Origin of the sequence: Stenotrophomonas indicatrix, from assembly GCA_041545745.1 — a bacterium.
Taxonomy (GTDB): Bacteria; Pseudomonadota; Gammaproteobacteria; order Xanthomonadales; family Xanthomonadaceae; genus Stenotrophomonas; species Stenotrophomonas indicatrix_A.
Genome location: CP168152.1, coordinates 3,440,042 through 3,670,727, shown reverse-complemented (window position 1 = coordinate 3,670,727; position 230,686 = coordinate 3,440,042). Strand labels below are relative to the sequence as shown.

Sequence of the window (230,686 nt, the reverse complement as noted above, 5' to 3'; positions counted from 1 at the left end):
GTTTGCAGGCTACGGCGCATTGGCGTGGGCAGTGTTCGCCGTACTCGGCGTGCGCAGCCTGCTGTGCCTGCGTCAGGGCAGTGGCGGCGTGGCCCGTATCGCGCAGTTCCTGTGGTGGCTGTTGTGGCCGTCACTGCTTTCGTTGCTGGCCTTGTGGGGCGGCGGCGACGCGCGCCTGGCGCAGGGCTGGACCGCGCTGCTGGTGACCCTGCCGTGGTTGCTGCTGGCGGCACTGTCGCTGTGGCGCTGGAACGTGCTGCGCTGGCCGCTGGGTGCTGCGTTTGATCCGGTGCGCCTGCCGCTGCAGAGCGTGATTTTCGCGGTGCTGGCGTTGGCCTGGTTGTTCGGCCTGACCCTGGCAGGTGACGCCACGCCGTTGCCGTGGCTGCCGCTGCTCAATCCTGCCGAACTGGCGCAGTGGGTCAGCCTGTTGCTGATCGCGCGCTGGCTGTATGACGCGCAGGGCCCGGCGCCGCTGCAGCGGTTGCGTGTGCCGGTGCTGGCCGTGGCCGGTTTCATCGCGTTGACCAGCACGGTGCTGCATGGCGTGCATCACTGGGGCGGGGTTGCCTGGGATCCGACGATGGCCCGCTTCAGCCTGGCCCAGACCAGCCTGACCGTGTTGTGGAGCGTACTGGGCGTGATCGCCTGGGTGTGGGGCTCACGTCGCGGCCAGCGTGTGCTGTGGATGGTCGGTGCCGTGTTGATGGCCGTGGTGCTGGCCAAGCTGGTGCTGATTGATCGGCAGCACCTGGGTAACCTGCTGGGAATCGCATCGTTCATTGCCTACGGCCTGCTGTGCACCGTGGTGGGCTACCTGGCGCCCGCGCCGCCGAGCGCGCCGCCAACCGTGGAGGAAAACCAATGAGGAAGTGGAGCCGAGCGTTGCTGCCGGTCCTGTTCGGCGTGGCCGGTGCGGTTGCCGCGCAGGCCACGGACTACCGCGCGCAGTACGCCGAACAATGGCCGCTGAGCCTGTCCAGCGCGCAGTCCGGTGCCTACCGGGTGGTGCTGGAGCCGGCGATCTATCGCCGTGCAGGCACAGCCGACCTGGGCGACCTGCAGGTGTTCAACGCCGCCGGCCAGGCATTGCCGTCGGCGCTGCTGGCGCCCGACCAGCCGTTGGCGCAGCCGCCGGTGCAGCGCGAGCTGCCGTGGTTCTCGCTGCCGCCGCTGGCCGAGGCCCAGCGCAACGACCTGCAACTGCTGACCGAGCGCGATACCGACGGCCGTGTGCGCCGGGTCGAAGCTCGCCTCGGTGGTGGTGCGGTAGCGAACGGGCAGGGTGGTTGGTTGATCGATGCCGGCGTGCTCGGCCAGCAACCGTTGGCAGCGCTGGTGCTGGACTGGGCCGAAAGCAGCCAGCCGCTGCAGGCGCAGGTGCAGCTTGATGCCAGCGATGATCTGCAGCGCTGGCAGTCGATCGCCCGCGATTTACCCCTGGTGGACCTGCAGCGCGCGGGCAAGCGCCTGCTGCAGCGCCGCCTGCAGGTCGACAGCAACGTGCGCTACCTGCGGATCCTGCCGCAGGGCGAGGCGCGCCTGCCGGAGCTGCGCAGCGTCCTGGCGGAACTGCCACCGGCGCCGGCAACGGTGCCGTGGGAGTGGCTGTCGCTGACACCGACCGCGCAGGGCAAGGGCGAGTTCACCTTTGAACTGGATGGCCGATTCCCGGTGACCCGCGCCGACGTGGCCAGCACCGACAACAGCCTGGTGCAGTGGACCTTGTTCAGTCGCGATGACGCTGCCGCCGAATGGCAGCGCCGCAGCGCGCCCTGGATTGCCTATCAGCTGCAGCAGGGGGCCCCGGGCCAGCGCCAGCAATCGGCGGCACAGCCGTTGGGCGGCATGTACCGCGACCGCTACTGGAAGCTGGTAGCGAGCCCGGTGGAGACCGCCAGCGCCCCGACCCTGCGCCTGGGCTATCAACCGGAAGTGATGGTGTTCCTCAGCCAGGGCGCGGCGCCCTACGCGTTGGCCGTGGGCAGTACGACCGCGCGCCGCGCAGAGGCACCGATCACGGTGCTGATCGAGGAACTGCGCCAGCGCAATGATCCGTCGTGGCAGCCGACGCTGGCACGCTTGGAGGGCAGTCCGGAGACGCTGGCCGGTGATGCGGCGCTGAAGCCGCAGCACGACTGGAAGGCGTGGCTGCTGTGGGCGTTGCTCGGGCTGGGCGTGCTGGTTGTCGGTGGGCTGGCGTTGAGCCTGCTGAAGCAGAAGCCGTCGCCTTCGGCGTAGTTTGCGGCGAACGGCGCAGCCCCTCGTGGGTGGTCGGTTGGTTGCGTAGAGCAAAAGCAGCGCTTGGCCGGGCGGGTGGGCTGGGCAGGGGACGCCGTGAATCCGTCCCTGGAGGCTTGGCAGCCGCATCCATGCGGCTGACACCCCTGCCCAGCCCACCCGCCCGGCCCCTGACAGTTTCCGTGTGCGTCCACCCACGGAAGAGAAAAAAGAAGAGCAAGAGCAGAAGCGCTCGCTTCGCTCGACGGCCGTCGGGGTCGGATCCGTTTTCCGCAGGAAAACGGATCCGACCCCTTCTTCCTTCATCCGACACCAGAAAACGCTCTTGCTTCCGCCTTTGCCATCCGCTCCGCCTCATGAACCTGTCGAGGCCGGGGTGGTGTGGGCTCGCGGGGGCGTAAGCGCCATGGATGGCGCGCCCGAGCCTCCAGGGATGGATTCACGGCGTCCCCCGCGGGCCCACACCGCCCCGGCCCACCCACAGCACCACGAAGCGCCAGCGCTTCGGCCGTTGCTGTTGCTGTTGCCGTTGCCGTTGCTTCGAAGCCTGCCGCAGGCAGCGGCGCGGCCGCCAGCCGCACCCGATACAATGACCGTCTGCCGCAATCCGGCATCCCATCTCCAGAGCCAAAGAGTTGCCCATGTCCATCGTCCGCATGACCGACCTCGACCTCTCCGGCAAGCGCGTGCTGATCCGCCAGGATCTGAACGTGCCGATCGAGAATGGCCGCATCACCTCCGAACAGCGCATCACCGCTTCCCTGCCGACGCTCAAGCGCGCGCTGGAGCAGGGCGCTGCGGTGATGGTCACCTCGCACCTGGGCCGCCCCAAGGAAGGCGTGTGGAGCGAAGCCGATTCGCTGGCGCCGGTTGCACAGCGCCTGTCGGTGCTGCTGGGCCGCGAAGTGCCGCTGGTGCGTGACTGGGTCGACGGCGTCGACGTGCAGCCGGGCCAGCTGGTGCTGCTGGAAAACTGCCGCATGAACGTCGGCGAGGGCAAGGACGATGAAACCCTGTCGAAGAAGTACGCCGCCCTCTGCGATGTGTTCGTGATGGATGCGTTCGGTACCGCGCACCGTGCACAGGCGTCCACCCATGGCGTGATCCGTTTCGCCCCGGTCGCGGCAGGTGGCCCGCTGCTGATGGCCGAGCTGGATGCGCTGGCACTGGCACTGGATGCACCGGCCAAGCCGCTGCTGGCCATCGTCGCCGGCAGCAAGGTCAGCACCAAGCTGGAACTGCTGGCCAACCTGGTCGGCAAGGTCGACCAGCTGATCGTCGGTGGCGGCATCGCCAATACCTTCATCGCTGCCGCCGGATACAAGGTCGGCAAGTCGCTGTACGAGCCGGACCTGCTGGATACCGCCAGGAAGATCGTGGCCGACGCCAAGGCGCGCGGTGCGGACATCCCGCTGCCGGTGGACGTGGTCACCGCCAAGCAGTTCCTGCCCGACGCGGTTGCCGAAGTGAAGGCCGTCGATGCGGTGGCCGAGGATGATCTGATCCTGGACATCGGCCCGCAGACCGCCGCGCAGTACGCGCAGCTGATCCAGAAGGCCGGCACCGTGGTCTGGAACGGTCCGGTGGGCGTGTTCGAGTTCGAAGCCTTCAGCAAGGGCACCGAAGCGCTGGCCCGTGCCATCGCCAGCTCGCCGGCGTTCTCCATCGCCGGTGGTGGCGATACCCTGGCCGCGGTCGACAAGTTCGATATCGCCCAGCAGGTCAGCTACATCTCCACCGGTGGCGGCGCGTTCCTGGAATTCCTGGAAGGCAAGACCCTGCCGGCGGTAGCCGCCCTGGCCGCGCGCGGCGCATGAGCGTCGATCCGCGGATGGATGGAGAAGAGCGTGCAACGCTCTTCTTCGACATGGACGGCACGCTGATCGATTCGGAAGTGGGCATCACCACCTGCATCGCCTATGCGCTGCAGAAGATGGATCACCCGGTGCCTTCGCAGGAAACGCTGCTGGGCTGGATCGGTCCGTCGCTGCGCACCACGTTCGCGCCGCTGTTCGGCGATGCCGAACGAGTGGAGCAGGCCGTGGCCTTCTATCGCGAGCGCTTCGACGTGGAAGGCTGGCGCGAGCACACGATCTATCCGGACATCGAAGCGGTGGTGCGCGCGCTGCACGAACGGGGTCACCGTTTGGCCGTGGTCACCGCCAAGAACGAGCCGCATGCCTGCCGCATCGTCGAGCATCTGCCGTTCGGTGACCTGTTCGAGGACGTGATCGGTTCAACGCCCGATGGCTCGCGCAGCAGCAAGCCGCAACTGGTGGGCGAGGCGCTGCATCGCCTGCAGTTGGCGCCGGAACGCTGCTGGATGATCGGCGACCGCCGCATGGACATCGAAGGCGCCCGTCACCACGGCCTGCGCAGCGTGGGCGTGCTGTGGGGCTTTGGCGGCGAACAGGAGCTGACCGAGGCCGGTGCAGGGCAGTTGGCCCGTGACCCTGCGCAGCTGCTGGCATTGCTGGCCTGAGGTAGACGGCGCCGCGCGCCGGGCCTTGCCCGGCGGCGTTTCCGCTGCCATCGACCGGCGTATGTCCGGAACATGTCCGTGCGATGTCCCGCAGAGTCAGGCAGCACAAGGCTGTAACCGTATACATGGGACGTGAAGGATGTGCTAATTTCCGTCCTTTAACGGGAGAGGCCCATCCATCATGTTCGAGCGTCAGCGTCGCACCAAGATCCTTGCCACCCTCGGTCCGGCTACCGATCCGCCGGGCGTGCTGGAGGATCTGTTCCGCGCCGGCGTCAACGTGGTGCGCCTCAACTTCAGCCACGGTGACCCGTCCGGCCAGGCCAAGCGTGCCGCCGATGTGCGCGCAGCCGCGCAGCGTGTGGGCGTGGAAGTGGGCATCCTGGCCGACCTGCCGGGCCCGAAGATCCGCATCGAGCGCTTCGCCGAAGGCAAGGTGCATCTCAAGGCAGGCGACCGTTTCGACCTGATCGCCAGCACCAATGCCGGCCCCGGCGATGCTACCCAGGTGGGCGTGAGCTACCTCGGCCTGCCGCAGGACGTGACCGCCGGTGACGTGCTGCTGCTTGACGACGGCCTGATGCAGCTGCAGGTGGTGGAAGTGCAGGGCGAGCGCATCATCAACACCGTGCTCAATGATGGTCCGTTGTCCGATCGCAAGGGCCTGAACAAGCAGGGCGGTGGCCTGTCGCTGGGCGCGCTGACCGAGCGCGACAAGGAACTGATCGGCATCGTCGCCAAGATCGGCGTGGACTTCATCGCCGTGTCGTTCTGCCGCAATGCGCAGGATATGAACGATGCGCGCGAGATCGCCGAATCGCATGGCTGCTACGCCGCACTGGTGTCCAAGATCGAGCGCACCGAAGCCATCGAGAACCTGGAAGAGATCGTCGATGCCAGTGACGTGGTGATGGTGGCGCGTGGCGACCTGGGCGTGGAAATCGGCGATGCCGAGCTGCCGGGCCTGCAGAAGAAGATCATCAAGGCCTCGCTGGCGCAGAACAAGGTGGTGATCACCGCCACGCAGATGCTGCAGTCGATGGTCGAAAGCCCGATCCCGACCCGCGCCGAAGTGCTGGACGTGGCCAACTCGGTCATCGACGGTACCGATGCGGTGATGCTGTCGGCCGAAACCGCCGCCGGTGCGTATCCGGTCAAGGCGGTCGAAGCGATGGCACGCATCTGCCTGGGCGCCGAGCGCCAGTTCCAGACCGAGACCGACTTCGGCGCCTCGCCGCGCAACCTGGAACGTGCCGACCAGGCCATTGCCATGGCCACCATGTTCCTGTCCCAGCACGTGGGCGTGCGCGCGATCGTGGCGATGACCGAATCCGGTGGCACCGCGCGCTACCTGTCGCGTTTCCGCGCCTCGGCACCGGTGTTCGCGGTTACCCGCCACGACGGCGCCCGCCGGCAGATGGCGCTGATGCGCGATGTGTTCCCGATCAACTTCGACAGCCGTGGCTTCACCCCGCGCGAAGCCGCACGCGGCAGCATCCGCCTGCTGGTGGAAGGCGGCATGCTGCAGGCCGGCGACCGTGTGGTGTTCACCAGCGGTGAGCACATGGAAACCCACGGCGCGACCAATACCCTGCGCCTGCTGGAAGTGGGCGATGACGGCCGCGCCAGCGGCCTCGGCGACCTGTAAGAGCTGACCACACCGGGTCGGAGCCGCTGCGCGGATCCGACCCCGGGGGCAGATCCCCGAAGGGGCTCTGACCCCATGCCGTGCAGGACATTTCCTGTCCCGTGCGGACGTGGAATCGTTTCCACCCTGGCCTCCACGTCGAGGTAACGGGGCGTCGGGGCTATACTTACGTTTTTCCCGCACCCGCCACAGGAAGTACATGAGCATCGAACAGCTGGCTGAAACCGCCCAGGCCATGGTTGCCCCGGGCAAGGGCATCATCGCGATCGACGAATCCACCGGTACCATCGCCAAGCGCTTTGCCAGCGTCGGCATCGAGAACACCGAAGAGAACCGTCGCGCCTACCGCGAACTGCTGCTGACCACGCCGAAGCTCAACGAGCACATTTCCGGCGCCATCCTGTACGACGAGACCATCCGCCAGTCGACCAAGGACGGCGTGCCGTTCGCCAAGTACATGTCCGACCACGGCATGATTCCGGGCATCAAGGTGGACAAGGGTGCGCACCCGCTGGCCGGCTGCCCGGGCGAGCTGGTCACCGAAGGCCTGGACGGCCTGCGCGAGCGCCTGCAGGAGTACTACAAGCTGGGCGCGCGTTTCGCCAAGTGGCGTGCGGTCATCAACATCGGCGAGAGCATTCCGTCGGGCACCTGCATCGAGTCCAACGCGCATGCGCTGGCCCGCTATGCCGCGCTGTGCCAGGAATGCGGCCTGGTGCCGATGGTCGAGCCGGAAGTGATCATGGACGGCGAGCACGACATCGAGACCTGCTACGAAGTCACCGAAGCCACCCTGCGCTCGCTGTTCGACGCGCTGTACCAGCAGAACGTGCTGCTGGAAGGCACCATCCTGAAGGCCTCGATGGTCATCTCCGGCAAGGGCTGCGACGAGCAGGCCGACGTCGAGGAAGTGGCCGAGTCCACCGTGATGTGCCTGAAGAGCACCGTGCCGGCGATCCTGCCGGGCGTGGTGTTCCTGTCCGGCGGCCAGGGCGATGAGCAGTCCACCGCCCACCTCAATGCCATGAACCAGATGGGCCACCTGCCGTGGCCGCTGAGCTTCTCCTATGGCCGTGCCATGCAGCAGGCGGCACTGAAGCTGTGGGCCAAGGACATGAAGGGAAACTACGCCGCCGCGCAGAAGACCGTCTACGAGCGCGCCAAGGAAAACGGCCAGGCCGCCCTGGGCAAGTGGAACGGCTGATCCGCCGTTTCGCAGCATGAAGTGAACAAGGCAGCGCCGGCATCACGCCGGCGTTTGCTTTTGCCGGTATCGTTGCCGCCTCCCGCACGCCAGGCCAGTGCGTGGGGCATACATGGAAGGCCAAGGAGAAAAACATGCGTATTACCGCAATCACGCTGGCCGTTGCCACGGTGCTGGCTGTCGGCGGCTGCAACCGGATGGGCGGCAGCACGGACGTGGGCAAGGCCCCCTCGCTGGAGTTGGACAAGCCGGTATCGGGCGAAATCACCTCGCGCAGCGGCGTCAATTTCAACGATGGCAGCCACCATCAGCTGTACCAGTTGAAGCTGGACGACAAGCAACTGGTCGGCATCAAGTTGACCGGTGCGCTGCGCGGCTCGATTGCCGTGTTCAACAATGGCGTGCTGGTGGCCAGCAGCAGCTCGGGCTATGAGCGCGGCGACGACGTCTCGCTGGCATTCCGCGCCAACGGCACCGGCAGCTACCAGGTGGCCATCAATGCCGACGGCCCCTCCGCCTTCGGCCCGTACCGCCTGCGCGCCGAGAAGCTGGTGCCGTATGACGGCAAGCCGATGGTGGCTGAAGGCGAGATCGTCGACCTGCTGGTCTCCAAGTCGCAGGATTACACCCTGCAGGTGGACAAGGCCGGCATGTACGAGATCCGCCTGGAGTCGGATGCGTTCGATACCGTGCTGAAGCTGGACGGCAACGGCGCACAGTCGGAAAACGACGACGGCGCCGACGGCACCAATTCGCGCATCGGCATGCCGCTGGAACCGGGCAAGTACACCCTGCGCGTGCGCAGCCTGGGCGAAGACGGTACCGGCGCCTTCAAGCTGACTGCCAAGCGCACCGAGCTGCCGACCAACATGGTCATGCGTGATGGCACCACCCTGCCGAATGCCGGCAGTGTGTTCGCCATGCTCGATGGCGAAGGGCGTCGCCGCTTCCTGCTGAGCCTGCCGCGTCCGGCCGATGTGCGCCTGGATGCGATTTCCAGCCAGGTGGATACGGTGCTGCGCGTGGTCGGCGGCGACGTGGAACTGGTCGATGACGATGGTGGCAATGGCACCAACGCACGCCTGGAAGAATCGCTGCCGGCCGGCCACTACACCGTGGACGTGTCCAGCCTGAGCGATGAAGCGGGCATGGTGGAAGTACGCGTGCAGATTGACGGCGCTGCTTCCGCTGCGGCATCGGCTGCTGCTACGGCGGCGGCCGACGCTGCCGCCGAAGTGACGAACTGACGCTTGTCGCGACGGATGTAAACGAAAAGGCCGGGCAATGCCCGGCCTTCTTTTCTTCCACGTCCCGCATTGTTTCAATGCGCCGGCACGAATCCGGTATCGCCCAGTGGTGACAGCAGCGACCCGCGTCCGCTGTCGGCGACCTGGCCTGCGGCCGACAGCGCCTGCTGGTAGGCCTTGGCGGTCGCCGTGTTGAACGCCACCAGCACGATCCGCATCGGCTGGGCGTGGCTGCGTTGCCAGGCCAGTGTTTCGGTGACAGCGATCTGCGCCGCCTGGTACAGCGGATAGCCATACACGCCACAGCTGATGGCCGGAAACGCGATCGACTGCAGGTTCAGCGATTCGGCCAGCTGCAGCGACTTCCAGTAGCAGTTCGCCAGCAGCGCCGGTTCGTCGCGCTGGCCGTCGTGCCAGACCGGGCCGGCGGTGTGCAGTACATACCGTGCCGGAAGCGCATACGCAGCGGTAGCCCGCACCTCACCGGTCGAGCAGCGCACGCCGGGGCGCAGCTCCGGCAGACGCTCGCACTCGGCCAGCAGGCCGGGGCCGGCTGCACGATGGATCGCGCCGTCGACACCGCCGCCACCGAGCAGTGATTCATTGGCCGCGTTGACGATCGCATCCACCGCCAGGGCCGTGATGTCGCCCTGCCACACTTCGATCTTCATGCGTCCGTCTCCTGCCTGTAGTTGTTGCGCGCCGTGCCCACGCTGGCTGCACCCGCATCTTGCGGGACAGGGCATCGATGCTGCGTCATGACCGTCTCACGCACTGCGATCCGCGCTGTTCATGCACGATGGCCGGCAGCGCCTTCACGCAGGCTGAAGCGAGCGCCGCACGGGGGCGAAACGAAAGTTCCTGAAGTGGATTGCTTTTGATTTCTTGGGAGAAAACGGTCCGCTTGCAACGGCAATGCCCAGTCAGGATCACCCAAATGGAAACGCCCACCGCGAGGGTGGGCGTCATCCTGCTGTCATCGACAACGCGGCGATCAGGGCAGACCGGCCAGCCAGTCGTCGTCGGAACCTTCATTGACGTCGGCAAACAGTGGCGTGGAGAAGTAGCGTTCACCGGTGTCCGGCAGCATTGCCAGGATCACCGCGCCCGGTTCAGCGCGATCTGCCACGTCCAGCGCGCTGGCCACGGTGGCACCGGCCGAGATGCCGACGAAGATGCCTTCCTCCGCGGCCAGCCGGCGGGCGGTGGCGATCGCGCGGTCATCTTCCACCGTCACCAGCTCGTCCACCACATTGCGGTTGAGCACATCGGGCACGAAGTCCGGGGTCCAGCCCTGGATCTTGTGCGGCTTCCAGTCATCGCCCTTCAGCAGCGCCGCACCCGCCGGTTCGGTGGCGATGATGCGGGTGTCGGGGCGTGCGACCTTCAGCACCTCGCCGACGCCGGTCAGCGTGCCGCCGGTGCCCCAGCCGCTGACGAAGTAGTCCAGGCGCTTGCCGGCGAAATCACGCAGGATCTCTGCGGCGGTGGTGTTGCGGTGGTAGGCCGGGTTGGCCGGGTTGGCGAACTGGCTGGCCAGGAACCAGCCGTGCTCCTCGGCCAGTTCGCGCGCCCTGCGCACCATGCCGCTGCCGCGCTCGGCGGCCGGGGTCAGGATGACCTTCGCGCCATAGGAGCGCATCAGCTTGCGGCGTTCCACCGAGAAGGTCTCGACCATCGTCGCCACGAACTTGTAGCCGCGTGCGGCGGCCACCATGGCCAGGGCGACGCCGGTGTTGCCCGAGGTGGCTTCGACGATGGTGTCGCCCGGCTTGAGCAGGCCACGCTGTTCTGCATCGAGGATGATCGCCAGCGCCAGGCGATCCTTCACCGAGCCCCCCGGATTGAAGGATTCAACCTTGGCGTACACGGTCACGTCCTGCGGCGCCAGGCGCTGCAGCTTGACGATGGGGGTGTTGCCGATGGTGTCGAGGATGGAGTCGTACAGGGCCATGGGAGCGCTCCAGGAACAGGCCGCGCCGGGCTCGGCGGGCATAAGGGAAGAAGGCTGGCTGTTCAGGCCAGCGGCTGCCGGCTGACCGTAGCGCCGGCATATGACGCCCGGAAATGACCAGATACCTTTCTTAAACAACCTTTGGTTATAAGCTGGTGACGGCAATTGACCCTAGAGTGGACCTCCGCCCCCACATCGCCCGCCTGCCATGACGCTGACCCAGCTGCGCTACCTGGTTGCCATCGCCGACGCCGAGCTGAACATCACGCTCGCCGCCTCGCGGGTGCATGCCACCCAGCCCGGCCTGTCCAAGCAGCTCAAGCAGCTGGAGGACGAACTGGGCTTCCTGCTGTTCGTACGCAAGGGACGCAGCCTGGAGTCGGTCACGCCGGCCGGCACCGAAGTGATCAGCCGCGCCCGCGCAGTACTGTCCGAAGCCAACAACATCCGCACCTACGCGGCCAACCAGCGTCGCGAGAGCCAGGGCCAGCTGATCCTGACCACCACCCACACCCAGGCGCGCTTTGTACTGCCGCCGGCCGTGGCGCGCATCAAGCAGGCCTATCCGCAGGTCAGCGTGCACCTGCAGCAGGCCGGTGAGGCCGATGCGCTGGACCGGCTGAACCAGGGCGATGCCGACATCGCGATCATCAGTACCGCTGGCAGCGAACCCAGCGACGGCATTGCCGTGCCGCTGTTCCGCTGGCGGCGGCTGGTGGTGGTACCCAAGGGCCATCCGCTGGACCGCGCCGGGCGCGCACCGGACCTGGCGGCATTGTCACGCCAGCCGCTGATCAGTTACGAATCCTCGACCCGGCCCAACTCCTCCCTGCAGCGCGCCTTTGCCGCGCAGAGCCTCGTGCCCGATCTGGCGCTGACGGCGCTGGATGCGGACCTGATCAAGACCTATGTGCGCACGGGCCTGGGTGTGGGACTGCTGGCCGAGATGGCGATCAGCGCCAACGATGAAGACCTGCGGGTCTGGCCGGCACCGGAACCGATCACCGAGTGCATCGCCTGGGCGGTACTGCCGCGCGATCGTGTACTGCGTGACTATGCGTTGGAGCTGGTGCATGTGTTGGCCCCGCAGATCGATCCGCGCGATCTGCGGCGGGTGCTGGACGGCAACCAGGCCGCGTCCTGGCCGGTGCCGCCGACCTGGGAATCGCTGACGCAGACGATCACGGTGTGAGGGGTGGTCGAGCAGGGCTTGCAGCCCTGCACCTGCTACGGGCCGGAGCAACGGCAACAGCAGCAGCGGGTATTCCGTGGGGTGGCGGGGCGGTGTCGGAGCGCGGGGACGCCGCAAGTACGTCCCTGTAGGCTTGGCCGCGGCATCCATGCCGCGGACACCCCGCACTCCGACACCGCCCCGCCTCTGACAGATTCCGATGGCTGTTGGTAGGTGTCGACCTTGGTCGACACGGTAGATCCACGCCATGCGTGGATGAATCTCTTTCAGATATCGAAATCAATCTGGGTCAGATCCGTTTTCCGTAGGAAAACGGATCTGACCCCAAGAGCCATTCCAACAGATCGCGGAAATCTGTCGAAGGCGGGGTGGGTCCGGTTGCGGGGGTGTCCGCGGCATGGATGCCGCGGCCAAGCCTACAGGGACGTATTTACGGCGTCCCCCGCAACCGGACCCACCCCGCCATCCCACAGGAAGCCAGCTTCTGTTGTTGCTTCGGCCGTTGCCGTTGCTGTTGCCTCTGCGGGTGCAGGGCGCAGCCCTGCCGATAACCCCCTCCTGCGACGGTTCGTCGCACGGCGCTCCCGGGGGGCACCTCTACACTAGCGCGGTGATCCGTGCCTTCCGCCTGCATCGAACCCTGCTCCAGCTTGCCTTCATGGCGACGCTGCTGATGGTGCTCGCGCCGCTGGTCAGCCGCGCGCTGCAGGCGCCTCAGGGTCAGATCCCTTCACCACAGGGAAGGGCTCTGACCCCATCCACAATGCATGGCGGCATGGACCATGCTCATATGCATCACGGCGATATGGCTGAGGGTCAGAGCTCTTTGCCGGGGCAAAGGGATCCGACCCCGCCCGCTGATCCGCACGCCATGCATGGCGAGGCCTGCGAGTACTGCGTGCTGGCCATGCGCCTGCTGCCGTGGCTGGCAGTGCTGGTGCTGCTGCTGCCCCTGCTGTGGCGGCCGAAGCTGGTGTTCCCATGGTCACAGCTGCGCCTGCCGCTGCTGCACTGGCCGGCACACGCCGCGCGTGGCCCGCCGTTGATCTCCACCGTCCGCTGATTTCCCTATCGAATCCGTCGCACGATGCCTGCAAGGGTGTCGTGCGCGCGTGCGTACCTTGGAGCTGTTTCCATGAAGATGACTTTCCCCGGTGCGGGCGCCCGTGCGCGCCTGCCGTTTGCCCTTGGCGTTGCCTTGACCGCGCCCTTCGCCCATGCCGCGCCCGCTGAAGAAGCGCGGACGCTGGATACGCTGGTGGTCACCGCCGCCGCACCGTCCTCACCCTTGCTCTGGGTGACCGATCCACGCCTGCCGCGGCAGCCGGTGCCGGCCAGCGATGGCGCCGATTACCTGAAGACCGTTCCCGGCTTTTCCGCCATCCGCAACGGCGGCACCAACGGCGACCCGGTGCTGCGTGGCATGTTCGGTTCGCGGCTGAACATCCTCAGCAACGATGGCAATCTGATGGGTGCGTGTCCCTCGCGCATGGACAACCCGTTGTCCTACATCTCGCCGGAGAGCTTTGACCGGCTGACCATCATCAAGGGCCCGCAGAGCGTGCGCTGGGGCGCGGGTGCGTCTGCGGGCACCGTGCGTTTTGAGCGTGATACCCCGCGTTTCGACGAGCCGGGGCTGCGTGCCGATGCCAGCACGCTGGTTGGTTCGCGCAACCGCAACGACCAGGTGTTGGACCTCACTCTGGGCAATCCGACGGGCTATGTGCGTGCCAGCGGCAATCGCTCCGAAGCCGATGACTACAAGGACGGCAATGGTGATGTGGTTCCGTCGAAATGGCGCAAGTGGAATGGCGACGTAGCCGTTGGCTGGACGCCAGATGCCGATACCCTGCTTGAAGTGTCCGCCGGTGCCGGCGATGCGATCGCACGCTACGCCGGGCGCGGCATGGACGGTGCCGCGTTCGAGCGCACCAGCTACGCCGCACGCTTCGAGAAGCGCAACCTGCCCGGGGCGTGGCACACGCTGCAGGCCAACGTGTACTACAACGAAGCCGACCACGTGATGGACAACTACACGCTGCGCGAACCGAACCCGCACAGCATGATGCCGATGCCGATGGCGTCGAACGTGGATCGCCGCACGCAGGGTGGCCGCATCAGCGCCGAATGGCGCTGGCAGGACGTGCAGCTGGTGGCCGGCGTCGACGGCGAGGACAGCCGACATCGCGGCCGCATGGGCATGGGCCGCGACACCTACAGACAGGCGGACTGGAACACCGACGCCAACTTCCGCCGCTACGGTGCGTTCACTGAACTGACCCTCGGCGCAGACACCGACCAGCGCTGGATCGGCGGCCTGCGTGTCGATCGCGCCAGCGTGCGCGATGAGCGCGCCGACATCGGCGGCATGATGATGGCCATGCCCAATCCCACCGCCGGCCAGCGCCGCAGGGAATGGCTGGGCAGTGGGTTCCTGCGCTACGAACAGGATCTCGCCGACGGCCTGACCTGGTATGCCGGCCTTGGCCACAGCCAGCGCATGCCCGACTACTGGGAACTGTTCTCTCCCGATCAGGGGCCGGCAGGTGCGGTGAACGCGTTCGCTGGCATCCAGCCCGAACGCACCACCCAACTCGACGTCGGCCTGCAATACAAAGGCCCGCGCGTGCAGGCCTGGATCTCCGCCTATGCGGGGCAGATCCAGGACTACATCCTGTTCACCTATCGCGGCAGCGGCATGATGGGCATGAGCCAGGCCGACAACGTGCAGGCACGCATCGCCGGTGCCGAGGCCGGTGTGCAGCTGCAGTTGGACGAGCAGTGGAAGCTGGGTGGCACCCTGGCCTATGCCTGGGGCGAGAACCGCGACCAGCATCGCCCGTTGCCGCAGATGCCGCCGCTGGAAGCGCGCCTGAGCGCTGACTGGGAAGGCCAGCGCTGGAGTGCCGGCGGGTTGGTGCGCGCGGCCACCCATCAGCATCGGGTCGCGGACGGGCAGGGCAACGTGGTGGCGCAGGACCTCGGGCCGAGCAGTGGCTTTGCCACGCTGGCGCTCAATGCGGCCTATCGTTTCAGTTCGCAGCTGCAGCTCAGCGCCGGTGTCGACAACCTGTTCGACCGTGCCTACAGCGAGCACCTGAATCTGGCCGGCAGCGCCGATTTCGGCTTCCCGGCCGATCCGGTGCGCATCAACGAGCCCGGCCGCAGCCTGTGGATGAAGGTGAACTACCGGTATTGATCCGCCCGGCATGGCCCGGCGCTACCCATGCGCCGGGCAAAAGAAGACCTGTGTCCAAAGAAAACGGGGTCGGATCCCCGCCAGGTTCCGACCCCGCCCGGCGCCCTCGGCCGGGCCTCCCGACTCTACGACGGCGTCGCCGCTCATGGCGTGCCGGGATACATCCCGACATACACCGACACCGTGCTGCGGACCCTTGCATGGAATGGGCACACGGCGCTATCGCAGCACCCGTTCCACGCCGGTAAACGCTTGGCACATACCGCTTTTGCGGGGTCTTGCCTACACTCGGCGGCCGTGCACCACTCAGGACGCTTCATGTTGGCTCGTATCGCTTCGACCCTGGCCCTTGGCCTCAGCCTGGCCGTGCTGGCCGGGTGCGCAGGCAAACAGGAGGCCGCCGCGCGTCGGCAGGGCGAAGCCGTGCCGGTCACCGCGCAGGTCGTGCAGGCGATGCAGTGGAGCGACACGCTGCAGGCGCTGGGTACGGCCAAGGCGCGCGAGTCGATCAGCGTGACCGCCAAGGTGAGCGAGATCGTTGAGCGCGTGCATTTCGAAAGTGGCCAACAGGTCGCCGCCGGCGCGCCGCTGGTGACCCTGCGCGGTCAGGCCCAGGAAGCCGCATTGGTGCAGGCGCAGGCGACCTTCCGCGAAGCCGACCAGTTGTACAAGCGCCAGCGCGAACTGGCGGCACAGCGGTTGGTGTCCAGTGCGACCCTGGACACGCAGAAGTCGATCCGCGACGCCGCCGAAGCACGCGTCGCGCAGATGCAGTCGGACATCGGTGATCGTCGTGTGCGCGCGCCTTTCGCCGGCGTCCTCGGCATCCGCCAGATCAGCCCGGGCACGCTGCTTACGCCGACCACGGTGATCGCCACCCTCGACGACGTCGAGCGCATGCACGTCGATTTCCAGGTGCCGGAAGTGGAACTGGCGTCGCTGACCACCGGCGACAAGGTGCAGGCCACCAGTGTGGCCTGGCCGGGCCGCACCTTCGAGGGCGAGGTCAGCACCATTGATGCACGCATTGATCCGGCCACCCGTGCGGTGACCGTGCGTGCCGACTTTGCCAACGGCGACCACGCGCTGCGTCCGGGCATGCTGCTCGACGTGCGCCTGTTCCATCCCGATCGACCCGCACTGGTGGTGCCGGAAATCGCCGTGGTACAGGTCGGTCGCGATAGTTTCATGTACCGCATCAAGGCCGATGACACCGTCGAACGCGTGGACGTGGTCACCGGCGCACGCCGCGCTGGCGTGGTCGAGATCAAGCAGGGCCTGCAGGCAGGCCAGCGCATCGTGGTGGACGGCACCGGCAAGCTGCGTGCAGGCCTGAAGGTGGCGGCCACCGACGCCGCGCCCGCCAGTGGCGCGCAGCCGCCGACGGTTGAAGCACCGGCCGCTGCCGGGGGTCACGGCGGATGAAGCTGTCTGACATCTCCATCCAGCGGCCGGTGTTCGCCGTGGTGATGAGCCTGCTGTTGCTGGTGCTGGGTGTGATGTCCTTCACCCGCTTGACCCTGCGCGAACTGCCGGCCATCGACCCGCCGATCGTCTCGGTGTCGGTGGACTACACCGGTGCTTCCGCAGCGGTGATCGAGAGCCGGATCACCCAGGTGCTGGAAGACGCACTGGCCGGTATCGAAGGTATCGATACGATCAACGCGCGCAGCACCAACGGCCGCTCGCAGGTCAGCATCGAATTCACGTCCAACCGCGATATTGAAGCGGCGGCCAACGACGTGCGCGACGCGGTCAGCCGCGTGGCCGACCGCATGCCCGAAGAGGCGCGGCCACCGGAGATCGCCAAGGTCGAGAGCGATGCCGATCCGATCATCTGGTTCAACATGGTCTCCTCGACCATGGACACGCTGGAACTGAGCGACTACGCCGACCGCTACGTGGTCGACCGCTTTTCCAGCCTCGATGGCGTGGCCCAGGTCCGCATCGGTGGCCGCCAGCGCTATGCGATGCGCATCTGGCTGGACCGTGACCAGCTGGCCGCACGTGGCCTGACCACCGGCGATATAGAGACCGCGCTGCGCAACGAGAACGTGGAACTGCCGGCCGGCCGCATCGAGTCCACCGACCGCGATTTCACCCTGCGCGTGGAGCGCAACTACATCAAGCCCGAAGACTTCGCGACCATCCCGCTGGGCAAGGGCAGTGATGGCTACGTGGTGCGCATGGGCGATGTGGCGAAGATCGAGCTGGCCTCGGCCGAGCGTCGCGCGTACTACCGCAGCAACGGCGAGCCCGGCATCGGCCTGGGCATCGTCAAGACCTCCACCGCAAACTCGCTGGACGTAGCGCGCACCGCGCGCGCCGAGGCCGAGCGTGTGGCACTGACCCTGCCCAAGGGCACGCAGATCTTCGTTGCCTTCGACAACACCACCTTCATCGAGGCCGCCGTCGACCGTGTGTACGCCACACTGGTGGAGGCGATGATCCTGGTGCTGGCGGTGATCTGGCTGTTCCTCGGCAGCTTCCGCGCGGCGTTGATTCCGGCGGTGACGGTGCCGGTGTGCCTGGTGGCAGCGTTCATCGCACTGTACGCGTTCGACTTCTCCATCAACCTGCTGACCCTGCTCGCGCTGGTTCTGTGCATCGGCCTGGTGGTGGATGACGCGATCGTGGTGGTGGAAAACGTGCAGCGCCGCATCGACCTGGGCGAGCCGCCGCTGGTGGCGTCCAAGCGCGGTACCGCACAGGTGGCGTTCGCGGTGATCGCCACCACCGCCGTGCTGGTGGCGGTGTTCCTGCCTGTGGGCTTCCTGGAAGGCAATACCGGGCGCCTGTTCCGTGAACTGGCGGTGGCCCTGGCCGCAGCGGTCGCGCTGTCAGCGTTCGTCGCCCTGACGCTGACCCCGATGATGGCCTCCAAGCTGCTCAAGCCGCATACCGGGCAGGCACCGCGCGGGCTGCACGGTTTCATCAACCGCAATCTGGAACGCCTGGCCGGCGCTTACGGTCGTGTGCTCGATCATCATGTCGATCGCACGTGGATCTATCTGCTGGTGATGGTCGCTGCATTGGCGGCCAGCTGGCTGCTGATCAAGGTGCTGCCTTCGGAACTGGCCCCGGCCGAAGACCGCGGTTCGTTCCAGATCATGATCGACGGCCCGGAGGGTGCCGGCTACGACTACACCGTGCAGCAGGTGCAGCAGGTCGAAGCGCTGCTGGCACCGCATGTGGGTGCGGACAAACCGATCGTGCGCGCCAACCCGCGCGTGCCCGGCGGCTTCGGCGCCAGCGAGGAAATGCACACTGGCCGCGTCAGCGTGTTCCTGCAGCCGTGGCGCCAGCGCAGCGAAGGCACGCCGGAAGTGGCCAACGAACTGCAGAAGGAACTGGACACCATCCGTGGCGTGCGCGTGCGTACCCAGGTCGGTGGTGGCCTGGTGCGCAGTGGCGGGCAGCCATTCCAGATCGTGCTGGGTGGTCCGGAATACGCCGAGATCGCACAGTGGCGCGACCGCATCCTGCTGCGCATGGCCGACAACCCCGGCCTGGTCGGTCCGGACTCGGACTACAAGGAAACCCGTCCGCAGATGCGGGTGAACATCGACCGCCAGCGTGCGGCCGACCTCGGCGTGCCGGTCACCGCAATCGGTTCGGCGCTGGAAACGATGATGGGCTCGCGCCGCGTCACCACCTTCGTCGACAACGGCGAGGAGTACGACGTGCTGGTCCAGGCCGGCCGTGATGGCCGCGCCAGCCCGGCCGACCTCGCCGCGATCCGAGTGCGTGCGACCTCCGGCGAGCTGGTGCCGTTGTCCAACCTGGTCACGCTGAGCGAAGTGGCCGAAGCGGGCACCTTGAACCGCTTCAACCGCCTGCGCTCGATCACCATCAGCGCCGGCCTCGCACCCGGCTACCCGCTGGGCGAGGCCATCGCCTGGGCGCAACAGGTAACCCGCGAAGAGCTGCCGCAGTACGCGCAGGTGAACTGGAAGGGCGAATCGCGCGAGTACCAGAGTGCAGGCGGCGCGGTGCTGCTGACCTTCGCCATGGCCCTGCTGGTGGTGTATCTGGTGCTGGCCGCACAGTTCGAGAGCTTCATCCATCCGCTGACGATCATGCTGACCGTGCCGCTGGGCGTGCTCGGTGCGCTGGTTGGCCTGTGGCTGAGTGGCGGCACGGTGAACCTGTTCAGCCAGATCGGCATCGTCATGCTGGTAGGCTTGGCGGCCAAGAACGGCATCCTGATCGTCGAGTTCGCCAACCAGTTGCGTGACGATGGCCGCAGCGTGCGCGAAGCGATCATCGAATCGGCGATGGTGCGTCTGCGTCCGATCCTGATGACCTCGATCGCCACCGTGGTCGGCGCCATCCCGCTGGTGGTGGCCGGTGGCCCGGGTTCGGCCAGCCGTGGCACCATCGGCATCGTGATCATCTTCGGCGTGACCCTCTCGACGTTCCTGTCGCTGTTCGTGGTGCCGGCGTTCTACGCACGGCTGGCCCCATATACCCGCTCGCCAGAGGCAGTGAAGCGCGAGCTGGAGAAGCAGGAGGCCGACTCGCCGTCGGTGGGTGGTCATGCCTGAGCCGGCGCGCATTCTGCACGGCGAAGGCTTCCTGCTACGCCCCTGGCGCAGCGATGACCTGGAGTCGTTGCTGCATCACGCCAACGACGCGGACGTCTCGCGTGGGCTGCGCGACCGCTTTCCGTATCCGTACACCCGCGAGGATGGCGAAGCCTTCCTGGGCGGGCGCGTACTGGCCCCCGGCACGCTGAACCTGGCCATCGAGATAGACGGCCAGGCCTGTGGCAGCGTGGGCGCCCAGCAGGGCGTGGCCGAGCGCGGGCATACCGCTGAACTGGGCTACTGGCTCGGCCAGGCCCATTGGGGGCGGGGCCTGATGACCGGTGTGGTCGGTCTGTTCGCGCCCTGGGTGATGGACGAGCTTGGCCTGTTCAGGCTGCAGGCCACGGTGGTCGACTTCAACCTGGGCTCGGCCCGGGTGCTGGAAAAGAACGGTTTCCAGGAAGAGGGCGTGGAGCGCTGCGCCGTCTACAAGCGCGGTGTCCTGCATGACCTGCGCCGCTTCGCCCGGGTACGGACCGCGCTGCCCTGAATGCGAGCGGGGTCAGAGCCCTTTTCAAAGAAAAGGGCTCTGACCCCTATCCCATGAACCGGGGGGCAGAGCCCCTGCGCATTGCGCAAGGGATCCGACCCCATCCTTCCGGCGCTATCGCAGCGACCTTCGATCAGGGAGAATCGACCGGTCCCTTCCAGCCGACGGGACGTCCTCACAACCCGCCGACTGGAGAGAGCGCGCGTGGAAGCTACCGTACATTTCATCAACAGCATCATCTGGAGCAAGGCGCTGATCTTCATGTGCCTGGCCGCCGGCCTGTTCTTCAGCCTGCGCACCCGCTTCATGCAGATCCGTGGTTTCGTCGAGATGTGCCGCCTTACCGTGTCCGGTGAGAAGTCCGACGCCGGCGTGTCCTCGTTCCAGGCCCTGGCCATGTCGATGGCCGGCCGCATGGGCATCGGCAACATCGCCGGCGTGGCCACCGCCATCGCCTTCGGCGGCCCCGGCGCGATCTTCTGGATGTGGGTCATGGGCTTCGTTGGTGCCTCCACCTCTTACGTGGAATGCACCCTGGCGCAGATCTACAAGACCAAGGATGCCGAAGGCCGCTACCGCGGTGGCCCGGCCTACTACATCGAAAAGGCGATGGGCCTGAAGTGGTATGCCATGGCCTTCGCCATCGCCACCATCATCGCCGCCGGCTTCCTGATGCCCGGCGTGCAGGCCAACGCGATCGCCGACAGCATCATCAATGCCTGCCGTGGCACCGCGCTGTGCGGTCCGCTCGATGGCCAGTCCTTCGGCATGGAATCGGTGCAGGCGCTGAAGCTCGGCATCGGCATCGTCGTCGCCCTGTTGCTGGGCGTGGTGATCTTCGGTGGCGTCAAGCGCATCGCCAACTTCGCCGAAGTGGTAGTGCCGTTCATGGCCGCCGGCTTCATCCTGACGGCCGTCGTCATCATGATCATCAACTACGACCGCGTGCCGGAAATGTTCGGCATCATCTTCAAGAGCGCCTTCGGTACCCACGCCGCGTTCGGCGCGATGATGGGCCTGGCGGTGGAGTGGGGCATCAAGCGTGGCATCTACGCCAACGAGGCCGGGCAGGGCTCGGGCCCGCACGCTGCTGCCGCGTCGGAGGTCTCGCACCCGGCCAAGCAGGGTTACGTGCAGGCCTTCGCCATCTACTTCGACACCATGATGGTGTGCACCGCCACCGCGTTCCTGATCCTGGCCAGCGGCACCTACAACGTGTATTCGCCGGTCGCCGGAGCTGAGCCGATCTTCCAGGGCCTGGCAGGCATTCCCGAAGGTGCGGGCTATGCGCAGGCGGGTGTGGAAGCCGTGCTGCCGGGCTGGGGTTCGGCCTTCGTATCGGTGGCGATCTTCTTCTTCGCCTTCACCACGATCATGGCTTATTACTACATGGCCGAAACCAACCTGACCTACGTCAACCACAACAGGAAGCGCCCGTTCACCGTGCTGCTGCTGCGCCTGGGCATCATCGGCATGGTGGTGTTCGGCGCCTTCCACAACGCCACCCTGGCCTGGGCGTTGGGTGATATCGGCGTGGGCCTGATGGCCTGGCTGAACATCATCGCCATCCTCATCGTGCAGAAGCCGGCCATGCTGGCCCTGCGCGATTACGAACGACAGAAGAAGCTCGGCCTGGATCCGATCTTCGACCCCGATGCCCTGGGCATCAAGAACGCCGATTTCTGGCGTCAACGCAAGCTGGAGTTGTCCCGTAGTGAATGATCCCTGGAAGAATGCCCGTCGCCCGTCGTCGCGACCGCCGCGGGCCACCCCGCTGCCACCGCGTGAGGGCGGCACCCCGCCACCGCCGGGGCGTGGCAACGACGAACTTCGCCTGTATGGCTGGAACGCGGTGCAGGCCCTGTTCGCCAAGCGACCGCAGGCACTGCGCAAGCTGTATCTGGTGGAGTCGCTGATTCCGCGCATGCAGCCGCTGCTGAAGTGGTGCGTGGCCAACCGCGTGGGCTATCGCGTGGTGGAAGAGGGCGACCTCAACAAGCTGGCCGCCACCACCCACCACGAAGGCCTGGTGGCCGACGTGCTGCGCGCGCCGGTGTTGCCGCTGGCGCAGTGGCTGGCCGAACTGGGCGAAGGCCCGGCGCTGGCACTATGGCTGGATGGCGTCGGCAATCCGCACAACTTCGGTGCGATCCTGCGCTCTGCCGCGCACTTCGGTGCCAAGGCACTGTTGCTGCCGGCCAGCAGCACGCTGGCACTGTCCGGCGCGGCCGCACGCGTGGCCGAGGGCGGTGCAGAGTCGGTGCCGCTGGTGCAGCTGCCTGAAGACGCAGAAGCGATGGCGCAGCTGCGCGCGGCTGGTTTCGGCCTTGCCGCGACGCTGGTCGAGGGTGGCGATGACGTGTTCCGCGCGTCGTTGCCCGCCCGCCTGGTCTACGTGATGGGCGCGGAAAGTGAAGGCATGGATCGCGGCCTGGCCAGCCAGTGTGACCAGCAGCTGTCGATTCCCGGCAGTGGCGCGGTTGAAAGCCTGAATGTCGCTTCTGCCACGGCCGTGCTGCTGGCGCAGTGGGCCAGCCAGCGCGGCTGAGCCCCTGACCGGGGTCAGCTCCCTCGCCAACGGCGAGGGCTCTGACCCCACTGTGTCACCGCATCACTCGTTCGGCGGCGTGGTCGCCTTGGCCTCGCTGCCGAAGTTGCCATCGGCTTCGGCGGCCAGATAGGCAAACACGGTGTAGGCGGCCACGTTCTGCGCCAGCGCCTTCGGGTCGATCTTGTCCAGCGTGTCGTCGGCGGTGTGGTGCAGGTGGAAGTAGTCCGAGCCGTCCTGTGCCAGCCATGCCCATGCACCGCCCTTGGCGGCCAGCGGACCGACATCCGGCCCCGGGCCACCCTTGTCGGCGGCGTACTCGATGCCCAGCGGCTTCATCACTTCCGCAATCTGCCGGGTTGCCTCGCGCGAGCCTTCCGGGTTCGGCGAACCGGTGTTGAAGGCGTAGATGCGGCCAGCACCGAAATCGCTCTCGGCGGCCAGCTGGTGCAGCGCCACGTCCTTGGCATGCGCCTCGGCGTAGGCCTTGCCGCCATACAGGCCCTGCTCTTCATTGGCGAAGGCGACCACGCGGATGGTGCGCTTCGGTGCCTGCTTCAGCTGGCCGATCAGATGGCCGGCGGCCATGGTGATGCCCACGCCGGCGCCGTCATCGACCGCGCCGGTGCCCAGGTCCCACGAATCCAGGTGGCCGCCGATCACCACCACTTCCTTCGGCAGCGTGCGGCCGGTGATTTCACCGATCACGTTGTACGAGGTCGCGGTGCCGTCCCAACCGCAGTCCAGCGCCACCTTCACCGTGGTTGCGCCACGGGCAAGCAGGCGCGCCAGCTGGTCGGCGTCGGGCACCGACAGCGCCGCCGACGGCACCGCCGTCAGACCGTCATCGAAGCGGGTGATGCCGGTGTGCGGCACGCGGTGCGAATCGGTACCGGCCGAGCGCATCAGGAAGCCGACCGCGCCCTTGCGGATGGCCTCGGACGGACCCTTGCTGCGGATCGCGCCGCCGCGGCCATAGTCGCGGCCATCGCGGAACGGCAGCATCTGGTAATCGACGAAGGCGATCTTGCCCTTCAGTGAACCGGCCGGCGCGGCCTGCAGCGCGGCCAGATCGGCGAAGCGCACCACCTCGGCTTCCACGGTGCCGCCCGGGCTGCCACCCAGCGCAGTGATCTGCAACGGTTGCGGATTGCTGCCGGTCACGGCGGCGTGTTCACTGCGGCGCTCCCACTTCGGGAAGGTCACCGGTTCCTTCCACACCTTGTCAAAACCCAGTGCCTTGAACTTGGCTTCGGCCCAGGCCACGGCACGGGCGTCGGCCTCGCTGCCGGCGATGCGAGGGCCGATCTCGGTGGTCAACGATTCGACCACCTTCCAGCCGGTGTCATCGGCCAGCGCCTGGTCGCGCAGCTGTGCGGCGGTGGCCAGCGAGGCCGGCGGCAAGGTGGTGGCATGCGGCGCCGCGAAGGCCGGCGCGGCCAGCAGGGCGAGGGAGGATGCGATGGCAAGGACGCGGCGACGCATGGACAGCTCCGGGAAGGGTGTAAGCCTTGGAGCTTAACAGTCGTTCAGCGCCGCGCATGGGCGGGAGGTCATGGCCGGCGCGGATGCTGTTTTCCGCCAGATGCAGCAAAGCGAAAGCCCTATCGGAGCGGGGCTTTCGCACGCTCCCATGGCGCCCGAGGGCGCCGCTGGCAATTACTTGGCTGCGGTATCCAGCTTCATGATGTAGCTGGCCACGCCGTTGCCGGCGTTGTTGATGTAGTCGTTCAGAAACTGCTTGTCGAGCGACAGCAGAGGCGAACCCTTCAGCGAATCGTAGGTGGCATCGACCGTCAGTAGCCCGAAGCGCTTGGCCAGCGCAGTCACCGCTTCATGGCGTGCCTTTGGCGAATCGCCGGCCTTCTGCAGATCGGTGGCGATCTGGTACTCGGCACTCTTGGCTTCCAGCGCCTCGTTCAGCACGCCGGCCATCGCGAACAGTGACTCGCGCGTCAGCGTCGGATCGAGGCCGCGCGCTTTCATCTGCGCTTCGATCGGCTGCGCGGCCGCCAGCAGCAGGTCGGCGTGGCTGTAGCCGTCCAGCGGTGCGGCTACGCCATTGGGCAGTGCCATCCCGGGCTTGTAGGGCAGGTAATGGCCCTTGCCATCGGTGACAGAGACATCACGCGCCTGCGCGGTGCCGGCCACGCACATGCAGGCAGACAGCAGCAGGGGGATGGCGAGTGCGCGCATGCGCGGGGTGGGGGTGTTCAAGCGGTGCCTCCTGGCATCCACCGCAAAGGGCGGTGGTTTCGCGCTTTCCGCGCGGTGCGAGGGCACTGCGCGGGCGCAGGAGGATAACAGCAACACCGCATGGGCTGCGTCGCAGACACGCAGATGGAAAGGGCGCCCGCAGGCGCCCGTTCCGTTACTTCTTCAGGCTGTCGCGGATCTCGCGCAGCAGCACCACTTCTTCGGCCGGCGCTGCCGGTGCCGCTTCCTGCTTGCGCGACAGGCGGTTGATCACCTTGATCACCAGGAAGATGGCGAAGGCCACGATCACGAACTGGATCAGCGTGTTGATGAAATCACCGTAGCCGATCACCACTGCCGGGATCTCCTTGCCATCGGCGCCGATGCTGGCCGGCGACAGCGTCCACGCAAGCTGCGAGAAATCGACCTTGCCGATCAGCATGCCCAGCGGCGGCATGATGATCTTCTCCACCAGCGCGGTGACGATCTTGCCGAAGGCCGCGCCGATCACCACGCCGACGGCGAGATCGATGACGTTGCCGCGCATCGCGAATTCCTTGAACTCGGTGAGCATTCCCATTGTTGTTTTTCTCCTGAGGGCGAGGGGGGACAGCGCGCAGGGTAGCGCAGGTGATGTCAGCCGGCGATCACACCGTGGCGTTCGGCCACGTTCTCAAGGCGTGCACTGAAACGGTCGCCGGGCTTCAGTGCGGCCACGCCGGACGGCGTACCCATGAACACCAGGTCGCCGGCACGCAGCTGCCACAGCTTGGACAGTTCGTGCAGGATCTCCGGCACGTTCCAGATCATCTGGTCGAGCAGGGACTGCTGGCGGACTTCGCCATTGATCTCCAGCGACAGATTGAGCGCGGCCAGATCGCCGACTTCACCGGCATGCACGATCTCACTGATCGGCGCGGAGGCATCGAAGCCCTTGGCCGAATCCCACGGGTGGCCCTTCTCCTTGGCGGCGGCCTGCAGGTCGCGGCGGGTCAGGTCCAGGCCCACGGCATAGCCATAGACCAGTGCTTCGGCATCGCCCACGGCCAATTCGCCGGCGGGCGCGTCACGGCCGATCGCCACCACCAGTTCCACCTCGTGATGCAGGTTGCTGGTGGCAGGCGGGTAGGGGATCACATCGTCGTGGCCGACCACGATGGCGTCGGCTGGCTTGGTGAAGAACATCGGGCGGCCGCGATCGTCTGCTGCAGGCACGGCAGCACCCATCTCGCGCGCATGGTCGGCGAAGTTGCGGCCGACGCAGTAGATGCGGTGCACGGGAAAACTGCCGCCGCCAACGACCGGTACACGCGGCGTGGCTGCAGCAGGGATCACATCGAAGACATCGGACATGCGGGCATCCAGGAAGGGAGTGCCCGCAGTCTAGAACGCAGCAAGGCCCGCCGTCAGCGGGCAGCGTCGATCAGCGCGAGGCTGGCAGCGCCGATTTGCGCACCACGTGGTACTCGCCCTCGACCACGTTCGGGTCCGCAGCGCGGCTCGGGCCAGGCTTGCGCGAAGCCAGCAGCTTCCACGCCAAGCCCACGAGGATCATGGCCGCACCGACGAATACGCCGATGAACACCATCGCGGCCAGGATCGCCAGGCCGAGCAGACCGACGGCAACGCGCACCAGCGGATGGCGTGGCTTGCGCGGGGCAAACAGGGTGCGGAACTGGTTGAAGGCGAAAGCGCGATTGAACATGATGGCTCGATAGGCTGGAAATCAGCGAGCCATGAGTATCGGCAGCTGTCACTGTCATTGAGTGAAAAACTCGTTAAATATAGCCTTGGCTTATTACGGATCAATGACTTGTGTTCATGTCGCAGCTAGTCACATGACCAGGCATGCGACAATGCGCGATTCCGTCCGAGCCTTCGCCATGACTGCCGCTGTCGCCCTGATCACCCTTGATGCCATTGCCGATGGCGCGTTTGCCGAGGTTGAAGCGGTAGTCGATGGCGATGCCGAGTCGCTGCTGCTGTACCGCGACGGTGAACAGGTGCGCGCGTTCCTGAACATCTGCCCGCACGCGGGCCGCCGCCTGGACTGGGCACCGGGCCAGTTCCTGAAAAGCCGCGAAGGCCACCTGGTCTGCGCCGCCCACGGCGCCTCGTTCGCGCTGGACAGTGGCGACTGCATCGCCGGCCCCTGCAAAGGCGACCGCCTGCGCGCAGTGCCGGTGGATGTGCGGGATGGGCAGGTCTACCTGGCCTGATGCCAGGCTCGGGGTCGGATCCGTTTTCCGCAGGAAAACGGCTCTGACCCCATCAGGAAAAACGATTCAACACCGGGGTCAGAGCCCGTTGCGCAGCAACGGGATCCGACCCCGTGCCGTTCAGGCAGATTGCAGAAATCTGTCGAAGGCGGGGTGGGTCCGGTTGCGGGGGTGTCCGCGGCATGGATGCCGCGGCCAAGCCTACAGGGACGTACTTGCAGCGTCCCCCGCAACCGGATCCACCCTGCCATCCCACGGATAGCCAGCTTTTGCTGTTGCTCCGGCTGTTGCCGTTGCCTCGGCGGGTGCAGGGCGCAGCCCTGCCAACAAACCCCAACCCTCAGAACATCAGGTTGATCATCACCACCACCACGCAGGTATAGATCAGCGACAGCGGGCCGCCGACCCGCCACATCTCGCGCGGTGTGTAATTGGCCGGGCCGGTGATCATCGAAATCACCGGGTTCGACGCCGTCATCAGGTTGTTGGACGCCGACAGCGCCACGATCAGCGCGAATGCTGTGGGATTACCGCCTGCCGCCAGCGCAAGGTTCACCGCGATCGGCACCATCACGATGGTCGCACCCACATGGCTGATCACCAGCGAGAACACCGTGGTCAGCAGCGCCAGCGCCAGCTCCAGCACCCAGATCGGAATACCGGTGGGCAGCTTGTCGATCGTATGGCCGGCCACCCACGCCGCAGCGCCGCTGGAATCCATCGCCCAGCCGAGCGGAATCAGCCCGGCCATCATGAACACCGTCTTCCAGTTGATCGAGGCATAGGCCTCGTCCATGCGCAGCACACCGGTCAACAGCATGCCGGCCACGCCGGTCATCAGGGTCAGCGCCACCGGCAGCTTGCTGGTCAGCGCGATCAGGATGGTCAGGGCGAAGATCGCCATGGCGATCTTGAACTTGTGCGGGCGCTGTTCGCCGGTGGGGTAGTCGGTCACCACCACGAAGTCGCGGCTCTTGGCAGCCTGCGCCAGGTCGGTCCAGATGCTGTGGAAGACCAGCATGTCGCCGGCGCGCAGCTGCACATCGCGCACGTCCTCGCGGATCACCTGCTTGTCGCGGTTGATCGCCAGCAGGCTGATGCCGCGTTCCTTGCGCAGGCGCAGGTCGGCCGCGCTCTTGCCGATCACGTTCGAGGTCGGCGGCACCACCGCTTCGGAAATACCGGCGCGGCTGGGATTGAACAGGTCACCCAGGTGTTTCAGGCGCGAGGACATGCGCAGGAACTGGTTCTGCGCGAAGTCGTGGATCTGTTCGCGCGGGCCCATTGCCCCCAGCACGCTGCCCACCCAGATGCGCATTTCCGCTGGCGGTGCCAGGCGGGTGTCATTGCCGGTCTTCAGTGCCAGCAGCAGCGGCACGTCATGCAGGTTCTCTGCTTCGCCCAGGGTCATGCCGACCAGCGGGCTCTCGGCGGTGACCACCAGCTCGAACACATCGCCTTCGATGCCGTAGGTCTTGGCGAAGTAGCTTTCGGTGCGGGCCGGCGTAGTGCCGTCGTTGACCAGGCTTTCCTCTTCCACCAGCTTGCGGTCGCCGTAGTAGCGGAAATACAGCAGCGAGGCGATCAGCAGGGCGATGCCGATCGGCAGCGGCGCGAACATGCGCAGCGGCTCGATGGTGGCCAGGCCAGAGGGCAGGTTGTTGTTGGCCGACGCCAGCAGATCGTTCAGCAGGATCAGCGGCGAGTTGCCGACCATGGTCAGCGCGCCACCCATCACGATCGCCGCCGAGATCGGCAGCAGCAGGCGCTGCATGGTCAGCCCGGTGCGCGCAGCCAGGCGCGAGGCGACCGGCAGGTACAGCGCCATCACCGATGGGTTCTGCATGAAGGACGAGTTCAGGCCGGCGATGGCCGTGGTCATCATCAGCAGCCGCTGCTCCACACCGTGGCCTCGCCGAAGCAGCCAGGCTGCGAGGCGGTTCAACGCGCCGGTGCGGTCCAGGCCGGCGCCGAGGATGGTGGTGGCGATGATGCTCATCACCGCGTTGCCGGAGAAACCGCCGAAGATCTCCTCCGGCGCGATCAGGCCGGTCACGCCCAGCACCACCAGCACCACCAACGCGACCACGTCGGCGCGGATGCGCTCGAACAGGAACATCGCCATTGTGAAGCCGACCAGCCCGAGCACGAGCTTCATGTCAGTGGTCAGCGTCAGCGCGGTATCCATGTGGGGCGCGGCGTCCTCAGGCGTTCATCAGGTGCGGTCGTACAACAGGTCCCAGACGCCATGGCCGAGCTTTTGGCCGCGGGTCTCGAAGTGGGTCTGCGGGCGCCAGTCCGGGCGCGGCACGCTGCCACGCGGGCCGGCGCGGTTGACCAGGCCGGGGGTGGCATCGAGCACGTCCCACATCTGCTCGGCGTAATCCTCCCAGTCGGTGGCACAGTGCAGGCGGCCACCGGGGTGCAGCTTGCGCACCACCAGCTCGGCAAAACCCGGCTGGATCAGGCGACGCTTGTTGTGGCGCTTCTTGTGCCACGGGTCGGGGAAGTAGATGCGCACCTCGTCCAGCGCGCCATCGGCGATTTCCTTTTCCAGCACTTCCACTGCGTCGTGGTGGTACAAACGCACGTGGTCGGCGTTGTCGTCGGCCAGCGCGTTCAGCAGGCGGCCCACGCCGGGCGCGTGCACTTCCAGGCCGATGTAGTCGCGGCTGGGGTCCTGCTGTGCGGCGAAGCGCAGCGCGGCGCCGTTGCCGAAGCCGATTTCCAGCACCTTGTGCGCATCGCGGCCGAAGGTGGCATCCAGATCACGCGGTTCACCGCTGAAATCCAGGCCGAAACGCGGCCAGCGCTCGTCGAACGCGCGCTGCTGGGCTGGGGTGAAACGGCCCTGGCGCAGCACGAAGCTGCGCACTTCACGGCGGCCTTCGTTGACCGTGAACGGCTTGGGCGGCGCCTTCGAACCGGCGCTGTCGAATGGATTGGTCATCAGCCGATCAACCCATCGATCGGCGAGGACGCACTGGCGTAGCGCTTGCGCGGAATGCGGCCGGCCAGGAACGCCTCGCGGCCGGCTTCCACGGCCTTGCGCATCGCGCTGGCCATCAGCACCGGGTGGCGCGCACCGGCGATGGCGGTGTTCATCAGCACGCCGTCGCAGCCCAGCTCCATCGCGATCGCCGCGTCCGACGCGGTGCCCACGCCGGCGTCGACGATGATCGGCACCTTGGCGTCTTCGATGATCTGCAGCAGGTTGTACTTGTTCTGGATGCCCAGGCCCGAGCCGATCGGCGCGGCCAGCGGCATCACCGCAGCGCAGCCGATCTCTTCCAGGCGCTTGGCCAGGATCGGGTCGTCGGAGGTATAGACCATCACCTCGAAACCGTCCTTGACCAGCTGTTCGGCGGCCTTGAGGGTCTGCACCACGTCCGGGTACAGCGACTTCTGGTCGCCCAGTACCTCCAGCTTGGTCAGGTTGTGGCCGTCCAGCAGTTCGCGGGCCAGGCGGCAGGTGCGCACGGCATCTTCGGCGGTGTAGCAGCCGGCGGTGTTGGGCAGGATGGTGTAGCGGTCCGGCGGCAGCACGTCGAGCAGGTTCGGTTCGCCCGGGTTCTGCCCGATGTTGGTACGGCGGATGGCCACGGTGACGATCCGGGCGCCTGCGGCCTCGGTGGCCAGGCGGGTTTCTTCCAGATCCTTGAACTTGCCGGTGCCGGTGAGCAGCCGCGAGCTGTAGGTCTTGCCGGCGATCACCAGCGAATCGGGGGAGACATGAGCGTTCATGGCGCGATTATCGCTTATCCGTCTGAAGATGGGGTCGTCGCAGAAGGTGGGGTCAGATCCCTTTGCCACAGGCAACGGGCTCTGCCCCCGCTGTCTCAACCACCGCCCAGCGCATGCACGATCTCCACCACATCGCCCTCGGCCAGTACATGCTCGGCATGACGGCTGCGGCTGACGATCTCGCCGTTGACCTCCACCGCCACCCGGCGTTGCAGCAGCTGCTCGGCCGCAAGCAGGTCCAGGAGGGTCGCCGAAGCGGGCAGGGTACGGGGTTCGCCATTGAGCTGGATGTTCATGCGGCCATTGTCGCTGATCGCCGGTTCGCATCGGAACCGTTGCAAGTTGTGCGCTACGCCCGCACCGGCAAAGCCCATCAAACCTGGCTCGGGCGACAATCCATGCGGCGGCGCAGCGTGAGCAATTGGCGGCGCAGTGAAACCATTCACCGTGCGCCGGCGTACGTGCGCCGGATTTTCAACGATATCCCCACAGGAGTTTTTACATGCTGCTCAGCAAACGCCCGATCCGCTCCCTCATGGCGGCCGCGATCGCGCTGGCCGCGCTGCCGGCCATGGCAGGCGAATCCCCCTACAGCCACGCGGTCTTCTTCGGTGACAGCCTGACCGACGCCGGCTACTTCCGTCCGCTGCTGCCGGCCGACGTGCGCCCGGTCACTGGCCAGTTCACCACCAACCCGGGCTGGGTGTGGTCGCAGCAGGTGGCCAACTACTACGGCCTCAATGGCGCTGCCAACGGCAATGGCCAGAACGGCGACAACTACGCCGTCGGCGGTGCCCGTGTCGGCGTCGACGTGGCCAGTGCCCTGGGCACGATCCCATCGTTGAAGAGCCAGGCGGCCCGCTACCTGGCTGCCAACGGCGGCAAGGCTGACGCCAATGCCCTGTACACGGTCTGGGGCGGTGCCAACGACCTGTTCGCCGCAGCGCGTGCGCCGGCCCAGGCGCAGGCCATCATCGGCGCGGCCGTCACCGACCAGGTGGCCCTGGTGGGCGCCCTCAAGCAGGCCGGTGCCGAGTACGTGCTCGTCCCCAACCTGCCCGACGTCGGCATTGCTCCGCAGTTCCGCTCGCTGGGTCCGGCCGGTGCCGCGCAGGCCACCGCGTTGGCGGCCGGTTACAACAAGGCCCTGTATGGCGGCCTGAAGCAGGCCGGCATCGAGTTCATTCCGCTCGATACCTTCACCGTGCTGCGTGAAGTGGCGGCCAACCCGGCCATGTACGGTTTCCGCAACGTCACCGACACCGGTTGCAGGATCAACCCCGCTGACACCACCACCAGCATCCTGACCTGCAACCCGACCAGCTACGTCAGCCCGGATGCGGCCACCGCCTACCTGTTCGCCGACGGCGTACACCCGACCACCGCCGGCCATGCGCTGCTGGGCCAGTACGCGGTGTCGATCCTCGAAGGTCCGCGCCTGCAGCAGGTGCTGAGCCATTCGGCACAGACCATCGGCCGCTCGCGCGCCGACCAGGTCAGCCTGCACCAGGCCGGTCGCCCGGCTGACGGCTTGTCGTGGTGGGGCGGCGTGCGCGGCGACATGCAGCGCTACGACCACGCCGATCTGTACGACGGCCTGGCCCCGGCCGGCCTGTTCGGCATCGACTGGGCGCGTGACGGCATGGTCTTCGGCGGTTTCGCCGGCTTTGGCCGTCTGAACGCCGATTTCGGCAACAGCCGTGGCGACTTCACCCAGAAGGACACCACCGCAGGTCTGTTCGCCGGCTGGTACGGCGACCGCATCTGGGTCAATGGCCAGGTCAGCTACACCTGGCTGTCCTATGACGTGAACCGCAAGGTCCAGCTCGGCCCGGCCACCCGCGAACACGGTGGCTCGCCGGACGGCAGCAACCTGACCGCCGCCCTGAACGCCGGTTACGAGTTCGGCACCGAAGGTGGCTTCCGCCACGGCCCGATCGCCTCGGTGATCTGGCAGCAGGTCAAGATCGACGGCTACACCGAAAGCGCTGATGCCGGCACCCTCGCTACCGCGCTGGGTTACGGCAAGCAGGATGTCGATTCCACCGTGGGCCGTATCGGTTGGCAGGCCCGCTTCGACGGCGGCACGGTCAAGCCGTATGTGCAGGTGACCTACGACCACGAGTTCGAAGACACCAAGCAGGCCAGCGCCTGGGTGCAGAGCCTGCCGGACGTGGGCATGTACCGCGTGCCGGGCATGGACTTCGACAAGAACTATGCAACCGCCATCCTGGGCGCGCGCATGGAACTGTTCGGCCTGCAGAGCAACATCGGCCTGAGCGCCACCACCCTGCAGAAGCGTGCGCAGGACGCGACGCTGTTTGCCAGCTTCAGCGGCAGCTTCTGATGCACACGACGGCAGGCCTGCGGGCTTGCCGTCTACTCGACGGGCAGGCTGCAAGGGCCTGCCCGTTGCGTTTGAACACGTGCCCCGCATAGACTTGTCGGGCAACGCGGGCGTAGCTCAATGGTAGAGCTGTAGCTTCCCAAGCTACTGACGAGGGTTCGATTCCCTTCGCCCGCTCCATGTCTCCGGCCCCGGTTCTTCGGCGGTTGATTCCTCTTCAGCGCATCAGATTGCGTGCATCAGCGCCGCGCGTAGTCGACCAGATCGGCTGGATAGTGCGGGCAGGTGCGCAGCACGGCATCGTCGCCACCGTAGACGACCACCATCGCAGCCACCTCCAATGCCCAGTAGCCCCAGGCGTTTGGACCGATGAGTCGCCGGCTCCGCTTTTGTGCCTTCGGAGCAAGCTGGAAAAAGTCGCGGTACTGCGTCTGCAGATAGCCGGTCAGCAGGGAAGGATCGAATGCTTCGCCCTCGCGCAAGGGGGCGAACAGGCTCGCGAATGGCCGAGGGTGGAAGATCTCGTCGCTGGCCTCGACCAAGCCCAGAGCGGGGGCGCTGACGTAGTCGAGTACGCGGTCGGTATCGAAGCAGAGCACTTTTTCCACCAGCGCGGGCAGCAGGTCCTGTGCGCCCAACAACGGGCCCAGGGCAAGCAACTGCAGCGCGTACTCGTAGTGCTGTGCCGTACGCGGCTGTAGCGAGGCGCCCACGGCAACGGCGGATCCTTGTTGCTGCAATGTGTGCTGGGCTGCGGCCAGCAAGTGCGCATGGTCCAGCCACAGCGCCGCCACTTCGATGTAAATCTGGCGCAGCACCGCCCCGTCAAACCCGCGATCGATGCCCTTCAGCAGCAGATTGCTGCTGGCCTGTGCGGCCGCTTCCCACGCGAATGCGTGCTCCAGTGCCAGATGCCCGTCTGCCTGCAGTACGTCGAGCCGATCATCGCGACGCACGTGGCGAGACAGCTGCGCGAGGTTCCCCTCCCAGTCCGCCTGCCAATCGCTCAACCGCAGCGGGCGCCGGGGCGTGGCATTGGTTTTGGGCAGGGCCTTCCACTGGGGCAGGCAATCGATCAGCTGGTTTTTAGAAGACATGATGCGCCGCAGGGAGAGAGCTGGGCGCGATTCTAGCGGCAGGGCTCTTATCCATCATTCGTCACGGTGGAAAAACACTCAGAAGAGATTCAAACAATCCGCATTCGCCTCTGTCGAGGTCTTCGCTAGTGTGGTGCTCTTCTCAACGGAGCACACAGGCATGGATTGCAGGGATGACGTCGTTACCACACTGCATCAGATATTCCTTTCCGCCGGCACCGGTTCGGCCAAGCAGATCGAAGCAGTTCGCGCGCTGGGGCGTGCGGGGGGTCCGAAAGCCGGAGCGCTGCTCAGCCTGATCTACCGTGACGCCTTCAGCGGCTCGACCCTGCAGATGGCCTGCATCGGCGCGTTGGGCGAAGCCGCGCGCGGCTATCGGCAGTCGCTGTCCGCCACGGAATGAGGCGCGCGCGGGGCACGCAACCGGGCCGTTGCGCAGCATCATCCAGACGCAACGCCGCCACGCTATGCTGCGCGCCTGCCGACCGATCCCACTGCGATGAAGCTCGCCATCCTGTCCCGCAACACCCGGCTGTACTCCACCCGTCGGCTGGTCGAGGCCGCGCGCGCGCGCGGCCACACCGTGCGCATCCTCGACCCACTGCGCTGCTACATGCGCATCGCCGCGGACGGCTTTTCCATGCACTACAAGGGCCGGCCGATGACCGGCGTGGACGCGGTCATCCCGCGCATCGGCGCCTCGGTCACCCGCTATGGCACCGCCGTGCTGCGCCAGTTCGAACTGATGGGCGCGCGCACGCCCAATCCCTCCGACGCGATCCTGCGCTCGCGCGACAAGCTGCGGGCGCACCAGTTGCTGGCGGCCAAGGGCATTGATATGCCGGTCACCGTCTTTGGTGACAACCCGGATGACACCGTCGACCTGTTGTCCATGCTCGGCCCGCCGCCGCATGTGGTGAAGCTCAATGAAGGCACCCAGGGCCGTGGCGTGATCCTCACCGAGAAGGCCAGCGCCTCGCGCGGCATCGTCGAAGCGCTGCGGGGGCTGTATGCCAACTTCCTGATGCAGGAGTTCATCGGCGAGGCCAAGGGCGCCGACCTGCGTTGCTTCGTGGTCGGCGACCAGGTGGTGGCGTCGATGCAGCGCCAGGCCCCGGAAGGGGATTTCCGCTCCAACCTGCACGCTGGCGGCACCGCCGTGGCATCCAAGGCCAGCCGGGCCGAGCAGCAGGTGGCGGTGCGTTCGGCCAAGGCACTGGGGCTGGGCGTCTGCGGGGTGGACCTGATCCGCTCCGAGCGCGGCCCGTTGGTGCTGGAAGTGAACTCCACCCCGGGCCTGGAAGGGATCGAGGCCGCCTGCGGAGTGGATGTGGCCGCACGCATCATCGAGCACGTCGAGAAGATCAAAAAATCCTGATATTTCAGTAGCTTGAGATTTAATTCAGGCAAGGTTGGCGGGTTTAACACTGCTTTAATCGCCCCGGGCGTAGCCTTCAACGAACCGCAGCTCTGCCTCTCAGCAGGATCGGTATCGGGATACAACTTCAGGCTCAGGCGGGTGCACCGCCTGGGTCTTTTTTATGCCCAGTGTCCCCCTGCCAAGGGGCCCTTGTGGGCACGTGGGGACACTCGTAGAGTTGGCCTTCGTTCCGAAGGATCGGGAGGTTGGCGATGTACCGCACCACGATGATCGTGCTGTTGCTGTGCCTGCCTGGCGTTGCACTGGCCAAGCCGGAAAAGGCGGCTGTGCAGATGGACCGCCAGACCCCGGTGGCCGAGCAGGTCCGCCAGGTCGAAAAAGCCCTGCAGCAGGGCGACTACAACGAAATCTCCGCCGAAGACCGCAGTCAGGTCCAGCAGGCACTGGTGCGGATCACCCAGCGGATGGGCGGCCGCCAGACCGTCCAGGAGCTGCCGCCGCAGGTGCAGAACGACGTCTTCAACGATCAGGAGCGGGTCAACAGCATCCTGACTCGCGCCCACGACGACAGCCGCCAGATCTGCTCGTACCAGCGCACCACGGGCAGCAACATGCCCAAGAGCCGTTGCCTGACCGTGGCCGAACGGCGCCGCATCGAAGAGAAGGGCAAGGCCCTGCTCAACGACCAGCGCACCTACAGCAACTTGAACCCGGATTCCAAGCTTTAAAGCCGCCTGCACCCTGCCGGCCAGCACTTGCTGGCAGAGCGCGCATCCGCATACAGTCGGCGTTCACCTCAGACAGGGATTCGTTTGTCATGAAGCATCCAGTTATATCGGCGGTTCTGGTTTCGGCGTTGGCCCTGGTCGCTGCCTCGGCAGGGGCCAAGAGTGCCGAAGAGGTATTCCTGCCGGGCAAGCCGCTGCTGCAGCAGGTTGAGCGCATCGAGATCGAGCTCAATGACGGCGAGACCTATTCCGAACTGCGCCAGGAAGAGCGCGGCAAGGTCCGCGAGACCCTGGTTCGTATCCGCGCCGCCGCCGAGCAGTACCCGACCAAGGACGCGATGCCTGAATCGGTACGAACTGAGGTCTTCAACGATCAGCAGGTCGTGAACACCGTTTTGACACAGGCGCGTGAAGATAGTCGTCTAATATGCCGACGTGAGAAGACCATTGGTTCCAACATGTCGTCCACGCAATGCATGACCGTCGCCGAGCGTGCTCGGCAGAAGGACAAGGCACAGCGCGATATGGGCCAGGCCCAGCGCGTCGGTAAATTCGTCAATTAGAGGTGACAGTGAGAATCCTGGTAATCGAAGACAACAGCGACATTGCGGCCAATCTGGGCGACTACCTCGAGGACCGGGGCCACACCGTGGACTTCGCTGCCGACGGAGTGACTGGGTTGCATCTGGCTGTCGTGCACGAGTTCGACGCGATTGTCCTGGATCTCAACCTGCCCGGCATGGACGGTATCGAGGTCTGCCGCAAGCTTCGCAATGAAGCGCGCAAGCAGACCCCGGTGCTGATGCTGACCGCGCGCGATTCGCTGGACAACAAGCTGGCCGGCTTCGATTCCGGTGCTGACGACTACCTGATCAAGCCGTTCGCGCTGCAGGAAGTGGAAGTGCGTCTGAACGCCCTGTCGCGTCGCGGCAAGGGCGTGCAGACCCGCGTGCTGGAAACCGGTGACCTGGAATACAACCTGGACACGCTGGAAGTGCGCCGCCAGGGCAAGCTGCTGCAGCTCAACCCGACCGCACTGAAGATCCTGCAGGCGTTGATGGAAGCGGCCCCGGCCGTGGTCACCCGGCAGGAACTGGAAACCCGTGTCTGGGGCGAAGAGCTGCCGGACTCCGATTCGCTGCGCGTGCACATCCATGGCCTGCGCGCCGTGGTGGACAAGCCCTTTGAAGTGCCGATGATCCAGACCCGCCATGGCATCGGATACCGCATCGCCACGCCGGAAGCCTGATTCGGTGGCAAGCAAGGGGGAGCGCCGGCGCACGCCTTATCGGCGGCGCCTGCGCAGCCGCATCATCGTCTCGTTCGTGTTGTTGGGCTTCTGCCTGACGACACTGTTCGCGTTCGCCACCAACTGGGCCCGCATGCGGGTGGAAAACCAGCTGGTGGAAGACGTGATGAACCGCAACATCAGCGAGTACGTGCGGCGTTATTACGAAAGCCCGGACCGCAACCCCGACCTGCCGGTGCAGCAGATGCGCGCGCGCCTGATCAAGCCGGACAAGTTCGAGGCCCTGCGCGAGGAAGAGCCGGACTGGTACGAGTTCAAGGACGGCCTGTACAACATGGGCGGTGTGGACGAGCGCGGTGAGCGCTATTCCTACAAGCTGGCCGTGCGCAAGACCCCCGATGCCTGGGCGTTCCTGGCCTACGACATGACCGACAGCGTTCGCGGTGGGCAGCAGCTCAACCGCGCGCTGTTCCTGTCGGTGCTGGTGTTCAGCCTGCTGTCGCTGGTGCTGGGCTGGTGGTCGGCGTCCAAGGTGATGAAGCCGGTGTCGGATCTGGCCGCACGCCTGCGTGCGTACCGTGGCGGCACCAGCGACCCCGAACCCTTGGCGCCGCGCTTCCCCGATGACGAAGTGGGGCAGCTGGCGCAGGCGCTGGATGACTATTCATCGCGGCTGACCGAAGTGGTGCAGCGCGACCGTGAGTTCAACGCGGACGTCAGCCATGAGCTGCGTACGCCGCTGGCGGTGATCCGTGGCGCCACCGAACTGCTGCTGACCCGCCCGGGCCTGGATGAGAAGGTGCTGCAGCGCCTGCAGCGCATCCAACGTGCCGAGCAACAGTGCAGCGATCTGATCGGCGCGTTGTTGCTGCTGTCGCGCAACGAACGCGGGCAGGGCAGCAGCAATGTGGCCCGTGTGGCCGAACAACTGCTGGACGCGCATCGCGCGCAGTTGGGTGGCAAGCCGCTGGAACTGCATCTGGATGGCGAACGCGATCTGGTCATCGATGCCCCCGAAGCGGCGTTGTCGGTGGCGCTGGGCAACCTGATCGGCAATGCGGTGAAGTATTCGCAGGATGGCGAGGTGCGCGTGCATGTGGGTGCCAACGCCGTGTCGGTGACCGACAGCGGGCCGGGCCTGAGCGAGGAAGATGCCGCCAAGCTGTTCCAGCGCGGCTATCGTGGCACCCATGCTGGCCACTCGCAGGGCGGCGGCATCGGCCTGTCGATCGTCAGCCGCCTGTGCGATCTGTACGGCTGGCAGGTAAGCGTGCGCCCGGGCGGCGCCCGCGGCGTGATCGCCACACTGACGTTCTCGCCGAAGCCGCTGTAATCCCTTCTGGCTGCTGCTTCGGTGGGTGCCGACCTTGGTCGGCACGAATCCTCCCGTCGCCGAAATCTCCCACTCGGCGCGAAATGTCGCATGCAACGCCAATGCAGCTTTTGCGAAGGCGCGGCGTTTCTGGTCCAGCACGACACCTGCGTGATGCATTCCGCGCCCTGCGCGTGTCACACCGCACGGTTCCGCAGACGGTTGGCCCACATGGCGTTTTCGCCTCATGACCGCATCACATGCAACTGGCGAGATGGCATGGCTGGGGTCATCGCCCTGGCCGGGATTGGCGTCCTGAATAAACCTGACAATTCAACAGCTCCTGATGCGCCCAGGCCATCATGGAAAATGCACCGCATGCTCTTGCTTCGGCGGGCGGTGCGTGGGGACTCGCAAGAGTCCGCTGGAGTCTTTTTCCTTGCTGTTGAGTTGTTGGGTCTCCGGTACGCCAACCCGCACCGTCCGCCACCTCGCATCCGCGGGTGGCCTTGCCGTCTGCGAGGAGCACTGCCATGTCTACACGCACCACCTATCCGAACCTGCGCCGCCTGGTCGGCGAATCCGCCGACCAGTTGCCGGCCGACATCGCCGAACGCATCGAAGACGTGCTGGCCGAACCCAGCGACCTGCTGCCGGCACTGATGGCGCGCATGGATGGCCGCGACAACGCCGATGGCCAGACCCGGCAGGGCGCCGGTCTCACCCCGACGCAGGCGGTAACCCTGGCCAGCCTCAGCCGCACCCTGGCTGGTCTCAATGCGCTGATCCAGATGCTGCACGCCGCCGAAGCGGCACGCGTGCAGGGCAGCGCAGGCCAGCAGCTGCCGCCGGACGTAGTGGAGGGCCTGTTGCTGGCCGCCCGCGAACTGGCCCGCTACGCCCGCCAGCAGCTGGAGTAGATCCACGCCATGCGTGGATGTGCGTTCGCGCGGTGCTGGTGAAGTAGATCCACGCCATGCGTGGATGCCATTCGCGTGGTGCCGATAGACCTGCCGGCTATCCGGCCGCCAACGCCAGATACCGCGCGTGCAACCGCTCGACCTGCGCCTGCAGGTCATCCGGATGACCATCATTGACGACCACGTCGTCGGCCAGCGCCAGGCGCTGCGCGCGGCTGGCCTGGGCGGCGATCATCTGGTCGGCCAGCGCGGCGTCGATGCCGTCGCGCTGCATCAGCCGGGCGTGCTGTACCGCCTCGGGCGCATCCACCAGCAGCACCCGGTCCAGCCACGGGTAGGCCATTCGTCCGCCCACTTCGGTCAACAGCGGGATCGCCGCCAGCGCATAGGGGCTGGCGGCCTGCTCGCACTGCTGCTGCATCAGCCGGCGGATGGCCGGGTGGGTGATCGCTTCCAGCGCCGTCCGCTCGGCCGGGTCTGCAAAGATGTGGGCACGCAGACGCGCCCGGTCCAGGCTGCCGTCGGCCAGCAGCATGTCTGCACCGAAGCGCTCTGCAATCAAGGCGAGGGCAGGGTTGCCCACCGCCACCACTGCGCGCGCGGCCAGGTCGGCGTCGGCCACGACAATCCCCAGCGCCTCGAAGCGCCGGGTCACCTCACTCTTGCCCGAGGCGATGCCGCCGGTCAGGCCAACCACATACTGGCTCATGGGGACTCCCCTCAGCGCAGCCCGCTCATCACCAGATACTGGTTCAACAGCGGCTCGCCCCACATGAAGAACAGCCAGCCGGCCAGGGCCAGATAAGGGCCGAACGGGATCGGCGTCGCCCGGTCACGGCCACGGCTGTACAGCCAGATCGAGCCGATGATGGCGCCCAGTACGGACGACATCAGGATGATCGGCAGGATGCCCTTCATCCCGCACCAGGCGCCCAGCGCGGCCAGCAGCTTGAAATCGCCGTGGCCCATGCCTTCCTTGCCGGTCAGCTGCTTGAACAGCCACCACACCGACCACAGCGACAGATAGCCCAGCAGGGCGCCGAGCAGGGCCGGCTTGGCAGGCATGTACAGGTTGTCGATGCTGCCTATCAACCCCAGCCACATCAGGGGCAGGGTCAATTGGTCCGGTAGCAGCTGGGTGCGCAGGTCGATGCCGGACAAGGCGATCAGGAAGCAGGTCAGCACGATGGCACCGAAGCCCTGCCAGCCGAAGCCGAACTGCCACACACAGGCCAGCACCATCACCGCGGTCAGCGCTTCCACCAGCGGGTACTGGATGGAGATGGGCGCCTTGCAGTGGCGGCACTTGCCGCCCTGGATGATCCAGCTGAACAGCGGGATGTTCTCGTACCAGGCCAGCTTGTGCTTGCAGTGCGGGCAGTGCGACGGCTCCACCACGATGCCCGGCGGGGGCGGCTCGTAGAAGTCCGGCTCCTCCAGCACTTCGCGCGCATCGCGCTTCCACTGCCACTCCAGCCGCTTGGGCAGCCGCAGGATGACAACGTTCAGGAAGCTGCCCAGAAGCAGTCCCAGGCCGGCCGCAGCGGGATAGCCGAGGCCGGGATGCTGGTCGAGAAATGCCATGTATGTGTTAGACCACCGAGGCCAATTTGAAGATGGGTAGGTACATGCCGATGACCAGTCCGCCGACGATGATACCAATGAACACCATGATCATTGGCTCGAGCAGGCTGCTCAGTGCGTCCACGGCATTGTTAACTTCCTGCTCATAGTACTCAGCCACCTTGAACAGCATGGCATCCAGGGCACCGGCTTCTTCGCCGATGCCGGTCATCTGGATGACCATGTGCGGGAACAGAGCGGTCTGCTTCATGGCCATGTTAACCGGGTAGCCGACCGAAACGTCGTCGCGCATGCGCAATACGGCCTGCTCGTAAACCGAATTTCCGGTAGCGCCCGCCACAATGCCTAATGCCTCCACCAGTGGTACACCGGCCTTGAAAGTCACTGCGGTGGTGCGGGCAAAGCGGGCGATCGAGCTGTTATGCATGATCTGGCCTATCACGGGCACCTTCAGGATCAAACGATCCATGCCGTGCTGCATCTTTGGTGAGCGTTTATATGCCATGGTGAAGCCGACGATGCTGCCGACGACGACGATCGCGATCAGCCACCACCAAGAGACCATGAATCGGGACGCGGCGACGATCATCTGGGTAAACGCAGGAAGATCGGCGCCAAATCCCCTGAAAACGTCTTCGAACTGAGGGACAACCCAGATCAGCAGGATCGAGCTGACCAGAAGTGCCACCGCAATGACCATCGCAGGATAGAACAGGGCCTTCTTGATCTTGCCCTTCAGGGCCTCGATGTTCTCTTTGTAATTGGCTACGGTATCAAGCACCGTCTCCAATACACCAGCGCCTTCACCGGCCCGCACGAGGTTGCGATACAGCTCGTCGAACTGCACCGGGTGCTTGCTGATCGCTTCATGAAGAGATGAGCCGCCCTCGATATCCGTGCGGATGCCATCCACCATCTTCTTCATGCGTGGGTTCTTGTGCCCGCTGGCGATGATATCCAAGGCACCGACAATAGGGACGCCCGATTTCATCATGGTGGCCATCTGCCGACTGAAGAAGGCAATATCCTTCGACGAAATCTTGCTACCGGCAGTACCGAACAGCGGTTTGGGCTTGAGCTTCACCGTGCCGGGATTGATGCCCTGGCGTCGCAGCTCTGCCCGAAGCAGATTAGCGTTCTTCGCGGCCTGCTCCCCCTTCATCTTCACGCCCCGCTTGTCGGTCCCCTCCCAGACAAACGGCTGCAGCTCCGTGGTGCTACGCGCCACGGGTTCCTTCTTGATCGCACTGCGACTGACAGACATGTTGGCTCCCCAAGACCCGCCATCCCCAGGCGGGCATCTAGCGGCTGATGGTAGCGGGTTCACGCCCGTCTGGGCAGTTGGAGAGTGGGCCGGAATGCAATTTCGTGCCGGCCGCCGACCAAAGGTGACGCACTGCGTCACATTGCCGCGTTCATCGCAGTTTCGAACAGGGGGGGTTCCCATCGGCAAAATTACTGCCATCATGGGCACGGGGAAATCTAGGGGGAGGCGTGCCGGGGTTGGCACGCTACCTGCGTTGATTCACCCGCAGGGCACAGGATCCGCTCAACCGGCCCAATGGTCGGCTAGGTTCTGCGCGCTGATCAAACCACCACTATCTTGGGGATGTACCAAATGAAGAACCAGAAGGGCTTCACCCTTATCGAACTGATGATCGTCGTTGCGATCATCGCCATCCTGGCGGCCATTGCGCTGCCGGCGTATCAGGACTACGTCGCACGCTCACAGGTCTCCGAAGCGATGACCTTGAGCTCGGGCGCGAAGACCGCTGTGACCGAGTACTACGCCGACAAGGGTGCTTTCCCGACCTCCAACGCCATGGCTGGCCTCGCTGGTGCGTCGTCGATCAGCGGCAAGTACGTCGCCAGCGTGACCGTGGGCGCAAGCGGTGTTATCACCGCCAAGATGAAGGGTGCGGGCTCGGTGAGCTCCAAGGTTGCCGGTGGCGACTTCGCGCTCGTCCCGGCGGACGCTGGTGGCTCGATCACCTGGGACTGCAAGAGCGCCTCCACGACCATCGACGCCAAGTACCGTCCGTCGTCCTGCCGTTAATCACGCAGTCGGCATAGCGGTAATGGGAAAGGGCCGCTCTGCGGCCCTTTCTTTTTTTGGGGCACGGGGAGTTTTATTCGATGCGAAGTATGCCTGCTCAGCGACTGCTGTATTCGGCAGGTCTCGTCCTTTTGACGCTCGTGGGGGGGATCGTCTATTGGAACGGATTGAATGGGGGATTCATCTTTGATGACTTTCCAAATCTGGTGGACGATCCGGATTGGCGCCTGACATCGCTGGACGCAACATCCGTCGTGCAGGTAATGGGTAATGGGGTCACCGGTGATGTGGGGCGGCCGTTGGCGCTGCTCAGCTTCGGCCTCAACTATTACTTCACCGGTTTGGCGCCTTGGCCGATGAAGGCAACAGGTTTGGCCCTGCACCTCCTGAACTCGGGATTGGTTTTCGCGTTGGCGTCTGCGCTGTTTGGGCGCGTACTTCGCGTTTCGGCGGTACAGGTGCGCCTGATGGCTTTTGCGGTCGCCACTGTATGGATGGTTCATCCATTGCAGGTGTCGACTGTTCTTTACATTGTGCAGCGTATGGAGATTGGAGGGGCGACAGGTGTTCTGATCGCACTTCTTTGCTATCTGAAAGCGCGCAGCAGTATTCCTTGGTCCCGAGCGGCGTTTTTCTGGTGGTGCAGCACCGCGCTTGGGGCAGTCATTGGAGTGGCCTTCAAAGAGACCGCAATACTCATCCCGGCTTATACATTGCTGCTTGAGGTGTTCGTGCTCAAGTTCCGGAATTCGGATGGAGCACGTGCTCGTGCATTGTTCCTCATGTATGCCTTGGGGGGGCTGGGCGCTGCAGTACTGTACTTTACGGTAATCCTGCCTGGCGCCTTGGTGCCAGAACGCTATTCCGCACGTGATTTTAGTTTGGCAGGGAGGTTGTATTCGCAGCCGGGAATTCTGTTGAACTACATTCAGCAGATCGTGCTTCCCTGGCCGGAGTCACTGAAATTCTATTATGACAATGCGGAAGTCCCGCCTTCTTGGCGGTCGTCTGCTTTCATTGTACCGATGCTGGCGCTGGTCACGCTGTCGAGTGTGGTCTGGGTGCTGCGCAAGCATTGGCCACTGACGGCGCTTGGCATCGGATGGTTTTTTGTCAGTCACTTGCTGACTAGCAATGTCGTGCCACTGGAGCTGGCTTTCGAGCATCGCAACTACCTGGCAATCGCGGGTATTGCTCTTGCTCTGGCGCAGCCGCTGGCGGCGCTCATGGGGAGGTGGACCATTGAAGCACGCCGTACAGTCGTGGTGGTCCTGCTTTTGTTCGTTGCCACGATGGGGTGGGTCCAAGTGCAGACGTGGGCAGATCCGATGCGGCTAGCCCTCACTCTGTCCAACCGTAACCCTGATTCGTCGCGAGCCGGTTATGAGCTTGGGCGAGCGCTGCTGGCATCCTCACCTGCCGACCCGGCCTCCCCAGCCTGGGCTCTGGCTGAGAAGGAGTTCGCGCATGCGGCCTCCTTACCCGGCAGCTCGCCGCTTCCGGAGCAGGCGCTAATCATTCTCAGCTCGCATCAGGGGCGTGCGCAGTTGCCGGAGATATGGGCCTCGCTTGAACGAAAAATATCAAAGCGAGCATTGGGGCCGCAGGAAGTCGGGGCGCTGGAGGCGATCGTCGCGTGCCGGGTTGAGGGGGGATGCAGGCCAGCGAAGGAGCAGGCGTTGGTTACCCTGTTGTCGAGCGCAACTGCGGAGAATCCTCGTTCATCCAAGGTCCGGGTGATCTTTTCCAATTATGCCTTCAACGTAATGAAGGACCCGCCACTGGCGATGAAGCTCATTCGTGAGGCAGTTCAGATTTCTCCCCGGGACCTCGGGTGCCGGCTATGGCTGCTCAGGATGGGGTTGGCATCGAACTTGCTTGAAACCGATGAGGCCAGACAAGGATTGGGGATCTTGCGGGCTGCCAATCATCGCAAAATATACGACCGGGATATCGCGAGCCTGGAACACTGGCTGGCGGCGAGCCAGCAAAAAACGGGGGAGTAATAGATGCAGCAGCGTGGTTTTTCCTTGATCGAACTCATGATCGTGGTTGCGATCATTGCAATCCTGGCGGCTGTCGCACTGCCTGCGTACCAGGACTATGTCGCGCGAGGTCAGGTGGCTGAAGGGCTTTCACTATCAACCGGGGCAAAGGAGGCAATCGCTACCTATTATTCCGACCATGGGCAGTTTCCTGCTGATAACCACGTCGCGGGAATGGCGCCGCCGGCGTCGGTCTCTGGAAAATTCGTCCGATCGGTGACGGTCGACAACACTGGTTCGATTTCGGTGGCCTTCGCATCTTCAGCCAGCGCCAAGATCGCCGGGCAAACACTGATTCTGACGGCGACCGACACGAATGGTTCGGTGAACTGGTCCTGTGGCGGCCTGGACGCCAGGTATGTCCCTACATCCTGCCGCTAGACAGTAGCTCGCGCTGATCCAACTCCGGGTCCGGATCCGGAGTTCAACGCCCAATTGAACGACTTGCTTCTGCCAGAAGAGCTTCCATCTGAATGGCTCGTTCTTTCCAGTCGAACGCGCTCAGACCATCACTCGAAAGCGGCGTTCGAAGCTGAAGCTCGATCGCCTCAACGAGGTCATTGACGTTGCCGGGAGCATATGTGTGGAGTGCATCTCTGCCGATCAAACTCGTATCGCCTACGTCCGCGGCTACGATTGGCACACCACAAGCAATCGATTCCGCCAGTTTAAGTGGATAGCAAAAGCGCCCAAACGCGGATTCACGATTGCAGACGATCGACACATCGAGTGAATTGATCAGCAAGGGGACCCGCTCCCAGTCGATGACACCAAGGTCGATGATCCTCGGATGTGGGTAGCGTTGAACGGTGGCATCCCTGGGACCGGCAATGACGAGCTGGATATCTGAGTGGCGCTCTGCAAGTGCGTGGAATGCCCGGAAAAGGTCCTCAATGCCCCGGCTTTGATCGAGGGCACCGGCGCAGCCAACCAGGCGAGCTTCCGCAGGCAAGCCAAGCATCTCCCTGCAGGTGCGGCTGTTGATCGGATGAAACAGATCCCGACGCACCCCGTTCCCGATGACATGAACCGGCGCATGCGTTGAAAGAGTGGTTCTCATCTCGTCAGCCAAAGCATGTGTTACTGCGCTGATTGCCGTTGAGCCAGCACATGCGCGACGGAACGCGGCACGCAGGCCGGGGATCCGGGTGAGTCCGAATGATTCGTAGTTGTCGTAGAGATCCACAACATGGGGGGTCTGGATATGCTTCGCCAATCCCCCGCCGAGCACTGTGCATGGAGCATCAGAGCTTGTCAGTAGTACATCGACGCGGTGTTGCTGGTGAAGTCGCCTGATGGCACGCTTCAGCTGCATGGCCTTGAGCGAAAGAGCATTGATGGAGCTCCATCGAACCCCCGCCGGAGATAGGAAATTTCCGGCAATTCGATGCCGGTAGCTCAGCGCAATTCCACTGACGGTATGCCCGCGACGTGCAAGTGCTTCCGGGATCTCCCAGAGTCGCCCATAACGGTCGTCGATGAGATCACGTCCGGTGTACTGCCGCTTGCAGAGCATAAGAACGTGCATGGACGGACCTGTATGGAAAATCAAACGGGTAGTGCATCATCATGGGCCAGTTGAAGGTGAGAAGTCACCTACGAGGTGGGTTATGGGATTTGCAACAGCGCTGAGACGGATGGGTAATCAGCTCCGCCTTGGGGAGCGGCCGGGTTGGGTGCAGAGCACCCTGCGTCGCCTGTTCCGTCACGCCCAAGGGCGGCAGACCATACGCGACTTCGATGGCCGGTTCATGATGACCCTGGATCTGGCCGAACATATGCAGCGTCGTATGTTCTGGATGGATTACTACAACCTTCGCCTGGTCTCCCTCCTCGACCGCCTCCTTGAGCCGGGCATGATCGTGGTCGATGTGGGGGCAAACATTGGGGAGATCAGCCTGGTCTGTGCGAATCGTGTGGGCAGCACGGGCCGGGTCGTCGCATTGGAGCCAATTGCCGGAATTGCTGACGAATTGCGGTTGAACGTAAGCCGTAATGGGCTGCAGGGCGTAGTGCAGATCCATCAGCAAGGTCTGGCGGGACAGGCTGGCCGGCAGGCGATCTATGCATCCTGCGGGCAGCACGATTTGAATGAAGTCAATCAGGGACTTGGGAGCCTGCATGGAACCGACGGCGTCGACCAATGCATTGAAATGGTCGACATCACCACACTGGACGAACTTGCTCAGCGTGTCGGTCTGTCACGGTTGGACCTATTGAAGGTCGACATCGAAGGCGGTGAGCTGCCCTGCCTGCAAGGTGGGATTGAAACCCTACGGCGCTTTCTGCCGGTGATTGCGGTAGAAGTGCAGGAGCATTCCAGCCTGGCGGCGGGATACCAAAGTCGAGAGATCCTGGAGCTGTTGTCGCCATTGGGCTATCGATTCCATCGCCTGGAGTCGATGGGACGCTTGGTTCGGATCGACGTCGAGGATCTGCGTGATTATCAGGATGTGATTTGCATCGCAGGATCGGTTCGAGCCTGGGAGGTTGCATGATCTGGCTGCTGACCAGTCGCTGGGAAGCGGGTGGCCTGGAGCGCGTGCAACTGAATCTGTCGCGCCGCTTCATCGAGCTGGGGCATGCGGTCCGTATCGTTGCAGGTCGTGACCTCGGTGGGCCCGGAGGCAGTCGCGAGGTTGAATTCATTGCTCGCCGTGGCGCCTGGCAGCTACTTCTGAGACTCCCGTGGCGCATTCGACGCGAGCGGCCGCAGGTTGTGGTCACGACCTCCAATGACATTGCGGTATGGGTCACATTGTGGCGTCGTCTCCTCTATCCTTCCACGGCAATCGTTGTGGCCCAGCATCTTTCCCTGTCAGGACCAAGACGGCGGGCGCGCGGATTCACCAGGTTCAAGCTGGAGTTGATTCGTGGGGCGATGCGCGCGATGGTGGCGCGGTCCCAAGGACTGGTTGCTGTTTCTGGGGCCTTGGCGGCTGATATGGCGGATGAGCTCGGGCTCCCTCTTGCCGGAATACGGGTGATCCACAATCCGTTGATCCATACGGACAAGGTGTCGGCAAATCTCGCATCGCAGGCGTGGCCGTTCCCGGACGACGGTGTCCCGGTTTTTGTCTACGCGGGGCGCCTTTCAGCGGAGAAGCGCTTGGATCTTCTTTGGGAGGCATTTCAGCAGGTGCGAGTCACCCATCGGGCTCGTTTGCTCGTACTGGGGCAGGGGCAGGAAGGCGTGCGTGTGGCACGATGGATTGAGGGGAGCAGTTTTCAGAGCGACTGTGCGCTGCCAGGGCGAGTGGAGGATGTGCTGCCCTGGATGGTTCGAAGCACAGCGCTGGTGTTGCCGTCAGACTACGAGGGGTTTGGCAACGTGCTGGTCGAGGCCATGAGTTGCGGAGTGCAGGTGATTGCTACCGATTGTCCGCACGGCCCTTCGGAAGTTCTGGGGGGAGGTCAGTTCGGTCAACTGGTGCCTGTGGGAGATGCCTCTGCATTGGCCGCGGCCATGCGGAATGTACTGGATGGAAGGCTGCGGGTGGAGGTTGAAACTCTCCGCGAACGCAGCAGGGCATTTTCCGTCGACGTAGCGTGCGAGGCGTATCTCGAGGTTTTCAGCTCGGCAAGTGCGCGACTTCACGACCAGGACTGAAAATCACCGTCAGCCACGCGGCCGCTGCCATCAGTGTTTCGGCGATGATGATCATCCAAACCGCTCCCAACAGGCCGTGCGTAGGAACCCGCGCGGCGGCGATCATCGCCATGATCACCAGCCCGAGAGCCTCGATGACGAATCGGTGAATTTTCATGCCGCGTCCAATCAGGACATTGCAGGCGATCTGTCGCAGGCTGTAACCGATAACGAACAGGCCCATCCATTGCAGGCCCGCGATGGCAGCGGAAAATTCCATGCCGAGTAGAGAGGGCAGGGTGCTGGCGGCACACCACAGCACGACGCCTCCCAGCGTGCCATACCCTGTCGCGGCCAGAATCATTGAAATGATCAAGCGGCGATACTGGGGGGTCATTCGTTGCGCCCGGAACAAGTGTGGCATTGCCGACATGACCATTGCATCGAGTGGCATCGCAATCACTGCCGCGATGCGATAACACGCGGCGTACAAGCCGGCAATCTCGCTTCCGCCTGCATGCAGGACGAAGGACTTGTCCAGCGTGGTTACCGCAACAGCAGAGCTCCATGCGGCGGCGTGTCCCGTGCCATGCAGCAAGTCGCTGCTTTCGATGTGCATGCTCGCTGGGTCGGGATGCAATATGCCCCGTACCAGTATCAAGGCTAGCACCGCGCTGCATGCCGAAGAGACCAGATGCAACGTCAGATAGACCGTCAGATCGTGGTCGACCGGCAAAAGGCCGAAGATGCATATCGCAGCAAGCCTCGAGGCTGCGTTCAATGCGGGAAGGGCAGCTGCCCAACCCATGCGATCATGGGCCGAGAAGGCAAATGCCGCATTGGTAATGATCGGGAATGAGATGATTTCCGAAAGCGCGATCAGGCAGAGTGCGGGCCATGACAGCAGGCCTGCGGTCAAAAGCAGAAAGGACAAGGAAAGCGGTACTGCACTCAGCACGCAGAGCAATAGACTTTGCTTCCAATAGCGGGGGAACTGCGTGTGGTCTGCAGTGCTGTATTGATACATCAGCATGCCGCCACCGAGCCCAACCAGACCGGCAAGCGCTGACGCGGTGCCAATCGTGCCGGAGAACAGGCCGTAGTTGTTTGCTCCCAATACGCGGGCGCCGAGGATGATCCACGCGGCCAGACATGACATCCGCACGCCCTGCCAGAACATCACCAAAATTGAGGTTCTGGCCAGGTTGCCAAGGCGCGGCAGCCTAGCGGACACCGGGCGTCTCCATGATGGCTCTCAGTTGCTTCGCATAGTCTGCAGCGACCCGTGCATGGTCGAAGCGGGCTACCAGCGCGGGCCGTTGCGTTTGCGCCCACGCTTGCGCCTGCTCTGGCGCGTCGAGCAACTCGATCAGAACTTTCGCCAGCGCATCCGCGGATCGCTGCGTGGCCAGGTAGCGGGGTGGACCACCTGGGAATGCGTCACGCACCGCAGGCACGTCTGTGGTGACGACGGGGCATCCGCAACCCAGCGCTTCCACGGTAACCAATCCGAGCCCTTCCTGATCTCCGTCTCGGGCTTCGATGAAAGGAGCCACTAGCGTTGTTGCGCGTTGGTAGTAGGCCGGCAGCGCGCTCTGTGACACAGGGCCCATGAAGCGGACGTGCTGTTGCAGGCCCAGTGCTGCCACTTGAGATTCCCGTGCAGGGAGTTCTGGCCCATGCCCGATGACGGTGAGCGTGACCCGGGAATGGCGAGCCAGGACCGTTGGCAGGGCATCAATCAGGTACGCCAAGCCCTTCTTCTCGACCAGCCTCCCGACGAAAAGCAGTTCGTCACGCGCGCGTTCCAGTGGGGAGGGGACGAAGCGGTGCTGAAGATCCACGCCCATGGGTGAAACTGACAAGGGCAGGTCCGCCGCAAGGGCGCGCAAGGGCGCCACCATCGCTTGACTGACGACACTGGCCGCTTGGGCCCGAGCGAGGGCAAAGCGCTTCATGGCCTGGAACAATGGCGCGCGCAGTGAAAAGAGATCGCCCCCGTGGGAGGTCATCAACATCGGAGGGCGGAGCCGTTTCGGCAACAGAGCACTGGCAAGACCCTGAGGAATGATCCAATGGACATGCAGGACCCGATGGCGATGACGCTGCAATTCGCGCCGCATGGCCCACCATTGGGCCAGAAGAAAGGTGGGTACCAGCGCCAACGTCCATGGGCGGCGGCGGAGGTTGGAAGTGATGCCTCCACCATTAACCAGCTGTTCCATTGCCTCGGGCGCGTATCGATAGCGAATGACCTGGACTCCATCCAGTCGCTCGCGGGTGACCGCGCCCGGGGCATGGGGGCATAGCACCGTGACTTCGAAGTCACTGGTCAGGCGTTGGCTCAAAGCGTGTACGAACCCAGGTTCGGGATCGCCAGCCCAGCGCGGATAGGTGGACGCAACAACCAGCAATCCCGGAAGGGCTGCAGCCTGTACGTCAGCCTCTGTCACGGCTGTGAGTCCTTCCGCGATGCCAAGTAGGTAAGACCCGTGATCTGTTCCGACACCAATCCGATCAGGAAGATGATCACCGATGCGCTGAACAGCAACGTGCTCATGTTGGTGAAGCGGTGCATGGTCGCGAACGTGTATCCATAGTAGCCCAGGCCCAGCATGAAGAACGCCAGTGCTACCGGGGCGAACAGCTTCAATGGGGAATACAGGGTGGCGATCTTGAAGATGATCAGCAGGAAGCGGATGCCGTCCTTGATCGGTCGGATATGGCTGCCGTTGCCCACACGTTTCGCGACGGGTATCGGCACATAGGCAACAGGATAGGCGCTTCGGAAGAAGGCCATGGTGCTGGTTGTCGGGTAGCTGAACCCATTGGGCAGCAGATGCAGGAACTCACGGAACCGTCCTGCGCGTACCGCACGGAAGCCTGAGGTGAGGTCCATTACCTTGAAGCCAGTCATGTGGCTGGCCAGCCAGTTGTAGAAGCGATTGGCCAATCCGCGATGAACGTTGGCTTGGCCGCTGCTGTCGCGCGCACCAACGACCATGTCGTAGCCCTCAGCCAGCTTGTCCAGCAAGGCACGGATGTGGGCCGGATCATGTTGACCATCGGCGTCCATGAACACCAGGATGTCTCCGCTGGCGGCGCGTGCGCCACGCTTGATCGATGCGCCATTGCCCATTGAGTAAGGGCTGGAAAGGACCTGGGCGCCCTGTTCGCGGGCAATGATTGCCGTGGCATCGGTTGAACCGTCATCGACGACGATGATCTCCGCATGCGGGTAGTGCTGACGAAGCGTCGGCAGCGTGCGAAGAAGGCCTTCGGCTTCATTCTTGGCCGGCAGGATGATGCTGAGCTGATTCAAGGTGTGTCCCCATTTTCCCCAGCGCAATGTTACTCCGCTACGATGTATGAATGGGGCAGGAAGTGCACGGACGCGTAGGGGGAGAGGATTCGCAGGACTGACTGGGGGGTATGAGCGCGACGGGTTCCAAACATGTGGTCCGATGGGATGTTGAACGGCCCTTGACGGCGCTATCATCTCCTGGGGAGTCAGGATCGTGCCTGCCGGGCTGGGAGTGCCGGGCAAGGCTGTGTTGCTCATGGATTGGCGATGCCGTCGGCCGTTGGGTCGCGACAGGTTCTGCTGCCCCGCGCTGTGCCCTTGGAGGGCACACCGCACCGCCAGACCCATGAGCCAAGGATTTCTATGAACGCCGTTACCACTGCCAACCTCGTCGGCATCACCGGACTGGCCCGCCGCCTGGTCCAGGACGGCGCGCTGGATGAGGTCGCCGCCCGCGATGCCATGGCCAAGGCCACCGCCGCGCGCCAGCCGCTGCCGACCTGGTTTGCCCAGAACAAGGTGGTCGGTGCTGCGCAGCTGGCGGCCGCCAATTCGCTGGAATTCGGCATGCCGCTGTTCGACGTGTCCACGTTCGACAGCAGCCAGAACGCGATGAGCCTGGTCAGCGAAGAGCTGCTGCGCAAGCACAACGTGCTGCCGCTGTTCAAACGCGGCGGCAAGCTGTTCGTCGGCACCAGCAACCCCACCCACTCGCTGGACGAGATCAAGTTCCACACCAATCTGGTGGTTGAACCCATCCTGGTGGACGAGGACCAGATCCGTCGCACGCTGGAGCAGTGGCATGCCAGCCACGACACCATGGGCGATGCGCTAAGTGGCGACGATGACGGCATGGCCAACCTCGATGTTGGCGGTGGCGACGACGACATGGCCAGCACCGACAGTGGCATCGACGCCAAGGGCGACGATACCCCGGTGGTCAAGTTCATCAACAAGGTGCTGATCGATGCCATCCGCAAGGGGGCGTCGGATATTCACTTCGAGCCCTACGAAGACGACTACCGCGTGCGCCTGCGCATCGACGGCCTGCTGAAGATGGTCGCGCGCGCACCGAACAAGCTCAACCAGCGCATCGCTGCGCGCCTGAAGGTGATGGCGCAGCTGGATATCGCGGAAAAGCGCGTGCCGCAGGATGGGCGCATCAAGCTCAACCTGTCCAAGACCCGTCAGATCGACTTCCGCGTCAGTACGCTGCCCACCCTGTTCGGCGAGAAGGTGGTGCTGCGTATCCTCGATGGCAGCGCGGCCAAGCTGGGCATCGACAAGCTGGGTTACGAGCCGGACCAGCAGAAGCTGTTCCTGGACGCCATCCACAAGCCGTACGGCATGGTGCTGGTAACCGGCCCGACCGGTTCGGGCAAGACGGTGTCGCTGTATACCGCGCTGGGCATCCTCAACGACGAGACCCGCAACATTTCCACCGCGGAAGATCCGGTGGAAATCCGCCTGCCGGGCGTCAACCAGGTGCAGCAGAACAACAAGCGCGGCATGACCTTTGCCGCGGCGCTGCGCTCGTTCCTGCGACAGGATCCGGACATCATCATGGTCGGCGAAATCCGCGACCTGGAAACTGCCGAGATCGCGATCAAGGCTGCGCAGACCGGCCACATGGTGCTGTCCACGCTGCATACCAACGATGCGCCGCAGACCATCGCGCGCCTGATGAACATGGGCATTGCGCCGTACAACATCACCAGTTCGGTGACGTTGGTGATCGCCCAGCGCCTGGCGCGCCGCCTGTGTTCGAACTGCAAGCGCCCGGCCAATCTGCCGGAGCATGCGTTGCTGGCCGAGGGCTTCACCCAGGCGCAGCTGGACGCGGGCATCGAGCTGTATGAGGCGGTGGGTTGCGATGAATGCACCGAGGGCTACAAGGGCCGTACCGGTCTCTACCAGGTGATGCCGATGACCGACGAGATCGCGAGTATCGTGCTGGCGGGCGGCAACGCGCTGCAGATTGCCGAGGCCGCGCAGGCGATCGGTGTGAATGACCTGCGGCAGTCGGCGTTGAAGAAGGCGGCTGCGGGTGTGACCAGCCTGGCCGAGATCAATCGCGTCACCAAGGATTGATGCAGTAGATCCACGCCATGCGTGGATGGCGGTCAGCTCCCAGCAGATCCACGCCATGCGTGGATGGCGGTCAGCGTCCAGTAGATCCACGCCATGCGTGGATGCGCGGCCAGCGACCAGTAGATCCACGCCATGCGTGGATGCACGGTGCATGAGGTTGCCGGCCAGCGGCCGGCACTACCACTTCGACGCAGAGCGTCCAGTAGATCCACGCCGTGCGTGGATGTGCGGTCAGCGTCCAGTAGATCCACGCCATGCGTGGATGCGCGGTTCAGGAGGTTGCCGGCCAGCGGCCGGCACTACCTATTCCATCCCCAGCTTCTTCAGCTTGTAACGCAGCGCGCGGAAGGTGATGCCCAGCTGCGCCGCGGTACGGGTCTTGTTCCAGCGGTTTTCTTCCAGCGCGCGCTGGATGGCACTGCGCTCGAGCTGCTCGATGTACGAGGGCAGGGCGGCGCTGCCAGGGTGCAGGTCGACCACGGCTTCGGCATGGGCGGCGCTGCCCGGTGAGCGCGGTGCATGCTGCGGCAAGCGCAGGTCGTCAGCACCGATGCAGTCTTCCTCGGCCAGCGCCAGCGCGCGTTCCAGGATGTTCTCCAACTCGCGCACATTGCCGGGGAAGCCGTACTGCGCCAGTGCGTCCAGCGCCGAGGGCGCCAGCAGCGGGGTGGCGCGGCCATGGCTGCGGGCCAGTCGCGCCAGGATCGAGGCGGCCAGCGCCGGCAGGTCCTGGCGGCGCTCGCGCAGTGGCGGTACGCGCAGTTCGATCACATTGATGCGGTAGTAGAGGTCGTGGCGGAAACGCCCGTCTTCGACCAGCTCGGACAGATCCTTGTGGGTGGCCGAGAGAATGCGCACGTCCACCGGTTCTTCGCTGGGAGCGCCAACCGCGCGCACCGATTTCTCCTGGATCGCACGCAGCAGCTTCACCTGCATCTGCAGCGGCAACTCGGCCACTTCATCCAGGAACAGGGTGCCACCGTGCGCGGCCTGGAACAGTCCCGGCTTGTCGGCATGGGCGCCGGTGAAGCTGCCTTTGCGGTGGCCGAAGAACTCGCTCTCCATCAATTCGGTGGGGATGGCGCCGCAGTTGACCGGCACGAACGGCCCGGCCGCGCGTGCACCCTGTGCGTGGATGGTGCGTGCGACCAGTTCCTTGCCCACCCCGGATTCGCCGAGGATGTAGACCGGTGCCTGGCTGCGCGCGACCTTGCCGATGGTGGCGCGCAGCACGTCCATGGCCGGTGATTCGCCGAGCAGGCGCGCGGCCTGTTCTACGGCGGGGCCGGTAGCGGGGCGTTCGCTGTTGTTGAGTTCCAGCGCATGCTTGACCAGGCCGCGCAGCACGGTGATGTCCACCGGCTTGCTGACGAAATCGAACGCGCCCGCCTTCAGTGCTTCCACTGCCAGGTCCATGCTGCCGAAGGCGGTGATCATCGCCACCGGCGTGCGCGGATAATGCTGGGCGATCTCGCTGACCAGTTCGATGCCGTTGCCATCGGGCAGGCGCATGTCGGTGATGCACAGGTCATAGGGATTGCTGGCCAGCAGTTCGCGGGCTTCGGCGAGGTTGGCGGCGGTGCTGATGCGCAGACCCATGCGGCCGAGGGTCAACACCAGCAGTTCGCGGATATCGCGTTCATCGTCGACGACGAGGGCGCTGCGGGTTTCGTTCATGGGTGGGAAAGATAGCCGAGGGGGTGGAATGCGACAAATGCTTGACGCACGAAATCAGTCCGGAAACAGGGTGTGCGGGCCGGGCAGTACCAGGCGGAAGCAGGAGCCGCCGGCGGGCACGGGGATGTAATCCAGCCGCGCCTGGTTGGCCCTGCACAGCTCGCGGGCGATATAAAGGCCCAGGCCGGTGCCGTGCTCGGAGGTGGTGAAGAAGGGGCGGAACAGCTGCGCGGCGACGGTTTCGGGAATGCCGGGGCCACGGTCCATCACGTCGATCACCGCACTGCGTTCGTGCTGGGCCACGCGCAGCCGTACGCGCGCGGGTTGCTCGCCGATGCGGCCGTACTTCAGGGCGTTGTGCACCAGCACGGTCAGCACCTGGTACAGGTGGCGCGGGTCGACCTGGGCCGGCACCGAGGTGTCGTTGATGATCGGCTCGATGCTGTCGGTTTCCAGCGTCTGCCCCTGCTTGTACTCCAGCACGAAGCGGCGTACGAAGGCGGCCAGGTCCACGTTTTCCGGATTGGCGCGTTCGCGCCGGGCCAGGCCCAGCACGCTCTCAACGATGCCGTTGGTGCGTTGGCACTGTTGGTGGATGATCTGCAGCAGGCGACGGTCGCTGTCGTTGAAGCCGGTGCCTTCTTCCAGCAGCTGCACGGCGTAGTTGATGGCTGCCAGCGGGTTGCGGATCTCGTGCGCGAGGCTGGCCGAGAAGCGTCCCATCGCCGACAGGGTGAGCGATTCGGCGCGGCGCGAAACCACGCTGGAGTCATCCAGGAACACCAGCACCAGGTCGCTGCCGGCCAGCAGGCGGGCGAAGCGCGGTTGCACTTCCGGCTGGTCGGGGTTGAGCTGCAGTGGCATTTCGTCCTGCGCCCAGCCGTTGCGCCAGCGTTGCAGGCGGCGGGCAAGTTCGGGGGCGACGCTGGCCAGGTCGAGGCGGCCGGACTCGCCGTTGCCATCACTGTCGCCCAGCAGGATCGAGGCGGCTTCGTTGGCCAGGGTGATGCGGTTGTTGGCGTCGACCACGACCACGCCGGTACGCATGCGGCGGATGATCAGTTCGTTGATCTGGAACAGGTTGGCCACTTCGTCGCCACGCTGGTTGGCCAGCTGCTGGTTGCGGCGCGCGCGGTTGCCGACCTGGTAGCTGATGAAGGCCAGCGCCAAGTAGCTGGTGGTGAACATTGCCAGTTCGGCCAGGGTGCGGGTGGGGTCGCCGCCTTCCAGTACCTTCCACAGGTATTCGGCGGCGGTGGCGACGCTGGCGGCCAGCGCCAGCACCAGTCCCCAGCTGAGCGGCAGCAGGGTGGCAGCGGCGGCGATGTTGAACAGCAGCGACATCGAGATGCCGGCGCTGGCGCCGGGCAGGGCGTGCGCCAGCAGGCTGGCGGCAATGATGTCCAGCAGCACGCCGCCGACGACGATGGGCCGAAGCCAGCGTTCGTTGCGGCCGATCACCAGCAGCAATAGCGACAGCAGCAGGTAGGCGGCGCCCACGCCGTTGGCCAGGCGCGGGTGGTGGGCTTCGCCGACCATGGCCGACAGCGGGCTGTAGAGCAGGGCAGCGATGACCGAGGCGATCAGCACCCGGTACAGGGCGAAGAAATACAGCTCGCGCCGCGGTATCGATTCGATGCGGTCGATCAATGAAGCACTGGGTGACACGCCGGAACTCCCCTTCTGGCTGCCTGGAACTGGATCATGCCGGCGGTGGGCCGAACCTTCCCGACGTCCCCCGATCGTCGGATCTGCTCGCTGCCCGGTTGCCGGCACCGTGGGCTCGAATTTACGGGGCCAGTATAGGGCGCCTGTACCGGGCTGGGCTGCGCAATCGACCCGGGCCCGCCTTTGGGCGGCGAGCCGGGCCGTGCCGCAACTACCTGAATGACCGTGGAAATCTGGCCGGTTCCGGCCTTTTGTCCATACTTCTTTGCGCCCCGGCGCTGGCTCGGCCACAATAGTGGGCCCGCCGCGGTCCATGCCGGCGCCCCGCCGGGGCCCTGAGGAATTGCGTGCGGTCGTTCCTATTCCCACGGTGACGCATGAATTTCCACGAATACCAGTCAAAACAACTGCTTGCCGAGTACGGCATCCCGGTCCCGGCCGGCAAGGTCGCTGCGACCCCGGACGAAGCTGTTGCCGCTGCCAACTCCCTGGGCCAGGGCCCCTGGATGGTCAAGGCGCAGATCCACGCTGGCGGCCGCGGCAAGGCTGGCGGCGTCAAGTTCTGCAAGACCACCGACGACGTGAAGGCCGCTGCGGCCAAGATGCTCGGCACCAAGATGGCCACCTACCAGACCGCGGGCGTTGAACTGCCGGTCAATCTGGTGCTGGTGACCACCGCTGGCGAGATCGTCAAGGAACTGTACCTGTCGGTGCTGGTTGACCGTGGCACCAAGACCATCACCTACATCGCTTCTTCGGAAGGCGGCGTGGAGATCGAGCAGGTTGCCGCTGAAACCCCGGAGCTGATCCACTCGCTGAACGTCGACTTCGTCGAAGGCGTGCAGGGTTACCACGGTCGCGATTTTGGCTTCAAGCTGGGCCTGACCGCCAAGCAGGCCGGCCAGTTCGCCAGCATCATGGTGAACCTGTACCGCCTGTTCAACGAAAAGGACCTGGCGCTGGTTGAAATCAACCCGCTGGCCATCCTGGACGACGGCAACCTGTACGCGCTGGACGGCAAGTTCGACAGCGACGACAACGCCGCGTTCCGCCAGAAGGCCCTGGTCGCGATGCGCGACAAGACCCAGGAAGATCCGACCGAAGTGATCGCTTCGGAGCTGGACATCAACTACGTCACCATGGACGGCAACATCGGCTGCATGGTCAACGGCGCAGGCCTGGCCATGGCCACCATGGACGTCATCAAGCTCAACGGCGGCGAGCCGGCGAACTTCCTGGACGTGGGCGGCGGTGCCAACAAGCAGCGCGTCATCGAAGCGTTCAAGCTGATCCTGTCCTCGGACAAGGTCGAAGGCATCTTCGTCAACATCTTCGGCGGCATCGTCCGCTGCGACATGATTGCCGAAGGCATCATCGCCGCCGTGAAGGAAGTGGGCGTCAAGGTTCCGGTCGTGGTGCGTCTGGAAGGCACCAACGTGGAAGAAGGCAAGCAGCTGCTGCGTGACAGCGGCATGGCCATCATCCCGGCCGACAACATCAACGACGGTGCCAAGAAGGTCGTCGAAGCTGTCAAGAACGCCGCCTGATCCGACACCGAAGGAAATCCAATGTCAGTTTTGATCAATAAGAACACCAAGGTGATCGTGCAGGGCTTCACCGGCCAGCAGGGCACCTTCCACGCCACTCAGATGATCGAGTACGGCACCCAGGTTGTTGGCGGCGTGACCCCGGGCAAGGGTGGCACCACCCATATCGACCTGCCGGTCTTCAATACCGTTGCCGACGCCGTGCAGAGCACCGGCGCCAACGCTTCGGTCATCTACGTGCCGCCGCCGTACGCGGCTGACGCGATCCTGGAAGCCGCTGCTGCCGGCATCAAGGTCATCGTCTGCATCACCGAAGGCATCCCGGTGCTGGATATGCTGCGCGTCAAGAACGTGCTGACCCGTTCGCATCCGGACACCGTGCTGATCGGGCCGAACTGCCCGGGCGTCATCACCCCGGGTGAGTGCAAGATCGGCATCATGCCGGGCCACATCCACAAGCCGGGCAAGATCGGCATCGTGTCGCGTTCGGGCACCTTGACCTATGAAGCCGTCAAGCAGACCACCGAAGTCGGCCTGGGCCAGTCCACCTGCATCGGCATCGGTGGTGACCCGATCAACGGCCTGAACTTCGTCGACTGCCTGAAGCTGTTCAACGAAGACCCGCAGACCGAAGGCATCATCATGGTCGGCGAAATCGGCGGCGACGCTGAAGAAGCCGGTGCCGAGTACATCAAGAACCACGTGAAGAAGCCGGTCGTCGGTTTCATCGCGGGTGCTTCGGCTCCGGCCGGCAAGCGCATGGGCCACGCCGGTGCGATCGCATCGGGCGGCAAGGGCACTGCCGAAGGCAAGTTTGCTGCCATGGAAGCTGCTGGCGTCGTCACCGTGCGTTCGCCGGGCGACCTGGGCGCTGCCATCGCCAAGCTGGTGAAATAAGACCGCAGCCGCGCAGCGGCTACGTGTTTGTAGAGCCGGCCGCTGGCCGGCTGTCTGAAACAGAAAGGCCGCCTCCGGGCGGCCTTTCTGCGTCTGCAATGGGGTCAGATCTCTTTTGCCATGCAAAAGGGATCTGACCCCAGCGTTACAATGGCGGCATTGCAACCACAGGCTGGATTCCAATGGCTTCGATCCGCATCGCGATGGCGCAGTTCGACTTCCCGGTCGGCGATGTCGCCGGCAACACAGAGCGCATCATCGAGATGATCGGTCAGGCGCGCGACGAGTACGGCGCCGGGCTGGTGATGTTCCCCGAGCTGGCAGTCAGCGGCTATCCGCCGGAGGACCTGCTGCTGCGGCCGGGTTTCCTGTACGAGTGCGAGCAGGCGATGACCCGCATTGCGGCGGCGTGCCGTGGCATCACCGCCGTGGTCGGTTGGCCGCAGGCCGCCGGTGCGGTGGTCTACAACGCGGCCAGCGTGCTGCGCGATGGCCTGGTGGAGCAGACCTACCGCAAGCGCGAACTGCCCAATTACGCGGTGTTCGACGAGCGCCGCTACTTCGATGTCGACCCGGACGGTGGCAGCTGCGTGTTCGAGGTTGATGGCATTCCGGTTGGTTTGCTGGTCTGCGAAGACCTGTGGTTCGCCGAGCCGCTGGCCGATACGGTGCGTGCCGGTGCGCAGCTGGTGGTAGTACCCAACGCTTCGCCGTACGAGCGCGGCAAGCATGCCCAGCGTGACGCTGTGCTGGCTGCACGTACCCGCGAAAGCGGCGCGGCCATCGCCTACCTCAACGTTGTGGGCGGCCAGGATGCGCTGGTGTTCGATGGTGCATCGGTGGTGGCCGATGGCGATGGCACGGTGCACCCGGCCGCGGCGGCCTTCGTCGACCAGTGGCTGGTGGTGGACTACGACGGCGCTACCCGCCGCTTCCTGCCGCAGGTATGGATGGACGACGGCGACGAGAGCATGGATGCGCTGGCCTGGCGCGCGGTGACCCGCGGCATCCAGGACTACTGCAGCAAGAACGGCTTCAAGAAGGTGTGGCTGGGTCTGTCCGGTGGCATCGACTCGGCGATCGTGCTGGCCATGGCGGTCGATGCGCTGGGCGCGGAGAACGTGACGGCGGTGCGCCTGCCGTCGCGCTATACCGCCGGCATGTCCAACGACCTGGCCGCCGAGCAGTGCGAGGCGCTGGGCGTGAAGCTGGAAGCCGTTTCCATCGAGCCGGCGTTCCAGGGCCTGATGCAGGCGCTGGCGCCGATGTTCGAGGGCACCACGCCGGATGTGACCGAGGAGAACCTGCAGTCGCGCAGCCGTGGCGTGATCCTGATGGCACTGGCCAACAAATTCGGTGGCCTGCTGCTGACCACCGGCAACAAGAGCGAGTACGCGGTCGGCTACGCCACCATCTATGGCGATATGTGCGGCGGCTACGCGCCGCTGAAGGACCTGTACAAGACCGAGGTGTTCGGCCTGTCCAAGTGGCGCAACACCGTTGGCGGTGCGCCGGTGATCCCGCCGGCGGTGATCAGCCGCCCGCCCTCGGCCGAACTGCGCGAAAACCAGACCGACCAGGATTCGCTGCCGGCCTACGACGTGCTGGATGGCATCCTGTACCGCTACATCGACCAGGAGCAGTCGCGCACGGAGATCGTCGCTGCAGGCTATGACGCGGCGGTGGTGGATCGTGTGCTGCGGCTGGTGCGCATCAGCGAGTGGAAGCGCCACCAGGCCGCGCCAGGCCCGAAGGTCTCGCGCCGCGCGTTCGGGCGTGAGCGCCGCTACCCGATCAGCAACGGTTACAAGCGCTGAGGGCCGGTCGCCGGGCATGGCCCGGCGCTACCAAACGATAGGTAGTGCCGGCCGCTGGCCGGCAACCGGGTGTACCGCCCATCCACGCATGGCGTGGATCTACTGGGCTTCGTTGAGCAGCTGCTCTAGGCCGGCGGTTTCGATGGCTTCGTCGAAATGGCTATTCCCCAGCCGCGCACGAACGAATGCCAGACCATCGGCCGCCGCTGCGTCGAGCGTGCCGCGATGGTCGACCGGGTATCGGCGGAATGCCACCGGTTCACCGCGCAGGGCCAGGCCGACGGCATACAGCAGGGTGGTGAGATAGGGCACGTCGCGATCCTGGCTGCCGTGGCCCAGCATCAACGGTTGGCTGAAGCCCCGCCGTGGCACACCCAGATAGTCATGCAGCAGTGCCCAGACGCCCGGTACCGAGGTCAACGGCGCGCTGAACATTTCTCCCGTGTTCGCACCTTCCAGGCTGGCCGCCAGCGGGCCCAGGCACTGCTGGCGCGCCAGCGCAACCCGTGCATGGCCTTCATCGCTGAGCACCTGCGCGATGCGCGGCTCCACCTGCAGCAGGCCATCGAGCAGGTAGGCGTGATAGGCGTTGACCGCCCCGGGATTCGGTGCGCGGTTGTCGGGCTTCATCACCAGCGCGGTCAGTTCGACGGCCGTGGGCGTGCCGGTGGTGAAACTGCCGCGGTATTGCAGCGAGGGCCCATACGACGGTGCCAGATGGCCGGCAGTGAGTGCGGCGGCGCCGCCCTGCGAGTGGCCCACAGAGACCCATCGCGGCGACAGCGTGGCAGTGCCGAGGAAATGGCGGCCGGCCTTGATGAGATCGATGGCGTTGCGCGCGGAGGTACGCACGTGCAGGTAGGCATGGTCACCCGGGCTGCCCAGGCCTTGGTAATCGGCGGCAACGACGGCATAGCCCTGTGCCAGGAACTGGTCGAGGAAGCGGCCATCGCGCTCGGGCTGATAGGGGCCCGATACCGATGGCGCGCAGTGGTCGGCGATGCCCTGGGTGCCATGTGCCCAGGACACCACCGGCCAGCCGCCTGCCGGCGCAGGCCCGGCGGGCAGGTAGACCAGCCCGGTGGCCTGGGCCAGGCGACCGTGATGATCGGGGGTGCGGTAGGCCAGCTTGTAGGCCTGGGCAGCCTTGGAGGGCACCCAGCTGGCACGGTAGGGCGAGGCTGAGAGCAGGTCACCCGGCTCCGCTGCGAGGGCAGCAAGTGGGCTGGCGGCCAGCGCGAGCAGGGCCGTGACCAGCAGGGTCGGGCGGGGTCGGAACCGCTGGGGCAATGAGGACATGTGGCGCTCCATGCAGGCCGGGATGGCCTTTGCGCCGCAGTCTGAAAGCTGTCCTTCGCGCTGACTGGGACGGACGTCGCAGCGATCGCGGATTCGAAGAATTCCTAGCGATGGCGCCAGGCAAAAAAAGGCCCCTTGCGGGGCCTCTTTTCTTACTTCTTTTCCAGTCGCGCGTTGCGCTGGCCGGTGGCGGCGGACTTCTCGCCGGCAAACGGGTTGAGCTTGCGGATCATCCACGGGTACTTCGGCCACTTGCCTTCCAGCCACGGGTGGTCCGGCTGGTTCAGCTGCAGGACGCGGCGGGCGTCATCGGCCAGGGTCTTGTTACCCAGGTGGGTGTAGGAGTCTGCCAGCACCGCCACGGCATCGTTCTGGAACGCGCTCTGCGGGTAGGTTTCCAGCAGGTAGTTGGCGCGGCCGGCGGCCGAGACCCAGGCGCCGCGGCGCATGTAGTACAGGGCGTTGTCGAGCTCGTGCTGGGCGAATACGTCACGCAGCACCAGCATGCGCTGGCGCGCGTCGGCGGCATAGCGGCTGTTGGGGTAGCGGTCGACCACGATGTTGAAGTCTGAATACGCCTGGTGGGGCGTGGACAGATCGCGGCGGCTTGCGTCCAGCGACCATACGCGACGCAGGAAAACCGTATTGCGGTTGGAGTTGGCCAGGCCGCGCAGGTAGTACAGGTACGCGATGTTGCGGTGGGTCGGGTAGGTGCGGATGAAGCGGTCGATGCTGGACACCGCGTCATCGTGCTTGCCGGCCTTGTACTGGGCGTAGGCCGATTCGATCATCGCCTGCTCGGTGTACGGGCCGTAGGGATACTGTGCCACCAGACGGCGGAAGCTGGCTTCAGCGCCGCTCCAGTTGCCGCCTTGCATCAGCTTGTGGCTCTTTTCGTAGAGCTGTTCGACCGGGGTGCCTTCATCAGGGCGATCGCCCTTGGTGCCGCGGTTGCAGCCGGTGGCGACGATGACCAGCACCAGCAGAAGGGCGGTGAGGCGGACGGGCGCGGAGAGCAGGACGGAGCGTCGGATCATGGGGTCAATGCGGGACGCGGCTGGAATACGAAGGGTCGATGATAGCCTAGTGTCCTGTCCAGCGACTGAAACCGGCTCGCCGGGACCCCAAAATTTCAAAGATGCCCCCTGCCATGTCTGAACAACCCTCCGAATCGGCCCGCCAGGCCATTGTCCCCGACACCTCCGCCGGCCGTCGTTTCGACGCGGTCGTGGCCGAGCTGTTCCCCGAATACTCCCGCTCCCGCCTGACCGAGTGGATCAAGGCCGGCGACGTCCTGCTGGACGGCGCACAGGCGCGCCCGCGCGATGCACTGCGCGGCGGCGAGGTGGTCACCCTGCAGGTGGTGCTGGAAGCCCAGACCACTGCCGAGCCGGAAGACATCCCGCTGGACGTGCTGTTCGAGGACGAGCACCTGCTGGTGATCAACAAGCCGGTTGGCCTGGTCGTGCACCCCGGCGCCGGCAACCACAGCGGCACCTTGGTCAATGCGCTGCTGTACCGCGACCCGTCGGTGGCGGTGCTGCCGCGCGCGGGCATCGTGCATCGCCTGGACAAGGACACCAGCGGCGTGATGGTCGTGGCCCGCACGCTGGAAGCGCAGACCGCGCTGGTCGAGCAGCTGGCCGCCCGTGACGTGCACCGCCAGTATCTGGCCGTGGTGATGGGTGCGCTGGTGGCCGGTGGTACGGCCGATGCGCCGATCGACCGTCACCCGCGCGACCGCCTGAAGATGGGCGTGCGCGAGGATGGCAAGGAAGCGGTGACCCATTACCGCCTGCGCGAGCGCTTCCGTGCGCATACCGCGCTGGAATGCCGCCTGGAAACCGGGCGTACCCACCAGATCCGCGTGCACATGGCGCACCTGCGCCATCCGATCGTGGGCGATCAGCTGTACGGCGGTGCGCTGAAGCTGCCCAAGGGTGCCAGCGATGAGCTGGTGGCCGCGCTGCGCGGCTTCAAGCGCCAGGCCCTGCATGCAGAGACCCTGGAGTTCGTGCATCCGATCAGTGGTGAGCCGGTGCGCAACACGGCACCGGCGCCGGCCGACATGCTGCACCTGATGAAGGTGCTGCGCGAAGACAGCGCTGCCTTCGCCGAGCGCGAGCGGAACCGCTGGTAATGACGACCGCGCTGCCACTGCTGCAGGCCGATTGGCCGACGCCCCCGGGCGTGCATGCACTGACTACGCGCCGGCACGGCGCGGGCGTCTCGCCGGAGCCGTTCGCCCAGTTCAACCTGGGCAACCGGCACGCCGCCGACGGTGACACGCCGGCCAACGTCGAGCACAACCGGCAGTTGCTGCAGCAGGGGCTGGCGTTGCCGTCTGCGCCACATTGGCTGCGCCAGGTGCACAGCAGCACCGTACTGCGTTTCGCTGCGCCGCCGGTGGAGGGGGCCAGCGAACCGGTAGCCGATGCCGCGGTGACGTCGGTATCCGGCGTGGTGCTGGCGATCCTCACCGCGGACTGCCTGCCGGTGGTGTTCGCCGCTGTCGATGGCAGCGAGGTGGGCGCTGCCCATGCCGGTTGGCGTGGCCTGGCCGACGGCATGCTGGAGGCCACCGTGGCCGCCATGCAGACGCCGCCGGCACAGCTGCGGGCGTGGCTGGGCCCGGCAGCGGGACCGGCCGATTACGAGATCGGCGAAGAGGTGTACCACGCCTTCGTCGGCCACGCTGCGGCCGCTGCGGCGGCCTTCGTGGCAACCCGGCCCGGTCACTGGAAAGTGGACCTGTTCGCGCTGGCGCGACAGCGCCTGCAGGCGGCGGGCATGGACCTGGGCAACATCCACGGCGGCACGGTCTCGACCATGGCCGATGCGGATCTGTACTCGCATCGCCGCGACCGTCGTACCGGCCGGATGGCGACGCTGGTGTGGATGGACTGATGCGGGGTTATCACGCTGCGGGGGCAGAACCTGGCGGCGTGATTGTCTTCGACGGCGTCTGCGCGTTGTGCAGCCGCTGGGTGCGTTTCCTGCTGCGGTTCGACCGCCAGGAGCGCTTTCGCTTCGCGGCGATGCAGGGCGCGCAGGGCAGCGCGTTGTTGCGGGCGCACGGCCTGGACGCGCACGACCCGACCTCGTTCCTGCTGTTGGACGGGCAGGGCGGCGCGTGGACCGATACCGATGCGATCCTGCGCGTTCTACGGGCACTGGGCGGTGCTTGGCGCCTGGCGGCCGTGCTGCGCGTGCTGCCACGGCGCTGGCGCGATGGTGCGTACCGTGTGCTGGCACGCAACCGCTATCGCTGGTTCGGGCGGCATGACGCCTGCTTCCTGCCGACGCCGTCACAGGCCGCGCGCTTCCTGGATTGAAGAGGGGACGGAGGGGATTAAGTCGTTTGTGGCAGAAACGACTTAATCCCCTCCGTCCCCTTTTCAGTCAGCCTTCCAGCGCCTCGAGGTAGCTGCGGCGCCAGTGGTTGATGTCGTACGTGCGCAGGTGCTCCATCATCGCCTGCCAGCGCTCCTTGCGCCTGTGCAGCGACATCGTCGCGGCGGTGGCGATGGCATCGGCCACACCATCCAGATCGTGCGGGTTGACCAGCAGCGCCTGCTTCAGTTCATCGGCCGCGCCGGCCAGCAGGGACAGCACCAGTACACCGGGGTCTTCCGGGTCCTGCGAGGCCACGTATTCCTTGGCCACCAGGTTCATGCCATCGCGCAGCGGGGTGACCAGGCCGACAGCGGCGGCACGGTAGAAGCCGGTCAACGTGGCGTGGGTGAAGTTCTGGTTGACGTAGCGCAGCGGTGTCCAATCCGGCTCGGCATGGCCACCATTGATGTGGCCGGCGATCTGCTCCAACTGGCTGCGCAGTTGCCGGTACTCGGTGACATCGCCGCGTGAGACGGGAGCGATCTGCAGGTAGGTGAGCGAGCCGCGCTGGTCGGGATGACGCTGCAGGTAGCGTTCGAAGCCGAGGAAACGCTCGGGCAGGCCCTTGGAGTAGTCCAGGCGATCCACGCCGATGGCGAGCTGGCGGTCGCGCAGGCTGCTGCGCAGGTTCTTCACTGCCGCCTTGCTGGCTGCGGTGCTGGCCTGGCGGGCGATCAGCGCGGTGTCGATGCCGATCGGGAACGCCGCGGCACGGAAGTGGCGTCCACCGGGCGCTTCGAGGTTGCCGTTGTCGAGTACGCGGCCGCCGCCGAACAGCCGCAGGTAGGTCTGGAAGCGATCGGCATCGCGCTGGGTCTGGAAGCCGACCAGGTCGTAGGCATACAGCGCCGAGAACAGCCGCAGATGGTCGGGCATGGCCTGCAGCAGGTCGGCCGAGGGCATCGGGATGTGCAGGAAGAAGCCGATGCGGCAGCCGATACCGCGCTCACGCAGCATCGCACCGAGCGGAATCAGGTGGTAGTCATGGATCCAGACGATGTCGTCCTCGCGAAGCAGCGGCGCGAGCTTGTCGGCGAAAAGCGCGTTGACCCTGTGGTAGGTCTCGCGGGTGCCGCGGTCGTAGTCGACCAGGTCCAGGCGGAAGTGCAGCAGTGGCCACAGTGTGCGGTTGGCGAAGCCGTTGTAGTAGCCGTCCACATCGCGCTTGGCCAGATCCATGGTGACGTACTGGATGTCACCGTCGCGCTGTTCGTGCAGCGTGCCACTGGCCTCGCGCACGCTCTTTCCACTCCAGCCGAACCACAGCCCGCCGCGTTCCTTCAGTGCCGCCAGCAGGCCCACGGCGAGGCCGCCGGCACGGTTCTCGCCAGGGACGGCAACACGGTTTGAAACAATGACCAGGCGGCTCATGAAGCCTCCTGCCAGGACCGCGACAGGCGCATGGCCGCGGTGATCAGGCCGACATGCGAGTAGGTCTGCGGGAAGTTGCCCCAGGCTTCACCACCGTCGAACGCAAGGTCCTCCGACAGCAGGCCAAGATGGTTGCGTTGCTGCAGCAGCGCTTCAAACATGTCGCGCGCTTCATCCATGCGGCCGATCGCAGCGAGCGCATCGATGTACCAGAACGTGCAGATGGTGAAGCTGGTTTCCGGTTCGCCGAAATCATCCGGCGCGATATACCGGTACAACGCATTGCCGTGCTTGAGGTCGCGGCCGATGGCATCAACGGTGGCGACGAAGCGTGCGTCGTTGGCGTCGATGAAGCCGATGTCGGCCAGCAGCAGCAACGATGCATCCAGGCGATGGCCATCGAAGGTATCGGTGAAGTGGCCGAGCTCCTCGCTCCAGGATTTTTCCATGATGCGTGCGTGGATGGTGTCGGCACGCTCGCGCCAGTACTGCGCGCGGTCATCACGCTTCAGGCGCACGGCGATCTTGCACAACCGATCGCACGCCGCCCAGCACATCGCGCTGGTGTAGGTGTGTACTTCGGTGCGGCCGCGGAATTCCCACAGGCCCGCATCGGGCACGTCGTGCAGGGCGTAGGCCTGTTCGCCCAGCGGTTCCAGCCGGGCAAAGGTGTGGCTGTCACCGGGGTCCTGCAGGCGGCGGTCGAAGAACAGCTGGGTGGAGGCCAGCACCACGCTGCCGTACACATCGTGCTGGCGCTGTACCCAGGCCAGGTTGCCGCGCCGCACCGGGCCCATGCCGCGGTAGCCGGACAGACTGGGTACTTCGTCCTCGTCCAGCTTGGCCTCGAAACCGATGCCGTACAGCGGCTGCAGCGTGCCGTCAGTGGTGGCCAGGTTGAAGATGTAGCCGAGGAACTGCTCCATCGTGCGGGTGGCGCCCAGACGGTTCAGCGCGCGCACCACGAAGGCGGCATCGCGCAGCCAGCAGTAGCGGTAATCCCAGTTGCGCACGCTGCCGGGCGCTTCCGGAATCGAGGTGGTCATTGCCGCGATGATCGCGCCGCTGTCCTCGTACTGGCAGAGTTTGAGGGTGATCGCACTGCGGATCACCGCGTCCTGCCATTCCAGCGGAATGGACAGGTAGCGCACCCATTCGCGCCAATAGTCGCGGGTGCGCTGGAAGGCTTCCTGCACGTAGCCGCTGATGGAGCGGTTGAGCGATTCATCCACGCCCAGGATCAGGTGGATGGGATGGTTGAGCACGAACGGCAAGCCATCACGCACGAAGCGCACCGGGACGTCGGTGGTCAGGCGCAGCACATGCTCGGGCAGGATCCAGCGCACGTGATTGCTGCCCCAGGTGGACTCGGGCACGCGCGCGCCCCAGTCGGCCAGTGGGCGGGCACGGATCACGATGCGCGGGCTGCCGGACAACGGGCGCACCTGGCGGATCAGGCTGACCGGCCGGTAGAAACGATCGTTCTGGCGCCAGCGCGGGGCGAAATCGAGGATTTCCAGTGCGCCGCCATGTGCATCGCGCAGCACGGTGCGCAGGATCGCGGTGTTGGTCAGGTACTCCTGTTCGCTGTCGGCGAAGTCCTCCAGCTCGATGGCGAAGTCGCCGCCGGTCTGCTGGTTGGGGCTGAGCAGGGCACAGAAGGTCGGGTCGCCGTCGAAGGTCGGCAGGCAACTCCAGACAACACGGGCGTGTTTGTCGACCAGGGCGCCGAAGCTGCCGTTGCCGACCACGCCCAGATCAAGATCAGGTTGGGTCATCACGCGGTACATCTCGGTTGCGGCCGTGGGGGCCGGGGTCAATACGCATTCTCACGCAGCCAGGCGTGCACGCTGCGTATGTCGGGCAGCGCGAACACCGCTGCACTGGGTTCACGTTCGCCGATCAGCACGCTCCAGCCATGCAGGCCATTGGCCGCATCGAAGCCGAATTCATCGGTCAGGTCATCGCCGAGGAACACCGGCAGACGCCCACGGAACGGCAGATACTGCATCAGCCGGCGTACGGCGCGGCCCTTGTTGGTACCGACGGGGACGAATTCGACGACATGGTCGCCCGGCTGCAGGCGATAGCTGGCACGGCCGCGCAGGTGGCGGTCGGCGAAGGCGCGCACGTCGTTGGCTGCATGCGGCGCACCCCGCCAGTGCAGGGCCAGGCCTACCCCCTTGTCTTCCACCAGAACGCCGGGATGGCCATGGGCGAAACGCATGGCTTGTTGATGAAGGGCATGCAGCCAGTCGGCGGTGTCATCGCCATGCTCATCGCGTATCACGCGCCCATCCTGTGCGCGCAGCTCGTGGCCATGCAAGCCCGCGGCGGGAAGCTTGAGCGGTGCGAACAGCAGGTCCAGCTGTTCAAGCGGGCGACCACTGACCAGTGCCACGGCACCTTCCAGTCGATCGCTGATGCGGCCGATGGCTTCACGCACATCGGGGAGAAGCTGCACGGCGTCGGGGCGTGCAGCGAATTCGATCAGAGTGCCATCCACATCGAGAAACAACGCGCAGGCGTCGTCCAGCAATGGAGGTGGCGGACGCAGGGGGAGCGGTTCAGCCATGGCGAACATGATGCCACCGATGGCGTGTATGCGGGGTCGAGGGCAGGCTACGGCGGGTGCGGACCAACGGTCCGCACCCACCCGCAGCGATCAATGGCGTCCCGGTGGGTGCCGACCGTTGGTCGGCATGCTGTGCGGACCAACGGTCCGCACCCACCCAAGGCAATCACACCCAGAGCAATCAGAACGTGTAACGCACGCGACCGTAGTAATACGCACCGTTGCTGCCAATCGGCGACAGCACGTCGTAGGGCAGGTTGCCGAAGTAGTGGATGTCCTCGTTGGAGCGATCCGGGTAGTTGTCGGTCAGGTTCTGCCCACCGATGGCCACGCTCCACTGCGGGGTGATGCGGTATTCCACTTCCGCATCCAGCTGCCACTCGGCCTGGTAGGTCTGGCGCGGAATGTAGCCATCACCGAAGTTGAATACGCGGGTGGCGCTGCCGTAGCGGTTCACCCGGCTGCTCAGCGACCAGCGGTCGTTGCTCCAAGCGGCTGAGAAACTGCTGCGGGTACGCGGGGTGGCATCGGTCAGCGTATTGGTCTCTTCGATGCCGAACAGCACGTAGTCCGGGTCCAGTGCCTGCAGCTGCGCGGGCGTGGCCAGTACGTTCTTCAGCGTGGTCTTGGTGTAGGCGTAGGTGCCGGTGAGCAGCAGCTGGCCATCGCCCAGCGACTGCCGCCAGTTGCTCACCAGCTCGGCGCCGCGGGTACGCGTGTCGGCGGCGTTGACGAAGAAGCTTGCACTCTGCAGGCCGGCAACACCGTAGTTGGTGGCCACATAATCGGTCAGCGCATCGCCGGTGATGCTCTCGGACAAGGCGATGCGGTCGTCGATGTCGATCTGGAAGAAGTCCAGCGACAGGTCGAAGTGCTCGCCGATGCGGCTGGTGAAGCCGAGCGAGGTGTTCAGCGACTTCTCCGGCTTCAGGTCCTGCGCACCCAGGCCACGGGCGATGGGGTTGTTGACCGAGAGCAGGCGGCCCTGCACCAGCTGGCCGCCGGCGTTGTAGCCGGTGGAGGTGGACTCGTAGCCGATCTGCGCCAGCGACGGTGCGCGGAAATTGTTGGAGATCGCGCCGCGCAGGGCGAACGCCGGGGTGAACTCGTAGCGCAGGCCGAGCTTGCCGGTCAGTTCGCCGCCGAAGTCATCGCTGTGCTCGTAGCGCGCGGCCAGGTCGGTGGAGAATTTTTCGCCGAACTGGCTGGACAGGCTTGCGTAGGCGCTGGCCACATCGCGTGACAAGGTCGCCGCGTCCTGCGGAGTCAGGCCACCGCCTGCCTGCGAGCCGGTGGGACGATCGGTGTACGGGCCGGCGGCGTAGCTGGCCGGGTCGCCTGGACGGGTCTGGTAGCGTTCGTGGCGGGCTTCGGCGCCCAGGCCCAGGGTGTGGCTGATGCTGTCGCTCTGCGAGAACACGCGGCTCAGGTCGAAGTTGCCCACGGTCTGCGCGTACTCGTAGTCCGCGGTCTTGAAGCGGGTCGGGCTGGTCGGGCCCAGCGAGGCATTCAGCGAGTCGCGCAGGCGGTAGGTGAAGTCATTCTGGCCGTAATCCAGGCTGCCGTCATAACTCCATTCACCCCACTGCCCACGGATACCGGCCACCGCCTGCACGTCGCGGTTCTCGCCTTCGGAGATCGGCCGGTAGCCGTTCGGATAGATATCCTTCCAGTTGGCATCGCCATCGGGGTAGCGGAAGTAGTTCGCGCCTTCGGTGTCACGCTGGTTGAAGGTACCGAACGCATAGAACGTCGCGGTCTTGCCGACCGGGATCTCGGTGTTCAGCCACAGATTGATGTCCTTGCTGGCGCCATCACCGAGCACGTAGTTGCGCTTGCCCTGCAGGGCAAGATTGGCCTCGGTCTGGTCCCACGGCGGAATCTGGTCGAAGCCAGCGCGGTTGGTGCCGTTGCGCTTCTTGTATTCCAGGCCGACGCGCAGGAAGCCGCCGTCTTCGCCCAGCGAGGTGCCGACCTTGGCACTGAGGTTGCCGGTCTGGCCATCGGTGAGGGTGCGGCCGATCGGCTTGAGGTCGGTGTGGTTGGCGCCGTAGCTGGCTTCGATCTCGCCGCCGTCGCCGCCGTTGTCGAGGATCACGTTGATCACGCCGGCCACGGCGTCAGAGCCGTACAGCGCACCGGCGCCATCGCGCAGTACTTCAATGCGCTTGATGGCGCTGACCGGGATTGCGTTGAAGTCGACCGGGGTGGTGCCCTTGCCGATCTTGCTGTCGGTGTTGACCAGCGCGGTGTGGTGGCGGCGCTTGCCGTTGATCAGCACCAGCACCTGGTCCGGCGACAGCCCTCGCAACTGCGCGGCGCGCACGTGGTCGGCGCCGCCGGAGTTGGACTGGCGGGGGAAGTTGAACGAGGGCAGCAGGGCCTGCAGCGCGCTGCCCAGCTCGCCGTTGACCACGCCGGCCTTGCGGATGTCCTCGGCGGTCAGCACGTCCACCGGCGACGTGGATTCGAGCACGGTGCGGTCGGCGGCGCGGGTACCGGTGACGATCACCGTGTCCAGGTTGGTGGCGGCGTCCTGGGCCGAAGCCAGGGCGGGGGACAGGGCGAGCGCGATGGCGAGGCCGAGCGGCGACGCGGACAGGCGGGGGGACATGCGGACTCCAGCAGCAACGACGTGGGGAAGGGGGAGGCAAATAGTTTAACTTACATCCATCCGGATGAAGCGATATATTATCTTGGCGTGAGGAGGTGGTGCGATGCAAGCCCCGGCTCCCATCGCATCACTTCATGCCCTGCCGGCATGAGGCCATTGGTTGCAGCCGCAACCGAGGCGCAGGTGTACCCTCCGTGCCCCTTCGTCGTGCTTTTTCCCCTTCCCGGAGTGCTGTTCCCGATGAAACACCTTGGCCTTGTCTTCGCCGTGCTGCTGGCCACCAGTGGCTGCGCCAGCCTGTCCTCCAAGGCGCCCAGCGCCTATGCCACCACCGCCGACCTGCAGGGCGACGCCGCGCGTCCGTCCAGCGGCCACGGCTGGGTGCGCAGCGAGCTGTACTTCGGCGTGGGCGAGGAGCAGGGCGCCGGTGACCGCCCGCAGGCCGACACCATCAGCGATGCGCAGTGGCGCGCGTTCCTCGACAAGGAAGTGACGCCGCGCTTCCCGGATGGGTTGACCGTGTTCGATGCCTACGGCCAGTGGCTGTTCCGTGGCGATGCGGCACCCAACCGCCTGCGCACCAAGGTGCTGGTGGTGCTGCACGAGGACAGCCCGCAGCGCCGCGCGGACATCGAAGCGATCCGTCTGGCGTGGAAGCAGCAGACCAAACACCAGTCGGTGCTGTGGTCGCGGCAGGCGGTTGACGTATCGTTCTGACCCAGAGGCGCCATAGTGGCGCAGCAGGGAATGACGATGAGACCCAGGGATGTGTTGTTGGGCGCGATGCTTGCCGGCGTGTTGGCGCCCGTGGCGCAGGCCGAGGATGAGGACCAGGGCCCGCTGCGGTTCTCGCCGGCAGCGGGCGTGCAGGTGACGGCCGAGGTGCAGGAGGACGGCATGCTTGCCGTGCTGCTGCAGCCGGCAGGGAAGCGCCAGCGCCTGCCTGGCGCGCCGGACGCCGATGGCAATTCGCGCCTGAGCGCGGAGGACCTCGATTTCGATGGACACCCTGAACTGGTCGCGCGCGCGGCGGTGGGCATGGTCAATGAGGCCGTTGTGGTCTATCGCTTCGACGTGGGCAGTGGTGAATTCCGCGCGCTGAAGGCGGTGACCCATGGACAAGACCAGTGTGGCGAACTGATGGGCCTCACCGCCGATGCCGCCACGCGCACGCTGACTGCCAGCTGCCGCAGCGGGCCGATGTGGTACACCGACGTGTATCGCTTCAACGGACCGCAGCTCTATCTGTATCGCGGTGAAAATGTGCTGATGCTGGGCGATACGCTCAACCAGGCGCTGCACTGGAAAGAGACCGAAAGCCAAGGCCCGTTGGCGGTGTGGCGCACCTATGACCCTGTCGGCAAGGTGCTTGAAAGCGCCATTGGTGACGGATTGGGCGCACCACCCAGCGGCGCACCGTTGCGGGGCCAGGAAGCCACCGTGGTGCCAGCGCGCCTGTTCCTGTTCGACCGGCCCGGCGCATCAAGCACCAAGCGCTACCTGGTACAGGGCGATCAGGTGGAGATGCTTGATGAGCAGGATGGCTGGGTGAAGGTGCGTTACCGCACTCCGAAACAGGGCGCGATCGAGGGCTGGATCAACGTCAACGATTGACGGCAGCGCTGCCCGGAGTTTGCACGACAAGGCGATCGGCCTCTTGCCCACGGGAGCATCACTTCACCGGGTCTAGCCTCGGGTTTCCCCCTTGCAAGGTTGTAGTCCCAATGAGCAAGCGCGTTGCCGAGATCGTCGTCGATACCCTGCAGCAGGCGGGCGTCCGCCGTTGTTATGGCATCGTCGGCGACACCCTGAACCATGTCACCGACGCACTGCATCGCAGTGAAATCGCGTGGGTGCATGTGCGCCACGAAGAGGTCGCGGCGTTCGCGGCCGGTGCCGATTCATTGATCAGCGGCCAGCTGACCGCCTGCGCGGGCTCGTGCGGGCCTGGTGGCCTGCACTTCATCAACGGCATCTTCGAGAGCAACCGCAACCGTGCACCGATGGTGTTGATCGCCAGCCAGGTGGTCACCAGCGAACTCGGCATGGAGTTCCCGCAGGAAGTGGATTTCAAGGCGGTGTACGGCAGCTGCACCGTGTTCTGCGAGCAGGTGCACAGCCCGGCCCAGGCACGGCGCGTGGTGGCGCTGGCCTGCCAGGCGGCCATCAGCCGTCGCGGCGTGGCGGTGGTGATCCTGCCGGCCGACATCAGCGAAGCGGAAGTGAAGCACGATGTGCCGTTCTCGGTGCATTACACCCAGCCGGTGCTGCGCCCCTCCGAGGCCGAGCTGCAGCACATCGCCGAACTGCTAGGGCAGGGCAAGCGCATCGGCATCTATGCCGGCGCCGGCTGCCAGGGTGCACATGCGCAGCTGCTGGAACTGGCACGGCGCCTGCAGGCCCCGGTGGCGCACACATCGCGTGCGAAGGACTTCGTCGAACCGGACAACCCGTACAACATGGGCATGACCGGAGTCTTCGGCGTCGAATCCGGGTTCCACACGTTGATGGAGTGCGACACGCTGTTGCTGCTCGGCGCGGATTTCGCCTGGGGCCAGTTCTATCCGGACAAGGCCACGATCATCCAGGTCGACTGCGACGGCAGCCACCTCGGTCGACGCCATCCGGTGAACCTGGGCGTGGTCGGCGATATCGCACCGACGCTGGATGCCCTGCTGCCGATGCTGCCCCCGCGCGAAGACAGCAGTTTCCTGGACGAATGCATCGAGCACCGCGACAAGGCGCTGAAGAAGCGCGAGCAGGAGGAGCAGCCGGGTGAAGGCGAGCTGATCCATCCGCAGCACCTGACCGCGCTGCTGTCGAAGTACGCGACCGACGATGCGCTGTTCACCGCTGACGGTGGCTCGCCGATGGTGTGGGTGCTGCGGCACATCCGGGTGAACGGCAGGCGCCGCACGCTGACCAGCCTGCTGCATGGCACGATGGCGAATGCGATGCCGCAGGCGCTGGGGCTGCAGAAGGCATTTCCGGGAAGGCAGGTGATTTCGTTGTCCGGCGATGGTGGGTTGGCGATGTTGCTGGGCGACCTGCTGACCGCGGTGCAGGAGAATCTTCCGATCAAGGTGGTGGTGTTCAACAACGGCTCGCTGAATTTCGTCGAGCTGGAGCAGAAGGTGGAAGGCCTGCTGGACAACTACACCGACCTGAAGAATCCGGACTTCGGGCGATTGGCCGAGGTGATCGGCTTCCATGGCCGCACGGTGACCCGCAGCGAGGACCTGGAAGAAGCGGTGCAGGATTTCCTGGCCCAGCGTGGGCCGGCGCTGCTGGATGTACACACCAGTCGCGCGGAGCTGGTGATGCCGCCGCAGATCGAGGCCAAGCAGGTGGCGGGCACGGCGCTGTACGCGGCGAAGGCGGTGCTGAGCGGTCGCATCGATGACGTGAAGCATCTGCTGGTGGACAACCTCCTGAAGAAGTAGAAGGTTGGGTGTGATGCAGGGCTGCGCCCTGCACCCGCAGAGGCAACGTCAACGTCAACGTCAAAAGCGGGGTATCGGTGGGATGGCGGGGTGGGTCCGGTTGCGGGGGACGCCGTAAACCCGTCCATGGGGGCTTGGCCGCGGCATCCATGCCGCGGACACCCCCGCAACCGGACCCACCCCGCCTTCGACAGATTTCCGCGATCTGTCGGAATGGCATGGCCTGCTCTTGGTGGGTGTCGACCTTGGTCGCCACGTCCATCCACGCGATGCGTGGATGGATTTCTGGGCATATCGACGGATGTGATCTCTGTAGAGCCGGGCCATGCCCGGCTCGCGAGCGAAGCGTCCGGCTTCTGCTTTTGATCTTCTGATTCTCTTCCGTGGCTGGCACGCGCAGGAAACTGTCATGGGCCGGGCGGGGTGGGTTGCGCAGGACCGTTGGCGCCATGGATGGCGCCATCGAGCCCCCATGGACGGGTTTACGGCGTGTCCTGCGCAACCCACCCCGCACGGGCCACTCGATAGGCTGCTTTCGGCGACCCACCACGAGGGGCTCCGCCGTTGGCTGGAACCCATCATTCCACGCGGGAATTGGCGCGCCGGCCCCGCTGGGCCTACCATCGGCGGTCCCCACCCCCCACCGCCCCTTCCATGTCCGCTCCCGCTTCCACCGCGCCGCGCCGCTGGTTCGTCGCTGGCGACTTCAATGGCTTCTTCGGCCTGGTCGTCGACAATCTCTCCATCCTCGGCTTCATCGCCATGGCCCTGGTCGGGATGTTCCAGTTCCCCGCCGACGTGGTCTTCGGCCGCATGTTCCCCGGCACCGCCCTGGGCGTGCTGGTCGGCAACCTGCTGTACACCCTGATGGCACGGCGCCTGGCCGCGCGTACCGGGCGGGACGACGTCACCGCCATGCCGCTGGGCTTGGATGCGCCGACCAGCATCGGCATGGCACTGCTGGTGCTGGGCCCGGCCTTCCTGGCCTTCAAGCAGCAGGGTCTGGACCCGCATGCCGCCGCCATCGCCACCTGGCAGCTGGGCATGGCCTCGCTGGTCATCATGGGCGTGCTCAAGCTGATCCTGTCCTTCTTCGGTGAAGCGGTGACCCGCGCGCTGCCGCGTGCCGCGCTGCTGGGCTCCATCGCTGGCATCGCACTGGTGCTGATGGGCCTGCTGCCGCTGCTGGAAACCCTGCGCTCGCCGCTGGTCGGCTTCACCACGCTCGGCCTGCTGCTGTACGTGCTGATCGCCAAGGGCAAGCTGCCGGTGCGCGGTCCGGGTGTGCTGCTGGCGTTCGTGTTCGGCACCGTCCTGTACTACGGCCTTGGTCTGGCCGGGCTGGGTGTGCCCGGCTTCCAGATTCCGGCCTGGGTGCCGCCGCAGGTGGTACTGCCGCTGCCGACGCTGGGCTTCATCGAGGGCCTGCCGACCGCGATGACCTACCTGCCGCTGCTGCTGCCGTTCGGCCTGCTGATGGTGGTCGGTGGCATCAACGTATCCGAGAGCGCGCGCGCGGCCGGCGATGACTACCGCACCCGCGACATCCTGCTGGTGGAAGCGGTGGCCACGCTGGTGGCTGGCGTCTGCGGCGGCGTTGCGCAGACCACCCCGTACATCGGCCAGCCGGCCTACAAGCACATGGGCGCGCGCAGCGGCTACACGCTGCTGACCGGCCTGTTCGTCGGCATCGGCGGCATGCTCGGCATCATTTCCGGGCTGGTGCAGTGGCTGCCGCTGGCGGTGCTGGCGCCGATCATCGTGTACGTGTCGATCGACATCACCACCCAGGCGTTCCAGGCGACGCCGCGCCAGCATGCCGGCGCGATGGTGCTGGGCTTCCTGCCGTCGGCAGCCTACCTGCTGGCGATCAAGGCACCGGGCTGGATTCCGGCCGAGCAGATGGGCGCGCTGCTGACCCACGTCGATGGCCATGGCCTGCCGGAGCTGGCGGTGATCTTCGCGTTGGGCAACGGCTTCATCATCACCTCGATGCTGTGGATCGCCACCGTCGCGGCGATGGTCGATGGACGCCTGCGTCGCGCCTGCGGCTTCCTGCTGGTGGCGGCGGTGCTCACCCTGTTCGGCCTGATCCATTCGGTGGATCCGCGCGGCGGTATCTACCTGCCGTGGGATCTGCAGGGCCTGGCCCGCGTCATCAGCTGGCAGTTCGCCGGCGCCTATGTGGCGCTGGCCATCCTGCTGGGGCTGCTGTCGCTGCAGAAGCAGGCGGTGAAGCCGCTGGCTGAAAACGCCCATTGACCGGTAGCGCCGGGCCATGCCCGGCGTTGGGTTGCGTCGCCGCCGGGCATGGCCCGGCGCTACCGATCTGAATCCAGTTCCGGGTAATGCCGGAAGATGCCGTTGGTGTTGAAGGCAAGCCGCCGCTCCGAAGCGAGATAGGCGGCGATGCCGGGCCGTTGTTGCACCCGATCCTTCAACGCGTGCAGCAATGGCAACGTGGGCCACAACGCCTGCATGCGGCGCGGAAACATGTAGTCCAGCCCGCTCAGCAGCTGGAACAGTGACAGATCGACGTAGGAATGCTCGCGCAGCGGGTGGCGACCGCCATTGGCCTTCAGCACCTGCTCGAAGTAGCCGAGGAACTTCGGCAGGCGCTCATCGCGCATCGCTGCTGCGCGCGCCTTGGCTTCGGTCTTCTGGTCTTCGTAGTATTTCGACGCGGCAATGGGGTGGTGGGTGTCGTGCACCTCGGCCACCAGATCGGCGATGGTCAGCTGCCACTGCAGCGCCTGCATGCGCCGCGAGGCGGCCTGTGGGACCAGATCCAGCGTCGGGCCGAGGAAATCGAGAATGGCTGCAACCTGTGCGATGACCTGTCGCCCTGCCTTCAGGAACGGTGGCGCGAAAGGTTGCGCACCTTCGCCTTGGCCGTCGAGGAACGGTTGCATCACAGCGTCGCCATGCACCCGCGCCATGTCGATGTAATCCGCGCCGGCGTCTTCCAAAGCCAGGCGCACGAATTCGCCACGGCCCTGGATGCCGGTCCAGTAGTACAGCGCGTACTGCATGGCAGCGTCTCCACACGGCAGGACCGATAGCCTCGCGCAGTGCGCGCAAAGCACGTGTGAGCACTCCTGCGCGCTGGCCCCAACCCAAACGCCAGCGGAACAGATGGGGAACCCGCTGGAATCGGCGGGGTCACACCCTGTCCATGCGGGTGAAAAAACGAGGGACTGCGTCATGCAGAGCGGAAAGGCGGTATGGCCCTGGGTGCTGGGCGTGGTGGTGATCGGCGGCGCAGGCGGATGGTTGTTCCGCGATCAGCTGAAGAGCCTGACAGACGGCGTTTCAGTGCCGGTGCAATCGACTCCTGCCAGTACCGGCGCACCGCTACAACCGAAGGCGGCCGCAGAACCCGCACCAGCACCGCCCGCGATCAGGCATCCTCTGGATTCCGAGGCCGCCGCCGACCCGGCGCTACCGAAGCTGGCTGACAGCGATGCCGCTGCCTGGAGCACATTGAGCGAACTGTTCAAGGGAGAGGGTGCGTTGACTGCGCTGCTGCGTGATCACCTGATCCAGCGGCTGGTTACCCAGGTCGACAATCTGGACAAGGCCAGTGTGCCGCCTACCGCACTGGCCGCTCGGCCGCTGCCGGGCAGCCTGCAGGTGGAGCCGGGCGAGGGCGGCGAACGCATCGCTGCGGCCAATGCAGCGCGCTATGCGCCCTATGTGAAGGCTTTCACTGCGCTGGACCCGGCGGCGGCGGCCTTGGCGTACAAGCGCTTCTATCCGTTGATCCAGCAGGCCTACGTGGAACTTGGCAGGCCCGACGGCTACTTCAATGATCGTCTGGTGACGGTGATCGATCACCTGTTGGATACCCCTGAGCTGGCTCAAGCGCCACTGGTGGAGCGCAATGAGCGCGGCCGCTACCGCTTCGTCGACTCCACCCTGCAGTCACGCTCGATCGGCCAGAAGGCCTTGCTGCGCATGGACGCGGCGCAGACACGGGCGGTCAAGCAGCAACTGCGGGCGATCCGGGCCGCGATCACGCGTTGAAGCCTCCCATCGTGCGGATCTGATCCGGATCAACGCGCCGGCAACACCCCGTCCGGCATGCTGGGCACAGGCTGACTGGCCTTCGAATGCAGTCGCAGCCACCCTTGAAACCGGGTGGGGCAACCGCATCTTTCCAGCATCGCCGGCGCGGCCGGCCAAGATGACCGATGAGGTTTCACAATGCGCATGGACAAGCTCACCTCGCGTTTCCAGCAGGCGCTGGCAGACGCGCAGTCGCTGGCGGTAGGCCGCGACAACAGCATCATTGAACCGGTACACGTGTTCAGTGCCCTGCTGGACCAGCAGGGCGGCAGCACCCGTCCGTTGCTGGCCCAGGCCGGCGTCAACGTACCGGTGCTGCGCGAGCGCCTGGACGAGGCGCTTGAAGCGCTGCCGAAGGTGTCCGGCCAAGCCGGCAACCTGTCGATCGGCAACGATCTCAACCGCCTGCTCAACCACACCGACAAGCTGGCACAGCAGCAGGGCGATGCCTTCATTGCCAGCGAGTGGTTCGTGCTGGCCGCGCTGGAAGACGGCGGCACGCTGGGCATGGCGCTGCGCGCTGCCGGCGCCGACAAGGCGCGCCTGCAGACCGCCATCGACAAGCTGCGTGGCGGCGAGAACGTGCAGTCGGAGAACGCCGAGGAACAGCGGCAGGCGCTGGAAAAGTACACCATCGACCTGACCGCGCGTGCCGAGAGCGGCAAGCTCGACCCGGTGATCGGCCGTGACGAGGAGATCCGCCGCACCATCCAGGTGCTGCAGCGTCGTACCAAGAACAACCCTGTGCTGATCGGCGAGCCGGGCGTGGGCAAGACCGCGATCGTCGAAGGCCTGGCCCAACGCATCATCAACGACGAAGTGCCAGAGGGCCTGCGTGGAAAGCGCGTGCTGTCGCTGGACATGGGCGCGCTGATCGCCGGTGCGAAGTTCCGCGGCGAATTCGAGGAGCGCCTGAAGGGTGTGCTCAACGACCTGGCCAAGAGCGAAGGGCAGATCATCCTGTTCATCGACGAACTGCACACCATGGTCGGCGCGGGCAAGGCCGACGGCGCGATGGATGCCGGCAACATGCTCAAGCCGGCACTCGCGCGCGGTGAACTGCACTGCGTCGGTGCGACCACGCTGGACGAGTACCGCAAGTACATCGAAAAGGATGCCGCGCTGGAGCGCCGCTTCCAGAAGGTTTTCGTGGGTGAGCCGACGGTGGAGGACACCATCGCGATCCTGCGCGGCCTGAAGGAAAAGTACGCGGTGCATCACGGGGTGGAGATTACCGACCCGGCCATCGTCGCTGCGGCCACCCTGTCCAACCGCTACATCACCGACCGCCAGCTGCCGGACAAGGCCATCGACCTGATGGACGAAGCCGCTTCGCGCCTGCGCATGGAGATCGACTCCAAACCGGAGGAACTGGATCGGCTGGAGCGTCGCCTGATCCAGTTGAAGATCCAGCGCGAGATGCTGAAGAAGGAAAAGGACGATGCCTCGCGGCAGCGCCTGGCCGACCTGGAAAACGATATCGATGCACTGGAGCGCGAGTTCTCCGATCTCAACGAGGTCTGGAAGTCGGAGAAGGCCGCGCTGCAGGGCACGACCAAGCTCAAGGAACAGGTCGAGCAGGCCAAGGTTGAACTGGAGTCTGCGCAGCGCCGGCAGGATTTCGCGCGCATGAGCGAGATCCAGTATGGCGTGCTGCCGCAGCTGGAAAAGCAGCTGGCGGCCGCCCAGGAAGTGGAGAACCACGACTTCAAGCTGGTGCAGGACCGTGTCACCGATGAGGAGATCGCCGAGGTCGTCTCGCGTTGGACCGGCATCCCGGTCAACAAGATGCTCGAAGGCGAGCGCGACAAGCTGCTGCGCATGGAAGAGGTGCTGCACAACCGCGTGGTCGGCCAGGAAGAGGCGATCAAGGTGGTGTCCGACGCGGTGCGTCGTTCGCGCGCCGGCTTGTCCGATCCGAATCGACCGGGTGGCTCGTTCCTGTTCCTGGGCCCGACCGGCGTGGGCAAGACCGAACTGTGCAAGTCGCTCGCCGAGTTCCTGTTCGACAGCGCCGACGCGATGATCCGCATCGACATGAGCGAGTTCATGGAGAAGCACAGCGTTGCACGCCTGATCGGTGCGCCCCCGGGCTACGTGGGCTACGAGGAGGGTGGTTACCTCACCGAGGCCGTGCGCCGTCGCCCGTATTCGCTGATCCTGCTGGATGAGGTGGAAAAGGCGCATCCGGATGTGTTCAACATCCTGCTGCAGGTGTTGGACGATGGTCGCCTGACCGACGGCCAGGGCCGCACGGTGGACTTCCGCAATACCGTCATCGTGATGACCTCGAACCTGGGCTCGCACCAGATCCAGGACATGAGTGGCGATGACACGCCGGAGGCCTACACGCAGATGAAGGCGGCGGTGATGGGCGTGGTGCAAGCGCACTTCCGTCCGGAGTTCATCAACCGCCTGGACGACATCGTGGTGTTCCATCCACTGGACAAGCAGCAGATCAAGCAGATCGCGCGCATCCAGATGCGTGGCCTGGAAAAGCGTTTGGCCGAGCGTGGCCTGAAGCTGGTGGTATCCGATGCGGCGTTCGATCTGCTCGGCAATGTCGGCTTCGATCCGGTGTATGGTGCGCGTCCGCTGAAGCGTGCGATCCAGGCACAGCTGGAGAACCCGCTGGCGCAGCAGATCCTGTCCGGTGCATTCACCAACGGCGATACCATCGAAGTGGGCAACGACGGCGGCCGTCTGGTGTTCGCCAAGGCCTGAGCCGAACGGGGCGCTGCATGATTGCAGCGTCCCGTTTCCGTTGTAGCGTTCGGCCGCATCCGGCGCATGCCGGCAATGCTCAGAACCGGTGCGTATACCCGGTCATTACCCCGAACTGATTGGCCTTCTGCACGATCGGGCTGTCTGCCGCATCGCCGAGCAGGCGGGTGCCTTCCACGGCGATGTACCAGTTGCCGTTGCGACCGGCGCGATGGCTCCATTTCATGCCCAGGCCGGCGCTGACCAGACCGGCCTTGGGCTTGTGCTGGGCGAAACCGGTGCGAGCGGCCTGGTCGGGGCTGACCCCGTACCAGGTCTGCAGGTAGCCGCGGTTGCCGTAGTCGGTGGAGACGCTGCCGCTGACCACGCCACCGGCCAGATCGAACAGCGGCATCTCCAGGTTCAGGTGGATCTGCTGGGTGGCAAGGCCGTTGTCGCCCTTGTCATCGTCTTTCATCGTGTATTGCCAGGAACCACTCAACACCGCCTCACCAAGCGTATAGCCAGCCGCCAGGCCGACCAGGGGCCGGGTATCGATATCGCCCATGCCACGCAGGAAGTCCGAGCCGCCGAGGATCGAGTTCTTCTCGCGTCGACTGCCGCTGCCGCCGACGTAGGCGCGCACGCGGGTGTGTTCGCCGATCGCCGTGCCCCAGCCCGCACCGCTGGTACCCAGAAACCAGCCGCCCGGCGAGGTCACGTCGAAGGACAGTGTGGGTGCGGCCTGGAATTCCTCGCTGCCGCTGTAGCGCGGGGCAACGCCGCCACCGGCGGCAAGCTCGAAGGTCCACTGGTCATCCTTGGCATGCGCTGCGGACGTTGCGAACAAGGGCAGCAGGGCCAGGCCGAGCAGGGTGGGGAAACGGCGAAGGTGGGACATGGCAACTCTCTACATAGGGAGGAAGTGCAGCGCGCGTATCCGGCGCGTGCTGCAGGGTCGCCAGCGTGGCGGGACGCCAGCGGCCAATCCGTCCGCAGTTGTGCGGGAGTTGTAAGCAACTGTAAGCGCGGCCTGCGCCGTTCAGCTGGCAGCCAGTGGCCAGTGCATTTCCAGGCGCGCGCCACCGAGGGTCGCGCGTCCCACGCGGAGCTCTCCGTGGTGACGAACCGCGATGCGCCCGGCGATGGCCAGGCCCAGGCCGAAGCCACCCGTGTCGCGGCTGCGGCTGTCATCCAGACGGGTGAACGGGCGCAGCACCTTCTCGCGATCGCCCTCGGCGATACCGGGGCCATCGTCGTCCACGCGCAGGCAGGCGTTGCCGGCAACGCTGACCAGTGACACCTCCACACGGGTGCGTGCATAACGCATCGCGTTGCCGACCAGATTGCTCAGGGCCAACTGCAGCAGCCGTGGCTCGGCGTCCACGCGCGGCAGCGCGCTGGGCCATACCTGCAGCACCAGGCCCGCGCGCTCGGCATCGCGCCGGGCGTCCTCCAGGCAGGCCTGCAGCCAGTCGTTCGCTTCGATCCGCTGCATGGGCTCGGCATCGTTGGGATGCTCCAGGCGCTCGTAGGCCAGCAATTCGCTGACCAGCCGGTTGAGCTCGGCCAGATCGCCATGCATGCCGGCGGCGAGGTGTGCCCGCCGCGCCGGGTCGTTGCTGTCCTGCATCAGGTCCAGGCCGAAGGCCAGGCGGGCGATCGGCGTGCGCAGTTCATGGGAAATGGCATGGGTAAGATCGCGCTGCCGCTGCACCAGTTCGGCCACGCGTGCGGCCATGCGGTTGGAATGTTCGAGGATGACCCGGATCTGCGAGCGCGGCGAGACCTGCGCGCGGGCCTGCAGGTCACCGGCGCCGATCTGGTCGGCATGCTGGCGCAACGCCTCCAGATCGCGCCAGAGCAGGTTCACCCAGAGGTACACGCATACCCCCAGCACGGCCAGCATGATGATGTAGGCCACGGTGACCAGATAGCCGATCATCGGTGTGTCGGCAGGCATGCGCAGGTGCAGCCACGCGCCCTCGCGATGGGCCGGGTCCAGCGGCGCCAGCAGCAGGGTGGATTTTCCGCGGGTGACCATGCCCAACCGCTGCAGCTGCTCGCGCTCCTGGGCATCCAGCGGCGGCGGCGCATCCAGGCGGCGCAGTTCGATACCGTAGTGGGGCTGCCAGTGCGCCAGCTGCTGCCGCTGCTGCGCGGCATCCAAACCGGCAAGGCCCTGCCGCAGCGCATACAGCTGGCCGCGCACCTGGTCGGCGAACACGCGCTGCGAGGTCGGGCGATAGACACGTTCAAGCGTGAAATCGAGCACGGTCACCGAGCCCAGGAAGCCGAGGCTGACCAATAGCCACAACCACAGGAACAGGCGCTTCACGTGGCCCAGGCCGACGGATTGAACTGGTAACCACGGCCCCAGACAGTCTTGATGCGGCGCGGTTCGCGCGCGTCGTCGCCCAGCTTGCGGCGCAGCTTGCCGATGCAGACATCCACGCTGCGGTCCAGGCCATCGAAACCGATGCCGCGCGCCGCCTGCAGGATCTGGTCGCGTGAGAGGATCTGCCCGGGCTGGCTGGCCAGCAGCCAGAGGATCTCGAATTCGGTGGTACCCAGTTCCACCGGCTGCCCATGCAGATGGACCTCACGCTGCACGCGGTCGATCAGCAGCCCACCATGCATCAGCCGGCACGGCACGCCGGCAGGGCCGCTGCCATGGCGACGGCGCAGCAGCGCGCGCAGGCGCGCCAGCAGCAGGCGTGGCTCGATCGGCTTGTGCACGTAGTCATCGGCGCCGGACTCCAGGCCCAGTACCTGTTCGATATCGTCCTCGCACGCCGTCAGCATCAGGATCGGCACGTCGGAAAAACTGCGGATCTGCCGGCACACATCGATGCCACCGAGGCCAGGCAGCATCAGGTCCAGTACCACCAGTTCCGGCGCGTGCTGGCGACAGGCCGCGCTGGCCAGGTCGCCACGCGGCACGTGCTGCACGGCAAATCCATGTTCGCGCAGATAGTCGCTGACCAGCTCGGCCAGGCGGCGGTCGTCCTCGACCAGCAGCACCTGGGTCGGGGTGCCGGCGGCGGGAGTCCACGGGGAGGGCTGCATCGGTGGGGCGTCCTTGTCCGGGGCGAAGGCCCGGCGGCGAAGCCTAGCAACGGCCCATGACGTCTGCCTGAATCGCGGGCAACCTGATAACCGCCGGTATTGGCGTCATCGCCAGGGGCTCTCAGTGGCGGTCGAAGGCTGGCCTATGGTGGGCGTTTCCCCGGATGGAGCCTGGCGCAATGAGTGATCCGCAGTGGCAACTGGAAACGCTGGCCGTGCACGGCGGCTACCGTCCCGACCCGACCACCCGCGCGGTGGCGGTGCCGATCTACCAGACCGTGGCCTACGCATTCGATGACACCCAGCACGGGGCGGACCTGTTCGACCTGAAGGTGCCGGGCAACATCTATACGCGCATCATGAATCCCACCACCGACGTGCTGGAGCAGCGTGTGGCGGCGCTGGAAGGGGGCATCGGCGCGTTGGCGCTGGCCTCCGGGCAGGCGGCGATCACCTATGCAATCCAGACCATTGCCGAGGCCGGCGACAACATCGTCGCCGCCAGCGCGCTGTATGGCGGCAGCCTCAATCTGCTGGCGCACACGCTGCCGCAGTACGGCATCCAGACGCGTTTTGCCGATCCGGCCGACCCGTCTGCGTTCGCAGCCCTGATCGATGAGCGCACCAAGGCCGTGTTCGTCGAGTCGATCGGCAACCCGCGCGGCAACGTCACCGACATCGCCGCCATCGCCGAGGTCGCGCATGCGGCGGGCGTGCCGCTGATCGTCGACAACACCGTGGCCACGCCGTTCCTGCTGCGCCCGTTCGAACATGGTGCCGACATCGTGGTGCACTCGCTGACCAAGTACCTCGGCGGCCACGGCACCAGTCTGGGCGGGGCGATCGTCGATTCGGGCCGTTTCGACTGGACGGCACAGCCGCAACGCTTCGCCCGCTTGAGCCAGCCCGATCCGAGCTATCACGGCGTGGTCTACACCGAAGCACTCGGTGCGGCGGCCTACATCGGCCGTGCGCGGGTGGTGCCGCTGCGCAATACCGGCGCAGCGTTGTCACCGTTCAATGCCTTTCTCATCCTGCAGGGCATCGAGACCCTGGCCCTGCGCATGGAGCGGATCAACGCCAATGCGCTGGCCGTGGCGCAGTACCTGCGCGCGCATCCGAAGGTGGCGTGGGTGCGTTATGCCGGGTTGCCCGACGACCCCGAACACGCGGCGGCGCAGCGCTATCTGGGCGGCCACGGCTCCGGCGTGCTGACCTTCGGCCTGCCCGGCGGGCGTGTTGCCGGCGCGCGTTTCCTTGATGCACTGAAGCTGTTCACCCGGCTGGTGAACCTGGGGGATGCGAAGTCGCTGGCCACCCATCCAGCGTCCACCACCCATCGCCAGCTGGATGCGGCCGAGCTCGCCAGGGCCGGGGTCAGCGAGGACACCGTACGGCTGTCGATCGGCATCGAGCACATCGGCGACCTGCGCGCTGACCTGGAGCAGGCGTTGGCTGACACCTGATAGCTGGCGGCTTGGTCGTCATCGCCATAGGCGATCACCACCGCTGCAGGAACGCGCTACGGTAGAGACGCTCTCCAAGGGCGTGGCGATATCATCCCCGGCCGATGCGGGTCGGCCGGGGATTTTTTTGGGCGCAACCAACCCCGGTAGATCCACGCCATGCGTGGATGAATTTCGATGCACTGTCGGAATATTCGATTCCGATGGAGATCCATCCACTCATGGCGTGGATCTACTGTGTCGACCAAGGTCGACACCTACCAACAGCAGCACCGAACGCCGTACCGACAGCTCGCTGAAATCCGTCGAAGGCGGGGTGGGTCCGGTTGCGGGGGCGTGAGCCGCATGGATGCGGCGACCGAGCTTACAGGGACGTACTTGCAGCGTCCCCTGCAACCGGACCCACCCCGCCAACCCACAGGAAGCCAGCTTTTGCTGTTGCTGTTGCCATTGAAGTTGCCGGCCAGCGGCCGGCACCACCGCGGGTGCAGGGCGCAGCCCTGCCGCACAACCCTCACACCACCGGAATGCTGTGCTGCCCAAGGCTGCGATACGGCGGGGTCGCCATCACCATTTCCGCCAGCGAGTAAGCCAGCTCGCGCTCGGCCATCACCGTCCCGTCGGCACCGTGTTCAAGCAGATGCTTCACTTCGGCATCGCTGTGCGCGCGCGCCAGCAGGGTCAGGTTGGGGTTGATCGCACGCAGCTTGGCCAGTGTCTCACCGGCTTCCAGCGGCTGCGGGATCGCCAGCACCGCGATCTTGGCGCGCTCGGGATGGGCTTCGGCCAGCACCTTGTCCGAAGCGGCGCTGCCGCGGATGCCGGGCAGGCCGGCCGCATGCGCCTCGGCCACGTGTTCCTTGTTGTCGTCGATGATCATCACCGGTACACCACGGTCGCGCAGCACCTGTGCCAGCGCACTGCCGACGCGGCCGTAGCCGATGACGATGGCATGGTCATGCAGGTCCAGCGACGGCCCGGGTGGCAGCTCGGTCTCCACCGCCGTGGGCGTGGTTTCCTGGTGCTTCAGCAGCCAGCGGTCGAGCAGGCCGAACACCAGCGGATTGAGCATGATCGAGATCAGCGCACCGGCCAGCACCAGCGCCTGGCCGGTGGGCGGCAGGATCTTCAGGGTCACGCCGAGGCCGGCGATGATGAAGGCGAACTCGCCGATCTGCGCCAGGCTGGCCGAGATCGTCAACGCGGTGCCTGTGGGATGGCCGAATGCGCGCACGATGAAGAACGCCGCCGCCGATTTGCCGAACATGATGATGCCGGCGGTGGCCAGCACCTGCCACGGGTGTTCGATCAGGATGCTGGGGTTGAACAGCATGCCCACCGAGACAAAGAACAGCACCGCGAATGCATCGCGCAGCGGCAGTGAATCGCTGGCCGCCTTGTGGCTGAGTTCGGATTCATTGAGCAGCATGCCGGCGAAGAACGCGCCCAGCGCGAACGACACGCCGAACAGCATCGCTGAGCCGAATGCCACGCCGAGTGCGATCGCCAGCACCGACAGGGTGAACAGTTCGCGCGAGCCGGTACCGGCGATGCGCTCCAGGATCCACGGAATGACCCGGCGGCCGACCACCAGCATCACCGCCACGAACAGGCCCAGCTGCACGAACGTCCAGCCGATGCTGGCCAGTACGCTGCCGAGGGTGTGATGTTCATTGGCCGCGTCGGGCCCGAACACACCGGCCATCACCGGCATCATCACCAGTGCCAGCACGCAGGCCAGGTCTTCGACGATCAGCCAGCCCACTGCGATCTTGCCGCGCTGCGTTTCCAGCAGGCGGCGCTCTTCCATCGCGCGCAGCAGCACCACGGTACTGGCCGTGGCCAGCGCGAAACCGAACACCACGCCGTGGATGACCGGCCAGCCCATCAATGCCGCCAAGCCCCAGCCGAGCAGGGTGGCGACCAGGATCTGGCCGATGGCACCGGGAATGGCGATGGCCTTGACCGCCATCAGGTCCTTCAGCGAGAAGTGCAGACCGACGCCGAACATCAGCAGCATCACGCCCAGCTCGGCCAGCTGGTTGGCCAGTGCCTGGTCGGCGACAAAGCCCGGAGTGAAGGGACCAACGCAGATGCCAGCAACCAGGTAACCGACCAGAGGAGACAAGCGGAGCTTGTTGGCCAGCGCGCCGAAGATGAAGGCGAGCCCGAGACCAACGGCAACGATGTTGATCAGGTCGGTGTCATGGTGCATCGGCTCTCGCAGAAATCGGGGGGATGCCCCGATTTTCACCTAATGAGCCAAATGCGGCAAACCTTTAGAGCAAATAGGGTCAGATCCCTTTTCCTGCAGGAAAAGGGATCTGACCCCGGATGAACCCGCCGGGCATGGCCCGGCACGCCTGTTACCGCTTACCAGTTGTACTTGATCCGCCCGTACACGTACGCGCCATTGAAGCCGAACGGCGAGTAGTTGCTGTACGGCAGCATGCCGAAGGTCGAGTTCTGCAGATCTTCGGTGCGGTCCGGGTACTCGTCCAGCAGGTTGTCGGCGCCCACCGTCAGCGTCCAGTTCGCGCTCGGCTTGTAGCTGGCCGAAGCATCCAGCACCCACTTGTCGCCGTAGGTCTGGTCACGCGCGGCGGTGGCCGAATTGCGCACCGTGAACTTGCCGTAGCGGGTCGCCGCCAGGCCCAGTTCCCAGTGGTCCGAACGCCAGGTGCCGCTGAGGATGGTCTTGTCGTGCGGGTAGCTGTCTTCGATGCGGCCGATCTCATCGCGACCGATCAGCGACTGGGTCAGGCCCAGCGTGCCGAACACCGCTGGCGTGCCGCCCACGCGCTGCACTTCGGTGTCGTTGTAGCTGTACGCCGCGGTCAATTCCAGGCTGCTGGCGCTGAACGGCACGGTGTAGCTGGATACGAAGTCAACACCGCGGGTGCGGGTGTCCAGACCGTTGGTGAAGTACGAGAACGCCGTTACCTGTGGCAGGCCCAGCCCGGCCAGCAGCGCACTGGAGGCGGCATTGGTGGTGATGCTGGACGACAACGCGATGCGGTCATCGATGTCGATCTGGTACGCGTCGACGGTGACGTACAGGCGGTCGATCGGCTGCAGCACCAGACCCAGGCTGTAGGACGTGGAGGTCTCGGCCTTCAGCGGCGACGCGCCCAATGCCTGCGCGGCCGGGCTGGTGGTGGGGAAGGTGCCGCGTTCGACGAACACGCCGTTGAGGAACTGGCTGGTCACTGCCTGGTAGCCCTGCTGCGGCAGCGACGGCGCGCGGAAGCCGCTGGAGGCGGTTGCCCGCAGCGCGACCTTGTCGGTGAACGCATAGCGCGCCGACAGCTTGCCGGAGAAGCGGTCGCCGAAGTCCGAGTAATCCTCGTAGCGGCCGGTGATGCCGGCCGAGAACTTCTCGGTCAGGTCCGCTTCCAGGCCCGCATAGACCGCGTAGTTGTGGCGGTCGGTGTGCACTTCATTGGTCGGGGTGAAGCCGGCGAAGCCCTGCGCGCCGGTGCCGGTGTAGGAGTTCAGTTCACCCGGGTTCTGGTCCCACTTCTCACGACGGTACTCACCGCCGAAGGACAGGGTGACCGGATAGGCCAAGCCCCAGTCCAGCGACTTGGTCAGGTCGGCGTTGAAGATGTCCTGCTGGTACTTCAGCGTGCCGTCGTAGAACGAACGCGGGCTGGTCGCGCCCAGGCTGTAGTTGATGCTGTTGCGGGTGTGGAAATCCAGGGTGTTCTCGCCGTGGTTCAGGCTCAGGTCCCAGGTCCAGCCGTTGTCGGTGTTGCCTTTGACGCCGGCCACCAGCGAGCGGTCCTTGGAGTACTGGTTGATCTGCGGCACGTAGCCGTCCGGATAGGTCTGCGCCAGCAGCGCGGTCTGCCCGCTGTGGTTGCGCGAACGGTAGAACGCGAACGAGGTGATGTCGCGGTTGCTGAGCAGCGCGCTGGCGTAGCCGGTCACGTGGTCGCTGAAATCGAAGCTCGCATTGACCGAGGCAGCGGTGGCGTCCACCTTCGGGTCGCCGACGATGAAGGTGGTCTGGCCAACGCTGGGGAAGTTGCCGGTGTTGGGCGTGGTGCCGCGGTACGGACCGGCGCGGTCGCTCTCGTCCTGCTGGCTGATCTGGCCGGCCACGTGCACGCGGCCACGGCCGTTGCCGAATTCCACGCCGGTATCGCCAGAGAGCTGGTACTTGTTGCCGTCGCCGGCCGAGTACTGGCCGTAGTCGACGGCCAGGCTGCCACCGCTGCCGCTGCCCTTCAGCACGATGTTGATGACGCCGGCGATGGCATCCGAACCGTACTGTGCGGAGGCGCCGTCACGCAGCACCTCGACGCGCTCGATGGCGGCGATCGGAATCGCATTGATGTCCACCGCCGACGAACCACGGCCGATGCTGCCGTTGACGTTGATCATCGCCGAGGTGTGGCGGCGCTTGCCGTTGACCAGCACCAGCACCTGGTCCGGCGACAGGCCGCGCAGCTGTGCCGGGCGCACACCGCTGGTGCCGTCGGTCAGTGCTGGGCGCGGGAAATTCAGCGACGGCAGCGCGCGCGACAGCGCGGTGGCCAGCTCACCGGTACCGGTGGACTGCAGGATCTCGGGGGTGATGATGTCGATCGGCGACTGCGATTCGGCGACCGTCCGGTCGGCCACGCGGGTGCCGGTGACGATCACCGTATCCAGGGTGTTGGCGGCGGTGCCGGCCTGCTGGGCGGCGGCAACGAACGGAGAGCCACCGAGTGCGACAGCGACGGCGGCGGCGATCAGGCTGGTCTTGCGGGTCATCGGGAGGGGGCTCCGGTTGGCGGGATGGCACCGGAATCGACATCACGGGGATGAGCGGACGACGGTTGTTGCGGTGCGCAATACAGGAATTAACGGGATATTCAGTGCCTGTCAAATGCCGGTCATCAGAAAAAACGTTGCAGTAGCAACCATTTAGCTGCGACAGGCAGTGACGGGGGAGGGGCCCGGGAGGCGCGCGGACAGGACGTGGGAGAGAGGAACGCCGCCCGCCGCGCATCCCGGGGGCGCGTCAAGTATTCGTTAACGTTAGAATTGCGTCGCAGGAACAGTGCTTACCAGCACATTCCATTCGGTTATATGGACGCCTCCCCCCATGATTTCGCTTCGTAATTTCGCCTTGCGCCGCGGCGAGCGGCTGCTGTTGTCCAATGTCGACCTGACGCTGCACGCCGGTTACCGGGTGGGTGTGGTCGGCCGCAACGGTGCTGGCAAGTCCAGCCTGTTCGCGGCGGTGAAGGGCGAGCTGGAGGCCGACAAGGGTGACGTCGACCTGCCCGGCAAGATCCGCATCGCCAGCGTCGCCCAGGAAACCCCGTCGCTGCCGGACCCGGCGCTGAGCTTCGTGCTGGGCGGTGACGTCGAGGTGGCAGCGGTGCTGGCCGCCGAGGCCGAAGCCACCGCCCGCGAGGACTGGGAAGCGGTGGCCGAGGCGCATACGCGCATGGCCGAGCTGAACGCCTACGACGCCGAAGCGCGCGCCGGCAAGCTGCTGCATGGCCTGGGTTTCCCGGCCGAAACCCACCACCGCGCGGTGTCCTCGTTCTCCGGCGGCTGGCGCGTGCGCCTGAACCTGGCCCGCGCGCTGATGATGCCCAGCGACCTGCTGTTGCTGGACGAACCGACCAACCACCTGGATCTGGACGCGGTGTACTGGCTGGAACAGTGGCTGCTGAAGTACCCGGGCACCCTGCTGCTGATCTCGCATGACCGCGAGTTCCTCGACAACGTCGCCACCCACACCCTGCACCTGCACGGTGGCGGCGCCAAGCTGTATCCGGGCGGCTACACCGACTTCGAGCGGCAGCGTGCCGAACAGCTGCGCCAGCAGCAGATCGCACACGAAAAGGAACAGGCCGAGCGCGCCCATCTGCAGAGCTTCATCGACCGCTTCAAGGCCCAGGCCAGCAAGGCCGCGCAGGCACAGAGCCGGATGAAGCGTCTGGCCAAGCTTGCCGGTACCGAGGCGGTGCGCGCCGAGCGCGAGTTCCGCATCGAGTTCGCGCCGCCGGCCAAACTGCCGTTCTCGCTGATCCGCCTGAACCACGTCGAGGCCGGCTACGGCAGCGACTCGGTGATCCTGCACAACGTGGGCTTTGGCCTGGAAGCGGGCCAGCGCATCGGCCTGCTGGGCCCCAACGGCGCAGGTAAAACCACCCTGGTGAAGACCCTGGTGGGCGAACTGGCACCGATCGCCGGGGAGCGCGCCGCGCACCCGGACCTGCGCATCGGCTACTTCGCCCAGCATACGGTGGAGTCGCTGCATGAAGGTCAGTCGCCGATGGAGCACTTCCGCGATCTGGCCCCGGATGCACCGAACCAGTCGTTCCGCGATTTCCTCGGCAAGTGGAATTTCCCGGGCGACCGCGCCTTCGAACCGGTGGACGGCTTCTCCGGCGGTGAGCGCGCGCGCCTGGCGCTGGCGTTGATCGCCTACCAGCAGCCAAACGTGCTGCTGCTCGACGAACCGACCAACCACTTGGATCTGGAAATGCGCGAAGCGCTGGCCGAAGCACTGGCCGACTTCGACGGCGCGATCGTGATGGTCTCGCATGACCGCCATCTGATCGGCCTGGTCTGCGACACGTTCTGGCGTGTGGCCGATGGCGTGGTCGAGCCGTTCGACGGTGACCTCGACGCGTATGCCGCCTGGCTGCGTACGCGCCCGCAGGCGCAGGGCACCAAGGTGCGCATGGAACAGGTGGAGGAACCGGTGGTGGTCAAGACCGCACCGGTCGCGCAGATGGTGCAGAAGAAGCCGGTCAACCCGCACAAGCTGGCCAATGCCGAAGCCAAGGTCGCCGAGCTGGAGGGCGTGCTGGCAGAACTGGACCGGCAGCTTGCCGACTCGAGCAACTACGCCGATGCCACGCGCATGGCCGTGCTCGGCCGCGACCGCGAAGCCACCGCCGCGCAGCTGGAAAAGGCCGAAGCGGCCTGGATGGAACTGCTGGAATCCTGATTCCATCGGTAGCGCCGGGCCATGCCCGGCGGCTTTTCCCATCCGCTGCGCTCGCCGGGCATGGCCCGGCGCTACCCGCGGCGCACGTGTTTCATCCCTGCGCCTGCAGCCATTCGCGGAAGCGCTTGGCCGGTTCCCGTTCGGCACGTGAGCGCAGCCGGGTCAACCAGTAGCGGCCCAGTTCCAGGGTGGTGGCAAAAGGTTGCAGCAGCCGGCCCTCGGCCAGGTCCGCCTCGAACATACGCAGCGGCAGCAAGGCCACGCCTGCGCCACCGGCGGCAGCCACGGCCAGCGTCAACGACGAATCGAACACCGGTCCGCGTGCTTCCACGCCGTTGACTCCCGCTATCTGCAGCCACCGTGGCCATTCGTCGCTGCGGTACGAACGCAGCAGCGGCAAGGTCGCCAGGTCGCGCGGATGCTTCAGCCGCCGCGCCAATGCCGGTGCACACAACGGCGCGAACGGCGCGTCCAGGATCGCCGTGCAGGTCTGCCCCTGCCAGTCGCCATCACCGAAACGGATCGCCAGGTCCAGGCCTTCACCGGCCAGGTCGATGCGGTTGTTGTGGGTCTGCAGCCGCAACTCGATATCCGGGTGCGCGGTGTCGAACGCGGCCAGCCGTGGCAGCAGCCAGCCGGTGGCGAAGGTGCCGACCACGCCGATCGTCAGCACTTCCCGTGCCGGGCCGCCGGTGTAGCGGGCGATGCTGGCTGAAATGCGTTCGAAGGATTCATTCAGCACCGGGTACAGGGCTGCTCCTTCCTCGGTCAACGCCACGCCGCGCGGCAGGCGATGGAACAGGCGGACGCCCAGCCGGTCCTCCAGCCCGCGTATCTGGTGACTCAGCGCGGCCTGGCTGACACACAGTTCCAAAGCCGCCCGGGTGAAGTTCTGGTGCCGGGCGGCGGCCTCGAAGGCGCGCAGCGCATTCAGCGGCAGGGTGGGGTGGAGCATGCGTGAGCCGTGAGCCGGAATGATGGCTGATCGTATCCGGTTGGCGGGTTGCTTTGGAATGGCGGCAGACCATTTGCGACAGGCATGAATTCATCTAATGACTTGTGCTGAAAATTCGTGCTGGTAGTGGTCGCCGATGGGCTCCAATAATCGGGTCACGCCCAGGAGAACCCCGAATGCTCGCTCGTCGCCGATTCCTGCAGTTCAGTGGAGCTGCCGCCGCTTCCGCGCTCGCGGCACCGCTGCTCGCCCGCGTCGCCACAACAACAATGGCCGCTGCGCCAACCCCTGCCGCCATCGCCGCCGCCAGCGATTTCGCCGCGCTGGAAAAGGCGTGCAGCGGTCGACTCGGCGTGACCCTGCTCGACACGGGCAGTGGTCGTCGCCTCGGTCATCGCCAGGACGAGCGCTTCCCACTCTGCAGCACCTTCAAGAGCGTGCTGACCGCCACGGTGCTCAAACAGGCCGAGCGCGATCCGGCACTGCTGGACCAGCGCCTGCCGGTGCGGGCCCAGGACATCCTCGAGCACGCGCCAGTCACCCGCCGCCACGTCGGCAAGGACCTGACCGTGCGCGACCTATGCCGGGCCACGCTGATCACCAGCGACAACACCGCCGCCAATCTGTTGTTCGCCGCGATCGGTGGGCCGCCGGCGGTGACCGCGTTCCTGCGCGACAGCGGCGATACGATCACCCGCAGTGATCGCCTGGAGCCGGAGCTGAACAGCTTCGCCATCGACGACCCGCGCGACACCACCACCCCGGCGGCCATCGCTGCGACGCTGCAGCGGCTGGTGCTGGGCGATGCACTCAAGCCGGCCTCGCGCCAGCAGCTGGCCGACTGGCTCATCGACAACGAAACCGGCGATGCCTGCCTTCGTGCAGGCCTGGGCAAACGCTGGCGGGTGGGCGACAAGACCGGCAGCAATGGTGAAGACGCCCGCAACGACATCGCCGTGTTGTGGCCAGTGCAGGGTGGCTCGCCATGGATCCTGACCGCCTATCTGCAGGCGGGCGCGATCAGCTTCGAACAGCGCGCGGCGGTGCTTGCGCGGGTCGGTCGCATCGCCGATGGGCTGATCCGCTGAAGGGCGCTCTGCCGAAAGGGGAGGACATTTTCAGCCGTGTCCGGCTTGCCGGATCCGGATCGAACCCGCATCCTGCGCGCGTTCGATCCACACGGAAGTCCCCCATGAGTCATGAACTGGTCTACCTGCTGCTGATCTTCGCGCTGCTGGTGATCCCGCGCGCACTGCAGCGCTTCAGCCTGCCCGCGCCGCTGACCTGCCTGCTGTTCGGCATCATCGGCATGCTCTGGCTGGGTGACCAGGCGCACGACGCGGTCATCGCACTGCTGGCCACGCTGGGTATCTCCTCACTGTTCCTGTTCGCTGGCCTGGAGGTTGACCTGCAGGCCCTGCGGCGCGGCATGTGGCCGCTGCTGGCGCATCTGCTGATCCGCAGTGCGACCCTGTTCGGCGTCGGCTGGCTGGCCTGGCGTTATGCCGGTCTGCCATGGCAGGCAGCGGGGCTGCTGGCGCTGGCGCTGCTGACCCCATCCACCGGTTTCATCATGGATTCGCTGTCGCGGCTGGGGCTGAGCGAGGACGAACGGTTCTGGGTCACCAGCAAGGCCATCGCCGGTGAACTGCTGGCCCTGGCGGCGTTGTTCATCGTGCTGCAGGCCGGCGATCCGGCGCACATGGCGCTGTCCAGCACGGCGCTGCTGGCGATGATGATCGGCCTGCCGTTGCTGTTCATAGCGCTCGGTCGCTGGGTTGCGCCGCATGCGCCGGGTTCGGAGTTCTCGCTGCTGGTGATGGTCGGCATGGTGGCCGCCTACATCACCTATCTGCTGGGCGTGTACTACTTGGTTGGTGCCTTCATTGCCGGCCTGGTCGCGCGCCTGCTGCACCAGCGCATGCCGCTGCTGGCCTCGCACGAAAACCTGCATGCGCTGCGTCTGTTCGCCTCGTTCTTCGTGCCGTTCTACTTCTTCAACGCCGGCACCAAGGTGCCCAGCGAAGCGCTGAGCTGGGAAGCACTGGGGCTGGGCATCGTCATCACCCTGGTGGTGCTGCCGCTGCGCATCGCGGTGGTCTGGCTGCAGCGCCGCGTGATGTTCGGCGAGAGCTTCCGCAGCAGCCTGCGTGTGTCGCTGGCGCTGGCACCGACGTTGATCTTCACCCTGGTGCTGGCCGCGATCATGCGTGATCGCTTCCAGATTCCGGCGGTGCTGTTCGGCGCGTTGCTGCTGTACGCCGCATTGACCACGCTGCTGCCCTCGCTGGTGTTCCGCACGCCGTTCGATGTCGATCCGGTCGAGCAGGAGCCGGCAGGGCAGGGCGAAGATGCGCCGGTGGCGGCGACGGAAGTGGTTGCCGCCGCCCCTGCAGTCGAGCGCTGAGGCAGATCCAGCGAATGCGGTTTGCGCGCATCGGCCATGGCCGTTAGGGTTGGGGCATGAAACTGATCGCCGCTGTTGCTTCCGCCATCGCCCTGCTCGGCCTCGCCGCCTGCTCGCAGCCATCGCATACGGTCAACCACGATCTGGCGACCGCGCCGGCCGACGCTTTCATGGCCGCCATCGCTGCCCATTGCGGCCAGGCCTACGAGGGCAAGGTGGTGGAGGACACACCGGCACCCACTGGTGAAGACCCGTTCGCCGGGCAGAAGCTGGTGATGCATGTGCGTGGTTGTGCCGACCCGGGGCATGAGCTGCGCATCCCGTTCCACGTGGGTGATGACCATTCGCGCACCTGGGTGTTGACCCGCACCGAAAGCGGCCTGCGGCTCAAACACGACCATCGCCACGCCGATGGCAGCCCCGATGCGATCACCCTCTACGGGGGCGACAGCACGCCGCCAGGTACCGCCGAACGCCAGCAGTTCCCTGCCGATGGCGAGTCGGTGGCGATGTTCCGTCGCGCCGATATGCTGGCTTCGACCCACAACACGTGGGCGATGGAGATCGAGCCGGACCAGCGCTTCGTCTACGAGCTGACCCGGCCGGAGGGTCGTCGATTTCGGGTCCAGTTCGACCTCAGCAAGCCGGTCGCACTGCCGCCGGCGCCTTGGGGCGATGAGGCTTCGCCGGCCCCCTGATTCCGGGGTCGGATCCCTCCTGCGGAGGGCTCCGACCCCAGCATTGCACGCACCCAAGGAGCAGAGCGCTGGCCGTCGGCCAGGGATCCGGCCCTGCCTTCAACGCGTGCCGAAGCGTGCCCGGCAGCCGTTGCTGACCCACACGTTACCGCGCGAGTAGCCCCAGGTCCGGCCTTCCTGGCAGGCACTGCCGGACAGCTGCTGCTGCAGCACCGGCCGGCCCTGGCGTTCGTCCCAGTTGCAGCTCTGCTGACGGTTGTTGTTGCTGCTGCAGGTCACGGTGTAGTTGCTGTTGCCGCCACCCCAGCCGCCGCCATTGCCGCCGCCCCAGCCACCACGAGCTTCGGCGAACTCGGCACGGCAGCCGCGGTTGACCCAGATCGCGCCGTTGCGCACGCCCCAGTTCTGGCCTTCCACGCATTGGGTACCGGATATCTGCCGGACCACGCGCGCGTTGCGCCAGCCGACCGGGCAGCTGCGTTCGCGGTTGTCCTGGCTTTCGCAGCGTACGGTGCCGCCGTTACCGCCGCCCCAACCGCCACCGTTGCCGCCACCCCAGCCGCCGCGGCCCTGGGTGAATTCGGCGCGGCAGCCGTTGTTGACCCAGATGCTGCCATTGCGGGTGCCCCAGGTACGGCCCTCCACGCAGGCCGAGCCGGACAGCTGGCGGACCAGCTGCGCGTCGCGCCAGCCGGTGTTGCAGACACGTTCGCGGTTGTTCTGGCTTTCGCAGCGGACCACCCCGTTCTGCGCGGCGGCAGGGGCGGAGGGCAGGGCGAGCGCGGTAAAGGTACCGAGGATCACGGCCAGGCTGGCCAAGGACTGCGGTTTCATGGCGACATCCCCATACGGGAGTAGGTGCGCGACTATAAGGACCGGGGCGATCAAGCCCGTGTGACCGTCCGCATTTGCCCCGGCCGGGGCCTCGGCCGCAGAATAAGAGGCTTTCCGGCCCCCATCAGGCGTCGGCGTTCTCCAGCGGAGCTTTCCCCCCATGCGTACCCACTTCTGCGGCCTGGTCGATGAGACCCTGATTGGCCAGACTGTCACCCTCGCCGGCTGGACCGACGTGGCCCGTAACCAGGGCGGCGTCTGCTTCATCGATCTCCGCGATCATGAAGGCATCGTGCAGGTGACGGTGGAGCTCGACAACGCCGAAGTGTTTGCCGTGGCCGCCAGCCTGGGCTATGAAGACGTGCTGCAGGTGGAAGGCGTGGTCCGCGCCCGCCACGCGGTCAACGACAAGCTGCGCACCGGCAAGGTGGAAGTGATCGCCACCGCCATCACCGTGCTGAACAAGGCGGCACCGCTGCCGTTCCACGCGCACGAGAACCCGGGTGAAGAAACCCGGCTGAAGTACCGTTACCTGGACCTGCGCCGTCCGGAAATGCAGCGCATGCAGCGCACCCGCATCAAGCTGGTGCAGGCCCTGCGCCGCCACCTGGACGAGAAGGGCTTCCAGGACATCGAAACGCCGATCCTGACCAAGGCCACCCCGGAAGGCGCACGCGACTTCCTGGTGCCGGCACGCATGCACCCGGGCGAGTTCTACGCCCTGCCGCAGAGCCCGCAGCTGTTCAAGCAGATCCTGATGGTGGCCGGCTTCGACCGCTACTACCAGATCGCCCGCTGCTTCCGCGACGAGGCCCTGCGTGCCGACCGCCAGCTGGAATTCACCCAGCTCGACATGGAGTTCGCCTTCGTCCGCGAGCGCGACGTGCAGGACTTTGTCGAAGACATGATCCGCAGCATTTTCAAGGAAGTGGTCGACGTCGAGCTGGAGGCCAGCTTCCCGCGCATGACCTGGGCCGAGGCGATGCGTCGCTATGGTTCGGACAAGCCGGACCTGCGCATCGCGCTGGAACTGGTGGACGTGGCCGAGCTGGTCAAGACCAGCGAATTCCCGGTGTTCACTGCTGCTGCCAACGATGCCGATGGCCGCGTCGCCGCGCTGCGCATTCCGGGTGGTGCCAGCCTGTCGCGCAAGCAGATCGATGAGTACGCCGCGCACGCCGCCAAGTACGGTGCGAAGGGCCTGGCCTACATCAAGGTGGGCGAGAACGGCGAAATCGGCTCGCCGATCCAGAAGTTCTTCAGCGAAGAGGGCTTCGCCGCCCTGGTCGCCCATGTCGGTGCCGGCAACGGCGACATCGTGTTCTTCGGTGCCGGCGGCTACAACAAGGTGTCCGACTTCATGGGCGCACTGCGCCTGAAGGCCGGCAAGGACTTCGGTCTGGTCGCCGACAGCTGGGCGCCGCTGTGGGTCACCGACTTCCCGATGTTCGAATGGGACGAGGAAGCGCAGCGCTACGTCGCCCTGCATCACCCCTTCACCGCACCGGCCGTGGACGACATCGCCGATCTTCGCGCGCACGCCAAGACTGCCGTTTCGCGCGGCTACGACATGGTGCTCAACGGCAATGAAATCGGCGGCGGCTCGATCCGTATCCACCGCCCCGACATGCAGAGCGCGGTGTTCGAGCTGCTCGGCATCGGTGCCGAAGAGGCCCGCGCCAAGTTCGGCTTCCTGCTCGACGCGCTGAACTACGGCGCGCCGCCGCACGGTGGCATCGCCTTCGGCATCGACCGTATCGCCGCGCTGATGGCCGGCACCGAGTCGATCCGCGACGTCATCCCGTTCCCGAAGACCACCGGTGCACAGGATCTGATGACCGACGCGCCGTCGCCGATCGTGGACGAGCAGCTGGCCGAAGTGCACATCCAGGTTCGCCCCAAGAAAAACTGATCAGGAGATCCAGGCAATGACCGAGTTTGCGTTTTCGCTGGAGTGGGAAAAGCTGGGCAATGAAGGCTCCGAGGCCAACCTGGTCACCGAGCGTGCACGTGTCTTCGGTGGTTGGCTGGTCCGCGTCGGTACCAACCCGTCGGCCATGGCCCTGACCTTCGTCGCCGACGGCGAAGGCCGCTGGGACGGTGAAGACTTCGGCGTCGAGGATTACGAAGACGACGAAGAGGAAGAGTACGACGAGGACGAGGAAGGCGAAGAAGAGGAAGACGGCGAGGAAGAAGAGGACGACGAGGAATACGAAGAAGAGGAAGAGGAAGAGGAAGAGGAAGAAGAAGAAGACGACAAGGAACCGGCGGAGCGGGCTTGACCCGAACCGTGGTCCTGACGTCAACTCGACCCATGTATTCGATCCGCCGCGCCACTGTGGACGACGCGCCGACCCTGTCGGCGCTGGCCGCGCGCACGTTCACCGAAACCTTCGGCCATCTGTATCCGCCGCAGGACCTCCAGGACTTCATCGACGAGTCCTACACGGTCGAGCGCCAGCGCACGATCCTGGCCCACCCCGATTACGCGGTGTGGCTGCTGGAGCTGGATGGGGAGGCGGTCGGCCATGCCGCCGCCGGCCCCTGTGGGTTGCCGCACCCGGACGTTAAGCCCGGTGACGGCGAACTCAAGCGCCTGTACCTGGTCAAGACGCAGCAGAGCTGCGGCTGGGGCAGCCGCCTGCTGGAAACCGCGCTGGCCTGGCTGGAACGCGACGGCCCGCGCACGTTGTGGCTGGGCGTGTGGTCGGAAAACTTCGGCGCCCAGCGCTTCTACGCCCGCTATGGTTTTGAAAAGGCCGGCGAGTACCTGTTCCCGGTGGGCGACACCAACGATCTTGAGTTCATCCTGCGCCGTCTGCCGCATCCGGCCTGAAGTCGTTCACCGCCGCTTGCCCCTGGCTTCTGTTCAATCACCGTAGTTTCGCCCCGCTGACCGCCAGGCTGTTGCACATGACTCCCCCCGTTCTGTTGTTGCATGGCATCTGGAATGCCCGTGCCTGGGTCGGGCCGCTGGCCTGGCGCCTGCGTGCGCGTGGCTTCCAGGTCCATACCTTTGGCTACTCCTCCGTATTTGGCGGCCCCGATGTGGCCGTCCCGCAGTTGCTGGAGCGGCTGGCAGACGCAGGCCCGCTATCGCTGGTCGGGCACAGCCTTGGCGGCCTGCTGGCGCTGGAAGCCCTGCGCCGGCAGCCGCAGTTGCCCGTGCAGCGCGTGGTCTGCCTGGGCTCGCCACTGCGTGGCAGCGGCACCGCGCGCTCGTTGTCCGAACATGGCTGGGGCCTGGCCCTGGGCCGCAGCAGCGAACTGCTGCTGGATGGGCTGCCGGACTGGCAGGGCAAGGCTGCGGTCGGCCTGATCGCCGGCTCGGTGCCGCATGGGCTGGGCAGCCTGCTCGGGGCGCTGGATGACGATTCCGACGGTACCGTGGCGCTGGCCGAGACCCGCCTGCCGGGCCTGGCCGACCACTGCGTGGTGCGCACCAGCCACAGCGGCCTGGTGGTGTCGCCCGATGCCGCGCGGCAGACCGCGCATTTCCTCCGCCATGGCCAGTTCGACCATGGCCGGGACGCCGCTGCAGCGTAAGCCGGTTCGCCGGGCATGGCCCGGCGCTACCGTCCTTCCTTGGTGGGTGCGAACCGTCCTTCCTTGGTGGGTGCGAACCGTCCTTCCTTGGTGGGTGCGAACCGTTGGTTCGCACGCTCTCGCCGGGCCATGCCCTGCGGCATCTGTCCGCCCTCGACACGGTCACCGGGCCCGATCAGGTAGAATCCGCGGCCTTATCCATCAACGCACGTACGGAAAGACCCATGGGTAGAGGCCCCTCCATCGAGAACCGCAAAAACGCGTCTGACGCGAAGCGCGGCAAGATTTTCACCAAGATCATCCGTGAGATCGGCGTGGCCGCGCGCGGCGGTGGAGGCGACCCCAACAACAACCCGCGCCTGCGTGTGGCCGTGGACAAGGCGTTGACCGCGAACATGTCCAAGGACGTGATCGAGCGCGCCATCAAGAAGGCCACCGGCGAGCTGGAAGGCGTCGAGTACGAAGAGATCCGCTACGAGGGCTACGCGCCCGGTGGCGTGGCCGTCATCGTCGATTGCCTGACCGACAACCGCGTGCGCACCGTGGCCGATGTCCGCCATGCGTTCAGCAAGTGCGGCGGCAACATGGGCACCGAAGGCTCGGTCAGCTTCATGTTCAAGCGCGTGGGCGTGCTGCACTACGCTGCCGGCGCCGATGAGGACGCCATCTCCGAAGCGGCCATCGAGGCCGGTGCGGATGACATCGTGGTCTATCCGGAGGATGGCGCGATCGACGTGCTCACCGCCGCGGACAGCTTCCACGCGGTCAAGGATGCGATGCAGGCGGCTGGCCGCACGCCGGATCATGCCGAGCTGACCTTCCGCGCCGACAACGACATCAAGGTTGAAGGCGACACCGTCCTGCAGGTCAAGAAGCTGCTGGACATGCTGGAAGACCTCGACGACGTGCAGGACGTGTACTCCAACGCCGATCTCGGCGCGGACGCCTACGCCTGAACGGACGCTGCGCCGGTCGCCTTTGGCGGCCGGTGAGCGGACAATGCGGACCATGATGACCCCAGACGTTTCCAGCCATCACCGCCGCATGCGTCCTTCCCGGATCAGCGGCGCCTGCGTGTGTGCCGCATGACCCGTATTCTCGGCATCGACCCGGGCTCGCAACGGACCGGAGTCGGCATCATCGATGTCGATGCCAGCGGCCGGGTCAGCCACGTGCATCACCAGCCGTTGGTGCTGCTCGGGGCCGATGACTTCCCGCAGCGCATGAAGCTGCTGGTGCTGGGCCTGGCCGAGCTGTGCCACGAGTTCCAGCCGCAGGAAGTGGCCATCGAAAAGGTGTTCATGGCACGCAACCCCGATTCGGCGCTGAAGCTGGGCCAGGCCCGTGGCGCGGCGATTTCGGCGGTGGTGCTGCGCGACCTGCCGGTGCACGAATACGCCGCCAGCGAGATCAAGCTGGCGGTGGTCGGTCGTGGTGGCGCCGAAAAGCAACAGGTTCAACACATGGTCGGGCTCATGCTCAACCTGAAAACCAAGCTGCAGGCCGACGCGGCCGACGCGTTGGCCGTGGCCATCACCCATGCCCACGTAAGGGCAACGGCCAACCGCCTGGGGCTGACTGCCCGCCAGGCCTGGGGCCGCAAATGAGGAGCTGCACGCAATGATCGGTCGACTGCGCGGAATCGTCGCTTACAAGGCGCCGCCGTGGCTGGTGGTGGACGTCAACGGGGTGGGTTACGAGCTGGAGGCGCCGATGAGCACCTTCTACGACCTGCCCGAGCTCGGCCGTGAGGTCACCCTCTACACCCATTATTCGCAGAAGGAAGACAGCGTTTCGCTGTACGGCTTCCTGCGCGAAGGCGAACGCCGCCTGTTCCGCGACGTGCAGAGGGTCAGCGGCATCGGCGCGAAGATCGCGCTGGCCGTGCTGTCCGGGGTCACCGTCGAAGAATTCGCTCGCATGGTCCAGGCCGGCGACATCACCGCGCTGACCCGCATTCCCGGCATCGGCAAGAAGACCGCCGAGCGCATGGTGCTGGAACTGCGTGACCGCGCGGCGCAGTTCGGCGCCGGTGGCGCGCTGCCGACCGGCAGTGGCCCGGCCCCGGCCGATCCGCTGTCCGATGCCACCGTGGCGCTGCAGCAGCTGGGTTACAAGCCCACCGAGGCGGCGCGGATGGCGCGCGAAGCCTTCAACGAGGGCGACGAGGTGGCCATGGTCATCCGCAAGGCCCTGCAATCGGCGCTGCGCTGAGCCGCTCCTTTTCCTTTCCAATTACACCCTGAGCTTCGCCAGGAGTCCCATGTCCAGCAGTCAAACCCCGCACACCGCCGCCCATGGCGGCCATGGTCACGCTCCCCCCGCCGGGGGGCTGGCGCTGATCATCGGTGCGATCGGCGTGGTCTTCGGCGATATCGGCACCAGCCCGCTGTACACCCTGAAGGAGGCGTTCTCGCCCCACTACGGGCTCACCAGCGACCACGACACCGTGCTGGGCGTGCTGTCGCTGGCGTTCTGGGCGCTCAACATCGTGGTCACCCTGAAGTACGTGACCATCATCATGCGCGCCGACAATGACGGTGAGGGCGGCATCATGGCGCTGATGGCGCTGACCCAGCGCACGTTGCGCAACGGGTCACGCTCGGCGTACGTGGTCGGCATCCTCGGCATCTTCGGCGCGTCGTTGTTCTTCGGCGATGGCGTGATCACGCCGGCGATATCGGTACTGGGCGCGGTCGAAGGCCTTGAGGTGGCGGCCCCCGGGCTGCATGCCTTCATCGTGCCGATCACGGTCGTGGTACTGCTGGCGGTGTTCGCGGTACAGCGCTTTGGTACCGAGAAGATCGGCAAGCTGTTCGGCCCCATCACCTCGATCTGGTTCATCTCGCTGGCGGCGATCGGCATCTACAACATCGTCGACGCGCCGGAAGTGCTGAAAGCGTTCAACCCGTGGTGGGCGATCCGCTTCTTCATGGAGCACGGCTGGCACAGCATCTTCATCCTCGGTGCGGTGGTGCTGGCGGTGACCGGTGGCGAGGCGTTGTATGCCGACATGGGCCACTTCGGTGCCAAGCCGATCCGTCACGCCTGGTACTTCTTCGTGCTGCCGTGCCTGGTGCTGAACTACCTGGGGCAGGGCGCGCTGGTGCTCAACCATCCCGAGGCGGTGAAGAACCCGTTCTTTGAAGCGGTACCGTCGTGGGCGCTGTACCCGATGATCATCCTGGCCACGATGGCCGCGGTGATCGCCTCGCAGTCGGTGATCACCGGTGCGTTCTCGGTCTCGCGCCAGGCCATGCAGTTGGGCTACATCCCGCGCATGCGCATCAAGCACACCTCGCACGACACCATCGGCCAGATCTACATCCCCGGCATCAACTGGGGCATCGCGGTGATGGTGATCGGCCTGGTGCTGGCCTTCCGCAGCTCGTCCAACCTGGCCGTGGCCTACGGCATCTCGGTGTCGGCCACCATGCTGATCGATACCCTGCTGCTGGCCCTGGTCGCACGTTCGCTGTGGCCCAAGGCACGCAACTGGATCCTGCCCTTGTGCGTGGTGTTCTTCATCATCGATCTGGGCTTTGTCATCGCCAACGGTGCCAAGCTGCTGCAGGGCGCCTGGTTCCCGGTGGTGCTGGGCATCTTCCTGTTCACCATGATGCGCACCTGGCGCCGTGGCCGCGAACTGCTGCGCGATGAAATCCGCAAGGACGGCATCCGCATCGACACCTTCCTGCCCGGTCTGATGCTGGCGCCGCCGGTACGCGTACCCGGTACCGCGGTGTTCCTCACCGCCGACCCGACCGTGGCCCCGCACGCGCTGATGCACAACCTCAAGCACAACAAGGTGCTGCACGAGCGCAACGTGTTCCTGCACGTGGTGACCCTGCCGGTGCCGTACGCGGCGGAGGGGCAGCGCCTCAAGATCGAATCGGTGGGCGATGAGTTCTACCGGGTCTACGTGCGTTTCGGCTTCATGGAGACCCCCGACGTACCGCTGGCGCTGATGCGCTCGTGCGACCACGGCGGCATCTACTTCGACCCGATGGACACCACCTTCTTCGCCAGCCGCGAAACCATCGTCGCCACCGCCAACCGTGGCATGCCGATCTGGCGCGACAAGCTGTTCGCGCTGATGCACCGGAATGCCGCCCCGGCGACGGGCTTCTTCCGGATTCCGGGCAACCGCCTCGTAGAGCTGGGTGCGCAGGTGGAGATCTGACCGCACGGGGTCGGATCCCTTTTCCTCAGGAAAAGGGCTCTGACCCCATGTTCGGTTCGTGCCATCCACGCATGGATCTACCGTGTCGACCAAGGTCGACACCCACCAATGGCAGGCCATGCCATTCCGGCAGATCGCGGAGATCTGTCGAAGGCGGGGTGGGTCCGGTTGCGGGGGCGTGAGCGCCATGGATGGCGCGACCGAGCCTACAGGGACGTACTTGCGGCGTCCCCCGCAACCGGGCCCACCCCGCCATCCCTCAGGAAACCTGCTTCTGCGCTTGCTTCGGCTGTTGCCGTTGCTTTGGCCTCCGCGGGTGCCGGGCGCAGCCCGGCCGAATCCCCCCGCTTATGCCGCATAATCAGCACATGACCGACGACCGCATCATCGCCGCCGGCGCCACCCGCGAGGATGACGCCGCCGACGCCAGCATCCGACCCAAGCGACTTGCCGACTACCTCGGCCAGGTGCCGGTGCGCGAGCAGATGGAGATCTACATCCAGGCCGCCAAAGGTCGTGGCGATGCGCTGGACCACGTGCTGATCTTCGGCCCGCCCGGCCTGGGCAAGACCACCCTCAGCCACGTCATCGCCAACGAACTGGGCGTGGCCCTGCGCGTGACCTCCGGCCCGGTGATCGAAAAGGCCGGGGACCTGGCCGCGCTGCTGACCAACCTGCAGCCGCACGATGTGCTGTTCATCGACGAGATCCATCGCCTGTCGCCGGTGGTGGAGGAAGTGCTGTATCCGGCGATGGAAGATTTCCAGATCGACATCATGATCGGCGAGGGCCCTGCGGCGCGCTCGATCAAGATCGACCTGCCGCCGTTCACCCTGATCGGCGCCACCACCCGCGCCGGCCTGCTGACCGCGCCGCTGCGCGACCGCTTCGGCATCGTCCAGCGCCTGGAGTTCTACAGCGTCGAAGAACTGACCCGCATCGTGCGTCGCTCGGCCGCCATCCTGGCCATCGACTGCACCGCCGACGGGGCAGGGGAGATCGCGCGCCGCGCGCGTGGCACCCCGCGTATCGCCAACCGCCTGCTGCGCCGTGTGCGCGATTACGCCCAGGTCAAGGCCGGTGGCCACATCGACCAGACCGTGGCCCAAGCGGCGATGCAGATGCTCAAGGTCGACCCGGAAGGCTTCGATGAGCTCGATCGTCGGCTGCTGAAGACCATGGTCGACTACTTCGACGGTGGCCCGGTCGGCATTGAATCGCTGGCTGCGGCGCTGTCTGAAGAGCGAGGCACGCTGGAAGACGTGGTCGAACCCTATCTGATCCAGCAGGGCTACCTGGTGCGCACCGCGCGCGGCCGCATGGCCACCCACAAAGCCTACCGGCACCTGGGCCTGAAGCCGAAGAACCCCCCGCAGGACCTGTTTGCCGAGGTCCCCGATGTCGGTTGAACCTTCGGTTGAACCCCGATTCAGTTGGCCGACACGCATTTACTGGGAAGATACCGACGCTGGCGGAGTGGTTTACCACGCCCGCTACGTGGCCTTCATGGAACGGGCCCGGACCGAATGGATGCGTGCGCTGGGCTTCGGCCAGGAGCGCATGCGTACCGAGCACGGCATGGTCTTCGCGGTGCGCTCCATGCAGATGGATTTCATCAAGCCGGCACGGCTGGATGACCAGCTGCAGGTGAGCGCCAGCCTGGTCCAGCTGAAGAAGGCCAGCATGGTCTTCGACCAGCAGGTCCTGCGCGACGGCCAGCTGCTGCTGTCCGCGCAGGTCCGCATCGCCGCACTGGACGCGGCCAGTTTCCGCCCGCGTGGCATGGACGATGCCGTCCTTGCCGCGCTGCAACCCCACCTCCACCCCGAATCCGAACAGAACTCTTGAGGAACAACGGATGATCGCAACGCTCCTGGCCCTGCAGGCCACGGTCACCGAGGCTTTGCCGGCTGACGTCAGCAATGCCGCGACCCAGACCCTTGCCCAGGCCACCACCGGCGGCGGCATCAACTACCTCGAACTGATGGCCAAGGCCAGCCTGCCGGTGAAGATCATCGTGCTGGCGCTGCTGGTCGGCTCGTTCGTCAGCTGGGTGATCATTTTCCGCAAGGCCCGCATCTTCAAGCAGGCCACCCGCGAAGCCGACGAGTTCGAGAACCGCTTCTGGTCCGGTGCCGACCTGGGCAAGCTGTACAGCTCGGCCACCGACCGCAGCCGCAACGTCGGCGGCTTGGAAGCGATCTTCGAAGCCGGTTTCCGCGAGTACACCCGCCTGCGCGACAAGCGCCGGCTGGATGGCCGCGCCCAGCTGGAAGGTGCCCAGCGCGCGATGCGCACCACCTATACCCGCGAAGTCGACCAGCTCGAGCGCAACCTGGAACTGCTGGCCAACATCGGCTCGACCGCCCCGTACGTGGGCCTGGTCGGTACCGTGTTCGGCATCATGGTGACCATGCACGACATGATCAGCAGCGGTGCCCAGGCCGGTATCGCTGCCGTCGCTCCGGGCATCTCCGAAGCGCTGTTCGCCACCGCCATCGGCCTGTTCGTGGCGATTCCGGCAGTGTGGGCCTACAACCGCTTCACCACCCGCGTGGAGCGCATGTCGGTGCGTTTCGAGACCTTCGCCGACGAGTTCAGCTCGATCCTGCAGCGCCAGAGCGCTGGCGACGAGTAAGCGCCAGACCCGGGAGTCCAAGCCATGTCCGCTGCCATCGGTCGCCGCAAGCGCCGCAAGCTGAAATCGGAAATCAACGTCGTTCCCTATATCGACGTCATGCTGGTGCTGTTGATCATCTTCATGGTCACCGCGCCCATGCTCACCCTGACCTTCGACGTCGACCTGCCCAATTCCAACGCCAAGGCGCTGGAAAGCAAGCAGGATCCGTTGATCGTCTCGGTGCGCCAGGACGGCCAGCTCAGCCTCAAGCTGCCTGACGCCAAGGAACCCACCGCAGTCACCGCCGAGGAACTGCAGGGCCATCTGTCCGGCATCGCCGCGCAGGACAAGGACGTGCGCGTGATCGTCGCCGCCGACCGTGCCGTGGCCTATGAAAAGGTCATCGCGGCAATGGATGTGATCAAGCGCGCCCACGTCGACAAGGTGAGCCTGGCCACCGATGCGAACTGACGTCCTGTCGCCACCGCACAAGCAGGAGCCCGGCTGGGGCCAGCCCCTGCTGCTGGCCGTGCTGGTGCACCTGCTGGTCGCGCTGATCTTCATCGGCGCCTGGCTGTGGTCACCGCAGCGCAATACCGATGCCGCCGCAGGCGATCCCTCGGTCGAGGCCAGTCTGGCGTTGTCCGCGTCCGAAGCCGCCGCCGCCCGCCAGGCCCTGCGCCAGTCGGAAAAGCTGGAAGACCTGCCGCCGCCGGTGGCCGAACCGATCCCGGTGCCGGAAGACACCATCCCGCCGCCGCAGCCGATTGAAGAGCCGCGCCCGCAGGACGCACCGACGCCGCAGCAGCAACAGGCGCAGGAACGCGTGGCGCAGCCCGACACCAAGGACCAGGACGCGGTCAGCGCGTTGGCGATCTCGCAGGAAAAGGCCAAGCAGGAGCAGGAAGCCAAGCGCCGCCAGGAACAGATCGACCTGACCGAGCGCAAGCGCCAGGAAGAGGCCGAGCAGAAGCTGCGTCTGGCCAAGCAGCAGGAAGCGGACGCCAAGAAGAAGCAGGCCGAGCAGGAGCGCCTGGCCGCTGACAAGGCAGAGGCCGAGAAGCAGAAGAAGATCGCCGACATCCGCGCCCGCCGCGAGCAGGCCGAGAAGGAAGCCAAGCTGGCCGAGCAGAAGCTGCGCCAGGTCGCTGCCGCGCGCAATGCCGCAGGCACGGCTGCTGCCGGTGCCAGTGGTGCCGCACAGCCGGCTGCCGGTGGTGGTGGCAGCAGTGACGATCTGTCTGCCAAGTACGCTGCGGCCATCCAGGCCAAGGTGCTGGCGCAGTGGGTGCGTCCGGACAGCGTGCCGCTGGGCCAACGCTGCCAGATCACCATCAACCAGTTGCCGGGCGGTACCGTCCGCAGCGCTACGGTCAGCGCCGGCTGCCCGTTCGATGAAGCCGGCAAGCGCTCGATCGAGGCCGCCGTGCTCAACGCCCAGCCGCTGCCGTACCGCGGTTTCGAGCAGGTATTCGCACGCACGATCAACTTCACGTTCACCGCCCAGGATCGCTGAGGCGCGGGGCAGGGCAGCCCTTTTGGGGCTGTCCCGTCATCCAATGACGCCTTTAGTTCTGGATCGTGCGGGCCTGTCCACGCCATGCTTGGGACGAGTCACCGGCACGAAGGTGGCCGCGACGTTAACGGCATGTGAGAGGCCCGGCTGGCACTGACTCGGAATTCACGTACCCTTGGTTCATGATTGCGAAGCGGTTCACTGCCGTTTTGTTATCCCTCGTTCCGGTTCCCCCTATTTGAGCGCTCCATGAAGAAGATGCCTCGCTGGCTTGCCGTGTTTGCGGCCCTGTTGCTGCCCTTTGCTGCCGTCGCGCAGCAGAAGGGGCTGGATATCGACATCATCGGCGGCAACGCCTCCGCCCTCCCGATCACCATCGTGCCGATGCCCTACCAGGGTGCGGCCGGCGCTCCGCAGACCGACGTCGCCGGCGTGGTCCGTGCCGACCTCGAACGTTCGGGCCAGTTCCGTACGCTGCCCGAAGCGCAGATCGTCGAAAAGCCGATCCGTGGCGGTGACATCCAGTTCGCCACCTGGCGCGCGCTGAAGCAGAACTACATCGTCGTCGGCCGGGTCATGGACGCCGGTGCCGGCGCCTACCGCGTCGAGTACGAACTGTTCGACGTGCCCAAGGGCGAGCGCCTGCTGGGCCTGGCGATGACCGCGCGCGGCAACGCCATGCGTGACGTCGCCCACCAGATGGCCGACGCCATCTACGAGAAGATCACCGGTGTCCGAGGCGCCTTCTGGACCCGCATCGCCTACGTGACCGCCAGTGGCAAGGGCGACGCCATGCGCTATGCGCTGATGGTGGCCGATTCGGACGGCTTCAACCCGCAGACCATCGTGCGTTCGGCCGAGCCGCTGCTGTCGCCGTCGTGGAGCCCGGATGGCAACAAGCTGGCCTACGTCAGCTTCGAACGTGGCAACTCGGCCATCTACATCCAGAACATCTCCACCGGCGCCCGTGAACTGGTCACCAGCTTCCGCGGCATCAACAGCGCCCCGGCCTTCTCGCCGGACGGCCGCAAGCTGGCCCTGACCCTGTCGCGTTCGGGCAACCCGGAAATCTACGTGATGGATCTGGGCAGCAAGCAGCTGACCCAGCTGACCAACCACTTCGCCATCGATACCGAGCCGACCTGGGCCCCGGACGGCAGCGCGGTGTACTTCACCTCCGACCGCGGCGGCCGTCCGCAGGTCTACAAGGTCGGTGCCGGTGGTGGCAGCGCCGAGCGCGTGACCTTCCAGGGCAACTACAACGCAAAGCCCTCGGTCTCCTACGACGGAAAGAAGATCGCCGTGGCCCAGGGTTCTGGCAACAGCTACAAGATCGCCCTGATGGACAGCTCGCTGGGTTCGCCCCGCTGGAGCACGCTGTCGCCGGGTTCGCTGGACGAATCGCCGAGCTTCGCGCCCAACGCGAGCATGGTGCTGTATGCCGCCCGTGAGGGTGGTCGTGGTGTGCTGTACGCCGTCTCGGCCGACGCGCGCGTGCGCCAGCGCCTGGTCCTGGCAGACGGTGATGTGCGCGAGCCGGCATGGTCCCCATACCGTACCCAGCGCTAAAAGAGTGTTAATATTTTCTCTGTATTGAACCCCTCATCGGCTTAGGAGCCACAAAGGTATCGCCATGAACAAGTCCACCCGCGTTCTGCTTGTTTCCCTGCTGTCCGTGGCCGTCCTGGCCGGTTGCTCGAAGAAGGTCAAGGAAGAAGCCCCGGCTCCGGTCGATACCGGCACCTCGACCACCACCCCGACCGGTCCGTCCACCTCCGGCCTGTACGGCCCGGGCGATCTGGACACCGATGCCTGCCTGCGTCAGCGCGTTGTTTACTTCGACCTGGACAAGGAAGAAGTGAAGCCGGAATTCCAGGCCATCATGGCTTGCCACGCCAAGTACCTGCGTGACCGTCCGTCTTCGCGCATCACCCTGCAGGGCCACACCGACGAGCGCGGTTCGCGCGCGTACAACCAGGCTCTGGGCGAGCGTCGTGGCAACGGCGTCAACTCGGCGCTGCAGGCCAACGGTGGCTCGGCTTCGCAGCTGACCGTCGTGTCCTACGGTGAAGAGCGTCCGGTCTGCACCGAGTCGAACGAGTCCTGCTGGTCGCAGAACCGTCGCGTCGAAATCGTCTACACCGCGCAGTAATCCATGCGCCTTGGCATCAAACTGATGCTGGTCGTTGCGGCAGCCCTCGTGGCTGCCGCACCGGCGCATGCACAACGTCAGAGTCTGGCCGACCGCGTCGGTTCGCTCGAGCAGCAGATGTACAACAACAGTGCCAACCAGGACCTGTTGAACCAGATCAATCAGCTGCGGCAGCAGGTCACCAGCCTGCAGGCCTCGATCGAGCAACTCCAGCACGACAACGCCCAGCTCAAGCAGTCCGCCCAGGACCAGTACCTGGATCTGGACAGCCGCCTGAACCGGTTGGAAGGGGGCTCTGCCGCCCCGGCCCTGCCTGCTGTTCCGGCGAGCGCACCGAAGGCTCCTGCAGCCCCGGCAAAACCCGCAGCGGCGGCCACTTCCGAGCGGCCGCCTTCCGTCCATGGTGACCCGGGCAGCCTGGCCGTCACCGGTGACGAGCGTACGTCCTACAACGTGGCCTTCGATGCGTTGAAGGCAGGCAAGTACGATGATTCGGCGCAGCTGTTCCTGAGTTTCCTGGAGCTGTACCCGAACGGCGTCTACGCCCCCAATGCGCTGTACTGGCTGGGCGAGAGCTATTACGCCACCCGCAATTTCCCGATGGCCGAGTCCCAGTTCCGCGAACTGCTCTCGCGCTATCCCACCCACGACAAGGCCGCAGGTGGCCTGCTCAAGGTCGGCCTCTCGCAGTATGGCGAGGGTAAGGTCGACCAGGCCCAGCAGACGCTGGAGACCGTCGTGGCGCAATACCCGGGCTCGGATGCCGCGCGAACCGCGCAGGACCGCCTGCAATCGATCCGCCTCGGCAATCAGATCCGCTGATCCGCTGACCGGGCGTACAATACGCCCCCTGGCGCTGGGTTGACTCCCGGCAGCCTCCTGTAGAGCCGAGCCCATGCTCGGCTGCTTTCGTTTCCGGCGTCGGTACATCCGTCGCCCGCCCCATGAAGAATTGTCTGCCATGACCGCCGTCACTCCGTCCAACGCCGTTGCCACGCCCAGCGAGATCGTGCAATCACCCTTGCCGCGCCTGAAGATCACCGAGATCTTCACCTCGTTGCAGGGCGAAGCCGATACCGCTGGTTGGCCGACCGTGTTCGTGCGCCTGACCGGTTGCCCGCTGCGCTGCCAGTACTGCGACACCGCTTACGCCTTCCACGGCGGCACCTGGTGGGACATCGACGACATCGTGGCTCATGTGCAGGCGCAGGGCGTGCGCCACGTCTGCGTGACCGGCGGCGAGCCGCTGGCACAGAAGCGCTGCCTGGTGCTGCTGCAGAAGCTGTGCGATGCCGGCCTCGACGTGTCGCTGGAAACGTCCGGTGCGCTGGACGTCAGCGCGGTCGATCCGCGTGTATCGCGCGTGGTCGACATCAAGACCCCCGGCTCGGCCGAGGTCGCGCGCAATCGGCTGGAGAACCTGCCGCTGCTGACCATGCGCGACCAGATCAAGTTCGTGATCTGCAACCGCGAGGACTACGACTGGGCCAAGGCGATGGTCGTCGAGCACCAGCTGGTGCAGCGCACGATGGTGTTCTTCTCGCCCAGCAAGGGCGAGATCACTGCCCGCCAGCTGGCGGACTGGATCGTGGAAGACCGGCTGCCGGTGCGCTTCCAGATGCAGTTGCATAAGATTCTCTGGAATGACGAACCGGGCCGCTGAGCCCGTCCGTTGTTCCTTGATGTAGTTCCGGCGCGGGACAGCGTGCTGGCTTTTCCCCCAAACCGGATGATTTACCCATGAAGAAGGCAGTCGTGCTTCTCTCCGGCGGCATGGATTCAGCCGCCGTCATCGCCATGGCCCAGGAACAGGGCTTCGCCGTGCATGCCCTGAGCGTGCGCTACGGCCAGCGCCACACCTCCGAACTGGATGCGGCCGCGCGCGTGGCCAAGGCCCAGGGCGTGATCGTGCACAAGACCGTGGACGTGGACCTGCGCAGCATCGGCGGCTCGGCGCTGACCGACGACATCGACGTGCCCGAGGCGGGCGGCGAGGGCATCCCGGTCACCTACGTGCCGGCGCGCAACACCATCATGCTGTCGCTGGCGCTGGGCTGGGCCGAAGTGCTCGGTGCCAACGACATCTTCTGCGGCGTCAACGCCGTGGACTACTCCGGTTACCCCGATTGCCGCCCCGAGTTCATCGCCGCTTTCCAGGCGCTGGCCAACCTGGCGACCAAGTCGGGCGTGGAAGGCGCGGGCATCACCGTGCATGCGCCGCTGCAGTTCCTCAGCAAGGGCCAGATCGTCAGCGAAGGCGTGCGCCTGGGCGTGGACTTCGGCCTGACCGTGTCCTGCTACAACGCCGATGCCAACGGCGCGGCCTGTGGCCACTGCGATGCCTGCCGTCTGCGCGCGCAGGGCTTCACCGAAGCCGGTGTGGCCGACCCGACGCTGTACGCCTGAGACGCGGGCCGCCGGGCATGGCCCGGCACCGCCGGGTGGTCTGATACTGGTAGGTGCCAACCTTGGTTGGCACTGTGCGCCGGGCATGGCCCGGCGTTACCGCTGCTGCAGCCACCCCGACGCCTCGATAAACCCCCGTACCGCTGCAGGATCCTCGTAATCCAGCTCGATCATCCGTGCGATCGCCGCCTGCTCATCCGGCTGCCGGCGCATGTACTCCTGCGCGATGCGATACCCCGCGTAGTAGCCCAGATCGCTCACCCCGAACGCATTGCGGGCGCTGTTGTACAGCCAGTTGTCCAGGTCATCGCCGTCCATCTCGGTGATGAAGCGAGTGCGGATCTCCGATTCATGTAACGGCCCATAGATGTACAGTGGCAGCGCCGGTCGACGGCCGCTGATCCGCTCGGCCACGTACTCGGCCACGCCCTCGCGCACCGCGTACTGCGCGAGCGAACCAGTGGTCTCGCGCTGCTGGGTGTGCACGTACTCATGCAGGTTGTTCTGTGCGTTGTTCGCACCGGGATTGCTGTCGTAGAAGACCCGCAGGCGACTGCGCAACGGCTCCGGCAGTTCGCTGACATCCACGCTTGCATCGCCCAGTGCCATCTCCGCGCCGATCAGCACCTGGTTACCCAGCGTGGTGCCGCCCGTGCGCAGCACGCCCACCGCATAGGTGATGCTGGCCGGGCGCAGGGCGGGGTAGAGCCTGCGGAACGCCGCCAGATCCCGCTCCAGCGTGGCGCTGGCCTGCCGTGCGTTGGCGGTCAGCGGCCGCACCGAAGACCAGAAGCGCGGCCAGGCGAGCATGGCGTCGGCGTACTCGGCGGCGGTGTAGTTGCGCACCTTCATCAGCGCATGCAGGCCGGGACTGCCTGGATCGATGTAGCGCTGCTGGATCAGGGCCACCCGCTGCGCGGCATCGGGCTGGGCAAGCACCGCATCGTAGGTAGCCCAGAAGCGGTCGATATCGTCGGTCCGCACCTGTGTGGGCGCTGCGGCAGAGGCGGCGAACGGCAGCAGCAGGGCGAGCATCAGCGGCAGTGGCAGGCGCATCCATCGCTCCGGGGCAGGGGCGCAGGTGAGATGCGGCGCGTGGCGGAATGGTTTAGAGGCCCGCAGCCGGGGTAGTGGCGGCCGCTGGTCGGCAACCTCGTGGATCTCCGGCTTCACCCAGCCCCGAAAAGTACGGTAGAATGCCCACCCCGCCGAAAGGCCGGGGCCTTGCATGGGCCGTTAGCTCAGTCGGTAGAGCAGAAGACTTTTAATCTTTTGGTCGATGGTTCGAATCCATCACGGCCCACCATTGCATCAATGACTTAGGCGCCCTTGCGGCGCCTTTTTCGTGTCTTCGGAAAAATTGCCGGAAAAATTAAGTGGTTCCACGCTCAAGTGCGTTCCTCTTGCCGGGCGGTTGAACCACTGGCAGTTCATGGTCGTAGCGCTGCCGCATCGTTTCGGTAACGTGACCGCCGGCAGCCTTGTTGTCGCCATCTGTGATGCCCCGGTGTTTCAAGCCATGAAGTGCGAAGCGTTCGTCCTTGGAGATCACCCCAACGCGAACCGCTTCGGTAATGAAGCGCTGCCAGGCACTGTCGAGTGCGGACTGCCGGAATGGATGCCGGGGGCTTAGTCCGCGCTGCTCCACGAATCCGCGACGCTGTTCCGCCGCAAGTATTGCAACAACGGCTCGCACGCCGGTTCTATCCTGCACCTGACCGACAGTCAGTCCGAGGGCGGTGAAGTGGACAATCTGCGCGAGGCGCTGCGGCAGTCCCGTGGCCCTGGCAACTTCCGTAATCTGTTCGTCCATTCGCGGGCGGCAGAAAAGTTGGGTTGACGCTGATCCCGGTCAGCGAAGTGGCGGCCAAGGATGAATTCACTGGCATCAAGGGCGTTACCCGTGACGACATGCTCGCGTCGCTAAGCACGCCCCCGCCGCTGCTTCGGATCGTGCCGCGAGCGACGCCACGAAGAAGGCTCTGCCCATGAAGAACGAACTGGTCCACGGCGATGCGTTGAACGCCCGGCCTACCCTGCCGGCCGCGAGCTTCGACGCCCTTATCACTGATCCGCCGTACGCCAGCGGTGGCGTGCATGCCGCCGCGCTCCAGTGTTGCCGCGTGTGATCGGCGAGAACGTGCGCAAGGCCGACAAGCACCACATGACCGGCAAACCCACCGACCCGATGTGGCAGCTGGTGAGAATATGTGAGGAGGGTGGCCTTGTGCTTGACCAGTTCGCTGGCAGCGGCACCACCTTGGTCGCTGCACACGAGATGGGCTACGGCTGGACCGAAATCGAGATGACTCAGCATTACTTCGAGGCGGCTGCTGAGTGATTGGCAGACACCTTCCAACAATCAGCTCTACGTTCATCATGGCAAAGGCCACCATCGGGTGGCCTTTCGTTTGGGGTCTAGGGGCGGCTGCAACTGGCCCTAGCCGAATCACGATAGATATCGGAAAGACTGAGGAGCCGAGGTCGTGCCGATGACCTCGGTCAAGCTGAGAGGGGAGTCGTAACGTCTAGCTGACTTCACTTTGAACGCGTGTGCCGTTGTTCGACCCTTGAAGTAAGAATTAAAGAACGACTTTGTAATGCCGGAGAATTCATGTGTCATGGCCCACAAGTCTTTCGGCTTATGGGAGATGCATCGGTCGACCTCGAACTCGCCGATGATTTTTCCGACCGGCATAGTCGCGTAGATCACAACCGTCGTAATGCCTTGAGCTTTCGGCAGTGCCTTGCGGAACTCGAACCGCTTACGACCGTCGAGAATTTTCTCGGCATATTCAGGCTTGATTGACAATAAGACTTTCATCGATTTCGCCTAGTTGGGCAATGTGATGTAGCTGGTCGAAGCTGAGGGGCATGAACCCCCAGTAAGCATCCTTTGCAAGTCCTACATCTTCGACAAGGCGAGCACGGTTTGGCCGCTTCTTCAGGGCGACATTGTAGGTGAACTTGAAGATGTTCGGGTACCTCTTGTACTTCCAAAACTCGTCCAGCTCTTTGATCGTAAAAATGCTATAGGGGCTACAGTACGCTTTGAAGTCTTCTGCGGACTGGAAGCTATCAATGTGGCGCGACTCTTCCACTACTCCTATGGTCGTCGCAACGGACTCGAACCAAGGTCGTCCACCTTTGGGGGCGGGCCTGTAGATTACAATAACGTCATTTGGCCTTAGGCTCTCCGTCCCTTTCATTGCCGCCAAATAGACTTTGTGGATGCTGTTTGTATGAGATACGTCTTGCACCAAATCTTGACTCTCGGTTCGTAAGATCGAGTCGGGCAGCAGCCTCGTGTGCCACTCGGGATAGAGAGATATCAAGTAGCAGCGATTTCTGCCCATTGGAATGCTCGGATAGCTCGCCACTGGGTTTACATAAGGTGCCTTGAAATCCTTCTGGAGTACTAGCTCTTCGCCGTTTTTAGACTTCTTCCGGGCAATGCGGATGAAGCCGTGGCGTTCGAAGAGTCGAAGTAGCGCCTCGTGCTTCTCGAAGACTGTGACATAAATCAATGCGATGTCGTGATGGATTGCATGGTCAAACACCTTCTTCAGAAAGCGCTCTCCCAGCTTTGTGCCTATCGCATTTAGCTTAAAAGTGCCCACCTTTATGCGTCGCGCGGGTGGCAGCGGTGGCGACACGTCGTTGAGAGCGCCTTCTTCAATCTTTAGATACAGAAATCCGTCAATCCCTCCCTGATCACGCTTAAATATGTATGCGCGATCCTCGGCCTTTTTTTGGAACCAAGTGGGGAACTCTGCGTAGTCAGCCTTAAGGCTGTCAAAGAACGAGTCCGATAGATCTATATTCTTGAACTGCTCGTACGCTAGCTCGTTGCCTTGAGACATTCCCTTCTCCTGATGGCGGCGGTATGAGGTCAATCCTTCTGGTCAAACCTCAGGGCTCAATCATATCCGAATGACTGAGGTTGCCGCTGAGCATTGCCGGTGGAGAGCAAGGGCGCGTGCTATCGCGATTGGAACAGCGGAAGAGCAAAGCGATGAACTGTGGGTCATGGCGGCAGACAGGGTTCCGCGGGGAAGGACGCCCTTGAGGCTGCCCCGATCAAAGGCCCAGGACTCGCAGACCTCTCCAGCCCCGATCCGGACCTGGCAACGGATCACAGTGCGCCCAGCACTCGTGATGGGCCCTCGTCTCCCGGCAACGCCTGCGCACTTCATGGGGTGATTTTTCTGCGTCCCCCGCGCAAACGGCGAACCCTCGCTCGCTATGGCTGCGCAGGCTTCCCGCAGCCCTTTGTCGGCCCTGCGAACCCTACGGGTAACAGGCCTTTGCAGCCCCCACCCAGGCCGCCTAACGGCGAAGTTGGCCACTGATGCAGCTGCTGCTCTGCGTTGTTGCGAGCCGTGTTCACGGCTCGGCTTATACGGCATCGCTACATGGGCGGTGCATCGGACGCAAGCAGCATCGGCATGGCTTCTTCATCATGCACTGGCCGTGAGACTGGTGCAGAGTTGCTGGAGGTCGAGCTGCGCCCCCAACTGCTCAGAAGTAGGCGTGTCGGGTGTATTTCGCGGCGCCCCACCTACTCTGAAGCGCCGATGCCGCACGCCAAAGCTCCGAGTAGGGTACTGAATGCACCTTGATAATGGCTGATTCCGGGAAGCTTGGATGATTGAAGAGATCAACGCCTATCTCTTGCTCCCAAGGAATTCTGCGATCGTTGTCGGCGCACGGAATGCCAAGTCCACAAAGGTGTGCCAAGCTCGTCTCGATGACTACTCCGCCTTCGGAGTCAGACTCGTCCAGCTGATTGAGAGCGAAGAATGTTGCAACGTTCCTATCGCTGCTAAAGCTCAGCCAGCTAAGCCTATTGGTCGAGGAATCCATTGCTGTGAACGTTAGAGCATTCTGAACGCAGCTTGAGACATACACGTCAGCATCACCTGCGCCGACGTCTGTGTCTCCCGCGTAGAGTTGTGCCTCACGTTCGGATCCCTTGCGCGCGATTCCCTGCCGAGTATTCCACTGATGCAATGTCATGCCTCGGTAGATGGCTACGGTGCTTGCGCTATTTTGATCGTGCGGGAAATAGATCATGGGACCTGGTGAGACTGGTTGGTGGGCTTAGTATCCACCAATGGAGCGCACAAGGCAGTGCTGCGAGGGAGTCGGCGCCAGTCGCATTGATCTACAACGTGGCGTTATAGATTCTTTTGTCCGCGAAGTCGGGCTTGCGTCGATAGGTCCCTAGTCTGACCTAGTTGACGCTTCTCGCGCCCGAGGAGAGCCGGCATCGTGCCGGCTCCATGTTGCTACCCTAGTCTGCTACCCGTTTCGAGTTGGAGATGAAATGGGTGCGCGAGAGAGGAGACTCGTAATAGTCCTCATCTAAGAACCGCAAGAGACGGCGAAGGTCAGCAGGCGCTTCCGGCAGTTCGATGCGGCCGTCCTGAGTCAGAGGTATGTCCAGCTTAAAAACCAACGCAGCGGCTGCAAGCTCCTGGGGAGTGTGCTTGCTAAGGACATCTGACTGAAGTATCAAGCCGATCTTTGACCTGATTATCGAGTTCGCTGACCGTTCAAATGCCTGCGGGTCGGGCGAGTAAAGAACGGGGTGATTGGCGAACTCGACGACCTCTTGGGCAGTTGCCTCCTTGTAACATTCGCTGACGGCGAACACTCTGCGCAGGAAGTGAAAGCTCTGAAACGTGAGCCTCGTGCCTTCCAGGACCGCTAGCAGCCTAGTGTCCAGCGTGAGTCCGCCAGCTTCTACTTTCTGGAATGTGTTGCCTGTAAAGAATAGAGAAAGGCCTTTTGCGATCAACCTTCTGCGCTCGAATAGCTGGACGAGGGCCCGAGGCGTCCCATCTGGCGAGCCGGTGAAAAGTGCTTTGACGTCGTCAAGAGAGTGCACATTTTCATCGAAGGTTGGCACAGCCATCGGGTTGACGGTGGCTCCGATCAAATTGTCTATATCGACGTAGTTGTCGATGACGAGGAGCTCATCGTTGTCGGGTCGGTATCTCCCATCAAACTGGACGTGGGCAGTGACGCCCGCACTAAAGTTGTTGTACTGCTGCGTGAATACATCGGTGATGGTCTGTTGAAGCGGTGCACTCAAAGGCAGGCGAAGCACTCGTGCGTTCGGGTTTGATGTAAGTGCAAACAAGTTCAGCATATCTAAATTCCTTTTCTGGGTGATGCTTCGAGAATTCCATACTCGCTAAGTTGAACGATCTCCTTGATGGCGCCAACCTTTGTGATCTTCGTTCTAGTGATCAGCAAGAAGGTGATCTTGTCCTGCGTCTCAACCTCGTAGAAATGGTAGCCGAAGAGCCCGAGTACAGGATTCACCTGTAGCGAGTTGGTGCTCCACAGCACAAATAGAAGCATTCCGGCCGCCAAGATCCACTCTCCGAGCTCGGCAGACGCCTGCCCACGAAACACTAGTGGGAGTGCGTACGCGACGAAAAAGCCAATCACTTCCTTGTCTGCATTCTTCGCCTTTTCAATCTTGACGGGCACGCGCTCAAGATCGCGCTGGCACCTGCGAATAATCGCAAGGCTAAGCGCGCCTAGTAGAACGCAGGTAAGGGCTGCAATCACCGCAAGTTGGATGTTATGAGCGCGCGTCGCATACGAGTAAGCTACTGAGACGCTTATGGGCGCGATTGCCGTAAGAGCCAGCAGCAACCTCACCAGCCGGCTAAGCATGAACCACCTCCTGTGTTCCACCAGTGTCTGAAATTAGCGGCAGATCGCCAGCAAGTCTATGTAAGCGTAGGGTGCCCGAAGCTGATCTCAGGGTCTGCGATCTACACTGTGGGCTGGAAAAATTCCCGGCTCAGGGTAGCTGTGGAAGGGGTTTCATGCCTTCTGGCCGGAAGAAAAAGTGGCGTAAAGCACTGATTCCATTGTGTTTGCTAGCATTCTTTTAATCTTTTGGTCGATGGTTCGAATCCATCACGGCCCACCATTGCAGGCAATGACTTCGGTCATAGAAAAAGGCACCGCGAAGCGGTGCCTTTTTTGTTGCGGATGACCCGTCCTGAATTGGGTTGACACCTTTTCCCTCTGGAAAAGGAATGTTCAATGAAATCAACAATCAGGCGCAGCCAACGGGATTACTCGCTGGCCTTCAAGTTGTCGGTGGTAGACCAGGTCGAGCGCGGGGAGCTGACCTACAAAAAGGCCCAGGAGCGTTATGGGATCCAAGGGCGCAGCACGGTGCTTTCCTGGCTTCGTCGGCATGGTCGGCAGGATTGGTCAGCTGGGGCATCATTGCCTCCCATGAGCACTGTCCCCAAAGCCGGGGCGGCCAAGCCGCTGACGCCGGAACAACAGATCAAGGCCCTGCAGGTCCAGTTGCGGGAGGCAAACGAGAAGGCGCAGTTGTTCGAGGCCATCGTGGATGTCCTCAAAGAGGATTACGGGGTAAAAATCGTAAAAAAGCCTTCCGGCAAGTCCTCACGCAAGGGCGCCTCAAAGGCGTAAGCGTGGCAAGGGCTTGCCGCCATTTCGGCATCAGTCGGCAGGCGTTCTATCAGGCCGGTCACCGCCATCAGCGGCGAGACGCTGCTGATGCTACGGCACTGTCGCTGGTGAGCGACTGCCGCGCGCGCCAGCCTCGGGTCGGTACGCGCAAGCTGCACCATCTGATTGAGCCGAAGCTGCAGGCGGCGGGGATCGCTCTGGGGCGCGATCGTTTATTTGACGTGCTCCGAGAAGCGCGCTTGCTGGTGCCGCAGCGCCGCGCGTATCACAAGACGACCGATAGCCATCATCGCTTCCGCAAGCATCCCAATCTGCTCAAATCCGGTGAAGGATGCATCGTTCCCAGTGGCTGCGAACAGGTGTGGGTGGCTGACATCACCTATCTACCAACAGATGGGAAGTTCGTTTACCTGAGCCTTGTTACCGATGCGTGGTCACGCAAGATCGTAGGCTGGAGCGTGAATGAGACGCTGCAGACCGAACATACCGCGCAGGCATTGGAGATGGCCCTGAAAACCCGGAAAACGAGGCAACGGCTGATCCACCATTCGGATCGGGGCATCCAGTACTGCTCGGACAACTATCAGAAGATCCATGCCAAGCACGGCCTGACCTGCTCCATGACCGAGGGCTACGATTGCTATCAGAACGCTCTGGCAGAGCGGATCAACGGGATCCTCAAATGCGAGTTTCTGCTCCGTCGCCCACGGGACCTGGGACAGGCTCGGCAGATGGTGGCTGAGGCAGTGGAGATCTACAACGCCGAGCGCCCCCACCTGTCCCTTAAAATGCAGACGCCCGATGCGATGCACCGGGCGTCCTTGGCCGCCTGACGGCGGCCGGATCATCCACCCCATAGGTGTCAACCTATGGCAGGACGGGTCAGGAACGTGGAGTCCTACTTGGACTTCGCGCCCTGGGAACGGGCTGTCTCGCGGTCTGCCTCTACCTTGGCGGCAGCATTCGCAGCACGCTCCACTGCAGCGCGTTCTGCGTCGAACCGGGCCTGCCGCTGGGCGCTGTAATTGCGCTCGAGTTCCAGCGAAGCAATGAAGCTGTCGGGGTGCTTGGCGGCGCACGCCTGCTGCACCAATTGCACGGCACGGTCGGACAGGCCGGGTTGGATGTTGCCGAGCAGGCAGTCGGCGTAAGGCACGGAAGCAGCCGGGCTTGCGGCCAGCGCGGCAATGATCATGGCATTCAACATGCGAACCTCCTTGTGTCAGTGTCGATGGAACTCGGGACGAACCCGGCCCGAGTATGGTCTGGATTGTGGTGCAGGTGTTCCTACTCAGGCCGGATATCCCGGCACACCAGTTCCGCCAGCCCGCGGCAGGCGAAGAACAGCCCTTCGACCACGCCGTCATCCAGATATCGGTCCGGCGTTGCCATCGATCGGCAGCGATCGGCGGCGTGCAGCATCTCTGCCACGGTCAGCATGCCGACGGCGGCCCGCTCCAGGCGTGACAGCGCCACCCTGCGCCCTGCGGGAAGGCTTGCATCAGGCCAGGGCTGGCCGTCTGCACCTTCGCCCGCCCGGATGCGTTCGAGGCAGCCCAGGAAGGTGCTCAGTTCGGGTATGGGATTGTCGTCGTCGTCGTTGACGCTGGCGGCATATGAGGCATAGGGCGGACGTTCGGTCATCTCGGCTTCCTCGGCTCTGCGATGGGATTGCCACCGTCTGAGACGGGTGGCGGACGGTGCGTGGCTGCAAGCCGGAATGACATCAAGCAATTGACCGGCGGGCCCGAAGACCCCCACGCACCGCCCGCCATAGAGGCCGACGGATCGCCCGCCGGCACCGATTCAGGACGGTGCCGACGGGCGAGCGCAAACAACGTGCTTGATAGTCATTACGGGCTTGCAGGCCCGGTGCCACCCGTTGTCGGTGGCGCAGCATGGTGTTTACGCCCGCGCTTGGAGTTCAATGAGAATTTTCCGAAGGGAAATGCGGACTCCAGGCGCGCGAAGATGGTTGCGCAGGCGCATCTAATGCAGCAAGTGACAACGCGCGACGTATTCGTTCACGCATGTGGTCGATCACGTTGGAGAATGCCGTAAACCGCACATGGCGGCGCATCTGTCGTGAACCAGCGCGTGTAAAGCTGGCTTCACTTTCGCCGTCAATGTCCTCTGCGCGTTCCTGTGTACCCACCGCATTTCGGTGCAGGTGCGACGGTAGAGGCGTCCTTGGCGGTTCAAACGCGACACGTGGCGGTACGCGCGCGGTATGGGCGGGCCGCGCCCGGGTGCGATTCACGGGGAATCATCCACGCATGGCGTGGATCTACGCATCCGGCAGGGATGTTAAGCACGTCGCAGCCGCCAACGCTTGCCTCCGGACGTTATGCTCGGCGTCTTTTCCAGGATGGGGCGCCCCATGCGTTTGATCGTGCTGTCGCTGTTGTTGTCCGCTGTCTCCGCCGCGCCGCTGATGGCCGCCGAACCGGCAGCGCAGCCGGCGGCCGCTTCGCCACTGGCTATCGGCGAAACCTTCACCATCGAATCCAAGGCACTGGGCGAAACCCGTCGCATCAACGTCTATCGCCCGCAGCCGTGGGGGCTGGATCCGAAGACGCCGCTGCCGGTGATCTACATGCCGGACGGCGGCATCGGCGAGGACTTCCTGCACGTGGCAGGGCTGGTGCAGGTACTGACCGGCAATGGCAGCATGCGCCCGTTCCTGCTGGTCGGCATCGAAAACACCGAGCCCCGCCGCGATATGACCGGCCCCACCAACGTGGCGGAGGATCGCAAGATCGCGCCACGTATTGGTGGCTCGGCGGCATATCGCGATTTCCTGCGCGATGAACTGATGCCGCAGGTGCGCCAGCGCTACCCGACCACCGACGAGCGCGCGCTGATCGGCGAATCGTTGGCGGGCCTGTTCGTGGTCGAGACGCTGCTGCAGGAGCCAACCTTGTTCAACAGCTATATCGCGCTGGACCCCAGCCTGTGGTGGAACCGCGGCGCTTTGCTGTCTGGCGCAGGCAAGCAGTTGCCGTCAGTTGCCCGCAGCGGTGCGCGGCTGTTCCTGGCCAGCAGTGGCCAGCCGGAACTGGCCGCGTCGAGCGCACGCTTGGCGGCGGTGTTGCAGCAGGCATCACCGGCAACGCTGGTGAAGTACCAGCCGCTGCCGGAAGAGACCCACGCAACGATCTACCACCCAGCGGCGCTGCAGGCGCTACGCACGCTGTTCCCGGCGCCGCCGCCGGCTTCGCCTTGAGAGTGGCTTGGCGTGCAGCAACGCGGCGTGTGAGGATGCGGTAGCGGCGCCATCTGCGCGCGCCGCCCGCAACGGGAGAGCGAACGGATGCAGCGTGTGCGTGGATGGAGTGTGGCGGTCTGCCTGGCCGTAAGTGGTTGTGCGATGTCGGTGGCGCCGCCGGCCGCGCAGGGTGAAGCGAAGGAGAGCGCGGCCACCGCTGTGCCGGGCGTGGTGCTGCCGGATACCGAAGCGCAGCGCGTGCACGATCCTGTTGGTCGTGATTATCCGATCTGGGTGGCGCTGCCGGCCGACTATGCCGCGCATCCTGAAAAACGCTACCCGGTGCTGTACGTGACCGATGCGCTGTACAGCTTTCCGTTGGTGCGCAGTGTGCGCAACCTGGTGGGGCAGCAGGGCGTCAACATCGAGGATTTCATCCTGGTCGGGTTGCCGCCGCAGGAGGGCCTGACGTCCAAGCAGAGCCGCTCGCGCGATTACACACCCAGCAACCCGGTGCGTACGCCAGCGGGCTACTACAGCGATGATGTTACCTACGGTGGTGCCGCGCACTATCGCGACTTTGTGGCTGCGCAGGTGTTGCCGATGATCGATGCGCGCTACCGCACCGATCCCGCCCGGCGCGTGTTCGCGGGGCATTCCTATGGCGCGCTGTTTGGTACTTACGTGCTGACGACCCAGCCGGACATGTTCAGCACCTACATCCTGTCCAGCCCGTCGCTGTGGTTCGACCAAGGCCTGCTGCCGCGCATGCAGGACGCCGCCGTCATCCCGGCGCAGCCGACCCGCGTGCTGTTGTCGGTGGGCGGCTACGAGACGGTCAAGGAAGGGCCGCGCTACTCCACCGGCAACGACATGCTACGGCAGGCCGCCGACTTTACTGCCCAGCTGCAGCGCAGTGGCCGCAAGCTGCAGGTGGAGAACATCGTGATTGATGGCGAAGACCATCTCACTGTGTATCCGCGGGTGATCACCCGTGCGCTGCTGCAGGTGCTTCCGGGCGAAGGACCGTATACCGGCGGTTGACGGCCAATTCCATCCACGCATGCAGATGTACCAGTAGATCCACGCCATGCGTGGATGAACGTCTCACGCTGCCTGTGCATCCGCCCCGGTCAACACGCCGACATCCGCATGCCGGAAGCACAGCCGGATCGCATCCAGCAGCTCGCTCATGTTGTAGGGCTTGGGCAGGAAGTGGATGCCGTCCTGCAGCTGCGGCAGCACAGCGTGCTGGTCCATGCCCGAGGTCACCAGGATCGGCAGCTCGGGATACAGGCTGCGCACGCGGTTGGCCGCTTCAATGCCGCTGATCAGGCCCAGGTTGACGTCGGTGAACAACAGATCGAAACGTTCACCGGCCGCCAGCAGGCCCAGTGCCGCTTCGGCAGAGCTCACGCCCACCACGTGGCAGGCCTGGCTCTCCAGCGCCATCCGGCTCAGTTCACGGGTTTCCTCGGCGTCTTCGATCAGCAGGACGCGTGGTTCAACGTGGCGCTTGGACAGCAGCATGACGCAACAACTCCGGACGGCAGGGCATGAAAGGCGCGCAAGTATGCGCAAGCCCCCAGTGAGCCCCGTGTGCAGGATCGGCTAAGTGGGCGTTACAGGGCGTTGTTGCGTTGGCGGCGCACATGCCAGGCCAGCGCTGCCACCGCCAGCAGTGCAGTGCCGATGCGCAGGCCGGTGGCCCGCCAGCCCAATGCAACTGCGTCATCGAGGCTGAACACATTCCAGGCCAGGTTCATCGATATGTGCAGGGCCAGACCGCACCACAGGGTGTTGCCATCCAGATGGTCCAGCCAGGCGAAGATGAAGCCACCGAAGGCGATCACCGCGCCGACGAACAGGGCGGTGCCGCCGCCGTCGACGCCGCCGAAGCCGAGCCAATGCACCAAGCCGAACAGCAGCGCCTGCGGTAGCGCAAGCAGGGGCCACGGGCCGCGCACGATCTTCACAAACAGCACGAAGCCGAGGCCGCGGAACAGCACTTCCTCGGCCAGCGGGAACAGCATCGCCAGCATCGTGGCATCCAGCGCCGTCAGCGCCGTGTTGGGCGTTCCCAGCAGGGCCAGCCCCAGCCAGCACAGCAGGCTGGCCAGCAGCACCCACAACGGGCCACCCATGCCGTTTCTGCGCAGGCCGAGGCTGGCCAGCACGCCCACACCGCGGGGGCGCAGCAGCGTGGCCAGCAGCAGTGCGACCAGCACCGCCAGCGCGTTGTCCAGCAGGCTGCCACCGTAGGGCATGGGCAGGGCGGGAATCGGAGCTCCCAGCGCGGCACTGATGTCACGCACGTTCAGGCCGAGGCCAACGCCGAGCAGAACCAGCAACAGGCGCATGCCGGTGGGAATCGAGTCGCGGGCAGTCATCTGCATTCCTTGCAGCGGGGGAGCGGGCAGTCTGCAGGGCGGGGGATGGGGCGGCACGCGCCGGAAGTCCCTGTGCCATCGGTCATGCGTTGCCGCACAGTCATCCGCACGCATGTACAGTCGAGGCCAGACCGACAGGAGCAATGCGAATGCTGTGCCCCGTGTGCAAGACCCAGACCCTGCAGATGGCCGAGCGCCATGGCATCGAGATCGACTACTGCCCGAGCTGCCGTGGTGTATGGCTGGATCGTGGCGAGCTGGACAAGATCATCGAGCGCGCCACCGACGGTGCGGGTGCCGCCATGCCATCGCCAGGGCCCGCGCCTGTGCAACCGCAGGCCGCGCCGCCGCCGGTGATGCACCGCGACACCCGTCATCTCGGCCAGCGCCATGATGACAACCGTGGCCAGTACAGCCAGGGCTACAAGAAAAAGAAGAAGGAGAGCTTCCTCTCCGAACTGTTCGATTTCTGACGCCGCTCAGGGTCGGCGCAGGATGAATTCGCGGTCGCGGCTGTCGCCGACGATGAAGTCATACTCGCCGGCCTTGCTGCAGCCGTAGCGCGCGTAGAAGCGCTGCGCGCCGAAGTTCTCTTCCCACACGCCCACCCACAGGGTGCGGCGCTGTGGCTGGTCCAGCCAGGCCATGAACGCATCCATCAGCCGCGCACCGTGGCCACCGTTCTGGTGGCTGGACAGGATGTACAGACGCTTGAGTTCGACGTCGCCGTCGCGCGCGTCCGCATGCGGCAGGGTGTTGGCGCCGGCGGCCAGATAGCCCACCACCGTTTCGCCCTCCAGCAGCAGCCACACCGCGCTGCGCGGGTCGGACAGTTCGACCCGTTGCGGTGTGGTGCCGTAGTGATCCTGCAGGAAGGTGTGCAGGTCCTGCGGCGGATAGGAATCGCCCCAGGTTTCGGTATAGGTGGCGATGGCGATCGCCGACAGCGCGTCGACGTCGGCCAGGGTGGCGCGGCGGATATGCAACGACATGGTGCAGCCTGCAATGGAACGTGCGGCAGTGTAGCCGGCCCCGGTGGTTGCCGGGGCTGGCGAGTGCTCATGATCGGCTGCTCAGAACCACATGCGGATGCCGGCGACCCAGCGCGTGTCGCGTGCATGGTCGCCTGCATAGTCCGCCGTGTCGCCGAACGCGCGTTCGTGGCTGATGCCGATGTACGGCGCGAAGCGGCGGCTGAACTCGTAGCGCAGGCGCAGGCCGGCTTCGACCTTGTTGAGGCCGCGGCCGATGCCGTACTCCGGCTCATCCTTGCTGGCCACGGTCGCTTCCAGCAGGGGCTGCAGGATCAACCGGTTGGTCAACAACACGTCGTATTCGATTTCGGCCTTGGCCATCAGCTGGCCACCGGAACCGGCATACAGCGTGGCCGAGCTTTCGAACTTGTACGGTGCCAACCCCTGGATGCCGATCGCCGCCCAGGTGCGTGAGTCGGCGGGGCGGAAGTCCTGGCGTACGCCGACCAGCACGTCCCACCACGGCGAAATGGCACGCCCGTAGAGTGCTTCCACGCCCGACGATTCCGTGCGGCCTTCGCTGCGTTCGCCATCTGTACGCAGCCACAGGCGGTTGATGTTGCCGCCGATCCAGCCGCTGGCCTCCCAGGCCTGGCCGTTGCCGTTCTTTCCATCCCAGTGTTCCAGGCGATCGATCAGCAGCAGGCTGTGGATTTCCGGTGGGTGCTCCATCGCACCATGCGCGATGGGTGGGAACGCGGCCGCACGATCAGCATCGGTGGGGACAGGTATCGGTTCGCGCGGCTGCATCGGCGCGGGCGTGCCGTGGCCCATTGTCGAGTGATCCATCGCGCCATGATCCATCGTTGAATGGTCCATCGCACCGTGATCCATCTTCGAATGATCTACGTCGGCAGCTGCCGCTGGTGTGGCGTCGGCAGGAGGCGAAGGCGCTGTCATGTCATGGCCGGCATGGGACTGTGCGAATGCAGGCAGCGTGGCCAGCAAGCCGAGGGTCAACAGGCTCGGAGCAAGCAGGGAACGGCTCATTCTTCGATCCTCACTTCGCGCATCATGCCGGCTTCCATGTGGTACAGGAGATGGCAGTGGTAGGCCCAGCGACCGAGTGCATCGGCGCGTACGCGATAGGTGCGGCGTGTACCGGGCGGCATGTCGATGGTGTGCTTGCGCAGCTGGAATTCACCCTGTGCGTTTTCCAGGTCGCTCCACACGCCATGCAGATGGATCGGGTGCTGCATCATGGTGTCGTTGACCAGCACGATGCGCATGCGCTCGCCGTAGTTCAGCCGAAGCGGTTCGGCACCGGCGAAGGGAATGCCATCGAACGACCAGGAGAACTTCTCCATGTGGCCGGTCAGGTGCAGCTCGATCTCGCGGCCGGGCTCGCGGCCGTCGGGGTCGTCAAACAGGCTGCGCATCGCACCATAGGTGAGCACCTGGCGGCCGTTGTCGCGCAGGCCGATGCCGGGGTCGTCCAGCTTTGGCTCGGTGGCCGAGCTCTGCATGTCCACCAGCGGGTTGTTGTGCTCGCTGGCCGGATGCTTTGGTGCCTTGCTGGCGGCATCGCTGCCGCCGCCATGCGCACCGTGGCCCATGCTGGCACCACAGCCGCCTTCCATGCCCTTCATTGCCGCCATGTCGTGGCCACCATGGCCACCGCCGCCCATGTCGTGGCCCATGTCGCTCATGGTCAGCAACGGGCGCGGGTCGCGTTGCGGAATCGGTGCCTGCAGGCCATGGCGCACCGCCAGCGTGCCGGCGGCATAACCGGTGCGGCCCATGTCCTGGCAGAAGATGGTGAAGGCATCCTGGCCGCTGGGTTCAACCAGTACGTCGTAGGTTTCGGCCGGGGCGATGCGGAACTCGTCGATGCTGACCGGATGGATGTACTGGCCATCGGCGGCGACCACGGTCATCTTCAGGCCGGGAATGCGCACGTCGAAGTAGGTCATCGACGCGCCGTTGATGAAGCGCAGCAGCACCTTTTCGCCACTGCGGAACAGCCCGGTCCAGTTGCCGGCCGGCGCAGTCCCGTTCATCAGGTAGGTGTAGGTGTGCGCGTTGATGTCGGAGATGTCGCTGGGCGTCATCCGCATCCGGCCCCACATGCCGCGGTCGGACAGCGCGGCCGACCAGCCATCGCGACGGGCGTCGCGCAGGAAGTCAGGCAGGGTGCGTTTGTAGTAGTTGTCGTGCTCGGCGAGCTTCTTCATGCGCCGGAACAGCGCGCCAGGATCCATGTCGGTCCAGTCGGACAGCATGATCACGTGCTCGCGGTCATGCCGGTACGGCGCCGGTTCGGCCGGGTCGATGATCAGCGCGCCGTACAGCCCCGCCTGTTCCTGGAACAGCGAATGGCTGTGATACCAGTAGGTGCCGGACTGCTTGAGATCGAAGTGGTAGTGGTAGGTCTCGCCGGGGCCGATGCCGTTGAAGCTCAGGCCGGGCACGCCATCCATGTTGGCCGGCAGCAGGATGCCGTGCCAGTGGATGGAGGTGGGGTGCTGGCCGAGCGTGTTGCGCACGAACAGGTCCACGGTCTGGCCTTCGCGCCAGCGCAGGATCGGTGCCGGCAGCGAGCCGTTGACGGTGATCGCCGGGCGGGTGCGGCCGGTGAAGTTGGCCAGCGACTCGCCGATGGCCAGTTCGACGCGGGTATCGCTGATGACCGCCGGCGCGCCGGCCAGGCGTGGCGCGGCAGAGGCGGCAGCGAGCGCGCGCTGCGGGATGCTGGCCGCGGCGATGCCGGCGACCACGCCGCCAGCAGCGATGCCCTGCACGAACAGACGGCGCGACGGCATGGGCACAGCGCCCGGGCCGGGAGGAATACGGGTACTCATGGTGGTGACTCCAAACACGGAAGGACGCCAGCACAGGGCCGGCTTCAGTGCGCAGCGCGCACGAGGCGTGTTGGATCAGTTGATGGGAGGGCGTGAGATCGGCGGCAACAGTGGTGCCGGGCGGCCGTTGGCAGGCATCGGTTGCGGAGTCAGGGAAAGACCGGGGCCGGCCAGGAACGGCAGTGCCTGCACCGCCAGCAGCGGGTGCTGCGCGCAGCTGCGCACGCAGTCCTTGATCTGGCAGTGCGCGTCATGGGCGGGGGCCTTGGCCTGTGGCGCTTCGTCGGCGGTCATGCCGGCGTGGTGGTGGCAGTCCGCGTCGCCCTCGTCGGTCATCGCCGAGGTCATCGCGTGGGCCATGCGGCCCATTTCCTCGTGTCCGCTGGCCATGGCCGCGTTCAGCCCGTTGAGCAACAGGCTGAGCATGAGCACGACACGGAGCAGGGTCGAGGCGAGGGACATGGCGCTAATCTAGCGGCAAGTGGGCGGACATGCACATCCGGCTGAATGGCCGGTTCAAGGTTGGAGCAGCACCAGGCTGGGGCCGGGGCGCGCTCAACCTTCCTCGCGCACGATCTCCACCAGGCGCGGGCCATAGCGGCTGAGCTTGGTGCCGCCGATGCCACCGACCCGGGCCAGTTCGTCCAGCGAGGTCGGGCGCTGTTCGGCGATGTTGCGCAGGGTGCTGTCGTGGAAGATCACGAAGGCCGGCACGTTCTGCTCGCGCGCCAGCTCGGCGCGCAGGCCGCGCAGCGCGTTGAACAGGGCCAGGTCCTGCGGCAGCACCGACAGGCCGGTGCGCTGCGCGCTGCGTTCACGCCCGGCACTGGCACTGACCGCATCACGGCGCATGCTGATCTGGCGGCGACCGGTCAGTACATCGCGGCTGGCATCGGTCAGGCGCAGGCCGCCGTGTCCCTCGCTGTCCACTTCCAGCAGGCTGGCCGCCACCAACTGGCGGAACACGCTGCGCCAGGTGCGCGCATCCAGATCGCGGCCGATGGCGTAGGTGCTCAGCTTGTCGTGGCCCTGCTGCTTGACCTTTTCGTTCTCGCTGCCACGCAGGACGTCGATCAGGTGGCCGACGCCGAAGCGCTGGCCACTGCGGTACACACAGCTCAAGGCCTTCTGCGCGGGGATGGTGGCATCCCAAGCGGCCGGCGGGGTCAGGCAGTTGTCGCAGTTGCCGCAGGGTTTGGGATAGGTCTCGCCGAAGCCGGCCAGCAGCACCTGGCGGCGGCACTGCATCGATTCACAGTAGCCCAGCAGGTGGTCGAGCTTGGACCGCTCCAGCTGCTTGCGCTCCTCGCTGGCCTCGGACTGCTCGATCATCTGCTTGAGCAGTACTACATCGCCCAGGCCGTAGCAGAGCCAGGCTTCGGCGGCTTCGCCATCGCGGCCGGCGCGGCCGGTCTCCTGGTAATAGCCTTCCATCGACTTGGGAAGGTCGGTGTGGGCGACGAAGCGCACGTCCGGCTTGTCGATGCCCATGCCGAAGGCGATGGTCGCGCACATGACAATGCCGTCCTCACGCAGGAACCGGCGCTGGTTGTTGGCACGCACTTCCGAGGGCAGGCCGGCGTGGTAGGGCAGGGCGTTGAAACCCTGCGTGCACAGGAACTCGGCGGTTTCTTCCACCTTGCGCCGTGACATGCAGTAGACGATGCCGGCCTCGCTGCGATGGCTGCGCAGGAAATCGCTCAGCTGCTTGCGGGCGTTGTCCTTCTGCACCACGGTGTAGCGGATGTTGGGGCGGTCGAAGGAGCTGACGAAGTGGCGTGCTTCGGCCAGGTCCAGGCGCTCGGCGATCTCGCGCTGGGTCGGCGGGTCGGCGGTAGCGGTCAGGGCGATCCGCGGAATCTCCGGCCAACGCTCGTGCAGGACGGTCAGCTGCCGGTATTCGGGGCGGAAGTCGTGGCCCCATTGCGACACGCAATGGGCTTCGTCGATGGCGAACAGGGCGATCCGGCTGCGCGACAGCAGCGACAGGAAACGGCCGGTCAGCAGGCGTTCGGGGGCGACATAGAGCATGTCGAGCTCACCGGCGAGCAGTTCGCGTTCGACCCGGCCGGCCGTTTCGGCGTCCAGGGTCGAGTTCAGGAATTCGGCGCGCACACCGAGCTGGCGTAGGGCTTCGACCTGGTCCTGCATCAGTGCGATCAGCGGCGAGATGACGATGCCACAGCCGTCACGCAGCAGGGCGGGCACTTGGTAGCACAGTGATTTGCCGCCGCCGGTAGGCATCAGCACCAGGGCATCGTGACCGGCAGCCACATGCTCCACGATGTCCTGCTGCGGACCACGGAAATCGTCATAACCAAAGACGCGGCGGAGCAGGTCGTGCGCGGGACGGGAAGCCATCCGGCTAGTTTACCCCGGCGGGGGTTCGGCCGGGTTGCACCCGGCACCTGCTGTAGTGCCGGCCGCTGGCCGGCAACTCTGGCAACAGCAACAGCAACAGCCGGCTTTGGGCTGATACGTGGTTTGGCGGGGCGGTGTCGGATTGCGGGGACGCCGCAAGTACGTCCCTGTAGGCTTGGCCGCGGCATCCATGCCGCGGACACCCCGCAATCCGACACCGCCCCGCCTTCGACAGTTTCCCGGTGGCGGTGGGTCCATCCACGCCATGCGTGGATCAAATCTGTCAGATATCGACAAACAAAATGGGGTCGGATCCGTTTTCCTGCGGAAAACGGATCCGACCCCAATGGCTGTTCCGGAAGATCGCGGAAATCTGTCGAAGGCGGGGTGGGTCCGGTTGCGGGGGCGTGAGCGCCATGGATGGCGCGACCGAGCTTACAGGGACGTACTTGCAGCGTCCCCCGCAACCGGACCCACCCCGCCAAACCACAGGAAACCAGCTTTTGCTCTGGCTCTGGCCTTGGCTTCAAGGCCTCTGCGGGTGCAGGGCGCAGCCCTGCCGAACCACCCAAAACTCCTACTGGAGCAGGGAACGCAGCATCCACGCGTACTTCTCGTGGGTCTGCAGGCGCTGGGTCATCAGATCCTCGGTCGGAGCGTCGTCTCCCTTGGCCGCCACATCCAGCACTTCACGTGCCGTACGGCATACCGCTTCGTTGGCGACCACCAACTGGCGTACCATTTCACGCCAGTCCGCACTGTCGGTCAGGCCCGGCTCCTCGACAATCGAGGTCAGCGCAGCAAATTCCCGGTAGGAGCCCGGGGCATTGAAGCCCAGTGCGCGGATGCGCTCGGCCACATCGTCCAGTGCCGCCCATTGTTCGGTGTACTGGGTCTCGAACATGGTGTGCAGCGAGTTGAACATCGAGCCGGTGACATTCCAGTGGAAGTTGTGGGTCTTCAGGTAGAGCGTGAACGCATCGGCCTGGAACCGCGCCAAACCGTCGGCGATCTTCTTGCGGTCGCCCTGGGTGATCCCGATATCGATGTTGGGGGCCGACGGCGCGGAAGCCGCAAGCTTCTGCTTGCCGGTCTTGGGCTTGGTCGTGCTCTTGGTCTTCGCCATGGGGTTCCTCCTTGTGGAATCGTTGGCCTTCACAATAAATCAGTCTTGATGACTGGTCGCATTCAAAGTTTTAAACGAACCGATTGATGAACGCTATCGACAAAATGCCGCAGTCCCGCCAGCGCCAACAGCGTGTCGCCATCGATGGCGCCATGAGCCGCGACCGTGGACGATTGCTGGGAATGCTCTCGCGTTGCCAGGCCAAGCCACAGGATGCGGCGCTGGCCGCCAACTTCGAGCAGGCCTTGCAGGTTTCGGTGCAGCGCCGGCAGGCGCGGGCGCAACAACAGCCGGCCATTACTCTGGACCCACAGCTGCCGATTGCGCGTGAAGCCGAGACCATCACCCAGTTGATCCGCGACCATCAGGTGGTGGTGATCGCCGGTGAAACCGGCTCGGGCAAGACCACGCAGCTGCCGAAACTGTGCCTGGCCGCCGGCCGTGGCCAAGCGGGGATGATCGGCTGCACGCAGCCGCGACGGATCGCCGCACGTGCGGTGGCCAGCCGTGTCGCGCAGGAACTGCAGAGCGAACTGGGCCAATTGGTCGGCTACCAGGTGCGCTTCAACGACAAGGTCGGCGAAGACACCCGCATCAAGTTCATGACCGACGGCATCCTGCTGGCCGAGATCGCCCGTGATCGCTGGCTGTCGAACTACGACACGATCATCGTCGATGAAGCGCACGAACGCAGCCTCAACATCGACTTCCTGCTCGGCTATCTCAAGCAACTGCTGCGCAAGCGCCCGGACCTGAAGCTGATCGTCACGTCAGCGACCATCGACACCGAGCGTTTCGCCCAGCATTTCGACAGCGCGCCGGTGATCAGCGTCGAAGGCCGCACCTATCCGGTGGAGGTGCGCTATCGCGCGCTGGAAGGCGAGGGCGAAGAGCAGGGCGAACGCACGGTCAACGATGCCATCGTCTCGGCCATCGACGAAATCACCCGCCTGGATTCCCGTGGCGACGTGCTGATCTTCCTGCCGGGCGAGCGTGAGATCCGCGATGCGCACCAATCGCTGGAGCGGCGCAAGTACCGCAACACCGAAGTACTGCCGCTATACGCGCGGCTGTCCAACCAAGACCAGGACCGGGTGTTCAACCCTGGCCCGAACCGGCGCATCGTGCTGGCCACCAACGTGGCCGAGACCTCGCTGACGGTGCCGCGCATCCGCTATGTGGTCGACCCCGGTTTCGCCCGCGTCAAGCGTTACAGCCCGCGCAACAAGCTTGACCGCCTGCACATCGAGCCGATCTCGCAGGCCAGTGCCAACCAGCGCAAGGGCCGCTGTGGTCGCGTGGCCGAGGGCATCTGCTATCGCCTCTATGCCGAGGCCGATTTCCAGGCACGGCCGGAGTTCACCGATCCGGAAATCCGTCGTTCCAGCCTGGCCGGGGTGATCCTGCGCATGCTGCAGCTTGGCCTGGGCCGCATCGAGGACTTCCCGTTCCTCGAGGCGCCGGATGAGCGGGCCGTCGCTGATGGTTGGCAGCATCTGACCGAGCTGGGGGCGATCGACAGCGAGCGCCATCTGACCGCGATCGGCAAGCAGATGGCGCGCCTGCCGGTGGACGTGAAGCTGGCACGCATGCTGGTTGCCGCACAGGCGGCCGGTTGCCTGCGGCCGATGCTGGTGATCGCCTCGTTCCTGGGTATCCAGGATCCGCGCGAACGGCCGCCCGAAGCGCGTGGCGCCGCCGACAACGCACATGCGCAGTTCGCTGACGGCCGCTCCGAGTTCGTCGGTGTGCTGCGCCTGTGGGATGCCTATCGCCAGTCCCATGAGGATCTGACCCAGTCCAAGCTGCGCGACTGGTGTGGCCGCCACTTCCTCGGCTTCCTGCGCATGCGCGAATGGCGCGAGCTGCACCGGCAGCTGCGCCTGCTGTGCGAGGAACTGGGCTGGAAAGAAGAGACCAATGAGGTATCGATGGCGCCGTTGCTGGCCGGCAGCAGTGCGCCGGCGCCGACGCGCGATGATGCCGCGGCGGTGAAGGCGACCCGTGGCCAGCTGCACCGTGCCGCGCGCCTGGCCCGCGAGGGCAAGGGCGAAACAGCGCCCGCGCCGGTCGCCGCTCGCGCGCAGAAGGACCAGGCGCCCGACGGCGGTGGTTACAGCGAACGCGTTCGCGCTGCTGCTTATCAGACCCTGCATCGGGCGCTGGTGGCGGGCCTGCCTACGCAGATCGGCCATCGCAGCGAAAAAGGCGATTTCCAGGCGCCACGCCAGCGCCGTTTCCTGCCGTTCCCCGGCTCGACGCTGTCCAAGCGGCCGCCGCCGTGGCTGCTGGCAGCCAACCTGCTGGATACGCAGAAGGTGTGGGGCATGACCCTGGCGGCAATCGAGCCGGACTGGGTGATTGCCGAACTGCCGCACCTGCTGCTGCGCAAGCATTTCGATCCGCACTGGTCGCGTGCACAGGGCCAGGTGCTGGCCTCCGAACAGATCAGCCTGTTCGGGCTGGTGCTGGCACCGAAGAAACCGGTGCATTACGGCCGCATCAATGCCGTCGAAGCGCACGACATCTTCGTGCGCCAGGCGCTGGTGACCGGTGAGATCAACACCCGCGCCAGCTTCGTGGCTGACAACCAGAAGGTGCTGGAGCAGGCGCGCGAGGAAGAAGCCAAGCTGCGCCGTGCCGGCATCGTCGCCGACGAGGACTGGCAGGCACGCTGGTATCTGGACCGGGTGCCGCCGCAGATCCATTCCGCGTCCGGGTTGGATGCGTGGTGGAAGGCGTTGCCGCCGGAACAGCGCAGGGGACTGAACTGGTCGCTGGTGGATCTGCTGCCGGGCGAAGGCAGCGAGCAGGAGCGCTACCCGAAGTACCTGGCATTGGGCCAGGCGCGGCTGCCGCTGCACTACCGCTTCGAACCCGGGGCCGAAGATGACGGCGTGACCCTGGACGTGCCGCTGCATCTGCTCAATGCACTGGATGCAGTGCAGTTGGGGTGGCTGGCGCCGGGTTTCGTTGCCGACAAGGCGGCGGCCTTGATCCGCAGCCTGCCCAAGGCGATGCGGCGCAACTACGTGCCGGCACCCGATTTCGCGCGCGCGTTCTACGAGGCCTTCCCACAGCCCAGCGCCGACGCGATCACCGGCGAGCTGGCGCGCTTCCTGTCCCGGGCAACCGGGGCAACCGTGGCCGCCACCGATTTCGAGCCCGGTTCCATCGAACCGCATCTGCACATGAACCTGCGCCTGCGCGATGAGCAGGGCAAGGTGCTGGCAACCTCGCGCGACCTCGAGGCGCTGCGTGCGAAGTTCGGCGGCCAGGCCGGCGATGCGTTCGCCGCACGTGCCGGGCGCGAAATGGCAGCCGATGGCCTGCGCACGTTCCCGGCCACGCCGATTCCGCTGCAGGTGCCGGGCGAAGCCGGTGTGCCGGCCTATCCCGCGCTGAAGGATGAGGGTGACAGCGTCGCATTGCGTATCTACGCCGATCGCCAACAGGCCGAGGAATTGCACCCGCTCGGCGTGCGCCGGCTGCTGGAGATCGGCCTGGGCGAGAAGATCAAGCAGGCACGCAAGCAGTTGCCGGTCGCAGCGAAAACCGGCCTGTTGTACGCCTCGATCGAAACCCAGGAACGCCTGCGTGGCGATCTGGTCGATGCGGCGCTGAATGCCGTGCTGGCTGATGGTCTGGGCGATATCCGCGATGCGGCGACATTCGAGCAGCGTCGTGAACACGCCGCAAAAACGCTGTTCGGCGAAGCCATGCAGCGGTTGAAGCTGGCCGAGTCGATCCTTGCCCTGGTGGCCGAGTTGAAGCCGATGCTGGAAGCGCCGTTGATGGGTTGGGCGCGCGGCAATCTGGATGACATGGAAGCGCAGTTGGTCGGGCTGATCCATCCGGGCTTCCTGCGTGACACGCCGGCCGATGCCCTGGCGCAGTACCCGCGCTACCTGAAAGCGATGATCCTGCGCACTGAACGCGCCAAGCGCGATCCGCCACGTGACCAGGCGCGCATGCTGGAACTGCATCCGTTCCTGGAGGCGTTGCAGGTGGGCGAGCAGCAGGGCCTGCGCGAGCGGCCGCAGTGGCAGGCACTGCGCTGGGACCTGGAAGAACTGAGGGTGTCGTTGTTCGCGCAGGAACTGGGCGCACGCACCGGCGTTTCAGCGAAGAAACTGGCGCAGCGGGTGGCCGCACTGCGCCAGGCCTCGTAACCCCCGGCCTGACCCCGCCGGGTGCTGACCGGCGGGGTGGGTGGAATGCCAGCCACGCATGGCGTGGATCTACTGCCGGTCTCGGCGGTAGCGGCCGATGGCGCCGTTACTTGGTGCGACGCACCTTGGGCTGGGTGTTCACACCTTCGACCTTCAGGTACCACACGCCCATCACCCCGGGGCTGATGCTGACCTTCGGCGATTGCTTGCGCACGCCGGAAACCGAGGTGGTATCGGTCTGTTCCCATTGCTGGCCATTGTCCAGCACGTAGATCCGGCCCTTGCCGAAACCGCGGAACTCGCCCTGCAGCACGCCGCTGATCGGCTCGTTGCTGCCGAAGTCGAAGAAGCCGCGGTTCTTCACGATCACTTCCTGGCGACCTTCCTCGCGCGCTTCTTCGCGCACCGCAGCGACGGCTTCGGTGGTGGCGGCTTCAACCTTGCCCTGCAGCCAGCGGTTCAGCGTCGCCAGCTCGGCGGCATTGAGTTTGTCCAGGCCGGCGGCCTTGAATTCGGTCGCTGACATCTGCTGCTGCAGGTCACCCTGCACCACGCGCTGGGCCAGCGCGGGTGCCGACAGGGACAGCAGTACGGCGGCACAGGCCAGAAGGTGCGGGCGGAAAGGCAGGGTGATCGAAGGCATGGCGGAACTCTCCCGTGGATGTCGGCGAGTGTAGCGGCATGTCCACATTCCCGGCGATGGTGGCCGCGGCGATTGTTCCTGAACGGCTGCGGCGCTAGTGTAGGGGCTTCCGTCTTGCCTGCTCGATGCTGTGAACCGCGCTTCCGTCCCCGGCCTGGATGCCTTGTTGAACCGTCCCTCGGCAGCCGTGCTGCCTGCTCCGCTGCGCCAGGCCCTGCGCGGGCACTGGGAAGCGCCGGACTGCGACCCGCAGATGCGTGCCAGCTGGTCGGTGCTGGGCGATACCCTGGACGCGCTGGCAATGCTCTCGGCAGACGAGGGCGCCGTGGTGGCGGCCCTGCTGTTCGATCTGCCGGGTCTGCGCGTCCACCTCGATGCACTGCCGCTGGGCAGCCACAAAGCGGCGGTGATCGGTCTGCTCGATGGACAGGATGCGGCCGATCCCGTTTGGGCACTGCATGCCGGTCGCGAGGCAGGCCGCAACAGCGAAGGCCTGCGCCGGTTGTTGCTGGCCATCATCCGCGACCTGCGGGTGGTGCCGATCCTGCTGGCCCGGCAGTTGGCGCGCATGCGCGCGGCCGACAAGCTCGATGAGGAGCAGCGCCGCGCGCTGGCCCAGTTGACCCGCGACATCCATGCGCCGCTGGCCAACCGGCTCGGCATCTGGCAGTTGAAGTGGGAACTGGAAGACCTGGCGTTTCGCCACCTGGAGCCGGAAACCTACCGGCGCATCGCGCGCGAGGTCGATGAGACCCGCATCGCCCGCGAGCGCTACGTCGAGAACGTGAAGAAGGTGCTGTCGCGCGAACTGGGCGTGCAGGGCATCCGCGCCGAGGTCAGTGGCCGGCCCAAGCACATCTACAGCATCTGGCGGAAGATGCAGAAGAAGCGCCTGGCATTCGATCAGTTGTATGACATCCGTGCGGTTCGGGTGATGGTCGACGACGTGGCCGCCTGCTACGCCGCGCTCGGCGTGGTGCATGCGCTGTGGGCACCGGTGCCGAGCGAGTTCGACGATTACATCGCCCGGCCCAAGGCCAACGATTACCGCTCGCTGCACACGGCGGTGGTTGGCCCGGAAGGGCGCACCATCGAAGTGCAGATCCGCACCCACGACATGCACGCGCAGGCCGAGCTGGGCGTGGCCGCGCACTGGAAATACAAGGAAGGCGGCAAGGGCGCGGAGAAGTCGTTCGATCGCAAGATCACCTGGATGCGGCAGCTGCTGGAGCAGGCGCAGGACGGGCAGGGCAATGAACTGGCCGGCGCGCTCGATGCCGAGCTGACCGAGGACCGGGTCTACGCGCTGACCCCGAAGGACGAGGTGCTGGACCTGCCGCAAGGTGCCACACCGCTGGATTTTGCCTACCAGGTGCACACCATGGTCGGGCACCGCTGCCGTGGCGCCAAGGTCAACGGCCGCATCGTGCCGTTGACCTACCGCCTGCGCAGCGGTGACCGGGTCGAGATCCTGACCGGCAAGGAGGCCGACCCGCGCCGCGACTGGCTGATGCCGGCCAACGGGTTCCTGGCCAGCAACCGCTCGCGCGAGAAGGTGCGCAGCTGGTTCCACAAGCTGGACCGTGCGCGCAACGTGCAGGCAGGGCGCGAGCTGCTGGAGCGCGAACTGAAGCGGCTGGGCCTGCAGCATTCGGACCTGTCCGCAGCGGCGAAGAAGTTCCATGCCGACAGTGTCGACGACCTCTATATCCAGGTCGCCCTGGGCGATACCGGCCCCAACCAGGTCAGCCGTTCGCTGCTGGAGGCCGAGCGTGCGGCCAGCCAGCCGGCGCCGACGTCGGCCCTGCCGCGGCCGACCGCGCGCCGCGAGAACCTGGGCAAGTCCAAGTTCACCGTACAGGGCGTGGGCAACCTGCTGGTGCAGCTGGCGCGCTGCTGCCAGCCGGTGGCGGGCGAACCGATTGTCGGCTACCTGACCCGTAGCCGGGGTGTCACGGTGCATCGTGCAGACTGCGTGGCCCTGGCGCGGCTGGCTGCGACCAGCCCGCAGCGGATCCTGCCGGTGGAATGGGGCCAGGCCGGCGGTGGCTATGAAGTGGACGTGGTGGTCGACGCAGTGGACCGCCGCTGGCTGCTGAAGGACATCACCAACCTGATCGCACAGGAAGACGCCTACGTGCTGGACATCCACAGCGACAACGTCCGCAACAGTGGCCGCGCGCATCTGCGCCTGCGGCTGAAGGTCAGCGACTACGGCCAGCTGTCGAATCTGCTGGGCAAGCTCGATGCGTTGCCCGGTGTCAGCGAGGCGCGTCGTCTGGGCTGAGCTTCACGCTGCCCCGGCTACCCTGCACGCATGGAACGCGAGCCCCCGCATCGCTCACACGGCGCCGCACATCCGGCGCTCGATCGCGTTCGCCGCGAAAGCCGCTGGTGGTGGCTGCAGGCGCGCCATGCGCGCCGGGTGTGGCGTTGGGCGCTGTTGGCTGCTGCAGCCGTGTTCGTTCTGCTGGTGCTGGTGCGCAAGCCGCTGGCCGACTGGTTCTGGGATGAGCCACAGATAGAACAACTGCTGGCCGAGGGCGATCGCGCGCTGGCCGAAGGGCGCCTGACTGCGGGCGACGGCAGTGGCGCGCGCGAACGCTACCAGGCGGTACTGGCTTTGGACGGCGACCGCCCGCAGGCGCGGCAGGGCCTGGCCCGTACCGGCGCGGCAGCGTTGCAGCAGTCGCGTGAGCGGCTGCAGGCGGGCGACCTCGACGGCTGCGCGCAGGCGCTGGCGTTGGCGCGTGAGCTGCAGGTGCCGCGCGCCGAAGCGGATGCGGTGGCCCAGCAACTGCAGGCGCGTCGTCGCGCCGGCGCTGGCATCGGCGCGTTGCTTGCACAGGCCCGCAATGCCTTTGCAGCGGGGCGGCTGGACGACGGCGACAGCAGTGCGTTGCCGTTGTTCCAGCGTGTGCTGGCGCTGCAACCGGACAACCTGCCTGCGCTGGAAGGTCGCGAGGATGCATTGAGCGACCTGCTGCAGCAGGCGCGTGCACAGGCTGCGCGCGGCGAACTGACCACGGCGGCTGCGATCCTGCAGCGTGCACGCCAGTTCGATGCAGGTCATTCCGAGCTTCCTGCCAGCCAGGAAGCACTGGCCCAGGCCGTCGACCAGCGGCTGCAGCAGGGCCAGCGCGCGCTCAAACGGCAGCAGCTGGAGATGGCCGCAGACAGTTTCCAAGCCGTGCTGGCGGTCACGTCCGATGATCCCACCGCACTGCGTGGGCGCGAGCAGACCGTGCAGGCATTGCTGGCGCGCAGCCAGAAGCGGGCCGACGATTTCCAGTTCGAGGCGGCCGACAAGGACGCCGCGCTGGCGGCAGATCTGGGCGCCTCGCAAGCGGCGCAGCAGCAGCTGGCACAGCGCCTGCAGCGTGCGCGGCAGGCACGCCAGTCGTTGCAGCAGCCGGGCATCAGCGCTGCCCAGCGTGAGCGCCAGCTGCGTGATCGACTGCGCCAGATCGATCGCGCCGAGCGTGCCGGGCGGTGGATCAGCCCCCCCGGTCACAGCGCCTTCGATGCGCTGCGTGAAGCGCAGGCACTGGCACCGCGCGACAGCCGGGTCAAGGCGGCGGCAGCGCGTCTGCTGCCCGCCAGCAGGTCCTGCTTCGATGACAACCTGCGACAGAACCGGGTGCAGGCTGCGGGCGCCTGCCTGCAGGCCTGGCAGACGCTGGCGCCGACCGCCGCAGGATTGCCCGATGCGCGTTCGCGCCTGGCACAGCGCTGGCTGGCGATCGGCAGCGAACGGCTGGGTCGCGGGGATGTGGAATTTGCCGCCTCGGCCGTGGAGCAGGCGCGGCGGCTGCAGCCGGATCTGGCCGAGCTTGCCGCGTTCGAGGACCGCCTGCGGCACGCAGGCGGCCACATCGACTAGTCGAAGAACAAGCGCTGCACGGTTGCCGATGCGGCATCCAGCGAGAAATGCTCGGCCACGTTGGCCAGGCCAGCGGCGGCCAGCTGCTGCCAGAGAACGGGGTCCTGGTACAGGCGGACCACCGCATCGGCAAAGCCCGCTGCATCGTCGGCCACCAGCACATCCTGGCCGGCACGCAGGTGCATGCCTTCCACCGCGCAGGTGGTGCCGACCACGGGCTGGCCATGAGCCATGCTCAGGTTGATCTTGCCCTTCACGCCAGCGCCGAAACGCAGCGGCGCGATAGCAATGCGGCCACCGTCCATGTACGGAACAATGTCTTCAACGAAGCCATGCATCACTACGCCCGGCTGGGTAGCAGCCAGGGCAAGCAGCGTGTCCGGTGCGCCGGCACCGATGCAATGCAGGTGCACCTGCGGCAGCGCAGCGCGGATGTGCGGGAATACGTCGCCGATGAACCACTCCATCGCGTCCAGGTTCGGCGGATGGCGGAAGCCGCCGACGAACACCAGGTCGTGGCGCTGCGCGAACGGCGCGCCCGCGCCTGCAACTTCATGCAGGTTGGAAATCAGCTCTACCCGCACCTGGGGCGCATCGGCCTGCAGTTGCTCGCGCTCGGCAGCGCTGACCAGTACGGTGATATCGCACTGGTCCATCACTGCCAGTTCGCTGGCGCGGGTGCGTTCGGCGTTGCGCAGCAGGCCAGCATCGCCCGCCACTTCCGCACCACGGCGTTCGCGCAGGTAGTGCAGGTCGACGGTGTCGAACACAGTGCGGGCCTGTGGTGCATAGCGTTTGAGCAGCGGCAGGCATTCGTTGGCGACGTGGTGGCGCACCATCATCACCACGTTGAAGCGGGCGCCGTGGCTGCGCAGCCAGCCTGCAACACCGTCCAGGAAGGGCGTGTACCAGACTTCCACGCCCATCCGCTGCAGGGCTTCGGTCGCCACGCCGCCGTGTTCGCGCCGGGTGGGCACGAACACCACGTGGGCGCCGCCCTGCAGCAGCAGGCGGATCAGGTTGACCTGCCGCAGCGAGCCGGAGTCGCGTTCCGGGCGCGGCACTTCCTCGTCGAGGATCAGCACCTGGCGACGGCCGCGCAGCAGCAGCGCCGGCGAGGGCACTTCGCCGACCTTCGGATGGGAGGCCAGTTCAGCGGCCCATCTGGCTGCGAAAATGCCCTGGTTGCGTACCTGATAGGCCTTCACACCGCTGCCGGTATCGGTGCCGTTGCTGGTGCCTTCATCGTGGATCACCCGGCTGGCCGGCTGCACCAGCACGCGCAGGCCCTGTGCACGCACGCGGAAAGCCAGGTCGGTGTCTTCGTAGTAGGCGGGCTTGTAGCGGGTATCGAAGCCGCCCAGTTGTTGCCACAGTGCGAGGGGCAGCATCAGCGCGGCGCCGGAGCAGTAGTCGACGTCGCGCAGGCTGGCGAAGCGGGGATCATCGGCCGCTTCGAAACGGCCGTAGCTCCAGCCACTGCCATCGCCGAAGATCACCCCGCCCGATTCCTGCAGGCGGCCGTCGGGGTACAGCAGCTGGCTGCCGACCAGGCCGGCATCGGCGACGGTCGCAAAGGTGTCCAGCAATGCCTCCAGCCAGCCCGGCTGCGGCACCGTATCGTTGTTGAGCAGCACCACGTAACGACCGCGCGTGCGCGACACGCCGTCGTTGCAGGCCTCGATGAAGCCACCGTTGCGCTCGCGCACTTCGTAGCGCAGGCCGCTGATCTGCGGCATCCACTGCGCCGTTGCGTCGCTGCTGCCGTCGTCCACCACGAGGATCTCGCAGGCCACCGACGGCGGGTGCGCGGCCAGGGCGCGCAGGCAGGCCAGGGTATGGTCGACGTGGTTGTAGACCGGAATGACGATGCTGACGTCCGGCGTATCGCTGGTGGGCACCGCGAAGGGAGCGAACGGCTGTGCCGGTGGCAGGTACAGCGGTTTGCGCGGTGCTGGAACGGCGCGCTGGGTGTGCACCCGGATCCGCTGCCAGGTGGCCCGCCAGCCGCGGGTACGCAGGCTGGCCAGGCTGCGGCGGGCCAGCCCGGTCAGGCGATTGATCAGGTAGCGGATTTCGGCCAGGGACATCGCCATCCGGTTGCAACTCCAGCTTAAGCAGGGGGGCCGGGAGAATTCGCCTGCCGCAGCGGCTGGGGTAGACTCGCCAGACCCTACATTGTCGCATTCCCGTGCCCCGACGCTACGATTCAGACGATATCGACGATTTCGACGACGACCAGCAGGACACCGGTCCGCTCTGGCGGCGCCGGCTGATCACCTGGAGCATGGCGGCGGTCGCGTTGGGATTGGGTTTCCTGATCCCCTATACGCTGTACCTGAACCAACAGGTGACGCAACGTTTCGGTGAACTGCGCTGGCAGATCCCGACGCGCGTCTATGCACGCCCGCTGGTGCTGTTGCCCGGCAAGGCGATGGATGCGGCGACCCTGAAGACCGAGCTGGCCGCCTCGGCCTATCGCGATGATGGCCAGGGCAAGGAACCGGCAACCTATGCGGTGCAGGGCGGCCGCTTCGTCATCTCCAGCCGTGGCTACAACGATGTTGATGGCCAGGTCGCGGCGCGTCGGGTCGAGCTGTCGCTGTCCGGCGGCAGCATCGCATCGTTGCGTGACGCCGACAGCCGCAAGGCGCTGAAGGCAGCCCGCATGGATCCTGCGCGCATCGCCACGCTGTATGGGCAAAAGCAGGAAGAGCGCCGCCTGATCCGCATGAACGAGGCCCCGGACCTGTTGGTCACTGGCCTGCAGGCGGTCGAGGACAAGGACTTCAACCGCCATCACGGCATCGATCTGTCCGGTATCGCGCGCGCGGTCTGGGTGACGGTCCGCTCCGGTGGGCAGAGCCGGCAGGGCGCTTCCACCCTGACCCAGCAGCTGGCCCGCAGTGGTCTGCTCGGCATCGGCAAGGAACAGACCGTCACCCGCAAATTCAACGAAGTGCTCTATGCGTTGATCATGGAAGCGCGCTATGACAAGCGCACCATCTTCGAGGCCTACCTCAACCAGGTGTATCTGGGCCAGCGCGGCAGCCAGGCGATCCACGGCATGTCCTCTGGTGCCGAGTTCTGGTTCGGCCGTGATCTCTCCTCGCTGGAAACCGAGCAGATCGCGCTGTTGATCGGCCTGGTCAAGGGGCCGTCCTACTACGACCCGCGCCGCAATCCCGAGCGCGCGCTGGACCGTCGCAACTTCGTGCTGGGCAAACTGCACGAAGCGACCCTGATCGATGATGCCGAGTACCAGCGTGCGTTGAAGGCGCCGCTGGGCGTACCCAAGACCCCGGGCCTGGTGGCGGCCAACCGCTTCCCCGCCTACGTCGACCTGGTGCGTCGCCAGCTTGCCCACGACTATCCGGAATCGGCCCTGCAGGGCGCCGGCCTGAGCGTGATGAGCGGCATGTCGCCGTCCGCGCAGGCCTATGCCGAAGGTGCGGTCACGCGCACCATCAAGTCGCTGGAAAGCAAGCGTCGCCCCGAGCTGCAGGCCGGCCTGGTGATGACCGACGTGCACAACGGCGACGTGGTGGCGGTGATCGGCAGCCGCGACGTGTCCGAGGTCGGCTTCAACCGCGCCATCGAGGCGCAGCGCCCGGTCGGTTCGCTGCTCAAGCCGTTCGTGTACCTGCTGGCACTGGCGCAGCCGGAACGCTATTCGCTGGCCAGCTGGGTCGACGATTCACCGGTGACCGTGCAGCTCGGCCGCGGCCGCAACTGGAACCCAGGCAATGCGGACAACCGCAGCCATGGCACCGTGCGCCTGATCGACGCGCTGGCCCATTCCTACAACCAGGCCACGGTACGCGTGGGCATGCAGGTCGGCCCGGAGCGGGTGACCCAGCTGATCCATGTGCTGGCCGGCATCAAGGCCGAACCCAATCCGGCGGTGATCCTCGGCTCGACCGACCAGAGCCCATATGCGATGGCGCAGCTGTACCAGTTCTTGGCATCGGGCGGCGAAATCCAGCCGCTGCACGCGGTGCGTGGTGTCCTTGATCCGCAGGGCAAGCTGCTCAAGCGCTACGACAAGACGCCTGCGCCGGCACAGGAGGGCGACTCCATTGCCGCCAACCTGATCAGCATCGGCCTGCAGCAGGTGGTGGCCAGTGGCACCGCGCAACGCTTGAATGCCGATGGCCTGGGCCGCCTGCAGCCGGCCGGCAAGACCGGCACCACCAACGATGGCCGCGACAGCTGGTATGCCGGTTACACCGGCGATCATCTGGCGGTGATCTGGATGGGCAACGACCAGAACGAACAGGCCGGTCTGTACGGCGCCACCGGCGCGATGCGGGTGTGGTCGGGCATCTTCCAGCGCCTGCCGACGGCGCCGTTGAAGGTCAGCAACAAGGGCCTCGATTGGCAGCCGGTTGCCGCTACGGGTACCAACAGCACCGATGAAGGCTGCCCGGGCGCGAGGCGATTCCCGTTCGTGGTGGGTTATGCGCCTGCGTATGAACCGTGTGCACCGGCGCCCTTGCCGGACGCGCAGGGCGGTGCGGAAGGCGAGGGCGGCGGCTGGCGCAGCTGGTTCGGCCTTGACCGTAAACCGGAACCCGCTGCTGAACCTGCCGCAGCACCCGCTGCAGCGACTCCTCCTCCAAGCCGATGATGCCGATGACTATCCGTTCGCTGTTCCAGCCCCTGGTCCTGAGTGGCCTCGCCTTGGCCTTGGCGGCCTGCGTGAGCAGCGCGCCGCAAGTGGTCAAGCCGGTGGACACCACCACGCCCGCACAGCGGCTGGCAGCCGTGGAAGCAGCCGCCGGCCCGGATGACAAGGAACTGTCGGTGCAGCCGTTACGCGATTCGCAGGTCGAGGATCTGCGGCAGACGGCGCTGACCCAGCGCCGGGCCAACGACCTGGCCGGCGCGGCTGGCAGCCTGGACCAGGCGTTGCAGATCGTGGCCGGTGATCCATCTGTATTGCAGGAACGCGCGGAACTGGCGCTGCTGCAGGGCCAGTGGGCAGAGGCGGAAACGTTCGCGCGCAAGGCTGTGGACCTTGGCTCGAAGACGGGGCCATTGTGCCGCCGGCACTGGGCGACGATCGAGCAGGCGCGCCTGGCACGGGGCGAGAAGGAGAATGCGGTGTCCGCGCATGCGCAGATCGAAGGTTGCACGGTGCCGGGGATCAAGCGGTACTGAGGTATTTCCCTCCATCGGGCGCTGCCCCCTCTGCGGCGGGCGGGCTGATGGTCTGATGCGGGTTGGCCGGGTGGATGGACTGGGCAGGGGGCGCTGCAAGTACGTCCCTGTAAGCTCGGTCGCCGCATCCATGCGGCTCACGCCCCTGCCCAGCCCATCCACCCGGCCACGGACAGTTTCCTGCGGCCGCCGCAGGCAAGAACAAAATCAAAATCAAACGCGGGTCGCGCACTGCGCGCGCTCGCTGAGGGGTCGGAGCCGTTTTCCAAGGGAAAACGGCTCCGACCCCTTCTACTTTCCCCGTTACACCAACTGCTTCTGCTCCGCCTTTGCCTCCCGTCACCGGGAAACTGTCGAGGGTGGGTGGGGCAGGGCAGGCAGGACCGTTGGCGCCACGGATGGCGCCATCGAGCCCCCATGGATGGGTTTACGGCGTGTCCTGGCTGCCCTGCCCCACCCACCCCAGCACGTAGCAACCCAGAGCCATGAACAAACGCTGTTGCCGTTGCCGTTGCTGTTGCCTGTGCCCCGGCTTGAAACGGGTGCCGGGCAGCGCCCGGCCGGGTATCCTTTCCATCTGATGTCCGACCTTGTCCATGCCAGCCGCGAAGCCCTCAGCGAAGGCGGCGCGCTCGCCTCCCATCTGGATGCGTTCGTTCCGCGTCCTGCGCAGCTGCGCCTGACCGAGGCCATTGCCGCGTCAATGCAGCAGCGCGACCTGCTGCTCGCCGAGGCAGGTACCGGCACCGGCAAGACCTTTGCCTATCTGGTGCCGGTGCTGCTGTCCGGAATGCGCACCATCATTTCCACCGGTACCCGCGCGCTGCAGGACCAGCTCTATCACCGTGACCTGCCGCGCGTGCGCCAGGCGCTGGGCGTCGGACTGCGCAGCGCGTTGCTGAAGGGACGCAGCAACTACCTGTGCCGCTATCGCCTGCAGCAGGCACGCGGCGAGCCGCGCTTTTCCAGCCCCGAACAGGCGGCGCAGTTCCAGCGCATCCTGGCCTGGTCCGGGCGCTCGGATTCGGGCGATATCGCTGAACTCGATGGCTTGGCCGATGACTCGCCGCTGCTGCCGATGGTCACCTCTACCGTCGACAACTGCTTGGGCAACGAGTGTCCCTTCTGGGATGACTGCTTCGTCGTGCGTGCTCGCCAGCGTGCTCAGGCCGCCGACCTGGTCGTGGTCAACCACCACCTGCTGCTCGCCGATCTCGCGCTGAAGCAGGAGGGCTTCGGCGAACTGCTGCCGGGTGCGCAGGCCTTCGTCATCGACGAGGCCCATCAGTTGCCCGAGCTGGCCGCGCAGTTCTTCGGCGAGGGCTTCGGCATGCGCCCCTGGCAGGAGCTGGGCCGTGACTGTCTGGTTGAAGCGCGCGGCGTGGGTGGCGCGCAGTCGGCATTGCAGGAACCGGTTGATCATCTGCAGCAGGCCTTGTCTGCGCTGCGTGCTGCGATGGAAGGCTTGCCCGCGCGCGGTACGCAGTGGCGGGCGTTGGCGATGCCGCAGGTACGCGAAGGTTTCGATGCGGTGATGTCCCGTCTGGTGGTGCTGGAGCAGGCATTGCAGCCGTTGCGTGAAGCCGCTGCCGGCCTGGATGCCTGCCATGCGCGCGCGCGTGAGGCGATCTCGCGGCTGGGCCGTTGGCTGGGCGATGAAGAACCCGCGCTCGACTTCGATGCCGATCCCGCCGAAACGAGCGCTGCCGCCGGCGATGTGCTCTGGTACGAGTTGACCCCGCGCGGTTTCCGCTGCCAGCGCACGCCGATGGATGTGTCCGCGCCGCTGCGCGAACATCGCGAGCGCAGCCATGCCGCATGGATTTTCACCTCGGCCACGCTGACCGTTGGCGGCGGCTTCGAGCACATCGCCACGCGCCTGGGCCTGGACGATCCACAGACGCTGGTACAGCCCAGCCCGTTCAACTGGCCCGAGCAGGCACTGTGCTACCTGCCTGAAGGCTTGCCCGATCCGGCTGCACGCGGTTTCGGAACCGCACTGATCCAGGTGTTGCGCCCGGTGCTGCAGGCGTCGCAGGGCAGGGCGTTCCTGTTGTTCGCTTCGCATCGTGCGCTGCGCGAAGCAGCCGAGGCATTGCGTGATGGACCCTGGCCGCTGTTCGTGCAGGGCGAAGCGCCGCGCGCGACCCTGCTGCAGCGTTTCCGTGAATCCGGCAATGGCGTGCTGCTGGGCTCGGCCAGCTTCCGCGAGGGCGTGGATGTGGTCGGCGAGGCCTTGAGCGTGGTGGTGATCGACAAGCTGCCCTTCGCCACGCCCGATGATCCGGTGTATGAAGCGCGGCTGGAGGCAATCCGTACCCAGGGTGGCAATCCGTTCCGCGACGAGCAGTTGCCGCAGGCGGTCATTGCCCTGAAGCAGGGTGTCGGCCGCCTGATCCGCAGCGAGACCGACCGTGGCGTGCTGGTGCTGTGCGACCCGCGCCTGCTCAACCGTGGATACGGCAAGGTCTTCCTGCAGTCGCTGCCGCCGTTCCGGCAAACCCGGGCACTGGCCGATGTGCAGGCCTTCTTTGCGCCACAATGGGCGCCCGTGGCAGATGCCGCAGCCCCGACCACCCCCGTGGCGGGCCCGGAGCCGGCCCCCGGTGCCACGTTCCCCCTGTTCTGACCCGATCCGATGAAACTGCTCGCCTTTGAAACCGCCACCGAAGCCTGTTCCGTAGCCCTGCATGTCGATGGGCAGGTACTGGAACGCTTCGAGATCGCCCCCCGCCGGCATGCCGAACTGAGTCTGCCGTGGGCGGAAGAGTTGCTGGCCGAGGCCGGCATCAGCCGCCACCAGCTGGACGGCATCGCGCTCAGTCGCGGTCCCGGTGCGTTCACCGGTGTGCGCCTGGCGATCGCCTTGGCGCAGGGCATCGCGCTGGCGCTGGATCGTCCGTTGCTGCCGGTGTCGACGCTGCAGGTGCTGGCACTGCGCGCGCCGACGGAAGAGAAACAGATCCTGTCGGCGATCGATGCGCGGATGGGCGAGTTGTACGTGGCACGCTTCGAACGCGTGGATGGACTGCCGGTGGCGCGTGACGCCGAGCGCGTGTGCGTACCGGCGGCGGTGTCGTTGCCGGAAGACACATCCGTCTACGGCGTTGGCACTGGTTTTGCCGCCGCTGAGGGCGCATTGGTCGCGCAGCTGGGTGCAGGTCTGCGCCGCTTCGATGCGACGGCGCTGCCGCACGCGGCAGATGTGCTGGCACTGGCGGTACCGGCGTTCGCTCGCGGCGAAGGCATCGTAGCGGAGAAGGTCGAGCCGGCGTACCTGCGTGACAACGTGGCGCTGACGCTGGTCGAGCAGCAGGCTGCGCGGGACGCGAAGGCGAAAGCCAACGGCTGAGCCCCTCGTGGTTGGGTTGGTCGCGTAAATCAAAAGCCGTGGGTTGGCCGGGCGGGTGGGCTGCGCAGGGGACGCCGTGAATCCCCAGACCGGCCCAGCCGCTGGCGGCTGTGCGTTCGGGCGCTTGCGAAGCAGTGCTTCGCAAGCAAAGCGCCCTCACCCCTGTAGGCTCGGGCGCGCCATCCATGGCGCTTACGCCCCTGCGCAACCCACCCGCCCGGCCACGGACAGTTTCCGTGCGCGTCCGCCACGGAAAATCAAAAAAATCAAATTCAAAAGCCGGTCGCTTCGCTCGCATCCACGCATGGCGTGGATCTACCTTGCAGGCATGGCGTGGATGCATCGTGTCGACCAAGGTCGACACCTACCAACAGCGGGGCGACGATGCGCCGCGATCTGTCAGAGGTGGGGCGGTGTCGGGTGGCGGGGTATCCGCGGCATGGATGCCGCGGCTAAGCCTACAGGGATGTACTTGCGGCGTCCCCGCCGCCCGACACCGCCCCGCCAAGCTTCAGTACACCGGCCGCCGCTTCTGCTGTTGCCTCGGCGGGTCCCCGGGCCGCAGGCCCGGGCAGAAACCCTTACCGGTCGTCGCGCAGTTCGCCGCCCGGCAGGAACACCCACGTGCGCGTGACCTGCAGGATGTCGATCTGATCGTCGCTGTCGGGCAACGGCGGGAACGGTTGCGCCAGCTGGATCACCCGCAGCGCGGCCTCGTCCAGCAGCGGCGTGCCGCTGGACTTCAACACCCGACTGCTTTCCACGCTGCCGTCGCGGCGCACCCCCACGCTGATCACCACCTGCCCGCCCAGCCGGCGCTGCCGCGCTTCGTCGGGGTAGTTCAGGTTGCCGACCTGCTCGGCGCGGTCCACCCACGCACGCAGATAACTGGCGTAGGCGTATTCGCGCGTACTGGCCGAAACGAATTTCCGGTTCGGGCGCTTGGCGTACTGCGCCGAACGCAGGTGTACTTCCGCCGCCAGCCGCGCCATTTCAGCATCACGCTGTTCGCGTGCGGTCAGTGGTGCATCCGGCGTGGGCTGCAACGGGGTAGGGCGCGACTGCGCCAGGGCCACCGTGTCCTGGCCATTGCGGCTGCTGACCACGCGCGCCTGCGGCGGCGGCACCGGTGCTGCCGGCTGTTGCTGCTGGGGTACCGGGCTGATGCCGGACTGTGCCTGCGGCACGATGCCGGCCTGGTTGTCGCGAGGGCGCTGCGCACGATCATGTTCGCCACCGCCCTCCTGGCTGGCGGCGGCCAGGAAATCCGCCTGCTTCGGGGTCAACGCGGTGCGGGTCCGGCTGAAGATCACTTCCAGGGTCGGCACCAGTGGCGCATCGCCTTTCACGGCAAAACCGACCCCGAGGATCAGCAGGGCGTGCACCAGCACCGACAGGGCGATGGTGGCGCCCAGCCGCTGCGCTTCGCGCGGCGGCGGGGCGAGGACGGCAGGTGCGGCATCCATCAGTGCAGATCGGCCTCGATCGCGTCGAACAGGGTGCCGGCGATGTTCAGGCCGTACTGCGCGTCCAGTTCACGCACGCAGGTCGGGCTGGTCACGTTGACCTCGGTCAGGAAGTCACCGATGACGTCCAGGCCGACGAAACGCATGCCACGACGCTTCATCTCCGGGCCGACCTGGGCGGCGATCCAGCGGTCGCGTTCGCTCAGCGGACGGCCTTCGCCACGGCCACCGGCGGCCAGGTTGCCGCGGAACTCATCGCCCTGCGGAATGCGCGCCAGGCAGTAGTCGACCGGCTCGCCGTCGACCAGCAGGATGCGCTTGTCGCCGGCGGTGATGTCGGGGATGAACTTCTGCGCCAGGGCCAGCTTGCGGCCGCCGTCGGTCAGCGTTTCCAGGATCACGTTCAGGTTGGGGTCGCCCTGGCCGCTGCGGAAGATCGAGCGTCCGCCCATGCCATCCAGCGGCTTCAGCACGGCCTGGCCGTGTTCCAGCGCGAAGGCCTTCAGCGCCTTGGCATCGCGGCTGACCAGGGTCGGCGGGCAGCACTGCGGGAACAGCAGCGCGGCCAGCTTCTCGTTGTAGTCGCGCAGGCCCTGCGGGTTGTTGACCACGCAGGCACCGGCGGCGGCGGCGACATCCAGCACCTGGGTGTCGTAGACGTATTCGGCGTCGACCGGCGGATCCTTGCGCATCAGCACGATCTGGCCGGGACCGAACTCAGTCCGGCTGAATGCGCCCAGCTCGTACCAGCCGGCCGGGTCGTCGCGCACCTGCAGGGGGGCGGTCCAGGCCACGGCCACCCCGCCTTCCAGCGCCAGCCCACCCGGGCGCACGTAGTGCAGGGCGTGGCCGCGGCGCTGGGCTTCCAGCAGCATGGCGAACGTGGTGTCCTTGGCGATCTTGATGTGGGCGATGGGATCCATCACCACGATGACGTTCAACGGCATGGGCGCACCTGTCAGGCAAGGCGTTGATGGTAGCGGCAACGCCGGCCGTGCGCCTCCCCGGCGATGTGCAACGCAGCGTCCCTTGCCGGGCTGCGCAGTGATTGCCAATCCGGTCACGTTCAGCCCGGCGCCACGCCCCGCGCCACGGACCGCCCTTGAAGCGGGCGCGGGAAGTGCGATATAGATACGCTTTCGCAGCGGCTCCCGCCAAAGATTGGGCCGCGCGCTTGGGGAATGGCAATGACTGAAAACACGACTGCGGGCGGGGAGCTCGCAGGACTCCGAGTGATGGTCATCGATGACTCGAAGACCATCCGCAGGACTGCGGAAACACTACTGAAGCGCGAAGGCTGCGAAGTAGTGACCGCAACGGACGGTTTCGAGGCCTTGGCCAAGATCGCCGACCAGCAGCCGCAGATCATCTTCGTCGACATCATGATGCCGCGCCTGGATGGCTACCAGACCTGCGCACTGATCAAGGGCAACCAGCTGTTCAAGGCGACCCCGGTGATCATGCTGTCGTCCAAGGATGGTCTGTTCGACAAGGCGCGGGGGCGCATCGTCGGCTCGGAGCAATACCTGACCAAGCCATTCACGCGCGAAGAACTGCTGGGTGCCATCCGCACGTACGTCAACGCCTGACCAGGGGGGAAAGGCACAATGGCTCGTATCGTCCTGATCGAGGATTCACCGACCGACCGCGCGGTGTTCACCCAATGGCTGCGCCGTGCCGGCCACGAGGTGCTGGAAGCGGACAATGCCGAAGATGGCTTGCAGCTGGTCCGCGACCAGGTGCCGCAGCTTGTCCTGATGGACGTGGTGTTGCCGGGCATGAGCGGTTTCCAGGCGACCCGGGCCATGGCCCGCGACGCAGCGATCAAGCACATCCCGGTCATCATCGTCAGCACCAAGGCGATGGAAACCGACAAGGCCTGGGGGCTGCGCCAGGGCGCCGCCGATTACATCGTCAAGCCACCGCGCGAGGAAGAACTCATCGCGCGGATCAACGAGCTGGTGGCCTGATGCGCTCACCCTTCGACATTCTTGAAGCCTACGAACGGCGCAGCCTGGCCCACGCGGTGCAGCTGCCCGGACGGCAGTTTGCCCAGGACCTGTGGCGAGGCGTCGGTTTCCGTGTTGGCCAGCGCCGGCTGGTGTCCGATTTCCGCGAAGTGGTGGAGATCGTGCCGATGCCGCCGGTGACCCCGGTGCCCTGCGCGCAGCCGTGGCTGCTGGGCGTGGGCAACCTGCGTGGCAACCTGTTCCCGGTGGTCGACCTGAAATATTTCCTGGAAGGTGCGCGCACCGTCCAGCAGGAAGGCCAGCGTGTGCTGATCATGCGCCAGGCCGGTGGCGACGTCGCCCTGACCATTGACGAACTGTTCGGCCAGCGCAGTTTCGAGCTGACCCAGCAGATCGAGGCCGGTTCACTGGCCGAAGGACGCTACGGGCACTTCGTCGATCGCGCTTTCCATGCCGATGGCAACGACTGGGGCGTGTTCTCGCTCTCGCTGCTGTCGCGCACCCCTGAATTCCGGCAAGCCGCGGCCTGAGGCCGGGCATTGCCCCCTGCATTGAAAATCGAGGTTGAACGATGAGTACTGCTTCGGATGCCACCAAGTCCGGCAAGCTGCGGCTGGGCGGCAGCAACCTCTGGCTGGCGCTGCTGGCCCTGTCGATGATCCTGTTCGGTGTGAACACCGGTGTGTCCACCTGGCAGGGCAGCCGCTTGGCCGATGCCGGCTCCAAGGCCGCGGACCTGCAGGTGCTGTCGCAGCAGCTGGCCAACCAGGGACGTGACGCGGTCGGCGGCAACGCGCAGGCCTTCACCGCCTTCAAGGCCACCCGCAACGCGATCGAGCAGAACGTGTCGACCCTGCAGGGGCGCTACGGCAACGAGCCGGGCGTCTCCGGGGCGATCTCGACCCTGGCCGATACCTGGACGCCGCTGGGCAAGCAGGCAGGGCAGCTGGTCGCCAGTGAACCGGCAGTGCTGGCCCTGGCCGGCAACGCCAACAACTTCTCCGGTGCGGTGCCGGGCCTGCAGGCCCAGTTGAACGAACTGGTGCGTGCGATGTCCGCCTCCGGCGCCCCGTCGTCGCAGGTCTACAGTGCCCTGCAGCAGGTGGTGGTGGCCGGTTCGATGGCGCGTCGCGTGACTGAAATACGCGCCGGCGGCACGACCGCAGCCGCTGCCGGTGACGCGCTGGCCCGTGACATCACCGTGTTCTCGCAGGTGCTCGATGCGCTGCGCAATGGCAACGAGGATCTGGGCATCACCGCAGTACGCGGCGCTGCCGCCGTTGCGGCGCTGGAGCAGTCGCAGCAGAAGTGGGAGGCGATGAAGCAGGACGCCGACGCGATCCTGGCCAGCTCGCGCCAGTTGTTCGCGGCGCAGTCCGCTGCCTCCGCACTGGGCCAGGGTTCGGCGAAGATGCTGACCGACAGCCGCAAGCTGTTCGAAGCGTTCTCCTCGTTCGGTTCGGTGTCCGACACCCGCCTGTTCCCGAATTTCTGGATCGGCGTGGTGTCCGGTGCACTGTCGCTGATCGCGATCATCGGCTTCGTCTCCACCAACGTGCGCAGCCGCTCGCGCGAGCAGGAACTGCGCTACCAGACCCAGGTGGAGTTCAACAGCCGCAACCAGCAGGCGATCATGCGGCTGCTGGATGAAATTTCCTCGCTCGGTGAGGGCGACCTGACGGTGAAAGCCTCGGTTACGGAGGACATGACCGGCGCGATCGCGGACGCCATCAACTACGCGGTGGATGAACTGCGCCACCTGGTGACTACCATCAACGACACCTCGGCCAAGGTCGCGTTGTCGACCCAGGAAACGCAGGCAACGGCGATGCAGCTGGCCGAAGCGGCCGGCCACCAGGCCAACCAGATCACCTCGGCGTCGGACCGGATCGGCGAAATCGCCGCCAGCATCGAGCAGGTATCGCGCAACTCGGCCGAGTCGGCCGACGTGGCACAGCGTTCGGTGGTGATCGCCGCCGAGGGTGCCGGCGTGGTCCGCGAGACCATCCAGGGCATGGACCAGATCCGCGACCAGATCCAGGAAACCTCCAAGCGCATCAAGCGCCTGGGCGAGTCCTCGCAGGAGATCGGCTCGATCGTGGAACTGATCAACGACATTTCCGAGCAGACCAACATCCTGGCATTGAATGCGGCCGTGCAGGCGGCTTCGGCCGGTGAGGCCGGTCGTGGTTTCGCGGTCGTGGCCGACGAAGTGCAGCGACTGGCAGAGCGCACCTCTGGTGCGACCCGACGCATCGAGAACCTGGTGCAGGCCATTCAGGCCGATACCAACGAAGCGGTCACCTCGATGGAGCAGACCACCGCCGAAGTGGTGTCCGGTGCGCGCCTGGCCGAAGACGCCGGTACTGCACTGACCGAGATCGAGCGCGTGTCCAACGCACTCAATACCCTCATCAAGAACATCTCCATCGCCGCCCAGCAGCAGTCGTCGGCGGCGTCGGACATCACCCGCACGATGGGCGTGATCCGCCAGATCACCGGCCAGACCTCGCAGGGTGCCGGGCAGACCGCCGAGTCGATCGGCCACCTGGCGCAGCTGGCGGCCGACCTGCGTCGTTCGGTCGCCGACTTCAAGCTGCCGGCGTGACACGGGCAGGGCGGCGAGCAAGGAACCAGTCGATGAAGCATTTCCATTTCCCACGCCAGGATCCGCGCGACCGTCGCGCGGCGGCGACCGGAGCGCATCCATGAGCAGCCTGCGCGATGCGATGAGCCACGCGGCCCTGGGCTGGGTCAAGCCCGAGCTGGACGAGACCCTGCGCCTGGTGCGCAACGAGGTCGAGTACTTCGCCGAAGACCCGGGCGACAGCAGCCGCATGCGCATCTGCGCCGGCTACCTGCACCAGGTGCAGGGCACGCTGCGCATGGTTGAACTGTATGCACCGGCGATGGTGGCCGAAGAGCTGGAACAGCTCGCCGTTGCCGTCGGCAAGGGCGAGGTGGCCGAACGCGATGAGGCCTGCGCCACCCTGATGCGCGGCAGCGTGCTGCTGCCCGATTACCTGGAGCGCCTGCAGAACGGGCACCGTGACATTCCGATCGTGCTGCAGCCGCTGCTCAACGAGATCCGCGCCGCCCGTGGCGAAGCGCTGATCAACGACAGCGTGCTGTTCGCGTTCGCGCCCGATTCGGTGACCGCCACCGAAGCGGAACTGGACCATGCACGCGGCAGCCTCAGCGGCCGCAACCGCGAGCTGCTGGACACCGTTGGCAACGCGGTCAAGGAAGAACTGCTGCAGGTCAAGGACGCGCTGGACCTGCACCTGCGTACCGACGGTTCGCCGCAGCAGCTGCAGGAGCAGGTGACCAAGCTGGGTTCGGTGGCCGATACGCTGGGCATGCTCGGCCTGGGCGCTGCGCGGGGCGTGGTCGTGCAGCAGCGCGACGCGCTGCGCGGGGTCGTCGAGGGCCGCCAGCAGATCGACGAAGACATGCTGCTGGATATCGCCGGTGCGCTGCTTTATGTCGACGCGTCGCTGGACGACCAGGTCGCACACCTCGGTGCCAGTGGCAGTGGCCAGGATGATCCGAGCGCGGTGGAGAACCGGCGCACGGTGGAAGTGCTGGCACACGAGGCGATCGCCAATTTCGCCGCCGCCCGCGAGCATTTCGTCGCCTTCATTGAAACCAGCTGGAACCACGCCGAACTGCAGGACGTGCCGCGCCTGCTCGGCGATGTCTCCGGCGCATTGCGCATGCTCGACCTGGGCACTGCGGCAGACTATCTGCGCGGCGTGCAGCAGTACATCGAAGCCGAACTGATCGGTCGTCAGCGCGTGCCCAGCGGTCGCCAGCTGGACACCCTGGCCGACGCCATGGCCAGCCTGGAATACTACCTGGAAGCCCTGCGTGACCGCCGCCCGGGTCGCGAGGATATCCTCGACATCACCCGCAGCAGCCTGGAGGCGCTGCGCTACTGGCCGCTGCCCGAGCGCGGCGTGGTCGCTGCCGAGCCGGTGCAGCCGGTCGAGCGCGAAGCCGTGATCGTGCCAGCCGAGCCGCTGCAGACCGAACCACTGGATATCGACGTGCAGGCCTCCGCGCCGGCACCGGGTGACGTGCCGACGTCGCTGCCCGATTTCACCTTCGACCCGCTGCCGGAGGCCCCGCCCGCCGACAACGGCCTGATGTTCGGATCGCTGGGTACGCCGGCTGTCCTTGCCGGATCGCACAGCGCGCCGGCGCCACTGCTGTTTGCCGCCTCCAGTGCACCCGCGCCGGAAGTGCCGCAATGGGAACTGGGCGGATTCGACGCGCCGGCAGGTAGTGCTGCCGAACGCAGCGACGAGCGTGCGCCGACGTTCGACAGCTTCGATCCGGTCAGTTTCGATCCCGTGTCCGCCGAACAGTCCGACGCTGCTGCCTGGACGTTGTCCGCGATTCCGGTGCCGGAAGAGGACGACACGCAGGCAAGCGCCGTAGACGGCAATGATGACGCCTTCCTGGCGACGTCGTTGGACGAGGCGTCGTCTGCCACGTCGCTGGACGTGGTCATTTCGCCGGCCTTCGATCCAGTTGCCGCCGAACAGGACGGCCAGACGTCGCTGAGCGACGATGTGGTGTTCCGTTTCGACAGCAGCCTGTTGCACAACGCCGATGACGTGTTGTCGCTGGAGGCGATGGAAACGCTGTCGCTGGACGATGGACAGGAGTCGTCTGCGACGCTGGAGCTCATTGACGCAGTTGCGGTGCCGCAGGCCGACGATGGCTTGGCCGTTGCCGAATTGACCGACGCCACCGCCGAGACCGAGGCGGAGGCTTACGTCGAACCGGTCGCAGATCTGCGCGCGTCCGAAGACCTGCCGGCATCTGCGGCTGTGCCGGCCGTGGCTCTGGTCGATGTGGATACCATCGCGCCGATCGACTTCAGCGAGGCCGATGCGCAGTTCTTCGCAGAGCTGAACGCCGCCGCCGCCGATTTCAATCCCCAGGCCATGCAGGCAACTGCCGGGTCGGCCGAAACCGTACCGTCGGCCGTGGCCGAGGGCGGGTTCGATGCGGGTTTCGACGACGATGCCGAAAACATCGACCAGGACATCCGCGAGGTGTTCCTGGAAGAATTCGACGACGAGCTCGGCAATCTGGGTACGCTGCTGCCGGCCTGGCGCATGCAGCCGGACAACATGGATCGGCTGCGGCCGATCCGGCGCATTTTCCACACCCTGAAGGGCAGTGGCCGCCTGGTCGGTGCACGTACCCTGGGTGAGTTCGCGTGGAAGATCGAGGGCATGCTCAATCGTGTGCTCGATGGCACCCGTGCCCCCACGCCGGCGGTACTGGCGATGGTCGATCACGCATACACGGCACTGCCGCAGCTGAACGCGGCACTGCGCGATGGCCAGCGGATCAGCGTCGATCTGCAGGCGATGCAGGCCGTCGCCGATCGCGTGGGTGCAGGCGAAGAGACGTTCTACGTTGCGCTGCCGGGCGCCACCGCGCCGACGGCAGCGGCACCGGCCGATGCTGCCGGGCTGGTGGGCAGCGCCGTGCCGGTTGTCGATACCCCTGCTGAAAGCACGGTTGAAGCGGCGGGTACCCCGGCCAATATCGACAGCGTGCTGCGCGAGATCCTGGAGGCCGAGGTGGAACTGCACCAGGCCACGCTGCAGGGCTGGTTGCGCTCGGCGCAACAGGCACCGCAGCCGGTCAGCGACGCGCTGCTGCGTGCGGTGCACACCATGAACGGTGCCTTCGCGATGACCGAAGTGCCGGAAATCACTGCCGTTACCGGCGGCGCCGAGTCCTACATCAAGCGCGCGCTGGCCGCCGAGGTGGTGCCCGGGGATGACGCCGTGGCGGCCCTGGACGAGACCGCGCAGGCGATCAACGCGACCATGGACGCGCTGCAGGCCGAGCAGCCGCGGATTGCGCCGCGGGCTGAACTGGCGCAGCGCCTGCAGGCGCTGGCCGGTGAACTGCCGGAAGCACGCTGGCCGATGACCGGGCTGGACGTCGAGGATGAAGACGAAGACGACCAGCTGCCTTCGCTGGCCGCCGATGCCGACGTGGTCGAGTCGCCCCATGGGCTTGAGATCGAGCCGGAAGCCGGACGTGATACCGATGTCGCCGACGCCGACGCCGACGCGCTGGATGCACTGCAGGTCAGCGAGGATTCGCTGAGTGATACGGGCCTGGAGTCCGCTGAATTGACCGGCAGCGATGATCTGTCGCGCTACTTCAACGCAGGGTGGCCTTCGATGCCGGACGCCCCAGCGCCGGAATCAACGTTGGAAGTAGCTGCTTCCACGCTCGTCGGCGCGGAGATCGATGCCGGGCCGACAGTGCCAGCATCGGAAGACACCGCACTGGAAGACACCGCGCTGACGGCGGTGGACGATCTGTCGCCGTATCTGGACGCCAGCGCGCTGCCGGTTGACGACCGCGACCTGGATGTCGCAAACGACCTGAATACGCCGCCGCTGTTCACGCCTGAAACGGCGGTGGATGACGATGCTGCTGCAGTGCCACTCGACAGCGAGCTGTCCAGCCTGCAGGATGAAATGGCTGTGCCGGGCTTCGCAGACCCGGTCACGCTGGAAGCCGCGCTTGAGGCCGGCCTGCACGTGATCGACGAGGAGCAGGGCCGGGACGAAGACGGGCAATGGCCCGTGCTCGGCCTGCAGGCCAGCGAACTCGCGCCTGGCGAGGCGGAAGCCTTTGCCGAGGATGCGGACGTCGGCGGGGAGGCGGCGGTCGGTGAAGGAGAGAGCACCGACCAGCCGTCCCCGGCGACGGTGGAAGACGTCAAGTCCAAGGACTCGGCGCAGGACGCCGTTTCGCCCTCGCGTTTCTTCGAACTGGAAGATGCTCCGGGCCAGGTTGCCGCGGCGGACAGCGGCATGATTGTGGTGCCGGTCGCGGCGGAGGCTGCAGCGATCGACGCCGAACCTGTCGCCGTCGACAGCGCCGATGCAGTGGTGCCGACGGATACGGCTCCGCTCGACGCCCAGACCGAATCCGAATCCGAAGACAGCGCCGACCTGCTCGACTTCAGCGTCTATGACCGCGAGCTGGTCGACATCTTCGTCGAGGAAGGCAAGGACCTGCTGGATCATTGCGATGGGCTGATCAGCGAACTGCGCGAAGCGCCGCAGGATCGCGAAGCCCTGGCCGGCCTGCAGCGCGATCTGCATACGCTGAAGGGCGGTGCGCGCATGGCGGGCATCAACGCCATCGGCGATCTCGGCCACAGCATCGAATCGCTGCTGGAGGCCGTCGCTGGCGGGCGCACCGAGATCGAGCGTCGTGACGTGCAACTGCTGGAACGCGGTTTCGACCGTCTGCACCAGCTGCTGACCCGCACCGGCGAACACCGCGTTGTCGAGCCGGCGCAGGATCTGCTCGACGCCTTTGAAGCGCGGACCACGACCGACATCGCTGCTGCCAGCGCAGCTGCAGCCGCTGCTGCGGCCCTGGCAGAGCAGACCCCACAGGCCGCTCCGGCCGTGGCCGTGGTCGACGCCCCGTTGTCTGCGCCGCTGCCGGTGGAAGGTTCTACCGAAGAAGACCCGCTGGCCCGTCCGCAGCAGGAACAGGTGCGTGTGCGCGCCGACCTGCTCGACCGCCTGGTCAATCACGCCGGTGAAGTGGCGATCTACCGTTCGCGCCTGGAACAGCAGCTCGGTGCCTTCCGCGGCGCGATGGGCGAGCTGGAACGCACCAACGCGCGTCTGCGCGACCAGCTGCGTCGCCTGGACCTGGAAACCGAGGCGCAGATCGTTGCCCGCTACCAGCGCGAGCAGGACCAGGCCGACCAGAAGTTCGATCCGCTGGAACTGGACCGTTTCTCCACCCTGCAGCAGCTCAGCCGCGCGCTGAACGAGTCCGCCGCCGATCTGGGGGGCCTGCAGGGCGTGCTGGACGATCTGTCGCGCCAGTACGATTCGCTCCTGCAGCAGCAGTCGCGTGTCAGTTCGGAATTGCAGGATGGCCTGATGCGCGCGCGCATGGTGCCGTTCGACGGCTTGGTGCCGCGCCTGCGCCGGGTGGTCCGCCAGGCCGGCATGGACACCGGCAAGCAGGTTCACTTGACCCTGGAAGGCACCCACGGCGAACTCGACCGCAACGTGCTCGATCGCATGGTCGCGCCGCTGGAGCACATGCTGCGCAACTCGGTTGCCCATGGCCTGGAAGCACCGGAACAACGTCGTGCCGCCGGCAAGCCGGAAGAAGGCGAAATCGCCATCCGCCTGCACCGTGAAGGCTCGGAAATCGTGCTGGACGTGGCCGACGACGGCGCGGGCCTGGATCGTGAGGCGATCCGCCGTCGCGCCATCGAACGCGGCCTGTTGCCTGCCGATGTGCAGCCGAGCGAGCAGGAGCTGGACAACCTGATCTTCGCTTCGGGCTTCTCCACTGCTGACCAGGTCAGCCAGCTGGCGGGCCGTGGCGTCGGCATGGACGTGGTCGGCAACGAAGTGCGCCAGCTCGGCGGCTCGGTCGACATCCAGTCGGTGCGCGGCCAGGGCGTGCGTTTCACCCTGCGCCTGCCGCAGACGCTGGCGGTCACCCAGGCAGTGTTCGTGCAGATCGGCGAAACCACCTTCGCAGTACCGGTGGCGTCGGTCAGTGGCATTGGACGGCTGTCGCACGAACGCTTTGAAGCGGCCGACAGCAGCTACCGCTACGGCGGCGAAGACTATCCTCTGTACGACCTCGGCAGTCTGGTCGGCCAGGCCCCGGCGCGCGCCGACGGCCAGGCCCAGGTACCGCTGCTGCTGGTCCGCGCGGGCGACCTGCGTGCCGCCGTTGCGATCGATCAGGTGCTGGGCAACCGCGAAGTCGTGGTCAAGCCGGTGGGACTGCAGATCGCCTCGGTACCGGGCATCTACGGCGCCACCATCACCGGCGATGGCCGCGTGGTGGTGATCCTGGACGTGGCCCCGCTGGTGCGTCGCTTCCTGGCCAACCCGACCGCGCCGGTTCTGGTCAATGCGCCGCGCCAGGAACGGCAGGTGCCATTGGTGATGGTGGTGGACGATTCGCTGACCATGCGCAAGGTCACCGGCCGCATCCTGGAGCGTCACAACTTCGAGGTGAGCGTCGCCCGTGATGGCGTCGAAGCCCTGGAACAGCTGGAAGAACGCGTGCCGGACCTGATGCTGCTGGACATCGAAATGCCGCGGATGGACGGCTACGAGCTGGCCACCGCGATGCGTGCTGACCCGCGCTACAAGGACGTGCCGATTGTGATGATCACCTCGCGCAGCGGCGACAAGCACCGCCAGCGCGCCTTCGAGATCGGTGTGCAGCGTTACCTGGGCAAGCCGTACCAGGAGCTGGACCTGATGCGTAACGTGTACGACTTGCTGGGGATTGCCCGTGTCCGTGAGTGACCTCGATGCGGTTCCGGCCGTAGCCCTGCTGGCCCGCCCGGGCGCGGCGCGTGAGCGCCTGCGCGAGGCGTTGGCCCATGCGGACGTGCAGATCGTGCTGGAAGACGATCCCATCACGCTGGAGCCGCAGGCGCTGCATGATGCACGCCCGCAGTTCGTGGTGATCGCGCTGGAAGCGGCCATTGAAGATGCGCTGGAGCGCCTGGAACCGGCGCTGTCGGCGCCCGGGTTGACCCTGGTGTTCGACGAGGCTGAACTGGCCGCGCGTCGCGATGGTTGGGAAGCGCAGCGCTGGGGCCGCCACCTGGCCGCCAAGCTGCACGGCCACCAGCAGGTGCTACCGCCGGGCGCGGAGGACGAGCCGGCATTGCAGCTTGAGCCGGGCCGGCCGTCGACGCCGCCGGTGCCGAAGGAAGCCGCACTGCAGCCGCACCTGGAACAGGCCCGTTCGTGGGCCGACGACGTGCCGGCGGATGGCCTCTATTCGCCGCCGGCACATCTGCATGAGTCGATCGCGCTGGAGAGGGCGCTAGCGGCGCTGCAGCCGGTGCTGCCGGAGACGGCGACGCCCGCCGCTGATGCAGCGCTTGCACCGCCGCCGGTGCCGGCAGCTCCACCGATGGCGTTCACCGATCACACGGCCTGGTCGCTGGTCGACGAGGCCAGCGACACGCCAGCAGAGCCGCGTGTTGCTACTACAGTCGCGGCGCCGGAACCGGCATTTGACACCGAGCATCTTTCACTGGTCGACCTGGACGCCGCCGCGCCCGCAGGCAGTCGCGCCGGTGCGCTGCTGGTACTGGCCGGTATCGGCGGTCCCGATGCGTTGCGCCGCCTGCTCGCGGCACTGCCCAGCGGGCTGGCCGTGCCAGTGCTGGTGCACATGCGCCTGGACGGCGGCCGCTACGGCAATCTGGTCAAGCAGATGGCGCGCGTATCGCCGCTGCCGGTGCAGTTGGCCGAAGCCGGCCAGCGCGCCACGGCGAGCGAAGTGCATGTGCTGGCCGATGACATCGGTGTGCACGCCGCCGCTGATGGCCTGTATTTCCAGACCGAAGCGCAGGGCATCTCGATTGCCGCGTTGTCGGCCGAACACAGCGCGCTGGTGCTGCTCAGTGGTGCCGACCTGGCCCACGTCGGCCCGGCGTTGGACCTCGCAGCCGCCGGCGCCTGGGTAGCCGGGCAGGTGGGCGAAGGCTGCTACGACCCGGCTGCGGCGACGGCCGTGGTCGCCGCCGGCATGGCGGCCGGTGAACCGCAGGAACTGGCGCAGGTGATCGCCGCGCGCTGGGGCCTAGATGACGACGGAGATGCCGCATGAGTTACGCCAGCAATGATGAGATCCGCGGCGTCCTGATCTCGGCCGGTGCCGAGCGGGTCCTGCTGCCCAATGCAACCGTGGCCGAGATGATGTCGCGGGTACCGGTGCAGGCGGTGGCCGACGCTCCGCGCTGGCTGGTGGGTGAGATCGGTTGGCACGGCTGGCAGGTGCCCCTTGTGTCGTTCGCACGGCTCTCCGGGTTGGGCGAAGAGACGGTGGCCGGCCACAACAAGGTGGTGGTGCTCAAGACCCTCAGCGGCAACCCGGAGCGTCCCTACTACGCGCTGTTGACGCAGAGCTTCCCGCAGCTGATCTCGGTACCGCGCGATGGCCTGCTGGCCGACGCTTCGGAGGAAAACCTGCCCGACATCGTGCACATGCGCGTGCTGCTGGGCGAACAGAGCGCGCTGTTGCCGAATCTCGACGCACTGGAAGCCGCGCTGGATTCACTGACGGCGTGACCGGAATCCGCCGGGCATGGCCCGGCGCTACCGCAGGCGTTCCGGATATCGGGTAGCGCCGGGCCATGCCCGGCGAGCGCAGCGGCCACCGGACCGGAGCCTCATCCCAGATCGCCCAACCGTGCCTGCAATGCCGCGATCGCGGCCAGGCCTGCGGTTTCCGTGCGCAGGATGCGTGGGCCCAACTGCAGGCCCTGGAAGCCTGCGGCCGCCAGCTGCTCACGGTCACGCGGCGACCAGCCACCTTCCGGGCCGATGGCGATCACCACGCCGCCGGCCGGCGCCGCCTGCAGGGTCGACAGCCGGTGTGCTCCCAGCGGGTCCAGGGTCAACCGCAACGTATCGGCTGGCAGTGCCGCGCTGGCGTGTGCCAGCGACTGCGGCGGCCCTACTTGCGGAATGCGCGCACGGCCGGATTGCCCGCAGGCCGACTGCACCACGTTGTTCCAGTGCGCCACGCGCTTTTCCGCGCGCGCTGCATCCAGCTTCACCTCGGTACGCTCGGCGTTCACCGGCACGATGGAGCTCACCCCCAGTTCGGTGGCCTTCTGCAGGATCAGGTCCATCTTCTCGCCGCGTGCGATGCCCTGCAGCAGGGTGATGGTCAGCGGCGATTCGTTGGTGATCAGCTGCACCTCGTCGATGCGTACCTGCACTTCGCGCTTGCCGGCCAGCGTCAGCGTCGCGGTGTAGTCGTGGCCATCGCCGTTGAACAGCACGCAGGTGTCACCTTCGCGCAGGCGCATCACCCGCACCAGGTGGTTGGCCGTCTCTTCCGGCAGGGTCACGGTCTGGCCGCTGTGCAGCGCCAGGTCGATGGGGCAGCGGGTCACGCGCATGCAATCGCCTCGTCGATGGCGGCCAGCGTCGTATTCGCCAGCAGCTCCAGTTGTTCGTCGTCCACGCAGTACGGTGGCATCCAGTACAGCACGTTGCCCAGCGGGCGCAGCACCACGCCGCGCTTCAGCGCCGCCTTGTAGGCGTGCAGCCCCAGCCGCAGTGCCGGATCGAAGGGCGTGCGCTTGTCGCCGTTGCGGGTCAGTTCGAAGGCCACCACCATCCCGGCCTGGCGCACATCGGCCACGTGCGGATGGTCGGCGAACGGTGCGGCCAGGGTGCCCATCACCGAAGCGATGCCGCGATTGCGCGCGATCACATCGTCCTCGCCGAAGATGTCCAGCGTGGCCAGCGCCGCCGCACAGGCCAGCGGGTTGCCGGTATAGCTGTGCGAATGCAGGAAGGCGCGTTCACGCGAATCATCAAGGAAGGCGTCGTACAGTGCCTGCGTGGCCAGCACCGCAGCCAAGGGCAGGAAACCGCCGGTCAGGCCCTTGGACAGGCACAGCAGATCAGGCATCACCCCGGCCTGCTCGCAGGCGAACATCGTGCCGGTGCGGCCGAAGCCGGTGGCGATCTCGTCGGCGATCAGGAAGGCGCCATGGGCATCGCACAGTTCTCGCACACGCTGCAGATAGGCCGGATCGTGCATGCGCATGCCACCGGCGCACTGCAGCCGCGGCTCCAGGATCACCGCGCAGATTTCGCCCGGATGCTGGTCGAACAGCGTGGCCATGCCATCGGTGGCCTGGCGTGCGCGGTCGGCTGCACTCTGCCCGGGCTCGGCCAGGTAGGCGTCGGGCGAGGGCGCGAACAGGCCTTCGGCCAGCAACGGCGCATAGACGCGGCGATACAGCGGGATGTCGGCCAGTGCGAGGGCACCCAGCGTCTCGCCGTGGTAGCCGTTCTCCAGCGAGACAAAGCGCGTGCGCCGGGTCTCACCGCGGTTCTGGAAATACTGGAAGGCCATCTTCAGCGCCACTTCGACGCCGGCCGAGCCGTTGTCGGCGTAGAACACCTTGGCCAGCGGCGCGCGGCCGGGCTGGCGCGGCGCGAGGGCCAACAGGCGTTCAGCCAGGGTGATCGCCGGTTCATGGCCGAAGCCGGCCAGCATCACCTGCTCCAGCTGCCCGGCCTGGGCGGCGATGGCACCGCCGATGCGCGGCTCGGCATGGCCGAACAGGTTGGTCCACCAGCTGCTGACGGCATCCAGGTAGCGGTTGCCGTCGTGATCGATCAGCCAGGCGCCTTCGCCGCGGGCGATCGGCACCAGCGGCAACGTGTGCGGATGCTCGCGCATCTGCGTGCACGGGTGCCATAGGACCTGGAGGTCGCGTTGCCGCCAGTGCTGGACCAGCGGAGAGGGGGTTGGGTCTGCTAGCATTTCGGGCTCATGAACATGTTGCTGCCTGCACATTCTATCGGCCTCGGCGCATGCGCCGGTTGCCACGGAGATTCCGCATGAACGATGACCGCGCCAGGCGTCCTCTGCCGATCATCCATCGGATCACCGACGAGGAGAACGGGCCCTTCCAGCGCCAGCACCTGGACCTGGAGTTCTCCAATGGCGAACGCCGCCGCTTCGAACGCCTGGTCAGCCGTGGCCATGGCGCGGTGGTGGTGGTGCCGATGCTCGATGATGAAACCGTGCTGCTGGTGCGTGAATACGCGGCCGGCATGCATCGCTACGAGCTTGGCCTGGTCAAGGGCCGGATCGATGCCGGCGAAACGCCGGAGCAGGCCGCCGACCGTGAGCTGAAGGAAGAGGCCGGCTATGGCGCACGGCGAGTCGACGTGCTGCGCGCGATGACGCTGGCACCGACCTACATGAGCCATCAGTCCTGGCTGGTGGTCGCGCGCGACCTGTATCCGGAGAAGCTGGCTGGAGACGAGCCGGAGGAGCTGGAAGTGGTGCCGTGGAAGCTGGCCGATCTGGACCAGCTGATGCTGCGCGAGGACTTTTCCGAAGGGCGTTCGCTGGCGGCCCTGTTCATTGCCCGCCAGTGGCTGCAGGGAGCACGATGATCAAGCTGACCACGGAACTGCGCGAGACCGCGATCGCCATCGCCCAGGAAGCCGGGCAGGCCATCATGCAGATCTACAGCAACGGTTTCGACGTGACACTCAAGGACGACGACAGCCCGGTCACCGCTGCCGACCTCGCTGCCGACCGGGTGATCCAGCAGGGGCTGCGGCAGCTGACCCCGGAGCTGCCGATCCTGTCGGAAGAGTCGCCGCTGGTGCCGTGGGAGCAGCGTCAGCATTGGGGCGCGTACTGGCTGGTCGATCCACTCGATGGCACCCGTGATTTCGTCAAGCGCAATGGCGAGTTCAGCGTCAACATCGCGCTGATCTACCAGGGCGCGCCGGCCTTCGGCGTGGTCCAGTCGCCGGTCACCGGCATTGTCTGGCACGCGATGCGGGGCGAACTGGCGTATCGCCGGCAGGGTGTACATGACACCGTACTACGTACGCGGACGCCCGCAACTGCACCCCTGCGGGTCGCCGCCAGCCGCTCGCATCGCTCAGCCGAGACCAATGCGTTGCTGGCCAGGATGGGCGACATCGAGACCGTGGTGCAGGGCTCTTCGCTGAAGTTCTGCCGGATCGCCGAAGGGGGCCTGGATGTCTATCCGCGGCTGGGCCCGACCTCCGAATGGGATACCGCTGCCGGCCAGTGCGTGCTGCACGCGGCGGGGGGGGCGGTGCTCTCGGCCGGGACCGGCAAGCCGTTCCGCTACAACCGCCGGCCGACGTTGCTGAATGGCAGTTTCATGGCCCTGGGCGATACCAGCCTGCCGTGGCGGGACTGGTTGTCCGATTGATCCTGGAGAAACACATGAGCACGCCCGACACCCCTGCCACCGGCACTGCCAGCACGGAGCTGGAGCGCCTGCTGGCCATCATGGCGCGCCTGCGCGACCCACAGGGCGGTTGTCCCTGGGACCTGGAACAGAACTTCGCCACCATCGCGCCCTATACGATCGAAGAGGCCTATGAAGTGGCCGATGCGATCGATCGGGGCGATCTTGACGACCTCTGCGATGAACTGGGTGACCTGCTGCTGCAGGTCGTGTTCCATGCGCGCATGGCCGAAGAGCAGGGCGCGTTTGCTTTCGCCGAGGTCGCGCGCGCGATCAGCGACAAGATGCAGCGGCGTCACCCTCACGTGTTCGCCGACGTCAGCGTCGACGATGCTGATGGCGTGATGCGCAACTGGGACGCGATCAAGCGTGCCGAGCGTGCTGCCAAGGGCGAGCGGGACACCTCTGCGCTGGCCGGGATTTCCCGCGGTCTGCCCGAATGGCAGCGGGCGGTGAAGCTGCAGTCGCGCGCGGCCAAGGTCGGCTTCGACTGGCCCGGCCCGCTGCCGGTGCTGGACAAGGCAGCCGAGGAACTGCAGGAACTGCGCGAGGAGTTCGAGCGCGGTGACATCGCGGGCAACAAGGCGCGCCTGCAGGAGGAACTGGGTGACCTGCTGTTTGTCTGCGCCAACCTGGCGCGGCATGCGGACATCGATCTGGGCGCGGCGTTGCGTGGGGCCAACCACAAGTTCGAACGTCGCTTCCGTTTGATGGAGGCGCAGGCCGAGGCACAAGGCGATTCGCTGGCTGCACTCGATCTGGATGCGCAGGAAGCGCTCTGGCAGCACGCCAAGGCCACGGAAAAAGCGTGAAAACGCTGGGCCTGTTCCTGCTGACCGCACTGGCCGAGATCGTTGGCTGTTACCTGCCCTGGCTGTGGCTGCGCAAGGGCGGCAGCATCTGGCTGCTGCTGCCGGCGGCGGCCAGTCTTGCGTTGTTCGCCTGGCTGCTGACCCTGCACCCGACCGCCAGCGGCCGCGTTTACGCCGCGTATGGTGGCGTGTACATCGGCACGGCGCTGTTCTGGCTGTGGCTGGTCGACGGCATCCGTCCCAGCCGCTGGGACATGCTGGGTGCCGCGCTTTGCCTGGCCGGCATGGCAGTGATCATGTTCGGGCCGCGGCAGTCGGGGTAAGCCGGCTCGCTGCTTTTTCAACGCGCGTTGCAGCCCAGCGCCGCCAGGTCGATCGCGTCGGCCATGCGCCGGTAGCCCTCGTCGTTCGGGTGCAGATGATCGCGGGTGATGTCCGCCGGCAATGATTCCGGCTGTTTTGGATCACGCAGGGCTGCATCGAAATCCACCACGCCATCGAATCCGGTGTCCTGGCCACGCGCCCACTGGTTGATCGCGGTGCGGGTGGCGGCCGATACCGGCTCGTAGCGCTCCGAATTGCCGAATGGCGTCAGTGTGCCGAGATGAGCGCGGATGCCGTGTGCATGCAGCCGGGCGGCTACCTGGCGGTAGCCCAGCAGCATGTCCGCCGCGCTGCGTCCAGGCAGGGGCTGTGCGCCGCCACCATGGCGGATGTCATTGATGCCTTCGAACAGGATCACCTGGTCGGCGTCGGCCACCGCGATCACGTCGCGATCCAGCCGTGACAGCGCGCTATGGCTGCGGCCATGGTCCAGCAGCTTGTTGCCACTGATGCCCTGGTTGAGCACCACGAAGCGGTCAGGGCACGCCTGCTGCAGACGCTGGCCCAACCGCTCGGGCCATTGGTTGAACGAGCCACGCGAAGCCGTCGCGCCCTCGGTGATGGAATCACCCAGGGCCACGATCACCTGAGGCCGATCCGCGCGCTGCACCAGTACGGCCGAGAACACATTCTGCTGGTAACCCACGCGCACGCTGTCGGCCACCGCATCCTGCTTGCCGTCGGTCACACGCACCACGGTGCGGCGCACCGCAGGGCGGGTGGGCTGCGGGAAGTACGCGGTCACGCTGATCTCCTGCAGTGCGGCGACCTGCAATGGCAGCGCATCACTCAGCAGTGCTGCGCCCACCGGTACGTCGATGGACACGCGTCCATCGACGGTGACCGGCAGCGCTGCCGCCTTGCCATCCTTCAGGCGTACCCGCACCTCTTCCACATGCAGCGGCGTGGTGCCCAGCTCGTTGCTGATGCGCAGCCGCAGCGCATCGCCCTTGCTGCCCAGGCGCATGTCCTGGCGCACGGTCTGCGCGGCGAACTGTACGGGGGCATCGGCGCTGCCATCCTTGCGGTCAGGTGCGGGCGAGGCGGTCCAGGCAGCGACCCAGACCGGTGCGGCCAGCGCCACGGGGGCGGCCACGGCACTGCCGATGGCCAGGGAAAGCAGGGTGATCCAGCGCTGCATGGGCTTCGGTCCGGTCAGGAGAAGTAGGTGCCGCCGTTGACGTCCAGATTGACGCCGGTGACGAACGCTGCTGCGTCCGACGCCAGGTACACCGCCGCATCGGCGGCTTCGTCCGGCTGGCCCTGGCGACGCAGCGGCGTCGCGCCGGCCACCGCCGTGCGCACTTCCGGCTTGGTGAATTCATCATGGAAGCGCGTCGCGATCATGCCACAGCACAGCGCATTCACGCGGATGCCCTTCGGCCCCAGTTCCTTGGCCATGGCCCGGGTGAAGGTCATCACGCCGGCCTTGGCGGTGGCATAGATCGCCGCGCCGGGGCCGCCGCCATCGCGACCGGCCTGCGAGGCGAAGTTCACGATCGCCGCGCCTTCGCCCATGTGCGGTACCACGGCGTGGGTGGTCAGGTAGGTGGAGGTCAGGTTGAGGTCGATGACCTTGTGGAAGAACGCCGGATCGATGTCGGCCAGCGGACGACGCTCGACCATGCCGCCGGCCACGTTCACCAGCACATCGATGCGCTGGCCGAATGCCGCCTGGGTTGCTGCGACCAGACCGGCCACCGCGGCCGGATCGGTGACGTCGGCGCGGTGGGCGATAGCCTGGCCACCGGCCGCCTTGATCAGCGCCAGCGTTTCCTGCGCGCTGGCTTCGTCGTTGGCGTAGTTGAGGCAGACGCGTGCACCGGCCGCAGCCAGCTTGATCGAGATGGCACGGCCGATATCACGGCCACCACCGGTGACGATGGCCACCTTGTCCTGGAACGACATGCGGGAAACTCCTTGGTTTGCGGGGGAATGCGAGGGAAAGGGGGGCTCAACCGTCGTTGCGGTCGAGCTTGTGGATTGGTCCGGTCCACCACCACAGCGCCGCCAGCGACAGCGGCACCAGTGCGGCAACGAGGATGAAGATCGGTGCGTAGGAATGGCGGGTCAGCACCGGCACCAGCCAGGTGGTGATCAACGTGCCGGCCACTGCGGCCAGGCCGCCGAGACCGGCCAGCGTGCCCACCGAGCGACCGTCGAACAGATCGCCGGGCAGGGTCTGGATGTTGCCGATGGCGATCTGGAAACCGAACAGCACCGCAGCGATCGCCAGCACCGCATACAGCGGCTGGTTGGCCAGTACCGCACCGAGCAGGGCCGGTGCCATGATCACGCAGCCCAGCGAAATCGACAGCTTGCGCGCGCGATCCACGCTATGGCCGGCATTGATCATCCGTCCCGACAGCCAGCCGCCGCTCAGGCTGCCCAGCATGGCGCCGACGAACGGCACCCAGGCGAACAGGCCGATCTGCTTGATGTCGAAGCCGAAGGTCTCGGCCAGATAGATAGGCAGCCACGATACGAACAGCCACCAGATCGGATCGAGCAGGAAACGGCAGGCGAGCATGCCCCAGCTCTGCCGGTGGGCCAGCAGCGAACGCACGCTGACCTTCGGTGCATCCACGCGTTGCTGGCCAGCCTGGTCTTCCATGATCAGGCGCCGCTCGGCGTCACTCACCCACGGATGCTTGTCCGGGCCGGCGCGATAGACGAACAGCCATGGCAGCAGCCACAGGAAACCAAGTGCCCCGACCAGCACGAAGGTGCCGCGCCAGCCAAGCCACAGGTACAGGCCGGCGATGGCCGGCGCCGAAACGATGGCACCGATGGACGCGCCTGCGTTGAAGATGCCTTGCGCGAGGGCGCGCTCACGCGCGGGGAACCATTCGGCGTTGGCTTTCACCGCGCCGGGCCAGGCACCGGCTTCGCTGATGCCCAGCATCGCCCGCACCACGCTGAAGGACAGCATGGAGTGGGTGACCGAATGCAGCGCGATCGAGATCGACCACACACTGATCGACAAGGCGAACCCCAGCCGCGTTCCGATCATGTCGAACAGGCGTCCGAACAGGAACTGGCCGGCGGCGTAGAACAGCATGAACACCGTCACCAGCAGCGCGTAGTCGTCCTTGGTTGCGCCGACTTCCCTGGCGATCTCTGGCCACATCACGGCCAGCGCATTGCGGTCGATGTAGTTGATCACCGTGGCCACCGCGATCAGACCGACGATCAGCCAGCGCACGGCCGAACGCACCGGCACCTTGCGCAGCGTGGCTACGGCCGAGGGGCCGTTCATCGTGCGTCACCCTTGCTGCGGTCCATGCGCGCATGGCTGCCGCTCCAGCGGTAGGCATGGCCGTCCACCGTCACGCTGTGTTCGCCCGTTGCGTCGCTGTCGTCGGCCACGCCGAGTGCGATGCGGGCGCCGCTGGCCAGGCGCAGCTCGAGGACCTCGGCACCATTGCCGCGGGTGCGGATGATCTGCTTGACGCGGCTGTCGGCGCCGTGCACGTACTCGGCGGTGCCGTTGTACTCGCCATGCGGCTCCAGCACGCTGAAGAACGTCACATCCTTCTGTCCTTCCACGCGCTGCAGCAGTGCCGGTTCGCGGCGCAGGTTGAATTCGGGATCGTTGGCACCGCTTTCCACCAGCAACGCCTGCGATGGTGCGCTGCTGCCGAAGCGATAGGTGTAGAAACGCCCGTCGAGCAGCCATGCCAGCGTGCGCGGTTCGCTGCCGGCCTTGCTGCGTGCGTCCAGCCACAGGTGCTGGTAGCCGTTGTCGCCGCCGAGCACCGGGCGCTGGGTGGGGAAATGCTCGGCCTCGAAACCGGTGGTGACGATATGGCCGTTGAAGTGCAGCGGCAGGTCGTAGCGCGCCGCCTTGTCGCCGTGCACCTGCAGCAGGTCCAGCACCACCGGCAAGCCAAGGTCGGGGTGGCGCAGCAACGCCTGGGTGCGGGTGAATACCACGCCGGGGTAGGCATCGCGCATCGTCGCCGAAGCGATCTGGGTATCGGCGTCGGCCTGGAAGAAACGCATCGTTGGCGCATGTTCCTCACCGCGCTTCCAGTCGCCCTTGAAGTGGCTCTGCTCGTTCACCACCAGGGTGTTGTGGGCCACGGTCTGTTTGGCCCAGCTGCGGTTCTCGGCCAGGTAGATGCCGCCTCGCTTGGCTTCCACGTTGAGGAAGCGCGCCGCACCGTAGTCGGTCACCACGGCATTGCCGTTGTCGTAGAACAACCAGTTGAGCTTGTCGAAGTGGCCATGGCCCATGCCCTGCATGGTGTCCTTCTGCACCAGCGCCTGGCCGCGTTCGCCGCCCATGCGCAGGATTGCCAGACCGCCGCGTTCACCGTCCGGGCCATCACGCAGCAGCATCGGCCGGTAGTCGAACGGTTTGGCTTTGTTGGCTGCCAATGCCTGCGCCACCTGCAGTCCTTCCGGTGACAGCAGCAGGCGTTTCTGCTGCTGCGCGACCGACAGCAGGCGGTCATCGCCGGCTTGCGCATAGGCAATGCCGATGCCCGCCACCAGCTCTTCGGTATCGATGCCCTTGTCCAGGATCGCATCGTTGATCGGGAAGAACAGGCCGTCATAGCTGGTCTGCACCAGCACGTCCACCGCCTTCAGCAGCACGCCATCGCGGCGCGCGAAGATCTTTCGCTGCGGCTCGTTGCGCTCGATCGCGTTGGCGAACAGCAGGAACGGCGCCAGCGCATAGCGCTGGTAGTAGGGGCCTTCCTCGTAATAGCCATCGGGCGAGAACAGCAGGTCGATCTGCCGCAGGAAACCGAACTGGTCATCCTTGCGGCTGCCGCGCAGCGATTTTTCCACCAGTTCCGGATCGTGCAGCACGTAGCCGGTCATGCCGGTGGCCGCCACCGCCCAGGTCGCGTGGTTATGGATCTGGTCGTAGTTCTTCGGCTCGCTGGCCAGGAACTCGGCCATCGGCCGGAACACCTGCGATTCGATGATCTGCCGATCCTGCGGCGACAGGGCGTCGCGGATCGCGTCGTAACCCTGGATGGCGTTGACCAGCCAGACCGAATCGTTGAGCACCTGCCAGAACACCCGGCCGGGAATCTGCCCGCGTCCTTCAGGATGCGGGCCGAGGGTCGGGTAGAGCTTGGCGTACTGCAGCAGCATGTCGCGCGAATAGGTGACATAGGCCTTGTCGCCGGTCAGCCGGTACAGGGTGCCGGCGGCCAGCAGGGCCTGGTAGTTGCGCTTGTGCTGCTCATGGGTGCGACCGCCGCCCTTGTCCTTTGGCACCGGCACGTCGATGCCGGCCTTCATCATCTTCTGCAGCGATTTCTGCGTACGCGCCTGTTCCTTGGCGAACCACGGATAGCGGCTGCCTTCGCTGGCCATCTGCTGCCACTGCGCGGCGGTCACCAGTACCGGCGCGGTATCCCCTTGTTGCGCGGCTGCGGCAGGCGCAGCGTGCAGCGGTGCCGTCGGCATCAGGGCGAAGGGAGCGGCCAGGGCAAGGGCGAGCGCCAGGCGGTGGGAACAAAGGGACAGCGGCTGCAACCTCATCGATCAACTCCGGTGCTGGTGCGTGACAGGGCAACCTCGCCCACCTTGGGATACCAGTCCACCCCCGTCTGTTCGCGCGGGGTCATCACCAGCGCCGGATCGGCGCCGATGGTGGGCAGGGGCGTTGCCGGCACCCACAGACCGCTGGCGGCCTGCTGCAGGGCGATGCTGGCGCTGCTCACCCCGCCCGGGAATACGCTGCTGGCCTGCGGCGACTGCACGTTGTTGCTGAAGGCGATGCCGGCCAGCGAACTGGCCGCATTCGGTGGATTCCTGCTGGTGCGGTTGACGATCAGGTTGCCGCTGAAGTGGCTGTTGCTGGCGGCGACCACGATCCCCTTGGCCTCGTCATGGCCCACGCCGAAGCTGATCTTCGCCACGTCGACAAAGGTGTTGCGGCTGATCGTCGCATTGACCACCGGCGCATAGCCGGACAGCGGCGGATTGGCCTGTGCATCCATCACCGCCAACGCCGAACGGTTGCTGGAGCCGGCCAGCCGTTCGAAGTAGTTGTTGCTGACGGTCTGGTTGGCGTTGATGATGCGCACCCCGCCGGTGCCGGCCTTGTCGTCGCCGAGGAAGAGATTGTCGATCACCCGGTTGCCGTTGCCATGGCGCAGGGTCAGCGCACCGGCCGAACGATAGAACACGTTGCCGCGGAAGGTATTGCCGCCGGACTTGTTGGAGACGATCTCGGTCTCGCCATCGCACCCTTCGAACCAGTTGTTCTCGACAGTGCTGTTGGAATCGCTCAGCGAGGTGTCGCTGGTGCCGACCCGGATCGTCTCGCCGCCATTGACGCCCAGCGCAGGGCGCGGGCCGAACCAGTTGTGGTCGATGCGGTGCTGGTTGTCCAGGCCCTGGGTGGCATCGCGCACCACCACCACCGTCGGGCCGGCATTGGTCTTGCCACGCAGCTGGCTGTGGTCGAGGCGGTTGTTGCTGCCGTACAGCGACACCCAGTAGTCCTGGTCGCTGCCATCGGGATTGCTGTAGTCGTCGATGACCAGGCCGGTGACGCGGCTGTGGCTGGCCACCGCCTTGCTCGACTCGCGGAAGGCCACCACGGCGTCGCCCGGCGTGTAGCCGTTGCGGAACACCAGGTTGGAGACCTGCAGGTAGCTGCCGGCCAGACGCAGGTCCGACGCCCCGCTGAGGATCACCTTGCCCGGTGTCTGCGCGCGCAGCACGATCGGAGCGGCGGCTGTGCCCTGGCCCTTCAGCAGCAGGCGCGCGTCGGTCCAGGTGCCATCGGCCAGCACGATCTCATCGCCGGGTTGCAGGGCGGCAGCGGCGGTGGCGAACTCGCTGGCGTCGTGGACGAACCAGCTGGCAGCCGTTGCTGGTGAACTGGTCAGGCATGTTGCCAGCCCAATTGCCAGGCAATATCCAAGGGCGGATTTCGAAAGGCGGTGCGAAGTCGATTGAGTGCGCATGAAGTCCTTCCAGAGACGGCAATGCCGTGGTTTCAGAGTGGGTGTGCATACCACTTGTTGGGTGTGTTGTAAGCCACGTTGCGCGCAAAGTCATGCTGCACCAGCACATGAAATGGCTAACAACCGGTCTGAATCAAAGGTATTACGAAAAATCCAGTCCAGTTGGTTGACATTTCTGTGTCGACGTGTCGAAGCTGCGTTCCACGCCTACCGTCCGGGCGATCCTTTGGGAGGAGGAAAACCATGCGGCAACCTGCCGGAGTTGTACGTCGTACACCGTTGTCACCCACACCACTGATCGTGGCACTGCTCGCTGCGCTGGCCGCTTCGCCGGCCGTACAGGCGCAGTCTGCCGCGACCGGTTCCGGGCAGGACGCCACCACCCTGGACCAGGTCCAGGTCACCGGCATCCGCGAGTCGATGCAGAGTTCGATCAACAAGAAACGCGACGACACGGTGATCGCCGATGTGTTGTCGGCAGATGACATCGGTGACCTGCCCGCGCCATCGCTGGCCGATGCGATCGAAACGCTGACCGGTGCCGCCTCGACCCGCGACAAGACCGGCGCGTCGGAAATCTCGATCCGTGGTCTCGGCGCATTCCTCAGCAGCACCAACTTCAATGGCCGCGAGATCACCAACGGCAGCGGCGATCGTTCGGTGAACTTCAACATGTTCCCGGCCGAGCTGATCAATACGGTGGCGATCTACAAGACCCAGCGCGCCGACATCATCGAAGGCGGTGTCGCCGGCACCATCGGGCTGGAAACGGTGAAGCCGCTGGAGTACGGCAAGCGCTCGGCGCAGATCGATCTGCGCGGCAGCTGGGCCGAGTATGACAAGAAGTACCGCGACGACGATGGCATCGGCTATCGCGGTACCGCCAGCTACATCGACCAGTTCGAATTCGGCAACGGCCAGAAGCTCGGCATCTCGCTGGGCGTCCAGCGGCTTGAGGGCACCGATCCGGAGGAGAGCATCACCAGCGGCTCCACCTGGTATGCCTGCGATGGCAGGCAGAACGTGGCCAATGCCAACTGCAGTGAAGTCAGCGCGCAGGCCATCGCCAACGGCGCCCCCTATTACCTGGTGCCAAGCAGCCGCATCTATCGCCTGAAGCAGGAACGCAATGATCGCCAGAGCGAATTCGCGGCGATCCAGTGGCGGCCCAACGACGTGGTCGAGGTCAACCTCGATTTCGAGCATACCGAGCGCAACTGGGACGAGAACCGCAGCGACCTGAGCCTGTCCAACGCACGTCGCGGCATCACCCAGCGCGAGGTGGACGAGGACGGTATCGTCCGTCACCTGCATGGCAGCACCTCCATCGATTCGACCTCCAACCGCTACTGGCGTGGCGAGGAGTACACCGGTGGCGGCCTCAACCTGATCCTGCGCCCGAGCCCGGCCTGGGAACTGTCCACCGATCTTTCCTATTCGCATACCAACCGCCTGGACAGCGAGCGCATGACCCGGCTGCGCGCCAACCAGCGCGACGTCAACAACGCCGTCGTGCCGGGCATCAGCAGCGGCGCCACCGGTTATGTCGACTACGACTGGGACTGGCATGGCGAGGTGCCGAGCGTGGCGCTGGCGCCGAACTTCGACCCGAACAACTGGGATGCCTACACCGGTGCGGCAAGGGTGACCTCCAGCGCGACCGAGAATGACCACAAGATCAAGGCTGGCCGCTTTGATGCCAGCTTCATGCCCGAGTCCGGCTTCTTCACCCGCATCAAGGGCGGCGTGCGCGCCAGCCAAGCCGACTACCGCCTGCGCGACAACACCCTGGTGACCGACTACGACCAGCGCGTAGCGGCCGACAAGGCGAAGATCATCGCCGCCAACCGTGCCTGTCGTGCACCGTTCCCGCAGGACGACTTCATGGATGCGGCCAGCGGCAACACGATCTCCTCGTGGGCGTACTTCGATCCGAGCTGCCTTTATGAGTCCTTCCGCGGCACCAGCGCCAGCGGCCTGGACCCGGATTTCCAGGATCCGAACAACGTCGATGTGACCGAGAAAACCCGCGCGCTGTACCTGATGGGCGAGTTCAGCAGCACGCTGTTCGGGCTGCCGGTCACCGGCAATGTCGGCCTGCGCTGGGTCAAGACCGACGTGCGCTCGGAAGGTGTGCGCACCGACCTGGCGATCATCGACAACGGCGACGGCACGATCCGCCTGCAGCCCACGGGTGATTTCACCACCCAGGTGTTCAAGTCGGGCAACGACAAGCTGCTGCCAAGCCTGAATGCCGCCTTCGAGCTGAAGCCGGACCTGCTGCTGCGGGTGGGGGCGTACCGGGCGATGTCGCGGCCGGATATCGCTGCACTCGGTGCCGGTCGAACCATCAATGTCAGCAGCGATGCCACCTATACCGGCCTGGCCGACGCGCTGGACGACATCAGTGCCAGCGGCAATCCGGCCGCACAGCCGCTGATGTCCTGGAACGGCGATGTCTCGCTGGAGTGGTATGCAAACCCGGACACGCTGCTGGCCGGTGCGGTGTACTGGAAGCAGTTCAACGGCGGCACCGCCACCGCGCTGGTGCCGGAAACCTACACCCTCAACGGACAGACGGTGACCGTGCCGGTGCGCCAGCAGGTGACCACCGATGAGGACAGCACCCTGACCGGTATCGAGCTCAGTGCCACCCACCGGTTCTCGTACCTGCCCAAGCCGTTCGATGGCCTCGGCTTCAAGGTCAGCTACAACTATGCCGACGCCGACTACCAGACCCAGGATTCGCGGTTGGGCGAGCAGTTGGCCGCCGATGGATCGATCATTCCGGCCATCGTGCCGCCAGCCGGCCTGAGCGGATTCTCGCGGCACGTGCTGTCCGGTTCCCTCTACTGGGATGTGGGCCGCTTCAACATCCAGGCCATCGGCAAGTTCCGTTCGCACTACTACCAGGACTTCACCGGCAACACGGCGCAGCAGAACCGCTATTACGATGACAACACCAGCGTCGACCTGCGCCTTCGCTACCAGGTGAGCAAGCAGCTGTCGTTGTCGCTGGAACTGATGAACCTGACCGACGAACCGCGTGTGGCATACCAACCGCTTTACGGGAATTTCCGCGAGGTGGTGAGCTACGGGCGGCGCGCGTATTTCGGTGTACGATACAAGTTCTGAACAGGGCGGCGCGGCCAATGGTCGCGCCGTCGCTCCAACCGGACCCGCACCGTGCCCGGTGGCCGGGGACGGGCCCGGAGGGAACCGCCAAGGGTCAGCCGCATGTCCGCCAACCGTCTTTACCAGACCATCGCCGCCAAGCTCCGCAAGCTGATCGAAGATGGCGAATATCCGTCGGGTTCGCGCCTGCCGGGCGAACGTGAACTTGCCGAACGCTTCGGCGTCAGCCGGGTCACCATCCGCGAGGCGGAAATCGCCCTGGAAGCACAGGGCTGGATCGCGATCCGTATCGGCTCGGGTGTCTATGTGAAACCGCGCCCGGCACAGGCCGTCGGTGGATTGCCCGACATCAGCGCCTTCGACCTGACCGCGGCGCGTGCCGTGTTCGAGGCGGAAGCCGCTGCGCTGGCGGCAAGCAATATCGATGAGGCTGGCATCGCCGAGCTGCAGGTACTGGCCGAAGCACTGTGCCGGCGTGACCTCACCGATGAGGAGGCCGGCGACTACGACCGCCGCTTCCACCTGGCCATCGCCCGCCTGTCGGGCAATCCGGTGGTCGAGTATCTGGTGCAGCAGATCTGGCGCATGCGCAGCGAGCTGCCGCGGGTGACCGAGGTCTATGCCCGGGTGTGCCATGACGATGGTGCCAGCCGCGCCGACGAGCACATGGCGATCTTTGAAGGTCTGCGCGCGCGCGATCCGGTCGCGGCACGCAATGCGATGCGTCATCACTTCCAGCGCCTGTTCGAGGCGATGCTGGAGGCGACCGAAAGCCAGGCGCTGGCCGAGATCCGCCGGCAGACCCAGCAGGACCGCGAGCGCTTCCTGGCCACGACCCGGATCTGACCGGGTTCATCCTGTAGTGCCGGGCCACGCTCGGCTGCTTTCGGCTGGAACGTGCGGTACCCGCATCGCCTGCATCCACGCGCTATGCTGGGCTCCGGACGTCTCCCATAAGGAAAGCGCGATGTTCCCGACCATGTTCTTCAGCGCGGTACTGGCCTTCGTGGCCGTGGTCATCCTGTTCAAGGCGGTGCGGATGGTGCCACAGGGCTATGAATGGACCGTCGAGCGGTTCGGCCGTTACACCCACACCATGTCGCCCGGCCTGCATTTCCTGATCCCGATCGTCTACGGGGTGGGGCGCAAGGTGAACATGATGGAACAGGTGCTGGACGTGCCCGGCCAGGAAGTGATCACCAAGGACAACGCCGCCGTGCGCGTTGATGGCGTGGTGTTCTTCCAGGTACTGGACGCGGCCAAGGCCGCCTACGAGGTGTCCGTGCTGGAAGTGGCGATGATCGCCCTGGTGCAGACCAACATCCGTACCGTGATCGGCTCGATGGACCTGGATGAATCACTCAGCCAGCGCGAGGTGATCAACGCCAAGCTGCTCAGCGTGGTCGACCAGGCGACCAATCCCTGGGGCGTGAAGGTCAACCGCATCGAGATCCGCGACATCCAGCCGCCGCGCGACCTGCTTGATGCGATGGCACGGCAGATGAAGGCCGAGCGCGAGAAGCGCGCGCAGATCCTCGAGGCGGAAGGTTCGCGGCAGTCCGAGATCCTGCGTGCCGAAGGCGAGAAGCAGGCCACGGTGCTGGAAGCAGAGGGGCGGCGCGAGGCCGCGTTCCGCGACGCCGAAGCCCGCGAGCGCCTGGCCGAAGCCGAAGCCAAGGCGACCCAGGTGGTGTCGGCGGCGATCGCCGACGGCGACGTCCAGGCCATCAACTACTTCATCGCCCAGAAGTATGTGGAAGCGTTCAAGGAACTGGCCACATCGCCGAACCAGAAGCTGGTGCTGATGCCGATGGAGGCCAGCGGCGTGATTGGTTCGATCGCCGGCGTGGCCGAGCTGGCCAAGCAGGCCCTGTCCAACCAGGAAACCCGGCCGCAGGCAAAGCGGCCGCCACCGATCGGAGGCTGACATGCGCTGGGAAGTCGTTGCCTGGGGCGCGTTGGCCTTGCTGCTGTTCGCCGCCGAAGCGCTGGCGCCCGGTGCGTTCATGCTGTGGATCGGCATCGGTGCGGCGGCGGTGTTCGCGCTGGTAGCGGCGTTCGCCGATATTCCGGTGCTGTGGCAGGTAATCGCCTTCGTGGTGCTGAGCGTGCTGTCCATCCAGTGCTACCGGCACTGGGGCAAGCCGCGTGCGCGGCAGAGCGACGCGCCGCTGCTGAACCGTCGCGCTGAACAACTGATCGGGCGGGTGGTGCCATTGCAGCAGGCCATCGTCGGCGGGCAGGGCAGGGTCAGCATCGATGACGCGTCGTGGCAGGTGAGTGGACCGGAGCTGCCGGCCGGCACGCTGGTGCGGGTGGTGGCGGTGCAGGGCAGTGCGCTGGTGGTCGAAGCGGCCGGCTGAGTTTTTCCAGCAAACGGCGCAGCCCCTCGTGGGTGTTCGCTGAGGCAGATGCTGGGTTGGGTCGGGCGGGTGGGCTGTGCAGGGGGCGCCGCAAGTACGTCGTTGTAGGCTTGGCCGCGCCATCCATGCCGCGGACACCCCTGCCCAGCCCACCCGCCCGACCCCCGACAGTTTCCGTGCGCGTCCAGACCACGGAAAAGAAATTAAAAGCGGGAAGCAAACGCGGTCGCTGCGCTCTGTGTGCCCGGGGTCGGATCCCTTTCCGCAGGAAAGGGCTCCGACCCTTCTCTCCATATATGTATCGACATCCACAACCGCTCTTGCCTTCCGTCCCGTCACCGGGAACCTGTCGGGGTGGGGCGGTGTGGGGTGGAGGGACCGCAGGCGCCATGGATGGCGCCTACGAGCCTACACGGACGTACTTGCGGCGTGTCCCGCAACCCCACATCGCCCCACCAGCCCACAGACGTCGCCGAGCCGATGCGCTTTGGCCGTTGCCGTTGCCTGGCTTGTAGAAAGCGCCCGCCGGCCGCCGGCCGGCCACAACCGACCATCCCCCGCTGCGCTGCGGCGCGACCTGCGACCGACCGATCTGGGATAATGCGCGTTCTTGTTTCCTCTGCTGCCGGACCCGGTCATGACCCAGAAGACGCTGCTCAACGATACCCACCGCGCCCTTGGCGCCAAGATGGTCGATTTCGGGGGTTGGGACATGCCCATCCACTACGGCTCGCAGCTGGACGAGCACCACCTGGTGCGTCGTGAGTCGGGCGTGTTCGACGTCAGCCACATGACCGTGGTCGACCTGCGCGGCGACCAGGTCAAGCCGTTCCTGCGCCGCCTGCTGGCCAACTCGGTCGACAAGCTCAAGATCACCGGCAAGGCGTTGTACTCGTGCATGCTGAATCCGCAGGGCGGCGTCATCGACGACCTGATCGTCTATTACCTGGGCGAAGACTTCTTCCGCATGGTGGTCAATGCCTCCACCCGCGAGAAGGATCTGGCGTGGCTGCGCGAGCAGGCTGCGCCGTTCAACGTTTCGGTCGAGCAGCGGCCGGACCTGGCAATCCTCGCCGTGCAGGGTCCGCAGGCGCGCGACATCGTCATCGGCCTGGCCCGCGAAGCCGACCGTGAGTCGCTGGGCAAGCTCGGCCGTTTCGCCGCGCTGCAGGCGCAGTCCGACGACGGCGTTGAACTGTTCGTCGCCCGCACCGGCTACACCGGCGAAGACGGTTTCGAGATCCTGCTGCCGCAGGATGCCGTGGTCGCGTTCTGGAACCGCCTGCTTGCTGCCGGCGTGAAGCCGGCCGGTCTCGGCGCGCGCGATACCCTGCGCCTGGAAGCCGGCATGAATCTGTACGGCCAGGACATGGACGAAGCGATCAGCCCGTACGAAGCGGCGCTGGCCTGGACGGTGTCGCTGGACGAAGGCCGTGACTTCATCGGCCGCGACGTGCTGGAGGCGCAGAAGGCCGCCGGCAACGCCCGTCAGATGATCGGCCTGGTAATGGATGAGAAGGGCGTGCTGCGCCATGGCCAAGCGGTCACCACGGCCGGCGGCCAGGGCGAGATCCTGTCCGGCACCTTCTCGCCGACCCTGGCCAAGGGCATCGCATTCGCGCGCGTACCGGCCGGTGAACTCGGTCAGGTCACCGTCGACATCCGCGGCCGTCAGGTGCCGGTGCGGGTGGTCAAGTTCCCGTTCGTGCGCGAAGGCCAGGCCCAGCCCGGCGTGCTCACCGACGCGTGATCCAAACGTGCCGGTCGTCACTGCCAGCAGTGGCGGCCGGTTGGTTACACTAGCCCCGTTTTTTCCACCCCCTGCATATCTCTGGAGCAGTCCCATGAGCGAGATCCCCGGCGACCTCAAGTTCCTCAAGTCCCATGAGTGGGCCCGTGTCGAAGGCAATGGCCGCGTGACCGTCGGTATTTCCGACCACGCTCAGGGCCTGCTGGGTGACCTGGTCTACGTCGAGCTGCCGGAAGTCGGCACGACCGCCAAGGCCAACGAGCAGATCGCGGTCGTGGAGTCGGTGAAGGCCGCCTCCGACGTCTACAGCCCGATCAGCGGCACCATCGTCGAGGTCAACTCGGCGCTGGCCGACAAGCCGGAAACCATCAACGAAGACGCCTACGGCGACGGCTGGATGTTCGTGGTCGAAGTGTCCAACAGCGAAGAGCTCAACGAGCTGCTGGACCCGGACGCGTACGCCGAAGGCCTGGAAGACGAAGAGCACTGAGTCGTTGCTTCCCCGGTACGAAGACGGCCACCCTCGGGTGGCCGTTTTCGTTTCGGAGGACGCGTCGAACTTATGCCGACCGGTTCGCCGCATGCCATCGCCATGGCATCAGCCGGTGTTGAGCGCGGCCAAAAGGCGTGCGCAGTTTTGCGCAAATCCGCGTTTCCACCCCCGCGGCGGCGCGCCCGGATGTGAAAAGTTTTTGGCCTTGTTGCAGGTCCGTTGTGCTGGCGTTGGCGAGTGCGTCGCCATGCACGACCACGTCGCCGTGCGATGTTCCATCTCCTCCCTGTGCATGACGCAGAGTGCCTATTTCAAGTGTTTTTTCTTCGATGATCGTGCGCAGCTGATGGCGGCGGCGCTGCGCGATGCAGTGTTTGCTGGCGCTCGCGAAGGCGCAGCGGCAGGCGCAGGAAGGGCTCCCGGGACGCGGCGGATGTGAAAATTTTTCGCGGGGGTTGTTGACAGTAAAAAAAACCGTGATTAGGTTTCGCCTCAGCAGACCTTGCCTGCCAAACCGAGTGCGCAGAATCAATCGTCCGATGCGAAGCAGCCCCTCGAAGACCACCGCGATCCTGACGACGGTGGACATGGCCCCGCTTCCCCCGGAGAAATGCAAGGCGACCCCTGTTCCGATGCCTGCTCCGCCGATCGTGGCGGGCATCACCGCATCCGTAACGGCGCGCCTGACGCGCCGGCGGTCCCCGCACGCAGCATGGGCGGGTTTGATCCACCTGGGCGTTTCAACTCCCTATCACTGACGAGGAGCCATCACCATGGCAACCAAGAAAGCTGCGAAGAAAAAGCCTGCCGCCAAGAAAGCGGTGAAGAAGGTCGCCAAGAAGGCCGCTGCCAAGAAGGCAGTGAAGAAGGTCGCGAAGAAGGCGACGGCCAAGAAGGCAGTGAAGAAGGCTGCCAAGAAGGTCGCCAAGAAGGCCACGGCGAAGAAGACAGTGAAGAAGGCTGCGAAGAAGGTAGCCAAGAAGTCCACTGCCAAGAAGGCCGTAAAGAAGACCGCGAAGAAGGCCGTCAAGAAGGTAGCCAAGAAGGCCACCAAGAAGACTGCCAAGAAGGCCGTAAAGAAGACCGCCAAGAAAGCTACTGCCCGCAAGCCGGCCAAGAAGGTCGCCAAGAAGGCAGTGAAGAAGGCGGTAAAGAAGACCGCCAAGAAGGCGGTGAAGAAGACTGCGAAGAAGGCCACCAAGAAGGCTGCCCCGAAGAAGGCTGCCAAGAAGGTTGCCAAGCGCAAGCCGGCCGCCCGCAAGAAGAAGGCCGCCCCGGTGGCCCTTCCGGCAACGCCGGCACCGCTGATCTAAGTACTTCCCGATAGCCGTACCCTGAGACCCCTTCCCCGACTGCCCAGCGGGGAGGGGGTTTTTTTATGGGCATCAGCTTTGGCTAGCTGCGACGGTCAGCTGCTTCACCGGGAAACCGCTCGACCAGGAAATCCACGAAGCTGCGCAGCCGGGTCGAGTGATAACGGTCGTGCGGATAGACCACGTGCATGGGCCGACCGTGCCGGCCATGTTCCGGCAGCAACGGGACCAGGCCACCCGCAGCGATGTCCGCTGCCAGCAGCAGGCTCGACTGCAGGATGATGCCCAGGCCCTGCAGCGCGGCCAGCCGCAACGCTTCGCCGTTGTTGATTTGCAGGCGTGCTGAGGGCGGCTGCCCCGCCGACGCTGCCTCGTTGCCAAGCCAATGCGACAGCGCAGCCGGATCCAGCGACAGGCATTGATGCTGTTGCAGCGCTTGCACGCTGTGCGGCGTGCCATGCCGTGCGAGATAGGCCGGTGATGCGCACAAGGTCAGCCGATAGGGGCTGAGCGGACGCGCCACCAGATGCGTGGTGTCGGCAAGCGTGCCGATGCGGATCGCGGCCTCGAATCCCTCATCGGCCAGTTCGACCACGCGATCGGCCAGCACCAGTTCGACACTGACCTCGGGGTAGCGGTCCATGTAGGTCGATAGTGCCGGCACCAGCGCATGCGTGCCGAAGATCACCGGTGCACTGATCCGCAGCTTGCCCGCCGGTGCCAGATGGTGATGCTGGGCCTGCGCATCCGTTTCTTCCACCAGGCGCAGGATCTCCTTGCAGCGGCCGTAGTAGGCCTCACCGAAAGCGGTCATGTGCTGCCGTCGCGTGGTGCGGCTCAACAGCTGCATGCCCAGCCGTTCCTCCAGGGCGCGCAGGTGCTTGCCGGCCATCGTCGCGGAGATGTCCAGTGCCGACGCCGCGGCACTGAGGCTGCCCTTTTCCACGGCCAGCACATAGACCTGCATGCTCTCCAACAGGTTCATCTGACACCCCGGGTTCTGAATGTTGAAACCTCGCCGAAGTTTATCAATCGAAGGTATTCAAAGAGCATGTCCGCACGGCCAGATGGGCCGGCAGAACCTGGCAGGGCAACACATGAAACTGGATCTTGAAGGACGTACCGCGCTGGTCACCGGCGCAGGCAGTGGCATCGGCGCCGGTGTCGCGCGGGTGCTGGCAACGCTGGGTGTGCGCGTGGCGATCACCGCGCGGCGGCAGGCGCCGTTGCAGTCGGTGGCGGCCGCGATCGAGGCGGCGGGTGGGCCGGTACCGGTCGTGGTGATGGGTGATCTGACCGACGCCGACGATGTGCAACGCATCGCCAGCGCATCGCTGGAGGCGCTGCAGCGCGTGGATATCCTGGTCAATGCAGCCGGTGGTGCACGGTTGGCCGGGGTGGCTGCAGCAGATGAGGTGTGGGACGAGGCGATGGCGCTGAACTTCTCGGCGGCACGACGGCTGACACAGGCGTTGCTGCCGTCGATGCGGGCCAATGGCTGGGGGCGTGTCATCAACCTCAGCGGGTCGATGGAGCCGCGCGCGGTGAATGCTGCGAGCCCGGCGAAGGCGGCGCTGCATCTGTGGAGCAAGGGGCTGTCCTGCGACGTGGCGGGCGAGGGCATCACCATCAACTCGATCGCCCCGGGGCGTATCAACAGCGCGCAGATCCTGGATCGGCTGCATCCCACCGAAGAGAGCCGACGTGAGTTCATCGCCCGCAACATCCCGATGGGGCGTTTCGGCGAACCGGAGGAGGTGGCCCACCTGGTAGCGTTCCTGGCCTCACCGTTGGCGGGGTACATCACCGGCGCGGTGATTCCGGTGGATGGGGGAATGCACTACTTCGCCCACTAGCATCGTCGACGCGCGGCCGGGCAGGGCTTGGCGCCGCGTGGAGGTCGCTGACGCAAAAAGGGCGACCGAGGGCCGCCCTTCTGCTCAACGTCGAGTTCGCCAGCTCAGCGCGGCGAGGCCACCGCGCGGTTGCCCGAGGCTCCCTTGCCCTTGCGCTTGTCCTGCTGTGCCGGGGCGGCACCCTCGGCCATCAGATTGTCGCTGCCGAAGTCGGTGTCCACGTCCAGCCAACGCTGCGACGGCAGGCCGAGGGCTGCGTCGAGCACGGTCGGCAACAGGCCGCTGGGCAGGCTGCTTTCACCGTTCCACATGATGGCGATGCCGAGGTCGCGCTCGGGCACCAATGCCACCAGACCACGGTAACCCTGCACGGCGCCGGCATGGAACACCACATCGTGACCGGCGTAGTCGAAGGTGCGCCAGCCCAGCGCGTAGCCGGCCGAGTGCAGGCGTTCGCGGCGCCAGCCCGAGCGCATCTCGCCGGGCGTGTTGATCAGGCTGGAGTGCAGGGTGGCCAGCAGCGGTGCCGGCAGCACGTCAGGACGGTGGCCGGTATGGGCCAGCAGCCACTGCGCCATGTCACTGGCACTGGCGTTGACACCGGCAGCCGGGGCCACGCGGTAATAGGTCGGCTTCGGCGTCAGCGACACCCAGCCGTTGCGGCTGCGCACGTGCGGGCGTGCCCAGCGCGAGCTGGCCTGGATGCCGGCCAGGCCGAGGCTGGCATCGTTCATGCCCAGCGGCTTGAAGATGCGGCGTTCGACCGACTGCTCGTAGAAGCTGCCGGAGGCCGCATACACGACGTCGCCGATCAGGCTGAAGGCCACGTTCTGGTAGGCGTAGCAGTCGCCCGGCAGGCACTTCAGGCCGGTGTTGGCCAGCTTCTGGGTCAGCGCGTAGTACTCGGCATTGCCTTCGATGTCGCGGTCGTAGGCGTTGTACGGCAGGCCGACGCGGTGGCTGAGTACATCGGCCACGGTGAGGCGGTCGGTGGCCTCCGGCGAGTTCAGGCGGAAGCCCGGCACATAGTCGGTGACCTTGCTGTCCCAGCGCAGGGTGCCATCGTTGACCAGCAGGCCAGCCATGGTGCCGGCGAAGGCCTTGGACAGCGACGCCAGGCGGAACACGGTGTGGGCGTCGACCGGCAACGGGTTGTTGACGTCGGTGACGCCGTAGCCGCGCGCGCTGAGCACGCGGCCGCCCTGCACGATGGCCACGGCCATGCCCGGCACGCGCTCGCCATAGGTGAGCTGCTGCGCCATCGATTCGATGTTGGCGACGTTGAAGCCAGCGGCCGGCAACTGCACCTGCGGCACCAGCCCGGTGCGGTAGGCCGCCGGCTGGGTGTGGGCGATGGCGCCACCGGCAGCGGTCTCGATGTTGGTCGGCATCGGCGGCAACGCCGGCGGGGTCTGCGCGGTGGTGGACAAGGCAAGGGGCATCAACATGCCCAGCAAACCGGTGGCCGCCGAACGGATCGGACGACGCAGGCTGTTCTTTTTCATCGGTTGGAACCCGTGCGCGACTGCTGGGGATGATTCTAGCGCCGCTTTTCGCCTGTGCACAAACAAAGCGAAGATGAATGCGCATCTCGTTGAAAAAGTTGGATTTTTGACGCCAGAAAAGCGTGTATCACAAGGTGTCCGCCGGGCCAGTCCGTGACACTGCGTTGCAGCCATCGGCGCCGCCTGCGCTGGCGATGTTGCAGTGCATTGGATAACGTACGCGCTTCACTGCCCCCGGAGCCCGCCATGCCGCTGTCCAACCGCCGTTTGCGGGCGAGGGGAGCCGCGTGAGCGCGGCGCGGGAGAGCGGGGCACTGAAGGGCCTGCTGGCCGCGCTGCGCGAGTCGCCGGCGCTGTGGTGGTCGTTCCTGTACTTCTTCTGCCTGCTCAGCGGCTACTACGTGCTGCGGCCGGTACGCGAGGCGATGGCCGCTTCGGCCGACCTGGAGACGGTGTTCCCGGTGGCGTTGATCGCCTGGTTCGCCAGCCATGGCATCGCCCTGAAGGACTTCGTCCTGCAGTTCCTGTTCTCCTGCGTGTTCGTGATCATGCTGGTCCTGCAGCCGGTCTATGGCTGGCTGGTCAGCCGCTTCCCGCGGCGGGTGTTCCTGCCGGCGGTGTACGGCTTCTTCATCGCCACCCTGCTGGGCTTCTATGCGCTGTTCGACAGCGGCATGCCGGGGCGTGGCATGGCGTTCTTCTTCTGGATCACGGTCTTCAACCTGTTTGCGGTGGCGGTGTTCTGGAGCTTCATGGCCGACGTTTTCTCCAATGCGCAGGCACGGGCGTACTACGGCTATATAGGTGCAGCGGGTACCGTCGGCGCCTTCCTCGGCCCGATCATTACCAGTGCGCTGGTGCAGCGGGTCGGTATTGCCAATCTGATGCTGGTGTCGGCCGGCTTCCTGGCCGTCTGCCTGCTGTGCATCTGGCGCCTGCGGCATTGGGCGGTGCTGCGCGAGCGCGAGCAGCAACTGGCGTCCGGCGAGCAGCCAATGGGCGGCAGCGTGCTTGATGGCCTGAAGCTGATCGCGCGCGAGCCCCTGCTGCGCTGGCTGGCGATCATGGTGCTGTTCGGCGTGGGTGTCGGCACGTTGCTGTACAACCAGCAGGCCACCATCGTGCGTGCCTCGTTCACCGATGCAGGCGCTGCCACAGCCTTCTTTTCGCGCATCGACCTGGCGGTGAACGGGCTGGCGCTGTTGATGCAGCTCGGGCTGACCCGCTGGCTGCTGTCGCGCCACGGCATCGCGCCGGCGTTGCTGATTCCCGGTTTTGCGATCCTGATCGGCTTCTCGGTGCTGGCCGCATCGCCGATGCCGCTGATGGTGGCGGTGGTGCAGGTGATGACCCGCGCCAGCGAGTTCGCCCTGGCCAAGCCGGCCCGCGAAACCATCTACACCCGCGTGGACCGGCAGTGGCGCTACAAGGCCGGCGCAGCGATCGACACGGTGGTGTACCGCGGCGCCGACCTGACCTTCGCCTGGCTGCACAAGGGGCTGTCGTTGTTCGGCTCGCACGTGGTATTCGTCGGCGGCGTGGTGGTGGCTGCCTGCATGACCGCTGCGGCGTTCGGCGTGCTGCGCGAAGAAAAGAAGCTGCCGCGCGACCGTTGAGTGATCCAGGGTCAGATCCCTTTTCATTGGAAAAGGGCTCTGACCCCAACTTTCCAAAGGAGAGAGTCGATGTCATTGCTAGCGCTGCTGCTGACCGTGCTGGTCGCCGTGCTGCACCTGTATTTCCTGGTGCTGGAGATGTTCCTGTGGACCCGGCCGCTGGGCCTGAAGACGTTCCGCAATTCACCGCAGAAGGCGGAGACCACGCGCGTGCTGGCGGCCAACCAGGGTCTGTACAACGGCTTCCTGGCGGCGGGCATCGTGGTGGGGCTGGTGCTGGCGCAGCCGGTGCTGGTGACGTTCTCGCTGGCGTGCGTGGTGGTGGCGGGGTGCTATGGCGCCTACAGCGTGAGCCGGCGCATTTTCATGATCCAGGCGGTGCCGGCGATCCTGGCGTTGATTCTTCGCGCTGTGGCGTGAGTTTCCAGCCAACGGCTGAGCCCCTCGTGGTTGGCCGCTTAGATCAAAAGCCGCGCTTGGCGGGGCGGGTGGGCCGTGCAGGGGACGCTGCAAGTACGTCCCTGTAAGCTCGATGGCGCCATCCATGGCGCCAACGCCCCTGCACGGCCCACCCGCCCCACCCCTGACAGGTTCCGTGCGCGGCCAGCCCACGGAGAAGAAAAAGAAGATCAAGAGCAACAGCGGGTTGCTGCGCTCGTGGTTCTGCGCGCATGAAAAAGCGGCCACCGGCCGCTTTTGTTTTTGCTTTTGCTCTTCTTTTTTCTCTTGCGTGGGTGGACGCCGCAGAGATCTGTCAGAGGCCGGAGGGGTGGGATGCGCAGGGGCGTAAGCGCCATGGATGGCGCGCCCGAGCCTACAGGGACGTATTCACGGCGTCCCCTGGGCATCCCAGCCCTCCGGCCCAACCCATGACCCGCTTCCAGCGACCAACCCACGAGGGGCTGCGCCGTTCGCGGCAACATCACTTCGCCGGCGACACCCACATGTCGATGACCGCACTGAACACGTCCGTGCCCGCGTGGTCGCGCACGCTCACCGTCACCGGCAGCGCGTAGCCTTCGGCTGCCACCACGATCGGCTGCGCCGGCAAGGCCGTCGCATGCAGCGTGCCACGGGCCTTGGCCAGGTATTGCACCTGCATCCCCTTTGGGATCCAACGCATGCCCTTCGGCAGCGACGCATCGACCATCAGCCCGGCGGTCAGCTCGGCCAGATTGCACATCGCGATCGCGTGCACCGTACCGATGTGGTTGCGCACCTTGCGGCGGTCGGCCAGCGTGCCCTCGCAGCGGCCGTTCTCGAGGAGAGTGATGCGCGGGGCGATGCTGGCGAAGTAGGGTGCCTTGAAGCACACCGCGCGCGAGAACAACCAGTTGCCGGCAGGCCAGCGCTGCAGGCGGTGATAGAGCGAAAGCAGGGGCGTGGACATGGCGGTTTCCGGTTGGCGGACAAAGCGACGGCGGGCCAGGCCCGCCGTCGAGGCAACGCGTGTCGCGGGCGATCAGGCCGCCTGCGAGTGCGGGTCCTTGTTCTGGCGGTCGTAATAGCTGGCCGCGCGCAGTTCGTGGGTGTCGAAATCGTCCACGGTGATGGTGTCCAGGGTCAGCGTACGCAGCTCTTCCAGCAGGCTGCGCTCGTCCTGGGTGATCACGCCCTCGGCCACGGCCTCGTCGAGCTGGCTGTTGAAGTCCAGCGCTTCGATGCCCTTGCTCTTCAGCGCCTTCAGGAACTTGCGCTCCACCGGCTCGGCCATGATCGCCTTGCTCAGGTAGCTGTTGATGCGGCCACCCGGGTTGTTCTCGCACGGGGTCAGGAACACGCCGCTGGCGAGACGGTCACGGGCTTCGTTCGGTGCCATCAGCAGCGCAGCCACGCGACGGCTCAGGCGGTCGCCCGGGGCCTCGGCACGACGGCCCAGCGGGAAGATCAGTGCCCACATCAGCCAGCCGATCGGACGGATCGGGAAGTTGCGCAGGGCGGCCGACAGCGATTCCTCGATCTTGTGCACGCTGTCATGGAAAGCCCAGGCCAGCAGCGGCTGGTCGGCCTGCGGCGCGCCTTCGTCGTGGTAGCGCTTGAGCATGGCGCTGGTCATGTAGACATGGCTCAGGACGTCGCCCAGGCGGCCGGACAGCGATTCCTTGAACTTCAGCTTGCCGCCGAGCGTCATCATCGAGATGTCGGCCATCAGCGCCAGGTTGGCCGAGTAACGGTCCAGCTTGCGGAAGTAACGGCGGGTGTAGGCATCGCCCGGGGCAGCCCCGAAGCGTGCGCCGGTCAGGCCGAACCAGAACGAACGAACAGCATTGGAGATGCCGTAGCGGATGTGGCCGAACAGGCTGCGATCGAAGTCCTGCAGGCCGGCACGGGTGTCCGGGTCCTGCGCGGCCTTCATTTCCTTCAGCACCCACGGGTGGCAGAGGATCGCACCCTGGCCGAAGATCAGCAGGCTGCGGGTCATGATGTTGGCGCCTTCCACCGTGATGGCGATCGGCGCGGCCTGCCAGCTGCGGCCGGCGAAGTTGCGCGGCCCCAGGATGATGCCCTTGCCGCCGATCACGTCCATCATGTCCGAGATCACTTCGCGACTCATGTTGGTGCAGTGGTACTTGGCGATCGCCGACGGCACCGACGGCACGTCACCGCGGTCCACAGCAGCGGCGGTGGCCTGCGACAGCGCGCTGATCTTGTACGCCTTGCCACCGATGCGGGCCAGTGCTTCTTCCACGCCTTCAAAGCGGCCGACCGACAGGCCGAACTGCTTGCGGATGCGCGCATAGGCGCCGGTTACTGCGGCACCGGCCTTGGCGCCGCCGCTGGCAGTGGAGGGCAGGGTGATCGAGCGGCCCACGGCCAGGCACTCGTTGAGCATGTTCCAGCCCTTGCCGGCCATTGCAGCGCCACCGATCAGCTGGGTCAGCGGAATGAACACGTCCTTGCCGCGGATCGGGCCGTTCTGGAACGTCGAGTTCAGCGGGAAGTGGCGACGGCCGATTTCAACGCCGGCGGTCTCGCGCGGCAGCAGGCCCAGGGTGATGCCGATGTCGCGGGTCTGGCCGATCAGGCCATCCGGATCGTACATGCGGAAGGCCAGCCCGATCAGCGAGGCGACCGGGGCCAGGGTGATGTAGCGCTTGTCGAAGGTCAGCTTGACGCCGAGCACCTGCTCGCCGTTCCACTCGCCCTTGCAGACGATGCCGTAGTCGGGAATGGAGGTCGCATCGGAGCCGGCGAACGGGCCGGTCAGGCCGAAGCAGGGCACTTCGCGGCCATCGGCCAGGCGCGGCAGGTACTGGTCCTTCTGTTCCTGGGTGCCGTAATGCACCAGCAGTTCACCCGGGCCCAGCGAGTTCGGCACGCCGACGGTCGAGCTGACCACCGAAGACACCGAGGCCAGCTTCTGGATCACCTTGTGGTGGGCCAGCGCGCTGAAGCCCAGGCCGCCGTATTCCTTCGGAATGATCATGCCGAAGAAGCGGTTCTTCTTGATGAAGGCCCACAGTTCCGGCGGCAGGTCGGCATGGACGTGGGTGATCTCCCAGTCGTTGACCATCTTGCACAGCTCTTCGACCGGGCCGTCGAGGAAGGCCTGTTCTTCAGCGGTCAGCTGCGGCTTGGGGTAGTTCAGCAGGATGTTCCAGTCCGGGTCGCCGGTGAACAGTTCGCCTTCGAAGCCGACCGAGCCGGTTTCCAGTGCGATGCGCTCGGTCTGCGACAGCGGCGGCAGCACCTTGCGGAACACTTTCATCATCGGGCCGGTCAGCAGCGGCTTGCGGATGAACGGCAGCAGCAGCGGCACGACGATCACGGCCAGTATCGCGGCAGCGACGGTCGTGGCGGTCTGGTTGACGTAGGGAATGAACCAGCAGGCCACCAGCAGGGCCACGCTGATCAGCGTCCAGGTCAGCAGGCGCATGCGGTGGTAGGCAACGAACGCGCCTGCCAGCAGCAGGGCGAGGAAGGGAATGACGAGGCTCATGAGCGTGCTCCGGTGACGTGCTCGTTTATGGCGGACGAAGCTGCAGCATCCGCTGCGGGCAACACGTCCAGATAGTCCAACACAGTAGCGGTAAAGGCGTCGTTGTCATCACCGGCGACCATGTGCGTGGCCTGCGGCAACTGTACGTGGCGCGCGTGTGGCGCCAATGCCAGGAATTCGGCCACCGTCTGCGGGGTGACCAGGTCGCTGCGGCCACCGCTGACCAGCAGCAGGGGGCACTTCACCTGGCGCGCGGCCTCGGCCAGTGCATCCTGGTGCTGCTCGCTGTCGCGGGCCAGTTCGGCCACCAGGCGCGGGTCCCAATGCCAGCGCCAGCGGCCGTGGCCGTCTTCGCGCAGCAGGGCGCGCAGTGAATCCTCGGATTTGCGCGGGCGGTGCGGCACATAGGCCGAAATCACATCGGCAGCCTGCGACAGCGAGGCGAATCCTTCCGGGTGCGCGGTCATGAAGGCGAGGATGCGCTCGACGCCAGCGGTGTCCCAGCGCGGGGTGATGTCCACCAGCACCATGGCCGAGAACAGCCCGGGCCAGCGTGATTCGGCCAACAGGCCGAACAGGCCCCCCATCGAGGCCGCCACCAGTACCGGCGGTCGCGGCTGCTCGCCGGCCAGCACGATCAGGTCATCGGCGAACTGCTCGCCGTGATAGGCCAGATCGGCCGCATTCCAGTCGGAATCGCCATGACCGCGGGCGTCGTAGGCCAGAGTCTGCAGGCCAGCGGCCGACAGTGCTTTGGCCGTGGTCGTCCAGGCATGGCGGGTCTGGCCAAAGCCGTGTGCGAACAATACGCGTCCGCGACGGCCGGAGGTGCTGGCAGTTGCAGCCAGCGAGGCACCGTGGGCAGCCTCCAGGCGCAGGTCATGGAATGCAGCGGGAGTAGGGGACATAACCATACTTGCTAGTATGGATCGCTCCTGCAGGAAGTCAATACTGCACGGTATGGTGCGCTGCGGGAATCCCTTCTGGCCCGGCTGCCGACGGTTTCGGCCGCAACCGCGTACTGCAACGAACCCCGGCGTATGGTTAAATCAGCAAATGAATCAACCTGACGCTTCCGCCGGCGAACCGCGTGCCGGCCGCAACAGCCGCCTGAGTGCCGAAGACTGGGCCCAGGCGGCCCTCGATCTGATTGCCGAGCAAGGTGTGAGTGCCGTCGCGGTGGAGCCGCTGGCGCGCCGCCTTGGCGTGACCAAAGGCAGTTTCTACTGGCACTTCCCCTCGCGTGATGCGCTGCTGCAGGCCGCACTGGAACGCTGGGAATTGTTCGAGCAGGAACAGGTGTTCGGCAGCCTGGAAGACGTGCCGGACCCGCGCGTGCGCCTGCGCCAGCTGTTCCAGATGGTGGCGCACGAAGTGCAGCCGCACATCATCTACAGCGAGCTGCTGAAGGCCCTTGACCATCCGATGGTGCGGCCGGTGATCGACCGTGTGTCGCAGCGACGGCTCGATTACCTGATCGCCTCGTTCCGCCAGGCGGGCCTGAGCTCGACCGATGCACGCCATCGCGCACGCCTGGCCTATGCGGCCTATGTAGGCTTCCTGCAGTTGTCGCTGCAGCTGCAGCAGCCCAAGCAGGCGCGCGAGGATTTCGAAGCGTATGTCGAACATCTGATCGACACGCTGATTCCGAACGGCTGAGGCGTTCTTCATCGCTGGATGCAGAAAGGCCGCGGCACTGCCGCGGCCTTTTTCGTTGGCGTCGACGCCAGCAACGAGCGTACAAAAAACAACGGCCCCTTGCGGGGCCGTTGCTGCGTCAGCTGATCAAGGGATCGATCAGAACTTCTGCTTGTACTGCATGTACATGTAGCGGCCCGGCAGGTCGTACTGCGGGTCGAACATGTTGTACGACACCTGGTAGGAGACCGGCGGCTGCTTGTCGAACGCGTTGTTCAGACCCAGCATGATCGTGCCCTTCCACGGGGTGTTGTAGCGCACCTGGACGTCGTGGTACACGGTGGTCGGCAGGCGGTTTTCGCTGCCGTCCGGATCCGAGCAGTAGCTCTGCAGTGAGCCCAGGTCGCACTCTTCGGTGATGCCCGACTTGTAACGCATGCCCCAGTTCACGCCGAAGTCGCCGAAGCTCCAGTCGACATACAGGTTGGAACGGATGCGCCAGTAGGGATCCTGGTCAAGATAGCGACCTTGGTAGCCTACAGCAGCCGAATCCTCGGTCGCCTTGGTCTCCCACTTGCTGAGGTAGGTGCTGTCCCAGCTGATGGTGAACTGGCCGAAGGACGTCTCCGGCAAGCGGTAGGAGACGCCCAGATCCCAACCTTCCACCTTGTACGACGCCAGATTCTGCAGTGGCATGCGGACGTTGGTGATGGTGTAGTTTTCTTCCGGGGTGCCGTAGTTTGGGTCACGTGTGATCAGGCCGCAGTACGCCGCCTGCTCGGAAGCGTTGCCCTTGTAGCAGCGATCCATGATGTCGCCGATCGAAGGACGGGTAATTGCGTCTTCGACCTTGATCTGCCACCAGTCCAGCGTCACGTTCAGGCCCTGCACGAAGCTCGGGCTGAACACCACGCCCAGCGTCTTGCTGGTCGAGGTTTCCGGCTTCAGATTCGGGTTGGAGGTCCAAGTGAACGGCTCGTTGGTCTGGTAAGCACCCGGCTGCGCGTCACCCCTTGCGTCCACGCTGTTGGGCTGCACGAAGCCGTCTGGCACACCCTGGGCCTGGCACAGGGCAAGCGTACCGCCGGATGGGTTGTTGGCCTTGGCGCAGGGATCAGCGTAGGTTTCGAAGGAATCGCCGTCGCCTGCGTACAGGTTGCTGATGCTCGGCGCGCGGAAGCCTTCCGAGTAGTTGCCGCGGATCATCAGGTCGTCGATCGGCTTCCAGCGGAAACCAAACTTGTTGTTGGTGGTGTTGCCGAAGTTGCTGTACTTCGAGTAGCGGGTCGCCACGCTGAAGTCGAGCAGCTTGGCGCCGGGCAGGTCAGCCAGCACCGGGATCGACAGTTCCAGGAAGAACTCATCCAGGTCGTAGCCGCCCTTGGTCGGCTTGGCGCCGTTGCCGGTGCTCAAGCCCGATGCGATGAAAGCGTCGGGATCGAACTGACCGCTCTCCTTGCGGTACTCGTAACCGGCAGCGAAAGCCAGAGCGCCGGCCGGCAGCTGCACGATCTCACCGGAGATGTTGGCGTAGTAACCCTTGGACACCAGGCTTGACGAGTCATGCGCGGTGAAGGCGGTGTAGTCGATCGCACCCTGCGAGATCGAGCCTTCCGGGCCGAGCGGGTTCACCGGTACGCAACCGGGGATCACATCACCGCCCGGTGCGCTGACGCACACCGGAACACCGTTGCGCAGTTCCGACGGGCCATAGGCGTTCTCGAGGTTCGCCAGGTTGAACAGGCCGTAGGTCAGTACGTTTTCATCGGTCTTGTCGTAGCGGTAGCCGACATCCCAGTCGAAGTTGCGATCGGCGAATTCGAAGAAGCCTTCGAAGCCGCCGTAGAAATGCCAGTTCTTGACGTTCTGGTTGAACGAGCGACCGCCGGTTTCATTGAAACGTCGATTGACGCCGGTCAGCTTCTGACCGTACGGGTTGTACATGCTGTCCGCGCTCAGTTCCATGCCGGTCACCGGCATGGCGGCCAGCAGCTGCTCGGACTTGCGCTCGTTGTACATCGCCTCGGTCTTGAAGGTGATGTTGTCGGTGATGTTGTACGAACCCGTGGCGAACAGCGAGGTTCGTTCCTGCGGCGTCAGCAGGTAGTTATCCGGCGAGGTGTTGTAGCCGTGGATCTGGCTGTTGAATAGGGTTTCGACGCCATTGATGATGACGTAGCGCTTGCCATCGCGGATGTAGGAGCCTGGCAGGCCGGTGCTGCTCTGGCCTCCGAAGAAAGGAGGGCCACCGGCTGAGATCGCGCGGTCGCCGGCGCCGACGGAATCTTCCTTGACATAGGAAGCGCCCAAGGTCAGCGACGCGCGGTCAGTGGTGGTGCCGATTGTGAAGTCGGCGGCTTCACGCTCGCCGTCACCCTCGCTGTACTGGCCCTTGTAGAAGTTCGCTTCAGCGCCGTCGAAGTTCTGCTTGGTGATGATGTTCACCACGCCGGCGATGGCGTCCGAACCATAGATGGTCGACGCGCCGTCCTTCAGGATGTCGATGCGCTCGATCATCGCGGTCGGGATGGTGTTCAGGTCGACGCTGCCGTCCAGGCCGGTGGTCCAGCGGCGGCCATTGACCAGCACCAGGGTGCGCGCAGTACCCAGGTTGCGCAGGCTGATGCCGGACGTGCCATCACCGCCGTTGTTGAACGTACGGTTCAGTGCAGCACCGTTGGCGGCGACGCGCTGCAGGATGTCAGCGACCGAAGTCACACCCTGCTTCTCGATGTCGGCGCGGGTCAGGCTCAGGACCGGCTGCGAGGTTTCGATGTCGGTGCTCTTGATGCGCGAACCGGTCACCGAGATGCGATCCAGGTTGGTCGCTTCCTGCGCCTGGGCTGTTACGGACGTCGCCGCACCGGCGATCAGCGCGACGACGACAGCGTCACGCAGCTTGTTGGACTGGAAATTCATTGGCTCTCTCTCTCCAAGAAATCTTGGCTGGGGTAGTGCCTGCGCGGCGGTGCCCAAAAAAGAAGGCTCCAAAATCGCGAGGCTGAATCGATAGTAACGGCCCTTCGCCAAAAATTAAAGCTGTGTTAATTCACGCTGTGGTTACAGATGAATGCGCTTCGATTTCTTTTATTTCAACGAGTTATCCTGGTGCGCGGGCGGGTGTCACTGCGTCTACCCGCCTTCGGAGCACAAAAAAGTTTCAGTTGATGCATGTCGTGATGTATCCGTTTGTAACGGATGAGTGCTTTTCGCACTTGACAGAAGTGTCCGGAAACAATTCGGGCGCCCCAGGGCGCCCGATGTTGAACACAGCTTGTTACCAGTCGATGAGCGACTACAGATCCTGCTCGTAGCGGACGTACGGCACGGTGCCGTCATCGTTGCTTTCGTTGCGCGGGGAGAACGGGTTCTTGCCGCGGCTGATCACATTTTCCGCGCCGACTGTAAGCTGGCCTGACCACGGGGTACGCCAGGTCAGGCCGATGCCCAGGCCTTCCCACTTGCCGGGCTTGCCCGGAACGTCCACCACGCGGCCGATGATGCTGCCGCTGAAATTGCCGTAGCCGGCGCCCAGGCTCAGGCTCTTGCTGTCCCAGCGGTCAACGATCGCCGGTGAGGCGTCAGCCAGTGGTACCAGGCGTGCCTTGGCATACGTGCCGGCGATGGAGACAAAGCCTTCGCGACCGATGTTCTTCTGCGCGAACACGGTCAGGTCATTCTGTTCGGCGCGCAACGACGGGGTCTTGCTGGGCGTCGCCAGCCAAGCGGGCAGGGTCTCGCGGCCGGTGCCGGCAGTGATTCCCAGGCGGCCGGTGCCACGGTTGAGCGCGGCGGTGCCGGTCAGGCGCCGGTTGGAACCGATGGCGTCATCGTCGTCGCCCAGGCTGGCCAGCATGCAATGGCTGGCCAGACCGCTGATGCTCGAACCGCTGCTGCTGTTGCACAGCAAACCAAGCGAGTCGCCCGAGGACAGGCCGAACGCAGCATCAAGCGAATTGCGGCCGAAATGCCAGCGTGCGCCGACGGCCTGTTCACCGGTCGGCTCCAGATACAGCAGGGCCTCGACCTTGCCACTGCCCTTGTTCCAGACCGGAATCACGGTACGGATGTCCTTGCTCTGCGCATGCACGCCCGTGATCGCGCCAAGGGCGATCAGCAGGGCCAGCGGTAGACGCAGGAAGGTACGCATCGGACCAGTTCAGACAGGGGCGGACAGTGAAAGTTCCCGCTGGGGCGGGGACTCGATCCTAGGGTGTTTATGAATTCTTAACAAGCCTTGTTCCTCCCCAGATACAAGACTCATTCGTTTTTACTGAAGACGTTCAGGTGCCGGTACAGCCCCCTGGGCACCGTGGAACAGTATGCCGAACTCCGTCAACGGAAAGTGATACTCCTGTCCGCAGAATTCGCAACGCACGTCCACTGCGCCGGTGTCTTCGGCAGCCGCACGGGCCTCTTCCTCGCCCAGTGAGAACAGCATGGAGGCGACCCGTTCACGCGAGCAGGAACAGGCGAAGGACAGGGCCTTATCACCCACCAGCTCTGCCTTCTCCTCGTGGAACAACCGGTGCAGCAGTTCCTCGGCCGGGGTGGCCAGCAGCTCCGCCTTGCCCAGGGTGTCGAACAGCGCGCTGGCGCGGGCCCAGCCGTCGTCGTCGCCCTCGTCGCCCGGCAGCTTCTGCAGCAGCAGGCCGGCAGCGCCGTCGCGGCCGGCGGCCAGCAGCAGCCGCGTCGGCAACTGCTCGGACTGACGGAAGTAGTCCTCGAACGCTTCATCCAGTTCCGGCGCGGTCAGTGCGACCAGGCTCTGGTAGCGCTGCGGTTCGCGCGGATCCAGGCCCGGGTTCTCGATGGTGATGGCCAGCAGCGAGTCCTGGCCCAGGTCGGTCAGGTCGCGGGGGGCATCACCGCCTTCGGCCAGCTGGACGATGCCGCGCAGGGTGCCGGCGGCAGTGCATTCGGCGAACAGCGTGCGCAGGGCCGTGTTGCTGCGCAGCTGGATCGACAGGCGGCCGTCCACCTTGGTGTGGCCGGTGAACAGCGCCGAGGCCACGCAGGCCTCGCCCAGCAGTTCGGTGGCACTGTCCGGATACTCGCCGTGGGACTGGATGTCCTGCCAGGTGGCCTGCAGGCGCACGTGGACGCCACGGACACCGGCGTCGGGGAGCAGGAAACGGATAAGGGAATCGGATTGGGCGGTCATCGGCTCACATCGCGCGGAAACGGGGATGGTTGCCGGATAATGCGCCGACAACCAGGCATAAGAAGGATGCACCAGTAATGGGGGCAGGGGGAGAGCAGGACAAGGTAGTGGCCAGCGCCGACACGGTGCCGCGTCGGCGCTGGCGCTGGAAGCGGCTGCTGTGGCTGCCGGTACTGTTCGTGGCCTTCAGCTGCCTGCAGGTGCTGGTGCTGCGTTTCATCGATCCGCCGCTGTCCACGGTGATGGTCTGGCGTTTCGGCGAAGCCCTGGGTGAAGGCGACTGGTCCTACCGGCTGCACTACCAGTGGCGGGACCTGGACCAGATGGCGCCGAGCCTGCCCATTTCGCTGGTGGCCGCAGAGGACCAGCGCTTCCCCGACCATAGTGGGTTCGACCTGCAGGCCATTGAAAAGGCGCGCGACCACAACGCGCGCGGTGGGCGCCTGCGCGGGGCCAGCACGATCAGCCAGCAGGTGGCCAAGAACCTGTTCCTGTGGCAGGGCCGCAGCTGGATCCGCAAGGGCCTGGAGGTCTGGTACACGGTGCTGATCGAAGCCTTCTGGCCGAAGCAGCGGATCCTGGAGATGTACGCCAACATCGCCGAATTCGGCGACGGCGTGTACGGCGCCCAAGCGGCGGCGCAGACATTCTGGGGCAAGGACGCCGCGCGGCTGAGCCCTGCGGAGAGCGCACGTCTGGCGGCAGTGCTGCCGGCGCCGCGTCGCTACAACGCGGCCAAGCCAGGCCCCTACGTGCAGCGGCGCGCGGCGTGGATCCAGCGGCAGGCACGGCAGCTGGGTGGAGCGGGGTATCTGGCCGAGGACTGAGGGCGCCGACAGCAGCGGCGTCCGTGGTGCCTTTGCTTCTGGTGCCGGAAGCGGGTGGCTTGAACGGTGGACTGGCGGGCTGCATGCCCGTCAACCACGTACAATCCTGCGATGACTCGTGAGCGTCTTACCTTCGTCATCGCCGCGCACAATGAAGAGCTGGTTCTACCCCAGCTGCATCCGCGATTGTGCGCGGTACTGGACGGCCTGGCCGGAATCGACGGACACATCCTGTACGTGGATGATGGCAGCAGTGACACGACCTGGTCGTTGATCACGTCGCTGGCCCAGAATGACCCGCGGATATCGGCGCTGAAGCTGTCGCGCAACTTCGGCAAGGAGGCCGCGCTGACCGCCGGTCTGGACCAGGTGCGCGAAGGTGCGGCGATGATCCTCGACGCCGATGGCCAGGACCCGCCGGAACTGGTGCCTCAGTTCGTTGAACGTTGGCGCGAGGGCTACGACAACGTCTACGGCACCCGCCTGGTGCGCGACGGTGAGAGCTGGAGCAAGCGTGCGACCGCGTCGATGTTCTACCGGGTGATAGGGCGCCTTTCGCGCACGCCCATTCCGGCCGATACCGGCGATTTCCGTTTGTTGTCGCCGCGCGCGCTGAGCGCACTGCGCGAGATGCGCGAACGTCACCGGTTCATGAAGGGGCTCTTCAGCTGGGTCGGCTTCCGCCGCGTGGCGGTGCCGTATCACCGGCATGCCCGTTTGGCCGGCAGCAGCAAGTTCAGCCTGTGGCGGCTGTGGAACTTCGCACTGGAAGGCATCACCGGCTTCTCGACGGTCCCACTGCGGGCGGCAACCTACATGGGGCTGGCCACCGCGGGCGTGTCCTTTGTATTTGCCATCTGGGTGATCGCCAAGGCGGCGCTGTATGGCGACCGTGTGGCGGGGTGGCCGACCATGATGGCGGTGATCCTGTTCCTGGGCGGTGTGCAGTTGATCGCGCTGGGCTTGATCGGCGAGTACCTGGGGCGGTTGTATGAAGAGACCAAGCAGCGGCCGTTGTACCTGGTTGACGCGTGGCTGACGCCTTCCGTGGCAGACTCGGAGCCGCAACCCACCCTGGGAGGGCAGGCAGATGACGTCGGTACGGCAACTGTTGGACGGCAAATCCCCTGAAGTGCATGCGGTCGCGCCTGATGCGGCGGTGATCGATGCGATCCGGCTGATGGCACAGAAGGGCGTCGGCGCGGTGCTGGTGATGGATGGACCGCGACTGGTCGGGATCCTGTCCGAGCGCGATTACGCACGCAAGATCGTGCTGCATGATCGTTCGTCCCGCGATACGGCGGTGTCGGAGATCATGACCGGCAAAGTGGTGACAGTGACGCCGGGCGAGCAGGTGGAACACTGCCTGCAGCTGGTGACCGATTACCGCATCCGCCATCTGCCGGTGGTCGAGGGCGGGCAGGTACTGGGGGTGATTTCCATTGGTGACCTGGTGAAGTCGGTGATCGATGCGCAGCGGCGCGAGCTGGATCAGCTGCAGCAGTACATCGTGGCGGGGTGAGTGTGTCGCTGGCGGGCCTGCGGCCCGCCGGCCCGCTTTTTCAAGCAACTGCTAAAGCCAAAGCCAAAGCCAAAGCAGCGCCTTCCTGATGTGCGGGGAGGCGGAGGGCATGGCCGTGCAGGACACGCCGTAAACCCATCCATGGGGCTCGATGGCGCCATCCATGGCGCCAACGGTCCTGCACGGCCATGCCCTCCGCCTCAGGACACGTCCCTGCGAGCGCGGTGCGTAGGGCCCCCGCTTTGGGTAGATGCCAACCTCGGTTGGCACAGCTTTTGACTTTGCTTTTTGCTTTTTCTCTTGATTTTGAATTTCCGCTCTCGTTCCGCGCGCGCAGGAAACTGTCCGAAGCCGGAGCAAGGCGGCAGGCAGGACCGTGAGGCGCATGGATGCGCCGACCGAGCCCCCATGGACGGGTTTACGGCGTGTCCTGCCTGTTGCCTTGCTCCGGCTCTCCGCATGGGAATCAAGGCGCCGAACGCCCGCTCTATTTCGCGTAGTGCCCACCGCAGTCGGCATCCTTGCCCGGGCCCAGTTCGATGGTGGCCAGCAGTGCCGCCGGCGGCGCGATGCTGCCCAGCGTCAACGCGACCGCACCACGAATGCCCAGCGCCTTGAAGTCCGGGCGGAATGACGGGTCCTTGAAGGTGCCGCCGATGCGTAGCGGCGAGCGCAGGACCAGGATGCTCCTGTCCTTCGGCCGTGGCCTCAGCAGCAGGTCCAGTGTTTCATCGCGCAGGCTGACATCACCTTCACCGACGATGATCGTATCGGTGGTGTCCACCGCCATCGACCTGGTATGCATCAGGCCCTCGCGCACGCCGAAATCGGCGAAGGCGCAGCGCAGCGGAATCTGTTTGTCGCCGGTGAACAGGAATTTCAGCGATTCGGTGATGTCCAGCCCCGCCACTTCCATCAGCAGGTTGCCGACATGACCGCGGCCCATGCCCAACGCCACGTCGCCGCTGCTGCTGCCGAGCATCGCCGCGATCGAGTTGCCGTTGCCGGTCAGATCAATGGCGCCGCTGATACCCCCCTTGGCCTGCTCGGCCAGCTTGGCGTCGGGGAACAACTGGCTCAGCTGCACGCCACGCACGCTGGCCTTGAACGTGGTTGCGATCTGTGGGCGACGTGCGTCCATCCGGATCGTGCTGCGGATGTCACCGCCGGCAACGCCGAAGTTCAACGGGTCCAGCCGAAGCACACCATCATCCAGCAGCAGATGCGCATCCATGTCGTCCAGCGGCAGCTTCGGCGCGTTGATGTGCTGTGCCTTCCAGCGCACATCGGCATCCATCGCACGCAGCTTGCCCAGGTTGTACGGCGTGGCCGGCAGCACCTTTGCGCTGGCGGCCTTGCGCGCAGCTTCAGTCTTCTGTCCGGCATTGGCGGTTTCACCGCCGTTGGCCTTCGGAGGGGCGCCGACGAAACCTGCAAGATCATCGAAATCTAGGCGGCGCGACACCAGGTTCGCGGCCATCCGTGGGCGTTCCCCGGAGACATCGAACTGCACAGCGCCCGCCAGATCGCTGTCGCCGACTTTGCCGGTGAAGCGCTCGTAGCGCCAGATCTGGTGATCGCGCTTCAGGCGGCCGTCCAATGCGTAAGGCGGGGAGGGTGGAATGGCGATGCCCAGCAGTGGATACAGGTCTGCCAGGTCTTTGCCGCTCAGCGCGAACTGCAGGTCGAACACCTGCAGCTGGAACGGGTTGGTCAAGGTGCCGCTGGCGACGGCATGGGTGGCGCCGGCGCGGCCATCGAGGTGGATGCGGAAGGGATGGCCGCTGTCGGTCAGCTCCAGCGGCGACTCGGTGCCGCCGCTCAGGATGAAGGGGTTGCCCCGCCAGCGGCCTTTGCCGGCCACCAGCAACGGTGGTGCAGCGTCGGCCTGTTTGGGTTGCCCGCTGCGCACGTTCACCAGGATGTCGGTGCGGCCTGGGGCGTCAAGGAACTGCAGGCGACCATCGTCGATGCGCAGGCGCTTGAGCTGCGGCGTGGTGCCGCCCTTGCTGTCGCCGAGGAAGTTCCAGTTGCCCGGGTCACCTTTGCGCGGTGCCGTCTCCAGCAGTACGTCAGGGCGGGTCAGGCGGATTTCGGGAAGCTGCACGTTGCCGCGCAGCAGTGGCCACACCCGAACGTCGATCTCGACCCGGTCGGCACTGGCCATGTTCGGCTGTTTGGCCCAGGGCGCATTGGCGAAGGTGAGGGTATCGGCACGCACGGTGGTGGTGCGGCCGAGGTCGACATCCAGGTTGCCGATGTGCAGGGCGCGCCCGGTACGGGCCTGCACCGCACGTTCGACCGGGCCCTTGAACCAGTTCCAGTCCCACAGGGCAAGGAGGACCAGGATCGCCGCGAACAGGAACACCAGCACGGCGAGCCAACGCTGCCCGCGCGGACCGGGACGACGCAGGCGCCAGCGCGACGCCTTGGGAGCAGCAGGAGCAGAGGCAGCATTCACGCTGCCATGGTTGCCCCGTCGGGGTGGACGGGGCGCGAAGCGTTCATGTGCATGGCGTGCAGAGCGAACGCTTGCTTGCCAGGCAGGGCCTGGCGCTACCGCTGATCGAGGGTCACAGCACCTGTCGGGTCACTGCGACGAAGTGGCAGACGCTGCCGCCGATCACGAACAGATGCCAGATGGCATGCGAATAGGAGATGGATTCGCGGTGATAGAAGTACGTGCCCAGCGTGTAGGACAGGCCACCGCCAAACAGCCAGGCCAGGGTGCCGCCATCGATCGAGGCCCACATCGGCTTGATCGCCACCACCACCAGCCAGCCCATGGCAATGTAGATCACCGTGGACAGCAGCTTGAAGCGGCCGGTGTAGAACAGCTTGAACACCACACCGCCCAGGGCCAGCGCCCAGATCGCGGTGAACATGCTCCAGCCCCAGGGACCGCGCAGGCCGATCAGGGTGAACGGGGTATAGGTGCCGGCGATCAGTACATAGATCGCGCAATGGTCGAACACCTTCAGGCGGCCCTTGGCCTGCGGGTGCTGGATGGCGTGGTACAGCGTGGAGGCGGTGTACAGCAGCAGCAGGGCGATGCCGAACACGATCGCGCTGGCCAGCTGCCAGCCATCGCCGTAGATCGCGGCCAGGGTGATCAGTACCGCACTGGCGGCCAGGGCAAGCACCGCACCCAGCCCGTGGGTCAGGGCGCTGGCGATTTCTTCACGGATCGAAGCAACAGAAGTCGTGGACATGGCATGAGCATCGTCTGCAGGGAGGGGGACCCGCACCCCCCTATCATCGCCGCGATGGCGGGCGCGTGCACCCCCGCCACCGTATGGTTGCTGCGATCAGTTGCCGGTGACCGTATGCGCGGCTTCACGGGTTGCCGAGAAACGCACATCCGGCGCGCGTTCCTGCGCCAGCTGGAGGTTGACCCGGGTCGGCGCCAGGTAGACCAGGTGGCCGGCGGCGTCGAGGGCCAAGTTCAGCGCGTTCTTCTCGCGGAACTCCTCCAGCTTCTTCTCGTTGCTGCAGTGGACCCAGCGCGCCGTGGTCACGCTGACCTGCTCGAAGGTGGCTTCCACGCCGTATTCGTCCTTCAGGCGGTAGGCAGCCACATCGAACTGCAGCACGCCCACCGCACCCAGGATCAGGTCGTTGCTGGTCAACGGACGGAAGAACTGGGTCGCGCCTTCCTCGGACAACTGTGCCAGGCCCTTCTGCAGCTGCTTGAGCTTGAGCGGATCGCGCAGGCGGGCGCGACGGAACAGTTCCGGGGCGAAGTTGGGGATGCCGGTGAAGGTGATCGCTTCACCCTCGGTGAATGTGTCACCGATGGAAATGGTGCCGTGGTTGTGGATGCCGATCACATCGCCCGGCCACGCCTCGGCGGCGATTTCACGGTCGCTGGCCATGAAGGTCAGCGCGTTGGCCAGCTTCATGTCCTTGCCGGTGCGCACGTGCAGGGTCTTCATGCCGGCAGTGAACCGGCCCGAGCAGACGCGCATGAAGGCCACGCGGTCACGGTGCAACGGATCCATGTTGGCCTGGATCTTGAACACGAAGCCGGTCAGTTTCTGCTCCTGCGGGGCGACTTCGCGGCCGGTGGTGGAGCGCGCCTGCGGCGACGGCGCGTGCTCGACGAAGAAGTCCAGCAGCGGCTGCACACCGAAGTTGTTCACGCCCGAGCCGAAGAACACCGGGGTCTGCTTGCCGGCGCGGTAGGCCTGCAGATCGAACGGGTGGCTGGCACCCTGCACCAGTTCCAGTTCGTCGCGCAGATCGGCCAACATCCGTTCGCCGATCTTCTCGGCCAGCCCGGGCGAATCGATCGACGGGAAGATGGTCGAATCCTGACGGGTGAAGTTGCGGCCCTGTTCGTACAGGTGCACTTCGCCGGTGATCAGGTGGACCACGCCCTTCAGGCGTTGGCCCATGCCGATCGGCCAGGTGACCGGTGCGCACTGGATGCCGAGCACGCTTTCAACCTCATCCAGCAGGTCGATCGGCTCCTTGCCCTCGCGATCGAGCTTGTTGATGAAGGTCATGATCGGGGTGTCGCGCAGGCGGCACACTTCCATCAGCTTGATGGTGCGCTCCTCCACGCCCTTGGCCACGTCGATCACCATCAGCGCCGAGTCCACCGCGGTCAGCACGCGGTAGGTGTCCTCGCCGAAGTCGGCGTGGCCCGGGGTATCGAGCAGATTGATGATCTTGCCTTCGTACGGGAACTGCATCACCGAGGAGGTGACGGAGATGCCGCGCTCCTTTTCCAGCGCCATCCAGTCCGAGGTGGCGTGGCGGGCAGCCTTGCGGCCCTTCACCGAGCCGGCCATCTGGATCGCGCCTCCGAACAACAGCAGCTTTTCGGTCAGCGTGGTCTTGCCGGCGTCAGGGTGGGAAATGATGGCGAACGTGCGGCGACGCGACGCTTCGGTGGCGACTTCGGACATGGCAGTGGCGCCCGCACGGGGCGCTTTTCAAAGAGATAAGCGCCCGATTATACCGGCCTGCCGGCGTCGGCGGGTCAGCGCCCGGCGCTGGCGTCGCCGCGGCCCTCGCGGGCGAAGTGCAATTCGCCCTGTGGCGCGAGGATGCGTACCGGCACCGAACGCAGGCCCATGCCCCGGTTGAGCTGCACCACGAAGTGCAGGTGCGGGGCGGTGCTGTAGCCACTGTTGCCGGACAGGCCGATCGGCTGGCCAGCCTGCACGGCCTGGCCGGGACGGACCCGCATGCCGCCAGCCTGCAGGTGGGCGTACATCGCCATGCTGCCGTCGCTGTGCAGGATACGAACGAAGTTGGCGCGTCCGGCATCGCGTTCACGATCCAGGCCATTGCCGCGGAAACCGTCCTGTACCTGCATCACCGTACCCTCGCGGGCGGCCAGGACCTGCGTAGCTTCGGGCAGGGCAAAGTCGATGGCGTCGCGGTTCTCCTCGTCATCGTGGCTGAACCGGCCCTGCGGGGCTTGGTCCACACGCAGCTGGACAGCCTCGAAGGGCAGGCGATAGGCGACGTCTTCGGCGCGCGCGACCGGATTGCCCGGCACCGACTGCAGGCGAAGGTCCACTGCCTTGCCGCTGGGAGGGGAGGGAAGGTGGCCCACCACCAGACTGCCGGTGGCCTGCACCAGTGACTGCAGCGGCAGGCCCTCCACCTGCGTGCCGGGGGCGGCGCGCAGCTCGATCTGCACCGGGCCGGACAGCGGGTTGTCGATCCGTGCCTGCCACTGGTCGCCGATCTGCTGCAGCCGCAGGCGGGCCATCGGCGCCGCTTGCGGCGCGGCGTCGGACGTGGGCACGGCTGGTGTCTTCGGTACCAGTCCCCAGGCCTGGCGCCAGTCGGCGGCGTTCGCGGAGGCGCTCGCCAACAGGGGCAGCAGCAGGCAGGGCAGGGGCAAGCGGCGCATCGACGGCTCCAGCGACATGGACCGCCGGGACTCTACGCAAGCTGTCGGGATGGGGGAAGGGTGGGGGCGCCTGCACTCATTCATCTCTTTATCCGCATGAAGGGATTGACATGCCCGGAAAGGACTGGCATCGTGGCTCCACCATCGAGACCGGCAGAGGGACAGGCCCTTTGAAGCCGGGGCAGCCCGCAGACGCGAAAGCGCCTGCGTAGGTGCCAAATCCTGCGGGGACCGTGGCGTCCACCGAAAGATGGTTCGAACCTGCACACAACGTGCATGTCGAACGCGAGCCCCGCGAAGGCTCGATGGCCGATTTCCCTACCGGAACCCGCCATGAGCTTCGCCACCAGCACCGTGCTTCGCCCCGAATCCTTTGTCCCCGTCAGCGTGCCGGTCGATGACCGCGTGCACGCCGAGCGCGGCGAGTTCGCCGCCGTGCTCTCGATGCGTCATGCCGGTCCTTGCCCGGTACGCCTGCGCTACGAGTGGGTCGGTCCGGTCAACGCACCAGTGGTGGTGCTGGCCGGCGGCATTTCCGCGCACCGCCATGTGGCGTCCAATGCGCAGTTCACCGAGAAGGGCTGGGCCGAAGGCCTGGTCGGCAGCGGCCGCGCGCTGGATCCGCAGCAGCTGCGTGTGCTCGCGTTCGATTTCATCGGCGCCGACGGCGCGCTGGATGTGCCGATCGATACCGCCGACCAGGCCGATGCGTTGGCATTGCTGCTGGACCACCTCGGCATCCGCGCGCTGAAGGCGTTCGTCGGCTATTCGTATGGTGCACTGGTCGGCCAGCAGTTGGCGATCCGCCACCGTGCCCGGGTACGCCAGCTGGTGCTGGTCAGCGGCGCACACCGCCCGCATCCGTATGCCGCCGCCTGGCGTGCGCTGCAGCGCCGTGCCGTGGCGCTGGGCCAGCTGCAGTGTGGCGAAGACCACGGCCTGGCGCTGGCTCGTCAGTTCGCGATGCTCAGCTATCGCACGCCGGAAGAATTCGGCGAGCGCTTCGACGCAGCACCGGAAGTGGTCAATGGTCGCGTCCGGGTTGCCGCCGAAGATTACCTCGACGCCGCTGGCGCGCAGTACGTCGCACGCACGCCGGTCAACGCCTACCTGCGCCTGTCCGAGTCGATCGACCTGCACCGCGTGGACCCGAGCGCGATCCTGCCGCCGACCGTGGTGGTTGCCGTTGAAGGCGACCGCCTGGTTCCGCTTGCCGACCTGGTCGGCCTGGTCGAGGGACTGGGCCCGCGCGGCAGCCTGCGCGTGCTGCGCTCGCCCTACGGTCACGACGCCTTCCTGAAAGAAACCGATCGCATCGACGCGATCCTCGCCACCGCCTTCCGCACTTCTGGAGAGTCCGCATGAGCCTGCACGCCGCTGAACCGTCCTGTTGTCGCACCACCGCCGCCGTCCGCGCCGGCATCGATCGGGACACCGCCCATGGCGCGGTCACGCCGCCGATCGTGCTGTCGTCGAACTTCAGCTTTGAAGGCTTCGGCAACAAGCGCCAGTACGACTACACCCGCAGTGGCAATCCCACGCGCGACCTGCTGGGCGAGGCGCTGGCCGAACTGGAGGGCGGCGCCGGCGGCGTGGTCACTGCCACCGGCATGGGTGCGATCAACCTGGTGCTGAACGCACTGCTGCAGCCCGGCGATACCCTGGTGGTGCCACACGATGCTTACGGCGGCAGTTGGCGCCTGTTCAACGCGTTGGCCAAGAAGGGCCATTTCGAACTGGTTACCGCCGACCTGACCGACCCGCGCGCGCTGGCCCAGGCGCTGGCCACGCAGCCGAAGCTGGTGCTGGTCGAAACGCCATCCAACCCGCTGCTGCGCATCACCGACCTGCGCTTCGTGATCGATGCTGCGCACAAGGCCGGTGCGCTGGTGGTGGTGGACAACACATTCCTATCGCCGGCATTGCAGCAACCGCTGTCGTTCGGTGCGGACCTGGTGCTGCATTCCACCACCAAGTACATCAACGGCCACAGCGACGTGGTCGGCGGTGCGGTGATTGCCCGCGATCCCGCCGTGCACGAGCAGCTGGTGTGGTGGGGCAATGCACTGGGCCTTACCGGTTCACCGTTCGATGCGTTCCTGACCCTGCGCGGCCTGCGCACATTGGATGCACGCCTGCGCGCGCACCAGGAGAATACCGCCGCAATCGTGGCACTGCTTGATGCGCATCCGGCGGTGGCCAAGGTCTACTACCCGGGCCTGGCCGATCATCCCGGCCACGCCGTTGCCGCCCGGCAGCAGAGCGGTTTCGGCGCGATGTTGTCCTTCGAACTGGCCAGCTGTGCCGGTGACGATCCGCATGCCGCTGTGCGCACGTTTGTCGATGGCCTGCGCTACTTCACGCTGGCCGAGTCGCTGGGTGGGGTGGAGAGCCTGATCGCGCACCCAGCAACCATGACCCACGCGGCGATGACGGCCGAAGCACGCACTGCCGCGGGCATCAGCGAAGGCCTGCTGCGGTTGTCGGTTGGCATCGAAGGCGAACGTGACCTGCTGGCGGATCTGGGCGCTGCACTGGCGCGTGCGGAGGCGGTGATCGATGCGGTGGCGCGTGGCAAACAGGTAGCAGACGCATGAGCGCTTTGCCTGTCGAGATTCCGCTGCTGGGTACCGGCCGCTTGGCGCTGCTCGGAACCGGCACCGTCGGTACGGCCTTCGTACAGCGCTACCAGGCGCTGCAGGCACGTGGGCTGGAGTTGCCCAGCGTGCAGTGGCTGGCCAATTCGCGCACGGCGCTGGCGATCGACCGTGATCTGGCGTTGCCGCTGGAACTGGCACGTCGCGCGCCGCGCGATGGGCAGAGCTCGCCGCCTTGGGCCAGTGCCGAAGGGCTGGAGCGTGGTGACGTGGTGGTCGATGCCACCGCCAGCGAAGACGTAGCGGCGCGCCACGTGCAGTGGTTGGCGCGCGGCGTGCACGTGGTGACCGCCAACAAGCTCGGCCGTGGTGCGCACCTGTCGCGCGCGCAGGCCATCGCCGACCGTTGCGCCGACAGTGGTGCACGCTACGGCGACAGTGCCACCGTCGGCGCCGGCCTCCCGTTGCTCAGCAGCCTGCGCGCGCTGGTTGCCGGTGGCGACCACATCCATGCCATCGAAGGCGTGCTTTCCGGCTCGCTGGCGTGGCTGTTCAATCGCTATGACGGCCAGTCACCGTTCTCGGCGGCGGTGCGTGAAGCGCTGGCGGCCGGCTACACCGAGCCGGACCCGCGGCTGGATCTTTCCGGCGAGGATGTGCGCCGCAAGTTGTTGATCCTGGCGCGCAGCAGCGGATTGGCGCTGGATGCTTCGCAGGTGCAGGTCGATTCACTGGTGCCGGATACGCTGGCAGCGTTGCCGCTGGAAGATGCAGTGAACGCGCTGGAGCAACTGGATGCACCGCTGCAGGCGCGTTGGCAGCAGGCGCGCGAGAACGGCCGCGTGCTGCGTTTTGTCGGGCGCGTTGATGGCGAGGGTGCGCAGGTGGGCCTGCGCGAGCTGGCGGCCGACCATCCGCTGGCGCAGGGCGCCGGCACCGACAATCGCGTGGCAATCCACAGCGATCGCTACCGCGCGCAGCCGCTGTTGATCCAGGGGCCGGGCGCGGGTGCGGAAGTGACCGCAGCGGCACTGCTGGATGATGTGTTGCGGATCGTGGGTTGACCCCAGCCGCCGCTGCGCTCGCCGGGCATGGCCCGGCGCTACCCACACCGATCCTGGTAGCGCCGGGCCATGCCCGGCGGTCATGGAACGTCAACGCGCCTTCAGCGACTTCAGCAACGCCGTATTGAACTGCTTCGGATCCTGCACCTGCGGCGAATGGCCCAGCGCCGCGAACTCGACCAGGGTCGAGCCTGCAATAGCCGCGGCGGCCGCCTTGCCCAGTACCGGGTAATTGCCCAGCGCTGCCTTCAGTTCGGGCGATGCCTGGTCACGACCGATCGCTGTGCGGTCCTTCTGGCCGATGAACAACGTGGTCGGTACCTGCAGATTCTTCAGTTCATGGACTACCGGTTGGTTGAACACCATGTCCGAGGTCAACGCCTGGCTCCAGGCGACCTGCTGCTTGCCCGGGCCCTCGTACATGCCCGACTGCATGCGCGCCCACGGTTCGTACGCCGGCTTCCACTTGCCGTCGTAGTACACGTCCAGCTGGTAGCGACGGATGCTGTCATAGCTGATGTTCATTTCGCCGGCATACCACGCGTCCACGCTGCGCCAGGGCACGCCCAGCGCCTTCCAGTCTTCCAGCCCGATCGGATTGACCAGCGACAGACTGCGCAGCTCCTGCGGATACATCAGCGCATAGCGGATGGCCAGCATGCCGCCCATCGAATGACCGACTACATGCACCGGCACGTCACCCAGCTGCAGCTGCTGCAGCAGCGCATGGGTATTGTCGGCAAGCTGCCCGAAGGAATACTGGTAGCGCTCGGGCTTGCTCGATTTGCAGAAGCCCACCTGGTCCGGCGCGATCACCCGGTAGCCAGCAGCCACCAGCGGCTTGATCGTCTCCTTCCAGGTCGCTGCGCAGAAGTTCTTGCCATGCAGCAGCACCACCACGCCGATCGGCCTCTTCTTCGGCGCGACATCCAGATAGGCCATTTCCAGCGGCTGGCGCTGCGATTCCAGCGCAAAGGTCTTCACCGGATAGCCGTAATCGAACCCCTCCAGCCGCGGCCCATAGGCTGGCGCAGCGAGAGCGGACAACGGAACGCAGGCAAGCAGGGCGGCGGCGATCACGCGCATGGGACATTCCGGGGCAGGGGATGCCCGAGCCTAACCGGAAAACGGTGACGGTGTTGTCCGATAAGGAAACACCCTGCAGAGCCAGGGCGATGCCCGGCCCTGCAGTAGAGCCAGGCCATGCCTGGCTGCGCCAATCATCAGCACTCGATGACGTTCACCGCCAGCCCGCCGCGGCTGGTTTCCTTGTACTTGTCCTGCATGTCGCGGCCGGTATCGCGCATGGTCTTGATGACCTTGTCCAGCGACACCTTGTGCTTGCCGTCGCCGCGCATGGCCATGCGCGAGGCATTGATCGCCTTCACCGCACCCATCGCGTTGCGCTCGATGCACGGAATCTGCACCAGGCCGCCGATCGGGTCGCAGGTCAAGCCCAGGTTGTGCTCCATGCCGATTTCCGCCGCGTTCTCGATCTGGCTCGGGTTGCCGCCGAGTGCCGCGACCAGGCCACCGGCGGCCATCGAACACGCAACGCCGACCTCACCCTGGCAGCCCACTTCGGCGCCGGAGATCGAGGCATTTTCCTTGTACAGGATGCCGATCGCCGCCGAGGTCAGCAGGAAGTCGAACACCCGCTGTTCGTTCGCGCCCGGGCAGAAACGGTCGAAGTAATGCAGCACCGCCGGCAGTACACCCGCCGCGCCGTTGGTGGGCGCGGTGACCACGCGGCCACCGGCAGCGTTTTCTTCATTCACGGCCAGCGCATACAGGTTGACCCAGTCCAGCGTGGTCAGCGGATCGCGCATCGCCGCTTCCGGCTTCGACGACAGTTCGCGGTACAGCGCCGGTGCGCGGCGGCCCACTTTCAGGCCACCCGGCAGCACGCCTTCCTCACGGATGCCGCGCGCCACGCAGGCCTGCATCGCGCTCCAGATCTCGCGCAGGTTGTCGCGGATCTCGTCCTCGCTGCGCCAGCACTTCTCGTTCTCGAACATCAACTGGGCGATGCTCAGGCCACTGCGCGCGGTCTGCGCCAGCAGCTCGTCGCCGCTCTTGAACGGGTAGGGCAGTGGCGTTTCGTCAGGCACGATACGGTCATCGGCCGCATCGTCCTGGTTGACCACAAAGCCACCACCGACCGAGTAGTAATCGCGGGTGGCCAGTACTTCGTCATCAGCGTTGTACGCAGTGAAGCGCATGCCGTTGGTGTGGTAGGGCAGCTTCTGCCGCTTGTTCAGGCCGAGGTCGCGCTTTTCGTCGAAGGCGATCTCGTGCTGGCCCATCAGTACGATCCGCTTGCTGCCGCGGATGCGCTCCAGCGTGGAGGGGATGATGTCCGGATCGATCAGGTTCGGACGCTGCCCTTCCAGGCCAAGCAGGATCGCCTTGTCGGTGCCGTGGCCGCGACCGGTCAGTGCCAGCGAGCCGTACACATCGGCACGGATGCGCGCAACCTCCGCAAGCTTGCCCGGGTCGAGCAGCCAGCGATGGATGAAGCGCTCGGCGGCCCTCATCGGCCCGACGGTGTGCGAGGAGCTCGGGCCAATGCCGATCTTGAAAACGTCGAACGTGCTGACAGCCATGGTTGCCGTACTGCGGGTACCGGGAGAGACCGCTATTCTAGCGGTTCACGCCGCACTTCCATGACTGCGGCGCAGCATTTCCGCCAAGGGAGCAAACCGCGGTGTTGACCCTGTTCCAGCGTGACGACTGCCATCTGTGTGACATGGCCCTGGCCGAGCTGGCCAAGGCGCGGGCGCCCGAGTTCGAATCGGTGTTCCTGGATGACCAGCCGGCGCTGGAGGCGCGCTATGGGGCGCGGGTGCCGGTGCTGCGTGATGAGGCCGGAGGACGGGAGCTGGACTGGCCGTTCGATGCGGCTGCGGTGCAGGCCTGGCTGGCCGCCGGTCGGTAGTGCCGGCCGCTGGCCGGCAGTTGCCTGGATCCATGTGGTTGCCGGCCAGCGGCCGGCACTACCGGAGATGGCCGGGGCTGTGCCCCGGCACGTTGCTTATTTCGCGTCGAACTTCACGATCGTGCTGATCGCGGTTTCGTCGGGGATGGTCTTGGTATCGGCCCAGTCGCCGCCGCCGACACCGAAGTCCAGGCGCTTGACCGTGGCCTTGCCGGTCAGCACCGGCTGAGCGCCGGGCTTCCAGGTGAAAGTAAAGGTGACCGGCTTGCTCACGCCGCGCAGTTCCAGCGTGCCATCGGCGGCGAACTGGTCGTTGCCGAGCGCGCGGAAACCCTTGGCGGTGTAGCGCGCGGTAGCGAACTTGCCGACGTTGAAGAAGTCCGCGCCCTGCAGGGTGGAGTCGCGGTCGCTGTTGCCGCTCTTGGCGCCGGCCAACGGAATCACCACGTCCAGCGAACCTGCGGACGGATTGGCCGGGTCGAAGCTGAGCTTGGTGGCAAAGCCCGGGAAGTTGCCAGTGAACACTTCACCGTCGTACTTGGTGGCAAAGGCCAGGAACGAACCGGCACCTGGGGCCTGCGCGTAATCGGCGGCGAGCACCGGTGCGGCGGCCAGCATGCCGGCAAGGGCGGCAGCCACGGCGGCCGGGGTGGTCAGTTTCAGATTCATCGGTCAGTCCTTCTGGGGAGAGGCGAGCCAGCCACGCGGCAACATCCGGGACAGGGTGGCATCGCGCTGGAACAGGTGGTGGTAGAAGGCAGCGCCGGCATGGGCCAGCACTACCGCGATCAGCAGCCAGAAGCCGTATTCGTGCAACGCATGGGAAACCGCCACGACCTGCGGGTCCGGCCCGCTCAGCTTGGGCACATCGGCCAGACCGAACCAGCGGAACGGACGCAGGCCGCTGGCCGAGTCGTACAGCCAGCCCGACAACGGGATGGCGAACATCAGCACATACAGCAGCACATGGGTGGCGCTGGCGATGCGTTCCTGCCAGCCCGGCACGCCCGGTACCGGCTTGGGGGCACCGGCATACAGGCGCCAACCCAGGCGCAGCACCACCAGTGCCAGCACGGTGATGCCGATCGACTTGTGCGCGGTATAGACCCAGAAGTACTTGGGCGTCTTCGGCAGCTCGCCCATGGTCAGGCCAACGATGCCCAGGGCGAGAATCAGCAGTGCGATCAGCCAGTGCAGGGTCTGGCTGACACTCCCCCAGGCGGCAGGGGTGTTCTTGGCGGTCATGAAGGGTCCTTGGTGGCCGTCTGGCTGTCGGAGTGGGGTTGGGGCGTGGGAGTTCCCGCACGGTCGCTGCGGTCGAGCGTGGCTTCAGCCTCGATCCGCACCTGCACCGCATCACCGATCACGCCCGGCCAGGCGGTGATGCCGAAGGCACGCCGGCTCAGCGTGGTGGTGGCGGAGAAGCCGGCCGTACGCCGGAAGGGCGGCAGCGGATAGCGCTTGATCTGGTTCAAGGTCACTTCCAGCGTGACCTCCTGGCTGACCCCGCGCAGGGTCAGCGTGCCGGTCACATGGGCATGTGTGGCGTCGATCGGTTCGACATGGCGGGAGACGAAGCGGGCGGTGGGGAAGCGTTCGCCATCGAGCAGGCTGCGCGCCAGGGTTGCCTGGTTCCACTTGGCATCACCAAGGTCCAATCGCGACACCGGAATCTCGACGTCCAGTGTCGCATCGCGCCAGTTGTCGCTATCGAACTGCAGTTGGCCCTGGCTTCCGGAGATCGTACCCAGCGCCTGCGAGTAGCCGGCATGGTCGATCGCGAACAGCACCCGGGTGTGCACCGGATCGATGCGGTAGGCATCGTTGCCTGCCCAGGCGGGGGCGACGGCAAGCAGCATCGGCAGCAGGGCCAGGCGGAGGCGCATCGGCGGTGGACTCGGGGAAAATGACTGTTCGATCATACCCATAGCCCTTGCGCAACGCTGTGTGCACGGCTGCAACAGTTCGTGGTGCCGATGTGGCCGGAAACAAGCTGTTGCAGCGATGGCTGCAGCCCTGTGTGACAATCGGCACAGGACAGGGGGTTCAGGATGACGAGCGGCTGGCGCCGGTGGTGCCAAGGCATTGCAGGAGCAGGTCTGGTGCTGTTGGCGCTTTCCGCTGCAGCCGCGACCTTGGACATGGCCGGTGAAACACCGCGCCTGCGCCGTTTCGGCGCGGCCGAGGGCTTGCCCTCGCGCATGGTGGTCGCGCTGGCCGAAGACCGCCAGGGCCGTGTGTGGGCGGCCACCGACGGCGGCTTGGCCCGCTATGACGGTGGTGAACTGCGGGTGTGGCAGCACGACCCGGCACAACCGGATTCGCTGCCCGGCAACGAGATCGAAACCCTGCTGGTCGACCCGCTCGACCGGGTATGGGTCGGCATCAACGGCAAGGGACTGGCCCGCCTGGATGCCGACCGCGAACGCTTCAAGACCTTCGAGTCCGTCACCGAAGGATGCCAGGGACAGTTCTGGACCCTGGCCTATGCCGAGGATGCGCTATGGGTCGGCAGCAGCAGCCATGGGGTCTGCCGCTTCGGCGAAGATGGCTCGTTACGCCATTTCCAGCATGATCCGGCGCAGCCTGGCGGTCTGCCGAGCGACACCGTCTTCAGCAGTCTGGTTGATGCGCAGGGCCGGCTGTGGGTGGGAACCGAAGCCGGTGTGGCGCGCTGGAACGGCCAGTCCTTCGAAGCCGTGGCACCGCGCGAACTAGGGGCGGTCAGTGTGTTGCGGCTGAGCCGCGATGCCGATGGCGCAATATGGGTCGGCACGCAGAACGACGGCCTGTATCGCATCGATGCGCAGGATCGGGTGACGCGACCGGCCTGGGCCGACAGTGCCCGCCTGCGCTCGGCACTGGTCCTGGCCGACAGCCACGGAGGCTATTGGGCGGGAACCTCCGACGGCCTGCTGCGCGGTGACGGCCAGGTGCTGCGCAAGCTGGAAGGCGACCGTGGCAGTGGCTTCCTGACCGGCCATAGCGGCGTGCTGGACCTGCTGCAGGATCATGAGGGAGGGCTCTGGGTAGCACTGTTGACCCAGGGCCTGGCCTACCTTCCACCAGACTGGCGGCGCTTTTCGACCTGGTACCAGGCCGATGGCAAGCCGCTGGACAGCCAGTACCTGCTGAGTGCTGCCAGCGACGGTCGCAGCTACTACGTCGGTTCTGCCCACGGTGTCTACCAGATCGATGCACAGGGGACGTTGAGCCTGCTGGCCAGTGACCGCGAGCTGGGCGGCGGCGCAGTGTGGTCGGTGCTGCCACGTCCCGATGGGCGGCTGTGGCTGGGCCGCGCGGGACGCATCAGCGTCTACGACCCGGCCACCCGTGCGCTGCGCGACTGGCGCATCGGCGGCGGCTCCGACCTGCGGCAGCGCATCGATCTGATGCGACAGGCGCCTGATGGCACGGTCTGGGTGTCGGTGATGAATCTGGGCTTGCAGCAGCGCAGTGCCGAGGGCCGCCTGTTGCGCAGTTTCGATGGCGCTACGCTGCGTGGTGACACCGATGCACCGGTCGAACAGATCCGCTTCGATGCCACGGGGCGGGCCTGGGTGATGGGGGAAACTGGCATTCTGCGCGAGCAGGGTGATCGCTTCGAAGCGGTGCCGGGGGTTTCCAGCGGCCCGATCTACGATCTGGTATGGATTGATCCCCGGCAGATGTGGGTCGCACGCCAGGGCGCATTTGAACGCTACCAGTGGGATGGCCTCAGCCTGCGCTTGATCCAGCGCGTCGATGCCAGTGCCGGCGTGCCGCCGGTCAGTATGGGGGGGCTGGCTCTGGCCCGGAACGGCCAGTTGTGGGCAACGACACCCCGCGGCCTGCTGCGCTGGGATCCGAAACAGCGTCGCCTGCAGATCTTCAATGAGCGTGACGGTCTGCTCGATGCCGAGTTCACCGGACGCCCGCCGGCGATCGATGCCGATGGCCGGGTGCTGGCCGTCACCCAGACCGGCATGGTGGGCTTCGATCCGAATGCCGCCGACACCGAACTGCCGCCGTCGCAGCTGGTGATCGCGCAGGTACGCGTCCGTCGCGATGATGCGCGCGGCTGGCAGCCCTTGCCGACCTCCGGCCTGCTGTTGCTGGGGCCTGATGACCGCGACCTGCAGATCGATGCGCGGTTGCTGTCCTACGCCAACCCGCAGGGCAACCGCTACCGGTTCCGCGTGGAGGGCTACGACCAGAACTGGGTGGAACAGGGCGGGGATGGCCAGCGCACGTTGTCGCGGCTGCCGCCCGGGGCTTATTTGATCGAGGTGCAGGCCGCATCGGCCAGTGGCCCGTGGACGCCCTCGCAGCAGTTGCACATCAAGGTATTGCCGCCCTGGTGGCGCAGCGGCATGGCGATCTTCGGCTATGTGATGCTGGGCTCGCTGTTGCTGTTGGCACTGCTGTGGTCGATCCGCAGGCGGCTGCGGCGGCGCCAGCAGTGGCAGTTGACGGTGCACAAGCAGCAGATCGCCGAGCAGGCGTCGCAGGCCAAGAGCCGCTTCCTGGCGACCCTGGGCCACGAAGTGCGCACGCCGATGACCGGCGTACTGGGCATGAGCGAGCTGCTGCTGGCCACCGAACTGGACCCGGTGCAGCGCAGCTATGCCGGCTCGATCCAGCAGGCCGGAAGTCATCTGCTGCGGCTGGTCAACGACGCGTTGGACCTGGCACGGATCGAGGCCGGACGACTTGAGCTGGACATCCGGCCGTTTGACCTCGGCGGGCTGCTGGACCAGGTGCAGGCGCTGATGCAGCCGATGGCACAACAGCGCAGGCTGGCGTTCCAGCGCGGGGATGCACTGCCAGGCCCGATCTGCGTCAGTGGCGATGAGATGCGTGTCCGCCAGATCCTGCTGAACCTGCTGGGCAACGCGATCAAGTTCACCGAGCGCGGCCATGTCGGTCTGGCGGCGCGCCTGGACGACAACGGCGGCGCGGTGACCTTCGAGGTCAGCGACAGCGGGCCGGGCATCAATACCCAGCAGCAGCAGCGCCTGTTCCATCGCTTCGAACAGGCCGATGGCCCGCGTACCGCCTCGCGCTATGGTGGCAGCGGGCTGGGCCTGGCGATCTGCCAGGAACTGGCGGTGGCGATGGGTGGCCGCATCGATGTCGACAGCCAGCCGGGGCGTGGCGCACGTTTCGCCGTGCGGCTGCCGCTGCCATGGAGCCGGCAGCAGACCTCCAGCCCTGGCGAGGCAGTGTCGCCAACGCTGCCTGCACTGCGCATCCTGCTGGTCGAGGATGATGCAACCGTTGCCGAGGTCATTGCCGGCCTGCTGCGCAGCCGTGGCCATGAGGTGGTGCACGTGCTGCATGGACTGGGAGCGCTGTCGGAGATATCCACCGAGGGGTTTGATGTCGGTCTGCTCGACCTCGACCTGCCGGCACTCGACGGCACCGCCATCGCCCGCCAGCTGCGCGCGATGGGCTACGAGTTGCCGTTGGTGGCGGTTACCGCGCGCTCGGATGCCTATGCCGAGACCCAGGTGCTTGCGGCCGGATTCGATGGTTTCCTGCGCAAGCCGGTGACCGGTGATCTGCTGGTGGCGGCCATTGCCCAGGCACGCAGCAAACGCCAGATCATCAGCTGAGCACGGCATCTAGCGGCGTGAATCGCGCAACTTTCGGTTTACCATGCCGACGCCCACGGCGTGGGCATCATCAACAGCAGCGTGAGGAGGCCATCGGTGGTGTATCTGCGGGCAGTGACGCTGCTGATGTTGCTGCTGTGCTGCCTGGTGCCCGCTGCCGCGCAGCCGGTGCCGCCTTCGCCGCGCCAGGTCACCGTGTTCGACGGGTTGCCATCGAACACCGTCAACCGCATGGCCGAGGACCGTTACGGCTACCTGTGGATTGCCACAAACGATGGCCTGGCGCGCTACGACGGGCGCAACTACCGCATCTGGCGCTCCGAAGACGGTCTGCGCGACAACCGCATCTGGAGCGTGCTGGTCGATGCCCGCAACGAGCTGTGGATCGGCACTGAAAATGCCGGCCTGGTGCGGATGTCGGCCGATCGCCGGCAGCTGCGCTTCTACGACCGCAGCAGTCAGCCGCTGATGGGCAGCAATACGGTCTGGAGCCTGGCTGCGACACCGGATGGCGCGATCTGGTTCGGCACCCACGAGGGCGGCCTGTACCGGCTGGACAGCAATGATCGTCTGCAGCGGTTCCTGCCCGAAGCGAACAACCCGCGCAGTCTGCCGGCCGCGTCGGTACCGTACCTGGCCACGCTTGCCGATGGCAGCCTGTGGGTCGGCACCAAGCATGGCGTGGCGCGCTGGACCGGCACCGATTTCGAACGCATCGGCGGCGACCTGGTGCCCAGCCTGCTGATCAATGGACTGACCGCAGAACCCGACGGCAGCCTCTGGATCAGCACGCTGGCCGGGGCCACGGTGCGGCGCCCGGATGGCCGTTTCGAATCCGTGCCCTGGACCTTGCCCGCCGGCGACCAGGTGCTGGGCATGATGCTGCGCGATGAACAGGGCGGGCACTGGCTGGACACGCGCAGCGGCCTGGGCCGGGGTATCGATGGCCGATACCAGACCGTACCGCTGTACAGCGCCATCGCCCGTGGCCTGGTGCGGCCGAACTGGACCGGCGCCTATGAGGACCGCGAAGGCGGCATCTGGCTGGCCAGTACCAATGCCGGCCTGTGGCACCTGCTTCCGCGCTGGTGGCAGTTTTCGGTGTTTTCGCGACTGGAGGATGATCCGTCCTCGCTGCGCAATTCCTATGTGCTGGGGACCAGCCCCTCCAGCAATGGTGGCGTGTGGACCGTCGGCAGCCATGGCGCGCTGGATCGTTTCAATCCGCGCACGGGCGTGATCGAGCAGCACCGCACCTTCGTCAACGGCATGCACTGGCTGACGTCGGTGCGCGAAGACCGGCAGGGACGGGTGTGGGTGGGCTCGACCGATGCCTTGATGCGCTATGACCCGCGTCGTGGCGAGCTGCGGCGCTGGGGGCGTGACTCCGGCGCGGATGCGACCATGGAAGGCAACATCGAGGCGATGATGACCTGCGATGGCGACAGCCTGTGGTTGATGCTGGCAGCGGGCCTGCAGCAGCGTGACCTGGACGGGCATGTGCGTCGGCAGCTGGACAACGGCCAGGAGGGTCTTCAGGCCGGTCAGCTCAATCTGGACGTGGAATGTGGCCCGCAGGACCGGATCTGGCTTGCCAGCAGCCGCGGCCTGCTGCAATGGCAACCGGATGCGCAGCGCTTCCAGCCGGTGCCCGGTGCGCCGGCCACGGCGGTGTATGCCCTGCACGTCGGCAAGGACGGGCAGGTCTGGTTGTCCGAGGATGGCCGCCTGTCGCGCTACCTCTGGAGCCAGGGCAGACTGGAACGGCAGGCGGTGGTGGGGGCGGAGCAGGGCTACCCGGCGATTTCCGCTACCGGTCTGGTAGTCGACGCACAGGGCGTGGCGTGGGCCACCAGTGCCCGCGGCCTGGTGCGGGTGAGTGCCGATGGCGAAAGCGTACGCCTGTACGGGGTGCACGATGGTCTGCCCAGCCAGGAGTTCCGCGAACACACCCTGATCGCCTCCGCCTCTGGGCGCATGGTGGCAGGCACGCCCGCTGGTGTAGTGGTATTCGATCCCGAGCAGGTTCGGCCGTCTACCCGGCGTGCGCCGCTGGTGATCGAGCGAGTGGAGGTGCGCCGCAACGAGCAGTTGCTGGACCTGACCCATGACACGCCGCTGCAGATCGCCGATGGCGACCGTGACCTGCGCATCGTCGCGCGCCTGTTGTCCTTCGCCGATTCGGCCTCCAACACCTACCGCTACCGGTTGGCCGGCTACGACCCGGATTGGGTCGAGGTGGGCCCGGCAGGCGAGCGTCTGTTCTCACGCTTGCCACCCGGTGCTTACCGGCTGGAAGTGCAGGCGCGCTCGGCTGACCACGTATGGTCGCGGGTGCAGACCCTGGAATTCCACGTGCAGCCGCCATGGTGGCGCAGCTTGTCCGGCCTGCTGGTGCTGGCCTCGATCGCACTGCTGCTGACCAGCTGGTTCGCCTGGTTGTACCGGCGCCGGCTGCAGCGCCAGCACGCTTACCAGCTCGCCCTGCACAAGCAGGATCTGGCCGAACACGCGTCGGCGGCGAAGACACGCTTCCTGGCCAATCTCGGCCATGAAATCCGCACGCCGATGACCGGGGTGCTGGGCATGAGTGAACTGCTGCTGGCCTCGCCGCTGGATCCGCAGCAGCGCGGCTATACCCAGTCGATCCGGCATGCGGGCGAGCATCTGCTGCACCTGGTCAACGATGCGCTGGATCTGGCGCGGATCGAATCGGGGCGCCTGGAACTGCAATCCAATGCGTTCGCGCTCAATCGCCTGCTGCAGGATCTGGCCGCGCTGATGGGGCCGCTGGCTGCGCAGAAGGGCCTGCGGTTCGTCCTCGACAACCAGTTGCCCGCAGGGCTGCAGGCGACCGGCGATGCGATGCGGGTGCGGCAGATCCTGCTCAACCTGCTGTCCAACGCGGTCAAGTTCACCAGCCGCGGCAGCATCACGCTGCACGCGCGCTGCGAGGAAGGGCCGCGCGGGTTGCATTTCGAAGTGCGCGATACCGGACCGGGCATCAGCCAGGAGCAACAACAACGGTTGTTCCGGCGCTTCGAGCAGGCTGACGGCGCGCGCACGGCCGCGCAGTACGGCGGCAGCGGCCTGGGCCTGGCGATCTGCCGCGAGCTGGCACTGGCCATGCAGGGGCGTATCCGGGTGGAAAGCCAGCTGGGCAGCGGTACCTGCTTCGGTGTCAGCCTGCCATTGCCGCTGCAGCAGGGTGCGGCCAGCGACGGAGGTGCCGACAGTGACGCCGCTGCTGCTGCGTTCAACATGCCACCGCTGCGGGTGTTGCTGGTGGAGGACGATGCGACCGTGGCCGATGTGATGTGTGGGCTGCTGACCACCCGTGGCCATGAGGTAGTCCATGCGGCCCATGCGCTGGCCGCGCTGCGTGAGATCAGCGCGGGGGATTTCGATGTCGGCCTGCTCGATCTGGATCTGCCGGGCCTGAGCGGTTTCGAACTGGCCCAGCATCTGCGCAACCAGGGTTACACGCTGCCGCTGCTGGCGGTGACCGCGCGCACCGATCCTGATCTGCAGCAGCAGGTGGAAGCGGCCGGTATCGGTGGCTTCCTGCGCAAGCCGGTGACCGGTGAGCTGCTGGTGGAAGCGATCGCCCGGGTCTTGGGGCGGTAGGGGGGCGGCAGGGCTGCGCCCTGCACCTGCCGAGGCCAGAGCAACGGCAACGGCCGAAGCAACAGCAACAGCTGGCTATCCGTGGGATGGCGGGGTGGGTCCGATTGCGGGGGACGCTGCAAGTACGTCCCTGTAAGCTTGGCCGCGGCATCCATGCCGCGGACACCCCCGCAACCGGACCCACCCCGCCTTCGACAGTTTTCCGCAATCTGTCGGAACGGCGTTCTGTGTTGCTGTTGGTGGATGTCGACTTTGGTCGACACCGGAATGGCATGGGGTCTGACCCCAGAATTATTTCGATATCTGACAGAGATTCATCCACGCATGGCGTGGATCCATCAGCCACCGGAAATCTGTCGAAGGTGGGGCGGTGTCGGATTGCGGGGTGTCAGCCGCATGGATGCGGCTGCCAAGCCTCCATGGACGGATTTACGGCGTCCCCGCACTCCGACACCGCCCCGCCATCCTACGGAATGCCAGCTTTTGCTTCGGCTGTTGCCGTTGCTCTGGCCTCTGCAGGTGCAGGGCGCAGCCCTGCCGAACCCACTACTCCGCTACGTGCTCGACCTCGCGCGGTTCGGGCCTGGTATCGGGCAGCTGCCAGAAGATCAGCGTCGAGGTCAGGGTGATCGCGCCCACGCACAGGAAGGTAGCGTGCAGCGCAGCCGTCGCGCCGTGGCCTTCCAGCTGCGTGCCGAACGCGGCCAGCAGGCTGCCTGCAGCCGCCGCACCGAAGCCGGCGGCGAGCATCATCACCATCGACAGCAGGCTGTTGCCGGAACTGGCGAACTCGCGATCGAGGTCGCGCAGGGTCACGGTGTTCATCACGGTGAACTGCAGCGAATTGACCGCGCCGAAGAAGGCCAGCTGCAGCAGGCGCACGCTCAGGTGCTGGCCTGGAGTCATCAGGATGAAGCTGGCCATCGCCAGGCCGACCAGCACGGTGTTGGTCATCAGTACGCGGCGATAGCCGTAGCGCTCGACCAGCTTCACCGCCAGCTTCTTCGACACCATGCCCGCGGCCGCCACCGGCACCATCATCAGGCCGGCGTTCATCGGCCCCAGGCCAAGGCCGACCTGCAGCAGCAGCGGAATCAACATCGGCATGGCACTGCTGCCGATGCGCGAGAACAGGTTGCCGAGAATGCCGATGCGATAGCTGGGCACGCGGAACAGCGCCAGCGAAAACAGCGGTGCCGTTGAATTTGCCGCGTGCAGCCAGTAGCCGACCAGTGCAGCCAGGCCGGCCACGGTCATCAGCATCACCAGCGCGTGCGGTGTGCCGAGTCCGGAAATGCCATCCAGCG

189 protein-coding genes, 2 tRNA genes, 2 pseudogenes and 1 riboswitch (2 of these 194 cut by a window edge) are annotated in these 230,686 nt (G+C 65.8%); of the genes and pseudogenes, 112 read left to right on the top strand and 81 right to left on the bottom strand.

The annotated features are described in order from the left end of the window. From ACEF39_RS16735 to ACEF39_RS16705, 7 genes are all read left to right on the top strand, one after another. On the top strand, nt 1-868 hold the 3' portion of the coding sequence (locus ACEF39_RS16735) for a DUF2339 domain-containing protein (RefSeq protein WP_500285871.1). 1,817 nt of this gene lie to the left of the window's left edge; 868 of the gene's 2,685 nt are visible here — the last part of the coding sequence; its start codon lies beyond the left edge, outside the window; the stop codon is at nt 866-868. After that, on the top strand, nt 865-2,241 hold the full coding sequence (locus ACEF39_RS16730; RefSeq protein ID WP_500285870.1) for a DUF3999 domain-containing protein: 1,377 nt from the start codon (nt 865-867) through the stop codon (nt 2,239-2,241). Before ACEF39_RS16735 ends, ACEF39_RS16730 begins: the two co-directional genes overlap by 4 nt. Before the next feature lie 641 nt (nt 2,242-2,882). After that, nucleotides 2,883-4,058, top strand: a complete 1,176-nt coding sequence (locus ACEF39_RS16725; protein ID WP_500285869.1) for a phosphoglycerate kinase — start codon at nt 2,883-2,885, stop codon at nt 4,056-4,058. Further along, entirely contained in the window at nt 4,055-4,723 is a 669-nt protein-coding gene (locus ACEF39_RS16720) for an HAD hydrolase-like protein (protein WP_500285868.1), read from the top strand. Before ACEF39_RS16725 ends, ACEF39_RS16720 begins: the two co-directional genes overlap by 4 nt. A gap of 181 nt (nt 4,724-4,904) precedes the next feature. Continuing rightward, nucleotides 4,905-6,371: a pyruvate kinase gene (pyk, locus tag ACEF39_RS16715; RefSeq protein ID WP_089236630.1), complete on the top strand. Its 1,467-nt coding sequence runs from the start codon at nt 4,905-4,907 to the stop codon at nt 6,369-6,371. A gap of 199 nt (nt 6,372-6,570) precedes the next feature. Continuing rightward, nucleotides 6,571-7,575, top strand: a complete 1,005-nt coding sequence (locus tag ACEF39_RS16710; RefSeq protein WP_500285867.1) for a class I fructose-bisphosphate aldolase — start codon at nt 6,571-6,573, stop codon at nt 7,573-7,575. A 134-nt stretch (nt 7,576-7,709) separates the two neighbouring features. Then, nucleotides 7,710-8,822 (top strand): copper resistance CopC family protein, encoded by a 1,113-nt coding sequence (locus tag ACEF39_RS16705; RefSeq protein WP_500285866.1) that lies wholly within the window; start codon nt 7,710-7,712, stop codon nt 8,820-8,822. Between the two features lie 74 nt (nt 8,823-8,896). On the opposite strand, the gene ACEF39_RS16700 is transcribed toward ACEF39_RS16705, so the two are convergent. Then, entirely contained in the window at nt 8,897-9,493 is a 597-nt protein-coding gene (locus ACEF39_RS16700; protein WP_500285865.1) for an O-acetyl-ADP-ribose deacetylase, read from the bottom strand. 323 nt (nt 9,494-9,816) lie between these two features. Continuing rightward, nucleotides 9,817-10,776, bottom strand: coding sequence for a cysteine synthase A (cysK, locus tag ACEF39_RS16695; protein WP_500285864.1), 960 nt, complete (start codon nt 10,774-10,776; stop codon nt 9,817-9,819). Nucleotides 10,777-10,984: 208 nt separating this feature from the next. On the opposite strand from cysK, the gene ACEF39_RS16690 reads away from it, so the two are divergent. The 8 genes from ACEF39_RS16690 (at nt 10,985) to ACEF39_RS16655 (ending at nt 22,794) form a co-directional block, all read left to right on the top strand. After that, nucleotides 10,985-11,968, top strand: coding sequence for a LysR family transcriptional regulator (locus ACEF39_RS16690; protein ID WP_500285863.1), 984 nt, complete (start codon nt 10,985-10,987; stop codon nt 11,966-11,968). Between the two features lie 610 nt (nt 11,969-12,578). Next, nucleotides 12,579-13,031 (top strand): DUF2946 family protein, encoded by a 453-nt coding sequence (locus ACEF39_RS16685; RefSeq protein ID WP_500288039.1) that lies wholly within the window; start codon nt 12,579-12,581, stop codon nt 13,029-13,031. 72 nt (nt 13,032-13,103) lie between these two features. Then, nucleotides 13,104-15,167 (top strand): TonB-dependent copper receptor, encoded by a 2,064-nt coding sequence (locus ACEF39_RS16680; protein WP_500285862.1) that lies wholly within the window; start codon nt 13,104-13,106, stop codon nt 15,165-15,167. A 318-nt stretch (nt 15,168-15,485) separates the two neighbouring features. Beyond that, nucleotides 15,486-16,592 (top strand): efflux RND transporter periplasmic adaptor subunit, encoded by a 1,107-nt coding sequence (locus ACEF39_RS16675; RefSeq protein WP_500285861.1) that lies wholly within the window; start codon nt 15,486-15,488, stop codon nt 16,590-16,592. Continuing rightward, on the top strand, nt 16,589-19,714 hold the full coding sequence (locus ACEF39_RS16670; RefSeq protein ID WP_500285860.1) for an efflux RND transporter permease subunit: 3,126 nt from the start codon (nt 16,589-16,591) through the stop codon (nt 19,712-19,714). Before ACEF39_RS16675 ends, ACEF39_RS16670 begins: the two co-directional genes overlap by 4 nt. Then, on the top strand, nt 19,707-20,246 hold the full coding sequence (locus ACEF39_RS16665) for a GNAT family N-acetyltransferase (protein ID WP_500285859.1): 540 nt from the start codon (nt 19,707-19,709) through the stop codon (nt 20,244-20,246). Before ACEF39_RS16670 ends, ACEF39_RS16665 begins: the two co-directional genes overlap by 8 nt. Nucleotides 20,247-20,450: 204 nt before the next feature. After that, a complete protein-coding gene (locus ACEF39_RS16660) occupies nt 20,451-21,968 on the top strand; it encodes an alanine/glycine:cation symporter family protein (RefSeq protein ID WP_500285858.1) in 1,518 nt (505 codons plus the stop codon). Further along, nucleotides 21,961-22,794, top strand: a complete 834-nt coding sequence (locus tag ACEF39_RS16655; protein ID WP_500285857.1) for a TrmH family RNA methyltransferase — start codon at nt 21,961-21,963, stop codon at nt 22,792-22,794. Before ACEF39_RS16660 ends, ACEF39_RS16655 begins: the two co-directional genes overlap by 8 nt. Before the next feature lie 63 nt (nt 22,795-22,857). Here ACEF39_RS16655 and ACEF39_RS16650 read toward each other — a convergent pair whose 3' ends face one another. The 5 genes from ACEF39_RS16650 to ACEF39_RS16630 form a co-directional block, all read right to left on the bottom strand. Then, nucleotides 22,858-24,279 carry a M28 family peptidase gene (locus ACEF39_RS16650; protein ID WP_500285856.1) on the bottom strand — a complete coding sequence of 474 codons (1,422 nt, stop codon included), beginning with the start codon at nt 24,277-24,279 and terminating at the stop codon, nt 22,858-22,860. 174 nt (nt 24,280-24,453) lie between these two features. Then, entirely contained in the window at nt 24,454-25,011 is a 558-nt protein-coding gene (locus ACEF39_RS16645) for a hypothetical protein (RefSeq protein WP_146186962.1), read from the bottom strand. 154 nt (nt 25,012-25,165) lie between these two features. Further along, the gene (mscL, locus tag ACEF39_RS16640) at nt 25,166-25,570 is read right to left on the bottom strand and encodes a large-conductance mechanosensitive channel protein MscL (RefSeq protein ID WP_006387613.1); all 405 of its coding nucleotides are present in this window, start codon (nt 25,568-25,570) and stop codon (nt 25,166-25,168) included. 56 nt (nt 25,571-25,626) lie between these two features. Further along, nucleotides 25,627-26,343, bottom strand: a complete 717-nt coding sequence (locus ACEF39_RS16635; protein ID WP_500285855.1) for a fumarylacetoacetate hydrolase family protein — start codon at nt 26,341-26,343, stop codon at nt 25,627-25,629. 70 nt (nt 26,344-26,413) lie between these two features. After that, the gene (locus tag ACEF39_RS16630) at nt 26,414-26,695 is read right to left on the bottom strand and encodes a hypothetical protein (protein ID WP_500285854.1); all 282 of its coding nucleotides are present in this window, start codon (nt 26,693-26,695) and stop codon (nt 26,414-26,416) included. A 178-nt stretch (nt 26,696-26,873) separates the two neighbouring features. On the opposite strand from ACEF39_RS16630, the gene ACEF39_RS16625 reads away from it, so the two are divergent. Continuing rightward, a complete protein-coding gene (locus ACEF39_RS16625; protein WP_049469607.1) occupies nt 26,874-27,209 on the top strand; it encodes a Rieske (2Fe-2S) protein in 336 nt (111 codons plus the stop codon). Nucleotides 27,210-27,549: 340 nt separating this feature from the next. Here ACEF39_RS16625 and ACEF39_RS16620 read toward each other — a convergent pair whose 3' ends face one another. The 4 genes from ACEF39_RS16620 to thiS form a co-directional block, all read right to left on the bottom strand. Further along, nucleotides 27,550-29,397, bottom strand: a complete 1,848-nt coding sequence (locus tag ACEF39_RS16620; protein WP_500285853.1) for an SLC13 family permease — start codon at nt 29,395-29,397, stop codon at nt 27,550-27,552. Between the two features lie 27 nt (nt 29,398-29,424). Then, nucleotides 29,425-30,159: a tRNA (guanosine(46)-N7)-methyltransferase TrmB gene (gene trmB / locus ACEF39_RS16615; protein WP_500285852.1), complete on the bottom strand. Its 735-nt coding sequence runs from the start codon at nt 30,157-30,159 to the stop codon at nt 29,425-29,427. After that, entirely contained in the window at nt 30,159-30,953 is a 795-nt protein-coding gene (locus tag ACEF39_RS16610; protein ID WP_089236612.1) for a thiazole synthase, read from the bottom strand. The genes trmB and ACEF39_RS16610 overlap by 1 nt, the downstream gene beginning before the upstream one ends. A 95-nt stretch (nt 30,954-31,048) precedes the next feature. Further along, entirely contained in the window at nt 31,049-31,249 is a 201-nt protein-coding gene (gene thiS / locus ACEF39_RS16605; RefSeq protein ID WP_025874279.1) for a sulfur carrier protein ThiS, read from the bottom strand. A gap of 206 nt (nt 31,250-31,455) precedes the next feature. Here thiS and ACEF39_RS16600 point away from each other — a divergent pair, with 206 nt between their 5' ends. Both ACEF39_RS16600 and ACEF39_RS16595 read left to right on the top strand, forming a co-directional pair. Beyond that, nucleotides 31,456-33,300, top strand: a complete 1,845-nt coding sequence (locus ACEF39_RS16600; protein WP_500285851.1) for an autotransporter outer membrane beta-barrel domain-containing protein — start codon at nt 31,456-31,458, stop codon at nt 33,298-33,300. A 106-nt stretch (nt 33,301-33,406) separates the two neighbouring features. Beyond that, nucleotides 33,407-33,480: transfer RNA gene (locus ACEF39_RS16595), tRNA-Gly, on the top strand. 59 nt (nt 33,481-33,539) lie between these two features. On the opposite strand, the gene ACEF39_RS16590 is transcribed toward ACEF39_RS16595, so the two are convergent. Then, nucleotides 33,540-34,397 (bottom strand): PoNe immunity protein domain-containing protein, encoded by an 858-nt coding sequence (locus ACEF39_RS16590; protein ID WP_500285850.1) that lies wholly within the window; start codon nt 34,395-34,397, stop codon nt 33,540-33,542. Nucleotides 34,398-34,557: 160 nt separating this feature from the next. Between ACEF39_RS16590 and ACEF39_RS16585 the strand changes: the two genes are divergently transcribed. The 7 genes from ACEF39_RS16585 to ACEF39_RS16555 all read left to right on the top strand — a co-directional run bounded on the left by ACEF39_RS16585 (nt 34,558) and on the right by ACEF39_RS16555 (nt 39,987). Next, nucleotides 34,558-34,800 (top strand): hypothetical protein, encoded by a 243-nt coding sequence (locus ACEF39_RS16585; RefSeq protein ID WP_500285849.1) that lies wholly within the window; start codon nt 34,558-34,560, stop codon nt 34,798-34,800. Nucleotides 34,801-34,896: 96 nt separating this feature from the next. Next, nucleotides 34,897-35,775, top strand: coding sequence for a 30S ribosomal protein S6--L-glutamate ligase (gene rimK / locus ACEF39_RS16580; protein ID WP_025874283.1), 879 nt, complete (start codon nt 34,897-34,899; stop codon nt 35,773-35,775). Nucleotides 35,776-36,029: 254 nt separating this feature from the next. Further along, entirely contained in the window at nt 36,030-36,506 is a 477-nt protein-coding gene (locus ACEF39_RS16575; RefSeq protein ID WP_500285848.1) for a hypothetical protein, read from the top strand. An 89-nt stretch (nt 36,507-36,595) separates the two neighbouring features. Further along, a complete protein-coding gene (locus tag ACEF39_RS16570; RefSeq protein WP_025874285.1) occupies nt 36,596-37,069 on the top strand; it encodes a hypothetical protein in 474 nt (157 codons plus the stop codon). An 8-nt stretch (nt 37,070-37,077) separates the two neighbouring features. Next, nucleotides 37,078-37,755, top strand: a complete 678-nt coding sequence (locus tag ACEF39_RS16565; RefSeq protein WP_025874286.1) for a response regulator transcription factor — start codon at nt 37,078-37,080, stop codon at nt 37,753-37,755. Beyond that, nucleotides 37,718-39,088, top strand: a complete 1,371-nt coding sequence (locus ACEF39_RS16560) for a sensor histidine kinase (protein WP_100460170.1) — start codon at nt 37,718-37,720, stop codon at nt 39,086-39,088. The genes ACEF39_RS16565 and ACEF39_RS16560 overlap by 38 nt, the downstream gene beginning before the upstream one ends. A 512-nt stretch (nt 39,089-39,600) precedes the next feature. Further along, a complete protein-coding gene (locus ACEF39_RS16555) occupies nt 39,601-39,987 on the top strand; it encodes a hypothetical protein (RefSeq protein WP_100553386.1) in 387 nt (128 codons plus the stop codon). A 97-nt stretch (nt 39,988-40,084) separates the two neighbouring features. Here the strand turns inward: ACEF39_RS16555 and coaE are convergent, their stop codons facing one another. The 3 genes from coaE to ACEF39_RS16540 are packed head-to-tail and all read right to left on the bottom strand — an operon-like array spanning nt 40,085 to nt 42,835. Continuing rightward, entirely contained in the window at nt 40,085-40,696 is a 612-nt protein-coding gene (gene coaE, locus ACEF39_RS16550) for a dephospho-CoA kinase (RefSeq protein WP_500285847.1), read from the bottom strand. Between the two features lie 11 nt (nt 40,697-40,707). After that, nucleotides 40,708-41,571 (bottom strand): prepilin peptidase, encoded by an 864-nt coding sequence (locus ACEF39_RS16545; protein ID WP_089236602.1) that lies wholly within the window; start codon nt 41,569-41,571, stop codon nt 40,708-40,710. A 7-nt stretch (nt 41,572-41,578) separates the two neighbouring features. Beyond that, a complete protein-coding gene (locus tag ACEF39_RS16540) occupies nt 41,579-42,835 on the bottom strand; it encodes a type II secretion system F family protein (RefSeq protein ID WP_500285846.1) in 1,257 nt (418 codons plus the stop codon). 354 nt (nt 42,836-43,189) lie between these two features. Here ACEF39_RS16540 and ACEF39_RS16535 point away from each other — a divergent pair, with 354 nt between their 5' ends. The 3 genes from ACEF39_RS16535 to ACEF39_RS16525 all read left to right on the top strand — a co-directional run bounded on the left by ACEF39_RS16535 (nt 43,190) and on the right by ACEF39_RS16525 (nt 46,053). Further along, nucleotides 43,190-43,627, top strand: a complete 438-nt coding sequence (locus ACEF39_RS16535) for a pilin (RefSeq protein ID WP_500285845.1) — start codon at nt 43,190-43,192, stop codon at nt 43,625-43,627. 80 nt (nt 43,628-43,707) lie between these two features. Next, nucleotides 43,708-45,633: a hypothetical protein gene (locus ACEF39_RS16530; RefSeq protein WP_500285844.1), complete on the top strand. Its 1,926-nt coding sequence runs from the start codon at nt 43,708-43,710 to the stop codon at nt 45,631-45,633. A 3-nt stretch (nt 45,634-45,636) separates the two neighbouring features. Then, a complete protein-coding gene (locus ACEF39_RS16525; RefSeq protein ID WP_500285843.1) occupies nt 45,637-46,053 on the top strand; it encodes a pilin in 417 nt (138 codons plus the stop codon). A gap of 43 nt (nt 46,054-46,096) precedes the next feature. Here ACEF39_RS16525 and ACEF39_RS16520 read toward each other — a convergent pair whose 3' ends face one another. Continuing rightward, nucleotides 46,097-47,200, bottom strand: a complete 1,104-nt coding sequence (locus ACEF39_RS16520) for a glycosyltransferase family 4 protein (protein ID WP_500285842.1) — start codon at nt 47,198-47,200, stop codon at nt 46,097-46,099. Nucleotides 47,201-47,348: 148 nt separating this feature from the next. Between ACEF39_RS16520 and ACEF39_RS16515 the strand changes: the two genes are divergently transcribed. Continuing rightward, on the top strand, nt 47,349-48,170 hold the full coding sequence (locus ACEF39_RS16515; protein WP_500285841.1) for an FkbM family methyltransferase: 822 nt from the start codon (nt 47,349-47,351) through the stop codon (nt 48,168-48,170). After that, entirely contained in the window at nt 48,167-49,282 is a 1,116-nt protein-coding gene (locus ACEF39_RS16510) for a glycosyltransferase (RefSeq protein WP_500285840.1), read from the top strand. Before ACEF39_RS16515 ends, ACEF39_RS16510 begins: the two co-directional genes overlap by 4 nt. On the opposite strand, the gene ACEF39_RS16505 is transcribed toward ACEF39_RS16510, so the two are convergent. From ACEF39_RS16505 to ACEF39_RS16495, 3 genes are read right to left on the bottom strand one after another with little or no spacing between them, the layout of a single operon-like run. Next, the gene (locus ACEF39_RS16505; RefSeq protein ID WP_500285839.1) at nt 49,245-50,495 is read right to left on the bottom strand and encodes a lipopolysaccharide biosynthesis protein; all 1,251 of its coding nucleotides are present in this window, start codon (nt 50,493-50,495) and stop codon (nt 49,245-49,247) included. The genes ACEF39_RS16510 and ACEF39_RS16505 overlap by 38 nt on opposite strands. Further along, nucleotides 50,485-51,714, bottom strand: a complete 1,230-nt coding sequence (locus ACEF39_RS16500) for a glycosyltransferase (protein ID WP_500285838.1) — start codon at nt 51,712-51,714, stop codon at nt 50,485-50,487. Before ACEF39_RS16500 ends, ACEF39_RS16505 begins: the two co-directional genes overlap by 11 nt. Continuing rightward, the gene (locus ACEF39_RS16495) at nt 51,711-52,583 is read right to left on the bottom strand and encodes a glycosyltransferase family 2 protein (protein WP_500285837.1); all 873 of its coding nucleotides are present in this window, start codon (nt 52,581-52,583) and stop codon (nt 51,711-51,713) included. Before ACEF39_RS16495 ends, ACEF39_RS16500 begins: the two co-directional genes overlap by 4 nt. A gap of 345 nt (nt 52,584-52,928) precedes the next feature. Between ACEF39_RS16495 and pilB the strand changes: the two genes are divergently transcribed. Then, nucleotides 52,929-54,656 (top strand): type IV-A pilus assembly ATPase PilB, encoded by a 1,728-nt coding sequence (gene pilB, locus ACEF39_RS16490; RefSeq protein ID WP_500285836.1) that lies wholly within the window; start codon nt 52,929-52,931, stop codon nt 54,654-54,656. A 303-nt stretch (nt 54,657-54,959) separates the two neighbouring features. Here the strand turns inward: pilB and ACEF39_RS16485 are convergent, their stop codons facing one another. After that, nucleotides 54,960-56,333, bottom strand: coding sequence for a sigma-54-dependent transcriptional regulator (locus tag ACEF39_RS16485; RefSeq protein WP_500285835.1), 1,374 nt, complete (start codon nt 56,331-56,333; stop codon nt 54,960-54,962). Between the two features lie 54 nt (nt 56,334-56,387). Next, the gene (locus tag ACEF39_RS16480; protein WP_500285834.1) at nt 56,388-58,001 is read right to left on the bottom strand and encodes a sensor histidine kinase; all 1,614 of its coding nucleotides are present in this window, start codon (nt 57,999-58,001) and stop codon (nt 56,388-56,390) included. A gap of 377 nt (nt 58,002-58,378) precedes the next feature. Between ACEF39_RS16480 and sucC the strand changes: the two genes are divergently transcribed. The 3 genes from sucC to ACEF39_RS16465 all read left to right on the top strand — a co-directional run bounded on the left by sucC (nt 58,379) and on the right by ACEF39_RS16465 (nt 62,262). Next, complete coding sequence (gene sucC / locus ACEF39_RS16475; protein WP_093818751.1) at nt 58,379-59,548, top strand: ADP-forming succinate--CoA ligase subunit beta; 1,170 nt, start codon at nt 58,379-58,381, stop codon at nt 59,546-59,548. 21 nt (nt 59,549-59,569) lie between these two features. Beyond that, the gene (sucD, locus tag ACEF39_RS16470; protein WP_017356169.1) at nt 59,570-60,445 is read left to right on the top strand and encodes a succinate--CoA ligase subunit alpha; all 876 of its coding nucleotides are present in this window, start codon (nt 59,570-59,572) and stop codon (nt 60,443-60,445) included. Nucleotides 60,446-60,627: 182 nt separating this feature from the next. Beyond that, nucleotides 60,628-62,262 (top strand): NAD+ synthase, encoded by a 1,635-nt coding sequence (locus tag ACEF39_RS16465; protein WP_500285833.1) that lies wholly within the window; start codon nt 60,628-60,630, stop codon nt 62,260-62,262. A gap of 99 nt (nt 62,263-62,361) precedes the next feature. Here ACEF39_RS16465 and ACEF39_RS16460 read toward each other — a convergent pair whose 3' ends face one another. After that, nucleotides 62,362-63,561 (bottom strand): lipase family protein, encoded by a 1,200-nt coding sequence (locus ACEF39_RS16460; protein WP_500285832.1) that lies wholly within the window; start codon nt 63,559-63,561, stop codon nt 62,362-62,364. A 152-nt stretch (nt 63,562-63,713) separates the two neighbouring features. Beyond that, nucleotides 63,714-64,598 (bottom strand): outer membrane protein assembly factor BamD, encoded by an 885-nt coding sequence (locus ACEF39_RS16455; protein WP_089236594.1) that lies wholly within the window; start codon nt 64,596-64,598, stop codon nt 63,714-63,716. A 113-nt stretch (nt 64,599-64,711) separates the two neighbouring features. On the opposite strand from ACEF39_RS16455, the gene rluD reads away from it, so the two are divergent. From rluD to ACEF39_RS16440, 3 genes are read left to right on the top strand one after another with little or no spacing between them, the layout of a single operon-like run. Continuing rightward, the gene (rluD, locus tag ACEF39_RS16450) at nt 64,712-65,701 is read left to right on the top strand and encodes a 23S rRNA pseudouridine(1911/1915/1917) synthase RluD (RefSeq protein ID WP_500285831.1); all 990 of its coding nucleotides are present in this window, start codon (nt 64,712-64,714) and stop codon (nt 65,699-65,701) included. Beyond that, entirely contained in the window at nt 65,701-66,468 is a 768-nt protein-coding gene (pgeF, locus tag ACEF39_RS16445; protein ID WP_500285830.1) for a peptidoglycan editing factor PgeF, read from the top strand. The genes rluD and pgeF overlap by 1 nt, the downstream gene beginning before the upstream one ends. Next, nucleotides 66,468-66,896 (top strand): thiol-disulfide oxidoreductase DCC family protein, encoded by a 429-nt coding sequence (locus ACEF39_RS16440; protein ID WP_500285829.1) that lies wholly within the window; start codon nt 66,468-66,470, stop codon nt 66,894-66,896. Before pgeF ends, ACEF39_RS16440 begins: the two co-directional genes overlap by 1 nt. A gap of 67 nt (nt 66,897-66,963) precedes the next feature. Here the strand turns inward: ACEF39_RS16440 and otsA are convergent, their stop codons facing one another. From otsA to ACEF39_RS16420, 4 genes are all read right to left on the bottom strand, one after another. Next, nucleotides 66,964-68,328 (bottom strand): alpha,alpha-trehalose-phosphate synthase (UDP-forming), encoded by a 1,365-nt coding sequence (otsA, locus tag ACEF39_RS16435; protein WP_500285828.1) that lies wholly within the window; start codon nt 68,326-68,328, stop codon nt 66,964-66,966. Next, on the bottom strand, nt 68,325-70,106 hold the full coding sequence (locus ACEF39_RS16430; protein WP_500285827.1) for a glycoside hydrolase family 15 protein: 1,782 nt from the start codon (nt 70,104-70,106) through the stop codon (nt 68,325-68,327). Before ACEF39_RS16430 ends, otsA begins: the two co-directional genes overlap by 4 nt. A gap of 38 nt (nt 70,107-70,144) precedes the next feature. Further along, nucleotides 70,145-70,903 carry a trehalose-phosphatase gene (otsB, locus tag ACEF39_RS16425; RefSeq protein WP_500285826.1) on the bottom strand — a complete coding sequence of 253 codons (759 nt, stop codon included), beginning with the start codon at nt 70,901-70,903 and terminating at the stop codon, nt 70,145-70,147. A 181-nt stretch (nt 70,904-71,084) separates the two neighbouring features. Continuing rightward, nucleotides 71,085-73,517 (bottom strand): TonB-dependent receptor plug domain-containing protein, encoded by a 2,433-nt coding sequence (locus ACEF39_RS16420; RefSeq protein ID WP_500285825.1) that lies wholly within the window; start codon nt 73,515-73,517, stop codon nt 71,085-71,087. A 240-nt stretch (nt 73,518-73,757) separates the two neighbouring features. On the opposite strand from ACEF39_RS16420, the gene ACEF39_RS16415 reads away from it, so the two are divergent. The 4 genes from ACEF39_RS16415 to ACEF39_RS16400 all read left to right on the top strand — a co-directional run bounded on the left by ACEF39_RS16415 (nt 73,758) and on the right by ACEF39_RS16400 (nt 79,222). Further along, the gene (locus ACEF39_RS16415) at nt 73,758-74,234 is read left to right on the top strand and encodes a DUF3574 domain-containing protein (RefSeq protein WP_500285824.1); all 477 of its coding nucleotides are present in this window, start codon (nt 73,758-73,760) and stop codon (nt 74,232-74,234) included. Between the two features lie 36 nt (nt 74,235-74,270). Next, nucleotides 74,271-75,131, top strand: a complete 861-nt coding sequence (locus ACEF39_RS16410; protein WP_500285823.1) for an XAC2610-related protein — start codon at nt 74,271-74,273, stop codon at nt 75,129-75,131. Between the two features lie 110 nt (nt 75,132-75,241). Continuing rightward, on the top strand, nt 75,242-76,960 hold the full coding sequence (locus ACEF39_RS16405; RefSeq protein WP_500285822.1) for a thiamine pyrophosphate-dependent enzyme: 1,719 nt from the start codon (nt 75,242-75,244) through the stop codon (nt 76,958-76,960). Nucleotides 76,961-77,614: 654 nt separating this feature from the next. Beyond that, entirely contained in the window at nt 77,615-79,222 is a 1,608-nt protein-coding gene (locus ACEF39_RS16400; RefSeq protein WP_500285821.1) for a SulP family inorganic anion transporter, read from the top strand. 59 nt (nt 79,223-79,281) lie between these two features. Here the strand turns inward: ACEF39_RS16400 and ACEF39_RS16395 are convergent, their stop codons facing one another. Next, a complete protein-coding gene (locus tag ACEF39_RS16395; RefSeq protein WP_500285820.1) occupies nt 79,282-79,992 on the bottom strand; it encodes a glutathione S-transferase in 711 nt (236 codons plus the stop codon). 172 nt (nt 79,993-80,164) lie between these two features. Between ACEF39_RS16395 and ACEF39_RS16390 the strand changes: the two genes are divergently transcribed. Both ACEF39_RS16390 and clpB read left to right on the top strand, forming a co-directional pair. Continuing rightward, entirely contained in the window at nt 80,165-80,986 is an 822-nt protein-coding gene (locus ACEF39_RS16390) for a DUF3014 domain-containing protein (protein ID WP_500285819.1), read from the top strand. 180 nt (nt 80,987-81,166) lie between these two features. Next, nucleotides 81,167-83,752, top strand: a complete 2,586-nt coding sequence (clpB, locus tag ACEF39_RS16385) for an ATP-dependent chaperone ClpB (RefSeq protein ID WP_500285818.1) — start codon at nt 81,167-81,169, stop codon at nt 83,750-83,752. A 79-nt stretch (nt 83,753-83,831) separates the two neighbouring features. On the opposite strand, the gene ACEF39_RS16380 is transcribed toward clpB, so the two are convergent. From ACEF39_RS16380 to ACEF39_RS16370, 3 genes are all read right to left on the bottom strand, one after another. Then, nucleotides 83,832-84,632, bottom strand: a complete 801-nt coding sequence (locus ACEF39_RS16380; protein WP_500285817.1) for a MipA/OmpV family protein — start codon at nt 84,630-84,632, stop codon at nt 83,832-83,834. Between the two features lie 141 nt (nt 84,633-84,773). Next, the gene (locus ACEF39_RS16375) at nt 84,774-86,069 is read right to left on the bottom strand and encodes an ATP-binding protein (RefSeq protein ID WP_500285816.1); all 1,296 of its coding nucleotides are present in this window, start codon (nt 86,067-86,069) and stop codon (nt 84,774-84,776) included. Then, a complete protein-coding gene (locus tag ACEF39_RS16370; RefSeq protein WP_500285815.1) occupies nt 86,066-86,800 on the bottom strand; it encodes a winged helix-turn-helix domain-containing protein in 735 nt (244 codons plus the stop codon). The genes ACEF39_RS16375 and ACEF39_RS16370 overlap by 4 nt, the downstream gene beginning before the upstream one ends. A gap of 179 nt (nt 86,801-86,979) precedes the next feature. Between ACEF39_RS16370 and ACEF39_RS16365 the strand changes: the two genes are divergently transcribed. After that, entirely contained in the window at nt 86,980-88,266 is a 1,287-nt protein-coding gene (locus tag ACEF39_RS16365; RefSeq protein ID WP_500285814.1) for an O-acetylhomoserine aminocarboxypropyltransferase/cysteine synthase family protein, read from the top strand. Between the two features lie 514 nt (nt 88,267-88,780). Here the strand turns inward: ACEF39_RS16365 and ybaL are convergent. Together ybaL and ACEF39_RS16355 are read right to left on the bottom strand one after the other, a co-directional pair. Further along, nucleotides 88,781-90,481: a YbaL family putative K(+) efflux transporter gene (ybaL, locus tag ACEF39_RS16360; RefSeq protein WP_132824383.1), complete on the bottom strand. Its 1,701-nt coding sequence runs from the start codon at nt 90,479-90,481 to the stop codon at nt 88,781-88,783. Nucleotides 90,482-90,639: 158 nt separating this feature from the next. Continuing rightward, the gene (locus ACEF39_RS16355) at nt 90,640-93,027 is read right to left on the bottom strand and encodes a TonB-dependent receptor plug domain-containing protein (protein ID WP_500285813.1); all 2,388 of its coding nucleotides are present in this window, start codon (nt 93,025-93,027) and stop codon (nt 90,640-90,642) included. 334 nt (nt 93,028-93,361) lie between these two features. Here ACEF39_RS16355 and ACEF39_RS16350 point away from each other — a divergent pair, with 334 nt between their 5' ends. Continuing rightward, nucleotides 93,362-95,227, top strand: coding sequence for an ABC-F family ATP-binding cassette domain-containing protein (locus tag ACEF39_RS16350; protein WP_500285812.1), 1,866 nt, complete (start codon nt 93,362-93,364; stop codon nt 95,225-95,227). Between the two features lie 91 nt (nt 95,228-95,318). Here the strand turns inward: ACEF39_RS16350 and ampR are convergent, their stop codons facing one another. Further along, a complete protein-coding gene (ampR, locus tag ACEF39_RS16345; RefSeq protein ID WP_500285811.1) occupies nt 95,319-96,182 on the bottom strand; it encodes a LysR family transcriptional regulator AmpR in 864 nt (287 codons plus the stop codon). A gap of 176 nt (nt 96,183-96,358) precedes the next feature. Between ampR and blaL2 the strand changes: the two genes are divergently transcribed. From blaL2 to ACEF39_RS16330, 3 genes are all read left to right on the top strand, one after another. Next, nucleotides 96,359-97,270: a L2 family extended-spectrum class A beta-lactamase gene (gene blaL2, locus ACEF39_RS16340; RefSeq protein ID WP_500285810.1), complete on the top strand. Its 912-nt coding sequence runs from the start codon at nt 96,359-96,361 to the stop codon at nt 97,268-97,270. Nucleotides 97,271-97,374: 104 nt separating this feature from the next. After that, complete coding sequence (locus ACEF39_RS16335) at nt 97,375-98,589, top strand: cation:proton antiporter (RefSeq protein WP_500285809.1); 1,215 nt, start codon at nt 97,375-97,377, stop codon at nt 98,587-98,589. 56 nt (nt 98,590-98,645) lie between these two features. After that, complete coding sequence (locus ACEF39_RS16330; RefSeq protein WP_500285808.1) at nt 98,646-99,287, top strand: hypothetical protein; 642 nt, start codon at nt 98,646-98,648, stop codon at nt 99,285-99,287. 99 nt (nt 99,288-99,386) lie between these two features. On the opposite strand, the gene ACEF39_RS16325 is transcribed toward ACEF39_RS16330, so the two are convergent. After that, nucleotides 99,387-100,121, bottom strand: coding sequence for a DUF3011 domain-containing protein (locus tag ACEF39_RS16325; protein ID WP_500285807.1), 735 nt, complete (start codon nt 100,119-100,121; stop codon nt 99,387-99,389). A gap of 160 nt (nt 100,122-100,281) precedes the next feature. Between ACEF39_RS16325 and aspS the strand changes: the two genes are divergently transcribed. From aspS to queC, 18 genes are all read left to right on the top strand, one after another. Continuing rightward, entirely contained in the window at nt 100,282-102,033 is a 1,752-nt protein-coding gene (gene aspS / locus ACEF39_RS16320) for an aspartate--tRNA ligase (protein ID WP_500285806.1), read from the top strand. A 16-nt stretch (nt 102,034-102,049) separates the two neighbouring features. Further along, nucleotides 102,050-102,403 carry a DNA primase gene (locus tag ACEF39_RS16315; protein ID WP_500285805.1) on the top strand — a complete coding sequence of 118 codons (354 nt, stop codon included), beginning with the start codon at nt 102,050-102,052 and terminating at the stop codon, nt 102,401-102,403. A gap of 32 nt (nt 102,404-102,435) precedes the next feature. Continuing rightward, nucleotides 102,436-102,957: a GNAT family N-acetyltransferase gene (locus tag ACEF39_RS16310; RefSeq protein WP_500285804.1), complete on the top strand. Its 522-nt coding sequence runs from the start codon at nt 102,436-102,438 to the stop codon at nt 102,955-102,957. A 77-nt stretch (nt 102,958-103,034) separates the two neighbouring features. Continuing rightward, entirely contained in the window at nt 103,035-103,667 is a 633-nt protein-coding gene (locus ACEF39_RS16305; protein ID WP_025874679.1) for an esterase/lipase family protein, read from the top strand. 224 nt (nt 103,668-103,891) lie between these two features. Further along, on the top strand, nt 103,892-104,623 hold the full coding sequence (locus ACEF39_RS16300; protein ID WP_089236564.1) for a YebC/PmpR family DNA-binding transcriptional regulator: 732 nt from the start codon (nt 103,892-103,894) through the stop codon (nt 104,621-104,623). Between the two features lie 129 nt (nt 104,624-104,752). Continuing rightward, on the top strand, nt 104,753-105,274 hold the full coding sequence (gene ruvC, locus ACEF39_RS16295) for a crossover junction endodeoxyribonuclease RuvC (protein ID WP_500285803.1): 522 nt from the start codon (nt 104,753-104,755) through the stop codon (nt 105,272-105,274). A 13-nt stretch (nt 105,275-105,287) separates the two neighbouring features. Further along, on the top strand, nt 105,288-105,881 hold the full coding sequence (ruvA, locus tag ACEF39_RS16290) for a Holliday junction branch migration protein RuvA (protein ID WP_099818801.1): 594 nt from the start codon (nt 105,288-105,290) through the stop codon (nt 105,879-105,881). 49 nt (nt 105,882-105,930) lie between these two features. Further along, the gene (locus tag ACEF39_RS16285; protein ID WP_363732004.1) at nt 105,931-107,850 is read left to right on the top strand and encodes a potassium transporter Kup; all 1,920 of its coding nucleotides are present in this window, start codon (nt 105,931-105,933) and stop codon (nt 107,848-107,850) included. A 368-nt stretch (nt 107,851-108,218) separates the two neighbouring features. Next, nucleotides 108,219-109,259: a Holliday junction branch migration DNA helicase RuvB gene (gene ruvB / locus ACEF39_RS16280; RefSeq protein ID WP_100460134.1), complete on the top strand. Its 1,041-nt coding sequence runs from the start codon at nt 108,219-108,221 to the stop codon at nt 109,257-109,259. Further along, nucleotides 109,249-109,698 (top strand): tol-pal system-associated acyl-CoA thioesterase, encoded by a 450-nt coding sequence (gene ybgC, locus ACEF39_RS16275; protein ID WP_500285802.1) that lies wholly within the window; start codon nt 109,249-109,251, stop codon nt 109,696-109,698. Before ruvB ends, ybgC begins: the two co-directional genes overlap by 11 nt. 10 nt (nt 109,699-109,708) lie before the next feature. Beyond that, entirely contained in the window at nt 109,709-110,488 is a 780-nt protein-coding gene (tolQ, locus tag ACEF39_RS16270; RefSeq protein WP_025874672.1) for a protein TolQ, read from the top strand. 24 nt (nt 110,489-110,512) lie between these two features. Next, complete coding sequence (tolR, locus tag ACEF39_RS16265; protein WP_100460132.1) at nt 110,513-110,941, top strand: protein TolR; 429 nt, start codon at nt 110,513-110,515, stop codon at nt 110,939-110,941. Further along, entirely contained in the window at nt 110,931-111,986 is a 1,056-nt protein-coding gene (gene tolA, locus ACEF39_RS16260; protein WP_313250168.1) for a cell envelope integrity protein TolA, read from the top strand. The genes tolR and tolA overlap by 11 nt, the downstream gene beginning before the upstream one ends. Before the next feature lie 249 nt (nt 111,987-112,235). Beyond that, the gene (gene tolB, locus ACEF39_RS16255) at nt 112,236-113,555 is read left to right on the top strand and encodes a Tol-Pal system beta propeller repeat protein TolB (protein ID WP_025874669.1); all 1,320 of its coding nucleotides are present in this window, start codon (nt 112,236-112,238) and stop codon (nt 113,553-113,555) included. 64 nt (nt 113,556-113,619) lie between these two features. Then, nucleotides 113,620-114,138 (top strand): peptidoglycan-associated lipoprotein Pal, encoded by a 519-nt coding sequence (gene pal, locus ACEF39_RS16250; RefSeq protein WP_089236555.1) that lies wholly within the window; start codon nt 113,620-113,622, stop codon nt 114,136-114,138. A gap of 3 nt (nt 114,139-114,141) precedes the next feature. Beyond that, a complete protein-coding gene (ybgF, locus tag ACEF39_RS16245; protein ID WP_088100990.1) occupies nt 114,142-114,960 on the top strand; it encodes a tol-pal system protein YbgF in 819 nt (272 codons plus the stop codon). 139 nt (nt 114,961-115,099) lie between these two features. Beyond that, nucleotides 115,100-115,801, top strand: a complete 702-nt coding sequence (queE, locus tag ACEF39_RS16240; RefSeq protein WP_500285801.1) for a 7-carboxy-7-deazaguanine synthase QueE — start codon at nt 115,100-115,102, stop codon at nt 115,799-115,801. A 77-nt stretch (nt 115,802-115,878) separates the two neighbouring features. Continuing rightward, on the top strand, nt 115,879-116,544 hold the full coding sequence (queC, locus tag ACEF39_RS16235; RefSeq protein ID WP_100460128.1) for a 7-cyano-7-deazaguanine synthase QueC: 666 nt from the start codon (nt 115,879-115,881) through the stop codon (nt 116,542-116,544). 96 nt (nt 116,545-116,640) lie between these two features. Here queC and ACEF39_RS16230 read toward each other — a convergent pair whose 3' ends face one another. Then, nucleotides 116,641-117,600 (bottom strand): DUF2268 domain-containing putative Zn-dependent protease, encoded by a 960-nt coding sequence (locus tag ACEF39_RS16230; protein ID WP_500285800.1) that lies wholly within the window; start codon nt 117,598-117,600, stop codon nt 116,641-116,643. A 174-nt stretch (nt 117,601-117,774) separates the two neighbouring features. On the opposite strand from ACEF39_RS16230, the gene ACEF39_RS16225 reads away from it, so the two are divergent. The 4 genes and pseudogenes from ACEF39_RS16225 to ACEF39_RS16210 all read left to right on the top strand — a co-directional run. Then, nucleotides 117,775-117,850 (top strand) — tRNA-Lys (locus tag ACEF39_RS16225). A gap of 297 nt (nt 117,851-118,147) precedes the next feature. Beyond that, nucleotides 118,148-118,506: pseudogene (locus ACEF39_RS16220) on the top strand (phage portal protein); the annotation flags it as partial. A 26-nt stretch (nt 118,507-118,532) separates the two neighbouring features. After that, nucleotides 118,533-118,673 carry a hypothetical protein gene (locus ACEF39_RS16215; protein WP_500285799.1) on the top strand — a complete coding sequence of 47 codons (141 nt, stop codon included), beginning with the start codon at nt 118,533-118,535 and terminating at the stop codon, nt 118,671-118,673. Beyond that, nucleotides 118,646-118,885 (top strand): annotated as a pseudogene (locus ACEF39_RS16210) (DNA methyltransferase); the annotation flags it as partial. The gene ACEF39_RS16215 and the pseudogene ACEF39_RS16210, both read left to right, overlap by 28 nt. A gap of 108 nt (nt 118,886-118,993) precedes the next feature. On the opposite strand, the gene ACEF39_RS16205 reads toward ACEF39_RS16210, so the two are convergent. The 5 genes from ACEF39_RS16205 to ACEF39_RS16185 all read right to left on the bottom strand — a co-directional run bounded on the left by ACEF39_RS16205 (nt 118,994) and on the right by ACEF39_RS16185 (nt 123,237). Then, a complete protein-coding gene (locus tag ACEF39_RS16205; RefSeq protein ID WP_500285798.1) occupies nt 118,994-119,368 on the bottom strand; it encodes an ASCH domain-containing protein in 375 nt (124 codons plus the stop codon). Next, the gene (locus tag ACEF39_RS16200) at nt 119,340-120,407 is read right to left on the bottom strand and encodes a GNAT family N-acetyltransferase (RefSeq protein ID WP_500285797.1); all 1,068 of its coding nucleotides are present in this window, start codon (nt 120,405-120,407) and stop codon (nt 119,340-119,342) included. Before ACEF39_RS16200 ends, ACEF39_RS16205 begins: the two co-directional genes overlap by 29 nt. Before the next feature lie 658 nt (nt 120,408-121,065). Then, a complete protein-coding gene (locus ACEF39_RS16195; protein WP_500285796.1) occupies nt 121,066-121,620 on the bottom strand; it encodes a hypothetical protein in 555 nt (184 codons plus the stop codon). A gap of 220 nt (nt 121,621-121,840) precedes the next feature. Further along, nucleotides 121,841-122,701 (bottom strand): hypothetical protein, encoded by an 861-nt coding sequence (locus tag ACEF39_RS16190; protein ID WP_500285795.1) that lies wholly within the window; start codon nt 122,699-122,701, stop codon nt 121,841-121,843. A 2-nt stretch (nt 122,702-122,703) separates the two neighbouring features. Further along, nucleotides 122,704-123,237 carry a KwaA family protein gene (locus ACEF39_RS16185; protein WP_500285794.1) on the bottom strand — a complete coding sequence of 178 codons (534 nt, stop codon included), beginning with the start codon at nt 123,235-123,237 and terminating at the stop codon, nt 122,704-122,706. 378 nt (nt 123,238-123,615) lie between these two features. Between ACEF39_RS16185 and ACEF39_RS16180 the strand changes: the two genes are divergently transcribed. Continuing rightward, nucleotides 123,616-124,850, top strand: a protein-coding gene (locus ACEF39_RS16180; RefSeq protein WP_500285793.1) for an IS3 family transposase whose coding sequence is annotated in 2 segments (ribosomal slippage) — nt 123,616-123,967 and nt 123,967-124,850 — 1,236 coding nt in all. Because the reading frame shifts where the segments join, the coding sequence is not laid out codon by codon here. Between the two features lie 65 nt (nt 124,851-124,915). Here ACEF39_RS16180 and ACEF39_RS16175 read toward each other — a convergent pair. Further along, complete coding sequence (locus tag ACEF39_RS16175; protein ID WP_500285792.1) at nt 124,916-125,224, bottom strand: hypothetical protein; 309 nt, start codon at nt 125,222-125,224, stop codon at nt 124,916-124,918. An 80-nt stretch (nt 125,225-125,304) separates the two neighbouring features. Further along, nucleotides 125,305-125,661 carry a hypothetical protein gene (locus tag ACEF39_RS16170; RefSeq protein ID WP_265955808.1) on the bottom strand — a complete coding sequence of 119 codons (357 nt, stop codon included), beginning with the start codon at nt 125,659-125,661 and terminating at the stop codon, nt 125,305-125,307. 736 nt (nt 125,662-126,397) lie between these two features. Between ACEF39_RS16170 and ACEF39_RS16165 the strand changes: the two genes are divergently transcribed. Both ACEF39_RS16165 and ACEF39_RS16160 read left to right on the top strand, forming a co-directional pair. Then, entirely contained in the window at nt 126,398-127,243 is an 846-nt protein-coding gene (locus ACEF39_RS16165) for an alpha/beta hydrolase (protein ID WP_500285791.1), read from the top strand. 87 nt (nt 127,244-127,330) lie between these two features. Beyond that, nucleotides 127,331-128,269, top strand: a complete 939-nt coding sequence (locus tag ACEF39_RS16160; protein WP_500285790.1) for an alpha/beta hydrolase — start codon at nt 127,331-127,333, stop codon at nt 128,267-128,269. A gap of 63 nt (nt 128,270-128,332) precedes the next feature. On the opposite strand, the gene ACEF39_RS16155 is transcribed toward ACEF39_RS16160, so the two are convergent. Both ACEF39_RS16155 and ACEF39_RS16150 read right to left on the bottom strand, forming a co-directional pair. Beyond that, nucleotides 128,333-128,755 carry a response regulator gene (locus tag ACEF39_RS16155; protein ID WP_500285789.1) on the bottom strand — a complete coding sequence of 141 codons (423 nt, stop codon included), beginning with the start codon at nt 128,753-128,755 and terminating at the stop codon, nt 128,333-128,335. A gap of 92 nt (nt 128,756-128,847) precedes the next feature. After that, entirely contained in the window at nt 128,848-129,615 is a 768-nt protein-coding gene (locus tag ACEF39_RS16150) for a CPBP family glutamic-type intramembrane protease (RefSeq protein WP_500285788.1), read from the bottom strand. Nucleotides 129,616-129,764: 149 nt separating this feature from the next. Here ACEF39_RS16150 and ACEF39_RS16145 point away from each other — a divergent pair, with 149 nt between their 5' ends. Continuing rightward, complete coding sequence (locus ACEF39_RS16145; protein WP_500285787.1) at nt 129,765-130,088, top strand: TFIIB-type zinc ribbon-containing protein; 324 nt, start codon at nt 129,765-129,767, stop codon at nt 130,086-130,088. A 6-nt stretch (nt 130,089-130,094) separates the two neighbouring features. Here the strand turns inward: ACEF39_RS16145 and ACEF39_RS16140 are convergent, their stop codons facing one another. The 6 genes from ACEF39_RS16140 to ACEF39_RS16115 form a co-directional block, all read right to left on the bottom strand. Beyond that, the gene (locus tag ACEF39_RS16140) at nt 130,095-130,607 is read right to left on the bottom strand and encodes a GNAT family N-acetyltransferase (protein ID WP_500285786.1); all 513 of its coding nucleotides are present in this window, start codon (nt 130,605-130,607) and stop codon (nt 130,095-130,097) included. Nucleotides 130,608-130,688: 81 nt separating this feature from the next. Continuing rightward, nucleotides 130,689-131,639, bottom strand: coding sequence for a copper resistance protein B (locus ACEF39_RS16135; protein ID WP_500285785.1), 951 nt, complete (start codon nt 131,637-131,639; stop codon nt 130,689-130,691). Next, the gene (locus ACEF39_RS16130) at nt 131,636-133,450 is read right to left on the bottom strand and encodes a copper resistance system multicopper oxidase (RefSeq protein ID WP_500285784.1); all 1,815 of its coding nucleotides are present in this window, start codon (nt 133,448-133,450) and stop codon (nt 131,636-131,638) included. Before ACEF39_RS16130 ends, ACEF39_RS16135 begins: the two co-directional genes overlap by 4 nt. A gap of 75 nt (nt 133,451-133,525) precedes the next feature. Next, the gene (locus ACEF39_RS16125) at nt 133,526-133,912 is read right to left on the bottom strand and encodes a CopL family metal-binding regulatory protein (protein ID WP_500285783.1); all 387 of its coding nucleotides are present in this window, start codon (nt 133,910-133,912) and stop codon (nt 133,526-133,528) included. A 93-nt stretch (nt 133,913-134,005) separates the two neighbouring features. Further along, nucleotides 134,006-135,811, bottom strand: a complete 1,806-nt coding sequence (gene recQ / locus ACEF39_RS16120) for a DNA helicase RecQ (protein WP_500285782.1) — start codon at nt 135,809-135,811, stop codon at nt 134,006-134,008. 577 nt (nt 135,812-136,388) lie between these two features. Next, a complete protein-coding gene (locus ACEF39_RS16115; RefSeq protein WP_088100980.1) occupies nt 136,389-136,937 on the bottom strand; it encodes a Dps family protein in 549 nt (182 codons plus the stop codon). Between the two features lie 86 nt (nt 136,938-137,023). Between ACEF39_RS16115 and hrpA the strand changes: the two genes are divergently transcribed. Further along, nucleotides 137,024-141,109, top strand: coding sequence for an ATP-dependent RNA helicase HrpA (hrpA, locus tag ACEF39_RS16110; RefSeq protein ID WP_500285781.1), 4,086 nt, complete (start codon nt 137,024-137,026; stop codon nt 141,107-141,109). Between the two features lie 106 nt (nt 141,110-141,215). Here hrpA and ACEF39_RS16105 read toward each other — a convergent pair whose 3' ends face one another. Beyond that, on the bottom strand, nt 141,216-141,752 hold the full coding sequence (locus ACEF39_RS16105) for a hypothetical protein (RefSeq protein ID WP_500285780.1): 537 nt from the start codon (nt 141,750-141,752) through the stop codon (nt 141,216-141,218). A gap of 253 nt (nt 141,753-142,005) precedes the next feature. Between ACEF39_RS16105 and ACEF39_RS16100 the strand changes: the two genes are divergently transcribed. Both ACEF39_RS16100 and ACEF39_RS16095 read left to right on the top strand, forming a co-directional pair. Next, complete coding sequence (locus ACEF39_RS16100) at nt 142,006-144,039, top strand: bifunctional (p)ppGpp synthetase/guanosine-3',5'-bis(diphosphate) 3'-pyrophosphohydrolase (RefSeq protein WP_500288038.1); 2,034 nt, start codon at nt 142,006-142,008, stop codon at nt 144,037-144,039. A gap of 30 nt (nt 144,040-144,069) precedes the next feature. Beyond that, nucleotides 144,070-145,635, top strand: a complete 1,566-nt coding sequence (locus tag ACEF39_RS16095) for a hypothetical protein (RefSeq protein WP_500285779.1) — start codon at nt 144,070-144,072, stop codon at nt 145,633-145,635. Here ACEF39_RS16095 and ACEF39_RS16090 read toward each other — a convergent pair. Beyond that, nucleotides 145,632-147,731, bottom strand: a complete 2,100-nt coding sequence (locus ACEF39_RS16090; RefSeq protein WP_500285778.1) for a glycosyltransferase — start codon at nt 147,729-147,731, stop codon at nt 145,632-145,634. The two genes, ACEF39_RS16095 and ACEF39_RS16090, sit on opposite strands and share 4 nt — an antisense overlap. A gap of 95 nt (nt 147,732-147,826) precedes the next feature. Between ACEF39_RS16090 and mrcB the strand changes: the two genes are divergently transcribed. The 4 genes from mrcB to tsaB all read left to right on the top strand — a co-directional run bounded on the left by mrcB (nt 147,827) and on the right by tsaB (nt 154,150). After that, nucleotides 147,827-150,265 carry a penicillin-binding protein 1B gene (gene mrcB / locus ACEF39_RS16085; protein WP_500285777.1) on the top strand — a complete coding sequence of 813 codons (2,439 nt, stop codon included), beginning with the start codon at nt 147,827-147,829 and terminating at the stop codon, nt 150,263-150,265. After that, a complete protein-coding gene (locus tag ACEF39_RS16080; protein WP_500285776.1) occupies nt 150,262-150,798 on the top strand; it encodes a hypothetical protein in 537 nt (178 codons plus the stop codon). Before mrcB ends, ACEF39_RS16080 begins: the two co-directional genes overlap by 4 nt. 580 nt (nt 150,799-151,378) lie before the next feature. Next, nucleotides 151,379-153,427 (top strand): DNA repair helicase YoaA, encoded by a 2,049-nt coding sequence (gene yoaA / locus ACEF39_RS16075; protein ID WP_500285775.1) that lies wholly within the window; start codon nt 151,379-151,381, stop codon nt 153,425-153,427. A 9-nt stretch (nt 153,428-153,436) separates the two neighbouring features. Next, nucleotides 153,437-154,150 (top strand): tRNA (adenosine(37)-N6)-threonylcarbamoyltransferase complex dimerization subunit type 1 TsaB, encoded by a 714-nt coding sequence (gene tsaB, locus ACEF39_RS16070; RefSeq protein ID WP_500285774.1) that lies wholly within the window; start codon nt 153,437-153,439, stop codon nt 154,148-154,150. A 581-nt stretch (nt 154,151-154,731) separates the two neighbouring features. On the opposite strand, the gene ACEF39_RS16065 is transcribed toward tsaB, so the two are convergent. After that, nucleotides 154,732-155,616: an energy transducer TonB family protein gene (locus tag ACEF39_RS16065; RefSeq protein WP_500285773.1), complete on the bottom strand. Its 885-nt coding sequence runs from the start codon at nt 155,614-155,616 to the stop codon at nt 154,732-154,734. Continuing rightward, complete coding sequence (gene gshB / locus ACEF39_RS16060) at nt 155,616-156,563, bottom strand: glutathione synthase (RefSeq protein ID WP_191078174.1); 948 nt, start codon at nt 156,561-156,563, stop codon at nt 155,616-155,618. Before gshB ends, ACEF39_RS16065 begins: the two co-directional genes overlap by 1 nt. 240 nt (nt 156,564-156,803) lie before the next feature. Between gshB and pilG the strand changes: the two genes are divergently transcribed. From pilG to ACEF39_RS16025, 7 genes are all read left to right on the top strand, one after another. Then, nucleotides 156,804-157,205, top strand: coding sequence for a twitching motility response regulator PilG (gene pilG, locus ACEF39_RS16055; RefSeq protein WP_005418455.1), 402 nt, complete (start codon nt 156,804-156,806; stop codon nt 157,203-157,205). An 18-nt stretch (nt 157,206-157,223) separates the two neighbouring features. Continuing rightward, a complete protein-coding gene (locus tag ACEF39_RS16050; protein ID WP_025877749.1) occupies nt 157,224-157,586 on the top strand; it encodes a response regulator in 363 nt (120 codons plus the stop codon). Beyond that, nucleotides 157,586-158,116, top strand: a complete 531-nt coding sequence (locus ACEF39_RS16045) for a chemotaxis protein CheW (RefSeq protein WP_025877750.1) — start codon at nt 157,586-157,588, stop codon at nt 158,114-158,116. The genes ACEF39_RS16050 and ACEF39_RS16045 overlap by 1 nt, the downstream gene beginning before the upstream one ends. Before the next feature lie 41 nt (nt 158,117-158,157). Beyond that, nucleotides 158,158-160,194: a methyl-accepting chemotaxis protein gene (locus ACEF39_RS16040; RefSeq protein WP_500285772.1), complete on the top strand. Its 2,037-nt coding sequence runs from the start codon at nt 158,158-158,160 to the stop codon at nt 160,192-160,194. Between the two features lie 100 nt (nt 160,195-160,294). Beyond that, nucleotides 160,295-166,942, top strand: coding sequence for an Hpt domain-containing protein (locus tag ACEF39_RS16035; protein WP_500285771.1), 6,648 nt, complete (start codon nt 160,295-160,297; stop codon nt 166,940-166,942). Continuing rightward, the gene (locus ACEF39_RS16030) at nt 166,929-168,263 is read left to right on the top strand and encodes a chemotaxis protein CheB (RefSeq protein ID WP_500285770.1); all 1,335 of its coding nucleotides are present in this window, start codon (nt 166,929-166,931) and stop codon (nt 168,261-168,263) included. The genes ACEF39_RS16035 and ACEF39_RS16030 overlap by 14 nt, the downstream gene beginning before the upstream one ends. After that, on the top strand, nt 168,260-168,724 hold the full coding sequence (locus tag ACEF39_RS16025) for a chemotaxis protein CheW (RefSeq protein ID WP_100553281.1): 465 nt from the start codon (nt 168,260-168,262) through the stop codon (nt 168,722-168,724). Before ACEF39_RS16030 ends, ACEF39_RS16025 begins: the two co-directional genes overlap by 4 nt. 101 nt (nt 168,725-168,825) lie before the next feature. Here the strand turns inward: ACEF39_RS16025 and ACEF39_RS16020 are convergent, their stop codons facing one another. Next, a complete protein-coding gene (locus tag ACEF39_RS16020; protein ID WP_500285769.1) occupies nt 168,826-169,563 on the bottom strand; it encodes a 16S rRNA (uracil(1498)-N(3))-methyltransferase in 738 nt (245 codons plus the stop codon). Next, nucleotides 169,554-170,945, bottom strand: a complete 1,392-nt coding sequence (gene bioA / locus ACEF39_RS16015) for an adenosylmethionine--8-amino-7-oxononanoate transaminase (RefSeq protein ID WP_500285768.1) — start codon at nt 170,943-170,945, stop codon at nt 169,554-169,556. Before bioA ends, ACEF39_RS16020 begins: the two co-directional genes overlap by 10 nt. 77 nt (nt 170,946-171,022) lie before the next feature. On the opposite strand from bioA, the gene nudE reads away from it, so the two are divergent. From nudE to ACEF39_RS15995, 4 genes are read left to right on the top strand one after another with little or no spacing between them, the layout of a single operon-like run. After that, nucleotides 171,023-171,586 (top strand): ADP compounds hydrolase NudE, encoded by a 564-nt coding sequence (nudE, locus tag ACEF39_RS16010; RefSeq protein ID WP_265953449.1) that lies wholly within the window; start codon nt 171,023-171,025, stop codon nt 171,584-171,586. After that, nucleotides 171,583-172,386: a 3'(2'),5'-bisphosphate nucleotidase CysQ gene (gene cysQ / locus ACEF39_RS16005; RefSeq protein ID WP_500285767.1), complete on the top strand. Its 804-nt coding sequence runs from the start codon at nt 171,583-171,585 to the stop codon at nt 172,384-172,386. The genes nudE and cysQ overlap by 4 nt, the downstream gene beginning before the upstream one ends. 14 nt (nt 172,387-172,400) lie before the next feature. Continuing rightward, a complete protein-coding gene (gene mazG, locus ACEF39_RS16000) occupies nt 172,401-173,237 on the top strand; it encodes a nucleoside triphosphate pyrophosphohydrolase (RefSeq protein WP_500285766.1) in 837 nt (278 codons plus the stop codon). Then, nucleotides 173,234-173,560, top strand: a complete 327-nt coding sequence (locus ACEF39_RS15995) for a YnfA family protein (protein ID WP_500285765.1) — start codon at nt 173,234-173,236, stop codon at nt 173,558-173,560. The genes mazG and ACEF39_RS15995 overlap by 4 nt, the downstream gene beginning before the upstream one ends. A gap of 17 nt (nt 173,561-173,577) precedes the next feature. Here ACEF39_RS15995 and ACEF39_RS15990 read toward each other — a convergent pair whose 3' ends face one another. The 5 genes from ACEF39_RS15990 to ACEF39_RS15970 are packed head-to-tail and all read right to left on the bottom strand — an operon-like array spanning nt 173,578 to nt 180,562. Next, the gene (locus ACEF39_RS15990; RefSeq protein WP_500285764.1) at nt 173,578-174,762 is read right to left on the bottom strand and encodes a GDSL-type esterase/lipase family protein; all 1,185 of its coding nucleotides are present in this window, start codon (nt 174,760-174,762) and stop codon (nt 173,578-173,580) included. A 14-nt stretch (nt 174,763-174,776) separates the two neighbouring features. Beyond that, complete coding sequence (locus ACEF39_RS15985; protein ID WP_500285763.1) at nt 174,777-175,529, bottom strand: SDR family NAD(P)-dependent oxidoreductase; 753 nt, start codon at nt 175,527-175,529, stop codon at nt 174,777-174,779. A 46-nt stretch (nt 175,530-175,575) separates the two neighbouring features. Then, nucleotides 175,576-176,880, bottom strand: a complete 1,305-nt coding sequence (locus tag ACEF39_RS15980) for an MFS transporter (RefSeq protein ID WP_500285762.1) — start codon at nt 176,878-176,880, stop codon at nt 175,576-175,578. After that, complete coding sequence (locus tag ACEF39_RS15975) at nt 176,877-179,126, bottom strand: oligoalginate lyase (protein WP_500285761.1); 2,250 nt, start codon at nt 179,124-179,126, stop codon at nt 176,877-176,879. The genes ACEF39_RS15980 and ACEF39_RS15975 overlap by 4 nt, the downstream gene beginning before the upstream one ends. Next, complete coding sequence (locus tag ACEF39_RS15970) at nt 179,123-180,562, bottom strand: polysaccharide lyase 6 family protein (RefSeq protein WP_500285760.1); 1,440 nt, start codon at nt 180,560-180,562, stop codon at nt 179,123-179,125. The genes ACEF39_RS15975 and ACEF39_RS15970 overlap by 4 nt, the downstream gene beginning before the upstream one ends. A 243-nt stretch (nt 180,563-180,805) precedes the next feature. Between ACEF39_RS15970 and ACEF39_RS15965 the strand changes: the two genes are divergently transcribed. The 6 genes from ACEF39_RS15965 (at nt 180,806) to gcvH (ending at nt 188,300) form a co-directional block, all read left to right on the top strand. Beyond that, the gene (locus ACEF39_RS15965; protein ID WP_500285759.1) at nt 180,806-183,697 is read left to right on the top strand and encodes a TonB-dependent receptor; all 2,892 of its coding nucleotides are present in this window, start codon (nt 180,806-180,808) and stop codon (nt 183,695-183,697) included. A gap of 102 nt (nt 183,698-183,799) precedes the next feature. Continuing rightward, on the top strand, nt 183,800-184,543 hold the full coding sequence (locus ACEF39_RS15960) for a FadR/GntR family transcriptional regulator (RefSeq protein WP_089236513.1): 744 nt from the start codon (nt 183,800-183,802) through the stop codon (nt 184,541-184,543). A gap of 121 nt (nt 184,544-184,664) precedes the next feature. Next, nucleotides 184,665-185,624: an SPFH domain-containing protein gene (locus ACEF39_RS15955; protein WP_500285758.1), complete on the top strand. Its 960-nt coding sequence runs from the start codon at nt 184,665-184,667 to the stop codon at nt 185,622-185,624. Nucleotide 185,625: 1 nt separating this feature from the next. After that, complete coding sequence (locus ACEF39_RS15950; protein ID WP_500285757.1) at nt 185,626-186,060, top strand: NfeD family protein; 435 nt, start codon at nt 185,626-185,628, stop codon at nt 186,058-186,060. A 637-nt stretch (nt 186,061-186,697) separates the two neighbouring features. After that, entirely contained in the window at nt 186,698-187,810 is a 1,113-nt protein-coding gene (gcvT, locus tag ACEF39_RS15945) for a glycine cleavage system aminomethyltransferase GcvT (protein WP_500285756.1), read from the top strand. A gap of 94 nt (nt 187,811-187,904) precedes the next feature. Next, a complete protein-coding gene (gene gcvH, locus ACEF39_RS15940) occupies nt 187,905-188,300 on the top strand; it encodes a glycine cleavage system protein GcvH (protein WP_089236509.1) in 396 nt (131 codons plus the stop codon). Between the two features lie 70 nt (nt 188,301-188,370). Here the strand turns inward: gcvH and ACEF39_RS15935 are convergent, their stop codons facing one another. Then, complete coding sequence (locus ACEF39_RS15935; RefSeq protein ID WP_500285755.1) at nt 188,371-188,964, bottom strand: hypothetical protein; 594 nt, start codon at nt 188,962-188,964, stop codon at nt 188,371-188,373. 112 nt (nt 188,965-189,076) lie between these two features. Between ACEF39_RS15935 and ACEF39_RS15930 the strand changes: the two genes are divergently transcribed. Further along, the gene (locus ACEF39_RS15930) at nt 189,077-189,616 is read left to right on the top strand and encodes a histone (protein WP_089236507.1); all 540 of its coding nucleotides are present in this window, start codon (nt 189,077-189,079) and stop codon (nt 189,614-189,616) included. A gap of 82 nt (nt 189,617-189,698) precedes the next feature. On the opposite strand, the gene ACEF39_RS15925 is transcribed toward ACEF39_RS15930, so the two are convergent. After that, nucleotides 189,699-190,601, bottom strand: a complete 903-nt coding sequence (locus ACEF39_RS15925) for a LysR family transcriptional regulator (protein ID WP_500285754.1) — start codon at nt 190,599-190,601, stop codon at nt 189,699-189,701. A 112-nt stretch (nt 190,602-190,713) separates the two neighbouring features. On the opposite strand from ACEF39_RS15925, the gene ACEF39_RS15920 reads away from it, so the two are divergent. Further along, on the top strand, nt 190,714-191,472 hold the full coding sequence (locus ACEF39_RS15920) for an SDR family NAD(P)-dependent oxidoreductase (RefSeq protein ID WP_500285753.1): 759 nt from the start codon (nt 190,714-190,716) through the stop codon (nt 191,470-191,472). 104 nt (nt 191,473-191,576) lie between these two features. Here ACEF39_RS15920 and ACEF39_RS15915 read toward each other — a convergent pair whose 3' ends face one another. After that, nucleotides 191,577-192,977: a serine hydrolase domain-containing protein gene (locus ACEF39_RS15915; protein WP_500285752.1), complete on the bottom strand. Its 1,401-nt coding sequence runs from the start codon at nt 192,975-192,977 to the stop codon at nt 191,577-191,579. A gap of 287 nt (nt 192,978-193,264) precedes the next feature. Here ACEF39_RS15915 and ACEF39_RS15910 point away from each other — a divergent pair, with 287 nt between their 5' ends. Beyond that, complete coding sequence (locus ACEF39_RS15910) at nt 193,265-194,593, top strand: NTP/NDP exchange transporter (protein ID WP_500285751.1); 1,329 nt, start codon at nt 193,265-193,267, stop codon at nt 194,591-194,593. A gap of 69 nt (nt 194,594-194,662) precedes the next feature. Beyond that, nucleotides 194,663-195,013 (top strand): DUF1304 domain-containing protein, encoded by a 351-nt coding sequence (locus ACEF39_RS15905; protein ID WP_500285750.1) that lies wholly within the window; start codon nt 194,663-194,665, stop codon nt 195,011-195,013. Between the two features lie 502 nt (nt 195,014-195,515). On the opposite strand, the gene ACEF39_RS15900 is transcribed toward ACEF39_RS15905, so the two are convergent. From ACEF39_RS15900 to ACEF39_RS15890, 3 genes are all read right to left on the bottom strand, one after another. Further along, the gene (locus ACEF39_RS15900; protein ID WP_500285749.1) at nt 195,516-195,983 is read right to left on the bottom strand and encodes a hotdog fold domain-containing protein; all 468 of its coding nucleotides are present in this window, start codon (nt 195,981-195,983) and stop codon (nt 195,516-195,518) included. A 72-nt stretch (nt 195,984-196,055) separates the two neighbouring features. Then, a complete protein-coding gene (locus ACEF39_RS15895; protein WP_500285748.1) occupies nt 196,056-198,533 on the bottom strand; it encodes an acyl-CoA dehydrogenase in 2,478 nt (825 codons plus the stop codon). Further along, nucleotides 198,530-199,447, bottom strand: a complete 918-nt coding sequence (locus tag ACEF39_RS15890) for an alpha/beta fold hydrolase (RefSeq protein WP_033831779.1) — start codon at nt 199,445-199,447, stop codon at nt 198,530-198,532. Before ACEF39_RS15890 ends, ACEF39_RS15895 begins: the two co-directional genes overlap by 4 nt. A 142-nt stretch (nt 199,448-199,589) precedes the next feature. On the opposite strand from ACEF39_RS15890, the gene ACEF39_RS15885 reads away from it, so the two are divergent. Then, complete coding sequence (locus ACEF39_RS15885; RefSeq protein WP_025877807.1) at nt 199,590-200,192, top strand: TetR/AcrR family transcriptional regulator; 603 nt, start codon at nt 199,590-199,592, stop codon at nt 200,190-200,192. A 138-nt stretch (nt 200,193-200,330) separates the two neighbouring features. On the opposite strand, the gene ACEF39_RS15880 is transcribed toward ACEF39_RS15885, so the two are convergent. The 3 genes from ACEF39_RS15880 to hslO form a co-directional block, all read right to left on the bottom strand. Continuing rightward, nucleotides 200,331-203,090 (bottom strand): TonB-dependent receptor, encoded by a 2,760-nt coding sequence (locus ACEF39_RS15880; RefSeq protein WP_500285747.1) that lies wholly within the window; start codon nt 203,088-203,090, stop codon nt 200,331-200,333. A 376-nt stretch (nt 203,091-203,466) separates the two neighbouring features. Then, the gene (locus ACEF39_RS15875; protein ID WP_500285746.1) at nt 203,467-204,321 is read right to left on the bottom strand and encodes an XOO1806 family protein; all 855 of its coding nucleotides are present in this window, start codon (nt 204,319-204,321) and stop codon (nt 203,467-203,469) included. A 120-nt stretch (nt 204,322-204,441) separates the two neighbouring features. Continuing rightward, nucleotides 204,442-205,335 (bottom strand): Hsp33 family molecular chaperone HslO, encoded by an 894-nt coding sequence (gene hslO / locus ACEF39_RS15870; RefSeq protein ID WP_088100577.1) that lies wholly within the window; start codon nt 205,333-205,335, stop codon nt 204,442-204,444. Between the two features lie 77 nt (nt 205,336-205,412). On the opposite strand from hslO, the gene mtgA reads away from it, so the two are divergent. The 3 genes from mtgA to ACEF39_RS15855 all read left to right on the top strand — a co-directional run bounded on the left by mtgA (nt 205,413) and on the right by ACEF39_RS15855 (nt 207,684). Further along, the gene (mtgA, locus tag ACEF39_RS15865) at nt 205,413-206,162 is read left to right on the top strand and encodes a monofunctional biosynthetic peptidoglycan transglycosylase (RefSeq protein ID WP_500285745.1); all 750 of its coding nucleotides are present in this window, start codon (nt 205,413-205,415) and stop codon (nt 206,160-206,162) included. A gap of 111 nt (nt 206,163-206,273) precedes the next feature. Continuing rightward, on the top strand, nt 206,274-207,293 hold the full coding sequence (locus tag ACEF39_RS15860; RefSeq protein ID WP_500285744.1) for a glycosyltransferase family 2 protein: 1,020 nt from the start codon (nt 206,274-206,276) through the stop codon (nt 207,291-207,293). Further along, nucleotides 207,253-207,684, top strand: coding sequence for a CBS domain-containing protein (locus ACEF39_RS15855; RefSeq protein WP_500285743.1), 432 nt, complete (start codon nt 207,253-207,255; stop codon nt 207,682-207,684). Before ACEF39_RS15860 ends, ACEF39_RS15855 begins: the two co-directional genes overlap by 41 nt. Nucleotides 207,685-208,171: 487 nt before the next feature. Here the strand turns inward: ACEF39_RS15855 and ACEF39_RS15850 are convergent, their stop codons facing one another. The 4 genes from ACEF39_RS15850 to ACEF39_RS15835 all read right to left on the bottom strand — a co-directional run bounded on the left by ACEF39_RS15850 (nt 208,172) and on the right by ACEF39_RS15835 (nt 213,556). After that, nucleotides 208,172-210,145, bottom strand: a complete 1,974-nt coding sequence (locus ACEF39_RS15850; RefSeq protein WP_500285742.1) for an AsmA family protein — start codon at nt 210,143-210,145, stop codon at nt 208,172-208,174. Nucleotides 210,146-210,257: 112 nt separating this feature from the next. After that, nucleotides 210,258-210,896: a PAQR family membrane homeostasis protein TrhA gene (gene trhA, locus ACEF39_RS15845; protein ID WP_500285741.1), complete on the bottom strand. Its 639-nt coding sequence runs from the start codon at nt 210,894-210,896 to the stop codon at nt 210,258-210,260. 96 nt (nt 210,897-210,992) lie between these two features. Then, nucleotides 210,993-212,597, bottom strand: a complete 1,605-nt coding sequence (locus ACEF39_RS15840; RefSeq protein ID WP_500285740.1) for a peptide chain release factor 3 — start codon at nt 212,595-212,597, stop codon at nt 210,993-210,995. Between the two features lie 74 nt (nt 212,598-212,671). After that, a complete protein-coding gene (locus ACEF39_RS15835) occupies nt 212,672-213,556 on the bottom strand; it encodes a M23 family metallopeptidase (protein WP_500285739.1) in 885 nt (294 codons plus the stop codon). Between the two features lie 138 nt (nt 213,557-213,694). Beyond that, nucleotides 213,695-213,813: riboswitch (SAM riboswitch) on the top strand. Between the two features lie 76 nt (nt 213,814-213,889). Here ACEF39_RS15835 and metX point away from each other — a divergent pair. The 3 genes from metX to ACEF39_RS15820 are packed head-to-tail and all read left to right on the top strand — an operon-like array spanning nt 213,890 to nt 217,217. Then, nucleotides 213,890-214,921: a homoserine O-succinyltransferase MetX gene (gene metX / locus ACEF39_RS15830; RefSeq protein ID WP_500285738.1), complete on the top strand. Its 1,032-nt coding sequence runs from the start codon at nt 213,890-213,892 to the stop codon at nt 214,919-214,921. Continuing rightward, nucleotides 214,918-216,153 carry an O-succinylhomoserine (thiol)-lyase gene (locus ACEF39_RS15825; RefSeq protein ID WP_500285737.1) on the top strand — a complete coding sequence of 412 codons (1,236 nt, stop codon included), beginning with the start codon at nt 214,918-214,920 and terminating at the stop codon, nt 216,151-216,153. The genes metX and ACEF39_RS15825 overlap by 4 nt, the downstream gene beginning before the upstream one ends. After that, a complete protein-coding gene (locus ACEF39_RS15820) occupies nt 216,150-217,217 on the top strand; it encodes a homoserine dehydrogenase family protein (protein ID WP_500285736.1) in 1,068 nt (355 codons plus the stop codon). Before ACEF39_RS15825 ends, ACEF39_RS15820 begins: the two co-directional genes overlap by 4 nt. Nucleotides 217,218-217,307: 90 nt before the next feature. On the opposite strand, the gene ACEF39_RS15815 is transcribed toward ACEF39_RS15820, so the two are convergent. Then, nucleotides 217,308-218,303, bottom strand: coding sequence for an alpha/beta fold hydrolase (locus tag ACEF39_RS15815; RefSeq protein WP_500285735.1), 996 nt, complete (start codon nt 218,301-218,303; stop codon nt 217,308-217,310). A 137-nt stretch (nt 218,304-218,440) separates the two neighbouring features. Then, nucleotides 218,441-219,823 (bottom strand): L-serine ammonia-lyase, encoded by a 1,383-nt coding sequence (locus ACEF39_RS15810; protein ID WP_500285734.1) that lies wholly within the window; start codon nt 219,821-219,823, stop codon nt 218,441-218,443. 101 nt (nt 219,824-219,924) lie between these two features. Here ACEF39_RS15810 and ACEF39_RS15805 point away from each other — a divergent pair, with 101 nt between their 5' ends. Continuing rightward, nucleotides 219,925-220,155, top strand: coding sequence for a glutaredoxin family protein (locus tag ACEF39_RS15805; protein WP_100460059.1), 231 nt, complete (start codon nt 219,925-219,927; stop codon nt 220,153-220,155). A 96-nt stretch (nt 220,156-220,251) separates the two neighbouring features. On the opposite strand, the gene ACEF39_RS15800 is transcribed toward ACEF39_RS15805, so the two are convergent. From ACEF39_RS15800 to ACEF39_RS15790, 3 genes are read right to left on the bottom strand one after another with little or no spacing between them, the layout of a single operon-like run. Further along, a complete protein-coding gene (locus tag ACEF39_RS15800; RefSeq protein WP_500285733.1) occupies nt 220,252-220,824 on the bottom strand; it encodes a YceI family protein in 573 nt (190 codons plus the stop codon). A gap of 3 nt (nt 220,825-220,827) precedes the next feature. Next, complete coding sequence (locus tag ACEF39_RS15795; protein WP_500285732.1) at nt 220,828-221,400, bottom strand: cytochrome b; 573 nt, start codon at nt 221,398-221,400, stop codon at nt 220,828-220,830. Next, the gene (locus tag ACEF39_RS15790; RefSeq protein ID WP_500285731.1) at nt 221,397-222,041 is read right to left on the bottom strand and encodes a YceI family protein; all 645 of its coding nucleotides are present in this window, start codon (nt 222,039-222,041) and stop codon (nt 221,397-221,399) included. The genes ACEF39_RS15795 and ACEF39_RS15790 overlap by 4 nt, the downstream gene beginning before the upstream one ends. Before the next feature lie 165 nt (nt 222,042-222,206). Between ACEF39_RS15790 and ACEF39_RS15785 the strand changes: the two genes are divergently transcribed. After that, a complete protein-coding gene (locus tag ACEF39_RS15785; RefSeq protein WP_500285730.1) occupies nt 222,207-225,752 on the top strand; it encodes a sensor histidine kinase in 3,546 nt (1,181 codons plus the stop codon). Nucleotides 225,753-225,848: 96 nt separating this feature from the next. Beyond that, nucleotides 225,849-229,379: a two-component regulator propeller domain-containing protein gene (locus tag ACEF39_RS15780; RefSeq protein WP_500285729.1), complete on the top strand. Its 3,531-nt coding sequence runs from the start codon at nt 225,849-225,851 to the stop codon at nt 229,377-229,379. Between the two features lie 546 nt (nt 229,380-229,925). Here ACEF39_RS15780 and mdtD read toward each other — a convergent pair. Next, nucleotides 229,926-230,686, bottom strand: the 3' portion of a protein-coding gene (mdtD, locus tag ACEF39_RS15775) for a multidrug transporter subunit MdtD (RefSeq protein WP_500285728.1). The gene runs 649 nt beyond the window's last position; the window shows 761 of its 1,410 coding nt (coding positions 650-1,410); its start codon lies off the right edge, out of view — the gene reads right to left on this strand; its stop codon occupies nt 229,926-229,928.

Coding starts and splice junctions, on each gene's coding strand:
- ACEF39_RS16730 (WP_500285870.1), top strand. CDS start 865: ATGAGGAAGTGGAGCCGAGCGTTGCTGCCGGTCCTGTTCGGCGTGGCC.
- ACEF39_RS16725 (WP_500285869.1), top strand. CDS start 2,883: ATGTCCATCGTCCGCATGACCGACCTCGACCTCTCCGGCAAGCGCGTG.
- ACEF39_RS16720 (WP_500285868.1), top strand. CDS start 4,055: ATGAGCGTCGATCCGCGGATGGATGGAGAAGAGCGTGCAACGCTCTTC.
- pyk (WP_089236630.1), top strand. CDS start 4,905: ATGTTCGAGCGTCAGCGTCGCACCAAGATCCTTGCCACCCTCGGTCCG.
- ACEF39_RS16710 (WP_500285867.1), top strand. CDS start 6,571: ATGAGCATCGAACAGCTGGCTGAAACCGCCCAGGCCATGGTTGCCCCG.
- ACEF39_RS16705 (WP_500285866.1), top strand. CDS start 7,710: ATGCGTATTACCGCAATCACGCTGGCCGTTGCCACGGTGCTGGCTGTC.
- ACEF39_RS16700 (WP_500285865.1), bottom strand. CDS start 9,493: ATGAAGATCGAAGTGTGGCAGGGCGACATCACGGCCCTGGCGGTGGAT.
- cysK (WP_500285864.1), bottom strand. CDS start 10,776: ATGGCCCTGTACGACTCCATCCTCGACACCATCGGCAACACCCCCATC.
- ACEF39_RS16690 (WP_500285863.1), top strand. CDS start 10,985: ATGACGCTGACCCAGCTGCGCTACCTGGTTGCCATCGCCGACGCCGAG.
- ACEF39_RS16680 (WP_500285862.1), top strand. CDS start 13,104: ATGAAGATGACTTTCCCCGGTGCGGGCGCCCGTGCGCGCCTGCCGTTT.
- ACEF39_RS16675 (WP_500285861.1), top strand. CDS start 15,486: ATGTTGGCTCGTATCGCTTCGACCCTGGCCCTTGGCCTCAGCCTGGCC.
- ACEF39_RS16670 (WP_500285860.1), top strand. CDS start 16,589: ATGAAGCTGTCTGACATCTCCATCCAGCGGCCGGTGTTCGCCGTGGTG.
- ACEF39_RS16665 (WP_500285859.1), top strand. CDS start 19,707: ATGCCTGAGCCGGCGCGCATTCTGCACGGCGAAGGCTTCCTGCTACGC.
- ACEF39_RS16650 (WP_500285856.1), bottom strand. CDS start 24,279: ATGCGTCGCCGCGTCCTTGCCATCGCATCCTCCCTCGCCCTGCTGGCC.
- mscL (WP_006387613.1), bottom strand. CDS start 25,570: ATGGGAATGCTCACCGAGTTCAAGGAATTCGCGATGCGCGGCAACGTC.
- ACEF39_RS16635 (WP_500285855.1), bottom strand. CDS start 26,343: ATGTCCGATGTCTTCGATGTGATCCCTGCTGCAGCCACGCCGCGTGTA.
- ACEF39_RS16630 (WP_500285854.1), bottom strand. CDS start 26,695: ATGTTCAATCGCGCTTTCGCCTTCAACCAGTTCCGCACCCTGTTTGCC.
- ACEF39_RS16625 (WP_049469607.1), top strand. CDS start 26,874: ATGACTGCCGCTGTCGCCCTGATCACCCTTGATGCCATTGCCGATGGC.
- ACEF39_RS16620 (WP_500285853.1), bottom strand. CDS start 29,397: ATGGATACCGCGCTGACGCTGACCACTGACATGAAGCTCGTGCTCGGG.
- trmB (WP_500285852.1), bottom strand. CDS start 30,159: ATGACCAATCCATTCGACAGCGCCGGTTCGAAGGCGCCGCCCAAGCCG.
- ACEF39_RS16610 (WP_089236612.1), bottom strand. CDS start 30,953: ATGAACGCTCATGTCTCCCCCGATTCGCTGGTGATCGCCGGCAAGACC.
- thiS (WP_025874279.1), bottom strand. CDS start 31,249: ATGAACATCCAGCTCAATGGCGAACCCCGTACCCTGCCCGCTTCGGCG.
- ACEF39_RS16600 (WP_500285851.1), top strand. CDS start 31,456: ATGCTGCTCAGCAAACGCCCGATCCGCTCCCTCATGGCGGCCGCGATC.
- ACEF39_RS16590 (WP_500285850.1), bottom strand. CDS start 34,397: ATGTCTTCTAAAAACCAGCTGATCGATTGCCTGCCCCAGTGGAAGGCC.
- ACEF39_RS16585 (WP_500285849.1), top strand. CDS start 34,558: ATGGATTGCAGGGATGACGTCGTTACCACACTGCATCAGATATTCCTT.
- rimK (WP_025874283.1), top strand. CDS start 34,897: ATGAAGCTCGCCATCCTGTCCCGCAACACCCGGCTGTACTCCACCCGT.
- ACEF39_RS16575 (WP_500285848.1), top strand. CDS start 36,030: ATGTACCGCACCACGATGATCGTGCTGTTGCTGTGCCTGCCTGGCGTT.
- ACEF39_RS16570 (WP_025874285.1), top strand. CDS start 36,596: ATGAAGCATCCAGTTATATCGGCGGTTCTGGTTTCGGCGTTGGCCCTG.
- ACEF39_RS16560 (WP_100460170.1), top strand. CDS start 37,718: ATGGCATCGGATACCGCATCGCCACGCCGGAAGCCTGATTCGGTGGCA.
- ACEF39_RS16555 (WP_100553386.1), top strand. CDS start 39,601: ATGTCTACACGCACCACCTATCCGAACCTGCGCCGCCTGGTCGGCGAA.
- coaE (WP_500285847.1), bottom strand. CDS start 40,696: ATGAGCCAGTATGTGGTTGGCCTGACCGGCGGCATCGCCTCGGGCAAG.
- ACEF39_RS16545 (WP_089236602.1), bottom strand. CDS start 41,571: ATGGCATTTCTCGACCAGCATCCCGGCCTCGGCTATCCCGCTGCGGCC.
- ACEF39_RS16540 (WP_500285846.1), bottom strand. CDS start 42,835: ATGTCTGTCAGTCGCAGTGCGATCAAGAAGGAACCCGTGGCGCGTAGC.
- ACEF39_RS16535 (WP_500285845.1), top strand. CDS start 43,190: ATGAAGAACCAGAAGGGCTTCACCCTTATCGAACTGATGATCGTCGTT.
- ACEF39_RS16530 (WP_500285844.1), top strand. CDS start 43,708: ATGCGAAGTATGCCTGCTCAGCGACTGCTGTATTCGGCAGGTCTCGTC.
- ACEF39_RS16525 (WP_500285843.1), top strand. CDS start 45,637: ATGCAGCAGCGTGGTTTTTCCTTGATCGAACTCATGATCGTGGTTGCG.
- ACEF39_RS16520 (WP_500285842.1), bottom strand. CDS start 47,200: ATGCACGTTCTTATGCTCTGCAAGCGGCAGTACACCGGACGTGATCTC.
- ACEF39_RS16510 (WP_500285840.1), top strand. CDS start 48,167: ATGATCTGGCTGCTGACCAGTCGCTGGGAAGCGGGTGGCCTGGAGCGC.
- pilB (WP_500285836.1), top strand. CDS start 52,929: ATGAACGCCGTTACCACTGCCAACCTCGTCGGCATCACCGGACTGGCC.
- ACEF39_RS16485 (WP_500285835.1), bottom strand. CDS start 56,333: ATGAACGAAACCCGCAGCGCCCTCGTCGTCGACGATGAACGCGATATC.
- sucC (WP_093818751.1), top strand. CDS start 58,379: ATGAATTTCCACGAATACCAGTCAAAACAACTGCTTGCCGAGTACGGC.
- sucD (WP_017356169.1), top strand. CDS start 59,570: ATGTCAGTTTTGATCAATAAGAACACCAAGGTGATCGTGCAGGGCTTC.
- ACEF39_RS16465 (WP_500285833.1), top strand. CDS start 60,628: ATGGCTTCGATCCGCATCGCGATGGCGCAGTTCGACTTCCCGGTCGGC.
- ACEF39_RS16460 (WP_500285832.1), bottom strand. CDS start 63,561: ATGTCCTCATTGCCCCAGCGGTTCCGACCCCGCCCGACCCTGCTGGTC.
- ACEF39_RS16455 (WP_089236594.1), bottom strand. CDS start 64,598: ATGATCCGACGCTCCGTCCTGCTCTCCGCGCCCGTCCGCCTCACCGCC.
- rluD (WP_500285831.1), top strand. CDS start 64,712: ATGTCTGAACAACCCTCCGAATCGGCCCGCCAGGCCATTGTCCCCGAC.
- pgeF (WP_500285830.1), top strand. CDS start 65,701: ATGACGACCGCGCTGCCACTGCTGCAGGCCGATTGGCCGACGCCCCCG.
- ACEF39_RS16440 (WP_500285829.1), top strand. CDS start 66,468: ATGCGGGGTTATCACGCTGCGGGGGCAGAACCTGGCGGCGTGATTGTC.
- otsA (WP_500285828.1), bottom strand. CDS start 68,328: ATGAGCCGCCTGGTCATTGTTTCAAACCGTGTTGCCGTCCCTGGCGAG.
- ACEF39_RS16430 (WP_500285827.1), bottom strand. CDS start 70,106: ATGACCCAACCTGATCTTGATCTGGGCGTGGTCGGCAACGGCAGCTTC.
- otsB (WP_500285826.1), bottom strand. CDS start 70,903: ATGGCTGAACCGCTCCCCCTGCGTCCGCCACCTCCATTGCTGGACGAC.
- ACEF39_RS16420 (WP_500285825.1), bottom strand. CDS start 73,517: ATGTCCCCCCGCCTGTCCGCGTCGCCGCTCGGCCTCGCCATCGCGCTC.
- ACEF39_RS16415 (WP_500285824.1), top strand. CDS start 73,758: ATGAAACACCTTGGCCTTGTCTTCGCCGTGCTGCTGGCCACCAGTGGC.
- ACEF39_RS16410 (WP_500285823.1), top strand. CDS start 74,271: ATGAGACCCAGGGATGTGTTGTTGGGCGCGATGCTTGCCGGCGTGTTG.
- ACEF39_RS16405 (WP_500285822.1), top strand. CDS start 75,242: ATGAGCAAGCGCGTTGCCGAGATCGTCGTCGATACCCTGCAGCAGGCG.
- ACEF39_RS16400 (WP_500285821.1), top strand. CDS start 77,615: ATGTCCGCTCCCGCTTCCACCGCGCCGCGCCGCTGGTTCGTCGCTGGC.
- ACEF39_RS16395 (WP_500285820.1), bottom strand. CDS start 79,992: ATGCAGTACGCGCTGTACTACTGGACCGGCATCCAGGGCCGTGGCGAA.
- ACEF39_RS16390 (WP_500285819.1), top strand. CDS start 80,165: ATGCAGAGCGGAAAGGCGGTATGGCCCTGGGTGCTGGGCGTGGTGGTG.
- clpB (WP_500285818.1), top strand. CDS start 81,167: ATGCGCATGGACAAGCTCACCTCGCGTTTCCAGCAGGCGCTGGCAGAC.
- ACEF39_RS16380 (WP_500285817.1), bottom strand. CDS start 84,632: ATGTCCCACCTTCGCCGTTTCCCCACCCTGCTCGGCCTGGCCCTGCTG.
- ACEF39_RS16370 (WP_500285815.1), bottom strand. CDS start 86,800: ATGCAGCCCTCCCCGTGGACTCCCGCCGCCGGCACCCCGACCCAGGTG.
- ACEF39_RS16365 (WP_500285814.1), top strand. CDS start 86,980: ATGAGTGATCCGCAGTGGCAACTGGAAACGCTGGCCGTGCACGGCGGC.
- ybaL (WP_132824383.1), bottom strand. CDS start 90,481: ATGCACCATGACACCGACCTGATCAACATCGTTGCCGTTGGTCTCGGG.
- ACEF39_RS16355 (WP_500285813.1), bottom strand. CDS start 93,027: ATGACCCGCAAGACCAGCCTGATCGCCGCCGCCGTCGCTGTCGCACTC.
- ACEF39_RS16350 (WP_500285812.1), top strand. CDS start 93,362: ATGATTTCGCTTCGTAATTTCGCCTTGCGCCGCGGCGAGCGGCTGCTG.
- ampR (WP_500285811.1), bottom strand. CDS start 96,182: ATGCTCCACCCCACCCTGCCGCTGAATGCGCTGCGCGCCTTCGAGGCC.
- blaL2 (WP_500285810.1), top strand. CDS start 96,359: ATGCTCGCTCGTCGCCGATTCCTGCAGTTCAGTGGAGCTGCCGCCGCT.
- ACEF39_RS16335 (WP_500285809.1), top strand. CDS start 97,375: ATGAGTCATGAACTGGTCTACCTGCTGCTGATCTTCGCGCTGCTGGTG.
- ACEF39_RS16330 (WP_500285808.1), top strand. CDS start 98,646: ATGAAACTGATCGCCGCTGTTGCTTCCGCCATCGCCCTGCTCGGCCTC.
- ACEF39_RS16325 (WP_500285807.1), bottom strand. CDS start 100,121: ATGAAACCGCAGTCCTTGGCCAGCCTGGCCGTGATCCTCGGTACCTTT.
- aspS (WP_500285806.1), top strand. CDS start 100,282: ATGCGTACCCACTTCTGCGGCCTGGTCGATGAGACCCTGATTGGCCAG.
- ACEF39_RS16315 (WP_500285805.1), top strand. CDS start 102,050: ATGACCGAGTTTGCGTTTTCGCTGGAGTGGGAAAAGCTGGGCAATGAA.
- ACEF39_RS16310 (WP_500285804.1), top strand. CDS start 102,436: ATGTATTCGATCCGCCGCGCCACTGTGGACGACGCGCCGACCCTGTCG.
- ACEF39_RS16305 (WP_025874679.1), top strand. CDS start 103,035: ATGACTCCCCCCGTTCTGTTGTTGCATGGCATCTGGAATGCCCGTGCC.
- ACEF39_RS16300 (WP_089236564.1), top strand. CDS start 103,892: ATGGGTAGAGGCCCCTCCATCGAGAACCGCAAAAACGCGTCTGACGCG.
- ruvC (WP_500285803.1), top strand. CDS start 104,753: ATGACCCGTATTCTCGGCATCGACCCGGGCTCGCAACGGACCGGAGTC.
- ruvA (WP_099818801.1), top strand. CDS start 105,288: ATGATCGGTCGACTGCGCGGAATCGTCGCTTACAAGGCGCCGCCGTGG.
- ACEF39_RS16285 (WP_363732004.1), top strand. CDS start 105,931: ATGTCCAGCAGTCAAACCCCGCACACCGCCGCCCATGGCGGCCATGGT.
- ruvB (WP_100460134.1), top strand. CDS start 108,219: ATGACCGACGACCGCATCATCGCCGCCGGCGCCACCCGCGAGGATGAC.
- ybgC (WP_500285802.1), top strand. CDS start 109,249: ATGTCGGTTGAACCTTCGGTTGAACCCCGATTCAGTTGGCCGACACGC.
- tolQ (WP_025874672.1), top strand. CDS start 109,709: ATGATCGCAACGCTCCTGGCCCTGCAGGCCACGGTCACCGAGGCTTTG.
- tolR (WP_100460132.1), top strand. CDS start 110,513: ATGTCCGCTGCCATCGGTCGCCGCAAGCGCCGCAAGCTGAAATCGGAA.
- tolA (WP_313250168.1), top strand. CDS start 110,931: ATGCGAACTGACGTCCTGTCGCCACCGCACAAGCAGGAGCCCGGCTGG.
- tolB (WP_025874669.1), top strand. CDS start 112,236: ATGAAGAAGATGCCTCGCTGGCTTGCCGTGTTTGCGGCCCTGTTGCTG.
- pal (WP_089236555.1), top strand. CDS start 113,620: ATGAACAAGTCCACCCGCGTTCTGCTTGTTTCCCTGCTGTCCGTGGCC.
- ybgF (WP_088100990.1), top strand. CDS start 114,142: ATGCGCCTTGGCATCAAACTGATGCTGGTCGTTGCGGCAGCCCTCGTG.
- queE (WP_500285801.1), top strand. CDS start 115,100: ATGACCGCCGTCACTCCGTCCAACGCCGTTGCCACGCCCAGCGAGATC.
- queC (WP_100460128.1), top strand. CDS start 115,879: ATGAAGAAGGCAGTCGTGCTTCTCTCCGGCGGCATGGATTCAGCCGCC.
- ACEF39_RS16230 (WP_500285800.1), bottom strand. CDS start 117,600: ATGCGCCTGCCACTGCCGCTGATGCTCGCCCTGCTGCTGCCGTTCGCC.
- ACEF39_RS16215 (WP_500285799.1), top strand. CDS start 118,533: ATGAAGAACGAACTGGTCCACGGCGATGCGTTGAACGCCCGGCCTACC.
- ACEF39_RS16205 (WP_500285798.1), bottom strand. CDS start 119,368: ATGAAAGTCTTATTGTCAATCAAGCCTGAATATGCCGAGAAAATTCTC.
- ACEF39_RS16200 (WP_500285797.1), bottom strand. CDS start 120,407: ATGTCTCAAGGCAACGAGCTAGCGTACGAGCAGTTCAAGAATATAGAT.
- ACEF39_RS16195 (WP_500285796.1), bottom strand. CDS start 121,620: ATGATCTATTTCCCGCACGATCAAAATAGCGCAAGCACCGTAGCCATC.
- ACEF39_RS16190 (WP_500285795.1), bottom strand. CDS start 122,701: ATGCTGAACTTGTTTGCACTTACATCAAACCCGAACGCACGAGTGCTT.
- ACEF39_RS16185 (WP_500285794.1), bottom strand. CDS start 123,237: ATGCTTAGCCGGCTGGTGAGGTTGCTGCTGGCTCTTACGGCAATCGCG.
- ACEF39_RS16175 (WP_500285792.1), bottom strand. CDS start 125,224: ATGTTGAATGCCATGATCATTGCCGCGCTGGCCGCAAGCCCGGCTGCT.
- ACEF39_RS16170 (WP_265955808.1), bottom strand. CDS start 125,661: ATGACCGAACGTCCGCCCTATGCCTCATATGCCGCCAGCGTCAACGAC.
- ACEF39_RS16165 (WP_500285791.1), top strand. CDS start 126,398: ATGCGTTTGATCGTGCTGTCGCTGTTGTTGTCCGCTGTCTCCGCCGCG.
- ACEF39_RS16160 (WP_500285790.1), top strand. CDS start 127,331: ATGCAGCGTGTGCGTGGATGGAGTGTGGCGGTCTGCCTGGCCGTAAGT.
- ACEF39_RS16155 (WP_500285789.1), bottom strand. CDS start 128,755: ATGCTGCTGTCCAAGCGCCACGTTGAACCACGCGTCCTGCTGATCGAA.
- ACEF39_RS16150 (WP_500285788.1), bottom strand. CDS start 129,615: ATGACTGCCCGCGACTCGATTCCCACCGGCATGCGCCTGTTGCTGGTT.
- ACEF39_RS16145 (WP_500285787.1), top strand. CDS start 129,765: ATGCTGTGCCCCGTGTGCAAGACCCAGACCCTGCAGATGGCCGAGCGC.
- ACEF39_RS16140 (WP_500285786.1), bottom strand. CDS start 130,607: ATGTCGTTGCATATCCGCCGCGCCACCCTGGCCGACGTCGACGCGCTG.
- ACEF39_RS16135 (WP_500285785.1), bottom strand. CDS start 131,639: ATGAGCCGTTCCCTGCTTGCTCCGAGCCTGTTGACCCTCGGCTTGCTG.
- ACEF39_RS16130 (WP_500285784.1), bottom strand. CDS start 133,450: ATGAGTACCCGTATTCCTCCCGGCCCGGGCGCTGTGCCCATGCCGTCG.
- ACEF39_RS16125 (WP_500285783.1), bottom strand. CDS start 133,912: ATGTCCCTCGCCTCGACCCTGCTCCGTGTCGTGCTCATGCTCAGCCTG.
- recQ (WP_500285782.1), bottom strand. CDS start 135,811: ATGGCTTCCCGTCCCGCGCACGACCTGCTCCGCCGCGTCTTTGGTTAT.
- ACEF39_RS16115 (WP_088100980.1), bottom strand. CDS start 136,937: ATGGCGAAGACCAAGAGCACGACCAAGCCCAAGACCGGCAAGCAGAAG.
- hrpA (WP_500285781.1), top strand. CDS start 137,024: ATGAACGCTATCGACAAAATGCCGCAGTCCCGCCAGCGCCAACAGCGT.
- ACEF39_RS16105 (WP_500285780.1), bottom strand. CDS start 141,752: ATGCCTTCGATCACCCTGCCTTTCCGCCCGCACCTTCTGGCCTGTGCC.
- ACEF39_RS16100 (WP_500288038.1), top strand. CDS start 142,006: ATGCGTGCCAGCTGGTCGGTGCTGGGCGATACCCTGGACGCGCTGGCA.
- ACEF39_RS16095 (WP_500285779.1), top strand. CDS start 144,070: ATGGAACGCGAGCCCCCGCATCGCTCACACGGCGCCGCACATCCGGCG.
- ACEF39_RS16090 (WP_500285778.1), bottom strand. CDS start 147,731: ATGGCGATGTCCCTGGCCGAAATCCGCTACCTGATCAATCGCCTGACC.
- ACEF39_RS16080 (WP_500285776.1), top strand. CDS start 150,262: ATGATGCCGATGACTATCCGTTCGCTGTTCCAGCCCCTGGTCCTGAGT.
- yoaA (WP_500285775.1), top strand. CDS start 151,379: ATGTCCGACCTTGTCCATGCCAGCCGCGAAGCCCTCAGCGAAGGCGGC.
- tsaB (WP_500285774.1), top strand. CDS start 153,437: ATGAAACTGCTCGCCTTTGAAACCGCCACCGAAGCCTGTTCCGTAGCC.
- ACEF39_RS16065 (WP_500285773.1), bottom strand. CDS start 155,616: ATGGATGCCGCACCTGCCGTCCTCGCCCCGCCGCCGCGCGAAGCGCAG.
- gshB (WP_191078174.1), bottom strand. CDS start 156,563: ATGCCGTTGAACGTCATCGTGGTGATGGATCCCATCGCCCACATCAAG.
- pilG (WP_005418455.1), top strand. CDS start 156,804: ATGACTGAAAACACGACTGCGGGCGGGGAGCTCGCAGGACTCCGAGTG.
- ACEF39_RS16050 (WP_025877749.1), top strand. CDS start 157,224: ATGGCTCGTATCGTCCTGATCGAGGATTCACCGACCGACCGCGCGGTG.
- ACEF39_RS16045 (WP_025877750.1), top strand. CDS start 157,586: ATGCGCTCACCCTTCGACATTCTTGAAGCCTACGAACGGCGCAGCCTG.
- ACEF39_RS16040 (WP_500285772.1), top strand. CDS start 158,158: ATGAGTACTGCTTCGGATGCCACCAAGTCCGGCAAGCTGCGGCTGGGC.
- ACEF39_RS16035 (WP_500285771.1), top strand. CDS start 160,295: ATGAGCAGCCTGCGCGATGCGATGAGCCACGCGGCCCTGGGCTGGGTC.
- ACEF39_RS16025 (WP_100553281.1), top strand. CDS start 168,260: ATGAGTTACGCCAGCAATGATGAGATCCGCGGCGTCCTGATCTCGGCC.
- ACEF39_RS16020 (WP_500285769.1), bottom strand. CDS start 169,563: ATGCGCGTGACCCGCTGCCCCATCGACCTGGCGCTGCACAGCGGCCAG.
- bioA (WP_500285768.1), bottom strand. CDS start 170,945: ATGCTAGCAGACCCAACCCCCTCTCCGCTGGTCCAGCACTGGCGGCAA.
- nudE (WP_265953449.1), top strand. CDS start 171,023: ATGAACGATGACCGCGCCAGGCGTCCTCTGCCGATCATCCATCGGATC.
- cysQ (WP_500285767.1), top strand. CDS start 171,583: ATGATCAAGCTGACCACGGAACTGCGCGAGACCGCGATCGCCATCGCC.
- mazG (WP_500285766.1), top strand. CDS start 172,401: ATGAGCACGCCCGACACCCCTGCCACCGGCACTGCCAGCACGGAGCTG.
- ACEF39_RS15990 (WP_500285764.1), bottom strand. CDS start 174,762: ATGCAGCGCTGGATCACCCTGCTTTCCCTGGCCATCGGCAGTGCCGTG.
- ACEF39_RS15985 (WP_500285763.1), bottom strand. CDS start 175,529: ATGTCGTTCCAGGACAAGGTGGCCATCGTCACCGGTGGTGGCCGTGAT.
- ACEF39_RS15980 (WP_500285762.1), bottom strand. CDS start 176,880: ATGAACGGCCCCTCGGCCGTAGCCACGCTGCGCAAGGTGCCGGTGCGT.
- ACEF39_RS15975 (WP_500285761.1), bottom strand. CDS start 179,126: ATGAGGTTGCAGCCGCTGTCCCTTTGTTCCCACCGCCTGGCGCTCGCC.
- ACEF39_RS15970 (WP_500285760.1), bottom strand. CDS start 180,562: ATGCGCACTCAATCGACTTCGCACCGCCTTTCGAAATCCGCCCTTGGA.
- ACEF39_RS15965 (WP_500285759.1), top strand. CDS start 180,806: ATGCGGCAACCTGCCGGAGTTGTACGTCGTACACCGTTGTCACCCACA.
- ACEF39_RS15960 (WP_089236513.1), top strand. CDS start 183,800: ATGTCCGCCAACCGTCTTTACCAGACCATCGCCGCCAAGCTCCGCAAG.
- ACEF39_RS15955 (WP_500285758.1), top strand. CDS start 184,665: ATGTTCCCGACCATGTTCTTCAGCGCGGTACTGGCCTTCGTGGCCGTG.
- ACEF39_RS15950 (WP_500285757.1), top strand. CDS start 185,626: ATGCGCTGGGAAGTCGTTGCCTGGGGCGCGTTGGCCTTGCTGCTGTTC.
- gcvT (WP_500285756.1), top strand. CDS start 186,698: ATGACCCAGAAGACGCTGCTCAACGATACCCACCGCGCCCTTGGCGCC.
- gcvH (WP_089236509.1), top strand. CDS start 187,905: ATGAGCGAGATCCCCGGCGACCTCAAGTTCCTCAAGTCCCATGAGTGG.
- ACEF39_RS15935 (WP_500285755.1), bottom strand. CDS start 188,964: ATGCCCGCCACGATCGGCGGAGCAGGCATCGGAACAGGGGTCGCCTTG.
- ACEF39_RS15930 (WP_089236507.1), top strand. CDS start 189,077: ATGGCAACCAAGAAAGCTGCGAAGAAAAAGCCTGCCGCCAAGAAAGCG.
- ACEF39_RS15925 (WP_500285754.1), bottom strand. CDS start 190,601: ATGAACCTGTTGGAGAGCATGCAGGTCTATGTGCTGGCCGTGGAAAAG.
- ACEF39_RS15920 (WP_500285753.1), top strand. CDS start 190,714: ATGAAACTGGATCTTGAAGGACGTACCGCGCTGGTCACCGGCGCAGGC.
- ACEF39_RS15915 (WP_500285752.1), bottom strand. CDS start 192,977: ATGAAAAAGAACAGCCTGCGTCGTCCGATCCGTTCGGCGGCCACCGGT.
- ACEF39_RS15905 (WP_500285750.1), top strand. CDS start 194,663: ATGTCATTGCTAGCGCTGCTGCTGACCGTGCTGGTCGCCGTGCTGCAC.
- ACEF39_RS15900 (WP_500285749.1), bottom strand. CDS start 195,983: ATGTCCACGCCCCTGCTTTCGCTCTATCACCGCCTGCAGCGCTGGCCT.
- ACEF39_RS15895 (WP_500285748.1), bottom strand. CDS start 198,533: ATGAGCCTCGTCATTCCCTTCCTCGCCCTGCTGCTGGCAGGCGCGTTC.
- ACEF39_RS15890 (WP_033831779.1), bottom strand. CDS start 199,447: ATGGTTATGTCCCCTACTCCCGCTGCATTCCATGACCTGCGCCTGGAG.
- ACEF39_RS15885 (WP_025877807.1), top strand. CDS start 199,590: ATGAATCAACCTGACGCTTCCGCCGGCGAACCGCGTGCCGGCCGCAAC.
- ACEF39_RS15880 (WP_500285747.1), bottom strand. CDS start 203,090: ATGAATTTCCAGTCCAACAAGCTGCGTGACGCTGTCGTCGTCGCGCTG.
- ACEF39_RS15875 (WP_500285746.1), bottom strand. CDS start 204,321: ATGCGTACCTTCCTGCGTCTACCGCTGGCCCTGCTGATCGCCCTTGGC.
- hslO (WP_088100577.1), bottom strand. CDS start 205,335: ATGACCGCCCAATCCGATTCCCTTATCCGTTTCCTGCTCCCCGACGCC.
- mtgA (WP_500285745.1), top strand. CDS start 205,413: ATGGGGGCAGGGGGAGAGCAGGACAAGGTAGTGGCCAGCGCCGACACG.
- ACEF39_RS15860 (WP_500285744.1), top strand. CDS start 206,274: ATGACTCGTGAGCGTCTTACCTTCGTCATCGCCGCGCACAATGAAGAG.
- ACEF39_RS15855 (WP_500285743.1), top strand. CDS start 207,253: ATGACGTCGGTACGGCAACTGTTGGACGGCAAATCCCCTGAAGTGCAT.
- trhA (WP_500285741.1), bottom strand. CDS start 210,896: ATGTCCACGACTTCTGTTGCTTCGATCCGTGAAGAAATCGCCAGCGCC.
- ACEF39_RS15840 (WP_500285740.1), bottom strand. CDS start 212,597: ATGTCCGAAGTCGCCACCGAAGCGTCGCGTCGCCGCACGTTCGCCATC.
- ACEF39_RS15835 (WP_500285739.1), bottom strand. CDS start 213,556: ATGCGCCGCTTGCCCCTGCCCTGCCTGCTGCTGCCCCTGTTGGCGAGC.
- metX (WP_500285738.1), top strand. CDS start 213,890: ATGAGCTTCGCCACCAGCACCGTGCTTCGCCCCGAATCCTTTGTCCCC.
- ACEF39_RS15825 (WP_500285737.1), top strand. CDS start 214,918: ATGAGCCTGCACGCCGCTGAACCGTCCTGTTGTCGCACCACCGCCGCC.
- ACEF39_RS15820 (WP_500285736.1), top strand. CDS start 216,150: ATGAGCGCTTTGCCTGTCGAGATTCCGCTGCTGGGTACCGGCCGCTTG.
- ACEF39_RS15815 (WP_500285735.1), bottom strand. CDS start 218,303: ATGCGCGTGATCGCCGCCGCCCTGCTTGCCTGCGTTCCGTTGTCCGCT.
- ACEF39_RS15810 (WP_500285734.1), bottom strand. CDS start 219,823: ATGGCTGTCAGCACGTTCGACGTTTTCAAGATCGGCATTGGCCCGAGC.
- ACEF39_RS15800 (WP_500285733.1), bottom strand. CDS start 220,824: ATGAATCTGAAACTGACCACCCCGGCCGCCGTGGCTGCCGCCCTTGCC.
- ACEF39_RS15795 (WP_500285732.1), bottom strand. CDS start 221,400: ATGACCGCCAAGAACACCCCTGCCGCCTGGGGGAGTGTCAGCCAGACC.
- ACEF39_RS15790 (WP_500285731.1), bottom strand. CDS start 222,041: ATGCGCCTCCGCCTGGCCCTGCTGCCGATGCTGCTTGCCGTCGCCCCC.
- ACEF39_RS15785 (WP_500285730.1), top strand. CDS start 222,207: ATGACGAGCGGCTGGCGCCGGTGGTGCCAAGGCATTGCAGGAGCAGGT.